We start from the raw sequence: 199,193 nt of genomic DNA, 5'->3' as shown, positions 1-199,193 counted from the left end.
CATGGAACCTCCTCGGAAAAGGGTACGAGAAAATTCCACTTCTGGCGTCAGCTAACCTGTGGGGGGATTACCAGTACCGTCCAGTCGCCCAGACGCCAGTCTTTCAACTGCAGATAGAGGGCAAGCAGGACAGGCATGAAGCCAAGCTTCTCCATGCCACCGGTGAATAGCCCCAGGCGGTCGTGCATGTTGGTGCGACGATCACGCATGAATGCCTCGCGTCGACGCCGTTGTTCCAGCGGAAACCTGCGAAGCGCCGCGACCATCGATTGATACTGATGGAACTCCCGCTCCATCAGCTCTGCGTGATCCGCATAGGGGCGACGGAACCCCGGCCATTCGCGCTTGACGGTTAGCGCTGCCGAAATCAGGAAGCCTGTCAGCTCAGTCACAAGTCCGAAGACAGCTAAATAGATGCCAGTTTTGCCGTCCAACAGAGCACCGGACAAGATTCCGACGCCGGCACCGATCAGGCCAATCGTCAAGCTCCAGCGCTCGACTGGGCCGGCGCGGCTCTGCTCGGTCACCTGTGCGTAATGGGCCATTGCTGAAGAGAGCGATGGAAAGCTCGGGTCTGTGAGCTTGATCGCTTCTCCATCAATGTCGGCGCTGTGTTCCGTTGCTACTTCATCCATTGAACTCACCTGGCTTCCCTCGGGGATCGCGCAGCCAACGAATGGCTGTGATCGTCAGTATTCCTCAGCTGCCGGTGGTGCGCCAGCACGCTACACAGACGCGTCAAACATCCTCCTCAGTTGCTATTGACACGCACACGCTGCACTCGCAATCTAGGCCCAAGGAGCGTCGAAACTCCTCTAGTAGCGGTACCCACCTCCGTCAAACCGGTGGGTTTTTTGTGCCTGCATCTTGCAGGTACAAGCCGACGCAATGCCTGTGTCGGGAGGGCGGCTAATACAACACCCGCAAGGGGAATACACCCGCCGGCTACTAGCGGTTTCGAACCTCCCGACATCCCGTCGCCGTTGGCGGCGGTTCTTGGGTTGTTCCAGGAGGGCGTTGCCATGTCTACCGCACCATCCACGCCGGCATCTGTGCCGGTTGATCTGTTGCCAGCCTCCGCTCGCCGCGTGCTCTGGGATGTGGGCGAGGTGCTGCGCGGGATCGTCGCACGCGCAGCTGTTGAGCAGGCGAGCGAGCATCTCGCGCATCTGCTGAGGCTCCAGCTCGCTGTATTGCCGCACACCTCGGGTTACCGGTCCGCACCTAGTGCCGTGGGGTTGCAGCAGTGCGTCACTGCAACCATCACCCGCCACCACCAGGAGGTGCCATGACACGCCGCCGCCCACCCACGGCATCTGCCAGCGCACGGCCCACCCGCACACGTACGCGCCCCGCGCCGCCCAAGCGGGTGCAGTGGGTTGTTGTGGAGCCCGACCGCACCAAGCTGCCACCGATGCTGCCGCCCGACCCGGACGCCTCCCCGCAAGGCCCCGGCACGCTACGCGCACCCCGCCGCGCCCGCCGCCCGCGCCAATGCACCGTCAGCTACACCCATTACCCCGGAGCCCACGACCACGCCGGCGACCAGCACGTGCCCCACGTCCGCCTCAGCGGCCTATGGCTGGAGCAACTGGGCTTTGCCATCGGCACCAAGCTGCGCATCACCGCCAGCGAAGGGCAGCTGCTGATGGAGGTGTTGCCGCCGGTGGAAGTGCCGGCCAAGGCGCGTAGCGTGCGGCGATGATGGTGCGGCTGCCAGACCCCTTGCGATTGACCTCGGTGCCGCATGCCACTAGCGTCGCAGCCACACCAGCGCACAACGGACGCTTCATGATCGCGCGCCCCCTCTACGCCTTGCTCGCCACCCTCGCTCTGGGCGCATGCGCCCACACGTCGGCCACCCCAGCCCCGGCAACCGTCACGGAGACATCTGCCATGAATTCATCCAGTCCTACGACTGTGCCGCCTAACAAGCCCACTGCGGAAGGCTTGCTTGGTCAGCTGCTTGTGTTGATCAAGGGCAGCCAGGACATCTCCGACTTCACTCCCGAGCGTCTGAATTCCACGATGGGGCAGGCGGTTCAGTTCGTGAAAGGCGACGAACGCCGATATCGGGCCTTCGGCCCGCTCACTAAGGATTGGAGTTATGGATTTGGAGTCGATGAAACCAAGCTTGATGGCAGGTGGTTCGAATTCCGCTTCGATCGCAATGTGGCCGGTGCATCGCCTGCGATGACCGAAATTTGTCGCCTGGACTTTGATCGTTTTACCCAGCAGCTTGAGCAGATGGGATTTGCGCGTGAGCGCAACATCGTCGAAGACGGGCGCTGGATGAGTGATTTCTTTACGCGCCCAGGACTGCGAGTAGAGGTCTTTCCGCGAGGTGAGGCTGCGGAACCGCAAGCGTTGGTGGCACACAAGTGCGTCGAATGGGTCTACATCCGTTAAGTCCAAGGAGCGGACATGTCACTTAGTCCTGATGCTTTGAAAGTTTTGAATGATTTCGGCAATGAGCCTGGAGTTACCAAGTGTCACATCGACCAACTGCCAGAAGCCTTGCAATTGACCTCGGCGCCCGATGCCACTAGCGTCACAGCCACACCAGCGCACAACGGACGCTTCATGATCGCGCGCCCCCTCTACGCCTTGCTCGCCACCTTCGCCCTGGGCGCATGCGCCCACACGGCGGCCACCCCAGCCCCGGCAACCGTCACGGAGACATCTGCCATGCGTTCCTCATCCGATTCCGCAGTCACTCCCCCTGGCAGCGAACCCAGCGGACCGATACGAACGGCAGAAGATGCACTCACCCGCATGCTTGCCTTGATTGAAGAAATCCAAGGGCTTGACGATCTGACACCCGACTACCTGCAATCCAAGATGGGTGTCCCGGTGACGCATGCCGCGTCAGATCCCAGGCGTTACGGCGGCAGTGCTCCGCTTACCAGTGAGTGGGGGTATAGCTTTGGCATGGACCAGACTGCTACCGCAGGGCGTTGGTTCGAGTTCACCTTTATCCCAACGCAAGCGGGTGCTTCTCCGCCCATGACGGAGATCTGCAAGATCGATTTCGATACGTTCACGAAGAAGCTGGAAAGTATCGGGTTCGTGCGTCAGCGCAACATGGTGGAAGACGGGCGATGGATGAGTGACTTCTTCAGCCGGCCAGGCATACGCGTGGAGGTGTTTCCACGAGGTGAGGCTGATGCACCGCAGCAGCGGGTGGAGCACCACTGCGTTGAATGGATCTACATTCGTTAATCCAAGGAACGGTCATGCCTTTGAGTCCACAGGCGCAAGCCATTGTTGATGACTTCGGCCGCCAGCCAGGTGTCACTGCCGAACATGTCGCCAATTTGCAGGGCGTTCTTGCCGCTTCGCCCGTTCTGGTTGATCAATTCAATGATGCGGTTGCCAAGCAGCGCGTACTCAGTCTAAAGCCTCTGACTGATCCGAATGCAGGTGGGACGTTCACGCCTAATGAGAATTCCATCCGGCTGCCGCTGTCCAAACTTTCCAATGGGCCTGGTGGAACATTGCTTGATTCGGGTGACATGACGTTTGTGCTTGGGCATGAACTACAGCACGCCATGTACAGCCCAACCGCAGCTGTTTCCCGTAAGACGTTCGAAACCGCTGCGGCGCAAATAGCCAAGACCACGCACGACTATTCGGACGCGGCGCAGAAGGTTCTAGCAAGTAACCGTGTAGATGAAGCAAGTGCAGAAATTGCAGGCTGGAATGCAACCATCAGCAGGGTAAAGCAGTCAAATCCGCATGCCTCCCTGGAAGATATTTATCGGGAAGCCCCCGGCCGCATGCACGACTTCATTGATCGAACTGGCGGAATGCCGCAGTTCAATTACGTGCTCAAGTCCAACCTTACCCTGAACGCAGATATGACGATGCCCGTCACTCCTGCCAACGTTGAGGCAATGGGTGCGAACTTCTTCGACAAGGATGCCAAGAGCACCCGTATCGGCCATACCGGTCAGTCCGACTACGCCAACCACTACGGCCCGTGGGTGGTTGAAACAGCTGCCATCTACGAGCGCCACTACAACAAGCCAAAGCAGGGCGAGCCAGAACAGCCCATGATCCTGGACATGCAGCGCCTGGGATTGAAAGAAGAAATACTGGAGCGCAACGGTATCGACCTGGGTAGCAACACCCGCCCCATGCCTTACCTCGACAGCAGCACGCAGCCGCCGACGCCCGGCCTGTTCCAGCACAGCAAGACGACGCACCTGCACGTCTCGCCGATCACTGCGCGCGAGCTAGAACAGGAGTTGCGAGAGCGCGATCCGCAATCGCCTGGGCCACCGACTCAACTTCTTCCGTCAGACCCAGGCCATGCAGATCACTCGCTCTACCAACAGATCAGAGATGGGGTGCAAAAGCTCGATGCCCAGCATGGCAGGGAGTGGGATGCATCAAGCCAGCGCATGACCGCCAGCCTGCTTGCGCTGGCAAAAGAGGAAGGGTTGTCGCGGGTGGATCATGTAGTGCTCAACAACCCAACGGCTCAGCTGGCGGGCGGCGAGAAGGTCTTCGTCGTTCAGGGCGCCCTCAACGACCCGGCTCACCAGCGTGCCCATATGTCGACCATGGACGCCGTGCAGACACCAGAGACCCAGTCGTTCGATCGCCTGCAGGCAATCAATCAGACTCAGGCCCAGGCGCGCGAACAGCAGCAGGCGCTGGAGCAATCGCAGCAAGCCGTTACCCAGGCTGGCCCGTCGATGACGCGCTGAGATGTTCTATATCGCTGGTGCGCTGGCACTCAGAGCGACGAAGGCTGGGGTTTGCCCGTGAGCGTAAGGTTACTTAACTGCGTACTGGTTTTGCTCCTGGCTACAACAGGTTGCACTTTGATAGTTGCCGAGACTAGTGCCCATGAGCTGCACGATCTCTCACTCTGTGCAGAGTCCCGGGACTGGGAGAGCGCAGGTGTAAACCGGGCGTTGAAAATCACACCGCAGATCATCGAAGATGAAAACGGGCGCTCATATCACTTTGATCTTGGTAGGAGAGACCGGTTGCGCTACTTGGATGCCAGTTGCGGATTCGGTGCCTATGCTGAGTGCAACTTTGAGGTTGCGTCTTCGAACGGCAGAGGTTTTGGATTTTCCGAAGTTTCGACGTTCAGTCTTTGGGAGCGTGACCGAGAGTTTTATCTCGTCTACCGTGTCGTTGCCCCGAAGGGGGAGTCTGAAAGAGGCCTGCGAAGAGTCGTCAAGGTGGATGACCCACCTGTGGAGATATGCAATCAGATCGGCGACTACTCAAATCTGATGTAATCGGCCGTCGCAACGTCAACGGGCTTCTCAGCAGCTCGGGGCTTGGACATTTGGCGGAGAAGGAATCGCCACTTTTGCAAAGATGCGTACACTGCGCCCTTCTGGTAAACACTCATCTACCGCAGGAAGGAGCCGCGTCACATGCCATTCGCTATCTTCCGCCCCCACGTTTCGGCAGTGGCCACAGTGGTCGTTGCCGCCTTTGCAGGATGCGCCATGACCGAGCCACCGATTTCAAAGAAACAGTTCTCCGAGCATGTTGTGACGCTGCTGGCCGGCAAGGACTCGGCTGTGGTTGAAGCCGGGACGCTGACTGATTTCGCCTGGAAGACGTTGTGCTTCGAGCGCGATGACAGCCTGTTGCTGAAGTTCGACCGCGACGGAGAAACGTCCCTGCTGCCGCTGCCTTATGAAGAGTTCTTCGTGGATGAGGCACATGTGGCCAATTCCCTCGAGGATAGCTGTGTGACGCCATCCGATCGCATCCTGATCAAGAAGAAGTATCCGGGCTACCAAGGGCCTATCGAGTTTCAAAAGGCAGCGCAGGGAGGCTGAGCCATGGTCGATATCACCGATCCGAAGGGCGCCAAGCGTGAGATCGAGCAGGAAGCGTATCGGCACTACGAACAGCTGAGCGGCATCACCTTGGCAAAGCGTCCCGATGGCACGTTCCAGTCGCAGGGACACAATGATCAGCTCGACGCCTTCCGGCATGCGTATACCAGTGGCCGCGTCACCCAGCTCGCGCTAGGGCAGCAGTGGATTGCACGTAAGTTCGGGGATGATGCCGAAATTGGGCCGGCGCATCCAAACGACCCCTACGAACACCGCATGGACTTGTGGAACAACGAAGCCGGTCGCCGGCTCGGTGATCAGACCTCCGGGCAGGATGCGCTTGCGCGTCAGGCATACGACGCGCTGCGTCACGGTGATCTGGCGACGGGTTTGAACGATCCACGCCTCAGGCAGTTGTTTCCTGACGATCCACGCCTGGCGCGCCCCCAGGGAGATCCAGAACGGGACCTTGTGACCAGCAGCGATGTTGACCGGATCAACAAGGATGTGTCGCGCTTGCAGGAACAGGCGCATGACAGATTCCCGGACACGCATCCGGATCGTGCGTATTTCAACACCCTGCGTGGGCAGCTGCCGGCATCAGTTTCCGATACCAAAGTCGCCGAGGTGATGATTGCCGCAAAGCAGGCCGGTGTGGAACGGGTTGACCAGCTCGCCGGTGCCGTCCTGCGTGATGACCACATCTTTGTGGCTGGGAAGACGCCAGGATTTCGTGTGCAGGTGGACGCAACGACGCCGGCGCCAGATATGCGCCAGAGCCTCTACATGGCCAACCAACAGAATGCCGTCCACGCCTACGACCAAGGGCAGTCACAGGCTGCACAACATGCGCCTGCGCCTGGGCGTTAGCCCGCCCGCGGGAGCCTAGTGGACGGCTGTAGATTTTCTTGTGCTATCCGATGTCTTTCGTGTTCGAGCCTGTCGGCCACGACTAGTCCTTCTTTTGCCTGGCAAGCCCTTTTTTGCACAACCCAATATTGGTTCTAGCTGCGCGGACGATCGCCAGATAGGGATCGGCAAGGACCGGCGGCCAGCGGTCCGTCACCGCATCGTCTGGTAGCGCTGCATCCTCAGCGTAGTCCTGCAACGTTTTCAGGCATTGCGCGTACCGGGCAGTCTTGTACTGGGTGAGTGCCAGATCATTGCGCATATCTCCCTTTTCGCCCCATTCCAGTGTCTGCCCGCACTGCGTCAGGACGGGAGACAATACAAAGAGCGCTTCTTCATAGTTCTTGCGGTCGTAGCGATGCTGAAACGCCGCGCGCGTACGTGCAATGGCGGCGCGGTCGCAGCCGCTCTTGGCACGAAGGTAAGGTGCTTCGAAACTGCCGTTATAGCCGCACATGGCTTTGCACTCCGCCGGGGTGGGCGTTGTCACGTCGACGCCTTCAGCGGTTTTGGAAAACTGGACCTTGCAGCCTGTAGTGCCAGTCTCAACCTCTGCGCTGCCTTGGGTGCCGCGGATGGTGCCCTCGAGTAAGCACATGGATTGACCCGTGGTGCTTTCCAGGGAGAATCGGAGCACTCCATCTTCTTTTGTCAAAAGCAATTGGCCCCACCCCGCCTCTGTGATGTATTGACCTGGCTCAAGCGTCTTGGCCTCCGCGGGCTCCGCAACCACGGGCGCGTCGAGAGCCGCCATTATCGAGGTCGTGCCAGGCTTGTCGGTGGGCGCCTGTGCGGAAGCTGGTGCGGCGGCAAGAAGGTTGCCGGCCAACACGGTAATTGTCCAGGTAACACACATGACGTAGTCCATTGCGTTCGGTTTCCAGTGGGCTTGTGAGCGTGAGTGCGTTGGTTGCATCGGTCTATGCAGTCTTTGAATCTGGAGGAGCGTTGCCTGATCGATTGGAAAAACCGCAGTTGATAGTCTGCTCTGTTCGTATCACGTGCGCAGGGCGGATGTGTGCATTGACGGCGCTGCGCGAATGCATTCGCCTTCGGCCACGCGCAATGGCAAAGCACCCACTTGGTAGCAAGCAGCGTTTCTGTTGTCTGCAACTGCAACTGCAACTGCAACTGCAACAGCGCACGGTCTTGCTGTTTGCATGGAGCCCACGAGAATGCGGGTCAATGATGCAACGCTATGGGCACCACTGCACTTGCAGCGAGCAAGCGTTGAGTGGCGAGTGATCTCGACCAAGGCTGACCAACGCGCGGCACGTAGGGGGTTAGCGTTGCTTGCCATCATGGTTAGATAGGTGCGGCTGCGGTCAGGGCTGCGGGTCTTAATAACCACTGTCCATCTTTGGCTGCAATCGCTCATGTTCAGATCCACTTGCACGACCCTTGCGCGCGCGTTGCGTTGGTGTGTCGTGTCGCAAGATGCGTGGGGGAGTTGGTGGGCAGCGGCACTCGGCCGAAGGCGCGGCGATCACGATGAGCTCGCGTGACGGGCCGCCTGCGGCGCGCGGCCAGTTGTCTCTTGAGGAAAGAGATCGTCTGCGTGCGGAGTTCGACCGGGCACTGGCTGCGCTGCAGGCCGAGCTGCTGGTGTACCTGCGCCGCCGTACGCGCGATGCCGAGACGGCGGCCGACCTGGCGCAGGAGACATTCTCGCGGATGATGGTGTACCGCGATGCGCCAAACATCGGCGACCGGCGGCTGCTGATGTACCGCATCGCGCACAATCTGGTGATCGAGCTGCGGCGCTCGCGTCACCGGCGGCTGGCGACGCAGCATGTGTCGCTGGATCAGGTGGCGCCGATCAGGGCCGACGAGGCTGGCGTAGACGAGATTGCCGATGCCCGCCAGACACTTGATGTGCTGCTCAAGCGCACCTTGCTCGAACTCCCGCCCAAGTGCCGGCTCGCGTTCAAGCTCAGTCGCTTCGACGGGCTCACCTATCCGCAGATTGCCGCAAAAATGGGGATCTCCACCAAGATGGTGGAGAAGCACATTAGCCGTGCGCTGCTGGCCTGTCGTGCGGCCGTGGGGGAAGTGTCGCAGTGACCAGCCTGCAAGGCTGGCGCCTGGTGCCGCCAAAGGATGCTGGTAGCATCGTGCGCAAGGGCGCAGGGAAACGGCCCGCCGGGAGTCACCAGCCATGCGTGCAGAGTCCGAGCGTATCCAGGCGCAGGCGGCCGCCTATCTTGTTCGAAGCAGCGGCGAGAGCGCTGCCGAGCGCGCCGTGCGTGAGGCCTGGCTGGCTGCCGACCCGCGCCACCGTGCGGCCTACCAGCAGTTGCTCGACGTGGACGCGCATGCATCGGCGGTACTGGGTGATGCCGAGTTGCAGGCCGCCACTGCACGCGATCTGGAGTTGCTGACGCCGCCCTCCAAGCAGAGGCGTCGCTGGCCTTGGGTGTTGCTGGCAGCGATGTTGATTGCCGCGATCGGCTACGCGTTGCGTCACCTGCTGATTCAGTAGCACGCACTCCGCACTCCGCACTCTGCGCGGCGTGTTGCATAGACCGCCGAATGTGCGCTCTGTATGCAGCGCATGCCTGCATATTGCAAACGTTGCTGGTAGGGCATTGCGCTTGCGCAACATCACTTGTTGTCGGGGGACGCAATGGCGATGGTGCCGCGCCCAGGACGCGAAGGATGCACATGCAAGCACGACGGGCAGTAGCGGGGAGCGGTGTCGGTTCTGATCATGCACGCAGCAGGTTGGCAGTGGCGGTTGTCTCGCTGCTGTCGCTGCACAACCTTGCGGCGCAGGAGCGCCCCCTCTTGCAACGCGAGCATGCAGGCGCAGTACAAGCCGATGCGCAGCGCGGTGATGGCACAGCAACGTCGCTGGATCGCATCGAGGTCACCGGCACCCGCATCCGCGGCGGTACGACACCATCGCCGGTGGTCACCATCGGCAGTGAGCGCATTCGCGAGGAAGGCTTCGCCGACCTGGGGGAGGTAGTGCGCAGCCTGCCGCAGAACTTTTCCGGTGGGCAGAATCCCGGTATTGCCGCGGGTGCGACCGGGGGCGGGCAGGGCAACCAGAACATCACCGGCGGCTCCGGCCTGAACCTGCGCGGCCTGGGCCAGGATGCAACGCTCACCCTGCTCAACGGGCGCCGCATGTCCTATGGCGGCTTCGTGCAGATGGTGGATATCAGCGCCATCCCGGTGGAGGCGGTGGAGCGCATCGACATCGTCGCCGATGGGGCCTCTGCCATCTATGGCTCCGATGCGGTGGGCGGTGTGGGCAACATCATCCTGCGTCGCGATTTCGACGGCATCGAGGTCGGTAGCCGCTATGGCACGGCCGCCGATGGCGGGCTGACCACGCATGAGTACACCGCCACCGGCGGTGCCGTGTGGCAGAGCGGTGGGCTGATCGCCACCTGGAAGCGCAGCGACAATGACCCGGTCCGCGCCAACCAGCGCGACTATGCGCAGGACATGTATGCACCGTCCACGCTGTACCAGGGCGGCGCGCTGCGCAGCGGCCTGCTTAGCGCACATCAGGGCGTGGGAGAGCTGGTCGAGCTGACCCTCGATGCGTTCCGCACCGAGCGCAGCATCACCACCGACATGGCCTACGCCAGCACCTACGAGCACAACGCGCCCGAGACCACCACGACCCTGGTCGCTCCGGGGCTGGAGGTCTACCTGCCGGGCGACTGGTCCATGTCGCTCGGTGGCACCTGGGGGCGTGAGGCCACCGACGTGGACTACACGGTGTTCACCCCGGCCTCCGGCGGCGCCGCGCTGTCGCGCACGGCGTATCGCAACCGCAGCCGTGCGTATGAGCTGGGCGCGGAAGGGCCACTGCTCGCATTGCCCGCCGGTGATGCCCGCCTGGCGGTGGGCGTGGGCTATCGCGAAAATTCATTCCTGAGCCGCAATATGGTCAGCGGTTACACGCAGGTGGATGGCGAGGTGGGCAGCCGCTTTGGCTATGCCGAGTTGAACGTGCCGCTGGTGGCGCCGCAGCAGGGCGTGCCGGGCGTGCAGCGGCTGACCGTCACCGGCGCGGTGCGTGGCGAGGATTACGACAGCTTCGGTGGCGTGACCACGCCCAAGTTCGGGGTGATCTATGGCCCCAGCGACGACATGACCTTCAAGCTGTCGTGGGGCAAGTCGTTCAAGGTGCCCACGTTGTCGCAGCAGTACCTGGCGGGCGATGCCATCCTGTTCCCGGCGGCGGTGCTGGGTGGCACCGGCTATGCGCCGGGCGCGACGGCCCTGCTGGTCGGTGGTGGCAGTAAGGCGTTGAGCCCGGAGCGCGCGCGCACCTGGAGTGCATCGCTGGCGGTGCATCCGCGGGCCTGGGCAGGGCTTGAGGCGGAATTGAGCTGGTTCGATATCGATTACGAAGACCGCGTGGTGCAGCCGCTGGTGCCGGCGCAGGCGCTCAGCAATCCCGCGTTTGCGCCGTTCATCACCACCTCGCCAACACAGGCGGAGCTGGCAGCGGCGCTACAGGGTTTCCGCTTCGTCAACGGCACTGGTGCGCCCTATGTGCCTGCCCAGGTGGTGGCGATCGCCAGCAACCAGTACGTGAATGCCGCGCGGCAGCGGGCCAGGGGCGTGGACCTGTCCGGCAGTTGGCGGGTGGACCTGGGGCAGGGCGCGCTGACCTTCCGTGGCGCGCTCACCTGGCTGGACAGCACCCGGCAGGTGGCCGCCGGGCTGCCCACCTACGATCTGGCCGGCACCTTGTTCCAGCCACCCAGGCGCAGCGGCCGGGCCGGCACGGTGTGGCAGCAGGGTGGCTTCAGTGCCGCGCTGTTCGGCAACTACAAGGATGGCGTGACCAACGCGGCGGATGGCAGTGAAGGCGCATCGTTCACCACCTTCGATGCCACGCTGCGCTACGACAGTGGCGAACGCGCGGACATCTGGTCCGGCCTGGCGTTCGAGCTTGCGCTGCAGAACGCCTTCAACCGTGCGCCACCGCTGTACGCCACCACCACCCGCACGTATGCGCCGTACGACTCCACCAACTATTCGGCGATCGGCCGGTACGTGAGCCTCGCGGTGTCCAAGCACTGGTGAGGCAGGAGGGCGGTGCGGGGACTCGCCGTCTTCCATCCAAGTCGCCCTGGGGCGGTGTATGTGCACGCGCCGGGGCATCTCGAGCAACAACAGGCTGGCCTGCGCCAGCGCGTGGTCGTGTGCCGGGTTCGTGGCGGCACCACGGCGCGCGGGCCGCAGGTGGCTGACAAGGAGTGTGGCGCATGACATCCGGCTCAGGCAGGGCGCTGTGGCTGTGCTGCGGCGTGGTGAATGGATTGGCGGTGTTTCTTGCTGCGGCGCCCGTGCGTGCCACGGCGCCCCGGCAGCTGGTGGAAATCACGGACTTCGCAAGCCCGGTGGTGTCACCGGACGGCACGCTGGTGGCGTTCCGGGTGATGCGGGCCTCGGTGGAACGCAACAGTGACGCTGCGGACTGGTATGTGCAGCGCATGAATGGCACGGCGCCGGCACGCCGCGTGGGTGATGGTGGGGTGCCGCTGCGTGATTCAGCAGGTGTCCCGCAGCCTGCCGTGCCGGTATGGTCACCGGATGGGCGCTGGATCTACTACCGCGCCATGCTCGAGGGTGGCATCGACGTGTGGCGTGCATCGGTCGATGGCGCGGCGGCGGAGCGCGTGAGCGAGGGTGATGCCGACGTGCGGGAATTCTGGCTGAGTGCCGATGGCGACACGCTGTCCTACAGCACCGGGCCAACGCGTACCGAGGTGGCCGCGATGGAGCTGCGCGAATACGACGCAGGCATCCGCGTGGATCGCACCACGCCACTTGGCCAGGGCTTGTTCCGCTCCGGCTATACCGAGGGGCGCCCGGCCACCCAGCGGCTGGGCGTGATGTTCAACCGGGTATGCCTTGCCGACGCGTTACCGGACCGTTGGCACCGCGTGCAGCTTGCCACCGGCGTTGTGCGCGACGGTGCCGCACAGGACCGGCCATCTGCGCCGCTGGCGCCGGCCGATCTTGCCGTCGATGTGCCTGATGCGTGGAAGCTGGAACGCGACCCTGCGACCGGACGCATCGCGGTGCTGACGCGCAGCGCGGCGGCAACGGATGCGCCGCGCGTGGTGATGGGGCTGCTGCAGGACGCGAAGACTCGCAGATGGAGCCCGTGTACCGCGCAGGCATGCAGTGGCACTGCGATCAGCGCTGCGCAGTGGCGGCCGGGCACGGACGAGGTGGTCTTCACCGTCACCGCGTACGACGACGGCTTCGCGCAATCACTGCACCGCTGGAACGTGGTGACTGGCGAGGTGCAGCCGGTCGCTTCATCGTCCGGCATGTTCGCAGGCGAGGATCGCTGGGGCGCGGGTCGCTGTGGCGTGTCGACGGCGGCGCTGGCCTGTGTGACCGCCGATGCAGGCCGCCCGCCGCGGTTGGAACGGGTGGACCTGCAGACCGGGGCGCGCACGATCCTTTTCGATCCCAATGCTGCATTGGCGCAGGATCTTGCGGACCTGCCGGTGGAGCTGCTGCGCTGGCAGGACGCGCAGGGGCAGTGGTTCACCGGGCAGTTCCATCGAGCCCGTCATACGGGCGGCGCGCCATCGCCATTGTTCGTCACCTATTACCGCTGCATGGGATTTCTGCGTGGCGGCTCCGGCGACGAATGGCCGCTGGCGGCGATGGCGGAGCAGGGCATCGCCACGCTGTGCATCAACGCCCCTGCGTTCCCGGCGGATGCGTCGGAGCGCTATGGGCTCGGCCTGTCGGCCGTCACCAGCGCGGTGGACCTGTTGGCATCACGCGGCCGCATCGACCGCCACCGCGTGGGCATGGGCGGCATCAGCTTCGGCAGCGAGGTGACGATGTGGACGCTGCTGCACTCCAGGCTGCTTTCCGCCGCATCGCTGGCATCGCCCACCACTTCGCCGCTGTACCGGCTGCTCGGCAGCAATATCGGCGATCCCTTCCTGTCGCTGTTGCGCAGCAACTGGCAGCTTGGCGCACCGGACGAGACCCCAGCGCAATGGCAGGCGATCTCGCCAACCGGCAACCTGCAGAAGATCCACGCCCCGCTCCTGATGCAGTTTGCCGAGCAGGAATACATGCACGGCCTCGACTACGCCATCCCGCTGATGCAGGCACACCGCGCCGACCTCTACATCTTTCCCGACGAGCCACACAACAAGTTCCAGCCACGCCACAAACTCGCGGTGTACCAACGCAACCTGGACTGGTTCCGGTTCTGGCTGCAGGGCTACGAGGATGCCGACCCGCGCAAGGCCGAGCAGTACCAGCGCTGGCGGGAGATGCGGGCGGCCAAGAGCCAGACGAATCCCGCCAACTGATGCGGATGTGGTTGCGAGTGACCGCGTGCCAGGGCAATTGGCGTGGGCGGCGGAGCGTGACCTGAAACGATCAGGAGCGGTCCTTCGTGACGCACGAAGTGCTACCGGGCCGCGCAGGCGATATCCGGCTACGAAGGAAGCGAATCTGGAGCCGTTCTTCCTGGAACAGAACAGTAAAGAACCAGAGTGATTCCCGGGCAGCAGGAGTAGCGTGCCCAGAACGCGACCAACCTGCGCCTTCTCAGTCGGCTGGTCCATCGTTGGAAAGCTTGTCCGGCTTGGTCTTGAGCCATCGCTATCGGATGCCGTCGACATAATCTCGAGCCCCCGACAACGGCGTGGCTCGGAGGGCGGCACGTCTTTGCTCTTGCCGTGCCGGGCGAGGTTTTCCCGCCGTTTCGTGGTTGGCAGTGCGCCCGAAGCCGACTGATTGAGCCGGCCAGTCCTTCGTAGAGTTGCCCTGCCAAGCGGGTTCAAGTCTGCTGCCCTACCCAGTTCTCGACCATGCACAGGTCGAACATGCGCAGGAAGGTCTGGTCACGTGGTGCCAGCGGCATCGACAGGAATGCGGTGATGGCGGGGCCGTCGAGCAACCCATGCGCGTGGAGGCGTCCGGACAACAGGAACTCGCCGATCTGGTGCCTGTTGCGTGCGTAGATCGCGCCTAGGTAGCTCATGTAGGTGGCCTTGCTTCTTCGGTTGAGGACCTCCGCGGGCAGGCAATCGGCGAACGCATCCCGCGCGAGCGCGCGATTGCGGCCGTCAGTGATCCACATCCAGCTGGGCGCGCGCAGGCACGCTTCCATGACCGGCTGGGCCAGCAGTGGGAAGCGCATGGGGCGGGCGCCGCCGCGTGGTGCCTGTCCCTGGAAGAGCTGGTTGCCCGCCAGGTCGAAGATACGCTCGCGATCGCCCGGCAGCGCGTTGGCGGGCGCATTGAACCAGGGATGTGGTTCCGGGGTAGGGCGCGGGCCGGATGCGGAAAGGAAGGACGTCACCTCGTGGCAGGCCGATCGCGGTGGCCGGCTCAGCTTGGCGAGCGTCAGACTGGCGGCTTTCCAGAAGGTGCACTGGTGCAGTTGTGCCAGATCCCCAATGGCCTTGAACCCACGTGTTGCTCTGGCTGCCCTGAATGCATCGGCGGCCGGGGCCGCGGTCCGAAGGTAGCAGAACACCGAATCGCCGCCGCCGCCGGAGTAGTAAGTGGCAGTACCGTGGCGGTTGGCCGCACGCTCCATGATCTGGTCGATGGCGAACTGCAGCAGGCCAACGCCGGGTGTGAACGCCGATGCGGCGACGTCAAAATCGAACCGGGCCCCATCGAGCTCCAGATGCTCGGTATGCAGCGGCACAGCCAACTGGCCGGCCATCAACGCGGCATAGTGCCGCTCGTCGACGCCCGGTACCGGCGTGACCAGGTTGTAGCAGGTGATGTCTGCCTCGCTGTCGCACAGGCACGCCGCGACAATGGACGAATCCAGCCCGCCAGACAGTTCCAGCAGGATCGACGTGTCGATGCTGGCCCAGGCACGGACGGATGCCGTCACTGCGGCGCGGATTGCCGCGGCGGCTTCGTGGCGGTCATGGAACCGCTGTTCTGGCGCCACGAAGGTCCATGGCGACCACGCGGTATCGACCGACGTCCTTTCACCGTCGATGGCCAGGCTGCAGCCGGGCAGTAGCTCGTTGACACCTTCCAGCCCGGTACGCTGCGTCTTGATGTCCGGGTAGCGCAGGCGATGCGCGATGAAGGTCCAGTCAATCCGCCTGCGGTACAACCCAGCCCGCTCCACCAGGGCGATGTCGGACGTCACGAAGCCGGAACCGTCGGCGATCGAGTACACGCATGGCAGGTTTCCCGCCGCAGACGCGGAGCGGATCAGTTGAAGTGCTGGCTTCTGCCCCATACCGGGCTGGACGAGCAGATAGCTGCCCCAGCAGCGTGACACGATGTGCTGTTGGACCGAAGCCGGATCGCGCATCAAGCCTAGCGAGGTGTCGGTGTCGAAGGATGTACCGTCGTGGTTGAACAGATGGCCGATGAGCACGCTGCCATCCGGTAGCGACAGCGTGGGGAGCGAGTCTTCACATAGCAGCGTGGCGTGCGCCGTCGCGTAACGTACCGGTAGGCCGAAATTGGGAAGGTGGTTGAGAGAGGCATCGCGTGACCCGGACACATTGCCAAGCAGGAGAAGGTAGTCGCCGGGCATCAGATCACCAGAATCGTTGTATGCGCGCGGACGTGGTCCAGCGTGTCGTTGAGGACGATGCCCTGGTACTGCACCCAGCAATGCGCCGAGAAGGGGGCACTGGTGACGCCGAACACCAGGTCGACGCAAAGCCGACGCCTTTCCAGGAACCTAGTGAGGGCGATCGAGTCGGGCAGGCAGCGGGTATCGATGGGGACGAGCGCGCGGGCGCTTCGGAACGCTTCTGCCCAACATGCTGCTCGGAGTGCTTCGTGCGACGACGGCGCTGGTATGGATGGGCTGCCGTCGCGATGGCGGCGGATGCGGTCGAGTACGCGCTTGAGCTTCCGTGTTCTCAGTTGGATGTGTGTGGAGAGGACAAGCGCGGCTACTTCGATGGCGGGCGCGGACGTCGCTCGGGTGGATTCCGTCGTCATCTCCAGCGCACTGTGCGTTGGGCTGGTCGGGACCCGCTGCATGGGTGGGAGGTGGCTGGGCACCACATCCGTCAGTACCCGCTGCTCCAATAGCTTGGAGATGCCACCAGCGTGGATGTCACCGTCCTGGAGGTAGCGGATGAACGAGGATTCCAGGGGGCGCGAGAGGCGGAAGTAGCGGTCGTTCCCTATGTCCAGAAAGATCAGATGGCCGTCGACCATGCAGTAGGACAGGTCGTCATTCACTCGCAGAACGGCCATCGGGGAGTCCTCAGCCAGAGGGCGCGCCTTGCGGCGCGCCCGATTGCTCAGGCATCGGAGATGCCGTCGAGGGGAACCGCACCGAAGTTCTCGGTGATTCCCATCTGGCCCTTGGTTTCGACGCTGGCGACGCCGAGCTCGATCACTTCATCCTGCACGTGGGTGCGGGCGTTCTCGTTCGTATCCATCTCAGGCTCCTTGGTTTGGCGCCATGGACGTCCCATGGCAACTGCAGCCTAGAAGCAGGGATTTTTGGTTATCAAATGATTTTTGCGTTGTAGCGGAATGATTATTCGCGCCAGGCTCAGCGCAGCAGTTCCTTCTGGTCGCTAAGCGATGCCACGATGCGCGGCACCAGCTCCTTGCGGCGTTCGTGACAGGCACTCAATGCGGCTTTCAACGCGGTGATCTCGCGTGCCTGCCACAGCTGCTCCAGCAAATCGAACTCGGCGATGGTGGAATTAAACACTCATGCGCGGCGCCTGCTGTGCATCTTGCTGCTGGCTTCGTGCCAACTCCTGTTGTCGTGTCTGCGTCTGTTCCTGAGCAATGGCTTGGTTGGCAGCCTGCAGCTTTGCGTCCGACTGTTCCAAGGGCATATTGATTGCCTGGTCGATGGAGACGGCGGCGCGCTTGTGTGTTGGATCATTCATCTGCCCCTCTATCGCAACAAGATTGCCGTTCTTTCCCATCAGTACATGATCGACGCGCTGCAGCGCGTTCGCAGCCAGCGAGGTGTTGCCTGCTTCTGGATAGCGCTCGCGATTGTCCTTGCATGCCGCCAGCAAACAGCGGCTGACGCGCTCGCTCATTTCGTCATACGGCTTGCCCACGCTCTCATCGATCTTGGCGACGCCTTCGCGGATCTGCTTCAACATGGCGTGATCGGGATGATCCGGATCTTGCGGGCCTGACGCTTGCGGTCGTGCGGGCCCACTAAGGTCGCGTACACCTGTGTCTTCCTGAGTTTTCTTTGAAGAGGTGTCCGCGTTATCGTGGCTTTGCGCCCGCGGCGCTGTGACATGGACCGTCTCTAGCGTTTTGATCGGTTCGGCAGCGGCCTGGGCCGCCGGCTGTGCAGCCGTACGCTGTGTGCCTAGGGTCTGGGCTGCGTAGGTTCCATCAAGCTCTTGCTTTAAATTTCCCTTGGCGTCGCTGTCCCACAGCATACCGTCATGGGTCCATTGACCATCTTTGCCGCGTTCGTAGAGGTCACCGTCTGAGCCAACGATCCGGCCCGGATGCTTCAGCGCGTCATGGACTGCGGCGGGCATGCAGCCGTGACGCTCCCAGCCGTTCTGGTCGTAAGCCTCTTTGTAGTGTGCGGCCATTGCTGCTGGCGTCTGCATCGCGTTCTGCTTGATGATTTGCTGCGAAGCCTCATCAAGTTGCGCTGCACGCTGAGGGCTCGCCGTCTCGGTGTGTGTGCTCATTGTCCGATCGACCAGCCCGTCGGCTACCTGGCGCGTCCACTGGTGTGTGTCTGGGTGGTGCACCCATGGCGCGTCGCGCATGCTCCGGGTATCGTGCGCGTTGGCTGGCAGGGTATAGGGATCTTTGTTCTGCGGCGGCGAGCCCAAGGCCAGTTCGATGGACGTATTTGATGCTTTGAACGTCAATAGGTCCGAGACTTCCGGCGGCGCCACTTCTGTGCGCGTCCGTTGGAACGGCACACCGGCCTCGCCGAAGGCCACGGCAGCCGGATCGACTTCGCCAGTGCTGACATCCCGCGCCCATCGCGCGCCGGACGGAGGATTTTCGAGGCGCCATGTGTTGCCTTGCGCATCTTGTTGATGGGAAATACGGTGGTCATTGATGGCATTGGCAAGCTTGTCGCCGCCCACGGCACCAACAATGCCGCCAATCGCACCAGTGACAAGCAAGCCCGGGCCAGACTCCACACCCAAGACGGCGCCCATGCTTCCGCCTAGCACCGCCCCGCCAACAGCGCCCACACTCCGTGTGGCGTAGCGGGTGACCTCTGCATCTGCAGCAGTGCTATTGCCCTGCGCATCTAGCCGCGCGGTGTTTCTTGCCGTAGTGCCGAGGTCGTACACCGCCGCCGCCGCACCCATGACGCCCAACCCACGGACTGTGCCTGACGCTAGCTTGCGTGAAGCCGCTGCTTCAGCACTGAGCGCTGTCTCCGAGATGCTTGCGGCTGGCACATCAAGCCCGGTCGGCGCACGGACCATGCCCGACGCGGTGAGTTCTGCGGATGTCCGGAAGTGCGTTTGCTGCAGCTCTAAACTTCCAGCGAACTCACGCGAAAACGTTACCTTGTCAATCTTTGAGCCGATACTCTCTGGTGCTACAAAGATGCCCTTTGGGGCAGCCTGGATAAAGTGTGTTTGCACCTCCGGTAGTACAGCGCCTGCGCCACCTTGTGCGTACAGCGCCTGCAACTTTGGAATGGGTTCTCCGCCTAGCGAAGTGACGTTGGGGTTACTCAGTACAGCAGGGACCTCGACCTGGCCGAAGACACGTTCGAGGTTGGCAGCTGAAGCCACAACTTTGATGTCACCGCGTAGCGAGCTTGCGAATTCGTGCGAGGCCTCGCCCCAGAGGCATTTCGACAAGGACGTGGGGCTCTGCGATGGAACTGCGGGGTCGCCGAACAAGAACGACGCTGCAGACTCTCTGGCCATCTTCGGTGGCAAGCCCTGCGACCTGAAAATCTCGGAGGCCTTCTCCTCGACGGCGGTCCGGGCTTCCATGAGGAACTTGGCACGCGGCGTATCGTTGATGACGGGAAGCCCAGTCCTTTCAGAAAGTTCAACCGCCATGACCTCGGATGAGACGTCGCCAACCCAACGACTGTAGAGAATACCGCCCGGATTAACCGATTTTGCCGAATACGACCTTGCAATTTCAGATATTTCATCTAGAGATCGTGCTTTCTCTATCAGAGAGATCGAGGCGGCGTGGTCGCTCATTTCTGAACTCCGGGCTGATCATTGCGCTTGGTCAATGCCCAGTTCTCATTAAAAATGACCTTTCCCGTGAAGATTGCCCCCCCACTTTCACTAATGATCAGCGGCTTCTTCGTAAAGCTAGTTCCAGCATCTATTAACTGGATGATGATGGTCTTTATGGATTCAAGTTCGTCATGGGTAAAGGGGCGAACTGACCAGGCAGTAATTGGCATCCCGACTTGAAGCTCTACCGAAAATCCGAAAGAGACAACCGCTACGTCATAATGGGTTTGGTCTGGAAGCCAATCATTCTTTAACTCTCCAAAATACTCTATGCCATCAATTTCAATGGCGAAGGTCTCATGACCAAGCTCGTCAGCGCCCCGGATGCCGCTTGAAAAACGGGCCCTACCTGCTGGCAAATCTATCAATTCAAATGGCGATGACATCTCAATTCCTTTCTTGCTAGATCCAAATGGTATGGCTTATCGAACAGGACGATAGGCAAGGGTGGTTATGCTACATCGGTGCGAAGGCAACAAGCACGGGTGCGACGTCGGAAAGCGCGGCTACTCATTATTGCACCACAATTGGCATGTCGTTCTTGGTGGCCGCTTACGTGCTGGATGCGCCATCTTGCCGGTTTGCCTCAGCCAGTAATTGCGCATACGACTGCACGCGTATACGTAGGCGAATGAGATGCCAGGACATCGCAAAGGAAAACAGTAGCGTGAAGACCAGTACGCCCTGGATTAGGGTGATCTTGCTCAGTACGATCCAGTTGTCGTCTCCCCGTGATTCAATGCCAGCGAAAGCTAGAGGTCTGCGGTTGATGTTGATCACGGAACTCGGCGGCGTTAGCCCGCCCAGGCTGTCGTGCGGGATCTGGTGATTGTAGTTGGCCAGCCAATGTTCGGTCTGTTCGCGAACCGCTGGATGGACGACTATCGCGCGTTACGGCTTTGCTCGTTCAATGCGGCGACGATACGTGGCACTTCCTGCTTGCGTCGTGTGTGGTACGACCGCAGCGCGATCTGCAACGCAATGAAGTCGCGCCGTTGCCAGTGCTGTTCGAGATCCGCTATCTCAGCGTCGACAGCATCGAGCATGCCGTGTTTGGCGCGACGGATCGGGGCCAGCCGGTCATTGGCCTGTCTTACTGCGTGGTGCAGCGACCAGTGTGCAGCGCTGCGCGCGATCGCATCGAACAGCTTCCAGGTTCGCTTCACCAGATCGGCGCGGTCGTCTTCCTGCACGATGCCGGCAGGGGTGCGGGAAGGCTGCAGACTGGCGATATCGCACGCCATCAGCAACAAGCGTTCCATCCAGTCATAGAGGTCGCGCAGGGCAACTTCAGTGAGCAGCGGGACCTGCAGGCCGTAGCGCGCGTGGTCGTCCACCAGCCCTTCGCCGACCAGGCGATACAAGGCAAAGCGTACCGGGGTGGGACTGGTGTTGAATTCGGCAGCGAGCTTTCCCGGGTCGATGCGCTGACCGGGCGGATACCGGCCCGATTGCAGTGCGCGCCTGACGTGCGCATAGGCAACTGCACGTTTGGAGTGGATTTCACTCATGACGGACTCCTTGTCTGACCGCGACTCCTCCCCTGGCTGGATCGTACATGCAAAGGCAGGGTAGGGAGTTGCTGCAGTAGTCCTTTCAGCCGCAGGCTTGTCAAATCGTACCGCGCACGAGGCAGGCTTGGAGCCGATACCCTGTCCCGAAAGTAATAGTTCTAATAACGCATAAAGTGAGACCAAAAAAACATGAGGGCCGCCTGGTCTGCCAGGGCGGCCCTCGTGTTCGTACGTTATCTGTCACTGCTCGAGAGGCACGACCATCATGCCAGGCGGTGTCCTCGCCTAGCGAAACGACTCACGCAGCCGCTTGCCTGCGTATTCCTGCGCGGCTTTCGCCTTGGCGACGACGGCTGCACAGCCGAAGAACTCGTGCGTCACACCGGTGTAGACCTCGCGCTCGACCGGTACGTTGGCCTCCTTGAAGGCATCTTCCAGCTTGGCGCCGTCGCTGCGCAGCGGGTCGATGGTGGCGTTGATGAGCGTCACCGGTGCCAGGCCGCGCAGGTTGGCGTTGACCAGGTCCAGGCGCGTATCTGCCTTGTCCGCATCGCTGCGGATCAGGTGGCCGACAAACCATTCGATCATGGCTTTGTTCAAGGGTTTGGCGATCGCGTTTTCGATATAGGACTCTGTGTGCAGGCTGCCGGTTTGCCCGACCGGGTAGACCGCCAGGATATGCGTCGGTGCCTGCAGCCCCTTGTCGCGCGCGGCCACGGCCGTGGCGATGGCCAGGTTGCCACCTGCACTCTCGCCCGCGAGAGCAACACGTCGCGGATCGCCGCCGATGCTTGCCGCGTTTGCCAACACCCATTCGTAAGCGGCGAGTGCGTCGTCCCAGGCGGCAGGGAATTTGTGTTCCGGCGCTTGGCGATAATCGACCGAGACGACGATGGCGCCGGTTTCCTTGGCTAGCCCGCGTGCGCCGCCGTCATACACCTGCGCGTTGGCAATCACCCAGCCGCCACCATGGAAATAGACGATCACCGGCAGTTGCGTGCCGCCGTTGGGGGTATAGATCAGTGCCGGGAGATTGCCTGCTGGCGTCTCCAGCGTGTGAGCCGTGCGTTTGACGCCGGGCACCAGGACTTCCGGGTCGGTGGTCTTGCCCTGGTCCTGCAACACCTTGTTGACCGCATCGGCGATGGTGGGCTGCTGCCGTGCTTCCTGTGGCGTCAATTTTTCGATGGCCTTGGGTTCCAGCGCATCGTGCGCCAGTGCGACCTGGTGCATGTCGTCATCGGCGCGCAGGGTGCCGATGATGTTTGCGAGGGTGTCGATGATGGGATTGGGTTTGCCGTTGTCGGTCATTTGCGCGTCTTCTGAGGAGTGGTGCGACGCTAGCGCCGATCTGATCAATGGTGTGGCAAGGGAACACGACCGTTGTGCACGTGGTTGCAACAATTGAGCTCGCCTGGCCGCATGGCGACGCCGAAGCAGTTGGAGCAGCGGCAACGGTCCGCCCTTCCCTGCGCGGGTGCGCTGGCCTGGACGCTGATTGACCAGGGTGTGTCGTCGCTGCTGGCGTTGTGCGATTTCGCTGCGAACCATCTGCTGCGCGCGCAGCGCGGCGACGCGAGCCGCGTGCGTTGACGGATGAGTGCCCGTTTCATGCCCCAAGGCACGGGCAGTCTTGCAGGCGTGCACTGGCGCAGTCGCTCTATCGCCGGATAGGGCAGCCGGCACGACAGCGTCTGAATCAGACTGCCCGGACGCCGTACGGCATCGCAGCGCGTCAATGGGCCGAGACGCGCCGACCTAGTGCAGGTGCGTGAAAACCCAGCAGGCGCCACTCAGCAGCGTGACGTAGCCGGTGACAAGTGCCGTATGGATGGCACGTTGATGCGTTCTGATCAGCTGCATGCTTCCCCTCGCACACAAACAGTTGCTGTTGGAGTGCCGGCTCTGGATGTGCTCTGCATCCCACGAGATGAGCGGCCCATGGCCTCGTGTCCGACAGCGTGATGTTGGTGTGAAGGTGGGCGCCAATCCAATAGAAAATTTCTATGCCTCGATTCCGGGACGAACCCGCCGGCTCACGGCGTCTCGACTCGCCATTTCCGATCATTGCGCGCATGAATAGTGGTAACCAGATCACAGCGCGAACCGTGACTGTCGCGCCCGGCGACACGGGGCGCGCCGGCAGCAAGATCACCGTCGAGTTGTCTGCCCATCCCGACCCGCGGTGGCAGGCGTGCTTCCAGTTCGTGGTGCAAGGCCGCGACGGGTTTTTCATGGAGGCCAGGCCGGTGTTCGACCGTGGCAGCTTTGAGGGGATGGTGCCGCCCGCGCACGTGGATGAGTTTCGTCAGGAACTCAATGACGTCATCGCAGCGGCCAATGTGCTTGCGCGTGCGCAGGCCAACAAGGACGCGCCGCCTCGACGCCGTTGAGCCTGGCGGGTGCGGGGTGATGTGCGAGGGCGGGGGGCAGGCCGCGAGGATGCGCGCCCGCGGCGTCACCGCTGGCCCAGCGCCGCGGAGACTCGATCCAACTGCTCGCTCAGTACCTCACGACCGGCATCGAGCGCGGTGTTGCCGATCCGCTGCTGCCACGCGGCAGTCGCCGCTGCCATCTCGGCGGGCAGGCCCAGGGCGGCCACGGTGGCGGCAACCTCGTGCATCTCTGCCGCGCGGCGGACACCGTGCACCATCATGCGTTCCATGTTGTAGCTGGCCTGCTCGCCCCAGGTGCGTTGCGGTGCAGACGCATCGAGTGATGCGATGACCTGGTCTTCGACCCCTGCACGCCGGGCGGCGATGAAGCATTCGGCGCACAGCGCCTCGATACCCTTGACCATCACCGAGCGCAGCATCTTGATGGACGACGCCTGGCCGACGAGGTCGCCAGCGATCTCGGGCCGCATGCCCAGCGCCTGCAGCACGGTCAGTGCGGCAGGCGCATGCGGGCCGCTCACCAGCAGCGGTACGTGGTGCCGTTGCGGAAGCACTGGGGCCATGACCGCAACGTCGACATAGCGGCCGCCGGCCGCTTCGATCACGGCCGCTGTCGCCTGTTTGGTGCCGGGTGCACACGAGTTGCAGTCCAGCCAGAGCGCTGCCTTGCGCAGGGCCGGCGCTGCTGCGTGTGCTGCCGCTTGTGCACAGTCGGCAGTGACCAGGCTGAAGACGATATCTGCCTGTTCCACTGCGGCTGCGGCGCTTTCGCAGCCCACCACGGCATGGTCGAGGTAGCGCGCATGCATGGCAGGTTGCGTCTCGGGGTGGTCGCTCTTGATGTCGTAGGCCGTGATCCGGCGCTGGCCATCGAGTGCCCAACCCTCGTGGAATGCGCATGCGGCTTCGCCGAAGCCGATAAAGGCGAGTGCGCCGTACGGTGCTGACATGCAGGAACTCCTGTGCCGCGGGTGGTCGATCGGGCGGGTGTGGGTGTCCGATGCAACGCTGAGAGGTGCCGGCAAGCCGGACTGTCTTGGGTTGGATGGGGTGGCCGGTTCATGCGTTGCCTCGTTGATGCAACTTCAAACGCACCCAGGGCTCGCGACGCGTTACATGTCTCTCATGTGTCTTGCACATCGGGCCGGCGATGCGCGGGAGGACAGTTCAGCATGCATGCCGAACCGGCACGGGGCCGAGCGCGAACCGACGCGTGCTTCCGCGAATGAATGCAACGCCACGTGAGGCTGCGCACGCACTGGCCGGTGCGTGTGTGCGGAGCTGGCATTGCATCACGATGCGGTGCGCCGGTGCGGCTTGATCCATCACCAATCCGTCGGCGCGTAATCCTTCAGGAACTGGCCCCACACGTGCTCGCCGGTATTGAAGCCGTGGATGATCGGGTCGACGATGCGGGCGGCGCCGTCGACGATGTCCAGCGGCGGGTGGAAGCGCTCCTGCTGGACCTTAAGCGCGGCAATGTCGGCCGGATCTTCGTCGGTGACCCAGCCGGTGTCGACGCTGTTCATGTGGATGCCGTCGTTCTGATAATCGGCCGCCGAGGTGCGCGTCATCATGTTCAACGCGGCCTTGGCCATGTTGGTATGCGGGTGACGTGTGGTCTTGAAGTTGCGATAGAACTGCCCTTCCATCGCCGAGACGTTGACGATGTGCTTGTCGCGTTCGGGCGTGCGCAGCATCAGTGGCTTCAGGCGCGCGTTGATGATGAACGGCGCGATGGCGTTGACCAGTTGCGTTTCCAGCAGCTCCACCGAGGGCACTTCGGCCATCAGCAGGCGCCAGGAGTTGCGCCCGCGCAGATCCACCTGCTGCAGGTCCTGGTCCAGCCGGCCTTCGGGAAACAGGTGTTCCTGACCCACCAGCTCGTCGTCCAGCAGTGCGATCTGCGACAGCTCTGCAGCGCGGGTGAGGCCGTCTGCATCGTCGAGACCACGCCCATGCACGGCCGGCAGCGCGGTGGCCGATGCGTCGCGCAGCAATTCGGGCGTGCGCAGGCCTTCGTAATGGCCGACGAGTTGTTGCACCGTTTCCGGCAGGTCATGCAGGGCGGCGGTTTCGTTGGCCATCATGTGCGCATAGAACTGCGGTGGGCGGCGCACGGTCTGGCAGGCGTTGTTGATGATGAAATCCAGCCGCTCGCGGGTGGCCAGCAACTGGCTGCAGAAGGCCTCCACGCTGGGCGTGTGGCGCAGGTCCAGGCCAAAGACCTGCAGGTGGTGGCCCCACTGCGCGAAATCCGGTTCTTCCGCATAACGGGCGGCCGAATCGCGCGGAAAACGCGTGGTGACGATCAATTCCGCGCCGGCACGCAGCAGCTTCAATCCGGCCTGATAACCGATCTTCACCCGCCCACCGGTGAGCAGCGCCACGCGCCCGCGCAGGTCGGCGGTTTCGGTACGCTTGAAGAAATTGAGCTCGGCGCAGGCCGGGCACATCTGGTCGTAGAAGTGATGCAGCTGGGTGAACTTCTGCTTGCACACATAGCAGTGCCGCAGCTCCGGCGAATGCAGCTGCTCCGGTGCCTCGGCGGTGTTCTCGCCGTTGTGTGCGTCGTGCAGGCCGGCGGCATGCGGCGGAAAGTAGTTCGGCGTGCTGAACACCGGTTTGCGCCGCAGTGCGCGGATGCCGCGTTGTTCCAGCAGCGCTTCGGCCTTGCGCACCTTTTCCTGATGCCGCTCGCGTTCGCGCTGCTTGAGCAGCTGCCGTCGCGCCTTGGGCTCGGGGTGATAGACCTTGGCGACCACCTGATGCAGGCGCACGCGATCGGCCTCGGGCAAGGTGTCGAGCACACTGCGGTCGGCCTCGATGGCCTCCAGCAGATCCAGCGCCGCGCGCAGGCGGTCGGTCAGGGGCAGGTCGTCGTTGGCGGGCAGGGGCGGGGTGGTGGTGTTCAAGGCAGATCCGGGAAAGACGTTGGGCATCGGTCGCGTGCCAGGCACGCGTGAAGGAGGCCGCGCAGGGAGCGGCGAGTGTGGGCGCCGGGCGGCCCCAAGGCGATGACGCGTTATTTTCACCGATCCGGGCAGGTTGGCGCCAATGCCGCCGGCCGGGTGGCCAGCTACCTACCTACGACGATGCGTGACCGGCAACCGAGCGGCTGCCCAGGCGCTGCTCGCGCCCGCCGCGGATGTGTGCAGGCCCGTCACCGCTGCCTTTGCCTAGCGGCAAGCGGTGCGGTGTGGATGGCTTAGCGCTCACGCATCCTCCAGCGCTGCTGGGCTAGGGTGGCCGCTCATGCTGTGGCGGGAGAACACGATGGGCCTGTTGGTCGATGGCAAGTGGCAAGACCGGTGGTACGACACCGACAAGAGCGACGGGCGATTCGAGCGTTCTCAATCGCAGTTTCGCAACTGGGTGACACGCGATGGGTCGGCCGGGCCGCATGGCGAAGGCGGGTTCAAGGCGGCCGCGGGCCGCTACCACCTGTATGTGTCGCTGGCCTGCCCCTGGGCGCATCGCACGCTGATCTTTCGTCGGCTGAAGGGGCTCGAGCCACTGATCGATGTGTCGGTGGTGCACTGGCTGATGGGTGAGCAGGGCTGGACCTTCGACCCTGGTCCGGGCGTGGTGGCCGATCCGGTCAACCATGCCACGCGCTTGTACGAGGTGTATCTGAAGGCCGATCCGCGCTATTCCGGCCGCGTGACGGTGCCGGTGCTCTGGGACCGTGAGCGCGGCACGGTGGTGAGCAATGAATCGGCCGACATCATCCGCATGTTCAATAGCGCCTTCGATGACGTGGGTGCCCGCGCTGGCGATTACTTCCCTGCGCACCTGCGTGAGCAGATCGATGAGGTCAACGCACGCGTGTACGACACCGTCAACAACGGCGTTTACAAGGCGGGCTTTGCGACGACCCAACAAGCCTACGAAGAGGCCGTGACGCCACTGTTCGCTTCACTGGACTGGCTTGAGGCGCGCCTTGGCCAGCAACGCTATCTATGCGGCGACACCTTGACCGAAGCAGACTGGCGCCTGTTCACCACCTTGGTGCGGTTCGATGCGGTGTATGTGGGGCACTTCAAATGCAATCTGAAAAGGATTGCCGATTACCCGCACTTGTCCGGCTTCCTGCGCGAGCTGTACCAGCTGCCGGGGATCGCCGAGACGGTGAATTTCCAGCATATCAAGGGCCACTATTACCAAAGCCACGGCATGATCAATCCGACCGGAATCGTGCCGATGGGGCCGCTGCTGGATCTGGATGCACCCCACGGGCGTGGCGGTTGAAGTGCAGGGCGTTTCAAGCAGCGCATGTGTTCGATTGCAGCCAGGCGCCCGCGCCCTGTCGTCGCATGTGCTCGACGACGCTGCCGACGCGGCGCGTGGCAGCCTGACCTTGCAGCCAGATGACCCCGGACACGCCACCTGACGCAGATGCATCCCGGTCCCTCGTGCGGGTGCTGGTGCGGGTTGTCGTCGATGCGCTGGCGCTGGTGTTGCCGTTCGTCATCCCGCTGGTTCTGCCAGTCGAGCTGATGTGGATCTACCTGGCGGGCGCGATGGTTGCGCAGTGGGTAGAACATCACCTCCGCGGTGCGGTGGACGTCACCTGGCTCTGGTGGCTAGGCGCCTGTGTGGGTGCCAGTGTCGCGGTGGGGCGGCAAGCCGATGCGGTCGTCGCAGGGGTGTTGATGGGCGGCGGCGCGTTTGTCGCGCTTTTGCTGGTCGGCCGTGCGTGGGAGAAGATCGCCCGGCTGAGCGTTGCGCACGCCGACCCGGGCCCGACGCTGGCGCGGGTCGCGGGTGTCGAAAGGCCGAGCCGCAGTGCCTGGCTGGATGCGGGGCCGCTGACGCCGGAAGGCGGGCGCCTGCGCATTGTTGGCTGTCACGAGCCGCGCAACAGTGCGCCCCTGCAGTACGACTATCTGTTTCCGGACGGGAGCGTGGTGTTTGGCGCAGGCGCCTCAACGGGCTTTTCGCCGGATGGCCGCTACTTCGTCTCGCCAATGCCAACGACGGGCTGGTGGGGGCTGTTGATCTATGACCGCCATGCGCAATGCATCTACCGGTGTGACAAGGTCGAAACCTTCGTCGACATTCATGCAGTCACGCAGACGCATGTCCAGGGCTGGGGAAGTCGGGTTGAACAGGGCAACCGCATGCTGTCGGCCAGCCTCGACGATCTGATTGCGCACTCGGTGCGGGAGCCGATGGTGGAGATGGCTGATCTCAGACTTCCGCAGAGTCAGGAGGAGCACATACGCAGGCAGCAGGAGGTGGAACTTCCAACGGCACCACCAGGGGCACCGTCACTGGTGCTGGCGCCTTATCTGCCTGCGTGCCTGATGACAGGCGACGATCCGCTCGACCCGCTGTTTGCACCATGGCTGGAGCCGATTGTCGATGACCGGCCCAGCGGCTTGCTTGTGTCGGCGCGTCATTCCGCGTTGCGCTGGGGCGACACTGGCCAGACGCTTACCTGCCTGGCCAGGCCCAAGGGCAGCGACGAGGCGCCGCGCCATTGGCGATGGAGTGTGCAGCAAGGGTGGAACGCAGTGGCCCAGGCGCCCGAAGAGCGCGCCTAACGCCAGGCGGGTACTGCAGCATGACCATGCTGCGGCCACGATGCAGAAGTCGAACCATGGTGCAGCACTGCATGCAGGCACGTTAGCGGGAATTAGCGCTTTGCGGCGTCCCGGATGATCAAGGTGGCCGCGCCCACGGAGATGGCATCTTCGACAATGCCGGTGCTGGTCTGGCCGTAGCGTTCGATGGCGCGCATGCGGGCGTTGAAGGTGAGATAGGCGGCGGCGACCGCGGTGGTTGCACCGAGCAGGGCGGCAATGCCACGTTGCTCGCGCGGCGCCAACGCAGTGCCGACGATGACGCCGGTGGCGATGCGGGCGATCATCCCGGGGAGCACGATGCGGTCGGGGGCGGTCTTCATCTTGTCGCCCGCCAACTCACCGCCGGCCAGCGCCAGCATGCCGGCCGAGGCGACCGGGTTGGCAAGCAACGACGGGGCGCCATTGTCAGCAGGAAGCTTGCCGGTGCGGGCGGCGTTGGCCACTGCTGCCAGCGGCGTCATCGAGCGCATGCCGGCGACGGCGCTCATCAGGATGGAATGAATCAAAGCCATGTGCACCTCTGCCTGTGGTCGACGAGCGCAAACCAATGGCATTGCGATCGTCACGCTGTTGTGGATCGCCACACACTAGGGTCGGGCATGTGTGGGCGCTGGCAAGACCTTGTGCACGCCGCGCATCGGTTGCGCCCGTATGCCGGTGCTTGCTGTTCGCCACGCGCCGCCGGGTGGCGGCGCGTGGCAACCGGGTAATGCGTAGGTCGTGCGGCGTGCAGCCTCTGCAGCTGTCGCCACAGCGAACGGATCAATAAGGCGTGCGAAATGCGGGCGTTACCTTATTGCCTGGCGAATTGACCACGGCGCCATGCGAGCCACACGACCGAGAGGCCGACGGCGAGGCAGACCAGCATGCCGATCAACGATGCTTCGGGGCCGAACGTGCCGCCGGTCAGCCATTCCGGCAGCGCGGCATTGAACGTACTGCGCGCGATGGCCGGGCCCGCCGCCACACCCGAGACGGCGGCGCCAAACAGGTAACCCTGGGTGAAATTCCAGGCGGCATGCGCACCGATCGACACCCAGATGCGCCCGGTGAGCGCGTAGAAGGCGCCCATCATGACCCCGGCTTCCAGTGCGATGCAGAGCGCGGCAAACACCGTGGCATTGGGGTTGCCCAGATGGGAGATGCCGAACACTGCCGAGGACACTGCAAACGCCGTCCACGGGCCGAATGCACGCCATACCAGACGCAGAATGGCCGCACGCATCATCAGCTCTTCCACCACGCCGGCCTGCAGCGCTTTGCGAAGCGGCGTCCAGGCCGATGCCGGGCCGACGAACTGGATGTCGTACAGGCCGAACAGCGCCATGATGCCCATCACGGTGGCAAACATCGCGGCACCTGCCAACAGGCCGATGGTCAACTGCGGCAGCATGGGGCGTAACGCGATTTCCGATGGGGTGCGTTTTTCGGCCAGGCGGACCGCCAGCGTATAGATGCCCAACGCGACCAGCGCCCCGAGCAGGCTGACCACGAACTGCACCGGCTCATTGGTCTTTGGCCACAGACTGCCGAGAAACCGCGTGACCACGCCGGTTGGAATGGCCACCAGGAAGAACAGCGCCACTGCCCAGCCGCATGCGCGCAGCCAGCGCAGCCGGCCGGGGCGCAGGACGCCACGCTCGCCCAGTTCGATGCGCTGCGATGCCTGCGTTGCTGGAGATGCCGCGAGGGGACCATTGGATTGCGTCATTGCATGCATGTGCGACTCCTTGTGGATGCTGCGGCTATGGGGCAGGTGCGGTCGCTGCCGCGGAAATACGGCTGGCGAAGGAGCGTTGGTTCAATGCGGCAATGGCCTCTGCAAGCACCGCAGACAAGGAAACGGACAGCTCCGCGTCCAGTTGCGCGGCGGCTGCATTGGTGGCCGCCCATTGCCGTTGCAATGCCGGAATCATCTGCCTGGTCCTGGCGGTGAGCACCACGATGCGCTCGCGCGCATCCGCACCGGGCTTGAGGGCGACCAGGCGCTGCTTGACCATCTGCGCAACGGTCTGGCTGGCGGCGGAATGGGTGATGCCGATCTCTTGCGCGAGCACCTTGATGGACACGGGGCCAAGCCGCATGAGCACGCGCAACACCGGCGTATAGCGCGGCCGCCACGCCAGCCCCGAGGCTGCGTAGACCGCTTCCAGGTCGCCGTCCAGCAACTCGATCAGATGCCGGACCAGGGTGCCGAGGGTGGGTGAGGGCGTGCTCATGACACGAATATATAAGCGCTGTTGTAATTGCGCCATGTGCCGGAAGTCGGGGGGGCTTGGGTCGTCAGCTCAGCGGGGCGCGCGCTGTGCGGTTGCGGTGCCCAGCAGCGCCTTCAGCCCGTGCGTGGCGCCGCGTGGGGCCACGCTGAGGTGGTCTTCGTCGTTGAGCACATCGAGGTCGATCCGCAGCGACGGATAGTGGCGGGTGCGCAGCGTCTGCACCATGCGCCGTGCATCGGGGACCATGTCGTAGTTCTTGTGGTAACGCACCTGTTCGTACTCGCCGACATACAGGTAGACCTGCGCGGGGAGATCGGTGTGGGCGGTGGCGTAGGCAGCTTCACGTTGTGTCATGACATGCGCGCCGTACCAATACGACGGGCTGCCCAGGATGTAGCCGGAAAACATCTGCGGTGTGCTCAGCAGGATCTCGGTTCCGAGCAGGCCGCCATACGAATGACCAAGATACAGGCGCCGCTGTTCGTCAGTGCGGTAGTGCTGCGCGATGAAGGGCAACACCTGTTCACGCAGATACGCGACATACGCCGCGCTCTTGCCGTGCGTGGCGTCTGAGACCAGCGCGCCGCGCCGCTCACCGGCTGCGTCTCGACGCATTCATCGCGCATCTCAGTTCAACTGCCCGACCACGGCGAGCGCTGGTGCGCGCGCCATATCGTTCGGGTTGCTGCCGGGTACGTCCTGCGGAACCTGCATGCCGCGGCTGCGGTAAAAATCGGTCCAGTATGGCGAGATCCTGCCGGCCTGCAGGTTCTTGAAGTTCATCGGCTGCAGCGCAAAGACGTGGTGGGCCCGGAACGCGCGCTCGATGAAGTCCGAGCAGTAATAGCTGTCTTCGTTCGGCACATAGGTGTCGTTGTAGGGTTTGCCGAGCATACGGCGCGCCTGGGCGACGGCGTCTGCAATGGCAGGGCGATGCTCCGGCGTGAGGCGATACACGATGATCTGCCGGTGCTTGGCGGTTGCCTCGTCGATGAACGTGCGCAGCGACTGCTGGCGCGAGCCCTGTTCGTCGGCGTGCAGGACGATCTGCGTGTTCCCTTCGTGCGCGACCAGTGCCACATGGTCGAAACTGGGCGCGCCCTGTCTTGCGGTTGCATCGTCGATCGCACCACTGAGGCCGGTGCGTGCGGCGGTGACGAACAGCAGGTCGCCCTCGTGGACGCGCAGGGCTGATGCCGTGACGGGCAGCAAGGCGAGCAGGAGTGAGAGCAGCAGGGCGAGACGCATGGTGCGGGCCTGAGGACAACAAGACCTGCATTATTGCCTGGACGGGCAACTGGTGCGTTGCTTCAGCCAGATGCACTGCAGGAGTGGGCTCGAACGCTCGGCAGCGGTGCGCCCGCACCCGCTGCGGTCACCACCTGTAAACTCGGTGGGCCAGCGGGCGTCGTCGCCGCCATCGCGTCGCGGCAATCCCTGTGTCCACTGGAGTGTTGCATGCGTTCTGCTGCTGCGTTGTCGCCGATGGGTCGGCTGTTTGCGGTTGCCGCGTTCATTGAGGGTGTGACCTGGGCCGGCTTGTTGCTGGGCATGTGGCTCAAGTACGGCGCACAGACCACCGAGGTGGTGGTGTGGCTGTTCGGTCGCCTGCACGGCGCGGCCTTCCTGTTCTATCTGGCGGTGAGCGTGCTTGCCGCGCTGCGGCTGCGCTGGCCGTGGTGGGCCTGGGTGCTGAGCCTGCTGGCCGCAGTGCCACCGCTGGTGACGGTGCCATTGGAGATGTGGTTCCGGCGTATCGGATTGCTGGGGCAACGGCGGGTTGCCGCGCGCTGACGCATCTGTCGCGCGTCCTTCGCCTCTGCGGGCCTGCGAGTACGATGCGCCGCAGTTGTTGGGTTTGTCGGTAATGCGTCGCGGCCTGGGCCGCTCCTACGAAGAGCGGCGTGCAGCGTGCTTTCGGTATTGCTTGAAGACGCGCAACGCGGCACCGATGGCGGTGCCGCGTTGCGGGGTGGTCACTCCTTCGGCATCGGCTTCATCTGGTACTGCGCTGGCGGTGTGGCGCCGAGCAGGTACTGCACGAAGTAGTCCCAGCGGCGGCGGGCGACGTATGGGGTGAGGTCGGCATAGCCGTGCTTGGCGTTGGGCAGCATCAGCATGTCGAAGTCCTTGTTGGCCTTGATCAAGGCATCGGCCACCAACAGGGTGAGGTAGGGCGGCACGTTGTCGTCCAGGGTGCCGTGTACCAGCATCAGCCGGCCCTTGAGTTTGCCGGCGTGGTTGGCGTTGGCCTGGTCGTCGTAGTTGGAGCTCCCGTCTTTGTTGACGATGTGCTCGCCGTGATACTTCTCGGCCCAGTCGTCTTCGTAGCCGCGGTTGTCGTGGTTGCCGCTTTCCGACCAGGCCACCTTGAAGAAGTCCGGGTAGCGCAGCATCGCCGCGGTGGATGCGTTGCCGCCGCCGGAGTGGCCCCAGATGCCGACGCGGTCCAGATCGATCCACGGGTAACGCTTGCCCAGTTCCTTCAAGCCGGCGACCTGGTCGGGCAAGGTGTTGTCGCCCATGTTGGCGTACCAGGTGTCGTGGAAGGTCTTGGAGCGCCACGGCGTGCCCATGCCGTCGATGGCGACCACGATGAAGCCGAGTTCGGCCAGCGATTGATTGTCGCCGTGGCCGGCCAGGAAGCTGCGGCCGCGCACCGAGCCGGTCTGCGGGCCGGGGTAGACGTAATCGATCACCGGGTATTTGCGCGTCGGGTCGAAGTTGCTGGGCTTGAACATCAGCCCGTACAGCGTGGTCTTGCCGTCGCGTGCCTTGACCGTGATCGGTTCCGGCGGCACCCAGCCAGCGGCCTTGAGGCGGGTGATGTCGGCAGTGGCCATCGTGCTGACGGTGCGGCCGTCGCCGGCATCGCGCAGCAGCGTGACCGGCGGGGTGACCGAGGTGGAATAGGTGTCGACAAAACGTGCGCCATCCGGTGACAGCGCAATGCTGTGATCGGCTGCTTCGGGGGTGAGCAGTACCGGCTCGCCACCGTCCAGGCTCACTTTCCACAGCTGCTGGTAGTAGGGGTCCACGCCCAGGCTGCGGCCGACGCCGACAAACCATGCAGTGCGGCTCACCGGGTCCACGCGCAACAGCTCGGTGACGTTGCCTTCGCCGCTGGTGATGGCGCGCTTGGGTTTGCCGGTGGCCAGATCGTAGAGATACAACTGGCCCCAATCGCTGCGCTCGGAAAACCATATCGCTTCGTTGCTGGCGGGCAGATAGGCCCAGTTGGCGGCGACCTGGCCGCTTTCGTAATAGGTCTTGGCGGTTTCCTCAAACGCGGTGCGCACGGCGCCGGTGCCGGCATCGGCGATACGCAGCCAGGTCTGCTTGTGGAAGCGCGAGGTGGAGGCGAACGCCAGCGTCTTGCTGTCCGGCGCCCACTTCACGTCGTCCCACAGGCCCGGCGAGCAACTGACGTCGTCGCACAAGGTGGAGCGGTGCTGATCCGGCGGCAGCTTCAGACGCACCATGCTGCGCGTAGGCACGTCGATGATGACGCGCTCGATCATGGTCACGTCCTTGTCGCCGGCCAGCGGGTATTTCCAGGAGTGCAGTTCCGGATGCCCGAGCTTGGTGCTGACCAGATACATGTCGCCGGTCTTGCGCTGGTCCTGCTGGAAGGTGGCGATCTTTCGCGAATCCGGCGACCACGCCACGATGGCGTTGTCGCTGTGCTGCCAGCCGGCGTTGTCGGTGGCGTAGCCGAAATTTTCCACGCCGTCGCGGGTGAGCTGGGTTTCCTGGCCGCTGGCCAGATCGCGCACCCACAGGTTCCAGTTACGGATGAAGGCTTCGCTGCGCTTGTCCGGCGATGTGACGCCGGGCTCCGACTTATCCTTTGCATACAGCTTGCTGCAGCGTGCGTGCGCATCGCACACCACGGCCGTGTCGCGCACGGTGAGGCGGTAGCGGCCGTCGGCAGTCAGTTTGACGGCCGGTGCGAATGTGTCGGCCGTGAGCGGCGTGTCGCCGGTCTTGAGCAGCGTATTGAGCGCGGCGACCAGCGCGGAGGTCTTGAACAGCGGCGCGGTCTTGCCGGTGGCGGTATCCAGCTGCAGCACGCGGTTGCCCTTGGCATCGTGATCGACATAGGCCACATGCGTGGCATCGAGCCAGGTGACGCGCGTGGGGGCATGGTCGAGCAGTGGTTGCGCGAGATGGTTGATCAGGCGTTCGGCGCGCGCGTAGTCGGCCTCGGTGACGCTGGGCGCTTGCGCGCTGGCGATGGCCGGTGACACAGCCAGCGCGAGGGTAGCGAGCAGGTGCCGCATCGGCAACGGGGTGGGCATGTAGGACTCTCCGGGACAAGGGCGCGCACGACCACGGTCAGCGCGACCGACCGATGCTATCGGCCGGGGGCGGGGCATGCCTCTGCCAGAAGTCGTGCCGGTGCACAGGCCAGTGCGCTGATGCATGCCGGCCAGGGTGGCCTGGCCGGCGAGACATCGACAGCGCCTGTCGCCGTGCGGGTGCCGGCCGGGTCGGCGGCGCTGCGCCGTAGTGCACGCAGCGATGGTGGCGATGCGACACGCCTGTACGGCTTGCCAGCGTGTGCGCCGCGTGCACCGTGCGAGGTGACGCGCCCGGTGCTTCGCATGGTGGGTGCCGTTGCAATCACACGATGGCGCAGCCTGCCGCAGGCAAGGCGCAGGCAATGACCGCCGCTGCCGCGCTTGCCGGCCAGCACTTTACCGAGCTCACTTGCCCATGCAGCGCTTCCAGCGTTCGTTCACCCGCTGGGCGAACCACGCCGTGGTGAGGGTGCGGGTGATCTTGGGGCTTTCCAGGGTGATGCCGGGCAGCACCGCACGTGGCAACGGCGCGCCGGCGGTGCGGTCGGCAAGGGCGAACACCTCGCGGTACAGCGAGGTGTCTTCGAACTCCAGCGTGTTGCCGGCCTCCAGGGCGCGACGGATCTGGCGGTCGTTCATTGCCAGCTGGCTGGCGAGCGCGCGTGCGGCGCGTTCGGTGCCGCCAGGTGCCTCCAGGCTGGCGCCGGGCGTGAGCAGGTCGCCGTCCAGCGCAAGTGCAATGCCGCTGGCCTTGCTCAGCGCGGCCTGGAAGGCAGCGTTGCGGCTGGCGTACCAGCCGGCGTTGAAATCGGCGAAACGGTACAACAGCGCGTCGTAGGTGGCCGGGTACCCAAGCAGATGCAGGGTGCCGAACCACAGCCCGCCGCGGCGGCTGAACACCTCGTGGCGGACGGTGCTGTCGGGCGGGTACGGGTAACGCGCGGCGTGCTGCTCGGCAAAGGCGATGCTCACCTGCATCGGGCCGGCGGTGTGCACGGGGTTGAGGCCGTCGAACAGGCGCGCGCCCAGCGGCACGCTGCCGGTGAAGTCTTCGAAGATGCGGCTCAGCTCCTGCTCGGTGCGGGCGGCGGCGATACGTGTGGCGTAGCTGCGGCCGTCCGGCGAGGTGATGCGTAGCGCCGCATCGACCATGAAGGCGGGAATATGGTGCGCGCCGGCGCGGCGATCGATTTCCGCGCGCGAGATCTTGCCCAGGTTGGGCACGGGGGGATTGGCCTGATAGGTGGACTCCTGCTCGGTGACCGCCAGCACCGCGCAGATGTGCTCGGCGCTGGTGTCCAGCGCCTGCGACGACAGCGCCACGTAGACATCGTTGGCCCAGCCGGCACGGTCGGGCAGGTTGGCTGGCAGGCGCCGTGCGATGTCGGCCTTGACCGCCTCCGGCGAGCGTTGCGGTGCGCGCGGCGCCTGGGTGGCGCAGGCCGACAGCAGGGCGATGGCCAGCAGCGTGAGCAGGCGGGGCAGGGGGCAGGTCACGGTGTCTCCAGAATCGATGGCGGCAATCGCCGTGGCGCAGTTTACGTGGCCGGGGTGTGGCGGTTTTCATGGCGCGCGAGGGGGAGCGCGTGGTGGCCGGCGGTGTCGCCGATGTCGATCGTGTCGGCTGACCGGCAGGACGCACCGCTTGCGCGCGCGGCCTGTAGCACCGCACGGCCGCCAACGACAACGGCGATACACCCCCCTCGGCTGCGCGCGGACGAGCCGGTGAGTGACCTCGATCTGCGCAGTGAACCTCGGGCGCCATGCCCAGCGGGCCACCTGGTGTGCCACGGCCATCATGCGCGCGTAGGCCGCGCCCAACCGATTCATGCAGCCCGATTCAAGACGTGCGCAATGCGGCCGATAACGGGCTCGACCCAGCCGCGCGCTCACGTGACCTGCCGTGTCTGCCAGTCATCATTGCCGCCGCAAGACATCGAGTGCGCCGTGCAGGCGGCTCACCGGCTTCCACCGCTGTCAGACCAAGGGAGTGCCCGAGATGCCGCAGCAAACAGCCAGCCCGGGCCAGGCCACGGGTCTTGCCATGTGTATTGCCATGGGTGCGCTGCGCATGCGGTCTGGTCCGCCGCGAACGTGAGCACCGGTTGAGCAGGGCCGCGACCGCCTGGCGAGGTGTGCTCACCGCCTGCATGGTGCTGTTGTTCAACGCACCGGCCTGGGCGCAACCGCAGCCGTGGAAGACCATCGAATCGGCCACGCTCGACGACCCGATGCAGGCCCTGCAGATCGCCCGGCAGGCGCTGCAGCGGGCGCGCGCCGATGGCGACAGCGATGCGCAGTTCTGGGCGCAGCTGGCGCAGGCCCGGGTGCTGATCTCCCTGGAAGACACCGACGCGCGACAGGCGGCGCTGGGGCAAGCACGCGGCCTGCTGGACCAACTGCACGGCAATGCCGCGCAGGCGCGGCTGTGGCTGGAGATCGTGCAGGCGCTCAGCGACGTACGCGAAAATCCCAATCGCGGCATGGTGGCGCGGTTGAATGCCTTGCGGCAGCAGGCGCGCGCGCTGGGGCGCAGCGATCTGGTGTGCGAGGTCGAAGCCGTGGACATGTGGAGCATGCTGGCCTCCGGCAGCAGCGACGAGGCCTGGAGCGCTGCGCAGACCAGCTACCAGTGCGCCGCGCGCGAACATCAGCTGGGTCTGGAAATGGACGGGCTGACCCAGCTCGGGTCGTTGGCCAGCCGCGTGGCCGGCCGCGTTGCCGACGACACCGACGCGCAGGATTACCTGCAGCGTGCCCTGGCGCGTCTGCAGGGCCAGCCGGCGCGCTTCCAGCGCAGCCTGATCGAATACGAATACGGCACCTCGCTGGCGCAGCAGCAGCCGGCAGCGGCCTTGCTGCATTTCCGGCGCGCGCTGGCGCTCAGCCGCGAGCTGGGCGATCAGGCCGGCGTGGCGGCGGCGCTGACCAGCGCCAGCGAGGCATTGATCGACACCGGCGATGCCGCGGCGGCGCTGAGCATGGCGCGCGAGGCGCTGCCCTTGATGCAGACCCAGGGCAATGTCGGCCGGGTCGCCGCGTGCCACACGGTGCTGCTGCGGGCATTGATCGCGCTGAAGTCTGCCAGCCTGGGCAGCGCAATCATCGCTGCCAGGGACGCGGACGACCCGAACCTGACCCTGAGCCGGCGTGCAGAGCTGGTCGAGGCCATCGCCCAGGCACTGGCGGCCGAAGGCCGGCACGCCGAGGCATACCAGGAGCTGCAGCGTGCCAACGCACTGCGCGCGCAGAGCCTGGAGCGTCAGCGCGACACGGTGATGCTGCGCCTGCAGGCACGTTATGAAGATGCGCGCCGCGAGGCGGAAAATGCCGAGTTGCGCCGCCGTAGCGAAACCGCGCAGCTGGCATTGCAGGCGCGCGAAGCCGGCCAGCGCGCGCTGTGGATCGCGCTGTGCGCGGCCTGCCTACTGTTGCTTGGGGCGCTGGTGGTGCTGGCCTTCGGGGCGCGGCATCGCCGGCAGCTGTCGCGGCTGGCCATGCGCGACGAACTCACCGGCCTGCCCAATCGCCGCGCCATCCGCGCCGAAGCGCAACAGCAGATCGAGCAGGCGTTGCGCGCGCACACTCCGTGCATGCTGGCCTTGATCGACCTGGACCACTTCAAGCTGATCAACGATGTGCACGGGCACGCTATCGGCGATGCGGTGCTCAAGGCCCTGGCCAGCGCCTCGACCCTGGCACTGCGTGCGCAGGACCGCCTGGGCAGGCTGGGTGGCGAAGAATTCCTGCTGGTGCTGCCGGGCTGCAGGCCGGATGAAATTCCGGCGGTGTTTGCACGCTTGCGCAGTGCGGTGGCCGCGATCGAGATCCCCGGCCTGCCGGCAGAGCAGCCGGTGCGCTTCTGCATGGGGGCGGTAAGCGTGGCCCCGGCCACCGGGCTGGATGTGCTGCTCGGTCAGGCCGATCTGGCGTTGTATGCCGCCAAGACGGCCGGGCGCGATCAATGGGCGGTGTGCTGAACCTCTGAGGCAGGCCGGCCGTTGCACCACGCGCGCGGCGGCCGTGCGTCACGGGTCGAGGCCGATGCCTGCCCTGCAGGCTACTGCGGTCAGCGCTGGGTCTGGACGCTCACGTACACCGAATGGCCATGAGCAGGCACGCCGCTTGGACAGGCGTCGCAGCAGCTCGCCGCCGCGGCAGCGTGCCACCGTGCAGGGCTGAAGCGTGCATGCAGCGGCGACACTTGCCTGTTGCGGACGGCGATGGCTACTGCAGGCGGTCCTGACGGCCGCCATGTCAGCGTGGTGCGCGCAGATTCCCTACGCCACGGGTGATGGTGCGGCTAGCGCCGGGCCGGCAACGTCGCGAGTACGCCATCCAGCGCCAACTGCGCACTGAACCCGGCCTTGGTCAGGCGCTTGCTCACTTCATTGGGCACATCGCGCCCACTGGTGAGCTTGTTGGGCGCGCCGGTGTAGTGAAACAGCCGCCCGCCTCGGCGCAGCACGCGTGCCAGCTGATCGTAGAAGACCTGCGAATACAGCTCGCCAGCAATGCCGAAGCGGGGCGGGTCATGCAGGATGGCATCGACCGAATCGTCGGCCAGCGTGGCGATGTGCTGCGCGACATCGGCATGCACCAGCTGCAGCCGCCCGCCGGCAGCGGCAGCCTCCGGATCCGGCGACCATGGGTTGAGCGTGCGCAGCCACAGCACGTCGGCGTTCTTTTCGAACGAGCGCACCTGCGCTACGCCTTCTTCCAGCGCGCAGGCTGCGAAGTAGCCCAGGCCGCCACAGGTGTCCAGCACGCTCTTGCCGCGCGGGTTGACCAGCGCCACCTTGCGGCGCGCATCCTCGAACGGCGAGAGTTGTGCCGATGGCAGCATCTTGATGCCGTCGATCTCGAAGGTGGGCGCGCCCCATTGGGTAGGCACCAGCTTGATCAGTGCGCTGTCGAAGCGCGAGATCGGCGCGAAATCGTCGCCATCCCAGAAATAGAGCGTGCGGTCCTTGAGCTTGCCCGGATACGGGTAGCCCCGGCCGCGCCATTGCCAGGTCTGCGCATCCAGCTGCGCGGTCCCGGTGCTGCGGCCCAGATCCAGCGACCCCGTCCACGCGACGCGGCCGGCGCCACGCGCGGCCAGCAAGGCCTGGGCATCGGAAAGGGCGAGCAAAGGTCCGGAATAGTGGGGCACGGCTGGCAGTGACATGGAGGGCGGGCGCTGCGCGAGGCGGCGCGCAGAGGGCTGGCATCGTAACCGACCTGGTGCTTCCGGGCATCGTCCCGGCAGGTTGGCGAGGAGGGCCAGCGTGAGAGAGACCACCGCCTGCATCCTGCGGGATCGCTGCGGTGCTGGCATGTGCCGGCCCGGGAGTGCACCGCTGCCGCGCAGTGCGCTGCACGGCTGCTGCCAATGCGTGCCCGGCCGCACCCGGCCGAACGCAGCGAGCACTGCGTGGTGCTTGCGCGCGGTTCCGCTGACACACCCCGCACCGCATACTGCGGGCCGTCCGTATCGATACCCGCATCGATCGGCGTCAACCGTGGAGTATCGGCAATGCTGAAGGGTGTGGTGTTGGGGTTCGCCTGTTACGCGGCCTATTCGATCAGCGATGCGTTCGTGAAGCTGCTCGAAGGCACCTTGCCGGTCTACGAGGTGTTGTTTCTCGGTGCCCTGCTGATGCTGCTGGCAGTGCCGTTCCTGAAGAAGCCCGACGACCAGCTGCGCGAACTGGTGATGGCAAAACAACCTGCACTGTGGCTGCTGCGCGCCTTCACCGGGGCCATCGGCAACCTCACCTCGGTGATCGCCTTCACCACCTTGCCGATGGCCGAAGCCTTTGCGTTGATCTTCCTGATGCCGATCTTCGTCACCGTGCTGTCGGTGATCTTCCTCAAGGAAGAAGTGCATTGGCGGCGGTGGTCGGCGGTGATCGTCGGCTTCATCGGCGTGCTGATCGTGCTGCGGCCGGGCTTTCGCCATCTCACCCATGGGCATGTGGCAGCGATCGTGTGCGGCCTGGTCGGCGCCATCTCGGTGATCACCTTGCGCATGGCCGGACATAGCGAAAAGCGCCTGACCTTGTATGGCGCCGGCGTGATCGGCCCATTGGTGATGGGCGGGATCATGATGTTGCCGAGCTTTGTGTGGCCCACGCTGTACCAGTGGGGGTTGCTGGCCGGTTACGGCCTGCTGGCCGGGCTGGCTGCCATCTGCATGATGTACGCCACGCGGCTGGCACCGGTCAGCGTGGTTGCGCCTACGCAATACAGCCAGATGCTATGGGCGATCGCCTTCGGCTACCTGCTGTTTCACGATCATCTGGACTGGCCGATGGGCGTGGGCATCGCGCTGATCCTGGGCGCCGGCCTGTTCACCCTGGTGCGCGAGGAACAGGTTTCCAGGTGGTGGCGGCGGACCAAGATCGTTTGAGGGCGGGGATTGGGGATTCGGGATTGGGGATTCGTAAGAGCACCGCCAAAGGCGTTCGATCCACTGCTGTTCCGATTCCCTATTCCCTATTCCCGCCAGGCGGCAACGATGCGCCCATATTCGCCGCTGGCCTTGCTCAGATGCAGCCACTGATCGACATAGGCCTTCCAGCTTTGGTCGTCGCGCGGTAGCAGGAAGGCCTTTTCGCTGTATTGCAGGGGCTGCTCGGGGGCGATGGCGCACAGGCCCGGCAGCCGGGCCTGCTGGTACAGCGCTTCGGAGGCATCGGTGATCATCACGTCGGCGCGCTGATGCAGCAGCTCGTGGAAGATGGTGGTGTTGTCGGCAAACAGACGCAGCTGCGCGCGGGGCAGGTCGCGCCGCGCAAAGGCTTCATTGGTGCCACCGGGCGGCTCGATCACGCGGACCTCGGGGCGATTGAGTTGCTCGATGGTGCGGTAGCGCTTGCGGTCTGTACACCGCACCAGCGGGATCTTGCCGTCCACGTCCAGCACCGCGCTGAAGCTTGCCTGGCGCTGCCGTTGCAAGGTCACCGAAATCCCGCCCACCGCGATATCGCAGCGATCGGCCAGCAGGTCGGGCAGGAGCGTCGGCCAGCTGGTCTGCACGAATTGCACGCGCACCTGCAGGCTATCGGCCAGCGACTGCGCCAGCGCAATATCGCTGCCTTCGAAGCGGCCATCGGCGCGCAGCAGCGAGTACGGCCGGTAGTCGCCGGTGGTACAGACGCGCAGCACACCGGCCTGCAGTACCGCATCCAGGCGGGACGTGGGCGTGGCCGCCTGCGTGCTGCCGATGGTCATCAGCACGGCGAGAAGGACGCAGTAGCGCATGGCGTTGCCTCGGAGGTGAGTGCGCATGATAGCGGTGGCAGGATCTGTGAGGCTGGCGTGCTGCGGAGCTTTGGTCGCGGGGCCACTGTGCAGCGGTGACCTGCAGCACCGGCAGTCAGCCCGATGAAAGGGGGAATGCGGTGCGGTTGCGCGCTGCAGGAGCACTGCGCTTGGCGGGACGCGTCAACAAGGCGTCACGAACGCGACCAGCCGGCTCACAGCCCGGTAGCACCGTGCGGCCTAGCGTTGTCGCTAACGTCAACCGCAAGGAGTCAGACATGCATCTCAATCCACGCACCGCGCGGCCTATGACCTCGTTCATGGCAGGTCTGTCGGTCCACGGCACACCGGACCCGGATACCAATGAGGAACAGACTCCTCTGGAAGAGCAGCCGCCGCAGAAAGGCGGCCTGCGCGATGAAGTTGGCGACCTTGAACAGGATGACGACCAGGCGCTGCCGGGACGTGTGGGGGGTGGGTTGGCTGGTGGTTGATGGATTGGTGGGTGCGTAAGCAGAGCGCGCGGTGCGGATGTGTGGCGTGCGTTGAATGTGCGGTTTCAGCTCTAGTGCATTGCATTGCATTGCATTGCGTTGGAGCGCGTTGCACCGCCTTGAATGAATGCGATGGGATGTGCCAGCGTGATTGATGCTGCGTAATGTGCGTGACCGGTGCGGCGGCCGTACCCTCACCCCAACCCCTCTCCCGGTGGGAGAGGGGCTTTTCGCATTGCGGTTTTGCACAGTGTTGGCGATGGTTGGCCGGAGTGCCATTCGCTAGTGCGCTGGAGCTGGATTGCGCTAGCTAACGCTGGCTTGCACTCACTGCATCAGTTGGCTTGCACTATCTGCGTCGCGTCCGCCTGCATCACGCACGGCCATGCAGAAGTTGCTTGACCATGTGGATCACCGCTGTGCCGATGCTTCTGCACGAACAACGAGACACATCGATCGGTACGCAAGTTGCTACGGAAACTGCACCTGACCCGGCTGAAAATACGCCGGATGGCTGCCGTCTTCATAGAGCGCGGGAATGGTATCGAGGATGGCCTTGCCGCGGATGTCGGTGATGCGGATGGAGAGGGGTTGATTGCCGAGCTGTTCGCCGAGGAAATGGTTGTAGTCCATCTTCTGCAGGCTCTTCCATGTGCTGCCTTGCTTGACCTCGAACTTGACCACCGGATAGGCGTGGTTGCGCACCTGGATCGCGGCCCACCAGCGTGAGCTGCCTTCCTTGATGCGGTACTGCACATTGCCGCTCACCGGTGCGCGCACCACCTTCCAGCTGATCGGGATGCGCCCGTCCACCATGTTGCCGATCGCAGCGAACGCGTTGTGCGACAGATCCAGCCCACCGGAGGCGCCTTCCGGATAGAGATCGGTCACATAGACGGTGGTCTTGCCCTTGGGGCCGGTCACCTCTAGATAGGCGCCGGCCAGCGCAGCCTTGACGCCGCCGAAGTTCAGCTGCGTCGGGTTGAGCGCGGTGATGAAGGCGGTGCTCGGGATCGGGTCCAGCAGCAGCGCGCCGCCGGAGTAGCCGGAGCCGGTATACGTGGCCGTGCCGGTGAAGGTGCCGTTCCAGGCGGTTGCCTTGCTCGCATCCTTCGTGCCGGCGGCCTTTGCCGAGGCAACCGACCCCGCTGCAGGGCCGATGCCCCACGCCTGATGCAGCACCTGCAGTTTGTCCGCACGCGGGCTGCCGTCCGGCCCGAGCAGACCACCGTTGTTGGCATTGCCCACCTCCCAGCGACCGAGAAATGCGCTGCGCATGCCACTGCCGGAGAGATAGCTGCTCAAGGCGGTCTGCCATGCAGCATCACGCGGATCGCCATCGCCCAGGCCGCCGCCGATGCTGACCGGGATCACCGCGTGGTCCACTGCGAACGTGCCGAAATCGCGTTGCCAGATTGCGGGCAGCAGCTGCGCAAAGTTGGGTGCCGCAAACGCCTCGGCCGCATCACGATCGGGCCCGGCCAGCTTCGGCATCAGTACCAGCTGCCGCGCCGGAATACGCAAGGGCACGCAGGCCAGCGGTTGCAGATTGCTGCCTGCGGCCTTGCGTGCGGTGTCGCTGCACACGGCGTTGCTGCCGACGCCTTCCACGCCCACCACCCAGCGCGGCGCCTGCGCAAGCACCGCTGTGGCGGCGCGCGAGGCTACGCGGTTCCAGTCCGACCCTGCGGCGCTTCCCGCCCAGGTCGCGTTGCGATAACCGCTGCTGCCAAGGTCCACGCCCATCACGCCGGCGTGGTTGCCGTAGCGGCGTGCGAGGGTGACCAGATCGCGTGTCCACGCCTGTGGATGGGTGCCCAGCTGCGGCGCCTCCTCGTCGCAGCCGCCATCGGCAAAGGCAAACAGCACCTGCATCCCGCGTTCGCTGCTGGCACGCACCACCGCATCGAGTAGTTGCAGGGAATTGAGCGCGTGCAATGCCGGGTCGCCGGCCACTGCCGCAGCGAGCACCGGCCTGCCGTGCAGCGCCGCTGCGCAAACGGGCAGGCGCACGGCGTTGATGTCCGACGCCTGCATCTGGTCCAGCAGCTGTGCCAGTGTGCGGCTGTGCAAGCCGGCCGCCACCAGCGTGCTGCGATCGAATCCCGGCCAGGTCACGCCGCGGAGCTGCAACACCCGCCCCTGCACATCGACAAGCTGCCCGCGCGAGTCGACCTGCATGGCCAGCGGTGTGACCGGGGCGAGCAACGCGAGGGCGAGCAGTAAGTGGGCGCGTGAGTGCATGTAAGTCTCCTGGGTGGTGGCTGCGCAGGAAACCAGCTAGTGCCCGCGCGGTCCGTGCGCCCAGTCAAGGAAGCGGGCGCGAGTGCGCCTGCCACACGAAGCGGACCGCCGCACTGGAATGGGGATCGCTGTTTGTGCGAGATGCCGCACCGTCATCGTCGTGACGGGCACAGTGGGTGCCGCCCGGGAGTGCTGCCGCAGTGCCGGTTGCCGCGCGGGCCAATCACAGGGATCTATGGACGGGGACCGACGCGACGATGCGCTGGTCGGGATCGCTTCGACGTGTGACGCTGGCGTCGCCCAGGTAGATGCTGGCCTTGGCACCAGCTACCCGAAAACGCTGGACGTCGAACGGTATCGATCGGTTGAGCCGCTGCATGCAGTCCATGCCGGCATGCGGGCGGGTCCGCGCTGCGCACCATCATGGGGCGTGCCGCCAATCGTGAGTGGCCGGTTCGTTTTCGATGCAGGCAACTCCAGTCAGACCCCTGGTGCCAGCCGGCCCGATCTCGTATTTTTGACGGCTTGTTCACTTGCCGGTGCCGTGCCCATGTCCGATCCGTCCGCGCCCGATCATCTGCAACGCAGCCTGTCCAATCGCCACCTGCAGTTGATCGCGATCGGTGGGGCGATCGGCACCGGGCTGTTCATGGGCTCGGGCAAGACGATCAGTCTGGCCGGGCCGTCGATCCTGTTCGTCTATCTCATCATCGGCGCGATGCTGTTCTTCGTGATGCGCGCGATGGGCGAGTTGCTGTTGTCCAACCTGGAGTACAAGTCGTTCATCGACTTCTCCACCGATCTGCTCGGGCCATGGGCCGGGTTCTTCTGCGGGTGGACCTACTGGTTCTGCTGGATCATCACCGCCATTGCCGATGTCATCGCGATCGCTGCATATGCGCAGTTCTGGTTTCCCGGGTTGGCGCCATGGATACCGGCCATCGCCTGCGTGCTGTTGCTGCTTGCATTGAATCTGGTGACGGTGAAGCTGTTCGGCGAGATGGAATTCTGGTTTGCGCTGATCAAGATCATCGCCATCGCCGCGTTGATCATCACCGGCGCCGGCCTGGTGGCCTGGGGCTTCCGTTCGCCGTCGGGCAACGTGGCCTCGCTGTCGAATCTGTGGAACGACGGTGGCATGTTCCCGATGGGGATTGGTGGTTTCTTTGCCGGCTTCCAGATCGCAGTGTTCGCCTTTGTCGGCATCGAGCTGGTCGGTACCACGGCTGCAGAAACCGCCGACCCGCGGCGCAATCTGCCCAAGGCGATCAACTCGATTCCGGTGCGGATCCTGATCTTTTATGTGCTGGCCCTGATCGCGATCATGGCGGTGACGCCGTGGCGGCAGGTGGTGGCCGACAAGAGCCCGTTCGTGGAGCTGTTCGTGCTGGCCGGTGTGCCGGCCGCGGCCAGCCTGATCAACTTCGTGGTGCTGACCTCGGCCACCTCGTCGGCCAATAGCGGCATCTTCTCCACCAGCCGCATGCTCTACGGCCTGGCCGAAGAACAGCATGCACCGAAGGGCTTTGCCAAGCTCTCGCGCGCTGCGGTGCCGGCACGTGGGCTGTTGTTTTCCTGCGTCTGCCTGCTGCTGGGCGCGATGCTGGTGTACCTGATCCCGAACCTGGTCACTGCATTTACGCTGGTCACCACGTTGTCGGCGGTGCTCTTCATGTTCGTGTGGTCGCTGATCCTGTGCGCCTACATCGCCTATCGCCGCAAGCGGCCGGAGCAGCACGCCGCCTCGCAGTTCAAGATGCCGGGCGGTGTGTTGATGTGTTACGTGTGCCTGGCGTTCTTCGCCTTCGTCATCGTGCTGCTGACCTTGCAGGCCGACACGCGGCAGGCGCTGCTGGCCAGCCCGGTATGGTTTTTGATCCTGGCGATCGGGTATGCGGTGAAGGGGCGGCAGGCGCGCGCCTGAGCCAGAGGCGCGACACTGCCGGCGCGCTCTAGCATGCCGGCAGTGCCCGAGCGGCACTGCGTTGCCAGCGTACGCACCGGCATGCGCACTGCCAAAGGGCTCGCAGGTTCGTTGCTGCGTGGCGTAGCGGCCCCGCACCGCGGCTGCACGTCGCCACGATGAAGGCCACTGGCAGCTGAGTGTGCGTGTGGGGTGGCGTTGACGCCGATGGAGCAGGGCCGGATGCTCGCGGCCATCCATCGCCACGGCCTGCCGCATGATCACGATCCACCCGATTGCCGGAACTCACCACGCGCAGGGCTGTTGGGTGGACCTGTGCCAGCCGAGCCCGCAGGAGCTGGTGCAAGCCGCCGAAAAGGTCGGCTTTGCGTTGCCCGATCGCGCGGCGATTGGCGAGATCGAATTCAGCAGCCGGGTGCGCCGCCAGGGCGATGTGCTGTTTCTCAATGTGCCGCGCTTCCAGGATGACGACGGCCCCACCGCGCCGCTGGGGTTTGCGCTGTCGCCGACCATGCTGGTGACCCAGCGCGAGCAGCGTATCGGCTCGCTGGAGGCCTTGGCCGCGCGCCTGGAACACGCGCCCTGCCATAGTTCGGACGACCTGCTGCTGCGCATGTTCGACCAATTGGTCGGGCGGCTGGCAGACCGCCTGGAAGCGCTGGAAGCGGCGGTCACCGACACCACGCGGCTGGTGTTCGACAACCCGCACAAGACCAAGGACCTGGAACGCATGCTGCACCAGGTCGGCGGCATGGGCCGCCAGCTCGGCGGCCTGCACAACGCCGGGCAGGGCCTGCTGCGTCTGGTCACCTATCTGGATGGCGCCACGCCGGACTGGTTCGGCGCCGATGCGGCCAAACGCATCACCCTGCTGCACAAGGACCTGACCACCTTGAGCGAATTCCAGCAGCACATGGACGACCGCATCGAGTTCCTGCTCGACAGCGTGCTGGGCATGATCAACATGGACCAGAACAACGTGATGAAGGTGATGGCGGTGGCGTCGGTGGTCGGCATTCCGCCCACCGTGCTGGTCGGCATCTGGGGCATGAACTTCGCCTACATGCCCGAGCTCAAAGCACATGATGCCTACTTCTGGGCGTTGGGCGTGATCGCGCTGAGCGTGGTGATTCCGCTGGCGTGGTTCCGTAAGCGCGGGTGGGTGTAACGCATCACAGCCATAAACCGGTAGGAGCGCACCCGGGCGCGACGTGGCGTTACCGGTAAGTCCCTCGCGCCCAGGTGCGCTCCTACGACGCGTCGCCAACGCATCATCTGTTGCGCACGACTCGCGGCCGCGCACTGCCAGGCCAGTGCATCTCGGCAGCTGCGCAGCGCGCGGCAGACTATCGGAAACCCGCAGGAGCGCACCCGGGCGCGACGTGGCGTTACCGGTAAGTCCCTCGCGCCTAGGTGCGCTCCCACGACGTGTCGCCAACGCATCATCTGTTGCGCACGACTCGCGACCGCGCACTGCCAGGCCAGTGCATCCCGGTAGCTGCGCAGCGCGCGGCAGACTATCGGAAACCCGTAGGAGCGCACCCGGGCGCGACGTGGCGTTACCGGTAAGTCCCTCGTGCCCAGGTGCGCTCCTACGACGCGTCGCCAACGCATCATCTGTTGCGCACGACTCGCGACCGCGCACTGCCAGGCCAGTGCATCCCGGTCGCTGCGCAGCGCGCGGCAGACTATCAGAAACCCGTAGAAGCGCACCCGGGCGCGACGTGGTGTTACCGGTAAGTCCCTCGCGCCCAGGTGCGCTCCTACAAGGGTCTTGGGCGCGCAGCTGTCACCGCGCACCGTGTCGTGACTGGAAAACTGCCTAGCTGCCTAGCGTGCGACCAGGCGATGCGCCTTGCTGATGGCGACGGAGCGCGCTGTATCAGCCCTTGGCCTGAAAACTGGCTTCTTCGTACGGCTGCACCACCACCCAGCCTTCGCCGGCGAAGCGCATCTGCAGGCTTTCGCCCGAGCCGCGGCCGAACAGCGTGCCGATCGACACGTCGGTGACCAGCTCCGGGGTCAGCGTGCCCGACCACGCCACGGTGGCATTGGGGTCGGTGAACACCGGGCCGCTGGCGGCGGTGACCGGCAGGGTCAGCGGCTCGTAGTGCGAGGTGATCGCCACGATGCCGTGGCCGCTCAGGCGCACGTTGAACAGCCCGCCCGACAACATGCCGGCCACTTTGCGCATCATGGTGATCTTGTGCTCGACGCCCGACTCGAACGCCAGCACGTCGTTGCCGTTGACGAAGATCGCCTCGCCGTTCAAGCGCAGCAGCGTCACCAGCTTGCCGACGTCGGCCAGATACACGCGGCCCTGGCCTTCGGCCTTCATCAGCTGCATGCCTTCGCCGCTGACGGCTTTTTTCAGCAGGTTGCCCAGTCCCTGTTCCAGCAGCCCCTCGCGGGTGAACTTGACGGTGCCGGTGCGCGCCACCATGGCGCCGGCCTTGGACCACACCATGCCGTTGAGGCGCACTTCCAGCAGATGCGGGTTTTCCAGTTCGAACGGATCGGGGCTGACGTCCTTTTCCTTGGAATGGGCGAGAAATTCGTTGAGCGTGCGTACGGCCATGGGTCCGTCCTGGAGTGAAAGAATGCGCATGATACGCGGGCGCCTGCGGAGCAGTCGCACGGGTAGGTAGGCGGCACGCGTGCCACGCCACAGCCCGCTTGCTCCCCACGAGCATGCAACCCGCTTACAGTGCGAGTCCCCTCGACAGGTCCACGCAACCGGTATGGCACCACGACGCGCACGATGGATCGGCTTGCTGCTTGTGCTTGTTGCGGCCACAGCATTCTCGTTCTGGTGGTCCGCACGCCTACCTTCGCCTGCTCCTGCAGCGCAGCAGAATGCACCAGTCGCAACGCCGCTGGGCTGGAAAGCGCAACTGCAATGGGTTGCCGGCAGTGGCGTGCGTGGCGCAGCGGATGGCCTCGCCGCCGACGCGCAGTTTGCCGATCCGTATGGCCTGGCGGTCGATGTGCAGGGCACGCTCTACATCGCCGATGGTGGCGACACCAACCGTATCCGCAGCCTGCGCGCGGATGGCCATGTGCACACGCTGGCCGGCGGCCGCGAAGGCTTTGCCGACGGTATCGGTGCGGCGGCGGCGTTCAATACGCCTTCGGGCATCGCCCTCGATAAGGCTGGCAATCTGTACATCGCCGATACCGGCAACCACGCCATCCGCAAGCTGACCCCGCAAGGCAACGTGACCACGCTTGCCGGCGACGGTGTGGCTGGCGATCGCGACGGCGCAGCGGCACAGGCGCGCTTCAACGGGCCGGTTGGCGTGGCGGTGGATACCTACGGGCGCGTGTATGTCGCCGACACCTACAACGATCGTATCCGCGTGATCGACGCCGATGGACAGGTGCGCACAGTGGCCGGCGGCGCGTTGCCGGGCATGGCCGATGGCCTCGGAACGCAGGCGCGGTTCGATACGCCAACCGATTTGAAAGTGGATGCGCACGGCGATGTCTGGGTGGCGGACATGCGCAACGATGCGATCCGGCGGATTGCACCCGATGGCACGGTCAGCACCTTGATTGGCGGCGATCCTGCCGACATAAGTCCGCTGATGCATCGCCCGATGGGCCTTGCGATCACCCACGACGGCGTGCTTTACGTGGGCGATGCGAGCGGGCGCGTCTTGCAGGTCTCGCGTGCGGGGCACGTGCTGACACTGAGCGGCGCAGAGGTCACGCAGCGTTTGTCGCGCCCGGCCGGAATTGCGCTGGACGCACAGGGCGCGGTGTATGTCAGCGATGCCGGCAGCGCACGCGTGCATCGTCTGGTGCCGTTCGACGACGCGCTTGCGAATGCGGCGCCTGTAGTCGGGCCGGCGCCAGCGCAGCCATTGCCTGCCACGCAGGGCCGGTGGCCGCTGCAACCGCAGGACGGTTGGCACGAAGTGGTCGGCACGCTCGGCGAGGTGCGTGGCAACTACCAGGGTCTCAGCCGCGACCATCTGCACGCGGGCCTGGATATTCGCGGCGATGTCGGCCAGACCGTGTTCGCCATCGCTGATGCCAAGGTTTCCAGTCCATACGCGACGTGGGGGTTGGGGCAACTGGGCGAGGGCATGGCACTGGATACAATTGGCTACGTGCACATGCGCGTGGGCCGCACCGCGCAAGGAAAACCGCTGGATCCGCAGCGCTTCCACCTGATGACGGATGTGGACGGCAAGCCCGAGCGCATGCGCGTGCTGCGCGGTACGCGGTTTCGCGCAGGCGATGCGCTGGGCACGCTCAATGGCATGGCGCACGTGCATCTCACCACCGGTGCCAATGGCTTCGAGCGCAACGCGGTGCAGTTGGGATTTGTCGGCTATGCAGATCATGTGGCGCCGCGTATCGACAAGGTGAGCCTGCTCGACGCTGCGGGTCAGCCACTGCCGGTGACCGATGGGGTAGCGCAGGTGCCGGCTGCGGCAAGCGTGCAGATCGTGGTCGAAGCCTGGGACCAGGTGGATCGCAATCTGCCGCGGCGCCGGCTGGGGCTGTATGCGTTGGGCTACCAGGTGCTGGATACGCACGGCGTTGCGTTGCCGGGCGAGGAAGCGCCACGCATGACGCTCGTGTTCGACCGCATGCCGGCCGACCCGGACGCGGTGCTGACCGCGTACGCGCCCGATAGCGGCATCACCGTGCACGGCAGCGCAGTCACGCGGTTCCGCTACATGGTCAGCAACACGGTGCGCGATGGCCGCATCGGAAATGGCTTGTGGCAGGCCGGCGCGCTGGCACCCGGCGCTTACGTATTACGCATCACCGCGCGCGACTACAGCGGCAATGCGGCAATGGCCAATCGCGATCTGCGCGTGCGGGTGCAATAAGACCGGCTAACAAAACGTAGCGAGCAGTCGTCAGGTGGTGTGGACGGCGCGGAGGAACCGGAGTGTACGAGTGGTACATGCCGATTCCGAGCACCGGCCTCGCCCGCCCGGCGGCTGCGTAGTAGTTTGTTGGCTGCTCTGAACCACGCAACGCGCAGCGGCGGCGCAGCCGTCAGCGCGTGGCCGCCTCTGGCTTGCGCACGCGCTTGGCGGGTGCAGCCTTGGTGTCCTTGCCCGGATACAGATTCAACAGCATCAAGGTCACGCCGTTGGTCCAGCCAAAGCCGTCCTGCAGGGCGTATTCGCCACCGCCGCCGCCGGCCGCATCGGTTTCCAGGCCGTATTTTTCGACCAGCTTGTGTTCGCGTGCGAACAGCGCCTGTACCTGGGCGAGGAAGCGTTCGCCGATGGTGCGTGCCAGCGCGTCTTCGCCGTAGCGACGCAGGCCGTCCACGGCCACCCATTGCAGCGGCGCCCAGCCATTGGGTTCGTCCCATTGCTGGCCGGTCTTCACTGCGGTGGTGGCCAGGCCGCCGGGGCGCAGCAGCGTTTTGCGCACGGTGCTGGCAGTGCGCTTGGCGTGATCGTCCGAGGCCAGGCCGGCGAACAGCGGATACAGCGCTGCGGCGGTGACCTGGTCGCTCAGCGTGCGCGCCTGCCAGTCGTAGTCGGCGTAATAGCCGGCCTTGTTCCACAGATGTGCGTCGATGGCCTGCTTGCGCTGCTGCGCGAGTGCGGCGTAGTCGCGCGTGCAGTCTGCGCCCGGTTGCGCACAGGCCTGCGCCAGGGTGCGCTCCAGGTGGTAGAGCAGGCTGTTGAGGTCGATCGGGATGATGGCGGTGGTGCGGATGGTGCGCAGGTTCTGGCCGTCGGCCAGCCAGCGGCTGGTGTAGTCCCAGCCACTTTCCGCACCGGCACGCAGGTCGCGGTAGACCTCGGCAGCGGGGCGGTCGGTCACTTCGGCGGCGGTGCGGGTGTCGTGCAGCCAGGCTTCCGGGCGCGGGGTGTCGCGCTCGTCCCAGTAACGGTTGAGCACACTGCCGTCGGCCAGGCGCACCACATGGCGCGCGGCCTCGCCCGGCTTCAGTCCATCGCTGCCCTGCATCCAGTACGCGTATTCCTTCTGCAGCTGCGGCAGGTAGCGCTGATAGACCGCTTCGCCTTCCACGCCGGCCTGCAGTTCCACCATGTAGGAGAAGAACGGCGGCTGCGAGCGGCTCAGGTAGTAGGTGCGGTTGCCGTTGGGAATATGCCCGTAGGTGTCGATCAGGTAGGCAAAGTTGTCCAGCATCTGGCGGCTGAGCGTGGTCTCGCCGCTCTTCACCAGGCCCAGCATGGTGAAGTAGGAATCCCAGTAGTACACCTCGCGGAAGCGCCCGCCCGGCACCACGTAGGGGTGCGGCAGCGCCAGCAGGCTGCTGTGCGGCGGTACGTGGGTCTGGCTACGCACCAGCTTGGGCCACAGCAGGTCGATATGCTCGCGCAGCGCGGTGTCCTGGCGGATCGCATCGGTCTGCACCGGCGGCGACTCTTCGAAATTGGCGTCCACGAACTTGCGCAGGTCGAAACCGGGGTGGTCGTGCTGCGCCAGATAATCGGCGTTGATCAACGCCGGGTCGCGCAGCGGCAGGAAGTCGACGAAATGCTTCTGGTCGTCGAACAGCTCGCCGCGCTGCACGGCCTGGAACAGTTCCGGGTAGGCCAGGTCGGGCGTGGGCGGCGTGGACGCCGGCGCATTGACGACCGGAGTGTCCAGCGGCGCGGCGGTCAGCGTGCACGGCGCGACGAACATGCTCAGCGACAGGCCAAGCAGCGACGTGCAACACGGGGGCGCGGCAGAACTCATGGCATCTCCAGAACGGGCAGTGACGTGGGGCATGGTAAACGACCGAAGTGGCGGGCGGGACCGCGTGGGTTGCCGGAGTGCCGGCAGGCTTCGCGCGGTGACAACAGGGTTCAGCAAGGTGATCCGGCGCGCCGCCGCAACGTGCGCCGATCCTGGCGTATCGGCGCGGATCGAGGCAGCTTGAGCGCAGCGCCCGTGCGCAGGATCGCCGGTGTCAGTGCAAGAAGTGCGCCAGGGTGCGGGATGCGAGGGTGTCGCGGACAGCGCGCGTGCCGGCCTGCGGCGTGTTGGGCGGGCAGCAGCGGATGCAGGCAAGCGGGACGTGGCGCGTATACCCGTGGCCGCCATGGCTGGAGGTTTATGCAGATGCAGGCAGTGGCTGCGCTACACCCCAGCAGGCCCGACACCGCCAATGCGCATCACACCGCGCGGTCGATGCCCAGCAGTGCCTGCAGCCGTAGCGCGTTGGGCACCGCCAGGCCGGCGGCGGTGTTGTCGAAGATGATCCAGCGTTCGGTCTGTGGCTGGCCGGCCGCACGCACCGCTTCGGCCAGTGCCTGCAGCGCCCCCTCGTCGTAGGCGCTGTAATAGATGCGCGGGCTGCCATGCCACCGCCAGTACTGCGGCCCGGCGCTCGTGCTCGGTGTCGCCGCTGCAGCCACCGGGGCCGGGTCAGCCGCGCAGCGTGCGATGCGGTGACGCGCCAGCAGCGCCTGTGCCTGCGGCAGGAACCAACTGGCGTGGCGCGGTTCGCACACCACCGCACCGTCCCAGCGCCGCCGCAGCATCGCAAAAAACCTCGCCGCCACGCGCGCGTCGAACGCTGCGCTGGGTGGCAGCTGCAACAGCAGGCAACCCAGGCGCGTGCCCAACGCGCCGGCCTGTGCCAGAAATGCGTCCAGCAATGGCCCGGCAGCGTGCAGGCGTGCATCGTGACTGATGCTGCGCGGCAGCTTGACCGAAAAACGGAAATCCTCCGGCACGCTGTCGGCCCAGCGTGCGTAGGTACTGGCGCGATGCGGGCGATAGAAAGAGGAGTTGATTTCCACCGCAGCAAAGCGCGTGGCGTAGCGTTGCAGCACGCTGGCACCCTCACCGAACGCTGCGCGGTCGGCAGCAGGAATCGACCAGCCCGCGCAGCCACAGCGCACACGAGCATCGGCAGTCGGGAGACGAGCAGGCATGGCAGACGAGGCAAGGGGCGGCAGCACTCTATGCAGGGGCATCCGTCAGCAAAGCGTGTGCGCAGCGATCACGGCCGACTCACGAGCGGCTTCGATACTGGGCGCATGCCAGAAGGTCCCTCACTCGTCATCCTGCGCGAAGAAACGGCTGCCTTTGTCGGCCGCAACATCCTTCACGTTTCCGGAAACAGCAAGCAGGACATCGCACGCCTGGAACACCAGAAAGTGCTGGCGCTACGCACCTGGGGCAAGCACTTTCTGATCGAATGCGCACAGTTCAGCGTGCGCATCCACTTTCTGTTGTTCGGCAGCTACCGCATCAACGAAGAAAAACCCAATGCGGTGCCGCGCCTGCGCCTGGAATTCTCCAAGGGCGAGCGCCTGAACTTCTATGCCTGCTCGGTGCAATTCATCGACCGCCCGCTCGATGAGGTCTATGACTGGACCGCCGATGTGATGAACCCGCTGTGGGACCCTGCGCAGGCGCGTCGCAAGCTGCGCGCCGCGCCCGGCATGCTGGTGGCCGATGCCTTGCTGGATCAGACGGTATTTGCCGGCGTGGGCAACATCATCAAGAACGAGGTGCTGCACCGCATCCGCGTGCATCCGGAGAGCGAAGTGGGCGCACTGCCGGCGCGCAAGCTCGGCGAGCTGGTGACCCAGGCACGCGACTACAGTTTTGATTTCTACACCTGGAAGAAAGCTTTCGTGCTGAAGAAGCATTACCAGGTGCATACCAAGGCCAGCTGCCCGCGCGACGGTGCGCCGCTGCAGTACCGCAAGCACCTGGGCAAGGCCGGGCGACGTGCGTTTTTCTGCGAGGTGTGCCAGCGGCTGTATCGGGCCGACCAGACGTAGCAAGCGGCGCGGGAAGCGTTGCGATGGGCGCTGGGTCCGGACGCCCGTTCTGCGTTCGATCGGGTGCGTACGGTAGAGCCAGGCAGTGTTCCTCGATCACCAAGTGCGCAGCGCTGGCCAATCCTGCCGCGCAGGGCGCCAGGGCGCCAGGGCGCCAGGGCGCAGGGCGGGTCAGAAGTGGGCGCCCAATGTGAATGGCGGCTGGGGACGCCTGGCCAGACAACGAATTCCAAACGCGCGCAAACGCTGCGCCCGCTAGATTTGCCCGCTGTGCACCAGGGTCAGCGGTGCCGCTCCCGTCTTTCACTCACCGGTCTCCCGCATTGTGACTACCCGCAGGAAGGAAGCGCTTGTCCCGCATGTTGCTGCTGCCGCATGCACGGGCGCCATCCTGTTTTTCCTGGCCTGCCTGTTGCTGTACATGCCGGCGCCGCGCCAGACCCTGCAACACGACGACAGCTTGCAGGTGTATTTCGTGCCACGGCCGCAAGAGGCGCCCCCCACACCGCAGGAACCGCCGCAGGAACCCGAGCGCACACCGCGCGCTGCGGCAGCGTCGGCTGCGCGCACTGCGCCGCCACCCACGCGCACCCCGCCACCGCAGCGTCAGGTGGCCGCCGCCGATGCGCCTGCCAGCGACGCCATGGCAGCTCAGCTGTATACCCGCGAAGGGCGTCTGCGCATGGCGCAGGTGGACCCGATGGCGCAGACCGGCGGCGCGGCGCCGCCGGGCATGACCGACGAGCGCGCGCAGGCCAAGGCGCGCAACGTGATGGAGCGGGTCAACCCGGTGCAGTACCAGGACACCCGCTTTGCCAAGGACTGGAAGAGCGATGGCACCCTGGGCGATGTGGCGATGCAGGAAATGAATCGCGGCATGAAGAAGTTCAACGACATGCTCAACGGGCCGCAGACGCAGGTGGCCAAGGCCCGCCCGCCGCCGGAGGTGCGCTTCAATCCGGCGCTGGCCGGCAACCAGGCCGAGATGGGCAGCGAGGCGACCGGCGATGCGTACAAGGCCGCGCCGATCGCGCATGAAACGCCGCCGGATCTCAAGGGCGAAGCCAGCCGCCGCATCCGCGAGGCCCTGGCGGCGCTGGAACAACGCAGCACGCGTTGCGACGCCTCCAGGCGCAAGTCGCTGTTATCGCCGGTGCGTACGCACCTGGGCGATCTGGAGCGTGCCGAGCATGCCTTGAACAACGGCGCCGATCCGGTGATGGCTGCGCAGCTGCTGCCGCGCCAGGCCGACAGCGCCTACGACCTGGCACGTCGCGCGCTGTGGTACGCAGACCGGCAATTGAAGCAGTGCGCGGTGGGGTGAGTGGCGCAGTGGCGGCGCGTTGACGCGTCGGCCGCTGGTGACCGTGGCGATTGGAGAGCCAGTCAGTCGGGGCGAGGTCGGGGTGCGACGCAGTGCCTACGCCAGGCTCTGCCGGTAACGATCCTTCTCTGCGCTCAACGCGATTTCCGCGCGCAGGAAGACGTGCCCGATGGGTTCGTCGGCGCGGCTGGCCAGGGCTTCGCCGAGCAGTACCGTCAGGCCCAGGGCATGCTGCTGATGGGCCACGTCGCGCAGGTGTTGCAAGGTGCGTTCGGCATCAGGGCCGCGTAGCACGGCGATGAATTCCGCGCTGTCGGTGACCCGGTCGATGCTGTTGCCGGGCCCCTGCACCAGTGCGGCAAATGCCTGGTCGAGTTGCTGCAGCGTGCGGCCAAGCAGCCGCTCGCTCTGGCGTTCGGCCAGGGCGGCCAGCTCCTGTACTTCCAGGATCACCAGCCGGTACGGGCCTTCCGCATCCACGGCGGGTGCGGCCGCCGCTGCTTCAGCCGCCGGCTGCAGGATGGCGGCGCGTTCCTGCTGCAGCGCTTCCTGGCGTGCGTCGAGCAGGTTCATGGTGACGCGCGCCAATGCCTGCAGCCCGGTGCGTTGCAATTCATTGAGCGTGCGCGGCTCGGTATCGAGCACACACACGGTGCCCAGCGCCACGCCCTCGGGCGTCACCAACGGCATGCCTGCGTAGAAGCGCGCGCCGGTCTCGCCCGTGACCACGGAAATATCGCGAAAGCGCGGGTCCTGGGTCAGGTCCGGCACTTCCATCAGGTGGCTGGGGTCGCGGATGGCGTGGTCGCACACCGCCTGGCTGCGGTCAGTCTGTTGCAGCCCCAGGCCGAGCTGGGCCTTGAACCACTGGCGGTCGCGGTCCACCAGCGACATCAGCGCAATCGGCGTTTCGCACAGCGCGGCGGCCACCTGCACGATATCCTGGTAGGCAGCTTCAGGCAGGCTGTCGACGATGCGATAACCGTCGAGGACCTGCTGGCGGGAGGCTTCATCTGCCGTCGGCATTTCTTTCATCGGATCAGCCAAACACCTGTCGAAGAGAGCGGCCAACCTTACCGGGCTGGCCGATAACATGGCGTCGACGTGAGCGTCGCCGCCGCTGGAGATAAAACGATGGACGCGCGCGCGACCGATGCCTGATCAGTCCGGCCCGGCGGCGAGCCCACCCATCGATTGCGCCTGCGAACACGTATGCAAGCAGGCCGATGATGATCAGTCGATCGATCGACGGTCTTGGTCGTCATCGCCGACCGGCCGGCGCCGAGCACCGGCGGCACTCAGCCCATCATCCCACCGCGCCTACACGCCGCACAGCGCGCCAACGCCGTGCACCTGCCCGCCTGCGTGGCGCAAGCGGGCAGGGCAGGCGGGCCGTCAGCGCTTGACCGGCTTGCCGTCCACGTCCAGCACCTGCACCTCACCCAGCTTGAGCGCACGGACGGGGGCTTCGATCTTCTTCAGGTCGCCCACGATCACCCAGGTCATGGCCTCCGGCTTGATGATCTGCTTGATGGCCTTTTGCGCGGCCGGCTGATCGATTGCTTCCAGGCGCGGCTTGAGCGTCTGCACGTAGTCATCGGGGCGGTCGAACTGCACGATGCCTTCGATCGCGCCCAGCACCGCACCGGTGGTTTCGAAGCTGCCGGGCAGGGCGCGGATGCGCTGGTTCTTGATCTTCTCGATCTCGTCGTTGGACAGCGGCTTGTCGCCGATGATGGCGGTGGCTTCCTTGAAGATCTCGTTGGCCGATTCGGCGGTCTTGTCGGTCTGCACCGGTGCCGAGAACAGGTACGGCCGCTGGCCCTGCGCATCCACCATCTGGGTGCGCGCACCGTAGGCCCAGCGCTTGTTCTCGCGCAGGTTCATGTTCAGACGCGAGGTGAAGGTGCCGCCGAAGGCGCCATTGGCAACACCGATCGCCAGGTTGTCAGGTGCCTTGGTGGAGGGGGCCAGCAAGCCGGCCAGGATCACCGACTGCGGTGCGTCCGGGCGGTTGATCAGGTATACGCGCGGCTTGGGCTGTGCGGCGACGTTGGCCAGGTTCTTCTTCGGCAACGCCGTCGTCGGGGCCTTCCAGTCGCCGAATGCGGCATCGAGCTGGGGGATGATCTGCGCCAGCGTGGTGTCGCCGGCCACCAGGATGCGCAGGTTGTCCGGACGCAGCCACTGGCTGTGGAACTGCTGCAGGTCCTGCGCGTTGAGGCTCTTGATCGCCGCCTCGGTGCCGCTACCGGTGAGCGGGATGCCGTACGGATGCTGGTTGCCGAACAGCAGCGGCGGCAGCGCGCGCAGGCCCAGGCTGTTGGGCTGGGTCTTTTCCTGGGCGATGCCGGCCAGCCACTGGCCGCGCACGCGCTCGATGTCGGCGGCCTTGAACGCGGGGTTGCGCACGATGTCGGAGAACAGCTGCAGCGAGGGCTGCAGCTGGTCGTTGAGCGCATCCAGCGAGGCGCTGCAGCTGTCCAGATCGCAGCCCACCGACGTGATGGCGCCCAGCCGCTGGCGGCGCTGCGCCACTTCGACCGAATCCAGCGCGGCGGTGCTCTCGTTCATCAGCGCGGCGCTGAAGCTGGCGGTGCCGAGCTTCTTGCCCTGGTCTGCGGCGTAGCCGGCATCGAACAGCAGCTCCACCTGGGTGACCGGGATGGTGTGGCGCTCGGCCAGGATCACCTCGATGCCGTTCTTCAACTTGCCGCGCTGCAACTGCGGGAAGCTCAGGTCCGGGAATTGATCGGTTTGCGGCACGCCCTTGCTGCGATCGAGCGTGCTGGCAACGGTCTTGTACTTGCCTGCGGCCGGCAGCTTCGGCGCCGGCTTGCCGGCTTCTTCGCCGCGTGCAACCACTGCCTTGTCCTCGGCGGCCGGGTCGAAGTCCTTGCCGGCCGGCAGCACGGTGAGCAGGTAGTCGCCCTTGCCGAACCAGGTGGCAGCGGCCTGCTTGACGCTGTCCACGGTGGCGGCCTGGCCGCGTTGCAGGTCTTTCTTGTAGGCGCCCGGGTCGCCGCGGTAGACCTGGCCCTCGGCCAGGATCACCGCCTTGCCACTGAAGCCGCCGACCTTTTCCAGCCCGCGCACGAAGCCGGCGCGGTAGGCCACCTGCGCGCGCTGCAATTCGTCGGTGGTCGGGCCTTGCGCGATGAACTTCTTGAGTTCCTCGTCGATGATCGCCTCGACCTTGGCCGGGTCCACGCCGTCCTTGACGTCGGCCTGGATCTGCACCTGGCTGGACAGCGCGAACGGCTGCACCGAGGCGGAGACGTCATCGACCAGGTTGTCCTGGTAGACCAGGCGCTGGTACAGCCGCGAAGTCTTGCCGCCGCCGAGCACGGTGGTGGCCAGGTCCAGCTGGATCACATCGTCGGTGCCCAGCTGCGGCGCGGCCCAGGTGCGGTAGATGCGCGGCTGCGAGACATGGTCGTGCTGCACGCCGCGCTTCTGCGCGGGCAGCGGGGTCACCCACGGCTGCTGGCGCGCCACCGGCTTGCCGGACGGGATATCGCCAAAATACTGCGCGGCCTTGGCGCGCGCCTGCGCCACGGTGATGTCGCCGGCCAGCACCAGGGTGGTGTTGGCAGCGCCGTAATTGTCGTTGAACCACTGCTTGACGTCGCCCAGCGACGCTGCGTCCAGATCCTCCATCGAGCCGATGGTGTCGTGCTGGTACGGGTGGTTGGCCGGGAACAGGTTGGACAGGATGTTCTGGTCCACGCGGCCGTAGGGGCGGTTTTCGCCCTGGCGCTTTTCGTTCTGCACCACGCCGCGCTGGGTATCGAGTTCTTCCTGGCCGATGGCGCCGAGCAGGTGGCCCATGCGGTCCGATTCCAGCCATAGCGCGGTGTCCAGCGCGGTGGTCGGCACGGTCTCGAAATAGTTGGTGCGGTCGAACCAGGTGGTGCCGTTCATGTCGGTGGTGCCGACCTTTTCCAGCGGCGCAAAGAAGCTGCCCTTGTTGTTTTCCGAGCCGGAGAACATCAGGTGCTCGAACAGGTGCGCAAAGCCGGTCTTGCCGGCCGGCTCGTCGCCGGAACCGATGTGGTACCAGATGCTCACCGCCACCACCGGCGCCTTGTGGTCTTCATGCACCACCACGGTCAGGCCGTTGGGCAGGGTGAAGCGGGTGTAGGCGATGTCGGGAATGGCGCTGCTGGCCGCGCTCTTGGCCAGGCTGGCCGGGGCGGCAGCGACGGCGGGGGCAACGGTACCGGTGGCGACACCGAGCACACCGGCGATCAACAGGGACAGCGGACGCAGCATGTGACACTCCAGAACAGGGCAATCGGCCGAGGGTAGTGGCTGCTTGGCGGCGCCGCAAATGCACTTGGGCATGGGTGCGGTGGCGGTTGCCGGGAGGGCGGCCGGACCCTGGACCGCTGCGCCCGGCGGGCGTGATGCGGCGATGGGGCTGCGCCGCTGATCTGACCCGGTGCACGGGGGCAAGTCCTGTCCCGCGTGTCCCAGCGCTGCGGGACGGCCTGGAGCGCGCCGCAAGGCGCCAGCACCGTCGGGGCAGGCAAGCGATGCCGGCCTGCGTGGCCCCGGTGGACCGCTGCATGCCTGCCAAATCGAGCGGCGGCAGCGCTTGCGGATGCGCAAACGCAGGCGGCATGCAGCCAGGATCGGTGCCCGGCGCAGGCGGACCTGGCTGCCCGGTGTGCGGGGCCGTGGACCACGCGCTTGGCCGCCGGTTAAGCGGGCGCCGCCGCACGTGCTCAAGTTGACCATCGCTTCGCCGTTACTTCGGGCGACCTACCCTCGCCAGACGCTACCCGCCAAGCACGCCATGACCGTCCTGCTGCCGCCCGTGCCGATTCCCGCCGACGACGCCCTGCGCGTGGACGCGGTGCGTCGGCTGGGCGTGCTGGATACCGAGGCAGAGGCCGAATTCGACGACATCGCCTGGCTGGCGGCGCATGTCACCGGGGCGCCGATGGCGCTGGTGTCGCTGCTGGACGCCGACCGCCAGTGGTTCAAGGCACGCTGCGGCACCGACCTGGAAGGCACCCCGCGCAGTGTGTCGTTCTGTTCGCACACGGTGATGGGCACCGAACTGATGGAGGTGCCGGACGCAGAGGCCGACCCGCGCTTTGCGCAGAACCCGTTGGTGACGGCGGCCCCTGGCGTGCGCTCATACGTGGGCGTGCCGTTGATCGGCCGCGAGGGCTACGCCTACGGCACCTTGTGCACACTCAGTACCAAATCGCGCGTGCTCGATGAACAGCAGAAGCAGGCCTTGATCCGGCTGGCGCGCCAGGCCGCCAAGCAGCTGGAGGCGCGCCGCGACCGGCTGGCCGCGCAGGCGCAGCGGCAGACCCTGAGCATGTTGCTGGAAGCCATGCCTGACGGCGTGGTGGCCTGCGGCACCGACGGCTTGCTGCGCGAGTTCAACCATGCCGCGCGACAATGGCATGGCACCGACCCGCGGGTGCTGCCGCCGGTGCAATGGGCGCAGCATTTCGACCTGTATACCGCCGACGGCAACGGCTTGCTGCCCACCGAGGCCATTCCGCTGGTGCGCGCCTGGCGCGGCGAACACGTGCGCAACGCCGAGCTGGTGATCCGTGCCAACGGGCAGGCGGCGCGCACCGTGCTGTGCAACGCGGACCCGGTGGTCGGCGACCAGGGCACCGCGCTGGGCGCGGTGTGCGTGATGCACGACATCACCGAGCTCAGGGATGCGTCGGCAGCCTTGTCTGCCGAGCGCGCGCGGCTGCAGGCGCTGGTGGATGCCTCGCAGGACGTGGCGATCATCGCCTTCGATCCGCATGGCCGGATCGAGTTGTTCAACCCCGGTGCCGAGCAACTGCTGGGCTACACCGCCGAGGAGGTGCTGGGCCGCTGCCCGGCGCAGTTCCACCTGCAGGCCGAGCTGGACCGCCACATGGCCACGCTGGCGTTGTCGCCTGCGTCGTACGTGAAGCTGGCCGCGGCCGCTGCCGGCGATGTGCTGGCAGAGGAACTCTGGACGCTGGTGCGCAAGGACGGTGAATTGCGCCGCGTGCGGCTATGCTTCAACGTCATCCACGACGCACAGCAGGGGTTGGCCGGATACCTGGCCATGGCCATCGACGTCACCGCCGAGCTGCAGGCACAGGCGGCCGCGCAGCTGGCCGCCGAACGTTTCACCGGTGCCTTCGAAACCGCGCCGCAGGGCATGGCGATCGTCTCGCTGGATGGCACGTGGCGCGACGTCAATCCCTCCCTGTGCAGCATTCTTGGCTATCCGCGCGAGCAGCTGTTGCGCACCACCTTCCAGCAGATCACCCATCCGGACGACCTGCAGCTGGATCTGCAGCTGGTGCAGGAATTGATCGACGGCAAGCGCGATAGCTACAGCCTGGCCAAGCGCTACATCAGCCAGCACGGGGCGGTGATCTGGGCACAGCTGTCGGTGTCGCTGGTGCGCGACGGCAGCGGTGCGCCGGTGCATTTCGTCTCGCAGATCCAGGACGTCACCGAGCGCCATGTCGCAGCCGAGCGGCTGGCCGAAAGCGAAACCCGGCTACGCGCGATCAGCGATGCCACCCCGGCGTTGGTCAGCCAGTTCGATGCCGAGCAACGCTGCCTGTTCGCCAACCAGGCACACCGCGACTGGCTGGGCGTGGAACCGTCCAGCCTGGTCGGGTCACCCATCACCCGTCTGCTCGGCACGCCGCTCAGCGGCCCGGCACGGACGGCACTGGCACAGGTGGCCGACGGCCAACGTGCCAGTTTCGAGCATGTGCTGCAGGTGGGCGGCAGCGCCCGCGATGTGGAGATCACCCTGGTGCCGGAAACGGTGGGCATGTCGGCGGGCACGCAGGGCTTCTTCCTGATGGCCCAGGACGTCACCGCGCACAAGACGCTGCACCGGCTGATGCACGAACGCGCCACCCGCGATGCGTTGACCGGCCTGCCCAATCGCCACGCCTGGACCGAGGCGCTGCAGGCGGCGGTGCTGCAGGCGCATCAGCTGCAGCGCGCGGTGGCGGTGATGTTCCTGGATCTGGATGGCTTCAAGCGCATCAACGATACCTATGGCCACCGCGCCGGCGACGCGGTGCTGGTGGGGTTCGGCCAGTGTCTGCAGCGCGCGGTGGAAGGCCGCTACCTGGTGGCGCGTCTGGCCGGCGATGAATTCGTGGTGCTGCTGGACAATCTGCAGACACCGCAGATGGACTGCGCGACCGTGGCCGAGCGCATCCGCCAGGCCGCGGCGGCAGGGGCGATGTTTGGCGAGCAGTGGTTGCCGATCCAGCCCAGCATCGGCGTGGCCTGGCAGCACGGCGATCAGGCCGAGGCCGCAAGCCTGATGCACGCCGCGGACGAAGCGATGTATGCGGCAAAAAATGCGCGCTGCAAAGACACCGCGACGAACGGCCGCGACGCTACGCGTTGAAGACGCCACGCGTTGAAGAAACGGGTCATTGGCGGTGCATCGCTGTTCCTTCTCCCCTCGGGAGAAGGTGCCCGAAGGGCGGATGAGGGTACGTCAGCCGATGGTGATTGCGGTCGCCCATCTTTTGACGAGCGATAAATACTCGTCGATTCCCGATTCCCGATTCCCGATTCCCGCCGACCGCAGACCGCAGACCGCAGACCGCCGACCATCGACCATCGACCATCGACCATCGACCATCGACCGTCGGTACGCATGCCCTGTTCGTCGATGCATCTCGTTCGTTTAGTAATGCATCTGGCGCGTGTATTGACGCCTCCCGGCTGCCGGGCACCCTCACCCCAACCCCTCTTCCGGCGGGAGGGGCTTTGGCACGCGGTGCGTCGCTGTTCCTTCTCCCTTCGGGAGAAGGTGCCCGAAGGGCGGATGAGGGTACGTCAGCCGATGTGGTGACGGCAGTCGCCCGTTCTACGCTGCCTGAGCTGCACCATGGCGCTGCGTCGACCCAGGCTGCGCCGATGCCAACCGGAACACTGCCACCGCACGGGTCAGATCCGCCGCCTGGTCTTCCATGCTGCGCGCTGCCGCGGTGGCTTCTTCCACCAGCGCGGCGTTTTGCTGGGTCATTTCGTCCAGTTGCATCACCGTGGTGCTGACCTGTTCGATGCCGGCGCTTTGTTCGGTACTGGCGGCGGTGATCTCGGCCATGATGTCGGTGACGCGCTTCACCGAGCTGACCACCTCGGTCATGGTACTGCCTGCCTTTTGCACCAGGTGCGAGCCTTGCGCCACTTTGTCCACCGAATCGGAAATCAGCTGTTTGATCTCCTTGGCGGCACCGGCCGAGCGCTGCGCCAGGGCGCGTACTTCGGTGGCCACCACGGCAAAGCCGCGGCCTTGTTCGCCCGCGCGCGCCGCTTCCACGGCGGCATTCAACGCCAGGATATTGGTCTGGAAGGCGATGCCGTCGATGACCCCGATGATGTCGGAAATGCGCGCCGACGATTGCGTGATCGCCTGCATGGTGCTCACCACTTCCTGCACCACGCGGCCACCGCTTTCGGCCACCTCGCCAGTGCCCTTGACCAACTGATTGGCCTGGCGTGCGTTGTCGGCGTTCTGGCGCACGGTGGAGGTGAGTTCTTCCATCGAGGCGGCGGTTTCTTCCAGGTTTGCAGCCTGGTGTTCGGTGCGCGTGGACAGGTCGGCATTGCCGCTGGCGATCTCGCCTGCCGCGGTGTTGATCATTTCGGCCGAATGCTGGATGCCCCGCACGATGCCGGTCAATTGAATGGCGGTGCGGTTGGCCGCACCGGCCAGACGCCCGAACGCGCCCTCGTAATGCGACTCCACGCGCTGCGACAGATCGCCGTCGGCGATGGCGGCCATGATGCGGCCCACATCGTCCAGCCCCGCGTCGGCCTGCTGCATCAGCCGGTTCAAGGCCTGCACCATTTCCGCAAACGCGAACTGGTAGCGCGATTGATCGCCGCGTGCAGAGAAATCGCCGCGCGCGGCCGCATCGGCCAGGCGCGCGATGTCGCTGTTGATGGCCGACAGATTCTCTTTGACGGTATCCAGCGCTTGATGCAAGGCGGCGCGCTGGCCGGGTAGGCGACGCATGTCGCGGCGCAGGTCGCCGCGGCCGTACTCGCTCATCACGTCCATCGCTTCGTTGATGGCATCCAGATGTTCGAACACCACCGTGTTCACGCCGTGCGCCAGCGTGCCGTAATCGCCGGGGAAATCCTCCGGAATGCGGTGCGCGATGTTCTCGCCCTGCTGCAGCCGGATCATGGTCTGCATCTCGCCGTTGAAGCGCTGCAACTGGTTCTGCATCTGCTGCATGCTGTGCATCAGCTGGCCGGTTTCATCGCGCGATTCAACCCGGATGTCGTTGTCGAAGCGGCCCGAGGCAATCGCTTCCGCCGTGCGCGAGGCGGCACGCAGCGGCGCGGCCATGGCCGAGGCGATCAACCAGCACAGGCCGATCACCAGCGCCACCAATGCGCCACCGATCAAGGTCAAGGTGCGCGTGAATCCCCAGGCCTGCACTTGAATGTCTTCGGCATAGACGCCCATCACCAGGACCCAGTTCCAGGCCGGGAAGGTCTTGGCGTAACTGATCTTCGGCAGCTGTTCTTGTTTGCCCGGCTTGGGTGCGTCGTAATAGCTGAAGCCGTCGCCGCTATCGATGGCGGTCTTGATGTCGCGATACACGTATTGCCCGGCATCGCTCTTGTAGTCGCTCATGTCGGTGCCGACGGCGCGCTTAGGATGCATCAGGATGCGCATCTGCGGGTCGACGATGAAGAAATAATCCACGCCATCGTTGGTGCGCATGTCCGCCAAGGTGGTGCGCGCCGCTTCCTTGGCCTGGTCCAGGCTGAGTTCGCCGGCTTTGACCTTGTCGGCGTAGTGCTGCATCACGGTGAGGCCCATCTCCACCTCGGTCCTGACGCTGAGCTTGCGTGCCTCGATCAGGTCCAGGTACTGCAGGCGCGCGGCGGCCATCGCCAGCAGGATCACACCTACCGTCAACAGCGTGCACAACAGCACGAACTTGCGCGTGAGCGGGAGATTGGCAACGTGACGACGCAACAGGGAGACAACGGGCATGACAACGACATCCAGAACGCGCCGAAGCGCTATGTCATGGATAGCGGCTGATGCACGCAGGTGTTGAACACTATCTGCGGCAGCGCCTGCTTGGGCGAGGCATTCTGCGTCACTGCCTTGTAGGAGCGCCCTTGGGCGCGATGCGGCGTTATCGACAACGCTGCATCGCGCCCAAGGGCGCTCCTGCCTTGTTTCTACAGATCTCTGCGGTAGTCAGCCCGGTTGCAACAACGACATGCATCGATCAAATGCGCTGCATGTCGTCATCGCGCGCAGCAGACTGTTGCAGTCTGCGCTGCGCAGTTGGGCGCGAGCTGCACGCCCAACGCGTATCGATCAACCTGCCGCGCAGAAACCGAATTCTGCCGTCGCACCTACCGCCAGGGTGCGGTTGAAATCCACCCCGCTGGCCTTGAGCGTGCTGCCACTCTGCGACCAGGTGACGTTCCAGGCGTTATTGACCGTGCCGGTGACCGGCAGCGAGATCGCCCAGGTGCCGCTGGCGGTGCCGGTGTTGGTGACCTGCACGCGATTGCAGTAGCCACCGTTCCACTGGTTGTCCACGGTCACCTTGGTGCTGAAGCCAGCGCTCGGTGTCGGTGTCGGTGTCGGTGTAGGCGTGGGGGTCGGCGTTGGAGTAGGCGTCGGAGTTGGCGTGGTGGTGCTCACCGATCCCCACAGCGTCCGCAACAGCGTCATCTTGTCCTGGCGCACGGTGGTCCAGTCATCGCGCAGGATGCCGCCGGTGTCGCCGCTGTTGGGGTTCCACGACCAGTAGAAGCCTTCGTTGATGCCCTTGCTGCGCAGGTACTTCACCAGCGCGTCCTGCCACACCTTGTCGCGCGCGTCGCCTTCGCCGTACTTGCCGCCGAACTCGCCCAGCAGCAGCGCGTACTTGCCGGCGAACTGGCCGAAGTGGCGGTCCCAGATGGCCGGCATGTTGTTGGGGAAGTTGCTGTCGTTGAAGTACGACTGCACATACACGTCCGGGCCGTACACGTGCGGCGCCAGCAGCAGGCGGTTGGCCGGAATGTTCAGCGGGGTGCAGGCCAGCGGCTGCAGGTTGCCGCCCCAGAAGATGCCGCCGTTGGTCGAGCACACCGGGTTGTCGGTAATGCCTTCCACCGCGATGATCCACTTCGGCGCCACGGCCAGCACCGCAGCCGAACCGCGCTCGGCGGCCTTGTTCCAGTCGGTGGCGGCGTTGCCGGTGCCCCAGGTGGCGGCGCCGTGGGGTTCGTTCTTCAGATCCAGGCCGAGCACGTACGGCACGTTCTTGTAGCGGTTGGCCACAAAACGCAGGTCGGCCAGCCACTGGGCTTCGGTGTAGGAGCCGGTGTACCAGAGCTCGGAGATGCCGGCGCAGTCGGGGGTGTGGTGGTCCAGCAGCACGTACATGCCGCGTGCGTTGAACTCGTTGATCACCTTGTCCAGGATCTGCAACGAGGTCAGGCCCTGCAGGTCGGCATTGCGGCTGTAGTCGATGCTGCTGGGCATCTGGCCGCTGCGCAGCGTGGCCGGGCAGAACGGCAGACGCACCGCATTGAAGCCCAGGCCCTGCATCTGGACGATCATGTCCTTCCAGTTGCGCGCCCACAGGCCATGCATGACATGGTTGCCGGTCTCGAAGCCGAAGACGTTGACGCCCTTGAGCTGAACCACCTTGCCGCTGTCGTCGACAATCTTGTTGTTGCTGATGGAATAGCTGAATGCCGGTGCGGCGGCCAGGGCCAGCGCGGTGGCGAGTGCAAGCGTACTTGCAGTCCTGAAGATGGACATGGTGGTCTCCTAGATGACCGGACTCGACACCCGAGCCCGGTGAGGGGGGCATCTTGGTCTGCGGCAGCGTCGCGTGGCGTGATCGCAGCCACAGAAAGGCGCATTGGCGCACGGGTCACAGGCAGGCTGCGGGCGCGGTCGCTTTCCCGCACACTATTGCCGCTGCGTGCTGTCCGCAGGCTGTCCTTTCTGTCCCCGGAGTGTCCCCGATGTCCCTTTTGCGTGCCGAACTGGCGCAATGGCGCGCCTCACCTGCGCGCGAACTCATGGCCGGTGCGGTCGCCACCTTTGCGCTGATTCCCGAAGTGATCGCGTTCGCGTTCGTGGCGGGCGTCGATCCGCAGGTGGGTCTGTTCGCCTCCTTCGTGATTGGCATCGTGATTGCGTTCTGTGGCGGACGCCCGGCGATGATTTCTGCTGCTGCCGGCTCGGTGGCGCTGGTCGCGGCGCCGCTGGTGGCCGCGCATGGGCTGCCGTATCTGCTGGCCGCCGGCTTGCTGGCCGGCGCGGTGCAGGTCCTGTTTGGCGTGCTGCGGCTGGGCGTGCTGATGCGCTTTGTCAGCAGTTCGGTGCGTACCGGTTTCGTCAACGCGCTGGCGGTACTGATCTTTGCCGCGCAGCTGCCGCATCTGCTCGGCGCCAACATGACCACGTGGGTGATGCTGGGCGTGGGCCTTGCGATCATCTACGGCCTGCCGCGGCTCCGCGTGCCTGGGCTGTCGGCGATTCCCTCGCCGCTGCTGTGCATCCTGCTGCTCACCATTGCCGGCAGCGCGCTGCAGTTGCCGCTCAAGACCGTGGCCGATCTGGGCAAGCTGCCCAACGCGCTGCCGTTCCTGCAATGGCCGGCGGTGCCGATGACGCTGGAGACCTTGCGCATCATCGCGCTGCCGGCGCTGGCCATTGCCATGGTGGGCCTGCTCGAATCGCTGATGACCGCGCGCGTGGTCGATGAACTCACCGATACGCCCAGCAACAAGAACCGCGAATGCACCGGGCTGGGCATCGCCAACGCCGCGGCCAGCCTGTTCGGCGGCATTGCCGGCTGCGGCATGATCGGGCAGACCGTGGGCAACGTGAAGTACGGCGGCCGTGGCCGGCTCTCCACCTTGTTTGCTGGCGTGTTCCTGCTGATCCTGATGGTGCTGCTCAAGCCGTGGGTGTCGCAGGTGCCGGTGGTGGCGCTGGTGGCGATCATGGTGATGGTGTCGGCGGAGACCTTCGACTGGCGCTCGCTGCGCACCGTGATCACCCATCCGCGCACCTCCAGCGTGGTGATGCTGGCCACGGTGGCGGTGACGTTGATCACCCACAACCTGGCCGCCGGGGTGGCGGTGGGCGTGGTGCTGAGCGGGGTGTTCTTCACCTTCAAGGTGGCCGGCCTGCTGCAGATCGCCCACAGCGACGGCACGGACGGCGTGCGCACCTACACCGTGCGCGGGCAGGTGTTCTTCGCTTCCGCCGATGTGTTCATCGACGCCTTCGACGCACGCGAGGTGCCCGGCCGTGCGGTGGTGATCGATGTGGGCCGCGCGCATTTCTGGGACATCACGGCGGTGGCGGCGCTGGACAAGGTGGTGCAGCGGCTGCGCCATCACGACCTGGAGGTGCAGGTGAAAGGCCTGAATGCCGGCAGCCGGCGGCTGATGCAGCGGCACGCACTGGGCGAAGACGCGCTGGAATCCGCACTGCCCTGAGCCAACAGGCCGAGTCCCCGCTTGGCGCCGTGCGATGCGCTGGCTGGTGTGCCGTGCTGGCTGGCTGGCCCGGTGCTGAGCAGGGCCGGCGAGCGGTCTCAAGTTTGCCTGGCGGGCGCCGATGAACCGGCATCCAGATTGCCGGTCGCTGTCGTGAAGCCTGTGCATTGCCATTCCCGTTGTCGGTCGGCCTGCTGCGTGCGGCACGGCCGGCCTGCGTCCGCGCATCGGCGGGGGCTGCAATGAGCGACGCGCCGTTGCTGGAGCGGATGGTGGACATGACCGCCATCCGCGATGCCGATCTGCTGGACCTGAGCCTGCTGCGCACCATGCGCGAGGTCTGCGCGGCCGAGGAGCTGTCGTTGCTGCGCATCGCGCCGGACGGCCGCACCATGGCCGAAACCCGGCTGCGCGACGACGGCCGCCTGTCGTTGACGGTGGCCGAGCTGAAGGATGCGCAGATGCGCTCCCAGCTGGCCGATGTGCATGGCCCGGGCGAGGCCGTGCAGCTGCATCAGGACGGCCGCGCGCTGCTGGTGTACCCGATGATGGAAGCACGCGGCATCCGCACCTGCCTGCGGGTGGCCGGCGCCCGCCCGCCCGGCGCCGCCGAGCAGGCCATGCTGCAGGGCTTTGCACGCTTCTTCCAGAACTACCGCAGCCTGCTCGACGATGCACAGCGCGATGCCCTGACCGGCCTGCGCAACCGCAAGACCTTCGACGACGTGATCCTGCGCCTGTTCTCCGGGGCGCAGTCCACGACGGAGCAGGGCGTGTGGCTGGGTATCGTGGACATCGATCACTTCAAGCGTGTCAACGACACCTTTGGCCATCTGTACGGCGACGAGGTGCTGCTGCTGGTCGCGCAGCTGATGCAGCGCACGTTCCGCCAGGACGACCTGCTGTTCCGCTTTGGCGGCGAGGAGTTCGTGATCGTGCTGCGCGGCGTGGACCGCGAATGCGCGGTCGGCCTGTTCGAGCGCTTTCGTCTGGCCGTGGCCGAGCATGTGTTTCCGCAGGTCGGCCAGGTCACGCTCAGCACCGGCATCGTGGAATTGACCCAGGGCCGCCTGATCAGCCAGTCGCTGGACGAAGCGGACAAGGCGCTGTACTGGGCCAAGCAGCATGGCCGCAACCGCGCGGCCGTGTACGCCGAGCTGGTGGGCAATGGCCAACTTCAGCACGCCATCCAACCCACCGGCAGCGTCGATCTGTTCTAGCGGCGCCCGCCCGGGCCACGCGGCATCGCTTCGCGCAATCCTGCTGCCCCGGCAATACGCGGCGGCACGACAGCGTGCAGTGCCCGCATGCATCCGCTTGCACCCGCGGCTGGCTACACTCCAGGGCTGTCTGATGATCTGGGGTATGCAATGAAGCGAGTTGCGGTAGGACTCTTGGCAATGGCGGTCTCGACCGCACTGATGGCGGCGGCGCCGACCTTCGATGGCGCGCGCATCTCGCGCGACGTCAAGGAGTTGGCCTCCGATGCCTATGAAGGCCGCGGCCCGGCCACGGCCGGCGAAGACAAGACCATCGCCTATCTGAGCAAGCAATTTGCCGACGCGGGCCTGCAGCCCGGCGGCGATCTCACCGGCGGCAAGCGCCTATGGACCCAGGCGGTGCCGCTGCGGCGCGCCGATATCGTCGGTGCGCCGACCATTGCGCTGGCCAATGCCGGCAAGCCGCAGACCCTGACCCAGGGCCAGCAGATCGCCATCCGCGCTGCGCTCGATGGTTCGTCCAAGGTCGACATCGCCAACGCACCGCTGGTCTTCGTCGGTTACGGCGTCAAGGCGCCGGAGCGCGACTGGGACGACTTCAAGGGCGTGGACCTGAAGGGCAAGATCGCGGTGGTGCTGATCAACGACCCGGATTTCGAAACCGGCAAGGGCGCCTTCGATGGCGCCGGCATGACCTACTACGGCCGCTGGACCTACAAGTACGAAGAAGGCGCCCGCCAGGGCGCGCTCGGCGTGCTGGTGGTGCACGAAACCGCGCCGGCCTCCTATGGCTGGGACACGGTGGCCAGTTCCAACACCAACACCATGTTCGATGTGGTGCGCGACAACCCGCGCAGCGCGCATCCCACCCTGGAAGGCTGGATCCAGCGCGATCTGGCTGCCGACCTGTTCAAGCACGCCGGGCTGGACTTCGACACCTTGAAGAAGCAGGCGCAGACGCGCGATTTCAAGCCGGTCGAGCTGAAGGGCCAGCGCCTGAGCGCCAGCTACCAGGTCAAGTCCGACGTGATCACCTCGCACAATGTGGTGGCGCGCCTGGAAGGCAGCAAGCGCCCGAACGAAACCCTGATCTACAGCGCGCACTGGGACCACATCGGCGTGGGCAAGCCGGACGCACGCGGCGACACCATCTTCAACGGTGCCTTGGACAACGCCAGCGGCACTGCCGCGCTGCTGGAACTGGCACGCGGTTTCGCCACCGGACCGAAGCCCGAGCGCTCGGTCGTGTTCCTGGCCGTCACCGCCGAAGAAAAGGGGCTGCTGGGTTCGGAGTTCTACGCCTCCAAGCCGCTGTACCCGCTGGACACCACCGTGGCGGTGATCAACATGGACGGCATGAACCCGTTCGTGCCCTCACGCGATTTCGGCATCTACGGCACCGCCAAGCTCGAGCTGCTCGACCAGCTCAAGAGCGTGGCCGCGCAATCCAAGCTGCGTTATACCCCCGATCCCAAGCCGCAGGCCGGGTATTTCTTCCGGTCCGACCACTTCTCGTTTGCCAAGCGCGGCGTGCCGGCGCTGTCGTATGCGGCCGGGCAGGATTGGGAAGTAGGCGGCGTGGCGGCAGGCAAGGCCGCATCGGACGACTACACCGCCAAGCGCTATCACCAGCAGGGCGACGAGTGGAAGCCGGACTGGACCTTCGCCGGTGCCGCGCGCGATCTGGGCGTGCTGTACACGCTGGGCCAGCAGCTGGCCGATTCGCGTCAATGGCCGAACTGGAGCAGCGATTCTGAGTTCCGCGCCACCCGCGATGCCAGCGAGGCGGCGCGCAAGTAGCAGCCGCTCACCAATTTGCGGGCGGCAAGGGCACCGCCCGCTACCAGACGTGAAGACAGCCAGGTGTTCGCGAGACGCACAGTGCAGGCGTCTCGATCTGATGGCTTGGTACGGAAAGGTCAGGCGCAGAGAGGATGATCTGCGCCTTTACTGCAGGGGCTCTTGACCAGACTTGAAGAGCCAAGTGATCTCGATACGGCACATTGCAGGTGTCTCAACCTGGTTGCTCGCTACGGACAGATCAGGCGCAGAGCTGATGATCTGCGGCTTTGTTGCAGGGCCCTTGCCCGCCCACCATCGCAGGACACGCTGCAAGTACATCCATGTAGCTCCTTGGCGGCATCCATGCCGCCAAGGGTCCCGCGACGGTGGGCGGGCAAGGACCAGTCGAAGTGGTCGGTGCGCATGGATATGACAAGCGACGAGCAGGCTGGCGATGCGGTGGCCTTTGCTCTTCGATAAAACCACCAACCAACTGTCTGGCGTGGTGTCCTGGCCGATTGCGGGACCGTGTGGCGGCATGGATGCCGCCACCGAGCCTCCACGGACGGATTCACGGCGTGTCCCGCGAGCGGTGAGGGCACCGCGCCCTCGACCGGCTTGAAGATCGCCAAACGAGCGCGATACGCGCGATGCAGGCGTCGCTATCTGATTGCTCGATCCGGACAGATCAGGCGCAGAGCTGATGATCTGCGGCTTTGTTGCAGGGCCCTTGCCCGCCCACCATCGCAGGACACGCTGCAAGTACATCCATGTAGTTCCTTGGCGGCATCCATGCCGCCAAGGGTCCCGCGACGGTGGGCGGGCAAGGACCAGTCGAGTTGGTCGGTGCGCATGGATATGACAAGCGACGAGCAGGCGGCCATGCGGTGGCCTTTGCTCTTCGATAAAACCACCAACCAACTGTCTGGCGTGGTGTCCTCACCGATTGCGGGACCGTGTGGCGGCATGGATGCCGCCACCGTGCCCCCATGGACGGGTTGACGGCGTGTCCCGCGAGCGGTGAGGGCACCGCGCCCTCGACCGCACGTGAAGGTCGCCAAGCGCTCGCGATACGCACATTTCAGGCGTCTCAACCTAGTTGCTCGCTACGGACAGATAACGTCTAGCTTGACCGCATCCAGCGGCTCGACGCCAAGGCCCCGTCGCTGCAACCGATTGCGCCTAATGGCACGCCACTTGCAATCTTGCGGGATGACAGCCCGGCCAGCGGCCCGTGACAGCGCGTGTGCCAGGCTGCAATCTGTTGGGGTTGCGTTCGGTCGTCACGTCGTAGTCTGCCGCGCGGTCCTCGTCGGGAGGGGCGAAGACTGCACAATGGCCTTCGTTTCCTTTAACGGTCGATTCTTTAGGATGAGCCGCGACGTTGCGTCGCCGCCAGGAGAGTTTGTGCATCGGAGTGGTTTCATAGCTGCCAACACCGCGACCTGGTCGCACGCCGCCGGGTACGTCCTGCATGCGGCGCACCTGGCAACGTCGCTACGCGTTGCGGGGATGGACCTCCCGCATCAGCCCTTACTGTCGCCAGCGTGCGACGGGCAGCCTTGATGGACGGCACCGTGACCCTTCCCCCCGCACCAACCGCAGTCTCTTCCGTTTCCGCCCTCGACGCCGGCCAGCCCACGCTGCCGCCGGAAGCGCCGTTGGCGATGCCCGAGCAAAGCCTGCGCGAAGGCAGCCTGCAGGTTCGCCACCAGCGCACCTCGCCGGTGGGCATCGGTGTGCGCCGCTTCTATCTGATCGGCGGCACCTTCGCCACTACGGCCATTGCGGTGTGGGTGATGCTCAGTGTGCTGTGGCCTGACGGCATCAGCGTGCTGGAAGGCTGCCTGCTCGGCCTGTTCGTGCTGCTGTTCGCGTGGATCGCGATGTCGTTTGCTAGCGCGGTAGCCGGTTTCTTCACCGTGGTGGCGCGCGCCGGGCGCAAGCTCGGCATCGACCCCGAACAACCGCTGCCCACGCTGCGCTCGCGCACCGCGCTGCTGATGCCGACGTATAACGAAGACCCGCGCCGCCTGTTGGCCGGCCTGCAGGCCATCTACGAATCGGTGGCCGAAACCGGCCAGCTGGAGCACTTCGATTTCTTCGTGCTCAGTGACACCACCCGCGACAACATCGGGCGTGCCGAAGAACTGGTTTACAACGAGCTGTGCGACCGCGTCGACGGGCACGGCCGCATCTTCTACCGCCGCCGCGCCGACAATGCCGCACGCAAGGCCGGCAACGTGGCCGACTGGGTGCGCCGGTTCGGTGGCAGCTACCCGCAGATGCTGATCCTGGACGCCGACAGCGTGATGACCGGCGACACCATCGTGCGGCTGGTTGCCGGCATGGAAAACAACCCGGACGTGGGCCTGATCCAGACCCTGCCGGCCGTGGTCAATGGCCAGACCCTGTTCGCCCGCATGCAGCAGTTCGGCGGCCGCGTGTACGGGCCGATCATCGCCTTCGGCGTGGCCTGGTGGCATGGCGCCGAGAGCAACTACTGGGGCCACAACGCCATCATCCGCACCCAGGCCTTCGCCGATCATGCTGGCCTGCCCTCGCTGCGCGGGCGCAAGCCGTTCGGCGGGCATGTGCTCAGCCACGACTTTGTCGAAGCGGCGCTGATGCGCCGTGGCGGCTGGGCCATGCACATGGTGCCGTACCTGCAGGGCAGCTATGAAGAAGGCCCGCCCACGCTCACCGATTTGCTGATCCGCGACCGCCGCTGGTGCCAGGGCAACCTGCAGCATGCCAAGGTGGTCGGCGCCAAGGGCCTGCACTGGATCAGCCGCATGCACATGCTGATCGGCATCGGCCACTATTTCACCGCGCCGATGTGGGGCCTGCTGATGCTGATCGGCATCGGCATTCCGCTGGCGGGCGGCGGCATCGATCTGGCCGGCAACCTGCCGTTCTCGCCGGCGCGCTACTGGCACGGCAGCAGCCAGGGCAATGCGATCTGGATCTTCGTCTGCACCATGTTCGTGCTGCTGGCGCCCAAGCTGCTGGGCTATATCGCGCTGCTGCTCAACCCGCGCGAACTGCGCGCCTGTGGCGGCGCCATCCGCGCCATGGTGAGCATCCTGCTGGAAACCGTGCTGGCTGCCTTGATGGCGCCGGTGGTGATGTACTTGCAGTCGCGCGGCGTGTTCGAAGTGCTGGCCGGCAAGGATTCCGGTTGGGACGCCCAGGTGCGCGACGACGGCAAGCTGTCGTGGCCTGCGCTGTTGCGCAGCTATGGTGGGCTGACCGTGTTCGGCCTGTTCATGGGCGCGGTGGCCTACACGGTGTCGCCGTCGCTGGCGGCCTGGATGGCGCCGGTGATCGTGGGCATGGCGTTGTCGATCCCGGTGGTGGCGCTGACCTCGCTGCGCCGTTCCGGCCTGGCGTTGCGCCGTGCCGGCATCTTCTGCATCCCCGAAGAACTCGACCCGCCCAAGGTGCTGGTGCGTGCGTCCGAGCTGCGCCGCGCCGCCGCGCTGGAACCCTCGCTGATCTGAGTGCCCGCAGGGGTGATCCGCCATAGCTGACCGGCGCGTGCTCTGGCGCGCGCGCCGATCGCTGCAGACACATGTGCCCGCGTCCGGTCCTGCGCTGCGGCGGTCCGGCCCTGGCGTGATCGGGCCGATCCGGTGCGCAAGGCATAATGCCCAGCCCGCAAGCGGAGCTGGATGATGCTGGAAGTGATCGAACGCGAGACCGGACCGAACCCGCAATGGAGCGTGCTGTGGCTGCACGGCCTGGGCGCCGATGGCAGCGACTTCGCCCCGATGGTGCCGGAGCTGGTGCGCCCGCAGTGGCCGGCGCTGCGCTTCGTGTTCCCGCATGCGCCGATCCGCGCGATCACCATCAACAACGGCGTGCGCATGCGCGGCTGGTACGACATCGTCGGCATGGATTTCGCCCAGCGCGCCGACAAGGCCGGCATTGCCGAGTCGGTGGCCCAGGTCGACGCCCTGATAGCCCATGAGCAGAGCCGCGGCATCGCGCCTGAGCGCATCCTGCTGGCCGGCTTTTCGCAAGGCGGTGCGGTGACCCTGGCCGTTGGCCTGCAGCGCAGCGTGCCGCTGGCCGGGCTGATCGCCCTGTCCACCTATCTGCCGGATCCGGTCGCAGCCGCCAGCCAGTTGCAGCCGGCGGCCCTACGCCAACCGCTGTTCATGGCCCATGGCACCGCCGACCCGGTGGTGCCGTTTGCGGCCGGCCAGGCCAGTATGCAGGCCCTGCGCACGCTGGGCTTTGCACTGGAGTGGCAGACCTATCCGATGGGGCATCAGGTCTGCCTGGAAGAGATTGAGGCCCTGCGCGACTGGATGCAGGCGCGCTTCACCGCCGCCTGAGCCCATGGCCACCGGCGCGCCGCAGATCACCTGGATGCCGGACCTGTGCCGGCTGCCACGGCTGGGCGCGATGCTGGGCCTGGCCGAACTGGTGGTGCTGGTGGTGACCCTGGTGCCCGACGCCGGCGCCGCGCGCGGTATCACCCTGTCGCGCTTCGTCTCGGCCAGTGGTCTGGCGCTGTGGCTGGCCCTGGCGGTCAGCGTGCTGCTGTGCGTGTTGCGACCCTGGCTGTCGCGCTTGCCGCCCAGGCTGGGCGGGCTGGCCGCGCTGTCGATCGCCGCGGTCGTGGCGATGCTCGGTGCCGGGATCGTGCACGGCCTGTACGCGGTGCTGGACCAGGCCCCGCTTGGCCGCCTGGTCGGCTTCTGGCGGTTCACCCTGGGCAGTGCGGCCACGGTGGTGCTGATCACCGCGCTGGCGCTGCGCTATTTCTACGTCAGCGACCGCTGGGAGGCGCAGGTGCAGGCCAACGCGCGCGCCGAGGCCGATGCGCTGCAGGCGCGCATTCGGCCGCATTTTTTGTTCAACAGCATGAATCTCATCGCCAGCCTGCTGCGGCGCGACCCGGTGGTGGCCGAGCAGGCCGTGCTGGACCTGTCGGATCTGTTCCGCGCCGCGCTGGGGGCCGGCGAGGGCTTGTCCACCCTGCGCGCCGAATGCGAACTGGCCGAACGCTATCTGGCGATCGAATCGCTGCGCCTGGGCGAGCGCCTGCAGGTGCGCTGGCACCGCCAGGAGCCATTGCCCTGGGAACTGCCGATGCCCCGCCTGGTGCTGCAGCCATTGGTCGAAAACGCCGTGCTGCATGGCGTGTCGCGCATGCCCGAGGGCGGTACGCTGTACCTGTCGTTGCGCCAGCGCGGCAACCAGCTGCAGATCCGCATCGTCAACCCCGCCCCGCAACCGGGCACCCAGTTGCCGCTGCTGGCCGGTGCCGGGCACGCCCAGGCCAGCATCTCGCACCGGCTGGCGTTCCAGTTCGGGGCCGGGGCACGGATGGCGGCCAGCTGGACCGAAGGCTACTATGCCTGCGAGATCACATTGCCGCTGCCGTGAGGGGAAAGTCACTGCAGCGAGGGGGAGCCCATGACGGCCACGCAAGTGCGGGTGCTGATCGCCGATGACGAGCCACTGGCGCGCGAGCGCCTGCGCATGCTGCTGGCCGAGCATCCGCAGGTCGAGGTGATCGGCGAGGCCGAAAACGGCGCGCAGGTGCTGCAGCAGTGCGAACACCTGCACCCGGATCTGGTGCTGCTGGATATCGCCATGCCCGGGGTGGACGGGCTGGAAACCGCCCGCCTGCTGCGGCAACGCCAGCCGCCCCCGGCGGTGGTGTTCTGCACCGCCTACGACCAGCATGCGTTGTCGGCATTCGATGCAGCCGCGCTGGATTACCTGATGAAACCGGTGCGCCCGGAACGCCTGGCGTCTGCGCTGGAAAAGGTGGCCACCTTCCTGGCCGGCCGCGCGCCCAGCGCCGCGCAGGCCCCGCTGCGCACGCATCTGTGCGCCCGTCTGCGCGGCAGCCTGCGGTTGATCCCCATCGGCGATATCCGTTACCTGCAGGCCGAGGAAAAGTACGTCATCGTCCATCACACCCGGGGCGAAGACCTGATCGAAGAGTCGCTCAAGTCACTGGAGGACGAATTTGCCGACCGTCTGGTGCGCATCCATCGCAACTGCCTGGTCGCCCGCGATGAACTGGTGGAACTGCGCCGCAGCAGCGATGGCCAGGTGCACGCAGTGCTGCGCAACGTGCCGCAGCCGCTGGAAGTGAGCCGCCGTTGCGTGGCCAGCCTGCGCGAACAACTGCGCTAGAGCAGGTGGATCGCCGTGGCCGAGTGGAGCGGCGCACGGCACGGAGCAGCGGGCAATGGCGGGTGGAGCTGTGCCGTAGCAGTAATCGCCGGCGCACGCGGTGTAGCGCAACGTGGCCCAGCCGCTGGAAGTGCCGCGACGCAGCGTAGCCAGCCTGCACGAACGACTGCGCCAGAGCAGGCAAATCGCCGTGGGCCGGCTGGAGCGGAGCGCACAGCACGGAGCAGCGGGCAATGGCGGATGGAGCTGTGCCGTAGCAGTAATCGCCGGCGCACGCGGTGTAGCGCAACGTGGCCCAGCCGCTGGAAGTGCCGCGACGCAGCGTAGCCAGCCTGCACGAACGACTGCGCCAGAGCAGGCAAATCGCCGTGGGCCGGGTGGAGCGGAGCGCATGCGCAGACACGGCGTGTGCGCCTCCGCCGCGCCGCTGACGCCGGACGAGCAAGTCCTTCGCCGAAAGATGACGCTGCCACCCCCGGGACTTGCTCCGCGGTCTCGGACGTCATCGGTTGCACCGCTTACAGCGCTGATCACTCCCATGTGCCGCAGGCTGGCGCCAGCCTGCGGCGCCGCGCGCTGACGGCCCTGCCGTCGCCTCAGCCTTCCTGTTGCGGGGTGTGTATGAGTTACGCGCCGGCTCCGCGATAATGGGCGGATGACCACGCTCCGCATCGCCACCCGCAAGAGCCCGCTCGCCTTATGGCAGAGCGAACACGTCGCCGCCGCGCTGCGCCAGCACCATCCCGGCCTGGAGGTCGTGCTGGTGCCGATGAGCACCCGCGGCGACGAGGTGCTGGACCGCTCGCTGGCGGCGATCGGCGGCAAGGGCCTGTTCCTGAAGGAGCTGGAGCTGGCCATGCTGCGCGGCGAGGCCGACTGCGCGGTGCATTCGCTCAAGGACGTGCCGATGGAGCTGGACGCGCCGTTCGTGCTGCCCGCGATCCTGGGCCGCGGTGATGCCGCCGATGCGCTGGTGTCCAACCTCTACGCCAGCCTGCAGGCCTTGCCGCTGGGCGCACGCGTGGGCACCTCGTCGCTGCGTCGCCAGGCGCAGCTGCGCGCCGCGCGCCCGGATCTGGAGCTGATCGACCTGCGCGGCAACGTCAATACGCGTCTGGCCAAGCTGGATAACGGCGGCTACGACGCCATCGTGCTGGCCTGTGCCGGCCTGCAGCGGCTGGGTCTGGATGCGCGCATCAGTGCGCGATTGGACGCGCCGGAGTGGTTGCCGGCTCCGGCGCAGGGCGCAGTGGCGGTGGAGTGCCGTGGCGACGATGCGCGTGTCCACCGTCTGCTGGCGGTGCTGGACGCGCCCGCCACCCGCGTCTGCGTGGAAGCCGAGCGCGCAATGAACCGTGCGCTGCACGGCAGCTGCCACGTCCCGGTGGCAGCATTCGCGCGCTGGGAAGGCGAGGGCCTGTACCTGCAGGGCATGGTCGGCAGCGCCAGCGACGGACGCCTGATCCACGCCGAGGCCCATGGCAGCGCCGCAGAGACCGAAGACCTGGGCCGCCGCGTCGCGCAGGGCCTGTTCGACAAGGGTGCCGCGCAGCTGCTGGCCGAGCTCTGACACGGGCTCGGAACAGACATCTGCCTCGTAGGAGCGGCCCTGGCCGCGAGAGGCTTCACCGGGAAAGCCCTCGCGGCCAGGTCCGCTCCTACAGGCGCAGTTGCGGATTCGAACGTGGACCGATCGACCGCCGCCTCGGGCAGGCCTATCCGGCAGGGCGCCGCTCTTCGTAGGAGCGGCCTTGGCCGCGAGAGGCTTCACCGGGAAAGCCCTCGCGGCCAGGTCCGCTCCTACAGGCGCAGTTGCGGATTCGAACGTGGACCGATCGACCGCCGCCTCGGGCAGGCCTATCCGGCAGGGCGCCGCTCTTCGTAGGAGCGGCCTTGGCCGCGAGAGGCTTCACCGGGAAAGCCCTCGCGGCCAGGTCCGCTCCTACAGGCGCAGTTGCGGATTCGAACGTGGACCGATCGACCGCCGCCTCGGGCAGGCCTATCCGGCAGGGCGCCGCTCTTCGTAGGAGCGGCCTTGGCCGCGAGAGGCTTCACCGGGAAAGCCCTCGCGGCCAGGTCCGCTCCTACAGGCGCAGTTGCGGATTCGAACGTGGACCGATCGACCGCCGCCTCGGGCAGGCCTATCCGGCAGGGCGCCGCTCTTCGTAGGAGCGGCCTTGGCCGCGAGAGGCTTCACCGGGAAAGCCCTCGCGGCCAGGTCCGCTCCTACAGGCGCAGTTGCGGATTCGAACGTGGACCGATCGACCGCCGCCTCGGGCAGGCCTATCCGGCAGGGCGCCGCTCTTCGTAGGAGCGGCCCTGGCCGCGAGAGGCTTCACCGGGAAAGCCCCTCGCGGCCAGGTCCGCTCCTACAGGGCGCAGTTGCGGATTCGAACGTGGGACCGATCGACCGCCGCCTCGGCCAGGCCTATCCGGCAGGGCGCCGCTCTTTGTAGGAGCGGCCTTGGCCGCGAGAGGCTTCACCGGGGAAGCCCTTCGCGGCCAGGTCCGCTCCTACAGGGCGCAGTTGCGGATTCGAACGTGGGACCGATCGACCGCCGCCTCGGCCAGGCCTATCCGGCAGGGCGCCGCTCTTCGTAGGAGCGGCCTTGGCCGCGAGAGGCTTCACCGGGAAAGCCCTGCGCGGCCAGGGCCGCTCCTACATTTGCGGGTTGTTTACTTGAAGGTGTAGACCAGGTTGACCGTGGTCAGCGTGTCGGTCTTCTTGTCGCCATCGCTGACCTCGCTGTTGTGGCGCATCTGCCAGGCCGCCTTCAGCGCGAAGTGCGAGTTCATGCTCACCTGCACGCCGAAGTCGTTCTGCGCATACGTGTTGTATTCGCCCGATTCCACCAGCAGCGTGTTGATCAGGTCGGTGTTGTCGGTGACGGTGTACTTCAGGTCGAACAGCCCGCGCCCGATCAGGCCGGTCTCGTTGCGGTCCTCGTCGCTGTTGTGCGCGCGGCGGATACCCGGGCCCACCTGCGCGTCCAGATAGAACCGGTCGGCGTTGATCAGGCGTGTGCCGTAGCCGATACCGAAGGTGGCCAGGCGATCGTAGGTGGCGAAGTCGTCGTGTTCATAGCGGCCGGTGGCGGTGAGCTGGCGGTGTTCGCCCAGCTGCAATGCGCTGCCGGCGCTGCCGGTGTAACGCTCGGCGGTGGTCTGGCGCTCGCGCGTGGTGCTGCCGTCGTCATTGGTGTTGGTGTATTCCGAGCTCGAACGCAGCGCGGTGGCATCCAGGCTGTGGATCCAGTCGCCGTCGGTATAGCGCAGGCGGATGCGGCCGTTCAGGCTGTCGGTGGTGCTGTTGCCATGCGCGGCGGCGTAGCCAAGCTCGCCACTGCTGCCGCCCCAGGGCGATGGCATCACCGCCGCGGCGGGGTCCACCGGCGTTGGTGCAACTGCCTGGGCCCAGACGGCGGGCGTGATCAACAACAACGGCAGCAAGGCAGACAACGGGGCACGGCGGGACATGGGCGGCTCGCTTGAGGGCAGGGCAGGAGGGTGGAAGCGATTTCATGATAACGGACTGTGCGGTCCGTCATAACCGGGTGAACGCCACGCTTCATTGGCGGTTGGGATGCTGCTGCCGTGCGTTCCGCTTGAGCTCGGCACCCGGGTTTGGTTGCCGCCAGCGCTGCTGGAACCCACCACGGCGCCCGCAGTCTGTGCCTGGATCCCTGGCACCGGGCCATGGATGGATTGCGCTGCCACCAAGGTCCCACGCCAGCCGCCAGAAGGCGCGTCTGCCGGCAGCGCCTCCAGCACACCACGCGCCCGTGGGCACCTGCCGCACCACGGCATAGGTGCCACGCTCACCCCGTCGCGCGAAGACTCGGACATAATCGGCGCATGGACCGCTATGAACGCATCAACTCCCTGCATCGCTTGCTCAAATCGGCGCGCTACCCGGTCACGGTGGCGCGGCTGCAGGATGAGCTGAGCTGTTCCCGTGCCACCGTGTACCGCGACCTGGCGTTTCTGCGCGATGCGCTGATGGCGCCGGTGGAAGGCGATGGCGAATCGGGCTTCCGGTATCTGTCCGGCGAGAGCGATCGGTTCGAACTGCCTGGCCTGTGGCTGAGCTCGGAAGAACTGCACGCGCTGCTGGCCTCGCAGCAGTTGCTCGCACGCACCGGTGGCGGGGTGTTGTCCTCGATGCTGGCGCCGTTGCAGCAGCGCATCGAAGGCCTGCTGGCCGCCCAGGCGGGTGTATCGCAGTGGCCGGTGGATCGGGTGCGGGTAATTCCGCACCGCGGCCGCAAGCTGGACGAAGCCAGCTTCCGCACGGTGGCTTCCGGCGTGCTGGAGCGCAAGCAGCTGAGCTTCGATTACCGCGCGCGCTCTACCGACGAGTCGACCAAGCGCACCGTGTCGCCGCAGCGCATCACCCATTACCGCGACAACTGGTACCTGGATGCCTGGGACCACGGCCGCGACGGCGTGCGCAGCTTTGCGGTGGACCGCATCAACCACGCGCGCCTGCTCGATGCCGCGCCACGCGATGTGCCCGACAGCGAGCTCGATGAGCAGCTCGCGGCCAGTTACGGCATCTTCTCGGGTGCGCCCAAGGGCTGGGCGACCATCGTGTTCAGCGCCAAGGCCGCGCGCTGGGTGGCCGACGAACACTGGCATTCCAAGCAGCAGGGCCGTTTCATGCCCGATGGCCGCTACGAGCTCAGATTGCCGTACAGCAATTCGCGCGAATTGCTGATGGACGTGCTGCACTACGGCTCGGACGCAGAAATTGTCGAGCCGATCTCATTGCGCGAGCAGGCCAAGGCGCTGCTGTCGCTGGCATTGAGCAACTACGACTGAGCCAGAGGGGCCGCCTCTGCGCAGGCGTCTTGCGCACCTGTTGGGCGGCCCGCTAGCGACATCCAGGGTCACGGGCCATCTCTTCAACGCAGGCACGCTGCTGACGGTGCGCCCGCGCGCGGCGCCGGTAGCCGGTGCCTCCGCCACTGTGCGTGCACGCAACGCGCGTGGACAGTCCACTCGCTGCACAGAGACAGGCTTGCTGCCGAAGCGTAACGGCAGCCGGCTTAGCGTTCGTTCGGCACTTCGAAACCCAGGCGGCCCACCTGTTCACGCAGCTGCGGCACCCGCTTGAGTTTGTCGGTGTAGATGGAATAGTCGTCGCGCATCTTGTTGACCAGCGTGCGGTACTGGTCGCGGCTCATGTCCGGCTTGCGCGAGAAGATCCAGGCCAGGTCGCGGCCGGGGTAGGAGATCAGCATCCACGAGCCATCCGGTGCGATTTCCAGGATGCGCTGCTTGGCCGGGATCACCTTGTAGAACCACACCCGCCAGTCGCGATTGCCGCTCTCTGCATCCACCGACGCGCGTGCATTGACTTCCTTTTCCGGCTCGCTGAAGCCTTCGCGATACAGATAGCGCACCGCCACCTTGCCGTCTTCGACCAGGGTGTATTCGTCGCGGCTGGTCACGTGGCCGCGCTCGACCGCGTTGGGCATGCGCGCAATCACATACCAGGTACCCATGATCTTGGACAGATCGATCGCCGGCTCGGTGGTGGACGTGTCCCTGGCATGCGCCACGGGCAGGCCGAGGACGAGCAGGAAAGCGAGGGCGATCGTAACGGTCAGGCGCATCGCAACATCACAAAGGGGCGGTAGGTGCAGCACACTACCGCATGCAGGGGGCAAGTTCGCGTCAACGGTCGGGCCTGGCGCGCGCCACCGGCCCAACGGCAGCCGCTGGCACCCCGAACGGCGGGTGACGCGTACGCAGCGGGTGCCGGTCAGTCCGGCCAAGGGCATTGCTGCGCATGGCTGGAACACCGGCATGGTGCCCATGCCGCGTTGAAGGGGGCCGCGTATCGGGTTGCGGTGGCGAGGTGCGACGTTGGACAGGCGTGCTGGCTGGCCGATCGACGCACTGAACGCGCATCGGTGCCGTCGGCTACCTTCTCGCTGACAGGCCAGCGCTGCCGCATGTCGGCAATGCGACGAGGCGGTGCGAATGGCGTTGACCCAAGCAAGAGTGCCAATCCCGGACCCCGAATCCCCGCCAGCCCACCCAACGCGCCCACGATCGCCACATGCCGCCGCCGAACGGCGCCGCCCAGCCGTCCGCCGCCGCCCAGGCCCCGCGCAGCACCCGCCCGAGCGCCCGGCGATCCCAGTATCCAGGTCGCAGTCGGTGAGATGGACGCAGGTAATGCTGCGCGCCTGTTCCGATCCCTTCTGCCACGGAGTGCCGCCATGTCGCATCGTTCTTCCCGTCGTTCCGAACGCCCCGACCCGCGCGTGTTGCGCCCGATCCGGCAGGTCGCCCTGGCCGGCCTGGCGCTGGTGTTGGTGTGGCCGGCCGCGCGCGGGCACAGCGAGTGGATCGGCTGGCTGCCGCTGTGGCTGGTCGGCATGCCGATGCTTGCCTGGTGGAGCCTGCACCGGTTTGCATTGCCCACCCTGGCGCGCCCGGGCGCACGGCGGGCCACGCCGCGTCGACGCGGCCCGCAGGCGCAGCGCCGGCGGGTGGCTTCGCGGGCGGCGGCTCCGGCGCGCGCGGCCTGACCTTCGGCAGGGGAGGGCCGGCGAGGCGCTGTGCTAGGTTTTGCGGCATTGGTTTTTCCGGAAAAATACATGCCCAAGTTCGCCTCGATCTGCCTGGTTGCCGGCCTGATCACCGCTGGCGCCGTCTCTGCAGAGGAAACCGCTGTGTCCAACGACCCCTACGCCTGGCTGGAAGATGTCACCGGCGCCAAACCGCTGGACTGGGTCAAGGCCCAGAACGCCAAGACCGAAGCGCGCCTGGCCACGACGCCGGCGTTCAAGCAGATGGAAACCAGCATCCGCGAGGTGCTGGATTCGGACGCCAAGATCCCGGGCGTGCAGAAGATCGGCGCGTACTACTACAACTTCTGGAAGGACAGGCAGCACGAGCGCGGCCTGTGGCGGCGCACCACGCTGGACGAATACCGCAAGCCGGCGCCCAAGTGGGAAACGGTGCTCGACCTGGACGCGCTCAACAAGGCCGAGGGCGAGAACTGGGTCTGGCACGGCGCCGACTGCCTACGCCCGGAGTACCAGCGTTGCCTGATCGCGCTGTCGCGCGGCGGCGCCGATGCCGATGTCACCCGCGAGTTCGACCTGGGCAGCAAGCAGTGGGTCAAGGACGGCTTCTTCCGTCCCGAGTCCAAGGGCGGGCTGGGCTGGATCGACCGCGACACGGTCTATGTCTTCACCGATTTCGGTGCCGGCAGCATGACCAGCTCTGGCTACCCGCGCATCGCCAAGCAGTGGAAGCGCGGCACCCCGCTCAGCGCCGCGGCGGTGGTGTACGAAGGCAAGCCGACCGACATGTACATCGCGGCGATGCACGACGACACGCCCGGCTTCGAGCGCGATTTCGTCAGTCGCACGCTGGCCTTCTACAACGACGAGCTGTATCTCAAGGGCGCCGACGGCAAGCTGGTCAAGGTGGACGTGCCCAATTCGGCCAGCAAGGCGGTCAAGCGCCAATGGCTGACGCTGGAGTTGCGCGAGCCGTGGACGGTCGGTGGCAAGACCTACAAGGCCGGCTCGCTGCTGGCCACGCGTTTTGACGACTTCATGGCCGGCAAGCGCAGCTTCGATGTGCTGTTCGAACCCACCGAGACCACCTCGCTGGCGGGCGTGGCGTGGACCAAATCGCACCTGGTGTTGAACGTGCTGGAAGACGTCAAGAACCGCCTGAGCGTGGTCACCCCGTCGCAGGACGGCTGGAAGAAGAGCGCCTTCGTCGGCGCGCCCGCGTTCGGCACGGTGGATGTCAGCGCGGTGGACAGCGACGACAGCGATGCGCTGTGGCTGACCGTCACCGACTACCTGACGCCCACCACCTTGTCGTGGGTCGAGGTGGGCAGCGCGCCGCAACCGCTCAAGACCATGCCGACGTTCTTCGATGCCGGCAAGGACAGCATCGAGCAGCACTTCGCCACCAGCAAGGACGGCACCCGCGTGCCGTACTTCCTGGTGCGCCCGAAGGACCTCAAGCTCGACGGCAGCACGCCGACGTTGCTGTACGGCTATGGCGGTTTCGAGATTTCGATGACGCCCAATTACTCCGGTGGCCTGGGCCGTGCCTGGCTGGAAAAGGGGGGCGTCTACGTGGTGGCCAATATCCGCGGCGGCGGCGAATACGGCCCGCGCTGGCACCAGGCCGCGCTCAAGCAGAACCGCCACAAGGCGTATGAGGACATGGCTGCGGTGGCCAAGGACCTGGTGGCGCGCAAGATCACTTCCACCAAGCACCTAGGCGTGCAGGGCGGCAGCAACGGCGGCCTGATGACCGGCAACATGCTCACCCAGTACCCGGAGCTGTTCGGTGCGGTGGTGGTGCAGGTGCCGCTGCTGGACATGAAGCGCTACAGCCACCTGCTGGCCGGCGCCTCGTGGATGGCCGAATACGGCAACCCGGATACCGACGACTGGAAATTCATCCAGACCTTCTCGCCGTATCACCTGTTCGATGCGAAGAAGACCTACCCGCCGGTGATCTTCCTCACCTCCACCCGCGATGACCGCGTGCATCCGGGCCACGCGCGCAAGATGGCGGCCAAGATGATCGAAGCCGGCAAGGACGTGACCTACTACGAGAACATCGAAGGCGGCCACGGTGGCGCGGCCAACAACGCGCAGGCCGCGCATATGGCGGCGCTGGCGTACAGCTTCCTGTGGGAGCGGTTGGCCGATTGAGTTGGCCTTGGAAGCGAATCCGCAACTTGCTTTTGCCTTTTTATGTGTGCGTTGAACCAAGCCCTGGGCCGAGTGGTCCAGGGCTTTTTGTTATTTCCTTCTCCCGCCGGGAGAAGGTGCCCGAAGGGCGGATGAGGGTGCGGTCGCACGCAGGAGGTGTTCCTGAGCGCAAAAAGTAAAAGCGCAGAGCCTGAAGACAGCTGCTTTTATCAACCGCAGTGAGTGACGTTGCGGCTGTACGCTGCTACAGCGATGCGCCGTGCGAAACGCGCGTCATGTGATCAAAAATGCTTCAACCCACGCGCAATCCGCTCCACCGCCTGCTGCAGGCGTGGCAGGCTCTGCGTGTAGGCGATGCGTACGTGCTGGTTGGCGCGGTGGAAACCGAAGTCGATGCCGGGGGTGAAGGCCACATGTTCGGTTTCCAGGAAGTGCGCGCAAAACGCCTGTGCATCGTCTGAAAATCCGCTGATGTCGGCATAGAGATAGAACGCGCCTTGCGGTTCGACGGCGATCGTGAAGCCTAGCTCGCGAAGGGCGGGCAGCAGGTAGTCGCGACGTTGCTGGAACTGCGCGCGGCGCGCTTCGAAGATGGCGATGCTGTCCGGGGTGAAACACGCAAGCGCCGCGTGCTGCGCAATGGTGGAGGCGCTGATGTAGAGATTCTGCGCGAGTTTCTCCAGCTCCGGCACCGCGTCGGGCGGCGCGATCAGCCAGCCCAGCCGCCAACCGGTCATGCCGAAGTACTTGGAAAAACTGTTCAGCACAAACGCGCTGTCGTCCACTTCCAGCACGCTGTGTGCGTCCAGGCCATAGGTCAGGCCATGGTAGATCTCGTCCACCACCAGATGCCCGCCATGCGCACGCACGGCATGCGACAACGCGGCCAATTGATCGCGTGACAGCACGCTGCCGGTGGGGTTTGCCGGTGAGGCGACCAGCGCACCTACGCTGTCGGTGTTCCAGCACGCGTCCACCAGGGCCGGGGTGAGCTGGTAGTCGCTGTCGGGCCCCACAGGCACCAGCTGCGCGGCACCTTCGACCAGGCGCAGGAAGTGCCGGTTGCACGGGTAGCCGGGGTCGGCGAGCAACCAGTGCTTGCTGGGGTCCACCAGCAGGCTGCTGGCCAGCAGCAGCGCACCGGAGCCGCCGGGGGTGACCAGGATGCGTTCCGGGTCGACGGTGCAGCCGTAGCGTTGCGCATAAAACCCGGCAATCGCCTCGCGCAATGCGGGCAGCCCGCGTGCGGCGGTGTAGCGGGTATGCCCGGCGGCCAAGGCAGCCTGCCCGGCAGCCACGATCGGCGCGGCGGTGGTGAAGTCGGGTTCGCCGATTTCCAGGTGGATCACATCGTGACCTGCCTGTTCGAGTGCGTTGGCGCGGGCCAGCAGCGACATCACATGGAACGGGGCGATGTCCTGGCTGCGGCGGCTATACCCGGCCGCGGGCGAAAGCGTTGAGTTCATTGCGAAGATGATAGGCCAGCATGACCTAGGACACATGACGTCCGCCGACGGGCTCTTCCACACTCGGGCGCTGGGATGGCATTGCGTTCATCCGACGGACCCCAATCTGATGAAACCTGTCCTGACCTTGTTGATCGCCAGCCTGATGACCACAACCGCATCCTCTGCACTTGCCGCTCTCCCCACGCCGCCAGACGTCGCCAGGCACCCGCATGTGGTCAAGGCGCCGTTCGGTGCGACCCGCAACGACGACTACTACTGGCTGCGCGACGACAAGCGGCAGGACAAGGCGATGCTGGCCTACCTCAACGCCGAGAACGCCTATACCGACAAGGTGATGGCGCCACTCAAGCCGCTGGAAGATACGCTCTACGGCGAGATCGTCGGGCGCATCAAGCAGGACGATGCCAGCGTGCCGTATCGCGAGCGTGGTTATTGGTATTACACCCGGTTCGAGGCCGGCAAGGATTACCCGATCCAGGCGCGCCGCAAGGGCAGCATGGAAGCGCCGGAAGAAATCCTGCTGGACGTCAATCAGATGGCGCAAGGCAAAGGCTACTTCAGCGTGGGCGAGGCGGAAGTCAGCCAGGACAACCGCATTCTTGCCTGGGCGGACGATGCGATCGGCCGCCGTCAGTACACGATCCGTTTCAAGAACCTGGACACCGGCGAGATCTATCCCGATACCGTGGAAGGCGTTGCGGCCAACCTGGTGTGGGCCGATGACAACAAGACGGTGTTCTATGTCGAAAACGACCCGGAGACACTGCTGACCGTCCGGGTCAAGAAGCATGTGCTGGGCACTCCCGCCAAGGACGATGTGCTGGTCTACGAAGAAAAGGACGACAGCTTCTACATGGGCGTGGGCCGCACCCGCGACGACAAGTACATCACCATCGGCGTGGAAAGCACGGTGTCCTCCGAAACGCGTTACGCATTGGCGGCCAAGCCGGACACCTTCAAGGTGCTGGCCAAGCGCGAGCGTGATGTGGAATACAGCGCGGAACACTTTGATGGCCGTTGGGTAATCCGCACCAACGCCGATGGCGCCGAGAACTTCAAGCTGGTGACTGCACCGACCGACGCGACCACGCGTAAGCAGTGGACCGACTGGGTGGCGCACGACGAGAGCGTGTATATCGAAAACTTCGAGTTGTTCGACGGCTTCACCGCCATCGAAGAACGTTCCGGCGGCCTGGAGCGTGTGCGCCTGCTCAAGCGCGATGGCAGCCATGAATACGTCAAGGCCGATGAGCCGGCATATTCGATGGGCCTGTCGGTCAATCCCGAGCCGGACACCGCGTGGCTGCGCTACAGCTACACCTCGTTGACCACGCCGGCGACCACCTACGAACTCAATACACAGACCGGCGAACGCAAGCTGCTCAAGCAACAGCCGGTGATCGGCTACGACCCGGGCAAATACGTCACCGAGCGGGTCTGGGTGACCGCGCGCGACGGCGTCAAGGTGCCGGTGTCGCTGGTCTACAAGCAGGGCTTCAAGAAGGACGGCACCGCTGCGTTGTTCCAGTACGCCTACGGCAGCTACGGCATGTCCACCGACCCGGCGTTCAATCTGCCTGCAGTGAGCCTGCTCGATCGCGGCGTGGTGTATGCGCTGGCGCATATCCGTGGCGGCCAGGAGATGGGCCGCAAGTGGTACGACGATGGCAAGTTGTTGCACAAGAAGAACACCTTCAACGATTTCATCGACGTCACCCGCGGGCTGGTGGCGCAGGGGTATGCCGCCAAGGACCGGGTTGCGGCGTCCGGCGGCAGTGCCGGTGGGCTGTTGATGGGCGCGGTGGCCAACATGGCGCCACAGGACTATCGCGTGCTGGTGGCGCAGGTGCCGTTCGTCGATGTGGTGACCACCATGCTCGACGCCAGCATTCCGTTGACCACCAACGAGTACGACGAGTGGGGCAACCCGGAAGAGAAGGACTATTACGAATACATGCTGTCTTACTCGCCGTACGACAACGTGCGCAAGCAGGCGTACCCGGCGCTGTTCGTGGGCACCGGCTTGTGGGATTCGCAGGTGCAGTACTGGGAGCCGGCCAAGTGGGTGGCGAAGTTGCGCGATGACAATACCGGGACGCAGCCGATCGTGTTCCGCACCAACATGGAGGCGGGGCACGGTGGCAAGTCCGGGCGTTTCCGGCGCTACCGCGAACTGGCCGAGTCGTATGCGTTCGTGCTGGATCAGCTGGGCGTGAAGTGATCTGCGGGGCAAAACGACGCAACTGAGACTGCGGCTTGCATCCTTCTCCCGCCGGGAGAAGGGGCCCGAAGGGCAGATGAGGGGAAGGTTGCGCAAAGCCATTGCAGCGATGCGATGACACGCGTCGTCTGAAGTCGTGAGTCCAGCCTCGAAGGCAGGGCTTGAGATCAAGCGTGGTCAAGGGCGCCGTGCGCGGGTGACCCGTGTTTTGGCAAAGTCACCTCACCAGAACCGCTGTCGCTGGACGTGATGACCCTTTCCCACGCGGTGCACCCCGCCGAGCTCGCAGCGCTCAGACAAGGCACGCGCAACAGCCATCAGCGGCAGTGGCCTGCAGCGCTCGGCCTGGCGCGTCGGGCCGTGTGGCCGGGAGGACCGGCGCGATTCAATGCGATGCGCCGGCACCTCGGGCCGGGACAGGCAGGACGTGCGCCTTGGCTGCGCTGGAGAGACCACCGTGGCCCGCTGTGGTCGTATCATTTGGCCATGACGCGACCGAACCGATTCCGCTGGGCCTGGTGGTTGCTGGCCTACGCCAGCCTGGCCACCGGCATCGTCGGGATCTTCGTGCCCGGGTTGCCGACCACCGTGTTTATCCTGATCTCTGCCTGGGCGGCGTCGCGTGGCTCCGAGCGGCTGCATGCGTGGCTGTTGTCGCATCCCCGCTTCGGGCCTGCGATCGTGGAATGGCAGACCTATCGCGCGGTCAGTCGCAAGGCCAAGTGGATGGCGACGCTGACCATGACGGTGTGCGCCGGGATCATGCTGTGGTGCGTGCCGGTGTTCTGGGTGAAATGCCTGTCGATCGGCAGCATGGTGGTGGTGGCGATCTGGTTGTGGTTGCGCCCCGAGCCGCCGCCGCGGACGATGCCGGCGCCGCAGTGAGCGCACACGGCAGTCAGGGTGTTCTGGCTATACTCCGGTCCATGAGCATCATGTCCCGACCGTCTGTTCGTCTCGCACTGGTTGGTGCGACCTTTGTCCTGCTTGCCGCCTGCGGCAACAAGGGCCCGCTGGTGATGCCGCAGAAGCCGGTGCCGGTGGAAGCCCAGCCGGTGCCGCAGCCGCCGGATGCGCCGCAACCGCTGGATGAGTCGACGCCGGCACCTGCGCCCGCGCAGACCGAGCCCAAGCCTGCCCCCACCACCGACCAGCCCGCTAGCAGCGGCAATGAGCGCTGACGGTCGCAGCGCGCGTCTGCGTTTCACCAAGATGCATGGCGCCGGCAACGATTTCGTGGTGCTGGATCTGCGCGACGGGGCGCCACCACCGGAAGCCGCATTGGCCGCGCGGCTGGCCGACCGGCACTTCGGTGTGGGCTGCGACCAGATCCTGACCATCGAAGCCCCGCGTAGCGACGGCGCCGTGGCGGCCTATGGCATCTGGAATTCCGATGGCTCGCCGGCGCGCCAATGCGGCAACGGCGCGCGCTGCGTCGCGGCCTGGCTGGTGCGTGACGGCACCGCCCAGGGCGAGCGCTTCGTCATCGACAGCCCGGTCACCGCGCACGCGGTCGAACGCATGGATGCCGGCACCTACGCGGTGGCCATGGGCGTGCCGCAGTTCGAGCCGACCCGCATCCCGCTGGCAGGGTTTGCACATGCGCGTGAGGAATATGCCTTGCCGGTGCACGGCGAGACGGTGCGCTTTGGCGCGGTCTCGATGGGCAATCCGCACGCCGTGCTGGAGGTGGGACGCGTGGATGCCGCACCGGTGGAGCGCCTGGGCAGCTTGTTGCAGCAGAACGCTGCCTTCCCCGATTCGGTCAACGTCGGCTTTGCGCAGGTGGTCGACCCTGCGCATGTGCGGTTGCGCGTATTCGAACGCGGCGTCGGCGAAACGCTGGCCTGCGGAAGCGGGGCATGTGCCGCGGCGGTGGTGTTGATGCAGCGCGGCCGCGTGGAGCGCGACGTACGTGTATCACTGCCTGGCGGCGAGCTGCGCATTCGCTGGCCCGGCGATCAGGACGAGGTGGTGATGTCCGGCCCGGCCGTGTTCGTCTTCGATGGAGAATGGAACTGATGAGCGACAACACGGACAAGTTCGGTGCGCACGAGGTCGCAACGTGGTTGCGTCGTCATCCCACCTTCCTCAAGCAGTTCCCGGATCTGGCCGTAAGCCTGCTGGTGCCGCGCGACGACGGCCCCACTGCCTCGCTGGCGACCTATCAGCTGGAAGTGCTGCGCGACAAGAACCGCGAGCTGTCGCGACGCCTGCACGAGCTGGGCAGCAATGCGCAGATCAACGAGCGGCTGGCGGTACGCACGCACCAGTTGACGCTGGCGTTGATGCGCCAGACCAGCGCAGCCGACACGCTCAAGGCAATGGCGGCCTCGCTGGCGGAAGATTTCAACGGCGAACTGGTGCGGCTGGTGTTGCTCAAGCCGGTTGCTGCGCTGGAGGCAGACTGGCTGCAGGTCATCGCCGCCGACGATGCGCGGCTGGCCCCGTTTCGCGATTGCCTGAGCGATGGCGAGCCGATCTGCGGCCGCCTGCAGGCCGACAAGCACGCGCTGCTGTATGCCGACCAAGCGGGCGAGGTGCAATCCACGGCGTTATTGCCGTTGCCGGGCATCGGCCTGATCGCTGTCGGCAGTAGCGATGCCAACCGGTTCTATCCCGGCATGGGCACGTTGTTCCTGCGCATGATGGGCGAGTCGCTCGGCGTGGCGCTACAGCGTTTCGACGCGTGATGCCGGTCGCGCGCCGCATCGCGTTGCGGTTGCGGTGCAACGCAGCGTCGATGGCGCGGCAACGGGGTGGCTGAAGTGTCGTCGTCGGTGGATGCTTTCCTGTCGTACCTGCAGGTCGAACGCCAGGTTTCGGCACATACGCTGGATGCCTACCGGCGCGATCTTGCGGCCTTGCTGAGCTGGGCGGCCGAGCAGCACGGCGACGGCGCGCCTGTCGAGGTTGCGCAGCTCGATAGCGCGCAGCTGCGGCAGTTCGTGGCGGCCGAGCATCGGCGCGGCCTGTCGGCCAAAAGCCTGCAGCGGCGCTTGTCCGCCTGTCGCAGTTATTACGCGTGGTTGCTCAAGCATGGCCGGATCGCGGCCAGCCCGGCGGCGGCGTTGCGCGCGCCCAAGGCGCCGCGCAAGTTGCCGCAGGTGCTCGACGCCGACGAGGCGGTGCGGCTGGTCGAAGTTCCCACCGATGCGCCACTGGGCCTGCGCGACCGTGCGCTGCTGGAGCTGTTCTATTCGTCCGGGCTGCGCCTGAGCGAACTCTGCGCGTTGCGTTGGCGCGACCTGGATCTGGCAAGCGCACTGGTGATGGTGCTGGGCAAGGGCGGCAAGCAGCGGCTGGTACCGGTGGGTTCGCATGCGATTGCTGCATTGCGCGCGTGGCAGCGCGACAGCGGCGGCCGCGCGGACACGCACGTCTTCCCAGGGCGCGCGGGCGGCGCGATTTCGCAACGCGCGGTGCAGATCCGCATCAAGCAACTGGCGGTGCGCCAGGGCATGTTCAAGGACGTGCACCCGCATATGCTGCGGCATAGTTTCGCCAGCCATATCCTCGAATCGTCCGGCGACCTGCGCGGTGTGCAGGAATTGCTCGGGCATTCGGACATCGCCACCACGCAGATCTATACGCATCTGGATTTCCAGCACCTGGCCAAGGTCTACGACGCCGCGCATCCGCGTGCGAAGCGTAAGAAAGCGACTGAGTAAGCGCTGGGGTGTGTGGTGTAGCGACATCGCTGCATGATTGGCTGATGGAACTGATCTGGCTAAAGCAGCGGCGAGCCGTCCATTAGCGGCGGCGGGCGCGTTCTGGAGAGGGGCTAGGTGGCTAGCGTGTTGGCATGGCCTCACTATCTGCTTTCGGAGCGAGTGCGGCGCGCGTCCGGTTGAGGCAGTCGATCGCCGTGTCGCGACGCTTCTCTGTGTTGCGTGCCCGCGTCGCTTCGTCGCAGCGCGCTTGAACCCGGCAGGGGCGTCCCCACCTCTTTGGAAACCCCCGGAGGACCCATGGATCCCAGCCAGAACCCCAACATCGTTCACGCCACCACCATCATTTCGGTTCGGCGTGGTGGGCATGTCGCCGTCGCGGGCGATGGTCAAGTCACGCTCGGCCATACGGTCATGAAGGGCAACGCGCGCAAGGTACGCCGTCTCGGCCGCGAAGGTCAGGTGCTGGCGGGTTTTGCCGGTGCAGCCGCTGATGCCTTCACCCTGTTCGAACTGTTCGAAGCCAAGCTCGACAAGCACGGTCAGCTGACCCGCGCCGCGGTGGAACTGGCCAAGGACTGGCGCACCGAGCGCCGCCTCGGCAAGCTCGAAGCGTTGCTTGCGGTGGCCGACAAGGAGACTTCGCTGATCATCAGCGGCACCGGTGATGTGATCGAGCCGGAAGACGGCATCATCGCCATCGGTTCCGGCGGTTCTTACGCCCTGTCGGCCGCACGCGCGCTGCTGGCGCATACCGAACTGGATGCCAAGACGATTGCCGTTGAAGCAATCAATATCGCCGGCGATATCTGTATCTACACCAATCGCAATGTGGTGGTTGAAGAGCTGTGAATCGGGAGTGGGGAATCGGGAATCGCAACAGCGGTTTCGTCTCCACTCCAATGACATAGGCTTTTGAGTGCCTCCACGATCCCCATTCCCAATTCTCGATTCCCCAATGCCAAATCCCGATACTTCAACCATGACTCCGCGCGAAATCGTGCAGGAGCTCGATCGTCATATCGTTGGCCAGCACGACGCCAAGCGCGCGGTCGCCATCGCGCTGCGTAACCGCTGGCGCCGCATGCAGTTGCCCGAAGAACTGCGCAACGAGGTGATGCCCAAGAACATCCTGATGATCGGCCCGACCGGTGTCGGCAAGACCGAGATTGCACGACGTCTTGCAACGCTGGCCAACGCACCGTTCGTCAAGGTCGAAGCCACGCGCTTTACCGAGGTGGGCTATGTGGGCAAGGACGTGGAGCAGATCATCCGCGACCTGGCCGATACCTCTGTCAAGCTGTATCGCGAGCAGGCCAAGGTGCGCGTGCGCAACCAGGCCGAGGAACGTGCCGAAGACCGGATCCTGGATGCGCTGCTGCCGCGCCGTGCGGCCGGCATCGGGTTCGACCCGGAAGCGGCGCGCAACGAGCCGTCGTCGCAGGACAACGAGACCCGCATCAAGTTCCGCCGCATGCTGCGCAACGGCGAGCTGGACGAGCGCGAGATCGAGCTGGAAGTGGCCGTCAATGCCAGCATGGACATCATGACCCCGCCAGGCATGGAGGAAATGGGCCAGCAGCTGCGGCAGATGTTCGCCAACATCGGTGGCGGCAAGTCGCAAAAGCGCAAGCTCACCATCAAGGCCGCACGTCCGCTGTTGATCGAGGAAGAAGCCGGCAAGCTGGTCAACGAGGACGATGTGCGCACCGCGGCGATCGAAGCCTGCGAGCAGCATGGCATCGTGTTCATCGATGAGATCGACAAGGTGGCCAAGCGTGGCGAAGCCGGCTCCAACGGCGGCGATGTCAGCCGCGAAGGCGTGCAGCGCGATCTGCTGCCGCTGGTGGAAGGCTCCAACGTTTCGACCAAGTACGGCACGGTCAAGACCGACCACATCCTGTTCATTGCATCGGGCGCGTTTCACCTGGCCAAGCCCAGCGACCTGATTCCGGAGCTGCAGGGCCGCTTCCCGATCCGGGTGGAATTGACCGCGCTGACCAAGGCCGATTTCGTGCGCATCCTTACCGAGCCCAAGGCGGCGTTGATCAAGCAGTACGAAGCCCTGCTGCAGACCGAGGGCGTGCACCTGAGCTTTGGCGCAGATGCGGTGGAGCGCCTGGCCGAGATTGCCGCACAGGTCAACGAGCGGCAGGAAAACATCGGCGCGCGCCGGCTGCACACGGTGCTTGAGCGTCTGCTCGATGTGCTGAGCTACGAGGCGCCGGATCGCGATGGCCAAAGCGTCACCGTCGATGCGGCCTATGTCGATGCGCAGCTCGGCGAGCTGGTGCAGGACCCGGACCTGAGCCGCTACATCCTCTGATCGCAGCGCAGCTGCGCGCAGACGTCGAATGCAATGCATGGATGGTAGTCCGCATCCATGCATTGCATTGCATGCATGGCAGGGACGCATCACAGGATGATGCAAGCGAGCCGCATCCTGTCAGATACAGCCGAACGCCGAGTCGGTCGAGGGCGTGATGCCCTCACCGCTTGCGGGACACGCCGTGAATCCATCCTTGGAGGCTCGGTGGCGGCATCCATGCCGCCACACGGTCCCGCAAGCGGCAAGGACACCGCACCAGACAATTGGTCGGCGCTCATCTAAAAAGCTGTCCGTCGTGTGGTGTGCATCAGACCTGTAGCCGATGCTTCAACGATCGAACAAGGCGCATCCAGCACCGCTCTACCATGCATACCGACCAACTTGACTGGTCCTTGCCCGCCCACCGTCGCGGGACCCTGAGCGGCATGGATGCCGCGCCGGAGCCTACATGGACGTACTTGCGGCGTGTCCTGCGATGGTGGCCGGGCAAGGGCCCTGCAGCCAGCTTGCAGATCACTCCCTGCAACGACCCCTGCAACGACGGCTCAGATCATCGCCTCTGCAATGGCCCCTCACCTTGGCAGCCGCCTGCACTGCACAGCCAACCTGCTAAATCCGGCAAACCGCTCAGTCCTCGCCGATGTCCTCGTTCCACACATCCGGGTTGGCGGAAATATAGCCACCGAGCAGATCGATACATTCCTGGCTCTGCAGATCGATTACGTTGACGCCGTGCTCGCGCAACCACGCGATGCCGCCCTGGAAGGTGACCGACTCGCCGACTACCACGGTGCCGATGTTGAACTGGCGCACCAAGCCGCTGCAGTACCAGCATGGCGCCAAGGTGGTGACCATGATGGTGTCCTTGTAGCGGCGCTGGCGGCCGGCCTTGCGGAAGGCATCGGTTTCGCCATGCACGGACGGGTCGTTTTCCTGCACGCGGCGGTTATGGCCGCAGCCGAGCAGGCGCCCGTCGTTGTGATACAGCGCTGCACCGATCGGGATGCCGCCTTCCGACAGGCCCTGGCGGGCCTCGGCAATGGCGGTGTCGAGCAGGGCGCGGTAGTCGGGGGTGGTGATCATGCGGACTCCAGGGTGGCCGCGCCGGCAGGGCGCAGCATGTCGAGATGGGGAATGCCGTCTTCCAAATACTGCGCCGATGAGGGCACAAATCCGTGGGCGGCGTAGAAGGCGTGCAGGTGGGCCTGCGCACCCAGTTGAATCGCGCTGCCGGGCCAGTGCGCGTGCACCAGCCGGATGCCTTCGCGTAGCAGCGCGTGGGCCAGGCCGGTGCCGCGCTGTGCGCCAGCGACGACCACGCGGCCGATGCTGGGCTCGGGGTAACTCAGCCCCGGCGGCAGCACACGCAGGTAGGCGGCCAGCTCTTCGGTCTGCGTGCTGCCCAGCACATGCAGCACGCCCGGCTCGGTGTCCTTGCCATCCAGCTCGGGATAGGCGCACTGCTGTTCCACCACGAAGATATCCGTGCGCAGCCGCAGTAGCGTATACAACTGCACGGTGCTCAGCTGCGCAAAGCGCAGGTGCTGCCAGTGCAGTGGTGGCGTTGGCATGGAGGGCATGGGCGCATGATAGCGGCTGCTCCGCCTGCGGGCGGCAAGCGGGTGCGGCGCATGGGGGCTGCGCCGGCGACCGAAGCGCTCTGCACTGCAGTGCACGCATCTAGGTCCGCACGCCGTGCCTGTGCACGCGCGGTGCCGTCAGCCGCGCTCAGTCGCCCGCGCTGGCGGTATCGACCGCGACCACCACCGACATGCCCGGGCGCAGCCGCGGTGCCAGCGCCTGGCCGGGGTCGACGCTGATCCGCAGTGGAATGCGCTGGGCGATCTTGACGAAGTTGCCGGTGGCGTTATCGGCCGGCAGCACGCTGAATTCCGAGCCGGCGGCCGGCGAGATCTCCTGCACGCGGCCATGCAGGCGCGCGTTGTCCAGCGCGTCCACGGTGAAGCTGGCGCGCTGGCCCACGCGGATCTTTGCCATCTGGGTTTCCTTGAAGTTGGCCACGACCCACAGCGTGTCCGGCACCAGCGACATCAGTTGGGTGCCGTTGGTGACGTAGGCGCCCTGGCGCACGCCGAGCTGACCAAGCTGGCCATCGCGCGGGGCCACGATGCGGGTATTGTCCAGATTGATCTGCGCCAGCTGCAGGGCGGCCTGTGCATTGGCAACGGCCGCCTCCAGCGCGGCGCGATTGACGGTGACGCTGCGCGCGTTTTCTTCGGCTGCCTGCACGGCAGCACGGGCCTGGCTGACGCCGGCATCGGCCTGCGCGCGTGCGGCAAAGGCCGTGTCGCGGTCCTGCTCGGAAACCAGCTTCTGGCTGGCCAGCTGTTGCGCACGCGCATACGCCGAGCGGGTACGGTCTCGCTGCGCCTGATTGCTGCTCAGCGCCGCACGTTGTTCGGCAATGGTGGCCTCGGCGCTATGCCGCTGCTGCTCCCAGTTGGCCAGGTTGGCCTGTGCGGTCTGCACTTGCGCCCTGGCCTGTTCGAGTTGCTGGGTGTAGATGCGGTCGTCGATGGTGGCCAGCAACTGGCCGTGTTTGACGTGGGCGAAGTCCTGCACCGGCACGTCGGTGACGTAACCGCTGACCTGCGGCGCGATGACGGTGATCTGGCCATGCACCATGGCATTTTCGGTGCGCTCCACGGCACTGACGAACGGCGGCAACTGCCAGGCGTAGAGCACCAGCGCCACGCCGATCAAGGCGAGCCCGCCAAAACCAATCGCGCCGGTGATGCGCCGGCGGCGCCGGCGTTGCTGATCGGCGACGGAGGGAGCTTCGGCAGGTGTATTCATGGGCGCACAGGGGAGGCAGGAGAAGGGGACGGCACGGACGGGCGCAGATAACGCCGCCACACCAGCACGGACAGGATCCACAGCCCGGTGGCGATGGCAATGCAGCCGATCAGCAGGAACACATCGTTGTAGGCCAGCACATTGGCTTCGCGCGTGGCCACGCTGCCCAGTGCACGCACGCCCTGCGCCTGGCGCAGCGCCGGGTCGCCGATGGCGCGCCCGTAGACATTGGCGTATGCCTGCACGCGCGCGGCCACTTGCGGGTCGGTCAGCACCAGATGCTCGACCAACTGGCTGGAATGGTATTTCTCGCGTACCACCTGCACGGTGCCGAGCAGGGCGCTGCCGAGCAACCCGCCCATGTTCTGTGCCATGCCGAACAGCACGATGAAGCTGATCAGGTTGCCCGGTTGCGCAATGACCCGCCCGATCCCGGCCACCATGGCCGGGCCGATGAAGAACGTGCTGCCGAAGGCGAGCAGGAACTGGCTGACGTACATCTGTTCGGGGCGGGTGAGGCTGGTGGCGTCGGCGTCCATGAAGCAGCCGATGCAGATGGCGGCCACCGCGATGATCAGGTGTTCGGCAACCCGCGCCGGGTTGATCAGCCACGCACTGGCGGCCACGCCCACCACCGCGCCCAGCAGCATCAGCGCAAACAGCGTCTGCAGCTGCACGTTGGCCAAGCCCAGGGTCTGAAAGAAACCGATCGCGCCGGTGCTCTGTTCCGACAGCACCAGGCGGATCAGCAGGATGGCCAGCCCCAGCCGCAGCATGTCCGCGCTGGCCAGCCAGCGCGTGTTGATCATCGGGTTGCGGCGGTTATGTTCGATCCACGCCGCCAGGCACAGCAGCACGATCGAGGCCGCCAGCACCACGCCCAGCCACGGCGTACTGGTCCACCACAACAGCCGGCCCAGCGACAGCACCGCCGCCAGACCGGCCGCACCGGCGGCGAACACGCTGAAGGTAAGGAAATCCAGCGGCTCGAATACCCGGTAACGGTCGCCCGGCGGCAGCTTGAGCGCCAGCACGCAGGCCAGCGCAAACACCGCCAGCCCGAACTCGAACAGATACAGCCCCTGCCACTGGCCGAATTCCAGCAGGTCGGTGGAAAACACCCGCGCCAGCGGCAACGCCAGCTGGGTGACGCCCAGCCCCAGCACCACGGCCTTGAGCCGGTATTTGCCCGGAAACGCCTGGATCACGTAATACAAGCCCAGCGAGCTGAGCGCAGCGCCGACCAGGCCGTGGGCGGCACGCACGGTGATCGCCGAGCTCAGGCTATGCACGAACAGATGCGCCAGCGCGATGGCCGCATACAACGCCAGGAAGATCTCGGTGAAGCGGCGCAGCCCGAACTGCTGGCGAAACTTCACCAGCAACAGGTTCGCCGACATGTTGGTCATCACATAGGCGGCCGGCAGCCAGGCCATTTCGGTAGCGTAGGCGCCCAGCGCGCCCTGCAGGTAGGGCAGGTTGGCGGTGACCAGCGCATTGCTCAGGCCCCCGGTCAGCGCCACCACCACGCCGACCAGGCCGTACTGGATGCGGCGCCGGGTGGGGTGCAGCGGGGTGGAGGCCGAGCCCGGCAGGGTGGGCTTTTCGTGGGGCTGCCAGTCGCGCTGGGCGTACTTGTCACGCACGCAATGCTCGCAGGGCAGGGGCGGAAGAGTGCGCGATTGTGGTCCGGTTGCGGTCATGGTGGCGTCAGCAGTGCGATAATCCGGCCATGAGCGAATCCCCCTATACCTCCGGTACCACCCATTTCGGCTTTCGCGATGTCGCTGCCAAGGACAAGCAGAAGCTGGTCGGCGAAGTGTTCACCTCGGTCGCGCGCAACTACGACCTGATGAACGACCTGATGAGCCTGGGCGTCCATCGCGCATGGAAACGCTACTTCGTGGCGACCGCGCAGGTGAAGCCGGGCGACCGCGTGCTGGACCTGGCCGGCGGCACCGGCGACATCGCCGTGCTGCTCAAGGAGCGCGTGGGCGAGGAAGGCGCGGTGGTGCTGGGCGACATCAATGCCGGCATGCTGTCGGTGGGCCGCGACCGGCTCACCAACCGCGGGCTGGTGTCCGGGTTCGATTACGTGCAGTGCAACGCCGAAGCGCTGCCGTTCCCGGACCAGAGTTTCGACCTGGTGACCATCTCCTTCGGCCTGCGCAACGTCACCGACAAGGACGCCGCACTGCGCGAGATGTACCGCGTGTTGAAGGTGGGCGGGCAGGCGCGCGTTCTTGAGTTCTCCGAAGTCACCGCCGACTGGTTCAAGCCGATCTACGACTTCCATTCATTCAAGATCCTGCCCAGGCTGGGCCAGCTGTTCGCGCGTGATGCCGACAGCTACCAGTACCTGGCCGAAAGCATCCGCAAGCACCCGCCGCAGGAGTCGCTCAAGCGCATGATGGGCGAGGCGGGATTCGCGCGTTGCCATTACAAGAATCTGACCGGCGGCATCGTGGCCATCCACTCCGGTTACAAGATCTGACCACGCGCGCCGGGCCGCCGAGGCGGCGCGTGCATCGCGCGCCGCAGTCTGGATGAGCTCGCGTCGCTTGGGTTCGCTTGGCGCGTCCTGGCTGCTTGCACAGGTGTGCGCACCAGCGGATTTCTGGGACGTTCGTCGCGTTGGCTCCACTGACTGTCGGCGACACTAGGCGCCCCTTTGCCGGAGAGTTGGATGCGCTTGTACGCCGGGCTCTCGCGCGTGTTTCCCCGTTCCTTCAGCGCCAAGTTGCTGGCGGTGACCTTCATCGGGATCCACCTGCCGCTGCTGTTGTTGATCGCCTGGCTGGCCTCGCAGAGCGAGCTGGAAGGCCGCCCGTTGTGGTCGGTGATCATCGTGGCCTTGCTGGCCACGTTGGCAGGCACCGCGCTGACGCTCTCGGCGCTGTATCGCCTGCTTGCCCCGCTGCGCATCGCCGCCGACGCGCTGGACACCTACTACGCCGACCAACGTCTGCCCAGCCTGCCCGAGCATGGCGACGACGAACTGGGCCGGCTGCTGCGCGGCATCAACCGCAGTCTGCGTGGCATCGATGCGGGCATGCGCGATCTCAGGAAGCATGCGCTGTTCGACCCGCTGACCGAAGCGTTGAACCGGCGCGGTTGCGAACAGGCCATGCGCGATTCGGTCGCCGCCTCGCAGCGCGAAGGCTGGCCGTTCGTGTTGTTCGTGCTGGACATGGACAACCTCAAGCCGATCAACGACCGCTTCGGGCATCTGGCCGGCGACCGCGTGCTGGTGCGGCTGGTGGAATCGGCCTATGGCTGGCTGGGCGCGCAGGACTGGATCGGGCGCTGGGGCGGCGATGAATTCCTGATCGGCGTGCATGCCAGCGAAGACGAAGCCACGCTCAAGCTCAATCAGTGGCTGTCGATGCTTGAACGCGAAGACGGCGATGAAGCGCCGCTGCATCTGAGCGCCGGTAGCGCAGTCTGCGAACAGGGGCTGGACGCCACCGAACTGTATCGGCGCGCGGACGCGGCGATGTACCGCGCCAAGTTCTCCGGTGGGCGGCGGCTGGTGCGCGATGGCCACGACACCCCGCGCAGTCATCCAGTGACCTGAGCGCCGACGGCGCGGCAGCGTTGGCGTGAGCAAGCGCTGGCTGTCGGCTGCGCGCCCGCACCCGGCGGCACGGGCAGGCCGTGGCCTGGAGCGCTAAAATGGCCAATTCCCTCGCTGCGGTGCCGTCGATGCGCTTCACTTCCCTGTCGCTGTCCCTGGCCGTGTCCCTCGCACTGGCCGGCTGTTCCAATGAGTCCACGCCGCCGGCTGCCACCACCGCCGCACCGGCCGCCACTGCCAAGGCCCCCGTGAAAGCAGACGCCCGCACCCACGACGAGAGCTCCTACGCCCAGCCGCAGCTGGTGGTCATCAAGGACCTGGCGCTGGACCTGAAGCTGGATTTCGATGCCAGGCAGATCGGTGGTACCGCCACCTACACGCTGCAGTGGAAGGACAAGGCCGCCAAGCAGCTGGTGCTGGACACGCGCGAGCTGAGCATTGCGCAGGTGCAGGCCGACGATGGCAAGGGCGGTCTGTCGCCGTTGCAATTCGCACTGGCGCCGGCCGACAAGACCTTCGGCAGCAAGCTCACCATCGAAGCGCCGAACCAGCCGGGCAAGGTCGTGATCACCTATCACACCGCGCCCACCGCCTCGGGCCTGCAGTGGCTGGAGCCGGCGATGACCGAAGGCAAGCAGCTGCCCTTCATGTTCAGCCAGTCGCAGGCGATCCACGCACGCAGCTGGGTGCCGCTGCAGGACACCCCGAGCGTGCGCTTCACCTATAGCGCGCATGTCACCTCGCGCCCGGACGTGATGGTGCTGATGAGCGCCGACAACGACCCCAAGGCCGCGCGCGACGGCGATTACAGCTTCAAGATGCCCGAGCCGATTCCGTCCTACCTGCTGGCGATCGCCGCCGGCGATGTGGTGTTCAAGCCGATTTCCGCACGCTCGGGCGTGTGGGCCGAACCGGCGATGGCCGACAAGGCTGCCAAGGAGTTCGAAGACACCGAGAAGATGATCGGTGCTGCGGAAAAACTCTATGGCCCGTATCGCTGGGGCCGTTACGACATGCTGGTGCTGCCGCCGTCGTTTCCGTTCGGTGGCATGGAAAATCCGCGCCTGACCTTCGCCACGCCGACCGTGATCGTCGGCGACAAGTCGCTGGTGTCGTTGGTGGCGCACGAACTGGCGCACAGCTGGTCCGGCAACCTGGTGACCAACGCCAGCTGGAAGGACATCTGGCTCAACGAAGGCTTCACCACTTACGTGCAGGGCCGCATCACCGAAGCGTTGTACGGCACCGAGATGGCCGAGATGGAGCGCGAGATCGACCAGGGCGATCTGCTGGCGGAAGTAAAGGACATGCCGCCGGCCGACCAAGTGCTGGAGTTGCCGCCGCTGGCGCAGCGCGACCCCGACGACGCCTTGAGCCAGGTGGCCTACGTCAAGGGTGCGTGGTTCCTGCAGTTCCTGGAGCAGCGTTTCGGCCGCGAGGTGTTCGACCCGTTCCTGCGTGGCTGGTTCGACGATCATGCGTTCCAGAGCGCCACCACCGACCAGTTCGTCGATTACCTCAAGAAAAATCTGTTGGACAAGCATCCCAACACGGTGAGCGCCGCCGAAGTGGATGCCTGGCTGAAACAGCCGGGCATTCCGGCGTTCGCCGCAAAGGCGCGCTCGCGCAGCTTTTCCATCGTGGACACCGCACGCATCGCCTGGAGCGGCAGCGGCACGCTGCCCAGCAAGCAGGTCACCGGCGAGTGGGGCACGCAGGAATGGGTGCATTTCCTCAGCGGCATGGGCGCCACCTTGAAGCCCGAGCAGCTCAAGCAGCTGGATGAGGCGTATCACTTCACCGGCACGCCCAATGGCGAGATCGCCATGCGCTGGTATCCGCTGGCGATTCGCAGCGGCTATACCGAGGCGCGCCCGGCCGCCGGTGAGTTCATCGAGCGCGTCGGCCGTCGCAAGCTGGTGCTGCCGATCTATACAGAACTGTTGAAGACCCCGGACGGCATTGCGTTTGCCGAACAGGCGTTCGAAAAGGCCAAGCCGGGTTACCACCCGATCACCACTGCGTCGGTGACCGAGATGATCGCCAAGGCCAAGGCAGCTGCGCCGACGCAGCCGTAGTGGCAGCGGAGGGCGTCGCAGACGCCCTCCGTCGCTTCCATCGCCGCATCGTGCCTGCACCCACCATCGTAGGAGCGCACCCGGGCGCGACAGGGCTTTCCCGGTAAAACCCCGTCACGCCCGGGTGCGCTCCTACGACGCGGGGTAGCTGATCGCGGGTGATGCGGCAGGCTGGTACCGTTGCCGTTGCCGTTGCCGTTGCCGTCCATGCCTTCCGGAAGCGACGATGCAGTCCCGCCGTGGTGCATGCTCGGCCGCCACTTCCATCGCCGCATCGTCCCTGCGCAATCATTGCCGTAGGAGCGCACCCGGGCGCGACAGGGCTTTGCCGGTAAAACCCCGTCGCGCCCGGGTGCGCTCCTACGGTGTGCGGCGGTTGATCGCGGGTCATGCGGGCGGGCTGGTATCGTTGCCGCTGCTTTTCATGCATTCCGGAGTCGACGATGAAGTATCTGCTGAGCGCGGCCCTGTGCGTCGCGGCCCTGACTGCCTGCACCGACCGCGAGGCGCAACGCAAGGCGCAGGAAACTGCACAGGCGCAGGCCAAGGAGACCCAGGCCGATGCGCTTGCCAAGCAATACGACGAGGCGGTCAAGGCGCAGAACTGGGACATGGCGCGCGCCCACGGCGCCGCCTTGCTCGAAGGCTATGCCGGCACTGCAGCCGCCACACGCATCGAGCCCGGCTATGCCGACATCAAGGCCAAGGGCGAGCAGGCGCGCGAACTGCGCCGCATGCAGGCGCTGTGGCAGTACTCGCAGGTGCCGGCCAAGGGTGGCACCCAGCGCTCGGCGATGATCGAGGCCAAGGAGCGCGTGGATGCGGATGGCAGTGGGCCAAAGCCGGTCAGCCTGGTGTTCCGCGATCATCCGCAGTGGAAGCGCCACAGCTATCTCGTGCTCAAGGCCGGCGACTTCAATTGCTACGCTGGCTGCAAGGTGCAGGTTGCGACCGACGGCGGCGCGCCACGCGCGATGGCGGCGCATCGCCCGGATACCGATGAAGCGATCGCCATGTTCATCGACGACGACAAGGCACTGTGGAAGCTGGTGCGCAACGCCAAGCGCGTCAGCATCGCCTTCCCGGTCAAGGCCGGCGGCACGCGGACCGCGGAATTCGAGGTGGGCGGGCTGGACACCACCCAGATGCCGGGCTGGAAATAACCCATGGACGGCGCGATTGCCGCACGCTTGCCGCTGTCTGCCTGCCGGCATTGGGTGTTCGACATGGATGGCACGCTGACCGAGCCGGTGCACGATTTTGCATTGATCCGACGCGCGCTGGAGATCCCGCCCGACGCGGACATCCTGCATCACCTGGCTGCATTGCCGGCCAATGAGTCGCAGGCCAAGCATGCCTGGTTGCTGGAGCACGAGCGTGCCCTGGCAGAGGCCGCACGCCCTGCGCCCGGTGCGCAGCCGCTGGTGCGCGCGCTGCAGGCCGATGGTTGCCGGCTGGGCTTGCTGACCCGCAACGCACGCAGCCTGGCTCAGGTGACATTGGAGGCGATCGGCCTGGCCGACGCCTTTGCGCCGGACGACATCGTCGGCCGTGACGAAGCGGCACCCAAACCCGCGCCCGATGGCCTGCGCTATTTCCAGCGGCGCTGGGCAGTGAGCGCCGCGGCACTGCTGATGGTCGGCGACCATCACAACGACCTGGCCTGTGGCCGCGCCGCCGGCGCAGGCACCGTACTGGTCAACACCTCGGGCGATCCCTGGCCTGGCCTGGCCGATTGGCGCCTGCGCGATTGCGCTGATCTGTTACAGCACTGGCAGGCCCGCGCTGGTCAGTAGTTTCGCTGTCTTCACTTGGCACGGCGGCATATCGTGTGGCGCTCGCGCATTGGGTTGACCCGACGTCGCGCCGACGCAGCTCGCCAATCCACTGCCGCGCGCCTTGCTGCAGGGGTTTGGCAGGCTGCGATCGGTCAATCTGCGGCACCGTGTTGCAGCGCTGTGCTGCACAGCGCGCACTGCATTGAGTTTCTGCAGCACACCGGCCCTCATCCGCCCTTCGGGCACCTTCTCCCGGTGGGAGAAGGGGAGCATTGGATGCGGTGGTCGAAACGTACTGCACTGAGTCCCTGCAGCATACCGGTCCTCATCCGCCCTTCGGGCACCTTCTCCCGGTGGGAGAAGGGAGCATCGGGTGCGGTGATCGAAACGCACTGCGTTGAGTCCCTGCAGCATACCGGCCCTCATCCGCCCTTCGGGCACCTTCTCCCGGTGGGAGAAGGGAGGCGTCTGATGTGGTGATCCAAACCGGTAGCGTTGCTACTGGTGAACAGAACAAGAGCAAGCTCCAGCGCTTAGCAAAGTGCTAGAGCGCTCAGCAAGGTGCTAGCCCCTCTCCCCGCGGGAGAGGGGTTGGGGTGAGGGTACGGCCCAGGCGCGGTCGGCACATCCTCGCGCCGTCGGCACATTCTCAGTGCATCGCGCAACGACGCTGCGCGATGCGTGCATCGTCGTGAGCAGTGCACCGTCTCCAACCGTCCAATGCCCGCTCTCATCCTTCATCGTGCTTGGTCTCCCAGCGGGCGAAGGCAGGCAACACTTTCCAACGATCCTGCGCACGTGCCTGGGCACCGCAATAGCGCCACACCTTCACCCACCCGCACGCAGTGCTCCACCAGTGCGACAGCACGCCCGGCGCAAACTGTGCCAAATGCGTGACACCTGGCGTGCTGCGGCAACCGCGCGTGCGCAACGCGCTGCCACTGCAAGGTGCTGCAACGCAACAGTGCGCTGGCACGCGCTGTGCTCTGTCGTCTCCCGGTACCCACCCGTTTGCGCCGTCGCTGCGCAGCAAACGCGCGTGGCTCTTCGTTCGATTGGATTCTTCACCGAGAGGGGTAGACGCATATGCACCAATCTTCCTGTCGCCGCATCGGCAGCTCGGCGCTGCTGATGCTTGCGCTGAGCACCGTGTTGGCCGGTTGCAAGAAAGACACGCCGGCTGCCGATACCGCACCGCCCGCACCTGCCGCCGCACCCGCCGCGACGCCGGCCGCCGCCGTGGTCGACACCGATGGCGAATTCACCGCCAACGCCAGCAATGCAGACAACTGGGGCGGCGTGGGGCGCGACTTTGCGCTGACCCGGCATAGCCCGCTGGCCGAGATCAATCGCGACAACGTCAAGAATCTGAAGATGTCGTGGGAGATGAAAACCGACGCCACGCGCGGCCACGAAGGCCAGCCGCTGGTGATCGGCAGCATCATGTACATGGTCAGTGCGTACCCGAACAATGTGTTTGCCATCGACCTCGCAGCACAGGACGACGGTGGCAAGGTGCTGTGGAAGTACACCCCGCAACAGGATGAACGCTCGGTGGCGGTGGCGTGCTGCGACACGGTCAACCGCGGCGCCTCGTATGCCGATGGCAAGCTGGTGTTCGGCAGCCTCAGCGGCGATGTGATTGCGCTCGATGCCAAGACCGGCAAGGAAGTGTGGAAGCAGAAACTCGCGCACCCGGACAAGGGCGAAACCATCACCATGGCGCCGATCATCGCCGATGGCAAAGTGGTCGCCGGCATCAGCGGCAACGAGTTCGGCGTGCTCGGGCGCGTGGCCGCCTACAACCTGTCCGACGGCAAGCAGGCCTGGTCCTGCGATGCGGCCGGCACCGACAAGGCCATCTGCCTGGGCCCGGATTTCAACAAGGCCAATCCGCAGCATGGCCAGCTCGGCGATCTCGGGGTGAAGACCTTTCCCAACGACGAGTGGAAGCGCGGTGGCGGCGCGGCCTGGGGCTGGTACAGCTACGACCCGAAGTTGAAGCTGGTCTACTACGGCACCGGCAATCCCGGCCTGTGGAGCCCGTCGTACCGCTGCGGCAAGACCACGCACGAGGAATGCAACAACGGCGAGCATGACAACAAATGGTCGATGACCCTGTTCGCCCGCAAGATCGATACCGGCGAAGCGGTGTGGGGCTATCAAAAGACCCCGTTCGACCAGTGGGATTACGACGGCATCAACGAGCCGATCCTGGTGGACCTCACCATCGACGGCAAGCAGGTTCCGTCGGTGGTGCAGTTCGATCGCAACGGGTTTGCCTATGTGCTCGATCGTCGCGACGGCACGTTGTTGCGCGCGCATAAATTCGTGCCGGCCAACTGGGCCGAACGCATCGACATGAAGACCGGCCGCCCGGTCAAGGTGGCGGCGCATTCGCCGTTGGAACGCGGCAAGAACGTGCAGGCGTTCCCGTCGGCGATGGGTGGCAAGGACCAGCAACCGTGCTCGGTGGACCCGGCCAACGCGGCGGTGTTTTTCTGCGGCACCAACAACTGGCACATGGAGCTGGAGCCGCAGGAGCGCGGCAATACCATGATGGGCCTGCCATACGTGTTCGCCAACGTGATGATGAAACCCAACGAGCCGGGTGCGCTGGGCATCGTCAAGGCGTTCGACGTGGTGGAGGGCAAGTCCAAGTGGGAGATCAAGGAGAAGTTCCCGGTGTGGAGCGGCACCCTGGTCACCGATGGCGGGCTGGTGTTCTACGGCACGCTGGATGGCTGGTTCCGCGCGGTGGACAAGGACACCGGCAAGAAGCTGTGGGAGATGAAGCTGCCCTCCGGCATCATCGGCAACCCGATCGCCTACAAGGCCAACGGCCACCAGTATGTGGCGGTGTTCTCCGGCATCGGTGGCTGGATCGGCCTGCCGGTCGCGGCGGGGTTGGATCCGAGTGACCCATATGGCGCACTGGGTGCGGCCGGGCTGGCGTTCGGGGCGGGCTTCGACAAGATTCCGCTTGGCGGCATGGTGCATACCTTCCGCCTGGATGGCGCCGGCAAGACCGTGTCGACCACCGCGACGGCCACCGCAGCGGCCGGGGGCGGCGGTACCGCCAACGCAGCAGCGAAGACGGCACGATGAGCTCCACGCACGGCGTTGGACGCGCATGTCGGCAGATGCCTGCCGGCGTGCGCGGCATGACTGCGCACCTGCACACGGTGCTGCTGGTTTGCAGCCTCGGACTCGTCGCCGCAGGTTGCACACGCGGGCCGTCTTCACCGACGGCTCGCGTTTCTGATTCCGGTGCGGCACCCACCGCGCCACCGGCATCCACCGCAGCGTCGGTGTCTGCGCCGCTGCCCACGCCCGATCCAACGGTGCTGCGGGTATGTGCAGACCCTGGCAACATGCCGCTGTCCAACCAGGCCGGCGAAGGCTTCCAGAACAAGATTGCGCAGGTGGTGGCCGCTGCCATGGGCCGGCGCCTGGAATACGAGTGGCGCACCTATTACCAGCGCGGGCTGGCCCGCAGCACGATCAACGCGGGTCGCTGCGATCTGTTGATGGACCTCAACAGCGATTTCGAGCAGGGGCTGACCACACGCCCGGTGTATCGCTCGGCCTATGTGCTGGTGACGCGCAAAGGCCTGAACCTGGTACCGACCTCGCTGGACGACCCCGCACTGAAGAAGCTGCGGCTGGGCGTGTTCCAGAGTTCGCCGGCGCGCCAGGCGCTGTACGAACACGGCGTCAGCGGTGAGGTGCAGTACCTGTTCTACGACTCGGCCACTGCACCGGAAGAACACCCTGGCAAGCTGGTCGAGCGGGTGGCTGCCAATGCATTGGATGCGGCCGAATCCTGGGGCCCGGTGGCCGGCTATTACGCGGCGCGCAGCGGGCTGGGCGTGGTGCCGTTGAACACCATCGACGATGCGGTGCTGGAATACTCGATGGCCTGGGCGGTGTCGCGCAAGAATGCGGCCTTGCGCGACGCGTTGAACACCGCGCTGCAGGACAACGCCGCCAAGATCGCCGACATCCTGCGCAGCTATCACGTGCCACTGGTGCGCTGCGACGACTGCGTGGTCACCGGCACGCTGCCCTCGCACGGGCCATACGCCACGCCGGCTCCCGCATCGCCTGCACCGAGTCCTGCCGCGTCCTCGCAGGATCTGGCGCAACTGCAGCTGCGCATCGCAGGCGGTGCCGACCCGAACCAGGAACTGGCGCACGCGCTGGACGGCGGCGATGCCGTGCGTGCAGCGTGGTTGCTGCGGCATGGTGCCGATGCCAGCACCCCCAACCTGCTCGGTGAGCCGCCGCTGCACCAGGCCATCCGCAATCAGGAGCCAGACCTGGTGGGCCTGTTGCTGGACGCCGGTGCGCAGCTGGAGACGCGCGATGCCAGTGGCTGGACCGCGCTGATGAAGGCCGCCTGGGCCAACGATGCCGACAGTGTCGGCCGGCTGTTGGGCAAACGCGCGCGTGTCGACACCGTCTCCGGCGATGGCTGGAGTGCGCTGGATCTGGCGGTGTCGTACGCCGATGTCGGCGTGGTGCAGGCGTTGCTGGCAGCCGGGGCAAACGTGCAGCGCGCCAATGCCAGCGGATTCACCCCGCTGATGTTCGCCGTGGCGCGCGACGACCCGGCCATTCTCGATGCCCTGCTGGCACGCGGTGCCGATGTGCGGCATGCCAATGATGCAGGTGTCACCGCCCTGATGCTGGCCGCCGCGGCAGGACGCCACGACGTCGCCACGCGTCTGCTAGCCGCCGGCGCAGACCCGGCCGCACGCAATCGCGACGGCAAGACGGCCGCGGCACTGGCGCAGGCACGTGGCGACACCGCATTGGCCACGCTGTTGACCGACGCCAGGCGCCCAGTGCGCAGATGACTGCATCACCCGCCGCGTGCACGGGGTGCGCGGCGTTCCCTCCGATCAGAAAGGTTCGTTCATGCGCAAGTCCACCGTGGGTTGTATCGATCGTTCCGTCCGCGCTCCGTTGTGCGCGTTGCTGCTTGGCGCGCTGCTGGCCGCATGCGGCAAGGAGTCTCCGCCGGCCCCCGCAGCCGATCCGGCACCTGCACCGGCCGCCGGCGCGTCGGCACCGGCGGCCCCCGCGGCCACGCCCGCAGCACCCCCGTCGGCGGGCGCCTCGCCTGCCATGCCCAACCTCGCCGCCGGGCCGGCGCCCGATCCGTCCACCCCGCCGGCACCGCCGGCCACCGTGGTGCCGATTCCGAAGGGACCCGAGGTCAAGGTCACCCCGGAGCTGGTGGCCGAAGGCAAGAAGATCTATTTCTCTGCCGGCTGCAATGCCTGCCATGGCGGCACCGGTGGCGGTGGCATGTGCCCGCCGTTGACCAACGACATCTGGGTGTATGGCAGCGACGACGACACCTTGCGCGCGCTCATCAGCGAGGGCACTGCCGCGATGATCACCCACGGCAAGACCCGCATCGGGCACGAAAAGGTGGTCGGCCAGATGCCGCCGTTCGCACCGGTGCTCAAGCCGGGCGACACCGAAAAACTGCTGGCCTTCATCCATTCGATCAACAAGACCGCAGGCAAGCCGCAATGAAGCATGGCCCGCTGCGAACGGCGTGCGCAAGCTGGCAGCGCCGCTGCACCGTGGGTGCGGTGGGCGCACTGCTGGCGTTGGCCGGCTGCCAGCGCGATGCGGCAGTGCCGGCGGCGGCTGCCGGTGCGTCGCCTGCTCCGGTAGACGCCGCACCTGCACCTGCACCCGCACCCGCACCGGTCGTTGCCTATGTGCCCAACCAGCGCAGCGGCACGGTGTCGGTGATCGATACCGGCACCGACACGGTGGTGCGCACGCTCAGCGCGCAGGGCCAGCTCGGCAAGCGCTTGCAGCAGGTGTTGCCCGGCCCGCAGGGGCATCTGTACCTGATCGATGCCGAGCACCATCGCTTGATCGAACTGGACACCGCCAGGGATGCGGTGCTGCGTCAGGTCGACATCGGCGAAAACGCCGAAGGCATCGCGCTTTCGCCCGATGGCAAGCAGTTTGCCGTGTGCGTGGAAGGGCAGAACCAGGTGATGCTGATCGATGCCGCGCAGTTCCGCGTGCGGCAGGTGATCGCCACGCGCGGGCAGGCACCGGAGCACTGCGCGTATACGCCCGATGGGCAGTGGTTGCTCACCAGCAACGAGGGTTCCAGCGACATGGACATGATCGAGCTGGCCACGCGGCGGTCGCGTGGCGTGGTGGCTACCAGCGGGCATCCGCGCGGCATGGCGTTCGCCCCGGACGGGCGCAGCGTCTACATCGCGCAGGAGACCGCCAACGTGGTGGACGTGATCGACCTGCAGACCCGCACCCGCCGCGCCAGTCTGCCGGCCGGCGTGCGCACCGCCGGGGTCGCCTTGTCGGGCGATGGCACGCGGCTGTACGCGTCCAACGGCGGCGCCGGCACGGTCAGCGTGATCGACACGCAGAGCGGGCGCAGCGTGGCCGAGATCCCGGTCGGGCTGCGGCCCTGGAATCCGGCGCTTACCCCGGCCGGCGACAAGCTCTACGTGGCCAACGGGCGCTCCAACACGGTGAGCGTGATCGACACCGCCAGCCTGCGCGAACGCAAACAGATCCCCGTCGGCGAACTGCCGTGGGGCGTGGTCATCGCGCGCTGAGCGGCGGCCATGCCGACGCGCGCCGGGGAGGCGGGATGAAGACACGCGCTGCGGTGGCCTGGGGTCCGCATCAGCCGCTGACCATCGAGGAGGTGGACCTGCAGCCGCCGCGTCCCGGCGAGGTGCTGGTGCGCCTGGTCGCCACCGGTGTCTGTCATGGCGACGCGCATGCATTGGTGCATGGCCGCGCGAGCAGCTTCCCGGCGATCCTGGGCCAGGAGGGCGCGGGTATCGTCGAAGAGGTCGGCATCGGCGTCACCAGCGTGCGCGCCGGCGATCACGTCATCCCGCTGTACATGCCCGAATGCGGCGTGTGCAAGTTCTGCCGCTCCGGCCGCACGAACCTGTGCCAGGCGATCCGCAGCAGCCAGGAACGCGGCCTGATGCCCGATGGCAGCAGCCGGTTTTCGTTGAACGGCCGGCCCATCCTGCACCACATGGGCACCAGCACGTTTTCCCAATACACCGTGCTGCCGGAGATTGCGGTGGCACGCATCCACCCCGACGCGCCGCTGGACCAGGTCTGCCTGCTGGGCTGCACGGTCACCACCGGGGTGGGTGCGGTGCTCAACAGCGCGCATGTACGCCCCGGCGATTGCGTGGCGGTGTTCGGCTTGGGCGGCATCGGCCTGTCGGTGATCCAGGGCGCGGTGCTGGCGCAGGCCGGGCGCATCGTCGCGGTGGATATCGACCCGGGCAAGTTCGCACTGGCGCGCGCGCTGGGCGCCACCGATTGCCTGGACCCGCGCGACTACGGTGCACCCATCCAGCAGGTGATCGTGGACCTTACCGATGGCGGCGCCGACCACAGTTTCGCGTGCGTGGGCGACGTCGCGGCGATGCGCGCGGCACTGGAGTGCTGCCACAAGGGCTGGGGCGAGAGCGTCATCCTCGGCGTCGCCGACGACGCACAGGAAATCAGCACCCGTCCGTTCCAGTTGGTCACCGGGCGGGTCTGGCGCGGCAGTGCATTCGGCGGGGTGAAGGGGCGCAGCGAATTGCCCGGCTATGTCGAGCGCTATCTGCAGGGCGACATCCAGTTGGCACCGCTGATCACCCGCAGGCTGGCGCTGGAGGACATCAATCAGGCGCTGGCGGATCTGCGCGCAGCGCGCGGCATCAAATCGATCGTGCTTTATTGAAGGAGACGACATGACGTCGACCCACCAGGTGCTGGTTCATTGCAGGACACCGCTACCTCGCGCTGCACAACATCGATGCAACGCGCCACGAAAACATCGCTTGGCGTGCGCCTGCGCAGCGCTGCTGTGCAGTAGCACGATCGGCAACGTCCTTGCCGACGATACCCCGCAGGTGACCTGGCTGGACCGTATCGAAGTCACCGCCACGCCCATCCCCGGCACTACCATCGATGCGGCGCAACTGCCGTACATGGTGCAGTCGGCGACCAATGCCGAGCTGTCGCGCGGGCGCAGCAACAACTTAAGCGATCTATTGCAGCGGCGCTTTGTGGGCGTGGATGGCAACGACGTGCAAGGCAGCGCGTTCCAGAACGATCTCACCTTCCATGGTTTTCGCGCCTCCGCCTTGCCGGGCGCATCGCAGGGCGTGTCGGTGTATCTGGATGGCGTGCGCGTCAACGAACCGTTCGCCGACATCGTCAGCTGGGACATGCTGCCCGAATCGGCGATCACTGCGGTGACGCTGATGCCCGGTTCCAACCCCTTGTTCGGGCCGAATACGCTCGGCGGCGCGGTGGTGCTGTCCACCGCGTCCGGACTGACCGCGCCCGGGTTGCAGGGCGAAGTGAGCAGCGGCAGCGGCGCGCGCAAGCGGCTGGATGCCAGTTACGGCGTCGCTGGCGCCGATGGCTGGCATGGCTTTGTGGCGGTGACCGGGTTCGATGAAAACGGCTGGCGCGATGCCTCCGAAGGGCGGCTCGGCACGCTGTTCGGCAAGCTGGGCAGGCAGGGCGAGCAGACCGACTGGAGCCTGTCGCTGCTGCATGGCCGCAGCCGTTTGATCGGCAACGGGCTGCTGCCCGATACGCGCTACACCGACGAAGGGCCGGCGCCTGGCTTGTACCGCGCCGATCGGCGTTCGGTGTACACCTCGCCCGATCTCACCCGCAATCGCAATACGCTGCTGACCGCGCAGCTGGACCACCGTTTCGATGAAGACACCGCGTTGCACGCGCTGGCCTATTCGCGCGTGGGTCGTCGCGACACTGTCAATGGCGATATCGGCGAAGACTACGAAGAGTTCGTGGAAGAATGCGCCTCTGGCTACGCCGCCGACGGCAGCGCGCTGGATGCCGAATGCGATGTTGCGCGCGCCGATGCCGATGCCTTGCCCACCGGCGCGCTCAATACCACCCAGATGCGTCAGGAAGCACAAGGCGTTGCGCTCAACCTGAGCACGCAATGGGGCGCACATGCGCTCACCACCGGCGTTACCTTCGACCGCGGCCATGTGCGGTATCGGCAGTTCGCCCGCGAGGGCTGGGTGCAACCGGACCGTTCGGTGGTGGCCGATCCGGCTGCAGAGCGGGCGTTCTTCTCCGGCGTGCGCGGCAGCTCCAAGACGCTCGGCGCGTTCGTCGCCGATACCTGGGAGCTGGACGCTGCCACCCACCTCACCGCGGCGGTGCGCTGGAACCGCGTGGTGGTGGACAACATCCTGTCCACCGCAGAAGACGGCGACCGCCCGCGGGAGCGCTTCGTCTATGCCAAGGCCAATCCCTCGCTGGGGCTCACCCACCGGCTGGAGTCCGGGCTGACGGTGTACGGCTCGGTCGCGCAGAACACGCGTGCGCCCACGGCGATCGAGCTGGGCTGCGCCGACCCCGCCCAGCCATGCCGGCTGCCGACCGGCCTGCAGGCCGACCCGCGCCTGGAGCAGATCGTGTCGCGCACCTACGAACTGGGCGCGCGCTGGGCGCCGTCGGCCGACAGCAGCGCCACCGTGTCGGTGTACCGCGCCGACAATCGCGACGACATCCTGTTCCTGCGTGCGCCGGAGACCCAGCTGGGCTACTTCGACAACGTGGGCCGCACCCGCTACCAGGGCGCCGATGTCGCGCTGGCGCTGCGCAGCGGCGCTTGGCAGTGGTCGGCCGGATACAGCTATCTGGACGCCACCTATCGCAGCGACGGCGAACTGTTGTCCGGCGAGCGCGTGATCACCCTGCGGCCCGGTTTACGGATCGCCGCGCTGCCAAGGCACCAGCTCAAGCTCGGGGTGGACTGGCAACGCGACGCGCTGACACTGGGCGCCGGCGTGCGTGCGGTGTCCGGGCGTGTGGCCAGCGGCAACGAAGATGGCCAGGTCGACAACGCGCAGGAAGGCGAGGCCGCGCCAGAGCGCATCGACATCGGCACCGCCGGCTACGCGCTGGTCGATCTGCAGGCGCGCTGGGCCGTCACCGCGCGGGTAGCGGTCTTCGCACGCATCGACAACCTGTTCGATCGCCAGTACGCCACCTATGCCGCCGTGGCCGAAGACGTGTTCCCCGACGGCGAACTCGCCCGCCCGCAGGACGCGCCGGTGGAAACCGGACCGGCACGCTTCCTGGCGCCCGGGGTGCCGAGGCAGTACGTGATCGGAGTGCGTTGGGCGTTTTGACTTGGGAGAATCGGGAATCGGGAATCGGGAATCGCAGAGCCAAGCGCACTTGCTTTTACCGATTCCCCATTCCCCATTCCCGATTCACCCGGTATCGAGGCCGTGCTTGCGCAGCTTGCGATACAGCGTATTGCGGCTGATTCCCAGCGCGTCGGCGGTGCGGCTGACATTCCAGCGGTGGCGTTCGAGTTGTTGTTGCAGCACCAGGCGTTCGGCCTGGTCGAGTGCGACGCGGCCGGGCATGTCGTCGGCGGCCACTGCGCGCCCGTCGACCAGGCACGGTGCGCTGCCGGCGTCGACGATTTCCTGCGGCAGGTTCGGTAGCCGGATCACCCCGTCGCTGCACAGCACCGCCGCGGTGCGCAACACATTGCGCAGCTGGCGCAGGTTGCCGGGCCAGGCGTAGCTGAGCAGGGTGTGCATGGCTTCTTCGCTGATGCGCACGCTGTGCTCTGGGTTCTCTTCGCGCAGCAGGGTGCGGATCAACTCGGCCTTGTCGCTGCGCTCGCGCAAGGGCGGCAAGTGCAGCACCACGCCGTTGAGGCGGTAATACAGGTCTTCGCGAAATTCGCCGGCGGCCACGCGCTGCGCCAGATCGCGATGGCTGGCGCTGATCACGTGCAGCTCCAGCGGCACCGCGCGCTCGCTGCCGAGCGGGGTAACGCATTGTTCTTCCAGCACGCGCAGCAGGCGGCTCTGCAACGGCAGCGGCATGTCGCCGATTTCGTCGAGAAACAGGGTGCCGCCGCTGGCCTGCAGCAATTTGCCATGCCGGCCTTCGCGCGCCGCATCGGTGAACGCGCCGCGCGCATAGCCGAACAACTCGCTTTCGATCAATGCCTCGGGGATCGCCGCACAGTTGATCGCCACGAACGCGCCGCCGGCCCACGGCGAGCCGCGATGGACAGCCTTGGCAAATTCTTCCTTGCCGGTGCCGGTGTCGCCGCGCAGCAGGATCGAGACGCGATGCGCGGCCAACTTCAATGCATTGGCCAGGTTGTGGCGCATGCGCGGGTCCGAGCCCACATGTTCGCCCGGCGGCTGTTCGCCCTCCGGCGCCACCTGCGCGGCGGCGCCCACCGACGGCATCGCCGGGCGCGAGCGGGGCGGGCGCACCAGCGCGTAGAACCGCCGCCCGTGGCAGGCGCAGCGGATCGACCACAGCGTGCCCGCGTCGCTGCCGGCACGATGTTCCAGCGTGTCGAAATCCAGCTGCATCACCTGCGAGATATCGCGGCCCACCAGCTGGCTGCGGTCGAGCTTGCCCAATTGCTCCAGCACCGCTTCGTTGACGGCCAGCACGCGGCCATCGGCGCCGATCGCGATCAATGCCTCGTGCAACAGTCCGGCAAATTCGGGACGGCTGTGAAAGCGCAGGATGAAGGCATGGCCGAACTGGTTGAGGAAATGCGAACGCGAGATCTGCGCGGCCGACATACTCACCAGGGCCACGGTGTGCCGCTGGATCTGCTTGCTGTCCTGCGCATTGGGGGTGGACGCATCCAGCACGGCCAGCAGCCCGCCATGCGGGTCCAGAATCGGCGCCCCGCTGCACGACAGCGGCAGATGCCGGGTCAGGTAGTGCTCGCCGCGGTGCACGCTCACCGCAGTGCGCTCGGCCGCGCAGGTGCCCAGGCCGTTGGTGCCTTGGTGGCACTCGGCCCAGCTGGCGCCGCAGAACAGGCCGGCCTGGCGGAACTCGCGCAGCAGGGTGGAGTCGTGCACGCTGTGCAGCACGGTGGCCTCGGCATCGCCGAAGATCACCGCATACCCGCTGCCGGCAATCTGCTCGTAGAGGTTTTCCATCTCCACCCGGGCGATGCGCAGCACCTCGCCCAGGCGTTGCTGGCGCTCGCGTACGTGCAGCGCGTCGTGCACCAGGGGCTCGGGCGTGGCCTCGGGCAGCAGCGCGTAGTCGTCCAGGCAGCGCCGCCACGAGCGCGACAACGGCGCCGCCAGCGACGCGATATCGCGCAGCCGCCGGGTCTGCCTGAGGACATCCGGCTCGATCTGGGGCGGGGCGGTGGAAGCGGCGGCGACAACGCTTGGCTCGGACATGGCCCAGCGTTCCTCAGTGGACGCGAGGCGGCAGTAGAGACACAAATCGTCCCCATGCTCAAACTGCGTTGCAGCAAAGTGCGCTGCCGCTGCCGCTGCCGATGTCGCTGCCGATGTCGCCGCCGCGATGTCGGCATAAAGCCCCTCTCCCGTCGGGAGAGGGGTTGGGGTGAGGGTACGGCGCGCGTAGCGCCCGAGTTCTCGAACTGCGCGAGGCTTCGCCCGTACCCTCATCCGCCCCTGCGGGGCACCTTCTCTCGGTGGGAGAAGGGCGAAGGGGGCGTCAGAGCGCGTAGCCGAACTGTTGCTTGAACTGGTCGTTGAACTCGGCGAAGTCGAAGCGCTGGTTCTGGGTGCCGGGGTGTTCCACCTTCAGCGCGCCCATCAGGTTGCCCATGCGCCCGATCGTGAGCCAATCGTAGTTGTGCTGGATGCCGTAGATCAGGCCGGCGCGGAACGCGTCGCCGCAGCCGGTGGGGTCGACCACGCGGCGTTCGTGCGCCGGCGGAATGTCGTAGGTTTTTTCCGGCGTATGCACCAGCGCGCCCTTCGGGCCCTGCGTGGTGATGTAGGCCTGCACACGCGACACGATGTCCTTCTCGTCCCAGCCGGTGCGTTCCTGCAGCAGGTTGGACTCGTAATCGTTGACCACCACGTAGTCGGCCTGCTCGATGAACTGGCGCAGCTCCGGGCCGTTGAACAACGGCATCGCCTGGCCCGGGTCGAAGATGAAGGGGATGCCGCCGGCAGCGAACTCTTCGGCGTTCTGGATCATGCCTTCGCGCCCATCCGGGCCGACCAGGCCCAGGGTCACGCCCGGCACGTCCTTCACGTGGTTTTCGTAGCTGCGCATCATCGCGCCCGGATGGAAGGCGGTGATCTGGTTGTTGTCGTGGTCGGTGGTGATGAAGGCCTGCGGGGTGAACAGGTCGTCGATGATCTTCACCCGCGACAGGTCGATGCCGAGCATCTCGAAATGTTCGCGGTACGGGCCGAAATCCTGGCCCACGGTGCCCATCGGAATCGGTGCGCCACCGAGCAGATGCAGGTTGTAGGCGATGTTGCCGGCGCAGCCGCCGAACTCGCGGCGCATGCGCGGGACCAGGAACGACACATTCAGGATGTGCACCTTGTCCGGCAGGATGTGGTTCTTGAACTGGTCCGGGAACACCATGATGGTGTCGTAGGCGAGGGAACCACAGATCAGTGCGGACATCGAGTCAGGCCTTTGCGTAAGGAAATACCCGCCAGTTGCCGGGCATGGCGGCGGGACGGCAGCAACGCCGCGGCGCAAAGGGTAACGGCTGCGACCGATCAGGGCCACAACCGCGTGCCATGGCCGGCGTGACCGGCACATGAAAACCGGGCCGGCAGATCCGATTTTTCCTTGCTCACCCCGGGGGGGATTGCTAGGCTAGCCGACTTCGTTTTCTGCCCAAAATTTCGCCACGCTGGCGGCCGGGCGCGCGACTTACCCAGGACCAACTCCCTCGATGTTCAAGAAACTGCGCGGCATGTTCTCCAACGACCTGTCCATCGATCTGGGCACGGCCAATACGCTGATCTACGTGCGCGGGCAGGGCATCGTGCTGAACGAGCCATCGGTGGTGGCGGTGCGGCAGGACCGCGCAATCGGCGGCACGCGTTCGGTGGCGGCGGTCGGCGCCGAGGCCAAGCAGATGCTGGGCCGCACGCCTGGTCACATCACCACCATCCGCCCGATGAAGGACGGCGTCATCGCCGATTTCACCTACACCGAGGCAATGCTGAAGCACTTCATCAAGAAGGTGCACAAGTCGCGCGTCCTGCGTCCCAGCCCGCGCGTGCTGGTGTGCGTGCCGGCCGGCTCCACCCAGGTGGAGCGCCGCGCCATCAAGGAATCTGCGGAAGAGGCCGGTGCGCGCGATGTCTACCTGATCGAAGAACCCATGGCTGCCGCGATCGGTGCCGGCATGCCGGTGACCGAGGCGCGTGGCTCGATGGTCATCGACATCGGCGGCGGCACCACCGAAGTGGCGGTGATCTCGCTCAACGGCATCGTGTATTCGCAGTCGGTGCGTGTGGGCGGCGACCGCTTCGATGAGTCGATCACCAATTACGTGCGCCGCAACCACGGCATGCTGATCGGCGAAGCCACCGCCGAGCGCATCAAGTTGCAGATCGGCTGCGCCTACCCGCAGGACGAGGTGCAGGAGATGGAAATCTCCGGCCGCAACCTCGCCGAAGGCGTGCCGAAGATGATCAAGATCAACTCCAACGAAGTGCTGGAAGCGCTGCACGAGCCGCTGTCGGGCATTGTCTCCGCGGTCAAGCTGGCACTGGAGCAGACCCCGCCGGAACTGTGTGCCGACGTGGCCGAGCGCGGCATCGTGCTCACCGGCGGCGGCGCGCTGCTGCGCGACCTGGACCGCCTGATCTCCGAAGAAACCGGCCTGCACGTGCAGGTGGCCGACGACCCGCTCACCTGCGTGGCCCGCGGCGGTGGCCGTGCGCTGGAGCTGGTGGACATGCATGGCAATGAGTTCTTCGCGCCGGAGTGATGGAGCCGGGAATGGGGAATCGGGAGTGGGGAATCGTAAAAGCGTTTCCTGCCTGCGGCCCTGAGCGCTTGCGACGCATTCCCGCCAAAGCGAGTTTTCGCCTCAGCCGTCTTGTGGGCAGCCAACTGCTCCCCGATTCCCCATTCCCGATTCCCCAATCCCGGCCCTGAAAGTGCCCTCCTACGCCGGTCCTCCCGTCGCCTCCCGCCCGGGCGAAGTCACCTCCACGCTGCGGCTGCTGGTCTATCTGGTGCTGGCGATCACCCTGATTGCGCTCGATAGCCGCGGGGGCTGGCTGAGCCAGGTGCGCCTGCAGGCCAATCTGCTGATCCAGCCGATCTGGGCCGTGGCCGGGTTGCCGGGGCGGATCGGCTCGCAGGTGCGCGATAACGCCGCCACCCATGCGCAACTGGTGGAAGAAACCCGCGACCTGCGCAATCAGCTGTTGGTGGCCAACGCGCGCCTGACCCGCTTGCAGACCGCCGCGCTGGACAACGCGCAGCTGCGCGAACTGCTCAACGTGGCCGAGCGCCGCGGCCTGGACGTGCAGCTGGCGCCGATCCTGGATATCGACCTGGACCCGACCCGGCAGCGCCTGCTGCTGGATGCCGGCAGCCGCGACGGCGTGCTGATGGGCCAGGCGGTGATCGATGCCGGCGGCCTGATGGGGCAGGTGATCGAAGTGACTCCGCTGCATTCCACCGTGCTGCTGCTGACCGACCCCGACCACGCGGTGCCGGTCAGCGTGGCGCGCAACGGCGTGCGCCTGATCGTCTACGGCCGCGGCGACCGCCTGGAACTGCGCGACATCCCGCTCAGCGCCGGCGTACAGGTGGGCGACGAAATCGTCACCTCCGGCCTGGGCGGCCGCTTCCCGGCCGGCTTCCCGGTCGGCAAGGTCTCCGAGCTGCATCCCGACGACACCCACGCCTTCCTGGTCGGCGAACTGACCCCGGCAGCCAAGCTCGATCGTGGTCGCGATGTGCTGTTGCTGCGCGCGGGCAAGCCGCTGCGGGTGGTGCCGGGAATGGGGAATGGGGAGTCGGGAATCGGGAATGGCAACAGCAACAGCAACAGCAACAGCAACAGCAACAGCAACAACGCGGCGCCCGCTGCCACTACCGGGCCAGCGAACGCGCCGGTGAGCGCAGCAGCGCGTCCGTCGGCGGGCGGGGTTTCCAACGCAGCGATCGATCCGGCACGTCCGACGGCAGGCGCGCCGGCGTCCAGCCGTCAGGCCAATGTGCCCGCCGCTCCTTTCGCGTCGAACCTCGCCAGAAACCAGACTCCCAATTCCCGCCCGGCTCCACAGCAGGGTGGCAACCGCGACGCCTCACCGCCGCAGGGCACCGCTCCTACCGACTCCCGATTCCCCACTCCCGATTCCCGCTCGGCTCCACAGCAGGGCGGCAACCGCGACGCCTCACCGCCGCAGGGCACCGCTCCTACCGATTCCCGATTCCCCACTCCCGATTCCCGCCGGACTCCACAGCAGGGCGGCAACCGCGACGCCTCACCGCCGCAGAGCACCGCTCCTACCGATTCCCGATTCCCCACTCCCGATTCCCGCCGGACTCCACAGCAGGGCGGCAACCGCGACGCCTCACCGCCGCAGGGCACCGCTCCTACCGATTCCCGATTCCCCGCTCCCAATTCCCGTCCGTCTCCAACAGAGACGGACCAATGACCCGCATGCGCAACACCTGGATCCTGCCGGCCAGCATCTTCATCGCGCTGGTGCTGGGGCTGCTGCCGTTGCCGGCCGTGGTGCAGCCGTTGCGTCCGTACTGGCTGGCGCTGGTGCTGGCCTACTGGGTGATCGAGGAGCCGGACCGGGTTGGATTGGGCGTGGCCTTCGTGGCCGGGGTGCTGGCCGACCTGCTGTACGGCGGGCTGCTCGGCGAGCAGGCGCTGCGGCTGGTGATCATGACCTTCATCCTGCAGCGCTTCCGCGCGCGGATGCGCTTCTTCCCGGTGTCGCAGCAGGCGCTGGCGATCGGCGGGCTGCTGCTCAACGACCGCATCGTCTCCTCGGCGGTCCATCTGGCAGTCGGCGAGCCGACCCTGCCGTGGAGTTACTGGTGGGCGCCGCTGCTGGGCATGGCGCTGTGGCCGCCGCTGTTCGTGTTGCTGGATGCGGTGCGGCTGGGCAAGCGGAGCAAGAAGTAGCCCATGCACGGCCGTCGCCAGCCCAAGAACCCGCACGCCGAGGCCGAGCAGTTCCGTCGTCGCGCGGTGCTGGGCTTTGTGATGGTGGTGATCTGCCTGGTCGGGCTGGGCGGCTGGTATTTCAAGCTGCAGGTGCTCGACCACGAGGTCTACGCCACCCGCTCGGAGGCCAACCGCATCAAGCCCAAGCCGGTGGTGCCCGGGCGCGGCATGATCTACGACCGCACCGGCCGGCTGCTGGCCGAAAACGTGCCGGCCTTTCGTCTGGACGTGACCCCGGACAAGGTGGCCGACATGGACGCCATGCTGGCCGCGCTGGGCAAGGTGATCCCGATCGCGCCGGAGGATCTGGACCGCTTCAACCGCGAGCGCAAGGCTCGCCGTAGCTTCCTGCCGGTCACGCTCAAGCTGCGCATGAGCGATGAGGAAATGGCGCGCTTTGCGGTGGAGCGCTGGCGCTTCCCCGGTGTGGAGCTGGAGCCGTATCTGACCCGGCGCTACCCGTACGGCCCGCTGTTCGCGCACATCATCGGCTACGTCGGCCGCATCGACGAGAAGGACCTGGCGGTGCTGGGCGAGGGCAATGCCGCGCTCACCCACATGGGCAAGTCCGGACTGGAGCGCTACTACGAGCAAGACCTGCGTGGGCAGGTCGGTTACGAGCAGGTCGAAACCAATGTGCAGGGGCGGGCGATCCGCACCGTCGGCCGGGTTGCGCCGCAATCGGGTGCCGACCTGCGCCTGTCGGTGGATGCCGACCTGCAGCGCGCGATGGTGGCCGCGTTCGGCGAGCACGAAGGTGCGGCCATCGCCATGGACCCGCGCACCGGCGAGATCCTGGGCATGGTCAGCCTGCCCAGCTACGACCCCAACCTGTTCGTCAACGGCATCTCGCATACCGATTTCAAGATGCTCAACGACAACCCGTCGCGGCCGCAGTTCAACCGGCTGGTGCTGGGCGGCGTGGCGCCAGGCTCCACGCTCAAGCCGCTGATCGCGCTGGCCGGCCTGGACAGCGGCCTGCGCCGGCCGGAAGACCGCGTGCTGTCCACCGGCATGTTCTACCTGCCCGGCGTCAGCCGCGGCTGGGGCGATTCGCACCGCGGCGGGCACGGCTGGACCGACCTGCGCAAGTCCATCGCCCAGTCGGTCAATACCTATTACTACCGCCTGGCGGTGGACATGGGCATCGAGCGCTTCGACCACTACATGGCCGAATACGGCTTTGGTGCGCCCACCGGAGTGGACCTGCTGGGCGAGATCGGCGGCATCCTGCCGTCGCCGGCCTACAAGTACAAGACCCGCAAGGAACGCTGGTACCCGGGCGACACCGTCAACATTGCCATCGGCCAGGGCGACTGGAAGGTGACCCCGCTGCAGCTGGTGCGCGGCGTCTCGGCCATCGCCAGCGGCCTGCTGCTGCGCCCGCATCTGGTGCTGGAGCAGCGCACCGGCTTCGATCACCCCTGGCAGCCGATGATCCAGCCGCCGGGCAAGCCGATCAGCCCGAGCGCGGCGCATCTGCAGGTGGTGCGCGAGGGCATGATGGACACCATGCGCCCGGGCGGCACCGGCTACGCCATCACCCCCGGCGCCCCGTATCAGATGGCCGGCAAGACCGGTACCGCACAGGTGGTCAGCCGCAAGGGCGTGGCGGCGGTGGACCCGCGCAGCCTGCCGTTGCATCTGCGTCACCGTGGCCTGTTCGTGGGTTTCGCACCGGCCGACAACCCGGTCATCGCGGTGGCGGTGGCGGTGGAGGGCGGCGGTTTCGGCACCAGCTCGGCGGCGCCGATCGCACGCAAGATCTTCGATGCCTGGCTGCTGGGCAAGATGCCGGCCGGCATCCTGCCGCTGGACAGCGAGCTGGGCATGACCGCGGTGGGCATCAACCAGTTCGAAGCCGGCGCCACCGACGCGCGCGCAGCCGGCGACGCGGCCACCACCACGCTGGACGAGCTGCCGGTGGTGATCGGCCAGACCGCTGTTGCGCTGGACCCCAACACGCCCGCGCAACCGGTGGTGCCGGACGTGCCGGACGCGGTGCAGGAGACCGACCATTGAGTGACATCCTGCGCTGGCTGGTGGACATGGCCGCGCGCTTCACGCGCAGCCTGGACTGGGTGCTGTGCCTGGCGCTGGGTGCGTTGATGGTGATCGGCCTGTCGGTGCTCAAGAGCGCCGGCGGCGCTGCCAATGGCGATCACCTGGTGATGGCGCAAGGCGTGCGCTTTGCCATCGGCGTGGCCGCGATGTGGGGCATCTCGCGCATGTCGGTGCTGCGCCTGCGTGCCTGGACGCCGTGGGTGTACGGCCTGTCGATGCTGCCGTTGCTGGCGGTATTCGCGCTGGGTACCGGTAAATACGGCCGGCAGTGGCTGGACCTGAAGGTGTTCTATCTGCAGCCGGCCGAGCTGCTCAAGATCAGCCTGCCGATGATGGCGGCCTGGTATCTGCACCGCATGCCGCTGCCGCCGCGCATCTCCACCGTGCTGGTCACCTGCATGATCATCGGCGTGCCCACCGCGCTGATCATGCTGCAGCCGGACTTCGGCACCGGCGTGCTGATCGCCGCCAGCGGCGTCTTCGTGCTGCTGCTGGCCGGCCTGCCGTGGTGGTGGGTGGCGGTGGGCGTGGGCGGCGTCTCGGCGGCGGCGCCGGTGGCCTGGTTCTGGCTGCTGCGCCCGTACCAGAAGGACCGCATCATGATGTTCCTCAACCCGGAAAACGACGCGCTCGGTGCCGGCTGGAACATCATCCAGTCCAAGATCGCGATTGGTTCTGGCGGGCTGGATGGCAAGGGCTGGGGGCTGGGCTCGCAATCGCACCTGAACTTCATTCCCGAACAGACCACCGACTTTGCGTTCTCGGTGCTCAGCGAAGAATTCGGCTGGATCGGCGTGGCCACCGTGCTCACCCTGTATCTCATCGTCATCGGCCGCTGCCTGTGGATCGCCTCGCAGGCGCGCGACACCTATTCGCGCCTGGTCGCCGGCGCCACCGGCCTGGCGTTCTTCGTCTACGTGCTGGTCAACGGCGGCATGATTTCCGGCCTGTTGCCGGTGGTGGGCGTGCCGATGCCGCTGATGAGTTACGGCGGCACCTCGGCGGTGTCGCTGCTGGCCGGCCTTGGGCTGGTGATGGCGGTCAAGACGCACCGGCCGGTGCACGGGTATTGATGCGGGAGTGTCGCCGCGTTGCGCCAATGCCGTGCGCGTGTCCTCGCGTACTCGGCACGCATGCAATGTCGCAGCATCGATCGATGCGACAGGCGTATGTCAAACACTGACACGTTTTCGGGCGCATCGCGTTTTTGCGCAGTGCATTGCAACGACGCGACACCGGGGTAAGCCTGCTTCGTTCGTGCGGTGCCGGGTTCGCGCACCTGCTGCATGCGGGCACAGCGCTTCGTAGAGTCCGCCTGGCCGCCGCAGCGTTGGCGGCCGCGTCGCCTCGCCTGCACAGGCGCGCGCCATTCCTCATTCGGGTGACCTCTTCCATGAAACTGCTAACCGCCACCATCGGCGGTGTCTGTCTGTCGCTTTGCGCGCAGGCGGGCGCCGTCACCTTTGCCACCGGCGATACCCGCGCGGTCGCGCAACCGACGATTCCAACCATGTGTTCGTCGCTGCCCGCCCACCTGACACCGACCGGGCACCTGTTCGATGCGGCGCTGGAAAGTGCGCCGCCCGATACCAAGACCATCCAGGCGGCACTCAGCGCGTGCAAGAACGGCGCGGTGCTGCTCACCGGCGGCAGTGGCAACGCCTTTCTGACCGGTCCGCTGACGGTTCCCACTGGCGTCACCCTGGTCATCGATCAGGGCGTGACCCTGTACGGCTCGCGCAACCCGGCCGATTACGGCAGCGGCTGCGGCAGCGCCGGCTCCAAGAGCGGCGGGTGCGTGCCCTTGATCAGCGTTAAAGGTGCGAACTCAGGCGTGATGGGCATCCGCACCGACGGGCGACAAGGCACCATCGACGGCCGTGGCGATCAGGTCATGCTCGGCAAGAGCACCACCTGGTGGGAGTTCGGCGAGAACGCCAAGGCGGCCGGTCAGGTGCAGAACAGCCCGGACCTGATCAAGGTGCAAAATTCCAGCCAGTTCACGCTCTACAACATCAATCTGGTCAATGCCGCGTATTTCCATTTCTTCTCGCACATCGTCAATGGCCTGACCATCTGGGGCGTGCGGGTGAAGTCGCCGGCCACCAGTCCCAACACCGACGGCCTGGATCTGGACAGCGTGGTCAACGCCACCATCCACGACAGCGATGTGATGGGCGGCGACGATTGCGTGGCGATCAAGACCATCGCGTCCAAGTCGGCCAACATCACCGTGCGCAACAGCCGCTGCTACGGCACGCATGGCATTTCCATCGGCAGCGAAGTGATGTCCGGCGTCAGCAATGTGCTAGTCGACAACAACGCACTCGTCTCCACCGACGATGCGGGCAATCGCAGCACCGACAACAGCGGTCTGCGCATCAAGACCAGCATCGTCAAGGGCGGGCCGGTCAGCCAGGTGACCTACCGCACTACCTGTCTGTACGGCGTCACCAGCCCGCTGGTGATCAACCCGTTCTATGCCGGCGGCAGCAGCGGCACCAAACCGACCTTCAGCGACATCGTGGTCGATGGCCTGCGCAGTGCCAACGACGCCGGCGGCAAGGGTTGGATCCTGCGCGGCTACGATGCACAGACCCCGCTGGATCTGGTGTTGGCCAATGTGGCCACGGCAAGCGCCTCGGTCACGGTCACCGCCAGCAATGCCCGGATCGGGCTGAGCAACAGCACGCTGACGCCCACCGGCACCGGTGTCACCACCGCCCCGGTGCAAGTGGGCGGTGCGGTGCCCACCTGCTCGGGCGCACCGCGCTTCCCCGCGCTGTGAGCTGAGAGTCAGGCGCGGCCGCCGGGCCGGTCGCGCCTGACCCATTACCTGGATCGAATCATCGAGGCCGCCATCGACCCATGCCGCCAGCGGTTCGGTATCGGCCGGCTGCCGGCAAGCACCGCGGCCAGGCAACCATCCCGATCGCTGCGCGCTGAAGCAGCGACCCGGTACAGGCATCGCCTCCTGTTCCCCCAGACCCAGCACGCGGCGCGCGCTGCGTCCCAGAACCGGACGCAACACCGCCCCGCACGTCGCCCACCCTCTGATCCGTCTCCCGTCTCCCGATTCCCCATTCCCGAATCCCGAATCCCGAATCCCGAACCAACAAAACCACCCCCACTGCTGCGGCCGCCCTTGACTTTGGCTAAAGTCTTTTCGTTTCATGGTCTTATTGCCAGAAGTTCATCCGATGTCTGTTACCCTCGGCCGATGATTCGACGCACTCTGACCTGCCTGCTCACCCTCGGCCTTGTCGCCTGTGCGACCCAGCCCAGTCCTCCGTCCCCGCCGCCGGCCGCCAGTGCGCCCCCGGCCAGGCCGCCTGCTGCCCCGGTTGCAGCTGCCGTGCCTGCCAGCGCTGCCGCCGAAGCACCTGCCTTGCCGCCGGTGGATCTGACCCCGGTGCCGTTCGAGATCGCGCGTGCCAATTTCGTGCGCGACACCGCCGCCAGGTACGGCCTCGATGCCACGCAGATCGAAGCGACCCTGGCCCAGGCCCAGTTCAAGGACGCCATCGTCACCGCCATGTCGCGCCCGGCCGAGCGGGTCAAGCCGTGGAACGAATACCGTCCGATGTTCATCACCCAAGCGCGCATCGACGGGGGGCGCAAGTTCCTCGCCGAGCATCGCGCCGAGCTGAGCAAGGTCGAAGCCGCCACCGGCGTGCCGGCGCAGGTCATCGTGTCCATCATCGGCGTGGAAACCAGCTATGGCAGCAATGCCGGCAAATACCGCGTGCTGGATGCGCTGTACACGCTGGCGTTCCGCTACCCGCGCAGTGGCGACCCGGCCAAGCTCGAGCGCGAAGTGCGCCGCGAGCTGTTCTTCCGCGATGAGCTCGGCCAGCTGTTCGCGCTCGGCAAAGAAGAGCAACTCGATGTCACCACCCTCATCGGCAGCTACGCCGGTGCGATGGGCATGGGCCAGTTCATGCCGTCCAGCTACCGCCAGTTCGGCGTCGATGGCGATGCCGACGGCAAGCGCAACCTGTTCACCGACTACAACGACGTGTTCGCTTCCATCGCCAACTACTTCGTCAAGAAGGGCGGCTGGGTACGCGGTGGGCAGGTCGCCGTGCCGGCCACGCTGGCCGCCGGCCGCGAAGAATTCAATCCCACCGACTGGTCGCCGGTGTACACGCTGGCCGACCTGTCCTCGCGTGGGTATCACCCCAGCGCGCCGGTGGTGGCCGGCAGCACCGCCACCCCGATCAGCCTGGACGATGCCAACGGCAAGCAGTACTGGCTGGGCTTCCAGAACTTCTACGCAATCACCCGTTACAACATTTCCAAGATGTACGCGATGGCCGTGTTCCAGCTGTCCGAGGCCATCGCCGGCAAGGAGTTACCCCCGGCATGAACAGCACGACAGGCCCCAAGTGGCTGATCCCGATGGCGCTGATGCTCGGCCTGGCGGCCTGTAGCAGCGCACCGAAGAAAAGCGCGGGCAATGCCGGCGGCGGCGCGGTCAAGGGCGTCAAGGTCGAAGGCAAGGGGCCGGCGTATGTGGCCACCGGCTGCCCATCCACCTCGCCATACGCTGCCGCCAAGGAAGACCCATCCACGCGTGGCGACTACACCGCCGGCGGCCTGTACAAGCCCGGGGTCAAGGACAGTACGCCCGACCATGTGCCCAACGTGGCCTGCATCCCCGAGCCGCTGGTCACCAACGAGCCGCGCTCGGCGGTCGGCAACCGCTCGCCGTATGAAGTGCTGGGCAAGCGCTACGTGGTGATGGACAACCCTGGCGATTATGTCGAGCGCGGCACCGCCTCGTATTACGGCAACAAATTCCACGGCCGGCTGACCTCCAACAAGGAGGTCTACGACATGTACGCCTTCACCGCCGCGCACAAGACACTGCCGCTCCCAAGCTTTGCGCTGGTGACCAACACCGACACCGGCGAGTCGGTGGTGGTGCGCGTCAATGACCGCGGCCCGTTCCACGACGGCCGTGTGATCGATCTGAGCTACGCCGCCGCGGTCAAGCTGGGCATCACCGGCAAGGGCACCGGCAACGTCGAAGTGCGTGGCCTGACCGAGGCCGACAACGGCAATCTGCTCGCCAAGCGCCGCAGTGGCCAGGCACCGGGGAACGCCGCGATTGCCAGCGCGCGGCCGGCTGCCAGCGCCAGCCAGATCGATGGCCTGGTGCAGCGGCTGCCCACCCGCACCGTGCCGCCGCGCGCAGCTGCGGCAGGCACTGCAACAGCGGCTGCCGCGCCGGTCGCCGCATCGGCGGCGGCGCCGGTTACGGCCGCCGGCGAGCGTTGGCGCTATCGCGTGGCCGACTCGCGTCAGCCCGGCAATGCCGACAACTTCGATGCGTGGATGAAATCGCAGGGCGTGCGCGTGGCCACCGGCAAGCCCGCCGCGGCGACCCCGCGCCCGGCTGGCGCAACCACCGCTCCCGCGCCGGCAGCAGCACCGGTCGCCGTTGCGGCAGTCAAGGCGCCGGACAGCGCGCCCGCACGTCCGCTCAAGACCGCGCAGGCCCCGGCCCAGGTCCCGGCCAAGGCGCCAAGCGTGGCCGAAGCGGCGCTGGGCGACATCCTGTTGCAGGTGGCCAGCTTCGCCAGTCGTGAAAACGCCAACCGCGCACTGTCGCAGCTGGCCTCGGCCGGCATCGCCGGTGCCAGCGTCAGCGACATCGTCAGCGGTGGCCGTACCCTGTGGCGCCTGCGCGTCAATGCCCGCGATCATGCCAATGCGTCGGAAATCTCCCAGCGGATTGCAGGGCTGGGCTTCGGGCGGCCGCAGATCGTCGCCAACTGAGCGCCGCTGCGCGGGTGTGCCATCGCCTGGCACGCCCGTTGAATACACTCGTCCCACGTGCGATGCGGTGGTTTCCAGCTTCGCCCACTCATCGTCTGCGGCGTGCCACCCGCCGCATGGGGCGCGCGGACACTGAACTGTGCAAGCGCGCTCGCACCTTCGCGCGTCGCCCCGATCGCCGTGGCGCCTTACAATTTCGCATTACCCAGCCTTCGGGCCCGTCAGGAGTCGTTCTTCAATGAAATTCCGCTTCGCCGCCGCTGCCGTGGCCACGTTCGCCTTCGGCCTGGTCTGCGCCCAGACGCCTGCGCCGCAGCCGACGCCCGCTGCGGCTACCGCGCCGGCCTCACAGGCTGCATTGCCGGTCCCACCCGCGCCGGCGCCGGCCGTGTCCAAGTCCTGGATCCTCATGGACTACGCCACCGGGCAGGTGCTCGCCGGCGAAAACATCCACCAGCAGCTGGCACCGGCCAGCATCACCAAGGTGATGACCTCCTACGTGGTGGCCGCTGAAATCAAGAACGGCAAGGTCACCCGCGACGACCAGGTCATGATGAGCGAGCGCGCCTGGCGCGAGGGCGGCGCCGGCACCGACGGCAGCTACAGCGGCTTCCCGGTCAACCAGACCGCGCGTCTGGAAGACATGGAAAAGGGCATGGCGATCCAGTCCGGCAACGATGCCGCCATCGCCCTGGCCGAGCACGTGGCCGGCAGCGAGGAAGCCTTCGCCTCGCTGATGAACAGCTATGCCGCCAAGATCGGCATGAAGAATTCGTACTTCGTCAACGCGCACGGGCTCAGTGCCGAAGGGCACCATTCGACCGCCTACGATCTGGCCATGCTGGGCCGCGCGATGGTGCGCGATTACCCGGAGACCTACGCCTACAACAAGATCAAGGAATTCCAGGTCGGCACCATCAAGCAGAGCAACCGCAACCGGCTGCTGTGGCGCGACCCGGCGGTGGACGGCATCAAGACCGGCCACACCTCCGAGGCCGGCTACTGCCTGCTGAGCTCGGCCAAGCGCGGCGACCAGCGCTTGATCGCCGTGGTCATGGGCGACAGCTCCGAAGAGCAGCGCGCCACCGACAGCCTGGCCCTACTCAACTGGGGCTTCCGCTTCTTCGAAACCCACAGCCTGTACGCGCCCGGCAAGGTCGTGACCCAGCAGAAGGTGTGGAAGGGACAGCAGGACGAAGTGCAGCTGGGCGTGGCACAGCCGCTGCTGGTCAGCCTGCAGCGCGGCCGCTACAACGACCTCAAGCCCAGCATGGAAGTGCCGAAGAATCTGCAGGCGCCCATCAAGAAGGGCCAGCAGGTGGGCACGGTGAAGGTCAGCCTGGACGGCAAGATCATCGCCCAGGCCCCGCTGGTCGCCATCAATGCGGTCGAAGAGGGCGGATTCTTCAAGCGCCTCTGGGACGCGTTCTGGATGTGGTGGGAATCAGAATAAAAAATGCCGGCGAAAGCCGGCATTTTTTTGCAATCGAGAATGGGGAATCGGTAAAGGCAGGAGCACAGCGTTTGCTTTTGCGATTCCCGATTCCCGATTCCCCACTCCCGATTCCCAGCCCTCAAAGCATCCGGCTGATCGTGAAACTGCCATACACCGGCGTCTCGCGCTGGGTCTCGAATTCGCGGGTACGGTGGTAGCGGGCGAGGGCGAATTTCCAGCGGCCGTACATCACCGCCAGGCCATAGCCGACGTCGCCCACGAACGGGCGCTTGTCCACGCTGTGGCTGTTGCGGAAGGTGTTGCCGTCCAGGGTGATGTCGCGGATCACCCAGCGCGCATCGGTGGTCAGGAACACATGCCCCGACCAGCCGCTGGCGCGTCCCAAGCGGCTTGGCGCAGTGTTCTCGCCGGCCGGCCGGGTGGGCGTGCTGCCGAAGTCGTCCGGCAGCTTCCAGCCAAAGCGCGCTTCGCCGCCTGCGTTCACATGCGTGGCCATGTTGCCGAGCGAACCACCCCAGTGCGAGATGAAGTCCCAGCCGAAGCCGCCGGCATTACCGCTGGCGTCCGCCGGCCAGCGACGCATGCGTTCGTGCACCAGGTTGATCAGCGGCTCGTTATGCAACTGGTTGTCCCAACCCTGGAATTTCTCGTCGCCCAGCGCGTCGTGGATCGCATCCTGCGCCTCCTGCGCAAAGGCCCACGGGCCGACCACGCCAATCTGCAGCTGGGTGGTCCGCAGGTGGGCATCGTTGCGGGCGTTGTAGCCGAAGCTTGCCAGCAGGATGCCCGCATACGGGCGGTCGTCCGGGATCACGTCGCGGCGGGTGTAGTCGGTCGGGGTAAAGATGGCCTGGCCGATCGAGAACACCATGTTCTGCTGGTCGAACTCGCCCGGATGCAGGCGTTCCAGATAGCTGTTGACCCAGCGCGCGGTGCGCGGCAGGCAGGGGTCGTCGGTGTAATCGACCAGGTTGGGCGAGACCAGGGTCAGCACGGCACCGTTGGAATAGCCCTGGTCCTGGTCCTCGCCGCCAAACAGGTCGTTGTCGACCCGGAAATTCACCGCCGGCGGCGTACGCCCCAGCCGGCTCGAATCGCATTGATCCGCCGCCAGGGCCGGCAGCGACAGCCCGGTAAGAGAGAGCAACAAGGCAACAGACAACGCGCGCGGTCGGAGCATGGAGGACCTGGGGAGTAAGGAGTGACCTGGTTCGGCAAAGGTGCCTGGGCGCACGGCTGTGCCGCGTGAAGTGCGCTCTGGCGTGACCTATCTTCTGCCCCGGCCGCTCGCTGCGGAATCGCCACCGGTGCGTAGGTGTGTTTGGTCCCAAGCCACAATCGCCCGGGAGGGCGACCGGCGTGTTACAGCGAGCGCTGGGCAAAGCAATCGTTGCCCGGCCCAAGGCTTGGGTTTACCCACTGCCGGCCCGATAATGGGGCGATGGATATCAGCACCGACAACCCTGATCACGGCTTTCAATTCCCCGGCACCTTCGAACTGAGCGCGATGGGCGCGGCCGAACGCGGTCTGGAAACCGAGCTGCCGCGCCTGCTTGCTGCGACCGGCGTGGAACTGCTGGAGGAAAGCGTCAGCTGGAAGCATTCGTCCAGCGGCAAGTACGTCTCGGTCAAGATCGGCTTCCGTGCCGAGAGCCGGGAGCAGTTCGACGCGGCGCATCAGGCGCTGCGTGATCACCCGGAAGTGAAGTGGACGCTGTAGCGACCCAAGCGGCATCGGCCGTTGTGTCGGTGCCGCCCGCATCGTTGCGCGACCTTGGCCGGCAGGACTATGCGCCGGTGTGGCGTGCCATGCAGCGCTTCACCGATGCGCGCGATGAATCCACCGCCGATGAAGTGTGGATGGTCGAGCATGCGCCAGTGTTCACGCTGGGCCAGGCCGGCAAGCCGGAGCACGTGCTGGCGCCAGGCGAAATCCCGGTGCTGCAGGTTGACCGCGGCGGGCAGGTGACCTATCACGGTCCGGGCCAGCTGGTGGTCTATCCGCTGCTGGACCTGCGCCGGCTCAAGATCGGTGTGCGCGACTACGTGTGCAAGATCGAGCAGGCGCTGATCGACACCCTGGACGAGTGGAATATCGTGGCCGAGCGCCGTGACGGCGCGCCCGGCGTCTATGTGGGCGATGCCAAGATCGCCGCGCTGGGCATCCGGGTGCGGCGCGGCTGCACCTTCCACGGGTTGTCGTTCAACGTGGCGATGGACCTGGAGCCGTTCCACCGCATCAATCCGTGTGGCTACCAGGGCCTGCGGGTGACCTCGGTGCTAGACTTGGGCGGCCCCTCCGGGATGGCCGCCGTCAAGGCGGTGCTGCTCGATCAGCTGGCGCGCCAGTTCGGTCTCGTGTTGCAGCCTGTCTCCGCATTGCCCGACCTTTCGCTTCCGGCCTGAGCGCCCGTACCGTCATGACCCAGCCTATCGCCCGTTCCATTCCCTTGCAGGTCGTCTCCGGCGACACCGCCGTGCCTGCGCCGCTGCAGACCGGCGTCAAGCAGATCGGTGGCGACAAGATCAATCGCTCGCCGGTGCAGTTCGTCGATGCGCCGGTGCTGCGCAAGCCGTCGTGGATCCGGGTGCGGATTCCCTCCGGCAATGCGGTGCAGAACCTCAAGGCCAAGCTGCGCGAAAACCGCCTGGTCACGGTGTGCGAAGAAGCCAGCTGCCCGAACATCCACGAGTGCTTCAGCCACGGCACCGCGACCTTCATGATCCTGGGCGAGGTGTGCACGCGGCGCTGCTCGTTCTGTGACGTGGCGCATGGCCGGCCCAAGCCGCCGGACGCCGGCGAGCCGGCCAGCCTGGCCGCCACCGTGGCCGACATGGGCCTGAAGTACGTGGTGGTGACCAGCGTGGACCGCGACGATCTGCGCGACGGCGGCGCCCAGCATTTCGTCGACTGCATTTCGGCCATCCGGGTCAGTTCGCCCAAGACCCGCATCGAGATCCTGACCCCGGATTTCCGCGGCAAGGGCCGCATGGACCGCGCGCTGGAGATCCTGGCCCTGAGTCCGCCGGATGTGTTCAACCACAACATCGAAACCGTGCCGGACCTGTACCCGAACGTGCGCCCCGGTGCCGATTACCAGTGGTCGCTGACCCTGCTGCAGCGTTTCAAGGCGCAGCACCCGTCCATCGCCACCAAGTCCGGCATCATGCTGGGACTGGGCGAGACGATGGAGCAGGTGCAGGCCACCTTGCGCGACCTGCGCGCGCACGATGTGGACATGATCACGATAGGCCAGTATCTGCAGCCGACCCCGCACCATCACCCGGTGATGCGCTACTGGACGCCGGAGGAATACAAGGCGCTGGAGGAGTACGGCAACGCGCTCGGCTTCAGCCACGTCGCCTCCGGGCCGATGGTGCGTTCGTCGTATCACGCCGATCGCCAGGCGGCCGGCGCAGGCGTCGCTGCCTGAGCCAAGCAGCGTGTACGCCCGGGCAGCGTCGGGGCCTTGGCGCCGATCATCCAGCCCACCTGGGTGGGGGCGATGCCCATCGCCGCTGGTGACCTGCTGGCTGACCAGCCAATAGACCGTTTGCGCTTCCATACGGCCTCGTGCATCGCACGGGGCCGTGTCGTTTTTGGCGCGGGAGCGCGCGGTTGCAAGGTACGGTCGCGTTCACAATCTGCTACGTGCCCGGCGCTAGGCTGATTCAGCCAGCGGATGACAACGCCAGCAACTTTGGGCACTGTCATGCTGTCTGATCCGTTCACCGCCTCTCTTTCGTCGGCCCCGTGCCGAGAGCCATTCGATGACCTACAACGTTTCTGCGTCTATGAAGGCCGGCCTGCTGGCGCTGGTGTTGACCACTCCGATGGCATTGCTGGCGCGCGCCGATACCGCGTTGCCGGCGGCCGCCACGCCCGAACAGGCAACGGCCACCAAACTCGTGTACGGCCTGCTGTCCGACAGCCGCTATGCGTATCGTCCGCGCACCCTGGACGAGGCGATGTCCAAGGACGTGTTCAAGCGCTACCTGGAAACGTTGGACGGCGGTAAACAGTTCTTCACCCAGACCGACATCGACGGCTTTGCGCCGTTGCAGGCCGGTGTGGGCGACGCACTGCGCGGCGGCAACCTGGAACCGGCGTTCCAGGTGTTTGCGGTTTACAAGAAGCGCGTGGACCAGCGCGTCAAGTACGCGCGCGACCTGCTCAAGCAGGACTTCGACTTCACCGGCAGCGACAAGTTCGAGTACGACCGCAAGGACGTGCCGTGGGCCAGCGACGACAAGCAGCTGGATGTGTTGTGGCGCCAGTCGGTCATGAACGACTGGCTGCGGCTGAAGCTGGCCGGCAAGAAACCCGATGACATCCGCAAGACGCTGGACAAGCGCTATGCCGCGCTCGCCGATTCGGTGAAGCAGCTCAAGGGCGAGGACGTGTTCCAGTTCTTCGTCAACGCCTACACCAACGCCGTCGACCCGCACACCGATTACTTCACCCCGCGCACTGCCGAGACGTTCAATCAGCAGATGTCACTGTCGCTGGAAGGCATCGGCGCACAGCTGCAGAAACAGGACGACATGGTGGTGATCCGCGAGGTGATCCCGGGTGGTCCGGCAGCGGTGGATGGCACGCTCAAGCCGGGCGACCGCATCGTCGGCGTGGGTCAGGCCAAGAATGGCGCGATCGAGGACGTGATCGGCTGGCGTATCGATGACGTGGTGGCCAAGATCCGCGGCAGCAAGGACACCCAGGTGCGCCTGGAGTACATCCCGGCCGAATCGGGCATCGACGGCAAGCACCGCACGGTGACGCTGACCCGGCAGAAGGTGCGTCTGGCCGAGCAGGCCGCCAAGGGCGAAACCATCACCCTGCCGGCCAAGGGCAGCGAACCGGAACGTCGCATCGGCATCATCAAGTTGCCGGGCTTCTATCAGGACTTCGAAGGTCGTCGTCGCAACGCGACCGACTATGCCTCGGCGACCCGCGACGTGGCCAAGCTGCTGGCCGGTTTCAAGACCGACAAGGTCGACGGCGTGGTGCTGGATCTGCGCAACAACGGTGGTGGTTCGCTGGACGAGGCGATCGAGCTGACCGGGCTGTTTATCGAACAGGGCCCGGTGGTGCAGGTGCGCGAATCCGGTGGTCGGGTCACCGTCAATGGCGACAGCAATCCCAAGGTGGCCTGGGACGGCCCGCTGGGCGTGCTGATCAACCGCGGTTCGGCCTCTGCCTCGGAGATTTTTGCCGGTGCCATCCAGGACTACGGTCGCGGCCTGGTGATCGGCGAAACCAGCTTCGGCAAGGGCACGGTGCAGAACATCGTCGACCTGGACCGTTGGCCGGCTGCAGAAGGCCAGCGCTATGGCCAGGTCAAGCTGACGATCGCGCAGTTCTTCCGCGTGAGCGGCTCCAGCACACAGCACAAGGGCGTGGTGCCGGATATCGCCTTTCCGGCCAGTGTGGATGCCACCGAATTCGGCGAAAGCACCTACGACAACGCGCTGCCGTGGACGCGCATTGCCGCTGCGCCGCACACCCAGTACGGCAACTTCGCGCCGCTGCTACCCAAGTTGCAGTCCCTGCACACCGCGCGCATCGCTGCCGACAAGGAATTCCAGTGGTGGGAGGAAGACGTCAAGCAGTTCCGCGATGAGAAGGCCAAGAAGTACATCTCCTTGAACGAGGCCGAACGTGTCGCCGAACGGCAGAAGCAGGACCAGCAGCGCAAGGATCGTCAGCAGGTCCGCAAGCAGCTGGGTTTGCCGCTGGATCCGCTGGCCGATGACAGCGACGACGGGCTGACCGGCAACGAACGCGACATCGTCAAGGACACTGCACGCGAAAAGGCCGCAGAAAAGCGCCCGGATCCGTTGCTGCATGAGTCGGCGGCCATCCTGGCCGACGCGCTGGGCCTGCTTGCGCAGGATCGGCCGCTGTCGGCGCAGGTACTGCCGCAGTCCACAGCGCCGGGGCGCTGGGCGGACTGACAGCCCGCACTACCGAGGACTGACCAACGCCACCGCCTGTCGGTGGCGTTTGTTTTGGGCTAATGCACCGCGCCGGCCGCACAGTGGCAACGGCCTGCCGCGACTCAGCTCAGCGCCTGCCAGCAGGCCTGCAGGCCCAGAAGCAGCAGGGTGCAGAAGAACACGCGCCGGAACGTCTCGGCGGAAATGCGCCGCCGGACCCGGGTGCCGGCCCAGACCCCCAGCGCCGTCGGCAGCAAGGCCAGCAGCGACGGCACCCCTGCCGACAACGGCACGCCACCGTGCCAGACCAACGCGATGGCCAGCGCGAGCGTTGCGGTGCCGAAGCAGGTTGCCAATGCGCGGATCAGCATCTCGCGAGGCAGCCCCAGCGCGGCCAGATACGGCGCCACCGGCAGCACCACGACACCGGTGGCGCCGTTGAGCAGGCCGCTGGCCAGGCCGGTCAACGGGCTGGCCCAGCGTTCATGGCGGGGTGGCAGCGTCCACTGCCAGCGCGCCAGCCCGAGCAACGCGTAGGCCACCAGCAGGGCGCCGAGCCCGGCGCGCAGGTTGCGTGGGTCGCCGCCGATCATGACGCCCACGCTCAGCCAGGTGCCCACGCTCATCAGCGTCAGCAAGGGCCAGATGCGCCGCAACAGCGCCCCCGGTGCCGGTCCCCAGGCCTGCTGCAGATTCGTCACCAACGAAGGCAGCACCAACAGCGCAGCTGCCTGGCTCGGCGGTAGCCACAACCCCAGCAGGCCCATCGCCACGGTGGGAAGCCCCATCCCGGCGACACCCTTCACCCCGCCAGCCAGCAGGAACACGCCCGCAATCAGGACCCAGTGCAATCGATCATCAGTCATGCCGGGCAGGATCCGGCGGCGGTGGCAACACGGCAAGCTGTCTTTGTTTGAGGCAGACTTCGTCCACGCCGAAGGCTGTGGGTGCGCAATGCAAGTGGAGTTCGTCGATTTGCGGATCTTCGTGGCGGTGGCCGAGACCGGCAGCATCACCGCCGGTGCCGACCGCGTGGCGCTGTCGCTGGCCGCCGCCAGCGCCCGTATCCGCGCACTGGAGCTGCAGGTCGGCGCGGCGCTGTTCGAGCGTGGCCGGCGTGGCGTCACCCTTACCGCTGCCGGCCAGGTCTTGCTGCGCCACGCGCGCACGCTGGCCCGGCAAGCGCAGGCGATGCGTACCGAACTGGGCGATTACGGCGCGGGCGGGCAGGTCAGCCTGCGGCTGGCCGCCAATACGGCCGCGCTGTCGGAATGGCTGCCCGAATGCGTGGCCGACTTCCTGCTGGCGCATCCACGGGTGGACCTGACCCTGGCCGAATGGGGCAGCGAGGAGGCCGCCGATGCGGTGCGCGAGGAGCGCGCGGATCTGGCAGTCGTCGCCGGGCATGCGGATTTCACTGGCCTGCAGCGGCGACCATTGCGCCATGATCGCCTGATCGTGGCGGTTGCGGCCGGCCATCCGCTTGCCGGCGCGACCGCGCTGCGGCTGGCCGATCTCACCGACATGCAGTTGCTGGCGTTATCGGTGGACAATGCCCTGCAGCGTCATTTGCGCACCCATCTGGCACGGGCGGGCGTGCACCTTCGTATCCGCGCGCGTGTTCCGGGGATCGAAACGCTGTGCCGCATGTTGGCGCGCGGCATCGGCGTGGCCATCGTGCCGCGCGCCGCGCTGGCGTGCTCCAGCGTCAGCCAGCAGCTGGTGGCCGTGCCGCTGGACGAACCCTGGGCGCGGCGTGAGCTGTCCATCGTGTGGCGCGACACGCCCTCGGTGATCCTGCAGGCCTTGCTGGAATGGTTGCAGGCAAGCGCGGCGGAGGCAGGGATTCAGCCGCCGTAAGCGAGCGTGCTGGCCAACCATCCAACCAACCAACCAACCAACCAATCGACCAATCGACCAATCGACCAATCGACCAATCGACCAATCGACCGACCAATCGACCGACCAATCGACCGACCAATCGACCGACCAATCGACCGACCAATCGACCGACCAATCGACCGACCAATCCCGCGTGCGTGCGCTCAGCGCGGCCAGGCGAACTCGGCGAGCACCGGATAGTGGTCTGACGGCAACACGCCGCCGGGGCGGTCATCCAGCGTGACGAATTGCGTTGGCGTCAGCCCGCGGAACAGGATCCAGTCGATACGCCGGGTCGGGTGAGTGGTGAAATCCTGGAAGGTCTTTTCCGGTCCGCTGCGTTTTGACGCCTTTGCGCGTGCATCGCCCAGCACGGCAGTCAGCGTGGGGTAGGTGATCTTCTCGGGGTCGCTGTTGAAGTCGCCGGTCAGCACCACCGGGATCTCGCTCGGAAGCTGCGCGATGCGCGACAGGATCAGCTGCGCGCTGCGTTCGCGCGCGGGTTCGTCTTCGTCTCGATAGGGGAAGTGCGTGTTGAACAGGTAGAAGCGACGCTTGTCGCTGCGTCGTTCGAACAATGCCCAGGTCACCATGCGCGGCAGCACGTTGCCCCAGGTGATGCTGGCGGGGACCTCTGGCGTGTCGGAGAGCCAGAAATTGCCGGATTCCACGACATCGAGCTTGCGCGTGTCGTAGAACACGCCCATGTGTTCGTCACTGTCATCGCCGCGTCGCCCCTGGCCGAACCAGCGATAGTTGGGCAGCTGGGCAGCCAGGTAGCTGGCCTGCTCGCTCACCAGCTCCTGTGTCCCGAACACATCCGGATGCGTCTGCCTGATCAAGGCGACCATTGCGCTGCGACGCACCTGCCAGCGCTTGTCGCCCTCGGTGTCGGCAGGAACCCGCACGTTGAACGACATCACGCGCAACGGTGCGATGGCCGGTGCGGCCAGTGCCGGCAAGGCAATGCACAACAGGGCGATGGCGAGGAGGCAGCGCGTCAGTGCGCGTGTGATCGGACGTGGCATGCAGGCAGATTCCCGATGAACAAGACGCCAAGTCTAGCCAGCAACGATGACGGCCGTGACAGCGCAGCGGCGGGGTTCGTCGCTGCAGCTGCACGCTTGACGTCCCTGCGCAACGGCGTAGCATTTGTCGCAGGCCCGCGGATAGACCGCTGGCCTCACCACTCAACCGTGAGGGATTCTCATGGCAGCACCGTACGACTATCTCGTGTTTATCGGGCGTTTCGAGCCCTTTCATAACGGCCATGCCGCCGTCGCCCGCCACGCGCTGGGCAAGGCGCGCAAGCTCATCGTGTTGATCGGCTCGGCCGACACCCCTCGCACCATCCGCAATCCATGGACCGTCGCCGAACGTGCGGTGATGATCGAGTCTGCGTTGCCGGGTGAGAGCGAACGGTTGATCCTGCGTCCGCTGCGCGACCATCTGTACAACGAAAGCCTGTGGATTGCCGAGGTACAGCGTCAGGTTGCCGAGGCCGTGCAAGCCGATGGCGGCACGCCGGATGCGCGTATCGGGTTGATCGGCATGGACAAGGATGCCAGCAGCTATTACCTGCGTGAGTTTCCGCAGTGGCCGCTGGAAGATGTGCAGCACACCGCCACCCTCTCGGCCACCGAATTACGCCGTTATCTGTTCGAGGCCGGCGACCTCGGATTTCATGGCGGGCTGTTGATGCTGCGTGGCAACGTGCCCGCGCCGGTGTACGACATGCTGGAAGCGTTCCGACGCAACTCGCCCAGTTATGCGCAGCTGGTGGCCGAATACCGCTTCATCGAGCAGTACCGTGCTGCGTGGAAGGACGCGCCGTATGCGCCGACCTTCGTGACCACCGATGCGGTGGTCGTGCATTCGGGGCACGTGCTGCTGGTGCGGCGTCGTGCCGAACCGGGCAAGGGCCTGTGGGCACTGCCGGGCGGTTTCATCGCTCAGGACGAAGGCCTGCTGGAAAGCTGCCTGCGCGAGCTGCGCGAAGAGACCCGGCTCAAGGTGCCGGTGCCGGTGCTGAAGGGCTCCCTGCGCGGCCGCCAGGTATTCGACCATCCCGAGCGCAGTCTGCGCGGGCGCACCATCACCCACGCGTTCCACTTCGAATTTCCCGCAGGGGAGTTGCCTGCGGTGCGTGGCGGAGACGATGCCGACAAGGCGCGCTGGATTCCGATCGCCGAAGTGATGGCGATGGGGCCGCGGCTGTACGAAGACCACCTGCATATTCTTGAATTTTTCCTGGGCCGTGGCTGAGGGCACTGCCATCGCCTGCGTGCTGCCGCCGACCGACGTCGGCACGGTGCGCTGGGCTTGCCTGATCCACGACCTCCCACCGGCGGACAGACCGCTGGTTTACCCGACGCGAAGGAGCTTCCGTCATGCATTACCTCGATAATCTGCTGCTCAACACCGACAGCTACAAAGCCAGCCACTGGCTGCAATATCCGCCCGGCACCGATGCCTCGTTTTTCTATGTCGAATCGCGCGGTGGCGTGTACGACCAGACGGTATTCTTCGGGTTGCAGTCGATCCTGAAGGAAGCGATCAACCGGCCGGTGACGCATGCCGATATCGACGATGCGAAAGCATTGCTGGCCGCGCATGGCGAACCGTTCAACGAAACCGGCTGGCGCGACATCGTCGATCGGCTGGGCGGACAACTGCCGATCCGCATCCGCGCGGTGCCCGAGGGCGCGGTGGTGCCCACCCACAACGTGTTGATGACCATCGAGTCCACCGACGCCAAGGCGTTCTGGGTGCCCTCGTATCTGGAAACCCTGTTGTTGCGCGTGTGGTACCCGGCGACGGTGGCCACGGTGAGCTGGCAGGTCAAGCAGACCGTGCGCGATTACCTGGAGCGTACCAGCGACGATCCGGAAGGGCAGCTGCCATTCAAGCTGCATGATTTCGGTGCGCGTGGCGTGTCCAGCCTGGGCTCTGCTGCATTGGGCGGTGCCGCACACCTGGTGAATTTTCTCGGCACCGACACCTTGTCGGCGTTGCTGCTGGCACGTGCGCATTACCACACGCCGGTGGCCGGCTATTCGATCCCGGCAGCCGAGCACAGCACCATCACCAGCTGGGGCCGCGAGCGCGAGGTGGACGCGTATCGCAACATGCTGACGCAGTTCGCACGCCCGGGATCGATCGTGGCGGTGGTGTCGGACAGCTACGACATCTACCGCGCCATTCGCGAACATTGGGGCACGACCCTGCGCGAGGAGATCATTGCATCGGGCGCAACGGTGGTGATCCGTCCGGACTCCGGCGACCCGGTGGACGTGGTCGAGCAGTGCCTGGTGCTGCTGGACGAGGCGTTCGGGCATCAGGTCAATGGCAAGGGCTACAAGGTGCTCAACCATGTGCGGGTGATCCAGGGCGATGGCATCAACCCGAGCTCGCTGCGCGCGATTCTGGAGCGCATCACTGCCGCCGGCTATGCCGCCGACAATGTTGCCTTCGGCATGGGCGGGGCGCTGCTGCAGAAGGTGGACCGCGACACGCAGAAGTTCGCATTGAAGTGTTCGGCGGTGCGTGTGGACGGACAGTGGATCGATGTCTACAAGGACCCGATCACCGACCAGGGCAAACAGAGCAAGCGTGGCCGGCTGACCTTGCTGCGCGACCGTCGCGACGGCAGCTATCGCAGTGCGTTGCTCGATGAAGTGGCTGCCCATGCCGAGAGCGAGGACGCCTTGGTGACGGTGTGGGAAAACGGCGCAATGCAGCAGGAGTGGACGCTGGAGCAGGTGCGCGCGCGTGCCGACGCTGCACGCCGTTGATGGCCTGCAGGCGGGCATGAGCATGCCCGCCTGCAGCGATGCGGGTTCTGCATTGTCCGCCTCGGCACTGCTGGCGCAGCTGCGCGCCGCAGCACCGAGCCTGCAGCAGCGCGTGCCGCTGGAAGACGATGCCGGCCGCTGGCACCGGCTGCAGATCGGCGCACGGCGCTTGCGCGCGGCATTGCCGATCACGTTCACCCCGTATGCGTCGGTGCGGCCCTGTTCGGCACGCTGCGGGTTCTGTTCGGAAAACCTGCGCCAGCACGGCAGTGGTCCTGCGGCCTCGATGCTGCGCCCCGGGCCAGCCTATTTCAGGCAGCTGCGTGAGGTGTTGCAGCTGCTGCATGCAGTGCCGTTGTCCTATTCGTTGTCCGGTCTGGAAATGACCGACGAGCCGGACTGGCTGCAGACCCTGCTGCAGACCTTGTCGACCACCGCCGAGGGTCCGCAGGTCGAGCAGCGCGTGCTGTACAGCAACGGCGCCGGCCTGGCGCGCGCGCATGGCGGCCGCCTGCTCGAGGCACTGCTGCAGTTCGGCCTGTCGTGGATCGAGCTGTCGCGCCACCATCCGGTGCAGGCGCGCAACGACGCGATCATGCGTTTCCGCCCCGGCGAGCCGGTTGCCGATGCGGGCGTCTTCCTGCAGACCGCCCGCCGCTTGGCTGCGCGTCTGCCGGTACGCCTGGTCTGCATCGTGCAACGCGGCGGTGTGTGTAGTGCCGATGATGTTGCGCAGTACATCGACTGGGCACGCAGCTGTGGTGCGCAGCAGGTGATCTTCCGTGAGCTGTCGCGGCTGGACGATGCGTATCGCACCAATGGCACCTGGCGCTACATCGCACAGCATCGCGTCGGGGTGGAGCCATTGCTGGCCGAGTGCATGCAACAGCCGTGGTGGTCGCGCTGGCAGCTGGACAGCATGACCGAAGGGTATTACTTCTGGAATGTGCGCCTGCGCAGCGCGGACGGCATGCAGGTGGTATTCGAAAGCGCTGACTATGCCGCGATGCATGCACGGCACGCCACCGGGGATGTGTACAAGCTGGTGTTCTTTGCCAACGGGCGCCTGTGTGCAGGTTGGGACCCGGACGCAGATGTGTTGTGGGACGCCGCCGGGGCGGAAGCGCGCGATGGATGAGTTCGATCAGCGCAGCTGGTGGACGCCGGCGGCGGACGATGCGGCCTGGGCGTTGCCCGATGATCTACGGGCAGCCGATCCACTCAACGGGCGCGATTGCGGATGGGTCAACCAGATGCGGCCGTTCGTGCGCCATTTCAGCCAGCCGGGCGAGCAGGTGTTCGACCCGTTCTGCGGGTTTGGCAGCACCTTGCTGGCGGCGGCTTTCGAAGGTCGCGCTACGCACGGCATGGAGATCGATGCCGGGCGCGCCCAGCTGGCCCGCACGCGCCTGCAACGGCACGGGGTGACGGTGCCGATCGTGGTCGGCAGCCTGGTGCACACCGCGCCGGCGGCAGCGATCGATCTATGCCTGACCAACGTGCCGTACTTCGGCTGTCAGTGGCGCGGGCAGACAGTGCCGGGCCAGCTGTACGCCAGTGCCGACTACGCCAGCTATCTCGCGGGAATGCGCGCCGTATTCCACGCGCTACGGCAGCGAATGCGGCCAGGTGCATTCGGCGTGGCCATGGTCCAGAACGTGCGCATCGGCGGGCGCTTGCTGCCGCAGGCGTGGGACCTGGGGCGGCTGGTGGGCAGCCTGTTCACACTGCACGAGGAGCGCGTGCTGTGCTACCAGCGCCCGGCCGATGCGCTGCCCCACGCGCGCACCGGCAGCAACCGCAGCCACGAGTACGCGCTGATCTTCCAGCGCTGCCATACCCGGATGGACCTGCAGCAGGCGGCACAACTGCTACAGGCGGTGCAGGCGCTGGGCCTGCCGGTGGTGGTGCACGGCAGTTACGCGCGCTGGTTGCAGTCGCCGACGCTGGTGCCGGACGGGCCGGCGGACCTGGATCTGATGCTGGCTGCCGAGCAGCCGCTCTGGGACCGCCTGACCAGCTGGCTGCAGGCGCAGGGCTTCAGCCTGGGCCTGTGGGGCGAGCCGTGCCGCGCACCTGTGCCGTTGGCGGCGGTGCGCGCCCATCACTACCTGCGTGCCGAGCGGATCGGTGCCGACGGCAGCCGCCTGCAGGTGGACCTGCAACTGCCAGCGGATGAACCGCCGGTGCCCTGAGCCGGCAACGCGACGCCGCGCGCACATGGCTTGCGGCTATGCTCTGACCGGTTTTGGATGATGGAATCTCCCAATGTCTTGCACTTCCCTGATCGCGCGTGGCGCGCTGCTCGGCGCGCTGGCAACCCTGGCCGGCTGCGGTGGCAGCAAGGGCGACACGATGCTGATGCGCGAGTCGTTCAATTCCGATGACACCTATTCGCGCAGTGTGGCGGCCAGTTCGCCACAGGCCTGCGAAGCCGCACGCCGCGTGTTGCTGAGCCAGGGCTACGCGGTCACGCGCGCCGACGCCGCGGCAGTGGAGGGCAGCAAGAATTTCCAGCTGAAGGAAGCCGAGCAGAGCGAGCAGCTCAATCTGCGCATTTCCTGCGCAACCCAGGACGGCGGCAAGGCGCAGGTGTTCGTCAGTGCGTTGCAGGACCGCTACGCGCTGAAGAAGAGCTCCACGTCGGCCAGCGTGGGCGTCGGCGTGCTCGGCTCGTTGTCGTTGCCGGTGGGCAGTAGTGGCGACTCGCTGGTGCGCGTCTCCAGCACCACGGTGCAGGATGCGGCCTTCTACAAGCGGTTTTTCGAACGCCTGAACTCGTATCTGCCCAAGGTGACCGACGTGGCGCCCGCCGCAGCGAGCGCTGCGCCGGCACCGACACCTGTGGCCCCGCACCCGCCCGCGCCGGTGCCTGCAGCGGCATCCACCGCTGCGCCGGCGGTCGGCACGCCAGCTGCCGCAGCCACGCCGCCGGCCGCATCCGGCACCGTGGCGCAGCCACCGGTTGCACCGTTGCCGGTGGAAGCGCAGGACCCGCCGCCGGCGCCGGTCGATGTGCCACAGAGCGAGCCCGCCAGGCAGCCGTGATGGCGCGGTTCATGCACCGCTCCAAAGCCTGAATAGAGGCGCGTGCGCTTCACGTCGTGTTCTCGACGCAGCGAACAGAGTGCAGCCATGACTCCCCGATTGGGCGAGAACGATGGAGACCGACGATGAAGATGCGTAATTCCTTGCTGGGTATGTCCCTGATCGGCCTGATGGCGACGAGCACGTTTGCACAGGCGCAGAACTACTCGCATCAGCAGCGGTATTCCGAGGCAGACGAAGGCCGCAAATTCTCCGATGGCACGCGCGTGCGCTGCCGTAACGTGGAAGTGCAGAAGAATTCGACCGACCCCAATCGCATCGGCGGTACGGTTGCCGGCGCCGCGATCGGCGGCCTGCTCGGCAACCAGGTCGGCGGCGGCAACGGCAAGAAGCTGGCCACGGTGGCCGGTGCAGTGGCCGGTGGCGCGGCAGGCCGCACCATCCAGGGCAATCGCCAGCAGGCCAATGGCAACCGCCAGGTCGAGCGCGTCTGCGAACGTCGCTAAGCCGGATGCGGTGACTGTCACAAGCCCCGGCCCTGCCGGGGCTTTCTTTATTGCCAAGGCGGCCGCGTGCTGCCGAGTCGACCGCTGATCGATGTGCGCCTTCCGGATCTGCCCACCGCGACACCTGCCGATGCGACATGCAGCGCGACGTCGCGTTGCTGCGGTGGTGTGCGCCTTTGCCGTGTTGGTTGCGCAGACGCAGCAGGTCGCTGGTGCAGCGCCCAGTGCGGCCGCAACCGCGGCCAGTGCCGACTGCGTGGAAGGGCTGCTGCGCCGGCTGGGCTGGAGGATCGAGCGCGCCGCCGTATCTGCACCGGTCATCGAACGCGGTGCGCCGTGCACGCGCGGCTCGCTTGCGCAGGCGCATGCTGCCGGCGACCTGACGTTGACCGTGCCGGCCGCCTGGGATGCGCAACAGCGCAGCGCGTCGATGACGGCCTTGCTGGATGACAGCGCCACCCAGTGTGCGTATGCGTTCGAGGTCGGTGCGGCAACGCGTCGCGCCGTAAGCCAGTTGCAGGACAATCCGGGGTATCGGTTTTCTGCGCTGCAGCTGGGCTGGATCGGCTTCGGTTGGCGCGGTGCGGCCGCGCAAGGGTGGAGCGGCTTTCGCAGTCTTGGCCGCGGCTATCAGCCGCGAGGCAGCAACGCACAGGCACTGGATGCGTTCTACCGGGGGCGGGTGCGCTCTGAATGCGGCGTGGGGCGGCAGGTTGCCCAGCTCGCCACCCAGCGCGAGTTGTACGGCGATGCGGGTTTCGACCAGGTGTTTACGCCTGGCGAGTTGTCGATCGGCACCTTCCTGACCTTGCACGACACCGACAGCATTCTGCTCGGCGCACATGCAGGCGACTTTCTTGCCGACGGCAAGGCGGTGAAGACCTCGCGACTCGGGCGGCAGGCCTTCGTCGGTGCGCCGGGTTTCATCGCGCATGTGTTCGACAAGGCGTTTCTCGACGATATCCATAATCAGGCCGAAAACTTCGTGGTGGTAGACGTCAGCGATGCCGCCGCGAAAGCCCTGGCGCAGCACGGTGGCTTTGCGCATTACGACGCGCTCAACCGCCAGATCTGGGAGCTGGCTCAGCCGTTGCGCGGACCAGGCAAGCGGCGTTTCGAGCGCCTGCTGTACGAGCGCGATACGCAGCTGCGCGCCACCCTGGATGCGCAGCAGCAGGCACGGCTGTACCAGCTGCAGACGCTGCTGGACGACCCGTTCTATCAGGGCTTTCTGGTTTATGTGCATCCCAAGGGCGTCAAGCCGATCGGTTACCACGTGGCGCGCCTTCTCGACCGCAACCCGCGCACGCCGTATGCGATCGACCTGACCCTGCACAATCTGCGCACCACCTTGTATTGGCGATGGATCGACTGGCAGCTGCAACAGTGCGCTGCGCGCATCGCCACGGAACAATCCATTGAGGATTCCGCGACGCCGGCGTACGCCGGCCGTGGCACCCTGCACTGATCAGATCACGAGGAGTCGTTATGGAACTGGGTATGGTGGGTTTGGGCCGCATGGGTGCCAACATGGCCGAGCGTCTGGTGCACGGCGGACACGTTGTGCATGGGTACGATCCGGGCGCGGCCGCACGCAGCAGTGCGCAGGCCAAGGGAATCGTGACCGCCGATGCGCTGGCATCGCTGGTGGCGGCGCTGCCCAGCCCGCGCGTGGTGTGGTTGATGGTGCCGGCCGGCAAGATCGTCGACGACACCCTGGCGCAGCTGCTGCCGTTGCTGCAGGCCGGTGACATCGTCATCGATGGTGGCAATTCGTATTACAAGGATTCGCAGCGCCGCGCGACGCAGTTGCAGGCCAGTGGCATCGCGTTTGTCGATTGCGGCACCAGCGGCGGCATCTGGGGCCTGCAGGAAGGCTACAGCCTGATGGTGGGTGGCGAGGAAGCGGCGGTGACCACGCTGCACCCGATCCTGGCCACGTTGGCGCCAGCGCCCGACAAGGGCTGGGGCCGGGTCGGCCCGAGCGGCGCCGGCCATTTCACCAAGATGGTCCACAACGGCATCGAATACGGAATGATGCAGGCCTATGCCGAAGGCTTTGCGTTGATGCAGCACAAGAGCGATTTTGCGCTGGACCTGCACCAGGTGTCGGAGATCTGGCGCGACGGAAGCGTGGTGCGCTCGTGGCTGCTGGATCTGACGGCCGACGCGCTACGCCACAACCCCACCATGGCCGGTATCGCGCCGTTCGTGGCCGATTCGGGCGAAGGTCGCTGGACGGTGGCCGAGGCGATCGATCTGGAAGTGTCTGCACCGATCATCACCCTGTCGTTGATGGAGCGGCTGCGTTCGCGCGACAAGGATTCGTTCACCGACAAGTTGCTGGCGGCGATGCGTAACCAGTTTGGTGGGCATGCGGTGATGACCACCACCACCGCAGCGCCGACGATCGGCAGCAAGGACGCATAAGCGCGATCCGTCGGGTGGCCGCGCGTGCCTTGCGGCAGGCGGAGCCGTTGGGTAGCGGCACTGTGCTGTCAGGGTCAGGCGTGTTGCGCCAAGCCTCACGCCAAGCCGTCTGCGGCAGGTACGCGGTTCGCAGGTTCGAACGACGCAGCGCTCAGGCGTATCGGCTGTCCCGACGGATCGCGCATTCCGACGCCACGCGCTTTCCGGGCAGCCGTGCGCGCGCTGACAACGCAGGCCCTGTTGGATCACGATCGATGGCGTTGCATCGTCGGTCGCCCGCGCGGCCGGCGCGACGCAGGCTGCAGGCACATACCCATCATTGCCGGATGCTTTCGCGGACCGATAGCGCACGCTCGCATGATTGATGCGCGTGCTGCGTGGGCCGCGTGCACCGTGTAGTTGATCGTGGCCCTACAGGCCGCGCGCGCCATCCAGCCACTGCACCTGGCCGCTGGCGGCGCTGCGCTGTGCCAGCTCCAGCAAGTGGATGAGCAGCACCGCGTCGGCGCCGTCCACAGGTGCCGGGCCGGTGCCGGCCAGGGCATCGCGGAAGGCGGCATAGCACTGGCGGTAATCGCCCGGCAGGTTTTCGGGTTGATGGCTGTGCACGCGCCCTTCGTCGTCGACGCGGGTGAGCGTGCCCGGCAGCGGGTCCACCCCCCAGCCCACCGTGCCCGGACGGCGGCCGGCACGTAGCTGGTCTTCCTGCGTGTCCAGACCATGCTTGAGATAGCTGCCACGCGTGCCGTGCACGGCGAAGCGCAGGCCGTTGTCGGCCACCAGCGAGCCGGCATGCAGGATCGCGCGCAGCCGCGGGTAGTGCAGGGTGACGTGGAAATAATCGTCGCTGCGCGCCTGGCTGCGCTGGCGCTGCAGGTCCGCAGCGATGGCCTGCGGCGTGCCGAACAATTGCAGGGCCTGGTCCAGCAGATGCGGGCCCAGGTCGTACCACAGGCCTGCACCGGGAGCATCGCTTTCGCGCCAGCGGTCGCGTACCTGCGGGCGGTAGCGATCGAAGTGCGAATGGAATTCCACCACCTCGCCCAGCTGGCCTTCTTCGATCAGGCGGCGCACGGTGAGAAAGTCCGCATCCCAGCGGCGGTTCTGGAACACGCTGATGATGCGCCCGGCGTTGGCGGCCGCATCGACCATGGCGCGTGCCTGCGTGGCGTCGAGTGCGAATGGCTTGTCCACCAGCACATGCTTGCCTGCGGCCAGGGCCTGCAGCGCGAACGGCGCGTGGGTCTGATTGGGCGTGGCAAGGACGACCGCGTCGAGCGCAGGGTCGGCCAATGCGCTGTCGAGGTCGGCAACCACGGTAACGTCGGGGTAGTCGGCTTGCGCCTGTTGCGGCTTGGACGACACCACGCTGTGCAACCGCAGGCCAGGCGTGCTGGCGATCAGCGGGGCGTGGAAGGTGTGGCCCACATAGCCGTAGCCGACGACGGCCAGATTGAACGGTTTAGGCATTGAAAACGGTTCATCGCAACGACGGAGGAAGCCGGCATGGTATTGCACACGCCTGTGTGCGCCGGGTTCACAACCTCTGCATGTTGCGGTCACGCCTGCTCGACGAGCGCCACCGCAAGCTCCACGCACATTCAACAGGAGCGTCTCGGATGAAGAACATGATGCATGCACGCAAGCTGCTGGCAGTGGCGCTGTCGCTTGGCCTGACCCTGGGCGCCTCGCAGGCGTTCGCCGCACCGCAGGACATGGGTGCGCACAAGGACCACGCCTCCAAGGACCACGCTGCCGACAACATCAACGAGTCCAAGAAGCCGGTGACCGACACCTGGATCACCACCAAGGTCAAGGCCGACCTGCTCGCTACCGACAATGTGTCGGGCACCGACGTCAAGGTCGAGACCAAGAACGGCATCGTGACCCTGACCGGCACGGTGGCCACCCAGGCCGAGCACGACAAGGCTGTGGCTGTCGCCAAGGGCATCGAAGGCGTCAAGAGCGTCAAGTCGACCGGCCTGAAGGTCACCGCTGCGAAGAAGTAAGCGCAGCCGCTGCGAATGCCGGGCCGGCCGAGGCGAGGCGGCGGGACCGAGCACTAGGCGCACTCCCCAGGAGTGCGCCTTTTTTGTTGCCGTACTGCCGGTGTCGGGGACGCCGCAGCGCGACCGGGTGCTCTCGTGGCTTTCACATTTGCTGCACGTATGATATGCCCATTCAGCTATGTCACGACGGTATCTGATTTGCTGAATCGTTAATCTCGTTCGGGGCGCAATCGGAGACAATGCCGGCTGGTCCCGGGCACACGCAGCGAGCGAAGACAGACCTGGTAATGCAGACAACGGTCCAAGCAGACAGATGGGATCGCTGGCGCCTGCCTTCATTGGCGGCAGCCGTGTGTCTGATCGTCGTGGTGCCGTCGTTGCTGCTGCAGCAGATGGCGCACAACGCCAATCAGGCGGCGGTGTGGGTGTCGCACAGCCAGGACGTGCAGGAAAACGCGCAGCGCCTGGAGGCGGCGATGCGCAATGCCGAGTCGGCTGCGCTGATGCGCTCGCACGGCGTCGAGCGCCCGGCGCTGCTGGAGCGCATGCGCCGTGGGCGCAGCGAGGCCTTCGCTGCGGTGCAGCGTCTGATCGAACTGACCAAGGACAATCCCGCGCAGCAGGTGCGCATGGGGCGGATCCAGAGCACGATTGAGCGGCGGATGGTGCTGGCCGAGCGCATCGCGGTGACCACCTCGCCGGAGCAGATCCGCGCGTTGATCAACGAGATGACGCTGAGCAACCCGATCCGCGTGCTGATCGACGAGGTGCAGGTCGCCGAGGGACGCTTGCTGACCTTGCGCAATGCGCGCGCCGAGACCGAACGCCTGCATTACGCAGTGTTGAGCTGGGCCGCGCTGGCGGTGCAGCTGCTGTTGCTGGCCACGGTGATCTGGCTGCTGCAGCGGCAGATCCGTCGTCGCCTGGCGGCCGAGCAGGAATACCTGCGTGCCAACGGCCGTGCCAGTTCGGTGCTGCAGACCGTGCGCGAGCCGATCGTGTTGCTGGATGCCAGCCAGCGCATCGTGCTGCACAACCCGGCGTTCGCCGAGCTGTATGGCCTGGAGGATCGCGGCAACGAATTGATGACGTTGGACGAGGTGGGCGAGGGCGCGTGGCGCGATCCGCAGATCCACCAGCGGCTGGCCGATGTGTTGCTGCGCGGCCGCGAGCTGTGGGATTTCGAGCATGAGCAGCGCGGCGCCGATGGCGTGTTGCGCACCATGCTGATCAATGCGCGGCGCATGCCGTTGCCCGACACCGCCGACGAGGACGTGGTGCTGATGACGGTGAGCGATATCAGCCTGCAGAAGGCGTCGCAGCTGCGCATCCAGGAGCTCAACCGGCAGATGGAAGGCAAGGTGGAGCAGGTTTCGGAGGTCAACCGCGAGCTGGAAGCCTTCAGCTATTCGGTCTCGCACGACCTGCGCGCGCCGTTGCGGCACGTGGCCGGTTTCTCGGACAAGCTGGCGCGCCACCTGGGCGATGCAGCCGACGAAAAATCGCGCCATTACATGGAAGTGATCAGCTCCTCGGCGCGGCGCATGGCCTCGCTGATCGACGACCTGTTGGTGTACTCGCGCCTGGGCCGCAGTGCGTTGCGGCTGCAGGCGGTGGACATGCAATCGCTGGTCGCCGAAACGCGCGCGATCCTGGATTCCAACCTGCAGAGCGAGAATACCGGTCACCGTGTGGACTGGCAGATCGCGCCGTTGCCGGTGCTGGTGGCCGACGAAAACATGATGCGCCAGCTGTGGATGAACCTGCTGGGCAACGCCGTCAAATACAGCGCCAAGCGCGAGGTGGCCAAGATCGAGGTCACCTATACGCCGATGGCCGATGGCGGGCATCAGTTCAGCGTGCGCGACAACGGTGCCGGCTTCGACATGGAGTACAGCGCCAAGTTGTTCGGCGTGTTCCAGCGGTTGCACAAGGCCAGCGAGTACGCCGGCACCGGCATCGGTTTGGCCAGCGTGCGGCGCGTGCTGACGCGCCATGGCGGCCGCATCTGGGCCGAAGGCATCGTCGATGAAGGTGCCACGTTTTATTTCGTGCTTCCCCCTGCGCTCGAAGCGCCCAACCAAGAGTTCACCGTATGACCGCCATTCGTACCATTCTTCTGGCAGAAGACAGCCCGGCCGATGCGGAAATGGCGGTCGACGCCCTGCGTGAAGCCCGTCTGGCCAACCCCATCGTGCACGTCGAGGACGGTGTGGAAGCGATGGATTACCTGCTGCGCCGTGGCGCCTTCGCCGATCGCGAGGAAGGCCTGCCGGCGGTGTTGCTGCTGGACATCAAGATGCCGCGCCTGGACGGGCTGGAAGTGCTCAAGCAGGTACGCAGCGACGAAACGCTCAAGCGCCTGCCGGTGGTGATCCTGTCGTCTTCGCGCGAAGAGAGCGACCTGGCGCGCAGCTGGGACCTGGGCGTCAATGCCTATGTGGTCAAGCCGGTGGATGTCGACCAGTTCTTCAACGCGGTCAAGACGCTCGGGACCTTCTGGGCGGTGATCAACCAGGCACCGGAGCTGGACTGAACCATGCCGCATGAGGGTGGCAAGCTGGAGCAGCTGAAGATCCTTCTGGTGGAAGATTCACCGGAAGATGCCGAGCTGTTGTCCGATCAGTTGCTCGATGCCGGGATCGATGCGGCATTCGAGCGCGTGGACAGCGAGCCCTCGCTGCGGAGCGCGCTGGATACGTTCCAGCCGGACATCGTGCTGTCGGACCTGAGCATGCCGGGGTTTTCCGGTCACCAGGCGCTGCGGTTGGTGCGCCAGAACGGCGCCACCCCCTTCATCTTCGTCTCCGGCACCATGGGCGAGGAGACCGCGGTCAAGGCGCTGCAGGATGGCGCCAACGACTACATCATCAAGCACAACCCCACGCGATTGCCGAGTGCGGTGGTGCGCGCGATCCGCGAGGCGCGCGCCGATCTGGAACGCCAGCGCGTGGAGAGCGAGTTGATGCGTGCGCAGCGCCTGGAAAGCCTGGCGATGCTGGCGGCCGGCCTGAGCCACGATCTGCGCAACATCCTGCAGCCGTTGCTGATCGTGCCCGACCTGCTGGCCGGGCGCACCGACGACCCGCAGTTGCGGCAGCTGGCCAATGTGGTGGCCGAATGCGGCCGGCGTGGCCACGAGATGGCCGAGTCGATGCTCTCGTTCGTGCGCGGCTCCAACAAGCCGCGCGAGCAGGTGTCCATCGCCAACCTGTTCCAGGCCGTGCAGATGCTGCTCAAGAGCAGCCTGCCCGACGGGGTGCGCCTGCAGATGGACGCCATCGCCTCGGACCTGACCATCGAAGCCAACTACACCGAGTTGCAGCAATGCCTGCTCAACCTGGGCTTGAACGCGATCCAGGCCATGCCCGGCGGTGGCACCTTGATTCTGTCGGCCGACCAGCACGATGCCACGCGCGTGCGCATGAGCGTGGCCGATACCGGCGTGGGCATGAGCGACGAAACCCGCGCACGCCTGTTCAGCCCGTTCTTCACCACCAAGGCCGATGGCACCGGGCTTGGCCTGATCTCGTGCAAGCGCATCGTGGAAAGCTACGGTGGCAGCATCCAGGTCGACAGCCGCCTGGGCGAGGGCACGCGCTTTGACATGATCGTGCCGATGCGTGCGGCGGCAGTCGTGGCGGCCGAGACCGACCCGCCGCTTGCGCTTGGCCAGGGCCAGCGCATCCTGCTGGTGGATGGCGAGGCCACGCGCCTGTCGCTGCTGGGCAATGCCCTGTCCAGTCAGGGCTATCAGCCGCAGCTGGCCACCGATGGCGCTGCCGCGCTGCAGCTGGTGCAGCAGCACGCCATGCCGGATCTGGTGATCATCGACAGCGACATCATCCTGCTGTCTGCGGTGAGCGTGCTGCTGAGCATGCAGGAGCTGGGGTATCAGGGCCCGGCAATCGTGCTGGAAGACATGGGCGCGCCGTTGCAGCGCGTGCACTTTCCGCCGGATATCCCGGTGCATGTGTTGCGCAAGCCGCTGGAGATGCGCCGCGTGTTCCGTGCCGTGGCGCACGCGCTCGAAGTGGCCTGAGGCCGCATCGGTCCGCTGCGTGGGTGCCGGACCACCGCCGGCATGCCGCAACAGTTGACGCTGACGCCGGCCGCATGCGCGAATACCGCATGACCACCGTGCTTCTCAGCCTCGGCAGCAATGTCCAGCCGACTCATTACCTGCGCTTGGCCGTGGCGGCCTTGCGCGCGCGCTTTGGCCCGCTCGCGGTATCCCCGGCGTATCGCACGCCGGCCGTGGGCTTCGACGGGCCGGATTTCGTCAACAACGCCGTGGCGCTGCAGACCGATCTGGAGCTGCATGCGCTCGATCACTGGTTGCATGCGCTGGAAGACGCGCATGGCCGCGATCGCAGCGGGCCACGCTTCAGCGACCGTACCCTGGATGTGGACGTGGTGTTCTTCGGCGATTGCATCATCGAAGGCCCGGGCCAGTTGCGCATCCCGCGCCCCGAGCTCAAGCACGCGTTCGTGCTGAAGCCGCTGGCCGACATCGCGCCGGACTTCGTCGATCCGTTGAGCGGGCAGACACTGGCCGCGCTCTGGCAGGCGCATGCGCAGTACGGCGCTGCCTTTACCACGGTGGACCTGGAGCCCGCAGCGGCAACGGCCGATATCGCGCAGTAGCGCCGCCGCCCGACCGGCGTCACTGCGCTACCGTGGTTGCGTGCAGCGCAGGGCGAGCGCGCGGATGCGCTGTGACTGGCGAAGGTTGCCGGCGTCGCAGCCGCGCGTGCAGGCACGCAAGCCCGCCAAGAGCGGCCGACAAACCGTCGCGAGCAGTGTCAGGTGTGGGCGCGGCCGACGCGCATGAACCGGCGCGTACGAGCGGCACATGCCGATTCCGGCCAGCGGCCGCGCGCGCCTGGCAGCCGTGCAGTCGTCGTGCTGGCCGCTCTAGCTGAGCTGGCGGCCGCCATCCACATGCAAGGTGTGGCCGGTGATGAAACCGGCGTCGTCCAGCAGCCAGCGCACGGCCTCGGCAATTTCTTCCGGCGTGCCGATGCGCGCCAGCGGGGTGCGTGCCAGCAGCGCCTGCTTGGCGTCGGAGGGCTTGCCTTCTTCCGGCCACAGGATCGCGCCGGGCGCCACCGCATTGACGCGCACCTGGGGCGCCAGCTCCAGCGCCAGCGAGCGGGTGAGCATCTCCAGTGCGCTCTTGGAGGCGCCATACAGGGGGTGGTTGCGCATCGGCTGCTGCGCGTGCAGGTCGGTGAGGTTGACGATGGCGCCATGGTGCTGGCGCAGCTGCGCGGCAGCGGCCTGGGCAATGAAGAACGGCGCACGCGCATTGACCGCGAACAACGCGTCCCATTGCTCCGGCGTGGCCTCGCCCAGGGCGGTGGGAAAAAACGCCGAGGCGTTGTTGACCACCGCATCCAGGCGGCCGAACGCATCGATGCACTCGGCCACCAACTGCGCAGGGGCCTGTGGCAGGCGCAGATCCGCAGACAGTGCGTGCGCACTGCCGGCGCGTTGTGCGCACAGTTCGGTCACGCGTGCGTCCAGCGCCTGGCCGGAGTGGTGCGCATGCAAGGCCACGCGGTAGCCGGCTGCGTGCAGCGTGGTGGCGATCTGTGCGCCGATGCGGCGGGCTGCACCGGTGATCAACACCACCTTGGAACTGTCTGTCATGGCGTACTCGCTCGGCGTTGCAAAGGGCTCGGCTATCCTGTGCATTGTCCCCGCAACCGGTGCCCGCATGCACGCCGACCTTCCCACTCCCGATTCGGACGCGCTGGCGCACAGCGACCAGTTGGCCGCGCACCTGCGCGCCGAAATCCAGGCCGCTGGGGGTGCGATTCCGTTCTCGCGCTTCATGGAGCTGGCGCTGTATGCGCCGGGCCTGGGCTATTACAGCGCCGGCGCAAGCAAGTTCGGCGAGGCCGGTGATTTTGTCACCGCACCCGAGCTTGGGCCGCTGTTTGCGGCCACCGTCTCCGGTGCGCTGGCCCCGGTGCTGCAGCAGCTCGGGCCGCAGGCGCGGGTGCTGGAAGTCGGTGGCGGCAGCGGCGCATTTGCCGAAGTCACCCTCAAGCGGTTGCTGGAGCTGGATGCGCTGCCCGAGCGCTACGCGATCCTGGAGCCCAGCGCCGACCTGCGCGAGCGGCAGCGCGAACGCCTGGGCCGCAGCCTGATTCCGCCGGTGTTCGATCTGGTCGAGTGGCTGGATGCGCCGTTCCCCGACGATTGGGATGGCGTGCTGTTCGCCAACGAGGTGATCGATGCATTGCCGACGCCGCGGTTCGCGTTGCGCGATGGCGAGGTCTACGAGGAAACCGTGGTCCTGGACGCGCAGCAGCAGTTTGCACGTGGCGAGCAGCCGGCTGATGCGTTGTTGAGCGCGGCGGTGCGCCACCTCGAGCGCTACCTGCAACAGCCGTTTGCGGACGGTTACCGCTCCGAGTTGCTGCCGCAGCTGCCGTACTGGATCCAGGCGGTGGCCGGCGGTCTCAAACGCGGTGCAATGCTGTTTGTCGATTACGGTTATCCGCGCGGCGAGTTCTATCGTGCGCAGCGCGAAGACGGCACCTTGCGGGCGTTCTATCGCCATCGCATGCATGAAGACCTGTATCGCTGGCCAGGTCTGCAGGACCTGACGGCTTCGGTGGACTTCACCGCGTTGGCCGAGGCCGGCACCGGTGCCGGTTTCGAGTTGGCCGGCTACTGCACGCAGGCGAGTTTCCTGCTGGGCAATGGGCTGGATGCCTTGCTGGCCCAGGCCGAGACGCGCACCGATGACGTGGGGCGCATGCGCCTGCGCGAGCAGATCAAGCGGCTGACCTTGCCCAGCGAGATGGGCGAGCGCTTCCAGGTGATGGGGTTCTCGCGCGATGTGGACTTCGCTCCTGCATTCCTGGCCGGCGATCTTACGTGGCGGCTGTGACCCCGGCGCTACGGCCGTTCCATCGGCCGCGCGTGTGGGTAGGATTGTGGGTCGCGGCCATCGGCGTTCTCATCGCGGTGTGCCTTGGGCCGCCGCCGGAATTTCCGGAGCTGCCGTCCAACAGCGACAAGGCCGAACATTTCCTGAGTTTTGCGCTGTTGTGCTGGGGGGCGGTGCAGTTGTTCGCAACGCGACGTGCGCTGTTGCTGGCGGCGTTCGGGTTGGTGCTGTTGGGGATCGGGATCGAGATTGCGCAGGGGGCACTGACCACCAATCGCAGTGCCGATCCCTATGACGCGCTGGCCGACACCTTGGGCATCCTGGCCGGGTTGTGCCTGACATGGACGCCGCTGCGCTTGGTGATGCTGCGAATGGATCAGCGTTTGTTTGGTGCACGCTGATTCTGCAAGACGGTATGGGCAGGGCCGCAGATTCACGGGGTGTCCTGCTGGCAGTGAGGGTGCGGCGCGTTCGACCATGCTTCAAGAGCCGGGGGATCACGATGCGCACAGCGCATGGGTCTCACCTGATTGTTCACTACGGACAGATCAGGCGGAGAGCTGATCATCTGCTCCGTCGCGTCAGGGCCCTTGCCCGCCCACCATCGCAGGACACGCTGCAAGTACATCCATGTAGCTCCTTGGCGGCATCCATGCCGCCAAGGGTCCCGCGACGGTGGGCGGGCAAGGACCAGTCGTGTTGGTCGGTGTGCAGAGCTATCAGCAGAGCAACCAGCAAACCATGCGATGCGGTCTCTTCGCTCTTCAGTAGAACCACCAACCAACTGTCTGGCGTGGTGTCCTCGCCGATTGCGGGACCGTGTGGCGGCATGGATGCCGCCACCGAGCCTCCACGGACGGATTCACGGCGTGTCCCGCGAGCGGTGAGGGCGCCACGCGCTCGACCAGACTTGAAGATCGCCAAGTGATCGCGATAGGCACAGTGCAGGCGTCTCGACCTGCTTGCTCAAGACGGACAAATCAGGCGTAGAGCGAATGATCTGCGCCTTTACGGCAGGGCCCTTGCCCGCCCACCATCGCAGGACACGCTGCAAGTACGTCCATGTAAGCTCCGTGGCGGCATCCATGCCGCCAAGGGTCCCGCGACGGTGGGCGGGCAAGGACCAGTCGCGATGGTCGGTACGCAGCGTTTTCGACAAGCAATCGACAAGCAACCGACAAGCAACCGACAAGCAACCGACAAGCAGCGTGACGCGGTGTCTTCGCCGTGGAGCTGATCTAGTCCTCCGGACAAGTCGTCGGCAGCGCGGCAGTTCCATGGCGACCGCATATGGAGTGCTTGTCGTTGTCAGACGGGCATGCGTACCGGGCGCTCGCGCAACCACTTGGTTGCCACCCACTTTTCGCCGGCCAATACGGGGGCGCCGGCATGCAGGCTACGCGTCATCGGGTGTGGGCGGTCGTAGCTGAAAAACACTGCGTTACCTTTCACTGCGGCAACGTCCAGATGCACGTCGGGGAAGCGGGTGGCACCACCGCGTTCGGGCGTGTTGAGGTACATCACCAACGACGCGACGCGTTGACCGCCGGCCTGCAGCAACACCGGCGTGCCCGCGGCGTCGGGGTCGAAGTAATCGTAGTGCGGCTGATATTCTGCACCGGTGACGTAGCGCAACACCTGCAGGCCTTCGCCGTGGTCCACCGGCCAATCGAGCAGGCGCGAGATGCGCGCTTCGATGCTTCGGCAAATTGCGTCCTGGCCCAGCTGCAGGCACATGCTGTGGCTGGTGCGTGCGGCATGCACGATCTGCGCGCCGTTGCGGTTGTCTACCGTACGTGAGCGCACCAGCTGCGGTTGTGCGAGTGCGATCAATGCATCGCATTCGGCATCGGACAGGAATTTCTCCAGCACTACCACGCGCGGCAGCAGCAGGCTGATCAGTACACGCACCTGACGGTCGCCCAGATCCAGTAGCGATGCATCGTCGTGTTGCAGCAGTGCGGGTACGCGCACCGGCAAGGGCAGGCCGTTTGCCTGTGCGTGTTGCTGGATATGGGCGCGCACCAGCGTCTCGACTGCATCGATGGCGTCCTGCTCGTTCCAGCCCTGATCGAGCAACGGCTGTAGCGCTTGCTCGGGTGGTTGGCCGGCCACGGCCTGCGCAACGATCCAGTCGGCCAATGCTGGAGCAATCGGGAGGGATGTCATCCCGCCACAGTGCATGCCGAGGTGTGTCAGTGGTGTGTCAAGTGTGTCGTGGTAAGACAAATGCAACAGACGCCCCCTATAACGGTGACGGGGATCTTGAACGTGCTCGCCACTGCAGTGAGCGGAACGCAACCAATTCTTGACGACTCCTCTTCATACCGGACCTTTTGACCTGGAGATCAGCCGCATGTCCGTTCGCAATAGCAGCAAGACACTTCTCATGACGTTCGGGACCGCGCTGGCGTTGTCTGCCTGCGGTGGCGGTGCCGACCGTGTCGCGTCGCCGGGCGAAGGCGCGTTTCCGCCTGCACCGGCCCCCGCACCGACGCCGGCGCCCACGCCTGCACCGACGCCTGCACCCACACCGACCGGCCCGGCCGCAGATTGCCCGACCGGCTTTTCCAACGTGGGCACCATCGCCAACAACACGCTGCGCTCGTGTCAGTTGCCGGAGACCATCACCGGCAATCTGGTGGTGCCGGCCCGTGCAGGCACGGCGTATTCGATCAGCGGCCGTGTCAACGTCGGCACCGATCGCGGCGGCAATGCCACCGCGCCAGCGGCCGGCAGCACGCAGGGCATCCTGACCATCGAACCGGGCGTGACCTTGTACGGTTCTGCCGGCAGCGACTACATCGTGGTCAACCGCGGCTCGCAGATCTTTGCCGAAGGCAGCGCCACCGCACCGATCGTGTTCACTGCGCGCCAGGCGCTGGATGGCACGGTGAGCGCCAACACCATCGGCCTGTGGGGCGGCATCGTGGTGCTGGGGCGTGCGGCGATCAACAACTGCCCGGGCACCACCGTGTCGGGCACACCGGAGTGCCAGGCGCAGGTCGAAGGTACCAACGCGTTCTACGGCGGTAACAGCGCAACCGACAACAGCGGCTCGCTACGCTACCTGCGCGTGATGTATTCGGGCTTTGAAATCTCGCCCAACAACGAGCTGCAGGGCATCACCCTGGCGGGCGTGGGCAGCGGCACGCGCCTGGATTACGTGCAGATCCACAACAGCTCCGACGACGGCATCGAATGGTTCGGTGGCACCGTCAACGGCAGCCACATCGTGATCACCGGCGCCGACGACGATTCGCTGGATACCGATGCCGGCTGGAGCGGCGCCCTTCAGTACGGCATCGTGGTGCAGCGCGCCGGTGGCGGCGACCGCATGAACGAGTGGAGCAGCCTGCGCCGCCAGCCGTATTCGCGCCCGAAGGTGGCCAACTTCACCTACGTGGGCAATGCGCGCGCCGGTGCGGCGATCATGCTCAACCAGGGCACCCAGGCAGCGTTCTACAACTCGGTGTTCACCCGTCCTGCCGGCGGCACCGGCGATGGCCTGGTGTGCCTGAACATGGCCGATGCCGACACCGCGGGCACCTTCCACTCGGTGTTCTTCGCCTGCCCGACCGCATTCGGCAGCGATGCGCGTGCAGCCAGCCAGTTTGCAGCCGGCACCAACAACGTTGCCAACGGCGTGTCCACGCTGCAGAACACCTTCGTCAATGGCGCCAACGAAACCGCGGTGCCGGCGTTCCAGGGCTTGAACGGGGTGAGCAGCTTCTTCCAGCAGGTGAACTACATCGGCGGCGTGCGCGATGCCAACGACACCTGGTGGCAAGGCTGGACCTGCGGCCTGACCGCCGATCGTCCCTGCTGAGGCACGGCATTGCGCGGCGGCCCGACGCCGCCGCGCGATGCGTCCCGCTTCATCTTTCTGTTGCCAGGGCTCCCACGATGCGAACCTCCACTGTTGCCCGTCTCTCGCGGACGGGCCTGTCTCTTTCCATTTCCACCTTGCTGTTTTCCGGCGCTGCGCTGGCGCAGTCGACCACCACCGATGCCGGCGCCAGCAGCGGCAGTAGCAGCACCGCTACCAGTACGCCCAAGCAACTCGACCAGGTCGTGGTGCGCGGCGAATACATTCCCGAACCGATGCTGCAGACCTCCGAAGTGGCCTCGTTCGTCACCCGCGAGGACATGGAGCGCACCGGCGACAGCAGCGCGGCGGTGGCGTTGACGCGCGTCACCGGGCTGAGCCTGTCGCGCGGCAAGTATGTGTATGTGCGCGGCCTGGGCGAGCGTTATTCGTCGGCGCTGTTCAACGGCTCGCCGTTGCCCAGCCCCGAGCCGATGCAGCGCGTGGTGCCGCTGGACCTGTTCCCCAGCGACGTACTGCAAAGCGTGACCGTGCAGAAGACCTATTCGGCCGATTATCCGGGTGAATTCGGCGGTGGCGTGATCGATCTGCAGTCGATGACGGTGCCGGACAAGCCGTTCCTGTCGCTCACCGTGGGCGGCGGCGCCAATAGCGTCAGTACCGGCGAGAAGGGCCTGACGTATTACGGCTCCGGCGACGACGAGTGGGGCTTTGATGATGGCACGCGCAAGCAGCCGGGCGCGTTGCGCGATGCGATCGGCAGTGGGCGCCGCGTGGACCTGGGGAATTTCTCGCGCGAGGACATCCGCCGCATCGGGCGCAGCATGAACGATGCCAACCTGTATGTGCTGCAGGAAAAGGACAGCATCGCCCCGGACGTCAACGTGGGCGCCAGCGCCGGCTACAGCATGGACGTGGGCGAGGCCAAGCTGGGCATCGTCGCCGTTGCCAGCTACGACAACGAATGGCGCACGCGGACCGGCAAGCAGCAGGACGGCATCTTTGTCGGCGACAGCGTGGAGTTCAATTCCAACTACGACTTCGCCACCACCCGCAACAACGTGCGCAGCAACGGCATGCTGGGGCTGGGCTGGGAATATGGGCGCCACAAGATCGGCTGGACCACCTTGTATGTGCACGACGCACTGAAGGTGGCGCGCAGCCGTGCCGGCCGCGATGAGCTGGCAGGTTTCGATGTGCGCGACGACAACACCGAGTGGTACGAGCGCCAGCTGATCAACAACCAGCTGCTCGGCTCGCATGCATTCGGCGAATACGATGACCTCAAGATCGAGTGGCGCGCCGCAGTGGCCAATGCAAGCCGTGATGTGCCCTACGAGACCGGCATCCGCTACGAGCTGCTGGATGGCTACTGGGCGCACGATGCGTCGCGCGTGCAGAACTACACCCGCTTCAGCAAGGTCGACGACACCGTGGCCAGCGGTGGTGTGGATGTCACCTGGCGCCTGCCGATCGAGCACGACCTCACCATCAAGGGCGGCCTGGCGTATCTGGACAACGACCGCAGCGCGTGGAGCCGCGAATTCCGCTTCCTGGCCCTGGACGGCCCGCTGCCGTTCCTGAACCAGTATCAGCGCGTGGACTATCTGCTCTCCGACTACAACCTCAGCAACGATCTGCTGCGGCTGCGCGAGACCACCGGCAGTTTCGGTGCGGCCGCCTACGACGCCACCTTGAAGGTGAAGGCGGCGTACCTGCAGGCCGAAGGCGAGATCGTGCCGACCCTGCGCGCCACCGTCGGTGTGCGTTATGAAGACGCCACGCAGGCGGTGCATCCGTACGACATCTTCACTGGCGTACGCCAGGACAGCGTGGCACCGCTGGAGAACAGCTACGCGCTGCCATCGGCCACGGTGACCTGGAACTTTGCCGAGAACCAGCAGCTGCGCTTTGGTGCATCCAAGACCATCGCGCGCCCGCAGTTCCGCGAGATGGCGCCGCAGCAGTATCTGGACCCGGATATCGACCGCCAGTTCTTCGGCAACCCGTTCCTGGTCGATAGCGAGCTGGTCAACCTGGATGCGCGGTACGAGTGGTTCTTCGAGCCGGGCGAGTATTTCACCGTCGGCGCGTTCTACAAGAGCATCGACAAGCCGATCGAAGCCATCGTCAACGATGCACCCGGCGGCGGCATCGTGCAGAGCTTCATCAATGCGCCCGAGGCCACCTTGTACGGCATCGAGCTGGAGGCCAAGAAATATCTGGACCTGCCGATCGCGGCCGACTGGTGGGGCGACAAGCGGGTGTTCGTGTCCGGCAACTATACGCGCACCAAGTCGGAGGTGAGTGCCAGCGACGGCGACACCGTGCAGCCGTTCGGCTTCAGTGCACCGGTGCAGGCCAACCTGTTCATTCGTGATGGCTCCGCACTGCAGGGGCAGTCGGATGACATCGCCAATCTGCAGATCGGCGTGGAAAGCGAGAGCACGCACAGCCAGGCCACGTTGATCGCCAACTATGTGGGCGAGCGGGTGTCGGCGCGTGGCCGTCCCGGCCAGCCGGACTACATCGACAAGCCCGGCACTTCGCTGGATCTGGTGATCAAGAAGGGCCTGGTGTGGTCGGGCGATACGTTGTCGGTGAACTTGGCCGCACGCAATCTGCTCAAGACCAAATACCAGGAGTATCAAAAGCTGGGCAGCAACCGGGTGGACCTGTACACCTACCAGCCCGGCATCAGTTATGACATCAGTGTGACCGCACGTTTCTGAGCCGTCGCACGCGTCCGTCACCGCAAACGCCCGTCGTGCCACGCACGGCGGGCGTTTGCGTTCTGCCGCACGTCGGCCTGTGCCGGCTTGTGTCATCGCTTTCTTCGAACTGACACATTGCTGCCGCATTCTGTCATCCGTTCGCAATCCTGAGACGGATGTCTGCTTTGCAGCGCGTATTACCCCCCTTGAATGCCGTCATGTCGCTGCGTGGTGTACGCACCGCCGTGGTCTGCGCGCTGGCCGTCCTGCTGGCGGTACAGGCGCTGCGCCTGGTGTGGCTGGTGGTCACGCCGATCGGCCCGCTGGGCACGCGAGCGCCCGCCATCGAGGCGACATTGGATCTGTCTGCGCTCGGCCGCGACGTGTTCTATCGCAACGTCGGCGACGCCAGCAGCGATGGGATCGTGCTGCATGGTGTGCGCGCCGGTGACACGCACGCGGCCGCCTATCTCAGTCGCGGCGACGGCAGACAGGGCGCCTACCGGGTCGGCGATGCGGTGGTGCCCGGTGTGGTGGTGCAGGCGATCGCTGCCGACCACGTGCTGCTGCGCACCGGCAGCGGCGTGCGCAGCCTGGGGTTGATCGACGCTGCGCCGCAGGTGCCCGCCTCGACGACATTGGTAGCGGGCACGACAACAGCAGGCACGGCCGCTGCGGTGATGTCGAACGTGGGCAACGCCACCAACGCATCCGCCGCCGCTGCCGTGGACCCGCAGCAATTGCTGAGCACCGCCGGCCTACGCGCAAGCGAGGACGGCAGCGGCTACACGCTCATGCCGCGCGGCGATGGGGCATTGCTGCGACAGGCCGGCCTGGCCGCCGGCGACGTCCTGACCCAGATCAACGGCCGCACCCTCGATGCCGAACACCTGCGCGAGCTGCAGGACGAACTACGCGATGGTCAGGCGGCCACGCTGACCTACCGCCGCAACGGCCAGACCCACACCATGACCCTGAAGCGCCCGCAATGAGTGCCGTTCGTCCCCTCTGGCTGATGACGGCCGCCTTGTTGCTCGCGCTGCCCGCCATGCCGGTCGTATCGCTGCGCGCGGCCGATGCGCCGGCCGTGCGCCTGCAGGACGTGGACCTGCGTGCCTTCATCCAGGATGTGTCGCGTGCCACCGGCATCACCTTCATCGTGGACACGCGCGTGCAGGGCACGGTGAACGTGGCGCGTGCGCAGGCGATGTCCGAGGCCGATCTGCTGGGCATGCTGCTGGCGGTGCTGCGTGCCAATGGCTTGATTGCAGTGTCCAGCGGGCCGGCGACCTACCGCATCATTCCCGACGACACCGCTGCGCAACAGCCCGGCAGTGCGGCGAATGGCAATCTGGGCTTCGCGACGCAGGTGTTCGCCCTGCAGCGCGTGGATGCGCGCAGCGCGGCAGAAATCCTCAAGCCGCTGATCGGGCGCGGCGGGGTGATCATGGCGATGCCGCAAGGCAACAGCCTGTTGATCGCCGACTACGCGGATAACCTGCGCCGCATCCGTACCCTGGTGGCGCAGATCGATACCGACCGCGCCGCCATCGATACCGTGACGCTGCGCAACAGCTCGGCGCAGGAACTGGCGCGCACGCTGACCACGTTGTTCGGGCAAGGCGGCGAGCGCAGCAATGTGCTGTCGGTGTTGCCGGTGGACAGCAGCAACTCGTTGATCGTGCGTGGTGACCCCGCACTGGTGCAGCGGGTGGTGCGCACCGCACTGGACCTGGACGGGCGCGCCGAACGCCGCGGCGATGTCAGCGTGGTGCGGCTGCAGCACGCCAGTGCCGAGCAATTGCTGCCGGTGTTGCAGCAGCTGGTCGGGCAGACCCCGGGCAATGAGGCGCAGCCCGGGCAGGACACCCGCTCCAACGCGGTGGATGTCGCCAATGCAGCGGGCGCCGCGCAGACGCAGGTGATCACCCCGGCCGCTGGCAAGCGCCCGGTGATCGTGCGTTACCCCGGCTCCAACGCCTTGATCATCAATGCCGACCCGGAAACCCAGCGTGCGCTGATGGAGGTGATCCGTCAGCTGGACGTGCATCGCGAGCAGGTGCTTGTGGAAGCGATCGTGGTGGAGATCTCCGACACCGCCGCCAAGCGCCTGGGCGTGCAGCTGCTGCTGGCCGGCCGCAACGGCACCGTGCCGTTGATCGCCACGCAGTACAGCGGCGCATCGCCGGGCATCGTGCCGCTGGCCGCTGCGGCGGCGGGCACGCGCAGCGGTAATACCGACGACGATTCGGTGCTGGAACAGGCGCGCAATGTGGCCGCGCAATCGCTGCTGGGCCTGAGCGGTGGTTTGATCGGGCTGGCCGGGCAAAGCAACGATGCGGTGTTCGGCATGATCATCGATGCGGTCAAGAGCGACACCGGCTCCAACCTGTTGTCCACCCCGTCGATCATGACCCTGGACAACGAACAGGCACGTATCTTGGTCGGCCAGGAAGTGCCGATCACCACCGGCGAAGTGCTGGGTGCGGCCAACGACAACCCGTTCCGCACCATCCAGCGCCAGGACGTGGGCGTGGAACTGGAAGTGCGCCCGCAGATCAACACCGCTGGTGGCATCACCCTGGCGATCAAGCAGGAAGTCTCGGCCATTGCCGGGCCGGTCAGCGCGCAATCCTCGGAGCTGGTGTTCAACAAGCGCCAGATCGAAACGCGCGTGGTGGTGGAAAACGGCGCCATCGTTGCGCTTGGTGGCCTGCTCGACCAGAACGATCGCCAGACCGTCGAAAAGGTGCCGCTGCTTGGCGATTTGCCCGGGCTGGGTGCCTTGTTCCGGCACAGGTCGCGCAACCGCGACAAGACCAACCTGATGGTGTTCATTCGCCCCACCATCATTCGCGATGCGGCCGATGCGCAGCGCATGACCGCACCGCGCTACAGCTATCTGCGCGACCGCCAGCTGGCCGATGGCGACCCGGAAGCGGCGCTCGATGCGTTGGTGCGCGACTACTTGCGTGCACAGCCGCCGCAGCTGCCGGCCGGCCCATCGTCGGTCGTGCCGAAGCCGACACCGGCACCCACGCCTGTGCCTGCCGCACGTCCCGCTCAGCGCTGATGCCATGACCACTGCACGCGCCAGCATTTCCTATGCATTCGCCAAGCGCCACGGCGTGGTGTTGCTCGGCAGCGACACTGCCGCACAGATCGGCCTGCGCGAAGGCGGCGATGTGCAGGCCTTGGTCGAATTGCGGCGTGCGCTGGGCATGCCGCTGCAGGTGCGCACGCTGGCGCCATCGGTGTTCGACCGGCATGTGTCGGAGATCTACGCCGATGCCGGGCTGGAGCAGGGGGTGCAGGTCGAAGCGCTGGACCTGCATGGCAGTCTGGATTCGTTGATCGACGACATCCCCACCGCCGACCTGCTCGACAGCCAGGACGATGCGCCGATCATCCGCCTGATCAACGGCATCATCGCCGAGGCCGCGCGCCTGGGCGCGTCCGACGTGCATCTGGAATCCTACGAATCGCGCTTGCGGGTGCGCCTGCGCGTGGATGGGGTGATGCGCGAAGCAGCGACGTTGCCCGGGCGCATTGCGCCGTTGCTGGTGTCGCGGGTCAAGGTGATGGCACGGCTGGATATCGCCGAAAAACGTATCCCGCAGGATGGCCGCGTGTCGCTGGTGATGGGTGCAAAGGCGCTGGATGTGCGCGTCTCCACGCTGCCCACGCGCGGCAGCGAGCGGGTGGTGCTACGTATTCTGGACAAGGAACAGGGCACGCTGTCGCTGGCGCAGCTGGGCATGCCGCCGGCGGTGATGCATACCGTGCAGCGCGCCTTGCAGGTGCCCAACGGCATCGTGCTGGTCACCGGCCCCACCGGTTCGGGCAAGACCACCACCTTGTACGCGGCGCTGAGCCTGCTCAACGATGGCTCGCGCAACATCCTCACCGTCGAAGACCCGGTGGAATATGCCATCGACGGCGTCGGCCAGACCCAGGTCAACGCACGTGTGGGCATGACCTTCGCCGCCGGCCTGCGCGCCATCCTGCGCCAGGACCCGGACGTGGTGATGATCGGCGAGATCCGCGATACCGAGACCGCACAGATCGCGGTGCAGGCCAGCCTCACCGGCCATCTGGTGCTCTCCACCGTGCACACCAACGACGCGGTGGGGGCGGTCACGCGTCTGCGCGACATGGGCATCGAACCGTTCCTGCTGGCATCGAGTTTGCGGCTGATCCTGGCGCAGCGGCTGGTGCGGCGCTTGTGCCCGCAGTGCCGCCGGGAGCGTACGATCGATGCGGGTACGCGCCAACTCCTGGATGCGCCTGCCGACGCATTGATCTACACAGCCGTGGGCTGCAGCGTCTGCCATCACAGCGGCTACGCCGGGCGCGTGGGGATCTACGAAGCCATTGCGGTGGACGATGCGATGCGCCGCCTGATCGGCGACAACGCCGACGAAGACGCGCTGGCGGCGGTGGCCTTCGCGCGCGCGCCGCGGCTGGGCGATGCCGCACGCGCCGCCGTGTTGCAAGGCCTGACCACGCTGGAAGAAGCGCTGCGTGTGACCCGTCAGCAGGACGACGCGCATGCCGCAGTTTGATTACACCGTGCTCGATCTGCAGGGGCGCAACCGGCACGGCGTGATCAGCGCCGACAGCGTGCACAGTGCGCGTGCGCAGCTGGAGCAGCGGCAATGGGTGCCCGTGCGCGTGGAAGCGGCCGCAGCGACAGCCGGCGCGGCCGTGCGCGCAGCACGCTTCAGCGGCAAGGACCTGGTGTTGTTCACCCGCCAGCTTTCCACCCTGGTGGAAACCGCGCCACTGGAAGAAGCCCTGCGCACCATCGGCACCCAGTCCGAACGCCGCGGCGTGCGCCGGGTCACCAGCCAGACGCACGCGTTGGTGCTCGAAGGGTTTCGCCTGTCCGATGCGATGGCACGGCAAGGTAACGCATTCCCGCCGCTGTACCGCGCCATGGTGGCCGCCGGCGAAAGCGCGGGCGCCTTGCCGCAGGTGCTGGAACGCCTGGCCGATCTGCTTGAACGCCAGGCGCAGGTCCGCAGCAAGTTGCAGTCTGCACTGGTCTATCCCGCCGCGCTCGCGTTGACGGCTGGTGCGGTGGTGATCGTGCTGATGACCTTCGTGGTGCCCAAGGTGGTGGACCAGTTCGATTCGATGGGCCGCGCCTTGCCCTGGCTGACGCGTGCGGTGATCGGCGTGTCGCAGTTTCTGCTGCATGCAGGCATCCCGTTACTCCTTGCGCTGGTGGTTGCGGCGGCGGCCACGTTGCACCTGCTCAAACGGCCAGCGCTGCGCCTGGCAGCGGACCGCGCGCTCTTGCGTGCGCCCCTGCTGGGCCGGCTGATCCGCGATCTGCACGCCGCGCGCATGGCGCGCACGCTGGCGATCATGGTCAACAGCGGCCTGCCGCTGATGGAGGGCCTGATGATTGCCGCGCGCACCGTGGACAACCGCGCGTTGCGGCTGGCCACCGACAGCATGGTCACCGCGATCCGCGAAGGCGGCAGCCTGGCCGCGGCGATGAAGCGCGCGGGAGTGTTTCCGCCGACGCTGCTGTACATGGCCTCCAGCGGCGAAAACAGCGGGCGCCTGGCGCCGATGCTGGAGCGCGCCGCCGATTATCTGGAACGCGAATTCGAGTCGTTCACCACCGCCGCGATGAGCCTGCTGGAGCCGGCCATCATCGTGCTGCTGGGCGGGGTGGTGGCGGTCATCGTGCTGTCGATCCTGTTGCCCATCCTGCAATTCAACACCCTCGCGCTTGGTTGAGCGCGGCCGTTTCTCCCGGAGATCCTCATGCAGCCCCTTCAATGCCGTGCACGCATCGACGCACTCACCTCGCGCAAACGCGCGCGTGGCTTCACCCTGGTCGAGCTGATGGTGGTCATCGTCATCATCGGCCTGCTCGCCACCGTGGTGATGATCAACGTGATGCCCAGCCAGGACCGCGCCATGGTCGAAAAAGCGCGCGCCGATGTGGCAGTGCTGGAACAGGCGCTGGAAACCTACCGCCTGGACAACCTCAGCTACCCGAGCACCGAACAAGGGCTGCAGGCCTTGCTCAACCCACCGAGCGGATTGACGCGACCGGAGCGTTATCGGCAGGGCGGCTATATCCGCCGGCTGCCGGAAGACCCGTGGGGCCACGCCTATCAATACCGCCGCCCGGGCCGCAACGGCGGCTTCGACGTCTACTCGTTTGGCGCCGATGGTGCAGAGGGCGGCGACGCCGACAACGCCGATATCGGCAACTGGCGCTGAGTGCTGACAGTGCCGGCTACTGCACAGCGAGCATCCATGTGCATGCGAATGCACGCGGCGCCAGCGCGCTCGAGCGGCTTTACCCTGCTCGAAGTGCTCGCGGTGCTGGTGATCACCGCGCTTGCCAGCACGCTGGTGGTGATGACCTTGCCCGATACGCAGCGCGATCTGCACGATCACGCCGATACGCTGGCCAGCGCGCTGATGCAGGCACGCGATGAGGCGATCATGAGTTTACGCATGGTGGAGGTCAGTATCGATGCCGGCGGCTACGCGTTCCGTCGCCAGGCGCAGCAGCGCTGGATCGCGTTGGATGAAACGCCGTTCGCAGCCATGCGCTGGCCGGACGGCATCCAGGCGCAGTTGCCCGCCGGCAGCGAGCGACTGAGCGTGCGCTTCGATCCCACCGGCGCGGCCACGCCGCAACGCATCGCATTGGGGGATGGTCGGCAGCAGATGCAGGTGGTGGTGGATGCCGCCGGTGTGGTGCAGGTCGATGCGCCCTCTCGCTGAGCCACGCGCATCGGGCGGATTCTCGCTGCTCGAACTGATGGTCGCACTGGCGATCTTCGGCATGGCGGTGGTCGGTCTGTTGAATCTGTCCGGCGAGAGCACCCGCACGGCGGTGGTGCTGGAAGAGCGTGCACTGGCTGCGGTGGTGGCAGAGAACCAGGCCATCGAAGCGATGCTGGCGCCCGCTGCTGCCGTACGCGCACCGGCGAACGGCCAGGCAGCGCTCGGCGATCGCCGCTGGGAGTGGCAACGCCAGTCGATGCCGGCCGGCGCTGCAGGCCTGGTGCGGATCGAGGTGCGCGTGCGCGCCGCAGGCCAGGCGCAGGAAGTGGCCAGCCTGAGCGTGCTGCGGAGTGCCGAATGATCTGCAGGCAGCGCACGCGCGGCTTCACCTTGATTGAACTGCTGGTGGCTCTGGCGGTATTCGCGCTGGTGGCCGCAGCGGCGGTGGTGGTGATGCGGCAGAGCATCGATCAGCGCGATGCCGTGCGCGCGCGCCTCCAACAAATCCGCGATTTCCAGCTTGCGCATGGCCTGCTGCGCAGCGACCTGCAACAGGCCGCAGTGCGCCGCACCCGCAACAGCGAGGGCGGTGCCGCCCGCAGTGCATTTGCCGCAAGCGCGCCGGGGACGCAGGGGCCGTTGTTCGGCTTCGTGCGGCGTGGCTGGAGCAACCCGGACCAGTTGCCGCGTGCATCGCTGCAATACGTGGAATACCGCGTGGTGGATGGGCGGCTGGAGCGCAGCGCACGCCCTGCGCTCGACGGCGCAACCGCCGGCACACCGCAGGTGCTGTTGCGCGGTGTGCGCTCGGCAGTGGTGGCGTTCCATTACCGCGCGCAGTGGAGCGATGGCTGGAGCGGCGGGCTGGAAGCAGTGCCGGATGCGGTCGCGCTGGAGCTGGAGCTGGACCACTGGGGACGGGTGCGTCAGCTGTTCCTGCTGCCGGAGGGGCGCACATGAGCGCGCTGTGCGTCCCTGCCAGGCAACGGGGCGTGGCCTTGCTCACGGTGTTGCTGCTGGTTGCAGTGATGACCTTGCTGATGGCCGCCGTGCTGGACGATCTGCGCTTTGGCCTGCGCCGTAGCGGCAATGGCGCGGCGATGACGCAGGCGCAGTGGTACGCGCTGGGGAGCGAGACCGTCGCGCGGCAACGGCTGCAGGCCATGGCAAAGCGCGATCCGCTGCGCACCACACTGGACGGCGGCTGGAACGACCAGCCGATCCGCTTTCCGTTGGACGACGGTGCCGTGAGCGTGCGCCTGCGCGACCGCGGCGGCTGCTTCAATCTCAACAGCGTGGTCGTCGGTGCGCCCGAGCAATGGCAGCGCAGCGACGAAGGTGCACGTCAATACCGCGCACTGCTCGAAGTGCTGGGCATCGCCCCGCAACAGGCGCAGGCGCTGACCGATGCGCTGGTGGACTGGATCGACAGCGACGCGCAGCCCGGCGCGCAAGGGGCCGAAGACGACCGCTACCTGCAGGCGGCCATGCCGCTGCGCACAGGTGCGACCTTGCTGGCCGGCGTCAGCGAACTGCACGCCATCGTCGGCTATACGCCGCAACTGGTCGCGCAACTGCAGCCGTACGTGTGTGCGCTGCCGGAAGGACGCCTGTCGCCGATCAACGTCAACACGCTGCGCCTGCAAGATGCGCCGGTGCTGGTGGCGCTGACCGGCGGTGCATTGGCGTTGCCGGCCGCGCGAAGCGTCATCGCCGCACGGCCGGCCGGAGGATGGCGCGACGTCAGGACGTTCCTGAGCCAGCCGGCGTTGCTGCAGGCCGAGCCTTCCAATGCAGTGTTGGAACAGATCGAACTCCGCACCCACTATTTCTCTCTTTACAGTCAGGTCGACCATGCCGGCGCGCAGGTCCTGCTTGAAGCGTTGCTGCAACAGGAAACGGCCGGCCGTGTGCGGCTGGTGGCGCGCCAATGGAGTTCCGACGAATGAGTAGTACCTTGCTGTTGCTGCCAGCCGATGCCGCGGCAGACCCCATTGCCGTGCGCGTGGATGGGCAGGGGCTTGTCGTGGCGCAGCACACGCCCAGCGCACTGCACGAACGTTCCGCGCACACGCTGCTGGTGGTGCCGGGCAGCGCGGTGCATCTGCGCTGGATGACGCTGCCTGGCCGCAGCGTGGCGCAATCCGTGGCGGCCGCGCGGCTGCAACTGGCCGAGCATCTGGCCACCGATGCGCAGGCCGTGCATGTGGCAATCGCCGAACAGGCCGAGCCCGATGGCACACGCCTGGTTGCGGCCGTGGACGCTGCGGTGATGCACCAGTGGTTGCAGCGCGCCGCGAGCGTGGGCGTGGTGCCCGACGCGGTGGTGCCGGATTGTCTGTTGCTGGACAGCGCCGATGCCGATCAGGCACTCACCGTGGTGGAATGGGATGGGCGCTGGCTGCTACGCGGGCCGCGCCTGGCCTGCAGCCTGGAGCCGTCGCTTGCGCAGCTGCTGCTCGCCGCACAACCGCGCGCAGCAACACTGCCGCCGGGGGCAGATCCGCACCGCGCCATTGCGCAGTTCGCACGCCATGCCGCCACAGCCCCGCTCGATCTGCGGCAGCACGCCTTTGCAATCCGGCCACAAGCGCGCTCCGGTTTCAGTTTGCGCATGCTGGCCGCATTGCTGGCGCTGCTGGTGGTCTCACCGCTGTTGTTGCTGCTTGCGCAAACGTTGCGCTACGAAATCGGTGCGCGTGTGTTGCAAGCACGCGCCGCCGCGCAGTTGGGTGTGCGCGATGCAGCGGCGGTGCCTGCCGCACTGCAGGCACGCCGCCAGGCGGGCACGGCGGCCGATCGCCTGGCCGTGCAACTGGGCGCCCTGTTCGCAGCGGTCGATACGCTTCCGGCTGCGGAACTGGACCAGCTCGATTACCGCGCCACACAGCCGCTGCGCGCGACCTTGCTGCACACCGATGCGACAGACCTGCAACAGTTGTCTGCCCGGCTTGCCGAGGCGGGTTGGCACGTGGATCCCGGCGGCAGTCAGGTCGACGACGATCGCATGCGGACGCCATTCGCACTGGAGCCGCTGCGATGAAGGCATCTTTGCAACGCGGCGCGCAGTGGTGGCAGGCGCGGGCGCCGCGCGAGCGGCGCATGCTGGGTCTGATGTGCGCGGCGCTGGCGGCGTTCATTGGTTGGTATGCGCTCTACACCCCATTGCGGCACTGGCATGACCGGGCCTGGGCGCGCTACGCCGATGCAGCGCAGCTGGTCCTCGACACTTCTGCGCAGGCAGCGTCGACCAAGCGCAGCGCCGCCCCGGGCCCCGCGGCATTGGCCGGGATCATCGCAACCAGCGCACGCGATGCCGGCATCACCATCAGCTTGCAGCAGCGCAGCGCGGCGGGTGGGGTGGAGGTGCAGATCGATGCGGTCAGCGCCGCTGCGCTGTTCGGCTGGCTCGAGCGGTTGCGGCAAGCACACGGCCTGGCCCCGACCCAGCTGAGCGTCGTGCGCGATCAGGGCCAACTCCGCGTACGCTGCGGGTTTGCGGAACCTGTCCCGTGACACGAATACGTTGGACCTTGCTCTTGCTGTTGATGCTGGGTGCCGCGCTGCTGGCATCGCTGCCGTTGCGCCTGGTGCTGCCACGCGAGGGGCTGCCCTTCTCGGTGCTGGAGGTGGAGGGGCCGGTATGGGCGGGTACCTTGAGGCAGGTGCAATGGCACGGCATCGCATTCGGCGATGTCGCGGTGCGGCCGCGCGTCGGTGCACTGTTGCGGGGCGAGCGTCAGGTGCACTTGCAGTCCACGCAGCTGCAACTTCAGCTGGTGGATGGCGCACAACACGGAATCCGCGATGCGCAGGGGCAGGTGTTGGTGCGCCAACCAGCGGGCCTGGCGTTGATCGATCTGGCAGTGGAGCTGCAGCGGGTGGGTCTGCTGTTCGATGCGACCCGCTGCGTGCAGGCGCGTGGGCAGGTCAGTGTGCAGTTGCTGTCGAGTGGCATCGGTGACGTGCCCGGTCTGCCTCCGTTGCGCTTGTCCGGACAGCCGCGCTGCGTGGACGACACCGCCGTGCTGACCCTGCTGCCCGACACTGCGCTGCCTGCCGGCATGCAGGCCACCACACAACTGCAACTCTGGCGCGATGGGCGTTGGCAGCTGCAGTCACGGGTCGATCCGGGTGAGGACGCGGTGCTGGGGGTGGCTCTGCAACTCTTGGGCTTCGCCGCTACCCCAGAGCGCAACTTACTGCGCATCGACCAGGGGCAGCTGCGCTGAGCGCAGCGTTGCCTGCTACGCGCCAAGCACGCGTTCTCCTGCACCATTAGCGTGCATGTCTGACGGCGGTGGCCTGGTCCAGACCGATGTAGCGCGGTACCCGATCAGTCTGCTGACAACGTTGTCGGCCCCATGGCCGCAGGCAGTCATCGCTGCAATTGGCCGGCTGTAGCGACGAGGCTTGCGCGCCGCGCTCGAGCTCGTAGAAGCGCGGAATGATGGACTGGGATGCGCCTTGCAACGATTGCGCGGCGATGTGCTCAGCCCAGGCCGAACACGAATTGGTCTGGTGGCGGGAGATTGGTCATTGACTGGTTATGTGACAACGATTCCCGATCTGCACCCAGATGGTCCTGTATGCACCAAAAAAATCCCCTAAAAACAGCGTAACGCCCGATCCGCCAACGCCAACGAACATTTTCGACAGTGACTGTTGACATGATCTTTTAAAGACCATAAGAATCAAATCCACTGAATTGGTATTTGCCAATCAGGGCCGTTGATCAGCAATGGCAGGCGATGTCCGTCCTGGGAGGAAGACGGGCATCGGCACCCACGGGGGGCCGTACGGGGTGCTCGCACACAACAGATCGCAGGCGGTTCCGGATGTCCGGAACTGGTGGCCTGTGCGCGTGTGGGTGGGTTGCCCAACGCCGGATCTGTCAGCGCTGATCGATCGGAATGCCAGCCGCGTCGTCGTCCAGCCATTCCACCTCAGGATCTCCCATGTCACCTGTCCCGCGTGCCCCGTTGCGTTGTTGTCCGCCTTCCTCGCTGTCCATTGCCATTGCGCTGTCGCTGCTCGCCTGTGGCGCCAACGCGCAGGCGCAGCAATCGCCGCCGGAAGCATCGGCGCAGATCTCCCAGCTCGACACCGTCAAGGTCACCAGCTCGTACCAGAAGAGCCTGATCACCGCCATGGACAACAAGCGCGACGACGTGCGCATGACCGACGGCATCTCGGCGCAGGACATCGGCAAGTTTCCTGCCGAGAACATCGCCGAAGCGATCCAGCGCATCCCGGGCGTGCAGATCTCCACCATCAACGGGCGCGGCTCCACCATCAGCGTGCGTGGTCTGGGCCCGCAGTACTCGGCCACCACCATCAACGGCCAGGTGATCAAGAGCGCCGATTTCACCGATGGATTCCGCTACGACATCATCCAGCCGGAAGTGGCTGCAGGGATCGAGGTGATCAAGTCGCCGTCGGCGGACATGGACGCCGGTGGCCTGTCCGGCACGGTCAACATCAACACCACCAAGCCGCTGGATTACCAGCAGACCAAGCTGCTGTTTTCGGCCAAGACCCAATATGCGGAATTTGCCGGCGGCTCGCCAACGCCCAAGGGGGTGCTGACCTATATCGACCAGTTCAAGTTCGGTGGCGGCGATCTGGGCGTGTTCCTCAGTGCCGGCTACCAGAAGCTCAAGGACCGCGCCGATTATCTGTGGATCGACCGGTGGTATACGCAGGACACCGACGCCGGCACCTTGTACATCCCGCGTCGCCCGCGCTATCGCTCGATCGAGCGCGAGACTACGCGCAAGATGTTCAATGGCGGCCTGCAGTGGAAGCCCAACGACCAGCTGGAAATGAACCTCACTGCACTGTACTCGCAGGACAAGACCGCCAACGACATGAACCAGCTGGTGTATTCGTTCGAGCGCAACCCGCTGACGGTGCTGCAGACCAACGGCTTGACCGCCACCCAGGTGTCGGCATCGGACTACTGGCTGGAAAACAATCGCCAGATCGAACAACACGATCTGTCCACGCAATTGTTCACCTACGACTTCAAATGGAAGGGCGATGCCTGGACGCTCGGTGGCGCGGCCAATTACACCCAGGGCAAGACCGACGAGAACGAACGCGCCGCAATCCTGGGCCGGATTCCCTCGGCGACATTGCTGGACACCTCCAATCCCGACGCGATCTCGCTGACCACCGATGCCGACGCCACCGATGCCAGCGCCTGGAACAAGACCAATCTGGTGCGTAGCGAATATCCCAACGGCTCCATCCAGTCGCTCAGCAACAAGGAATGGTCGCTGCAGCTGGATGCCGAACGGTATCTGGAGCTGGGTGCATTGAATGCGGTGCGCTTCGGTGCCAAATACCGCCGCGAGACCTTCGAGCGCGACGTGCGCCGGCGCGATTTTCTGTATCTGCTCAGGACCGGTGCCGTGTCCGGCTTCGACATGTTCCCGGAGCTGTCGGCCGCCAACAGCACGGTCAGCAACTTCCTCGACGGGCAGCTGGCCTCGCAGGACAGCTGGGTCACCCCCGACATCGCGGCCTATGCCCGCTCGCTGGCGGCCGCCGGCATCACGGTGCCGGTGCTGTTCGCACCGCAAAGCAGCTACAGCATCGAGAACGATATTTCCTCGGCCTATGCGATGGCGCGCATCGATACCGACATCGGCAGCATGCGCCTGCGCGGCAACCTCGGCCTGCGGTATGAGAACACCAAGCGCACCACCGACACCTACCTGACCCAGGCGCAGGCGGCCAGCGACGATGCCAATGTGGTGATCGGTACTGCGCGCGCACCCTACGACTATTCCAACTGGCTACCCAGCCTGAATCTGGTGCTGGACATGCGCGAAGACCTGCTGCTGCGCTTTGCGGCCGCCAAGGTACTGGTGCGGCCGATTCTGGACAGCAATACCGCCATCGCCTCGACGATCTCCACCGGCACCAATACCGGCGGCACCACCACCTATGTCGTCACCCAGGGCCAGACCGATCTGAAGGCGCTGACCGCCGACCAGGCAGACCTGAGCCTGGAGTGGTACTACGGCAACGGCGGCGCGCTGACCGTGGCCGGGTTCTGGAAGAACATCAAGAACGGCACCTTCAACAGCATCGTCTGCCCGGGTGCCTTCAACGGCACTGCGCTGTCCAGCAACGCGGCCGGCGACTGCGTGGACAGTGGCGGCGACATCTACGAGATCACCGCCACCACCAACGACCCGAGCAAGGTCAAGATCCGCGGTTACGAGCTGGGCTGGACGCAATCGCTGGATGCCTGGTTGCCGATCGACGGCTTCGGGGTGACCACCAATTTCACCCGGGTGATTCCGCAGCGCGATACCGATTTCCAGATCCGCAACCTGTCCGAACAGACCTGGAACGCCACCGCGTACTGGGAGAGCGCGCATTATTCGGCGCGCGTCTCGCTCAACCATCGCAGCGAGTACGAACAGGACAGCAGCGACAGCTTCTTCGCGCGCGAAGGCCACACCATGAAGGCGCGCACCCAGCTGGATGCGGTGCTCGGCTACCAGGTCAACGACAAGCTGAGTTTCCAGCTCGGTGGTTTGAATCTCAACAACCGTACCGAAGAAGCGTACAAGGACATCGCCAGCCGCTGGCAGATGACCGGTGTCACCGGTCGCAGCTACTACCTGTCGATGCAGTGGGACATGCTGTGATGACGGGCGAGCGAGCGCGGTGCCAGCGCGCATCGCTGCGTGCCGCAGCCAGGAGCGCGTGCAACGCCGTTAGTCAGCGCAACGCCGCAGGCGCGATGGACGCGCGCCATGCGGCGGCCGCGCGGCGTGCGTCACGGGCTGCGCCTGCAGTGCAGGCGAGCGGGCGCTGCCATGCGCAGGCGTGAGTTCATCAAAGGCAGCGTCTGCGCCTCGTCGCTGCTAGGCGTACCGGCGTTGCTGCCAGGCGCGGCGAGCGCTGTCACCGCCCGCGCGAATAGCGACGGTAAGCCGCGCCCGGCGCCGGCGGGCACCGATGATGGCGGCCAATGGCTGGACCTGGACGAGGGTTGGCGCTTCCATGCCGGCGATCTGCCGTTGCCGCGCCTGCTTGCGCAGGACGAGACCTACGACAACGCCAAGGCCGGCCGCGCCTGGGGTGCGGCGGCACCGGACTTTGACGACACCGGCTGGCGGCAGCTGCAATTGCCGCACGATTTCGTGGTGGAGCAGGCGGTGCGCGCCGACGCCAACATCGCGCAGGGCTATCGCCCGCGCGGCATTGCCTGGTACCGGCGCACGCTGCGGCTGGACGAGTCCGTGCGCGGCCAGGCGGTGGAGCTGCGTCTGGACGGCATCGCCAGCCACGCCACCGTGTGGGTCAACGGCATGCTGATGGCGCGCAGCTGGAGCGGCTACACCGGCCTGGTCATCGACCTCACGCCGGTCGCACGCTACGGCAATGCCTTGAACAGCATCGCCATCCGCGTCGATGCCGAGGCCATGGATGGCTGGTGGTACGAGGGCGGCGGCATCTACCGGCACACCTGGCTGGTGCTGCGTGCACCCTTGCATATCGCCGGCGATGGTCTGGCAGGGGTGCCGCGCGAAAGGCCGGGCGATGTCTGGCAGGTGCCGGTGCAGCTGGAGCTGGTCAACAGCAGCGAACAGCCCGCCGACGCGTGGGTGGATGTGGCGCTGCACGACCCAAACGGGGTAGTCGTGGCAAGCGGCGGGACGCAACTGCGCGTGGCTGCATTCGGCACCGCGCAGGCGGCCATCAACGTGTCGGTGCCGCAGCCGCAGCGCTGGAGCGTGGACACGCCGGTGCTGTACCGCGTGCAAGCCAACGTGCGCGGCGCAGATGGCCGCAGCGACCGTGCCGAGTGCGACATCGGCTTTCGCAGCCTGCGCTTCGATGCCGACCACGGCTTCTTCCTCAATGGCCGCGCGCTCAAGATCAAGGGCGTGTGCCTGCATCAGGACCATGCCGGCGTTGGCGTGGCGCTGCCCGATGCGCTGCATGTGTTTCGCCTGCAGCGCCTGAAATCGATGGGCTGCAACGCCATCCGCTTGCATCACGCGGTGGCGCCGGAATTGCTGCAGGCCTGCGATCGGCTCGGCATGCTGGTGATGGCCGAGAACCGGCTGTTCAATCCTGCGCCCGAGTATGTGGCGTTGCTGCGCACCATGGTGCGGCGCCAGCGCAACCACCCCAGCGTGTTCCTGTGGTCGCTGCTCAACGAAGAACCATTGCAGGGCACCGCCACCGGTTACGCGATCATGGCGCGCGCCGCCAGCGCGGTGCGTACGCTCGACGACAGCCGCCCGATCACGGCCGGCATGAACGATGGCATGTTCGCCACCCGCGGCGCGGCCGACGTGGTGGACCTGCTCGGCTTCAACTATCGCCAGTACAACTACGACCGCGTGCATGCCGCCCGCCCAGGCACGCCGATGTTGTCCAGCGAAGACACCAGCGCATTCCAGACGCGTGGTGCATGGTTCACCGACCTGGACGCGCATGTGGTGGCCGAAGACGACAGCCTGGCTGCAGACTGGGGCAACACCCATCGCCGCGCCTGGCAGCTGATTGCCGAACGCCCGTTCGTCGCCGGCAGCTTCGTGTGGACCGGCTTCGATTATCGCGGCGAACCCACGCCGTTCGAGTGGCCGTCGGTCGGGTCGTTCTTCGGCATCATGGACCAGTGCGGATTTGCCAAGGGTGCCTATTGGTTGCGTCGCGCGTTGTGGATCGACGATGCGCCGGTGTTGCATCTGGTGCCGCACTGGAACTGGCCCGGCCGCGAAGGCCGGCCGATCAAGGTGATGGCATTCTGCAATGCCGGGCAGGTGGAGCTGTGGCTCAACGGCCGCTCGCTGGGGAAACAGGCGGTGGATCGCGCGCAGATGAATCAGTGGCAGGTGGACTACGCGCCAGGCGTGCTCGAAGCGGTGGCCTGGCGCGACGGCCGCGAGGTGGCGCGTACGCGGGTGGAAACCACCGGCGCGCCAGTCGCGTTGCGGCTCACGCCGGACCGCACCCAGCTACGCGGCGATGGCCGCGATGCGCAACCGGTGACCTTGGAGGCGCTGGATGCGCAGGGCCGCCACGTGCCCGATTGCAATGCGTTGCTGACGCTGCAGATCAGCGGTGGCCGCTTGCTCGGTCTGGGCAATGGCGACCCGAATGCGCACGCCGCCGATCAGGGCACGCACGTGGCCTTGTTCAACGGGCTGGCGCAGGCGATCGTGCAGGCCGGGCGCGGCGCGGGCGTGTTGCGGCTGCAGGCGCGCAGCGCAGGCTTGCGCGATGCGGTGCTCGAGATCGCGCGCGTGGCCGTGCCGCTGCCAGCCAGCGTTCCGATCGTGGCGCCGGTGATGGTGGTCGAAAGCTGGCGCCACACCGCCGCCTTCGCGCAGCCGCCGGCAGCGGATCTGTCGCGCCGCCCCAACGACAACAATAGCTGGAGTAACACCTTGCCCGGCACGCTGGAAACCGCGCCCGAATGCGCCGGCTACGTGCTGTACCGCACCCAGTTCACACCGTGGCAAGGCGTGCAGACCCACGGCGGCATGCTCGATCTGGGGCGTCTCAGTGGGCCGGCGCAGGTGTTTCTGGATGGCCGTGCCGTGGCGCAGGCAGCGGCCGGCACCCCGATCACCGTGACGCTTGCACCGGCCGCCGGAGCCCGCACGCTGGCGGTCGTTCTGCAGGTTGCCGCCGATCAGCCGTTTGGATTCCACGACGTCGTCACCGTGCACTACCGGAACTCGCCATGATCGCCTCATCGTTCTTACCCTCGTCGCCCGCGGGCCTATTCGCCGGCGCAGTGCTGAGCGCGCTGCTCGCACTTCCGCACAGCGTGCTGGCCGCACCGCCCGCACAAGCGGTGGTGCAACGTTTGATCGGCCCGCGCGCCGCGCAGTTCGAGATGACGACGGCGCCGCGCGGCGACGGCGCGGACTGGTACAGCATCGACGCCGGCGGCGACACCGTGCGCATTGCCGGCTCCTCGCAGGTGGCATTGGCACGTGGCGCCTATGCCTATCTCGGCCAGGCCGGTGCGGCCTCGATGAGTTGGGAAGGCGACCGCGTCGCGCTGCCGGCGCAATGGCCGGCCTACCACAGCGGCCAGGTGCGCACGCCGTTTGCCCACCGCGCCTATCTCAACACCTGCACCTACGGCTACACCACGCCGTTCTGGGATTGGCCGCGCTGGCAGCGCGAGATCGACTGGATGGCGTTGCACGGCATCGACATGCCGCTGGCGATGGAAGGGCAGGAGGCAATCTGGCAGGCGCTGTGGCGCGAGTTCGATGTAAGCGATGACGCGTTGGCGGACTACTTCTCCGGCCCCGCGTTCACCCCGTGGCAGCGCATGGGCAATATCGAGGGCTATCGCGCGCCGTTGCCGCAGCAATGGATCGACAGCAAGCGCTTGCTGCAGACGCAAATCCTGACGCGCATGCGCGAGCTGGGCATGCAGCCGGTGTTGCCGGCATTTGCCGGTTACGTGCCCAAGGCGTTCGCGCAGGCGCATCCGAACGCGCGCATCTACCGCATGCGCGCCTGGGAAGGCTTTCACGAAACCTATTGGCTGGATCCGCGCGATCCGTTGTTCGCCAAAGTCGCACGCCGTTTCCTCGATCTGTACACGCAGACCTACGGCGCAGGCGAGTTCTATCTGGCCGATGCCTTCAACGAAATGCTGCCGCCGGCGGCCGACGACGGCAGCGACGTGGCCGCCGCCAAGTACGGCGACAGCATCGCCAACTCCGACGCCGCACGTGCCAAGGCCGTGCCAGCGGCGCAACGGGATGCGCGCCTGGCCGAGTACGGGCAGGCCTTGTATCGCTCCATTGCGCAGGTCAATCCACAGGCCACCTGGGTGATGCAGGGCTGGCTGTTCGGCGCCGACCGCGAGTTCTGGCAACCGCAGGCGATCGCCGCGTTTCTGGGCAAGGTGCCCCATGCGCGCTTGATGGTGCTGGACATCGGCAACGACCGTTATCCCGGCACCTGGAAGGCCTCGCAGGCCTTCGACAACAAACAGTGGATTTACGGCTACGTGCACAACTACGGTGCCAGCAATCCGTTGTACGGTGACTTCGCGTTTTATCGACAGGATCTGCAGGCCTTGCTGGCCGATCCGGACAAACGCAATCTGCGCGGGTTTGGCGTGTTTCCCGAAGGCTTGCACAGCAACTCGGTGGTCTACGAGTATCTGTACGCGCTGGCCTGGGAAGGGCCGCAGCAATCCTGGTCGCAGTGGCTCACGCAGTACACGCGTGCGCGCTACGGCCGCAGCGACGGGGCATTGCTGCAGGCCTGGTCGGAGCTGGAAGCCGGCATCTATCAGACCCGGTACTGGTCGCCGCGCTGGTGGAACAAGCGTGCCGGTGCGTATCTGCTGTTCAAGCGGCCGACTGCCGACATCGTCGGCTTCGACGATCGCCCCGGCGATCCACAACGCCTGCGCCGCGCGATCGACGCATTGTTGCAGCAAGCAGACCGCTATGCCGATGCACCGCTATACCGCTACGACCTGATCGAAGATGCGCGGCATTACCTCAGCCTGCACGCCGACCGCCAACTGCAGGCGGTGGTGCAGGCCTACACGGCCGGCGACTTCGCACGGGGGGATGCGTTGTTGGCGCGCACGACACGATTGGTGCAAGGGCTCGATGCACTGGTCGGCGGCCAACACGAAACCCTGGCCCACTGGACCGGCCAGGCGGCTGCCGCAGCGGGCGACGATGCCGCGTTGCGTCGCGCCTATGTCGGCAATGCGCGTGCCCAGGTCAGCGTCTGGGGCGGCGACGGCAATCTGGCCGATTACGCGTCCAAGGCGTGGCAGGGCATGTACGCGGATTTCTATCTGCAGCGCTGGACGCGGTTTTTGAGCAGCTACCGTGCGGCGCGCAAGGCAGGCACGCCGTTCGACGCAGCGGCGGTCAATACCCAGCTTGCCGCGTGGGAACGCCAATGGGCCGGGCAGGGTGCGGTATTGAAGCGTCAGCCACCGCGCGATCCATTGACCTTGCTGCGCACATTGCTGGCGCAGGTGGACGCGCAGGATGACGTGCAGAGCGCAGCGGAAAGCGCCAGGCAAGGCGCAACGCAAGGTGTCGCCAAGGAAAACGTGCAAGAAATTGTGCACGGCGCCGTGCACAGCACCACGCAGGGAACTGCACAATGAACAGATCCGCATTGCACATACTGCTCGTGCTGGAGCGTGGTAGCGCCGTTGCAAGCACGCAGCTCATAGGCAGCACAGGCGCATGGCGTCCCCACCGGCAGTCACTGGGCAAGGCACTGCAATGAGCGCACACACATTGCCTGCTGCGGCTGGCACCGCAACCACACCACCAAAGCGCGAACGCTTTCTCTCGCTGGACGTCTTCCGCGGCCTGACCATCTTCCTGATGATCCTGGTCAATACCGCCGGGCCAGGCGCGCAGGCCTATGCGCAGCTGACGCACGCTGCCTGGTTCGGCTTCACGCTTGCCGATCTGGTGTTTCCTTCGTTTCTGTTCGCCGTGGGCAGCGCGATGAGTTTTGCGCTGGCGACCGACACGCCGCATCGGCAGTTTCTCGGCCGCGTGAGCAAGCGCGCGGCGCTGATCTTCGTGTGCGGCGTGCTGATGTACTGGTTTCCGTTTGTGCATCCGCAGCCCGGCGGTGGATGGGCGTTCACGGCAGTCGATCAACTCCGCCTGACCGGTGTGCTGCAGCGCATCGCGCTGTGCTATCTACTCGCAGCATTGCTGGTGCGCTATCTGCCGCGACGCGGCATCGCGCCGGCCTGCGTAGCGTTGCTGCTGGGCTACTGGGCGGTGTTGTATCTGGTCGGCCAGCCCGGGGCGGAGTTGAGCAAGACCGGCAACGCCGGCACCCGGCTGGATCTATGGCTGTACGGGCGCGCGCACCTGTACCGCAAAGACGACGGCTTCGACCCCGAGGGCCTGCTCGGCACGCTGCCGGCCACCGTCAACGTGCTGGCTGGTTATCTGGGAGGGGGCTTCCTGCAGCGGCGCGGCAAGACCGCTGCCGCCACACGCAGCCTGTTGCTGGCAGGCGCGGGACTGGTGCTGCTGGCGTTGCTCTGGCACCCGGCCTGGCCGTTGTCGAAGAAGCTCTGGAGCGGGTCGTTCGTCGCCTGCACCGTGGGCCTGGACCTGCTGGTGCTGGGTATGCTGGTCTACCTGCTGGAGTTGCGCGGCTGGACCGGCGGTAGCGGCTTTTTCACCGTGCTGGGCCGTAACCCGCTGGCGATCTACCTGTTCTCCGAATTGTTCGTGGTGCTATTGCGGCTGCTCCCGGCCGGCGGTTCCGGGCTGGACCTTTACGCCTGGGCCGGCATTCGCGTGTTCCAGGCCATCGCGCCGGGCCCGCTCGGTTCGCTGCTGTGCGCGCTGAGCTACACGCTGCTGTGCTGGGCCGTGGGCTGGTGGATGGACCGACGGCGCTGGTACCTGCGGCTGTGATCGCCCGGCCCCGCGTTCAGTGACGCAGCCCCGGGCGCTTGCAGTGCCGGGCTGGTCGTCGTCATGCCCGCCCGCAGCTAATGCGCTGCGGTCAAATTGGTACTATATTGGACCTAACGAATCCAAGTCGGTCCAGAGGACAGGCAATGGCCAGACCGAAAACCGAAGCCCGATCTGACACCGATCCGCGGATGGACGCGCTGGCGCTCGATGGCGCTGCGCCGACGCCACTGTATCTGCAATTGGCGAGCAAGCTGGACGAACAGATCCGTGGCGGCCAGTGGAAGGCCGGCGAGGCGCTGCCGGCCGAGCGCCAGCTCTGCGAACGCCTGCAGATCTCGCGGGTGACCCTGCGCCAGGCGGTGGATGTGCTGGTCGAACAAGGCCTGGTCTCGCGCCGGCAGGGCGCCGGCACCTTCGTCACCACCCAGATCCAGCATCAGCTCAGTGGCCTCACCAGCTTCAGCGAGACGCTACGCATCAAGGGCTACGAACCCGGCACGCGCTGGCTGGAGCGGCGGCTGCGCCCGGCACACGGCGAAGAAATCCTGCGGCTGGGGTTGTCGCCGGATGCGGCGGTGGCCTCGCTCACGCGTTTGCGCAGCGCCGACGACCGCGTCATGGCCTACGAGCACGCGGTGCTGCCGCAACGCATCGTCGCCGACCCGCAGCAGATCGGCGATTCGCTGTATAGCTACCTGGACGCGCAGGGCACGCCGGTGGTGCGCGCGCTGCAGTATTTCCGTGCGATCAATCTGCCTGCCCGGCTGGCCGAACACCTGCGCATGAAGACCGGCGAGGCGATCCTGCACGTGGTGCGCGTGGGCTATGCCCGCGATGGCAGCGCGATCGAATTGACCGACACCTATTGCCACAACGACTTCTACGATTTCGTCGCCGAACTGCGCCGCTGACGCCGACGGCATCCCCCACGACAACCTCAGAGCCCGCCGATCCATGACTACCGCCAGGCCCGCAAATCCCGTTGTCTCGATCGCCATCGTCGGCGTGCTGTTTTTCATCATCGGCTTTTTCACCTGGATCAACGGGCCGCTGATCACCTTCGTGCGGCTGGCGTTCGACCTCAACGAGGTCAACGCGTTTCTGGTGCTGATGGTGTTCTACCTGTCGTACTTCTTCCTGGCGTTGCCGTCGTCGTGGATTCTCAAGCGTACCGGCATGAAGAAGGGCCTGGCGCTGAGCCTGGTGGTGATGGCGGTGGGCGCGGCCGGCTTCGGCCAGTTCGCCACGCAGCGCTGGTATCCCGGCGCGTTGGCGGGGCTGTTCGTGATCGGTAGCGGCCTGGCCTTGCTGCAGACCGCCATCAACCCCTACATCAGCATCCTCGGGCCGATCGAAAGCGCCGCGCGCCGCATCGCCCTGATGGGTATCTGCAACAAGATCGCCGGCATCCTGGCGCCGATCCTGATCGGCTCGCTGGTGCTGCATGGCATTGGGGATCTGTCCGCGCAGGTGGCCAGCGCCACGCCGGCCGCCAAGGAGCAGTTGCTCACCGCATTCGCGGCCAAGATCCACGCGCCGTATCTGGTGATGTCCGGGGTGTTGCTGGTGTTGGCCATCGGCGTGCTGTTCTCGCCGCTGCCCGAGCTCAAGGCCTCCGAAGCCAATGCCACGCCAGGCGCGACCGGCGTGCAGAAATCCAGCATCTTCCAGTTCCCGCACCTGTGGCTGGGCGTGCTGTGCCTGTTCGTTTACGTGGGTGTGGAAGTGATGGCCGGCGATGCCATCGGCACCTACGGCCACGGCTTCGATCTGCCACTGGACAGCACCAAGCTATTCACCTCCTACACGCTGGGCGCGATGTTGCTGGGCTACATCGCCGGCCTGGTGCTGATCCCCAACGTCATTTCGCAGGCGCGTTACCTGAGCGTGTCGGCGGTGCTGGGTGTGCTGTTTTCACTCGGCGCGTTGTTCACCCATGGCTACGTGTCGGTGGGCTTCGTGGCTGCGCTTGGGTTTGCCAACGCGATGATGTGGCCGGCGATCTTTCCGCTGGCCATTCGCGGGCTGGGCCGCTTCACCGAAATCGGCTCGGCGTTGCTGGTGATGGGCATTGCCGGCGGCGCGATCATTCCGCAGTTGTTCGCCATTCTCAAGCAGCACTACGACTTCCAGGTCGTGTTCGCTGCGCTGATGGTGCCGTGCTATCTGTACATCCTGTTCTATTCGCTGCGCGGTCACCGCGTGGGCCTGCCGGCCCAGGCCAAGTGAACCAGCCAGCATGATGCGTTCCGACGAACAAGGCACACCCATGCGCAGGCCCACCATCAAAGACGTCGCCGAGCGCGCCAAGGTCTCGTTGAAGACCGTGTCGCGGGTGATCAACAACGAGCCCTCGGTGATGCAGGCCACGCGTGCACGCGTGCTGCGTGCCATTGCCGACCTCGACTACGAACCCGACCCGTCCGCGCGCAACCTGCGCAGCGGCACGCCCTTCGTGATCGGCCTGGTCTACGACAACCCCAACCCGTACCACATCATCGGTATCCAGAACGGCGTGCTGGCCGCCTGCCGCGAAACCGGCTTCGGCCTGCAGATCCATCCCTGCGATTCCACCTCGCCGCTGCTGGCCGAAGAGCTGGCCGAATGGGTGCAGCGCTCGCGCCTGGCCGGCGTGGTGTTGACCGCGCCGATGTCCGAACGCCCGGAACTGCTCGCCGGCCTGGCCGCGCGCGGCATCAAGAGCGTGCGCATCATCGCCTCCACCGAAGATCCGGGCGATGGCCCGTGCGTCTACATCGACGACCGCGATGCCGCGTATGAAATCACCGAGCATCTGATCCAGCTCGGCCATCAACGCATCGGTTTTCTGTGGGGTGGCCCGCAGCACCGCTCCAGCGGCGAGCGCTATGCCGGCTACGAAGCGGCGTTGAAGGACTACGGCATCAACCTGGACAAGCACCTGGTGATTCCCGGCGACTACACCTTCGACGATGGCTTCCGTGGTGCGCGTCGGCTGTTGTCGTTGCGCGAGCCGCCCACGGCCATCTTCGGCAGCAACGACGAAATCGCTGCCGGCGTGCTCGCCGCGGCCAAATCCACCGGCATGAACGTGCCGTACCAGCTGTCGATCGCCGGCTTCGAAGACAGCCCGTTCTCGCGCCAGTCGTGGCCGGCATTGACCACCGCCAAGCAGGCCACCGAAGACATCGCGCGGCATGCCGCACGCTTGCTGATCAGCCAGTTGCGCAGCGATGCCTACGACGACCAGCCCGCGCAATTGCAGAACCGCGGCTTCGTACCGCAACTGGTGGTGCGCGGCTCCACCGCGCCGGCGCCTGCGTCCACCGGCAAACCCCTTCCCCCCGAATCCGCCTGAGCCACGATGAGCCTTCCCACCGAAACCGACACCTTGATGTTCCGCGAGGCGGCGCAGACCGCCGATGTGGTCGCTGCGCAGTTCGCGCGTAATGCCGACACCATCGCCGCGCTCGCGCAGTCGCTGCGCGACAACCCGCCACCCTTCGTGGTGACCTGCGCGCGCGGCAGCTCCGATCATGCCGCCACCTACGCCAAGTACCTGTTCGAGACGCAGCTGGGCATCGTCACCGCGTCGGCCTCGCCGTCGGTGGGCTCGGTCTATGCAGCGCCGCTGCAACTGCGTGGCGCGCTGTATATCGTGATTTCGCAATCGGGCAAGAGCCCGGACCTGCTGCGCAATGCCGAAGCCGCCAAGGCCGCCGGCGCGCGCGTAGTCGCCCTGGTCAACGTGGAAGATTCGCCGCTGGCGCAGCTGGCCGATGTGGTGATTCCGCTCGGTGCAGGCCCGGAAAAAAGCGTGGCCGCCACCAAGAGCTATCTCGCCTCGCTGGCCGCGGTACTGCAACTGGGCGCCGTGTGGAAGAACGACCCGGCCCTGCTCGCGGCAGTGGATGCGTTGCCGCAGCAACTGCGCAATGCCTGGCAGGCCGATTGGTCGGCACTGACCACCGGTTTGACGCCCGCGCATAACCTGTTCGTGCTGGGCCGCGGCCTGGGCCTGGGCGCGGCGCAGGAAGCGGCACTCAAGTTCAAGGAAACCTGCGGCCTGCATGCCGAAGCCTACAGCTCGGCCGAGGTCAAGCATGGCCCGATGGCGCTGGTGGGCCCGGGCTTCCCGGTGCTGGTGTTCGCGCAGCCCGATGAAACCGGCGCCGGTACCCGCGCGCTGGCCGAAGAATTCCGCGCACGCGGTGCGCAGGTGTGGCTGGCCGCGCCCGATGGCGATCTGCCGCTGGCCGACGCCGCGCATCCTGCCTGCGCACCGCTGCTCACCGTGCAGAGCTTCTATCGCGCGATCAATGCGCTGGCGCTGCAGCGCGGCCATAATCCCGATCTGCCGCCGCACTTGAACAAGGTTACGGAAACCGTTTGAACATGGATGCTCCCCGCACTCAGGCATTGTGCAACGCACGCGTACTCACCGACGACGGCCTGCAGGATGGCCTGGCCGTATTGCTGCACGGCACGCAGATCCAGGCGATCGTGCCGGCCGATGATGCACGCGTGGCGCAGGCGCACACGCGCATGGATCTGGGTGGCGCCACCTTGTTGCCTGGCTTCATCGACATCCAGGTCAACGGCGGCGGCGGGGTGTTGTTCAACAACGCACGCGACCCGCAGGCATTGGCCACGATCGCCGCGGCGCATCGCCGCTTCGGCACCACCGGCATGCTACCCACGCTCATCAGCGACACTGCCGAGGTGATGGCCGAAGCGATCGATGCAACGCGTCAAGCCATCGCTCAAGGCGTGCCCGGCGTGCTCGGCATCCATCTGGAAGGCCCGTACCTCAGCCCAGCGCGCAAGGGCACGCACGACGCGCACAAGTTCCGCGTGCCGGACGCGCACGAGATTGCAGTCGACACCTCGTTGGACAACGGCGTCACCCTGATCACGCTCGCGCCCGAGCGCGTGCCGCTGGACGATATCCGTGCCTTCGTTGCCGGCGGCGCGATCGTGTTCGCCGGCCACACCGCGGCGACCTACGAGCAGGCACGCGACGGGATTGCGGCCGGCGTCAGTGGTTTTACGCATGTGTACAACGCGATGTCGCAACTGGCCGGGCGCGAACCCAACGCGGTCGGCGCGGCGCTGGAAGACCCCAATGTGTGGTGCGGCGTCATCGTCGATGGCGTGCACGTGCATCCGGCCAGCCTGCGCGTTGCCCTGGCGGCCAAACCGCGCGGCAAGCTGCTCCTGGTCACCGACGCCATGCCGATGGTCGGCAGCGACAGCCCCAGCTTCGACCTGTATGGCGAGACCATCACTGCGGTGGACGGCGTGGTGCGCAATGCCGACGGCGCACTCGCCGGCTCCGCACTGGACATGGCCACCGCCGTGCGCAACAGCGTGCAATGGCTAGGCGTGGATCTGGCCGAAGCCGCACGCATGGCATCCACATATCCCGCGCAATGCATCGGCCTGGGCGACCGCCTGGGACGCATCGCGCCGGGCTACCAGGCCGACCTGGTGCTGGTGGATGCCGACGTGCAGGTGCTTGGTACCTGGGTCGCCGGGCAGCGCGACTGACCCTGCGCACGATGGTTGCGCTTGCTGTCAGGCAGGCGTCGCCGAAGTGCTGTGTCTGTATTCGGCAACACCGTGTCGCGTCTCATGGTGTCGGGCTGACGCTGGAGATTGCTCGCCGGCATGTGTGTCCAGACCCCTTCCGTCGCCACAACAGTGGTGGCACGCCTGCCAGGCACCGGTCCAGACGGCTTGCGGTGCATTCTCCGTTGCGTGTGGGTAGCGTTGCCATCCCTGCGGGCATTTTGGCCTGCTAGAGTTGCGATCAACTCCAGGACAAGGCAGTACCGATGAGCAACGCACGGATGCGCTGGTGGTGGGTGGGGTTGCTGTTCTGCATGCACGCGACCGCTGGCGCTGCGGCTCCGTGGCAGCTGGTTGCCGGCGGCACGGACTACCAATTGGATGCGGCGCAGGGTGATGTGCAGGCCGCAGAGGGCGCCCGGCTGCGTCTGAGCGCCGGTGCCAATCGCACGGCGGCGTTTGGTGCGGTGGCCGTGCATCTCGATGCCGTCGCACTGCGTGGTCAGTCGCTGGCGCTGGATGGCTTTCTGCAAACCTCCAAGGCCGTACCGGGTGCAAACCTGTGGATGCGCGCAGTCGATGCAAAGGGCAAGGTCGTGGCATTCGAAACCTCGCAATCCGAGCGGGTGAGTGGCAGCGCTCAGGCACACCGTGGCATCGAAATGCAGATTCCTGAGCAAGCAAATCGGTTGGCTGTTGGTGTCGTGCTCGCTGGTGATGGTGCTGTCGAGGTCACGCGCTTACGGCTGATCGCTCAACCTGTGGTGGATGTAGCCTCCGCGACCGAGATTCTCGACGTTGCGATTCCTGCGATCAGGGATCATGCGCTGCAGCGCAGCCGTATCGACTGGGCGGCCCGCGAGCCACAGCTGCGCGCACAGGCGGCCGGCATGCGCGAGGCCGGCGCGTATACCGCCATCGAAGCGCTGATCGCCGAGCTCGATGACGGCCACAGCTTCCTGATGCGTCCCACTGCGCACCGCCAGATGGAGGCACGCGCCGCCGCGCGACCCGCAGTGCAGGCACGCTTGCTGCCGCCGGATGTGGGCTATGTCGAGGTGATTGGCTTGATGACCTCGTCCAATGATGTCAGGGGCGCCCATCAACGCGCGCTTGCCGGCGCGCTGGATGGCATGGCATCGCAGGCGCGCTGCGGATGGATCATCGATCTGCGAAAAAACACTGGCGGCACGATGTGGCCGATGGTCAACGGGTTGCAGGCGTTACTGGGCGACCAAGTGCTCGGTTACTTTGTCGACGTGGCGGGCAAGCAAACGCCTTGGCAAGCGCGGGCCGTGCCGACTGGCGAACCGCGTCAGTCGCAGACCGGGCTCCCGGTTGCGGTGCTGATTGGTCCCAGGACGGCAAGCGCGGGTGAAATGGTCGCCATCGCATTCCGTGGCCGCCCGGCAACGCGTAGCTTCGGCCAGCCGAGTGCGGGGCAGACCACCAGCAATCGCTCAGTCGATTTGCCCGGTGGCGGCGTCCTCGCCATTGCGAGCAGCGTTTTGCTGGACCGCAATGGACAGCGTGTGGATGGCGCGCTACAGCCTGACGAGGTGCTGGGCGCGCAGACTGATCCCATCGCCACAGCAGCACAATGGCTACGTGCACAGCAGTGCACGCAGGCGCACCGAATGTAGGGCGCGGCGCGGCCTCGCATCTGGTGCCACTTCGACCGCATACACCACATCACACTGCATCAGTCCCGCACTTTGCATCGCAACATGTTTGTGCGCAGCCTTTGTAGAAGCAGGCGGCAAGGCGCAAGTGTCTGTAGGCCTGCCGAAAGGAGTGAGATCGCGATCACGCCGTCATTCCGTTATCGGCGGCGTACGCAATGCATTCCGCACAAAGACAGATGTGGATGTCGACAGGTTGACACTGCAACGTGCGGAAGGCACTTTCGCTGATAACGTTGTCAGCGAAGAGGACATCATTCCATTCAAAGACGTTGCCGGCTGATCGCTGATCGGCCTGGTGGTGTGACGCGCTCGCCATCGCAGTGCGCGTCGCTGCCCGCGATCCGGCACAGGGGACGGATTGCAGCACGGCGTGCGCATCGCGCGCCTTGTGTAACCCGAGGGTTGCACAAGGCGCATCAGCTACGAGGTCTACGCAATGCTGTCTCCCCGTATGTTCGCTTCGTCCCGTCGTGTGCAAGTGCATGCGTCCATCGCTGCGTTACGCCGCTCTCCATTGAGTGCTGCCGTCAGGCGCTTGCTTGTCGGTGGCGCGACCTTCGCCTGCGTTGCAGCGCTTCCAGCATTCGCGCAGGAACAGCCTGCACCTGCGCAGCAACAGCTCCCTACACAAACCAATCCATCGGTCTCCACCCTGGATGAAATCAAGGTGGTGGGCTACCAGGCCAGCCTGGGCAAGGCGCTCAACGTCAAGCGCAATGCCGACGCGATCGTGGATGCGATCAGCGCCGAGGATATCGGCAAGTTCCCCGATACCAATGTGGCCGAATCGTTGTCGCGGCTGTCCGGCATCACCGTGGATCGCCAGTTCGGCGAAGGCGAAAAGGTCAGCATCCTGGGTACCGATCCGGCGCTCAACCGCGTGCTGCTCAACGGGCAGACCATCGCGTCAACCAGTTGGGGCGGCGACCCCAACGACCCGGATAGCCGCTCGTTCAACTACAGCACGCTGGCGCCGGAAGTGGTGGGGCTGATGGAGGTCTACAAGACGCCGGAAGCGCGCATCGACGAAGGCTCCATCGGCGGCACGGTGATCGTGCACACGCGCAAGCCGCTGGACCTGGAGCGCAATACGCTGACCGGCACGGTGAGCTACGGCTACAACGACCGTTCCGAGGAAGGCAAACCCAACGCATCGGCGCTGTACAGCTGGAAGAACCAGGACGAAACACTTGGCGTGCTCACCTCGGTGATGCATTCGCAGCGTGTCCTGCGCCGCGACGGCGTGGAGATCTTCGGCTATGACGATGTCGCCGGCGCCGGGTTTCCGCCGGGTGTGGTCGGCAACAACACCGGCGTGTTCCCCACCTCGATCAATACCGCGCTGTTCCAGCAGACCCGCAAGCGCGACGGCGTCAGTGCGGCGCTGCAATGGAAGCCCGATGCCGACTTCGAGCTCAATCTGACCGGTTTGTACGTCAAGGAAAGCTTCGACAACTACAACCAGAGCCGCTATGGCTACTGGGGCTCCAACCCTGGCGATGCGCAGGCACTGGGCTTCGAAAATGGCGTGGCCACCTCCGGGACGTTCGGCGATCAATCCACCACGTTCCTGGATGGCTACCTGCGCAACAGCGATGTCACCACCGGCAGCATCCACCTGCGTGCAGACTGGCATGGCGATGGCTGGAATGCATCGAGCCAGGTCGGCTACACCAGCTCACAAGGCGGTGCCGAGCGCATCTACGGCATTCAGTTCCGTAACCTGGCCGGCTACAGCTATAACATCGACGGGCGCCGCACCGCGATGGACTACAGCACCGACCCCACCAACGCAGCGGCGATGCAGCTCAACAACGCCTCGGCCAGCCATAGCCCGCAGTACGACAAGGAGCGTTACCTGCAGCTGGACTTCGACCATGCGGTGGAGTGGGGGCCGTTCACCCAGATCCTCACCGGCATCAAGCTCACCAACCACGCCACCGGGCAATCGTCCTACAGCCGCACCTGGGCACCGAACGATGGCAGCACGCTGGCCGATTTCTCGCCGGGCATCACGCCATCGAGCTACCTGGACGGCCTGTCCACCAGCGCCGACATGCAGCGCTGGTCCACCATCAATCGCGGCGCCATCAGCCAGTACATCAGCGGCCTGGAAGGCGATGACGGGTTGCCGATCAGCTATGCCGGCAACTACAGCATCGAAGAACAGAACCGCGCCT

General features: G+C 66.1%; 153 protein-coding genes, 2 other RNA genes and 2 pseudogenes (1 of these 157 cut by a window edge). 110 read left to right on the top strand and 47 right to left on the bottom strand.

Annotated elements, in window-relative coordinates:
• Positions 1–47 precede the first annotated feature (47 nt).
• The gene (locus tag XnspCFBP7698_RS13780) at positions 48–635 is read right to left on the bottom strand and encodes a hypothetical protein (RefSeq protein ID WP_233548974.1); all 588 of its coding nucleotides are present in this window, start codon (positions 633–635) and stop codon (positions 48–50) included.
• A gap of 387 nt (positions 636–1,022) precedes the next feature.
• Between XnspCFBP7698_RS13780 and XnspCFBP7698_RS21780 the strand changes: the two genes are divergently transcribed.
• From XnspCFBP7698_RS21780 to XnspCFBP7698_RS13735, 8 genes are all read left to right on the top strand, one after another.
• On the top strand, positions 1,023–1,292 hold the full coding sequence (locus tag XnspCFBP7698_RS21780) for a hypothetical protein (RefSeq protein ID WP_233548973.1): 270 nt from the start codon (positions 1,023–1,025) through the stop codon (positions 1,290–1,292).
• Complete coding sequence (locus XnspCFBP7698_RS13765) at positions 1,289–1,705, top strand: SymE family type I addiction module toxin (RefSeq protein ID WP_076038903.1); 417 nt, start codon at positions 1,289–1,291, stop codon at positions 1,703–1,705. The genes XnspCFBP7698_RS21780 and XnspCFBP7698_RS13765 overlap by 4 nt, the downstream gene beginning before the upstream one ends.
• 86 nt (positions 1,706–1,791) lie before the next feature.
• Positions 1,792–2,409: a hypothetical protein gene (locus tag XnspCFBP7698_RS13760; RefSeq protein WP_123137470.1), complete on the top strand. Its 618-nt coding sequence runs from the start codon at positions 1,792–1,794 to the stop codon at positions 2,407–2,409.
• Between the two features lie 174 nt (positions 2,410–2,583).
• Positions 2,584–3,222, top strand: a complete 639-nt coding sequence (locus XnspCFBP7698_RS13755; protein ID WP_123137469.1) for a hypothetical protein — start codon at positions 2,584–2,586, stop codon at positions 3,220–3,222.
• Positions 3,223–3,236: 14 nt separating this feature from the next.
• Positions 3,237–4,715 carry an XVIPCD domain-containing protein gene (locus XnspCFBP7698_RS13750; protein ID WP_123137468.1) on the top strand — a complete coding sequence of 493 codons (1,479 nt, stop codon included), beginning with the start codon at positions 3,237–3,239 and terminating at the stop codon, positions 4,713–4,715.
• A 210-nt stretch (positions 4,716–4,925) separates the two neighbouring features.
• Positions 4,926–5,261 (top strand): hypothetical protein, encoded by a 336-nt coding sequence (locus tag XnspCFBP7698_RS21645; RefSeq protein ID WP_233548972.1) that lies wholly within the window; start codon positions 4,926–4,928, stop codon positions 5,259–5,261.
• 141 nt (positions 5,262–5,402) lie between these two features.
• Positions 5,403–5,816, top strand: a complete 414-nt coding sequence (locus XnspCFBP7698_RS13740; protein ID WP_123137467.1) for a hypothetical protein — start codon at positions 5,403–5,405, stop codon at positions 5,814–5,816.
• A 3-nt stretch (positions 5,817–5,819) separates the two neighbouring features.
• Entirely contained in the window at positions 5,820–6,686 is an 867-nt protein-coding gene (locus XnspCFBP7698_RS13735; protein WP_123137466.1) for a hypothetical protein, read from the top strand.
• Between the two features lie 82 nt (positions 6,687–6,768).
• Here the strand turns inward: XnspCFBP7698_RS13735 and XnspCFBP7698_RS13730 are convergent, their stop codons facing one another.
• Positions 6,769–7,593: a hypothetical protein gene (locus XnspCFBP7698_RS13730; protein ID WP_233548971.1), complete on the bottom strand. Its 825-nt coding sequence runs from the start codon at positions 7,591–7,593 to the stop codon at positions 6,769–6,771.
• A gap of 623 nt (positions 7,594–8,216) precedes the next feature.
• On the opposite strand from XnspCFBP7698_RS13730, the gene XnspCFBP7698_RS13725 reads away from it, so the two are divergent.
• The 4 genes from XnspCFBP7698_RS13725 to XnspCFBP7698_RS13710 all read left to right on the top strand — a co-directional run bounded on the left by XnspCFBP7698_RS13725 (position 8,217) and on the right by XnspCFBP7698_RS13710 (position 14,047).
• Entirely contained in the window at positions 8,217–8,789 is a 573-nt protein-coding gene (locus XnspCFBP7698_RS13725) for an RNA polymerase sigma factor (RefSeq protein ID WP_233548970.1), read from the top strand.
• 94 nt (positions 8,790–8,883) lie between these two features.
• Positions 8,884–9,207, top strand: a complete 324-nt coding sequence (locus XnspCFBP7698_RS13720; RefSeq protein WP_123137464.1) for a DUF4880 domain-containing protein — start codon at positions 8,884–8,886, stop codon at positions 9,205–9,207.
• A 248-nt stretch (positions 9,208–9,455) separates the two neighbouring features.
• On the top strand, positions 9,456–11,780 hold the full coding sequence (locus tag XnspCFBP7698_RS13715; protein ID WP_233548969.1) for a TonB-dependent receptor: 2,325 nt from the start codon (positions 9,456–9,458) through the stop codon (positions 11,778–11,780).
• Positions 11,781–11,962: 182 nt separating this feature from the next.
• Complete coding sequence (locus tag XnspCFBP7698_RS13710; RefSeq protein ID WP_123137462.1) at positions 11,963–14,047, top strand: Atxe2 family lasso peptide isopeptidase; 2,085 nt, start codon at positions 11,963–11,965, stop codon at positions 14,045–14,047.
• Positions 14,048–14,520: 473 nt separating this feature from the next.
• On the opposite strand, the gene XnspCFBP7698_RS13705 is transcribed toward XnspCFBP7698_RS13710, so the two are convergent.
• The 9 genes and pseudogenes from XnspCFBP7698_RS13705 to XnspCFBP7698_RS13670 form a co-directional block, all read right to left on the bottom strand.
• A complete protein-coding gene (locus XnspCFBP7698_RS13705; RefSeq protein WP_104579211.1) occupies positions 14,521–16,257 on the bottom strand; it encodes an asparagine synthase C-terminal domain-containing protein in 1,737 nt (578 codons plus the stop codon).
• Entirely contained in the window at positions 16,257–16,934 is a 678-nt protein-coding gene (locus XnspCFBP7698_RS13700; protein WP_104579210.1) for a lasso peptide biosynthesis B2 protein, read from the bottom strand. Before XnspCFBP7698_RS13700 ends, XnspCFBP7698_RS13705 begins: the two co-directional genes overlap by 1 nt.
• 47 nt (positions 16,935–16,981) lie before the next feature.
• Positions 16,982–17,122, bottom strand: coding sequence for a benenodin family lasso peptide (locus tag XnspCFBP7698_RS13695; protein ID WP_157769284.1), 141 nt, complete (start codon positions 17,120–17,122; stop codon positions 16,982–16,984).
• 116 nt (positions 17,123–17,238) lie between these two features.
• On the bottom strand, positions 17,239–17,403 hold the full coding sequence (locus XnspCFBP7698_RS21565) for a hypothetical protein (RefSeq protein WP_158255433.1): 165 nt from the start codon (positions 17,401–17,403) through the stop codon (positions 17,239–17,241).
• Entirely contained in the window at positions 17,396–19,870 is a 2,475-nt protein-coding gene (locus tag XnspCFBP7698_RS21885) for an XVIPCD domain-containing protein (RefSeq protein ID WP_343203218.1), read from the bottom strand. Before XnspCFBP7698_RS21885 ends, XnspCFBP7698_RS21565 begins: the two co-directional genes overlap by 8 nt.
• The gene (locus tag XnspCFBP7698_RS21370) at positions 19,867–20,298 is read right to left on the bottom strand and encodes a hypothetical protein (RefSeq protein ID WP_146093137.1); all 432 of its coding nucleotides are present in this window, start codon (positions 20,296–20,298) and stop codon (positions 19,867–19,869) included. Before XnspCFBP7698_RS21370 ends, XnspCFBP7698_RS21885 begins: the two co-directional genes overlap by 4 nt.
• 350 nt (positions 20,299–20,648) lie before the next feature.
• Positions 20,649–20,779 (bottom strand): annotated as a pseudogene (locus XnspCFBP7698_RS13680) (integrase core domain-containing protein); the annotation flags it as partial.
• 14 nt (positions 20,780–20,793) lie between these two features.
• Positions 20,794–21,423 carry a GntR family transcriptional regulator gene (locus XnspCFBP7698_RS13675; protein ID WP_104579207.1) on the bottom strand — a complete coding sequence of 210 codons (630 nt, stop codon included), beginning with the start codon at positions 21,421–21,423 and terminating at the stop codon, positions 20,794–20,796.
• 288 nt (positions 21,424–21,711) lie between these two features.
• Positions 21,712–22,737, bottom strand: a complete 1,026-nt coding sequence (locus tag XnspCFBP7698_RS13670) for an alpha/beta hydrolase (RefSeq protein ID WP_104579206.1) — start codon at positions 22,735–22,737, stop codon at positions 21,712–21,714.
• Positions 22,738–22,848: 111 nt separating this feature from the next.
• Between XnspCFBP7698_RS13670 and XnspCFBP7698_RS21775 the strand changes: the two genes are divergently transcribed.
• Both XnspCFBP7698_RS21775 and XnspCFBP7698_RS13665 read left to right on the top strand, forming a co-directional pair.
• Entirely contained in the window at positions 22,849–23,019 is a 171-nt protein-coding gene (locus XnspCFBP7698_RS21775) for a hypothetical protein (RefSeq protein ID WP_158255432.1), read from the top strand.
• Between the two features lie 482 nt (positions 23,020–23,501).
• Positions 23,502–23,819: a hypothetical protein gene (locus XnspCFBP7698_RS13665; RefSeq protein WP_047693302.1), complete on the top strand. Its 318-nt coding sequence runs from the start codon at positions 23,502–23,504 to the stop codon at positions 23,817–23,819.
• A 65-nt stretch (positions 23,820–23,884) separates the two neighbouring features.
• Here XnspCFBP7698_RS13665 and XnspCFBP7698_RS13660 read toward each other — a convergent pair whose 3' ends face one another.
• Together XnspCFBP7698_RS13660 and XnspCFBP7698_RS13655 are read right to left on the bottom strand one after the other, a co-directional pair.
• Positions 23,885–24,772 (bottom strand): NAD(P)-dependent oxidoreductase, encoded by an 888-nt coding sequence (locus XnspCFBP7698_RS13660; protein ID WP_104579205.1) that lies wholly within the window; start codon positions 24,770–24,772, stop codon positions 23,885–23,887.
• Between the two features lie 375 nt (positions 24,773–25,147).
• Entirely contained in the window at positions 25,148–26,737 is a 1,590-nt protein-coding gene (locus XnspCFBP7698_RS13655) for an SDR family oxidoreductase (RefSeq protein WP_104579204.1), read from the bottom strand.
• A 361-nt stretch (positions 26,738–27,098) separates the two neighbouring features.
• Between XnspCFBP7698_RS13655 and XnspCFBP7698_RS13650 the strand changes: the two genes are divergently transcribed.
• The gene (locus tag XnspCFBP7698_RS13650; protein ID WP_104579420.1) at positions 27,099–28,073 is read left to right on the top strand and encodes a glutathione S-transferase family protein; all 975 of its coding nucleotides are present in this window, start codon (positions 27,099–27,101) and stop codon (positions 28,071–28,073) included.
• A 119-nt stretch (positions 28,074–28,192) separates the two neighbouring features.
• Positions 28,193–29,371: a hypothetical protein gene (locus XnspCFBP7698_RS21770; protein WP_233548968.1), complete on the top strand. Its 1,179-nt coding sequence runs from the start codon at positions 28,193–28,195 to the stop codon at positions 29,369–29,371.
• Positions 29,372–29,463: 92 nt separating this feature from the next.
• Here XnspCFBP7698_RS21770 and XnspCFBP7698_RS13640 read toward each other — a convergent pair whose 3' ends face one another.
• From XnspCFBP7698_RS13640 to XnspCFBP7698_RS13620, 5 genes and pseudogenes are all read right to left on the bottom strand, one after another.
• A complete protein-coding gene (locus XnspCFBP7698_RS13640) occupies positions 29,464–29,925 on the bottom strand; it encodes a DUF4126 family protein (RefSeq protein ID WP_047693299.1) in 462 nt (153 codons plus the stop codon).
• 281 nt (positions 29,926–30,206) lie between these two features.
• Positions 30,207–31,133, bottom strand: a complete 927-nt coding sequence (locus XnspCFBP7698_RS13635) for a CPBP family intramembrane glutamic endopeptidase (RefSeq protein WP_104579203.1) — start codon at positions 31,131–31,133, stop codon at positions 30,207–30,209.
• A 25-nt stretch (positions 31,134–31,158) separates the two neighbouring features.
• A complete protein-coding gene (locus XnspCFBP7698_RS13630; RefSeq protein ID WP_199680157.1) occupies positions 31,159–31,632 on the bottom strand; it encodes a helix-turn-helix domain-containing protein in 474 nt (157 codons plus the stop codon).
• 69 nt (positions 31,633–31,701) lie between these two features.
• Positions 31,702–32,199 (bottom strand): annotated as a pseudogene (locus XnspCFBP7698_RS13625) (alpha/beta hydrolase-fold protein); the annotation flags it as partial.
• Between the two features lie 60 nt (positions 32,200–32,259).
• Positions 32,260–32,880, bottom strand: a complete 621-nt coding sequence (locus XnspCFBP7698_RS13620; RefSeq protein ID WP_104579200.1) for a YiiX/YebB-like N1pC/P60 family cysteine hydrolase — start codon at positions 32,878–32,880, stop codon at positions 32,260–32,262.
• Between the two features lie 210 nt (positions 32,881–33,090).
• Here XnspCFBP7698_RS13620 and XnspCFBP7698_RS13615 point away from each other — a divergent pair, with 210 nt between their 5' ends.
• On the top strand, positions 33,091–33,426 hold the full coding sequence (locus tag XnspCFBP7698_RS13615) for a DUF3817 domain-containing protein (RefSeq protein ID WP_184389725.1): 336 nt from the start codon (positions 33,091–33,093) through the stop codon (positions 33,424–33,426).
• Between the two features lie 182 nt (positions 33,427–33,608).
• On the opposite strand, the gene XnspCFBP7698_RS13610 is transcribed toward XnspCFBP7698_RS13615, so the two are convergent.
• Positions 33,609–35,933, bottom strand: a complete 2,325-nt coding sequence (locus XnspCFBP7698_RS13610; protein WP_146093136.1) for a S9 family peptidase — start codon at positions 35,931–35,933, stop codon at positions 33,609–33,611.
• Between the two features lie 408 nt (positions 35,934–36,341).
• Positions 36,342–37,433 (bottom strand): DUF1615 domain-containing protein, encoded by a 1,092-nt coding sequence (locus tag XnspCFBP7698_RS13600; RefSeq protein ID WP_104579197.1) that lies wholly within the window; start codon positions 37,431–37,433, stop codon positions 36,342–36,344.
• Positions 37,434–38,086: 653 nt separating this feature from the next.
• On the opposite strand from XnspCFBP7698_RS13600, the gene XnspCFBP7698_RS13595 reads away from it, so the two are divergent.
• Positions 38,087–39,916 carry a GGDEF domain-containing protein gene (locus XnspCFBP7698_RS13595; protein ID WP_104579196.1) on the top strand — a complete coding sequence of 610 codons (1,830 nt, stop codon included), beginning with the start codon at positions 38,087–38,089 and terminating at the stop codon, positions 39,914–39,916.
• 323 nt (positions 39,917–40,239) lie between these two features.
• Here XnspCFBP7698_RS13595 and XnspCFBP7698_RS13590 read toward each other — a convergent pair whose 3' ends face one another.
• Positions 40,240–41,106 (bottom strand): MnmC family methyltransferase, encoded by an 867-nt coding sequence (locus tag XnspCFBP7698_RS13590; RefSeq protein ID WP_104579195.1) that lies wholly within the window; start codon positions 41,104–41,106, stop codon positions 40,240–40,242.
• Positions 41,107–41,454: 348 nt separating this feature from the next.
• On the opposite strand from XnspCFBP7698_RS13590, the gene XnspCFBP7698_RS13585 reads away from it, so the two are divergent.
• The gene (locus tag XnspCFBP7698_RS13585) at positions 41,455–42,330 is read left to right on the top strand and encodes a DMT family transporter (protein ID WP_104579194.1); all 876 of its coding nucleotides are present in this window, start codon (positions 41,455–41,457) and stop codon (positions 42,328–42,330) included.
• An 86-nt stretch (positions 42,331–42,416) separates the two neighbouring features.
• Here XnspCFBP7698_RS13585 and XnspCFBP7698_RS13580 read toward each other — a convergent pair whose 3' ends face one another.
• On the bottom strand, positions 42,417–43,184 hold the full coding sequence (locus XnspCFBP7698_RS13580; RefSeq protein WP_104579193.1) for a transporter substrate-binding domain-containing protein: 768 nt from the start codon (positions 43,182–43,184) through the stop codon (positions 42,417–42,419).
• Positions 43,185–43,462: 278 nt separating this feature from the next.
• Between XnspCFBP7698_RS13580 and XnspCFBP7698_RS13575 the strand changes: the two genes are divergently transcribed.
• Positions 43,463–43,678, top strand: coding sequence for a hypothetical protein (locus XnspCFBP7698_RS13575; protein ID WP_104579192.1), 216 nt, complete (start codon positions 43,463–43,465; stop codon positions 43,676–43,678).
• A 471-nt stretch (positions 43,679–44,149) separates the two neighbouring features.
• Here XnspCFBP7698_RS13575 and XnspCFBP7698_RS13570 read toward each other — a convergent pair whose 3' ends face one another.
• Positions 44,150–45,922 carry an expansin EXLX1 family cellulose-binding protein gene (locus XnspCFBP7698_RS13570; RefSeq protein WP_104579191.1) on the bottom strand — a complete coding sequence of 591 codons (1,773 nt, stop codon included), beginning with the start codon at positions 45,920–45,922 and terminating at the stop codon, positions 44,150–44,152.
• 550 nt (positions 45,923–46,472) lie between these two features.
• Between XnspCFBP7698_RS13570 and cycA the strand changes: the two genes are divergently transcribed.
• Both cycA and XnspCFBP7698_RS13560 read left to right on the top strand, forming a co-directional pair.
• Positions 46,473–47,846, top strand: a complete 1,374-nt coding sequence (gene cycA / locus XnspCFBP7698_RS13565; RefSeq protein ID WP_047697263.1) for a D-serine/D-alanine/glycine transporter — start codon at positions 46,473–46,475, stop codon at positions 47,844–47,846.
• A gap of 256 nt (positions 47,847–48,102) precedes the next feature.
• Complete coding sequence (locus XnspCFBP7698_RS13560; RefSeq protein ID WP_104579190.1) at positions 48,103–49,014, top strand: CorA family divalent cation transporter; 912 nt, start codon at positions 48,103–48,105, stop codon at positions 49,012–49,014.
• Between the two features lie 714 nt (positions 49,015–49,728).
• Here XnspCFBP7698_RS13560 and XnspCFBP7698_RS13555 read toward each other — a convergent pair.
• On the bottom strand, positions 49,729–50,424 hold the full coding sequence (locus tag XnspCFBP7698_RS13555) for an AIM24 family protein (RefSeq protein WP_039410723.1): 696 nt from the start codon (positions 50,422–50,424) through the stop codon (positions 49,729–49,731).
• Positions 50,425–50,764: 340 nt separating this feature from the next.
• Between XnspCFBP7698_RS13555 and XnspCFBP7698_RS13550 the strand changes: the two genes are divergently transcribed.
• A complete protein-coding gene (locus XnspCFBP7698_RS13550) occupies positions 50,765–52,693 on the top strand; it encodes an NHL repeat-containing protein (protein WP_233548967.1) in 1,929 nt (642 codons plus the stop codon).
• A gap of 4 nt (positions 52,694–52,697) precedes the next feature.
• Here XnspCFBP7698_RS13550 and XnspCFBP7698_RS13545 read toward each other — a convergent pair.
• The 3 genes from XnspCFBP7698_RS13545 to XnspCFBP7698_RS13530 all read right to left on the bottom strand — a co-directional run bounded on the left by XnspCFBP7698_RS13545 (position 52,698) and on the right by XnspCFBP7698_RS13530 (position 55,723).
• Positions 52,698–52,772: non-coding RNA, sX9 sRNA (locus XnspCFBP7698_RS13545), on the bottom strand.
• A 93-nt stretch (positions 52,773–52,865) separates the two neighbouring features.
• A complete protein-coding gene (gene treA, locus XnspCFBP7698_RS13540; protein ID WP_047697258.1) occupies positions 52,866–54,539 on the bottom strand; it encodes an alpha,alpha-trehalase TreA in 1,674 nt (557 codons plus the stop codon).
• Positions 54,540–54,958: 419 nt separating this feature from the next.
• Complete coding sequence (locus tag XnspCFBP7698_RS13530) at positions 54,959–55,723, bottom strand: DUF72 domain-containing protein (protein WP_123137460.1); 765 nt, start codon at positions 55,721–55,723, stop codon at positions 54,959–54,961.
• Between the two features lie 105 nt (positions 55,724–55,828).
• On the opposite strand from XnspCFBP7698_RS13530, the gene XnspCFBP7698_RS13525 reads away from it, so the two are divergent.
• Both XnspCFBP7698_RS13525 and XnspCFBP7698_RS13520 read left to right on the top strand, forming a co-directional pair.
• Positions 55,829–56,581, top strand: a complete 753-nt coding sequence (locus XnspCFBP7698_RS13525) for a DNA-formamidopyrimidine glycosylase family protein (protein ID WP_104579186.1) — start codon at positions 55,829–55,831, stop codon at positions 56,579–56,581.
• Between the two features lie 325 nt (positions 56,582–56,906).
• Positions 56,907–57,905, top strand: a complete 999-nt coding sequence (locus XnspCFBP7698_RS13520) for a hypothetical protein (protein ID WP_123137459.1) — start codon at positions 56,907–56,909, stop codon at positions 57,903–57,905.
• Between the two features lie 96 nt (positions 57,906–58,001).
• Here the strand turns inward: XnspCFBP7698_RS13520 and XnspCFBP7698_RS13515 are convergent, their stop codons facing one another.
• Positions 58,002–58,940 carry a GAF domain-containing protein gene (locus XnspCFBP7698_RS13515; protein ID WP_199680155.1) on the bottom strand — a complete coding sequence of 313 codons (939 nt, stop codon included), beginning with the start codon at positions 58,938–58,940 and terminating at the stop codon, positions 58,002–58,004.
• 360 nt (positions 58,941–59,300) lie between these two features.
• On the bottom strand, positions 59,301–62,180 hold the full coding sequence (locus tag XnspCFBP7698_RS13510; RefSeq protein WP_123137457.1) for a pitrilysin family protein: 2,880 nt from the start codon (positions 62,178–62,180) through the stop codon (positions 59,301–59,303).
• A 397-nt stretch (positions 62,181–62,577) separates the two neighbouring features.
• Between XnspCFBP7698_RS13510 and XnspCFBP7698_RS13505 the strand changes: the two genes are divergently transcribed.
• The gene (locus XnspCFBP7698_RS13505; protein ID WP_233548964.1) at positions 62,578–65,301 is read left to right on the top strand and encodes a PAS domain S-box protein; all 2,724 of its coding nucleotides are present in this window, start codon (positions 62,578–62,580) and stop codon (positions 65,299–65,301) included.
• A gap of 468 nt (positions 65,302–65,769) precedes the next feature.
• On the opposite strand, the gene XnspCFBP7698_RS13500 is transcribed toward XnspCFBP7698_RS13505, so the two are convergent.
• Together XnspCFBP7698_RS13500 and XnspCFBP7698_RS13495 are read right to left on the bottom strand one after the other, a co-directional pair.
• Entirely contained in the window at positions 65,770–67,902 is a 2,133-nt protein-coding gene (locus XnspCFBP7698_RS13500; RefSeq protein WP_199680171.1) for a methyl-accepting chemotaxis protein, read from the bottom strand.
• Between the two features lie 354 nt (positions 67,903–68,256).
• Positions 68,257–69,699, bottom strand: coding sequence for a glycoside hydrolase family 5 protein (locus tag XnspCFBP7698_RS13495; RefSeq protein WP_123137455.1), 1,443 nt, complete (start codon positions 69,697–69,699; stop codon positions 68,257–68,259).
• 209 nt (positions 69,700–69,908) lie between these two features.
• Between XnspCFBP7698_RS13495 and XnspCFBP7698_RS13490 the strand changes: the two genes are divergently transcribed.
• The 8 genes from XnspCFBP7698_RS13490 (at position 69,909) to hemC (ending at position 82,130) form a co-directional block, all read left to right on the top strand.
• Positions 69,909–71,396 (top strand): SulP family inorganic anion transporter, encoded by a 1,488-nt coding sequence (locus tag XnspCFBP7698_RS13490; RefSeq protein WP_179453611.1) that lies wholly within the window; start codon positions 69,909–69,911, stop codon positions 71,394–71,396.
• A 242-nt stretch (positions 71,397–71,638) separates the two neighbouring features.
• The gene (locus XnspCFBP7698_RS13485) at positions 71,639–72,616 is read left to right on the top strand and encodes a GGDEF domain-containing protein (RefSeq protein ID WP_199680154.1); all 978 of its coding nucleotides are present in this window, start codon (positions 71,639–71,641) and stop codon (positions 72,614–72,616) included.
• Positions 72,617–72,766: 150 nt separating this feature from the next.
• The gene (locus XnspCFBP7698_RS13480) at positions 72,767–74,416 is read left to right on the top strand and encodes a M28 family metallopeptidase (protein WP_123137453.1); all 1,650 of its coding nucleotides are present in this window, start codon (positions 72,767–72,769) and stop codon (positions 74,414–74,416) included.
• A 1,547-nt stretch (positions 74,417–75,963) separates the two neighbouring features.
• Positions 75,964–77,901: a glucans biosynthesis glucosyltransferase MdoH gene (mdoH, locus tag XnspCFBP7698_RS13455; protein WP_104579177.1), complete on the top strand. Its 1,938-nt coding sequence runs from the start codon at positions 75,964–75,966 to the stop codon at positions 77,899–77,901.
• A gap of 171 nt (positions 77,902–78,072) precedes the next feature.
• Complete coding sequence (locus XnspCFBP7698_RS13450; RefSeq protein WP_104579176.1) at positions 78,073–78,741, top strand: alpha/beta hydrolase; 669 nt, start codon at positions 78,073–78,075, stop codon at positions 78,739–78,741.
• Between the two features lie 4 nt (positions 78,742–78,745).
• Complete coding sequence (locus XnspCFBP7698_RS13445) at positions 78,746–79,798, top strand: sensor histidine kinase (protein WP_104579175.1); 1,053 nt, start codon at positions 78,746–78,748, stop codon at positions 79,796–79,798.
• A 30-nt stretch (positions 79,799–79,828) separates the two neighbouring features.
• The gene (locus XnspCFBP7698_RS13440; RefSeq protein ID WP_104579174.1) at positions 79,829–80,560 is read left to right on the top strand and encodes a LytTR family DNA-binding domain-containing protein; all 732 of its coding nucleotides are present in this window, start codon (positions 79,829–79,831) and stop codon (positions 80,558–80,560) included.
• Between the two features lie 655 nt (positions 80,561–81,215).
• Positions 81,216–82,130 (top strand): hydroxymethylbilane synthase, encoded by a 915-nt coding sequence (gene hemC, locus XnspCFBP7698_RS13435; RefSeq protein ID WP_104579173.1) that lies wholly within the window; start codon positions 81,216–81,218, stop codon positions 82,128–82,130.
• Between the two features lie 1,106 nt (positions 82,131–83,236).
• On the opposite strand, the gene XnspCFBP7698_RS13430 is transcribed toward hemC, so the two are convergent.
• Positions 83,237–84,037, bottom strand: a complete 801-nt coding sequence (locus XnspCFBP7698_RS13430; RefSeq protein WP_039415146.1) for a DUF481 domain-containing protein — start codon at positions 84,035–84,037, stop codon at positions 83,237–83,239.
• A gap of 378 nt (positions 84,038–84,415) precedes the next feature.
• Here XnspCFBP7698_RS13430 and XnspCFBP7698_RS13425 point away from each other — a divergent pair, with 378 nt between their 5' ends.
• A complete protein-coding gene (locus tag XnspCFBP7698_RS13425) occupies positions 84,416–85,381 on the top strand; it encodes a YafY family protein (protein WP_047697230.1) in 966 nt (321 codons plus the stop codon).
• A 227-nt stretch (positions 85,382–85,608) separates the two neighbouring features.
• On the opposite strand, the gene XnspCFBP7698_RS13420 is transcribed toward XnspCFBP7698_RS13425, so the two are convergent.
• Positions 85,609–86,178 carry a lipocalin family protein gene (locus XnspCFBP7698_RS13420; protein ID WP_047697228.1) on the bottom strand — a complete coding sequence of 190 codons (570 nt, stop codon included), beginning with the start codon at positions 86,176–86,178 and terminating at the stop codon, positions 85,609–85,611.
• 612 nt (positions 86,179–86,790) lie between these two features.
• Between XnspCFBP7698_RS13420 and XnspCFBP7698_RS13415 the strand changes: the two genes are divergently transcribed.
• On the top strand, positions 86,791–87,102 hold the full coding sequence (locus XnspCFBP7698_RS13415; RefSeq protein ID WP_104579172.1) for a hypothetical protein: 312 nt from the start codon (positions 86,791–86,793) through the stop codon (positions 87,100–87,102).
• Positions 87,103–87,171: 69 nt separating this feature from the next.
• A complete protein-coding gene (locus tag XnspCFBP7698_RS13410; protein WP_104579171.1) occupies positions 87,172–89,265 on the top strand; it encodes a prolyl oligopeptidase family serine peptidase in 2,094 nt (697 codons plus the stop codon).
• Between the two features lie 281 nt (positions 89,266–89,546).
• Here the strand turns inward: XnspCFBP7698_RS13410 and XnspCFBP7698_RS13405 are convergent, their stop codons facing one another.
• The gene (locus XnspCFBP7698_RS13405; RefSeq protein WP_104579170.1) at positions 89,547–90,731 is read right to left on the bottom strand and encodes a pyridoxal phosphate-dependent aminotransferase; all 1,185 of its coding nucleotides are present in this window, start codon (positions 90,729–90,731) and stop codon (positions 89,547–89,549) included.
• A 109-nt stretch (positions 90,732–90,840) separates the two neighbouring features.
• On the opposite strand from XnspCFBP7698_RS13405, the gene XnspCFBP7698_RS13395 reads away from it, so the two are divergent.
• The 8 genes from XnspCFBP7698_RS13395 (at position 90,841) to hslU (ending at position 98,952) form a co-directional block, all read left to right on the top strand.
• Positions 90,841–92,955, top strand: coding sequence for a S9 family peptidase (locus XnspCFBP7698_RS13395; protein ID WP_146093134.1), 2,115 nt, complete (start codon positions 90,841–90,843; stop codon positions 92,953–92,955).
• 486 nt (positions 92,956–93,441) lie between these two features.
• A complete protein-coding gene (locus XnspCFBP7698_RS13390) occupies positions 93,442–93,840 on the top strand; it encodes a YbaN family protein (protein ID WP_039565531.1) in 399 nt (132 codons plus the stop codon).
• A gap of 41 nt (positions 93,841–93,881) precedes the next feature.
• Complete coding sequence (locus tag XnspCFBP7698_RS13385) at positions 93,882–94,136, top strand: lipoprotein (RefSeq protein WP_104579169.1); 255 nt, start codon at positions 93,882–93,884, stop codon at positions 94,134–94,136.
• Positions 94,126–94,977: a diaminopimelate epimerase gene (dapF, locus tag XnspCFBP7698_RS13380; protein ID WP_104579168.1), complete on the top strand. Its 852-nt coding sequence runs from the start codon at positions 94,126–94,128 to the stop codon at positions 94,975–94,977. Before XnspCFBP7698_RS13385 ends, dapF begins: the two co-directional genes overlap by 11 nt.
• Entirely contained in the window at positions 94,977–95,648 is a 672-nt protein-coding gene (locus XnspCFBP7698_RS13375; RefSeq protein ID WP_047697298.1) for a DUF484 family protein, read from the top strand. Before dapF ends, XnspCFBP7698_RS13375 begins: the two co-directional genes overlap by 1 nt.
• A gap of 75 nt (positions 95,649–95,723) precedes the next feature.
• A complete protein-coding gene (gene xerC, locus XnspCFBP7698_RS13370) occupies positions 95,724–96,626 on the top strand; it encodes a tyrosine recombinase XerC (RefSeq protein ID WP_039565547.1) in 903 nt (300 codons plus the stop codon).
• 300 nt (positions 96,627–96,926) lie between these two features.
• On the top strand, positions 96,927–97,478 hold the full coding sequence (gene hslV, locus XnspCFBP7698_RS13365; RefSeq protein WP_047697213.1) for an ATP-dependent protease subunit HslV: 552 nt from the start codon (positions 96,927–96,929) through the stop codon (positions 97,476–97,478).
• A 106-nt stretch (positions 97,479–97,584) separates the two neighbouring features.
• Positions 97,585–98,952, top strand: a complete 1,368-nt coding sequence (gene hslU / locus XnspCFBP7698_RS13360; protein ID WP_047697211.1) for an ATP-dependent protease ATPase subunit HslU — start codon at positions 97,585–97,587, stop codon at positions 98,950–98,952.
• Between the two features lie 630 nt (positions 98,953–99,582).
• Here the strand turns inward: hslU and XnspCFBP7698_RS13350 are convergent.
• The 4 genes from XnspCFBP7698_RS13350 to XnspCFBP7698_RS13335 all read right to left on the bottom strand — a co-directional run bounded on the left by XnspCFBP7698_RS13350 (position 99,583) and on the right by XnspCFBP7698_RS13335 (position 103,418).
• The gene (locus XnspCFBP7698_RS13350) at positions 99,583–100,038 is read right to left on the bottom strand and encodes a nucleoside deaminase (RefSeq protein ID WP_104579165.1); all 456 of its coding nucleotides are present in this window, start codon (positions 100,036–100,038) and stop codon (positions 99,583–99,585) included.
• Positions 100,035–100,535 carry a GNAT family N-acetyltransferase gene (locus XnspCFBP7698_RS13345; protein ID WP_104579164.1) on the bottom strand — a complete coding sequence of 167 codons (501 nt, stop codon included), beginning with the start codon at positions 100,533–100,535 and terminating at the stop codon, positions 100,035–100,037. The genes XnspCFBP7698_RS13350 and XnspCFBP7698_RS13345 overlap by 4 nt, the downstream gene beginning before the upstream one ends.
• 148 nt (positions 100,536–100,683) lie before the next feature.
• Entirely contained in the window at positions 100,684–101,772 is a 1,089-nt protein-coding gene (locus tag XnspCFBP7698_RS13340) for an HlyD family secretion protein (RefSeq protein ID WP_104579163.1), read from the bottom strand.
• Positions 101,769–103,418, bottom strand: coding sequence for an MFS transporter (locus XnspCFBP7698_RS13335; protein WP_104579162.1), 1,650 nt, complete (start codon positions 103,416–103,418; stop codon positions 101,769–101,771). The genes XnspCFBP7698_RS13340 and XnspCFBP7698_RS13335 overlap by 4 nt, the downstream gene beginning before the upstream one ends.
• Positions 103,419–103,504: 86 nt before the next feature.
• Between XnspCFBP7698_RS13335 and ubiE the strand changes: the two genes are divergently transcribed.
• The 11 genes from ubiE to XnspCFBP7698_RS13280 all read left to right on the top strand — a co-directional run bounded on the left by ubiE (position 103,505) and on the right by XnspCFBP7698_RS13280 (position 119,410).
• Positions 103,505–104,266: a bifunctional demethylmenaquinone methyltransferase/2-methoxy-6-polyprenyl-1,4-benzoquinol methylase UbiE gene (gene ubiE / locus XnspCFBP7698_RS13330; protein ID WP_104579161.1), complete on the top strand. Its 762-nt coding sequence runs from the start codon at positions 103,505–103,507 to the stop codon at positions 104,264–104,266.
• A 192-nt stretch (positions 104,267–104,458) separates the two neighbouring features.
• Positions 104,459–105,349, top strand: coding sequence for a GGDEF domain-containing protein (locus XnspCFBP7698_RS13325; RefSeq protein WP_047697202.1), 891 nt, complete (start codon positions 104,459–104,461; stop codon positions 105,347–105,349).
• 128 nt (positions 105,350–105,477) lie between these two features.
• Positions 105,478–107,427: a M1 family metallopeptidase gene (locus tag XnspCFBP7698_RS13320; RefSeq protein WP_199680170.1), complete on the top strand. Its 1,950-nt coding sequence runs from the start codon at positions 105,478–105,480 to the stop codon at positions 107,425–107,427.
• Positions 107,428–107,870: 443 nt separating this feature from the next.
• Complete coding sequence (locus XnspCFBP7698_RS13315) at positions 107,871–108,590, top strand: hypothetical protein (protein WP_104579159.1); 720 nt, start codon at positions 107,871–107,873, stop codon at positions 108,588–108,590.
• A gap of 3 nt (positions 108,591–108,593) precedes the next feature.
• The gene (locus XnspCFBP7698_RS13310; RefSeq protein ID WP_199680153.1) at positions 108,594–109,223 is read left to right on the top strand and encodes an HAD family hydrolase; all 630 of its coding nucleotides are present in this window, start codon (positions 108,594–108,596) and stop codon (positions 109,221–109,223) included.
• Between the two features lie 1,068 nt (positions 109,224–110,291).
• On the top strand, positions 110,292–112,313 hold the full coding sequence (locus XnspCFBP7698_RS13305; RefSeq protein ID WP_338116867.1) for a methanol/ethanol family PQQ-dependent dehydrogenase: 2,022 nt from the start codon (positions 110,292–110,294) through the stop codon (positions 112,311–112,313).
• Positions 112,310–114,067, top strand: a complete 1,758-nt coding sequence (locus XnspCFBP7698_RS13300) for a quinoprotein dehydrogenase-associated putative ABC transporter substrate-binding protein (protein ID WP_104579158.1) — start codon at positions 112,310–112,312, stop codon at positions 114,065–114,067. Before XnspCFBP7698_RS13305 ends, XnspCFBP7698_RS13300 begins: the two co-directional genes overlap by 4 nt.
• Positions 114,068–114,092: 25 nt before the next feature.
• Complete coding sequence (locus tag XnspCFBP7698_RS13295) at positions 114,093–114,755, top strand: c-type cytochrome (protein WP_104579157.1); 663 nt, start codon at positions 114,093–114,095, stop codon at positions 114,753–114,755.
• On the top strand, positions 114,752–115,825 hold the full coding sequence (locus XnspCFBP7698_RS13290) for a beta-propeller fold lactonase family protein (protein ID WP_104579156.1): 1,074 nt from the start codon (positions 114,752–114,754) through the stop codon (positions 115,823–115,825). Before XnspCFBP7698_RS13295 ends, XnspCFBP7698_RS13290 begins: the two co-directional genes overlap by 4 nt.
• A gap of 35 nt (positions 115,826–115,860) precedes the next feature.
• Positions 115,861–116,967, top strand: a complete 1,107-nt coding sequence (locus XnspCFBP7698_RS13285) for an S-(hydroxymethyl)glutathione dehydrogenase/class III alcohol dehydrogenase (protein WP_104579155.1) — start codon at positions 115,861–115,863, stop codon at positions 116,965–116,967.
• Between the two features lie 121 nt (positions 116,968–117,088).
• On the top strand, positions 117,089–119,410 hold the full coding sequence (locus tag XnspCFBP7698_RS13280; RefSeq protein ID WP_233548982.1) for a TonB-dependent receptor: 2,322 nt from the start codon (positions 117,089–117,091) through the stop codon (positions 119,408–119,410).
• An 84-nt stretch (positions 119,411–119,494) separates the two neighbouring features.
• On the opposite strand, the gene XnspCFBP7698_RS13275 is transcribed toward XnspCFBP7698_RS13280, so the two are convergent.
• Together XnspCFBP7698_RS13275 and XnspCFBP7698_RS13270 are read right to left on the bottom strand one after the other, a co-directional pair.
• Positions 119,495–121,468 carry a sigma-54-dependent Fis family transcriptional regulator gene (locus XnspCFBP7698_RS13275; protein ID WP_039404313.1) on the bottom strand — a complete coding sequence of 658 codons (1,974 nt, stop codon included), beginning with the start codon at positions 121,466–121,468 and terminating at the stop codon, positions 119,495–119,497.
• A 283-nt stretch (positions 121,469–121,751) separates the two neighbouring features.
• A complete protein-coding gene (locus XnspCFBP7698_RS13270; RefSeq protein WP_039564127.1) occupies positions 121,752–122,684 on the bottom strand; it encodes a carbohydrate kinase family protein in 933 nt (310 codons plus the stop codon).
• 277 nt (positions 122,685–122,961) lie between these two features.
• Here XnspCFBP7698_RS13270 and XnspCFBP7698_RS13265 point away from each other — a divergent pair, with 277 nt between their 5' ends.
• From XnspCFBP7698_RS13265 to XnspCFBP7698_RS13225, 9 genes are all read left to right on the top strand, one after another.
• Positions 122,962–124,008 carry a rod shape-determining protein gene (locus XnspCFBP7698_RS13265; protein ID WP_010368259.1) on the top strand — a complete coding sequence of 349 codons (1,047 nt, stop codon included), beginning with the start codon at positions 122,962–122,964 and terminating at the stop codon, positions 124,006–124,008.
• A gap of 172 nt (positions 124,009–124,180) precedes the next feature.
• Positions 124,181–125,695, top strand: a complete 1,515-nt coding sequence (mreC, locus tag XnspCFBP7698_RS13260) for a rod shape-determining protein MreC (protein ID WP_123137452.1) — start codon at positions 124,181–124,183, stop codon at positions 125,693–125,695.
• The gene (gene mreD, locus XnspCFBP7698_RS13255; RefSeq protein ID WP_039404324.1) at positions 125,692–126,177 is read left to right on the top strand and encodes a rod shape-determining protein MreD; all 486 of its coding nucleotides are present in this window, start codon (positions 125,692–125,694) and stop codon (positions 126,175–126,177) included. The genes mreC and mreD overlap by 4 nt, the downstream gene beginning before the upstream one ends.
• A 3-nt stretch (positions 126,178–126,180) precedes the next feature.
• The gene (gene mrdA / locus XnspCFBP7698_RS13250; protein WP_104579152.1) at positions 126,181–128,241 is read left to right on the top strand and encodes a penicillin-binding protein 2; all 2,061 of its coding nucleotides are present in this window, start codon (positions 126,181–126,183) and stop codon (positions 128,239–128,241) included.
• Positions 128,238–129,356, top strand: coding sequence for a rod shape-determining protein RodA (rodA, locus tag XnspCFBP7698_RS13245; protein ID WP_047697183.1), 1,119 nt, complete (start codon positions 128,238–128,240; stop codon positions 129,354–129,356). The genes mrdA and rodA overlap by 4 nt, the downstream gene beginning before the upstream one ends.
• A gap of 320 nt (positions 129,357–129,676) precedes the next feature.
• Positions 129,677–131,071 (top strand): glycosyl hydrolase family 28 protein, encoded by a 1,395-nt coding sequence (locus XnspCFBP7698_RS13240; RefSeq protein WP_104579151.1) that lies wholly within the window; start codon positions 129,677–129,679, stop codon positions 131,069–131,071.
• A 432-nt stretch (positions 131,072–131,503) separates the two neighbouring features.
• Positions 131,504–132,652 carry a lytic murein transglycosylase B gene (mltB, locus tag XnspCFBP7698_RS13235; RefSeq protein ID WP_104579150.1) on the top strand — a complete coding sequence of 383 codons (1,149 nt, stop codon included), beginning with the start codon at positions 131,504–131,506 and terminating at the stop codon, positions 132,650–132,652.
• A complete protein-coding gene (locus tag XnspCFBP7698_RS13230; RefSeq protein WP_104579149.1) occupies positions 132,649–134,067 on the top strand; it encodes a septal ring lytic transglycosylase RlpA family protein in 1,419 nt (472 codons plus the stop codon). Before mltB ends, XnspCFBP7698_RS13230 begins: the two co-directional genes overlap by 4 nt.
• Before the next feature lie 238 nt (positions 134,068–134,305).
• Positions 134,306–135,520: a D-alanyl-D-alanine carboxypeptidase family protein gene (locus tag XnspCFBP7698_RS13225; protein ID WP_039404337.1), complete on the top strand. Its 1,215-nt coding sequence runs from the start codon at positions 134,306–134,308 to the stop codon at positions 135,518–135,520.
• 121 nt (positions 135,521–135,641) lie between these two features.
• On the opposite strand, the gene XnspCFBP7698_RS13220 is transcribed toward XnspCFBP7698_RS13225, so the two are convergent.
• Positions 135,642–136,703, bottom strand: a complete 1,062-nt coding sequence (locus tag XnspCFBP7698_RS13220) for a lipid A deacylase LpxR family protein (protein WP_047697175.1) — start codon at positions 136,701–136,703, stop codon at positions 135,642–135,644.
• A gap of 261 nt (positions 136,704–136,964) precedes the next feature.
• On the opposite strand from XnspCFBP7698_RS13220, the gene XnspCFBP7698_RS13215 reads away from it, so the two are divergent.
• The 4 genes from XnspCFBP7698_RS13215 (at position 136,965) to XnspCFBP7698_RS13200 (ending at position 141,478) form a co-directional block, all read left to right on the top strand.
• A complete protein-coding gene (locus tag XnspCFBP7698_RS13215; protein WP_039404344.1) occupies positions 136,965–137,243 on the top strand; it encodes a YbeD family protein in 279 nt (92 codons plus the stop codon).
• Positions 137,231–137,929, top strand: a complete 699-nt coding sequence (gene lipB / locus XnspCFBP7698_RS13210) for a lipoyl(octanoyl) transferase LipB (protein ID WP_104579148.1) — start codon at positions 137,231–137,233, stop codon at positions 137,927–137,929. The genes XnspCFBP7698_RS13215 and lipB overlap by 13 nt, the downstream gene beginning before the upstream one ends.
• Before the next feature lie 14 nt (positions 137,930–137,943).
• On the top strand, positions 137,944–138,957 hold the full coding sequence (gene lipA / locus XnspCFBP7698_RS13205; RefSeq protein ID WP_104579147.1) for a lipoyl synthase: 1,014 nt from the start codon (positions 137,944–137,946) through the stop codon (positions 138,955–138,957).
• 361 nt (positions 138,958–139,318) lie between these two features.
• Complete coding sequence (locus XnspCFBP7698_RS13200) at positions 139,319–141,478, top strand: carboxy terminal-processing peptidase (RefSeq protein ID WP_179453870.1); 2,160 nt, start codon at positions 139,319–139,321, stop codon at positions 141,476–141,478.
• A 104-nt stretch (positions 141,479–141,582) separates the two neighbouring features.
• On the opposite strand, the gene XnspCFBP7698_RS13195 is transcribed toward XnspCFBP7698_RS13200, so the two are convergent.
• A complete protein-coding gene (locus tag XnspCFBP7698_RS13195; RefSeq protein WP_104579146.1) occupies positions 141,583–142,326 on the bottom strand; it encodes a sulfite exporter TauE/SafE family protein in 744 nt (247 codons plus the stop codon).
• A gap of 88 nt (positions 142,327–142,414) precedes the next feature.
• Here XnspCFBP7698_RS13195 and XnspCFBP7698_RS13190 point away from each other — a divergent pair, with 88 nt between their 5' ends.
• Positions 142,415–143,320 (top strand): LysR family transcriptional regulator, encoded by a 906-nt coding sequence (locus tag XnspCFBP7698_RS13190; protein WP_104579145.1) that lies wholly within the window; start codon positions 142,415–142,417, stop codon positions 143,318–143,320.
• Between the two features lie 185 nt (positions 143,321–143,505).
• Here XnspCFBP7698_RS13190 and XnspCFBP7698_RS13180 read toward each other — a convergent pair whose 3' ends face one another.
• Complete coding sequence (locus tag XnspCFBP7698_RS13180; RefSeq protein ID WP_104579143.1) at positions 143,506–144,369, bottom strand: endonuclease/exonuclease/phosphatase family protein; 864 nt, start codon at positions 144,367–144,369, stop codon at positions 143,506–143,508.
• Between the two features lie 181 nt (positions 144,370–144,550).
• On the opposite strand from XnspCFBP7698_RS13180, the gene XnspCFBP7698_RS13175 reads away from it, so the two are divergent.
• The 8 genes from XnspCFBP7698_RS13175 to gnd all read left to right on the top strand — a co-directional run bounded on the left by XnspCFBP7698_RS13175 (position 144,551) and on the right by gnd (position 153,119).
• A complete protein-coding gene (locus XnspCFBP7698_RS13175; RefSeq protein WP_104579142.1) occupies positions 144,551–145,606 on the top strand; it encodes a bifunctional nicotinamide-nucleotide adenylyltransferase/Nudix hydroxylase in 1,056 nt (351 codons plus the stop codon).
• A 125-nt stretch (positions 145,607–145,731) separates the two neighbouring features.
• Positions 145,732–147,135 carry a nicotinate phosphoribosyltransferase gene (locus XnspCFBP7698_RS13170; protein WP_104579141.1) on the top strand — a complete coding sequence of 468 codons (1,404 nt, stop codon included), beginning with the start codon at positions 145,732–145,734 and terminating at the stop codon, positions 147,133–147,135.
• A 22-nt stretch (positions 147,136–147,157) separates the two neighbouring features.
• Positions 147,158–148,273: a hypothetical protein gene (locus XnspCFBP7698_RS13165; RefSeq protein WP_104579412.1), complete on the top strand. Its 1,116-nt coding sequence runs from the start codon at positions 147,158–147,160 to the stop codon at positions 148,271–148,273.
• On the top strand, positions 148,266–149,330 hold the full coding sequence (locus XnspCFBP7698_RS13160) for a DNA methyltransferase (protein WP_104579140.1): 1,065 nt from the start codon (positions 148,266–148,268) through the stop codon (positions 149,328–149,330). Before XnspCFBP7698_RS13165 ends, XnspCFBP7698_RS13160 begins: the two co-directional genes overlap by 8 nt.
• Before the next feature lie 73 nt (positions 149,331–149,403).
• Positions 149,404–150,183: a DUF2242 domain-containing protein gene (locus XnspCFBP7698_RS13155; RefSeq protein ID WP_104579139.1), complete on the top strand. Its 780-nt coding sequence runs from the start codon at positions 149,404–149,406 to the stop codon at positions 150,181–150,183.
• Between the two features lie 125 nt (positions 150,184–150,308).
• Positions 150,309–150,689: a glycine zipper 2TM domain-containing protein gene (locus tag XnspCFBP7698_RS13150; RefSeq protein ID WP_047697156.1), complete on the top strand. Its 381-nt coding sequence runs from the start codon at positions 150,309–150,311 to the stop codon at positions 150,687–150,689.
• A gap of 124 nt (positions 150,690–150,813) precedes the next feature.
• On the top strand, positions 150,814–152,157 hold the full coding sequence (locus XnspCFBP7698_RS13145) for a hypothetical protein (protein WP_104579411.1): 1,344 nt from the start codon (positions 150,814–150,816) through the stop codon (positions 152,155–152,157).
• A 20-nt stretch (positions 152,158–152,177) separates the two neighbouring features.
• The gene (gnd, locus tag XnspCFBP7698_RS13140; RefSeq protein WP_047697154.1) at positions 152,178–153,119 is read left to right on the top strand and encodes a phosphogluconate dehydrogenase (NAD(+)-dependent, decarboxylating); all 942 of its coding nucleotides are present in this window, start codon (positions 152,178–152,180) and stop codon (positions 153,117–153,119) included.
• Between the two features lie 411 nt (positions 153,120–153,530).
• Here the strand turns inward: gnd and XnspCFBP7698_RS13135 are convergent, their stop codons facing one another.
• Positions 153,531–154,589, bottom strand: coding sequence for an oxidoreductase (locus XnspCFBP7698_RS13135; protein WP_047697152.1), 1,059 nt, complete (start codon positions 154,587–154,589; stop codon positions 153,531–153,533).
• A gap of 149 nt (positions 154,590–154,738) precedes the next feature.
• Here XnspCFBP7698_RS13135 and XnspCFBP7698_RS13130 point away from each other — a divergent pair, with 149 nt between their 5' ends.
• From XnspCFBP7698_RS13130 to folK, 5 genes are all read left to right on the top strand, one after another.
• Positions 154,739–155,128 (top strand): BON domain-containing protein, encoded by a 390-nt coding sequence (locus XnspCFBP7698_RS13130; protein ID WP_199680151.1) that lies wholly within the window; start codon positions 154,739–154,741, stop codon positions 155,126–155,128.
• A 287-nt stretch (positions 155,129–155,415) separates the two neighbouring features.
• Positions 155,416–157,227: an ATP-binding protein gene (locus XnspCFBP7698_RS13125; protein WP_104579138.1), complete on the top strand. Its 1,812-nt coding sequence runs from the start codon at positions 155,416–155,418 to the stop codon at positions 157,225–157,227.
• Positions 157,224–157,664, top strand: coding sequence for a response regulator (locus XnspCFBP7698_RS13120; RefSeq protein ID WP_039404375.1), 441 nt, complete (start codon positions 157,224–157,226; stop codon positions 157,662–157,664). The genes XnspCFBP7698_RS13125 and XnspCFBP7698_RS13120 overlap by 4 nt, the downstream gene beginning before the upstream one ends.
• A 3-nt stretch (positions 157,665–157,667) precedes the next feature.
• Positions 157,668–159,170 carry a hybrid sensor histidine kinase/response regulator gene (locus XnspCFBP7698_RS13115; RefSeq protein WP_104579137.1) on the top strand — a complete coding sequence of 501 codons (1,503 nt, stop codon included), beginning with the start codon at positions 157,668–157,670 and terminating at the stop codon, positions 159,168–159,170.
• A gap of 89 nt (positions 159,171–159,259) precedes the next feature.
• Entirely contained in the window at positions 159,260–159,775 is a 516-nt protein-coding gene (gene folK / locus XnspCFBP7698_RS13110; protein ID WP_039404399.1) for a 2-amino-4-hydroxy-6-hydroxymethyldihydropteridine diphosphokinase, read from the top strand.
• A 133-nt stretch (positions 159,776–159,908) separates the two neighbouring features.
• On the opposite strand, the gene XnspCFBP7698_RS13105 is transcribed toward folK, so the two are convergent.
• Both XnspCFBP7698_RS13105 and XnspCFBP7698_RS13100 read right to left on the bottom strand, forming a co-directional pair.
• A non-coding RNA gene (locus tag XnspCFBP7698_RS13105) (sX9 sRNA) lies at positions 159,909–159,985 on the bottom strand.
• Positions 159,986–160,045: 60 nt separating this feature from the next.
• Positions 160,046–160,783, bottom strand: a complete 738-nt coding sequence (locus XnspCFBP7698_RS13100; RefSeq protein ID WP_104579136.1) for a pteridine reductase — start codon at positions 160,781–160,783, stop codon at positions 160,046–160,048.
• Here XnspCFBP7698_RS13100 and XnspCFBP7698_RS13095 point away from each other — a divergent pair.
• Both XnspCFBP7698_RS13095 and XnspCFBP7698_RS13090 read left to right on the top strand, forming a co-directional pair.
• Positions 160,782–162,035 carry a class I SAM-dependent methyltransferase gene (locus XnspCFBP7698_RS13095; protein ID WP_179453640.1) on the top strand — a complete coding sequence of 418 codons (1,254 nt, stop codon included), beginning with the start codon at positions 160,782–160,784 and terminating at the stop codon, positions 162,033–162,035. The genes XnspCFBP7698_RS13100 and XnspCFBP7698_RS13095 overlap by 2 nt on opposite strands.
• Positions 162,023–162,436 carry a VanZ family protein gene (locus tag XnspCFBP7698_RS13090; protein WP_047697142.1) on the top strand — a complete coding sequence of 138 codons (414 nt, stop codon included), beginning with the start codon at positions 162,023–162,025 and terminating at the stop codon, positions 162,434–162,436. The genes XnspCFBP7698_RS13095 and XnspCFBP7698_RS13090 overlap by 13 nt, the downstream gene beginning before the upstream one ends.
• A gap of 907 nt (positions 162,437–163,343) precedes the next feature.
• Here XnspCFBP7698_RS13090 and XnspCFBP7698_RS13075 read toward each other — a convergent pair.
• Positions 163,344–164,204 (bottom strand): 2OG-Fe(II) oxygenase, encoded by an 861-nt coding sequence (locus XnspCFBP7698_RS13075; RefSeq protein WP_104579134.1) that lies wholly within the window; start codon positions 164,202–164,204, stop codon positions 163,344–163,346.
• A 187-nt stretch (positions 164,205–164,391) separates the two neighbouring features.
• Here XnspCFBP7698_RS13075 and XnspCFBP7698_RS13070 point away from each other — a divergent pair, with 187 nt between their 5' ends.
• The 25 genes from XnspCFBP7698_RS13070 to XnspCFBP7698_RS12945 form a co-directional block, all read left to right on the top strand.
• Positions 164,392–165,864, top strand: coding sequence for a hypothetical protein (locus tag XnspCFBP7698_RS13070; RefSeq protein ID WP_039414079.1), 1,473 nt, complete (start codon positions 164,392–164,394; stop codon positions 165,862–165,864).
• A gap of 77 nt (positions 165,865–165,941) precedes the next feature.
• Complete coding sequence (locus tag XnspCFBP7698_RS13065) at positions 165,942–168,596, top strand: TonB-dependent receptor (RefSeq protein ID WP_104579133.1); 2,655 nt, start codon at positions 165,942–165,944, stop codon at positions 168,594–168,596.
• Positions 168,597–168,754: 158 nt separating this feature from the next.
• The gene (locus XnspCFBP7698_RS13060) at positions 168,755–169,570 is read left to right on the top strand and encodes a type II secretion system protein N (RefSeq protein WP_104579132.1); all 816 of its coding nucleotides are present in this window, start codon (positions 168,755–168,757) and stop codon (positions 169,568–169,570) included.
• A complete protein-coding gene (gene gspD / locus XnspCFBP7698_RS13055) occupies positions 169,567–171,651 on the top strand; it encodes a type II secretion system secretin GspD (protein ID WP_104579131.1) in 2,085 nt (694 codons plus the stop codon). The genes XnspCFBP7698_RS13060 and gspD overlap by 4 nt, the downstream gene beginning before the upstream one ends.
• 4 nt (positions 171,652–171,655) lie before the next feature.
• Positions 171,656–173,143 (top strand): type II secretion system ATPase GspE, encoded by a 1,488-nt coding sequence (gspE, locus tag XnspCFBP7698_RS13050; RefSeq protein WP_104579130.1) that lies wholly within the window; start codon positions 171,656–171,658, stop codon positions 173,141–173,143.
• Complete coding sequence (gene gspF / locus XnspCFBP7698_RS13045; RefSeq protein ID WP_104579129.1) at positions 173,130–174,332, top strand: type II secretion system inner membrane protein GspF; 1,203 nt, start codon at positions 173,130–173,132, stop codon at positions 174,330–174,332. Before gspE ends, gspF begins: the two co-directional genes overlap by 14 nt.
• A 27-nt stretch (positions 174,333–174,359) precedes the next feature.
• A complete protein-coding gene (gene gspG / locus XnspCFBP7698_RS13040; protein ID WP_039414061.1) occupies positions 174,360–174,824 on the top strand; it encodes a type II secretion system major pseudopilin GspG in 465 nt (154 codons plus the stop codon).
• Between the two features lie 42 nt (positions 174,825–174,866).
• Positions 174,867–175,337, top strand: a complete 471-nt coding sequence (locus XnspCFBP7698_RS13035) for a GspH/FimT family pseudopilin (RefSeq protein WP_104579409.1) — start codon at positions 174,867–174,869, stop codon at positions 175,335–175,337.
• Entirely contained in the window at positions 175,321–175,701 is a 381-nt protein-coding gene (gspI, locus tag XnspCFBP7698_RS13030) for a type II secretion system minor pseudopilin GspI (RefSeq protein WP_104579128.1), read from the top strand. The genes XnspCFBP7698_RS13035 and gspI overlap by 17 nt, the downstream gene beginning before the upstream one ends.
• A complete protein-coding gene (gene gspJ / locus XnspCFBP7698_RS13025; RefSeq protein ID WP_104579127.1) occupies positions 175,698–176,300 on the top strand; it encodes a type II secretion system minor pseudopilin GspJ in 603 nt (200 codons plus the stop codon). The genes gspI and gspJ overlap by 4 nt, the downstream gene beginning before the upstream one ends.
• On the top strand, positions 176,297–177,289 hold the full coding sequence (gene gspK, locus XnspCFBP7698_RS13020) for a type II secretion system minor pseudopilin GspK (protein ID WP_104579126.1): 993 nt from the start codon (positions 176,297–176,299) through the stop codon (positions 177,287–177,289). Before gspJ ends, gspK begins: the two co-directional genes overlap by 4 nt.
• Entirely contained in the window at positions 177,286–178,383 is a 1,098-nt protein-coding gene (gene gspL / locus XnspCFBP7698_RS13015) for a type II secretion system protein GspL (RefSeq protein WP_047697121.1), read from the top strand. Before gspK ends, gspL begins: the two co-directional genes overlap by 4 nt.
• The gene (gene gspM, locus XnspCFBP7698_RS13010; RefSeq protein ID WP_047697119.1) at positions 178,380–178,856 is read left to right on the top strand and encodes a type II secretion system protein GspM; all 477 of its coding nucleotides are present in this window, start codon (positions 178,380–178,382) and stop codon (positions 178,854–178,856) included. The genes gspL and gspM overlap by 4 nt, the downstream gene beginning before the upstream one ends.
• Positions 178,857–178,861: 5 nt before the next feature.
• Positions 178,862–179,572: a type II secretion system protein N gene (gspN, locus tag XnspCFBP7698_RS13005; RefSeq protein ID WP_104579408.1), complete on the top strand. Its 711-nt coding sequence runs from the start codon at positions 178,862–178,864 to the stop codon at positions 179,570–179,572.
• A gap of 726 nt (positions 179,573–180,298) precedes the next feature.
• Positions 180,299–183,007, top strand: coding sequence for a TonB-dependent receptor (locus XnspCFBP7698_RS13000; RefSeq protein WP_104579125.1), 2,709 nt, complete (start codon positions 180,299–180,301; stop codon positions 183,005–183,007).
• A gap of 171 nt (positions 183,008–183,178) precedes the next feature.
• The gene (gene galA, locus XnspCFBP7698_RS12995; RefSeq protein ID WP_104579124.1) at positions 183,179–186,067 is read left to right on the top strand and encodes a beta-galactosidase GalA; all 2,889 of its coding nucleotides are present in this window, start codon (positions 183,179–183,181) and stop codon (positions 186,065–186,067) included.
• Positions 186,064–188,487 (top strand): alpha-N-acetylglucosaminidase, encoded by a 2,424-nt coding sequence (locus tag XnspCFBP7698_RS12990; RefSeq protein WP_104579123.1) that lies wholly within the window; start codon positions 186,064–186,066, stop codon positions 188,485–188,487. The genes galA and XnspCFBP7698_RS12990 overlap by 4 nt, the downstream gene beginning before the upstream one ends.
• Positions 188,488–188,608: 121 nt before the next feature.
• Complete coding sequence (locus tag XnspCFBP7698_RS12985) at positions 188,609–189,775, top strand: heparan-alpha-glucosaminide N-acetyltransferase domain-containing protein (RefSeq protein ID WP_104579122.1); 1,167 nt, start codon at positions 188,609–188,611, stop codon at positions 189,773–189,775.
• A 191-nt stretch (positions 189,776–189,966) separates the two neighbouring features.
• Entirely contained in the window at positions 189,967–190,689 is a 723-nt protein-coding gene (locus XnspCFBP7698_RS12980) for a GntR family transcriptional regulator (protein WP_047697111.1), read from the top strand.
• A gap of 43 nt (positions 190,690–190,732) precedes the next feature.
• Positions 190,733–192,007 carry a sugar MFS transporter gene (locus tag XnspCFBP7698_RS12975; RefSeq protein ID WP_047697109.1) on the top strand — a complete coding sequence of 425 codons (1,275 nt, stop codon included), beginning with the start codon at positions 190,733–190,735 and terminating at the stop codon, positions 192,005–192,007.
• 40 nt (positions 192,008–192,047) lie between these two features.
• Positions 192,048–193,115 (top strand): LacI family DNA-binding transcriptional regulator, encoded by a 1,068-nt coding sequence (locus XnspCFBP7698_RS12970; RefSeq protein ID WP_039414088.1) that lies wholly within the window; start codon positions 192,048–192,050, stop codon positions 193,113–193,115.
• A 6-nt stretch (positions 193,116–193,121) separates the two neighbouring features.
• Positions 193,122–194,150: an SIS domain-containing protein gene (locus XnspCFBP7698_RS12965; protein WP_104579121.1), complete on the top strand. Its 1,029-nt coding sequence runs from the start codon at positions 193,122–193,124 to the stop codon at positions 194,148–194,150.
• A gap of 2 nt (positions 194,151–194,152) precedes the next feature.
• A complete protein-coding gene (nagA, locus tag XnspCFBP7698_RS12960) occupies positions 194,153–195,307 on the top strand; it encodes an N-acetylglucosamine-6-phosphate deacetylase (RefSeq protein WP_104579120.1) in 1,155 nt (384 codons plus the stop codon).
• A gap of 398 nt (positions 195,308–195,705) precedes the next feature.
• Entirely contained in the window at positions 195,706–196,971 is a 1,266-nt protein-coding gene (locus tag XnspCFBP7698_RS12955; protein WP_233548963.1) for a S41 family peptidase, read from the top strand.
• Between the two features lie 478 nt (positions 196,972–197,449).
• Positions 197,450–199,193, top strand: the 5' portion of a protein-coding gene (locus tag XnspCFBP7698_RS12945; RefSeq protein ID WP_199680150.1) for a TonB-dependent receptor. The gene runs 926 nt beyond the window's last position; 1,744 of the gene's 2,670 nt are visible here — the first part of the coding sequence; the start codon lies at positions 197,450–197,452; its stop codon lies beyond the right edge, outside the window.

It is taken from the genome of Xanthomonas sp. CFBP 7698, from assembly GCF_003600855.1.
GTDB classification, from domain to species: Bacteria; Pseudomonadota; Gammaproteobacteria; order Xanthomonadales; family Xanthomonadaceae; genus Xanthomonas; species Xanthomonas cannabis.
This window is presented reverse-complemented; position numbering and strand designations above follow the sequence as displayed.

Coding starts and splice junctions, on each gene's coding strand:
- XnspCFBP7698_RS13780 (WP_233548974.1), bottom strand. CDS start 635: ATGGATGAAGTAGCAACGGAACACAGCGCCGACATTGATGGAGAAGCG.
- XnspCFBP7698_RS21780 (WP_233548973.1), top strand. CDS start 1,023: ATGTCTACCGCACCATCCACGCCGGCATCTGTGCCGGTTGATCTGTTG.
- XnspCFBP7698_RS13765 (WP_076038903.1), top strand. CDS start 1,289: ATGACACGCCGCCGCCCACCCACGGCATCTGCCAGCGCACGGCCCACC.
- XnspCFBP7698_RS13760 (WP_123137470.1), top strand. CDS start 1,792: ATGATCGCGCGCCCCCTCTACGCCTTGCTCGCCACCCTCGCTCTGGGC.
- XnspCFBP7698_RS13755 (WP_123137469.1), top strand. CDS start 2,584: ATGATCGCGCGCCCCCTCTACGCCTTGCTCGCCACCTTCGCCCTGGGC.
- XnspCFBP7698_RS13750 (WP_123137468.1), top strand. CDS start 3,237: ATGCCTTTGAGTCCACAGGCGCAAGCCATTGTTGATGACTTCGGCCGC.
- XnspCFBP7698_RS13740 (WP_123137467.1), top strand. CDS start 5,403: ATGCCATTCGCTATCTTCCGCCCCCACGTTTCGGCAGTGGCCACAGTG.
- XnspCFBP7698_RS13735 (WP_123137466.1), top strand. CDS start 5,820: ATGGTCGATATCACCGATCCGAAGGGCGCCAAGCGTGAGATCGAGCAG.
- XnspCFBP7698_RS13730 (WP_233548971.1), bottom strand. CDS start 7,593: ATGGACTACGTCATGTGTGTTACCTGGACAATTACCGTGTTGGCCGGC.
- XnspCFBP7698_RS13725 (WP_233548970.1), top strand. CDS start 8,217: ATGAGCTCGCGTGACGGGCCGCCTGCGGCGCGCGGCCAGTTGTCTCTT.
- XnspCFBP7698_RS13720 (WP_123137464.1), top strand. CDS start 8,884: ATGCGTGCAGAGTCCGAGCGTATCCAGGCGCAGGCGGCCGCCTATCTT.
- XnspCFBP7698_RS13710 (WP_123137462.1), top strand. CDS start 11,963: ATGACATCCGGCTCAGGCAGGGCGCTGTGGCTGTGCTGCGGCGTGGTG.
- XnspCFBP7698_RS13705 (WP_104579211.1), bottom strand. CDS start 16,257: ATGCCCGGCGACTACCTTCTCCTGCTTGGCAATGTGTCCGGGTCACGC.
- XnspCFBP7698_RS13700 (WP_104579210.1), bottom strand. CDS start 16,934: ATGGCCGTTCTGCGAGTGAATGACGACCTGTCCTACTGCATGGTCGAC.
- XnspCFBP7698_RS13695 (WP_157769284.1), bottom strand. CDS start 17,122: ATGGATACGAACGAGAACGCCCGCACCCACGTGCAGGATGAAGTGATC.
- XnspCFBP7698_RS21885 (WP_343203218.1), bottom strand. CDS start 19,870: ATGAGCGACCACGCCGCCTCGATCTCTCTGATAGAGAAAGCACGATCT.
- XnspCFBP7698_RS21370 (WP_146093137.1), bottom strand. CDS start 20,298: ATGTCATCGCCATTTGAATTGATAGATTTGCCAGCAGGTAGGGCCCGT.
- XnspCFBP7698_RS13675 (WP_104579207.1), bottom strand. CDS start 21,423: ATGAGTGAAATCCACTCCAAACGTGCAGTTGCCTATGCGCACGTCAGG.
- XnspCFBP7698_RS13670 (WP_104579206.1), bottom strand. CDS start 22,737: ATGACCGACAACGGCAAACCCAATCCCATCATCGACACCCTCGCAAAC.
- XnspCFBP7698_RS21775 (WP_158255432.1), top strand. CDS start 22,849: ATGGCGACGCCGAAGCAGTTGGAGCAGCGGCAACGGTCCGCCCTTCCC.
- XnspCFBP7698_RS13665 (WP_047693302.1), top strand. CDS start 23,502: ATGAATAGTGGTAACCAGATCACAGCGCGAACCGTGACTGTCGCGCCC.
- XnspCFBP7698_RS13660 (WP_104579205.1), bottom strand. CDS start 24,772: ATGTCAGCACCGTACGGCGCACTCGCCTTTATCGGCTTCGGCGAAGCC.
- XnspCFBP7698_RS13650 (WP_104579420.1), top strand. CDS start 27,099: ATGGGCCTGTTGGTCGATGGCAAGTGGCAAGACCGGTGGTACGACACC.
- XnspCFBP7698_RS21770 (WP_233548968.1), top strand. CDS start 28,193: ATGACCCCGGACACGCCACCTGACGCAGATGCATCCCGGTCCCTCGTG.
- XnspCFBP7698_RS13640 (WP_047693299.1), bottom strand. CDS start 29,925: ATGGCTTTGATTCATTCCATCCTGATGAGCGCCGTCGCCGGCATGCGC.
- XnspCFBP7698_RS13635 (WP_104579203.1), bottom strand. CDS start 31,133: ATGCATGCAATGACGCAATCCAATGGTCCCCTCGCGGCATCTCCAGCA.
- XnspCFBP7698_RS13630 (WP_199680157.1), bottom strand. CDS start 31,632: ATGAGCACGCCCTCACCCACCCTCGGCACCCTGGTCCGGCATCTGATC.
- XnspCFBP7698_RS13620 (WP_104579200.1), bottom strand. CDS start 32,880: ATGCGTCTCGCCCTGCTGCTCTCACTCCTGCTCGCCTTGCTGCCCGTC.
- XnspCFBP7698_RS13615 (WP_184389725.1), top strand. CDS start 33,091: ATGCGTTCTGCTGCTGCGTTGTCGCCGATGGGTCGGCTGTTTGCGGTT.
- XnspCFBP7698_RS13610 (WP_146093136.1), bottom strand. CDS start 35,933: ATGCCCACCCCGTTGCCGATGCGGCACCTGCTCGCTACCCTCGCGCTG.
- XnspCFBP7698_RS13595 (WP_104579196.1), top strand. CDS start 38,087: ATGGTGCTGTTGTTCAACGCACCGGCCTGGGCGCAACCGCAGCCGTGG.
- XnspCFBP7698_RS13590 (WP_104579195.1), bottom strand. CDS start 41,106: ATGTCACTGCCAGCCGTGCCCCACTATTCCGGACCTTTGCTCGCCCTT.
- XnspCFBP7698_RS13585 (WP_104579194.1), top strand. CDS start 41,455: ATGCTGAAGGGTGTGGTGTTGGGGTTCGCCTGTTACGCGGCCTATTCG.
- XnspCFBP7698_RS13580 (WP_104579193.1), bottom strand. CDS start 43,184: ATGCGCTACTGCGTCCTTCTCGCCGTGCTGATGACCATCGGCAGCACG.
- XnspCFBP7698_RS13575 (WP_104579192.1), top strand. CDS start 43,463: ATGCATCTCAATCCACGCACCGCGCGGCCTATGACCTCGTTCATGGCA.
- XnspCFBP7698_RS13570 (WP_104579191.1), bottom strand. CDS start 45,922: ATGCACTCACGCGCCCACTTACTGCTCGCCCTCGCGTTGCTCGCCCCG.
- cycA (WP_047697263.1), top strand. CDS start 46,473: ATGTCCGATCCGTCCGCGCCCGATCATCTGCAACGCAGCCTGTCCAAT.
- XnspCFBP7698_RS13560 (WP_104579190.1), top strand. CDS start 48,103: ATGATCACGATCCACCCGATTGCCGGAACTCACCACGCGCAGGGCTGT.
- XnspCFBP7698_RS13555 (WP_039410723.1), bottom strand. CDS start 50,424: ATGGCCGTACGCACGCTCAACGAATTTCTCGCCCATTCCAAGGAAAAG.
- treA (WP_047697258.1), bottom strand. CDS start 54,539: ATGAGTTCTGCCGCGCCCCCGTGTTGCACGTCGCTGCTTGGCCTGTCG.
- XnspCFBP7698_RS13530 (WP_123137460.1), bottom strand. CDS start 55,723: ATGCCTGCTCGTCTCCCGACTGCCGATGCTCGTGTGCGCTGTGGCTGC.
- XnspCFBP7698_RS13525 (WP_104579186.1), top strand. CDS start 55,829: ATGCCAGAAGGTCCCTCACTCGTCATCCTGCGCGAAGAAACGGCTGCC.
- XnspCFBP7698_RS13515 (WP_199680155.1), bottom strand. CDS start 58,940: ATGAAAGAAATGCCGACGGCAGATGAAGCCTCCCGCCAGCAGGTCCTC.
- XnspCFBP7698_RS13510 (WP_123137457.1), bottom strand. CDS start 62,180: ATGCTGCGTCCGCTGTCCCTGTTGATCGCCGGTGTGCTCGGTGTCGCC.
- XnspCFBP7698_RS13495 (WP_123137455.1), bottom strand. CDS start 69,699: ATGTCCATCTTCAGGACTGCAAGTACGCTTGCACTCGCCACCGCGCTG.
- XnspCFBP7698_RS13490 (WP_179453611.1), top strand. CDS start 69,909: ATGTCCCTTTTGCGTGCCGAACTGGCGCAATGGCGCGCCTCACCTGCG.
- XnspCFBP7698_RS13485 (WP_199680154.1), top strand. CDS start 71,639: ATGAGCGACGCGCCGTTGCTGGAGCGGATGGTGGACATGACCGCCATC.
- XnspCFBP7698_RS13480 (WP_123137453.1), top strand. CDS start 72,767: ATGAAGCGAGTTGCGGTAGGACTCTTGGCAATGGCGGTCTCGACCGCA.
- mdoH (WP_104579177.1), top strand. CDS start 75,964: ATGGACGGCACCGTGACCCTTCCCCCCGCACCAACCGCAGTCTCTTCC.
- XnspCFBP7698_RS13450 (WP_104579176.1), top strand. CDS start 78,073: ATGATGCTGGAAGTGATCGAACGCGAGACCGGACCGAACCCGCAATGG.
- XnspCFBP7698_RS13445 (WP_104579175.1), top strand. CDS start 78,746: ATGGCCACCGGCGCGCCGCAGATCACCTGGATGCCGGACCTGTGCCGG.
- XnspCFBP7698_RS13440 (WP_104579174.1), top strand. CDS start 79,829: ATGACGGCCACGCAAGTGCGGGTGCTGATCGCCGATGACGAGCCACTG.
- hemC (WP_104579173.1), top strand. CDS start 81,216: ATGACCACGCTCCGCATCGCCACCCGCAAGAGCCCGCTCGCCTTATGG.
- XnspCFBP7698_RS13430 (WP_039415146.1), bottom strand. CDS start 84,037: ATGTCCCGCCGTGCCCCGTTGTCTGCCTTGCTGCCGTTGTTGTTGATC.
- XnspCFBP7698_RS13425 (WP_047697230.1), top strand. CDS start 84,416: ATGGACCGCTATGAACGCATCAACTCCCTGCATCGCTTGCTCAAATCG.
- XnspCFBP7698_RS13420 (WP_047697228.1), bottom strand. CDS start 86,178: ATGCGCCTGACCGTTACGATCGCCCTCGCTTTCCTGCTCGTCCTCGGC.
- XnspCFBP7698_RS13415 (WP_104579172.1), top strand. CDS start 86,791: ATGTCGCATCGTTCTTCCCGTCGTTCCGAACGCCCCGACCCGCGCGTG.
- XnspCFBP7698_RS13410 (WP_104579171.1), top strand. CDS start 87,172: ATGCCCAAGTTCGCCTCGATCTGCCTGGTTGCCGGCCTGATCACCGCT.
- XnspCFBP7698_RS13405 (WP_104579170.1), bottom strand. CDS start 90,731: ATGAACTCAACGCTTTCGCCCGCGGCCGGGTATAGCCGCCGCAGCCAG.
- XnspCFBP7698_RS13395 (WP_146093134.1), top strand. CDS start 90,841: ATGAAACCTGTCCTGACCTTGTTGATCGCCAGCCTGATGACCACAACC.
- XnspCFBP7698_RS13390 (WP_039565531.1), top strand. CDS start 93,442: ATGACGCGACCGAACCGATTCCGCTGGGCCTGGTGGTTGCTGGCCTAC.
- XnspCFBP7698_RS13385 (WP_104579169.1), top strand. CDS start 93,882: ATGAGCATCATGTCCCGACCGTCTGTTCGTCTCGCACTGGTTGGTGCG.
- dapF (WP_104579168.1), top strand. CDS start 94,126: ATGAGCGCTGACGGTCGCAGCGCGCGTCTGCGTTTCACCAAGATGCAT.
- XnspCFBP7698_RS13375 (WP_047697298.1), top strand. CDS start 94,977: ATGAGCGACAACACGGACAAGTTCGGTGCGCACGAGGTCGCAACGTGG.
- hslV (WP_047697213.1), top strand. CDS start 96,927: ATGGATCCCAGCCAGAACCCCAACATCGTTCACGCCACCACCATCATT.
- hslU (WP_047697211.1), top strand. CDS start 97,585: ATGCCAAATCCCGATACTTCAACCATGACTCCGCGCGAAATCGTGCAG.
- XnspCFBP7698_RS13350 (WP_104579165.1), bottom strand. CDS start 100,038: ATGATCACCACCCCCGACTACCGCGCCCTGCTCGACACCGCCATTGCC.
- XnspCFBP7698_RS13345 (WP_104579164.1), bottom strand. CDS start 100,535: ATGCCCTCCATGCCAACGCCACCACTGCACTGGCAGCACCTGCGCTTT.
- XnspCFBP7698_RS13340 (WP_104579163.1), bottom strand. CDS start 101,772: ATGAATACACCTGCCGAAGCTCCCTCCGTCGCCGATCAGCAACGCCGG.
- ubiE (WP_104579161.1), top strand. CDS start 103,505: ATGAGCGAATCCCCCTATACCTCCGGTACCACCCATTTCGGCTTTCGC.
- XnspCFBP7698_RS13325 (WP_047697202.1), top strand. CDS start 104,459: ATGCGCTTGTACGCCGGGCTCTCGCGCGTGTTTCCCCGTTCCTTCAGC.
- XnspCFBP7698_RS13320 (WP_199680170.1), top strand. CDS start 105,478: ATGCGCTTCACTTCCCTGTCGCTGTCCCTGGCCGTGTCCCTCGCACTG.
- XnspCFBP7698_RS13315 (WP_104579159.1), top strand. CDS start 107,871: ATGAAGTATCTGCTGAGCGCGGCCCTGTGCGTCGCGGCCCTGACTGCC.
- XnspCFBP7698_RS13310 (WP_199680153.1), top strand. CDS start 108,594: ATGGACGGCGCGATTGCCGCACGCTTGCCGCTGTCTGCCTGCCGGCAT.
- XnspCFBP7698_RS13305 (WP_338116867.1), top strand. CDS start 110,292: ATGCACCAATCTTCCTGTCGCCGCATCGGCAGCTCGGCGCTGCTGATG.
- XnspCFBP7698_RS13300 (WP_104579158.1), top strand. CDS start 112,310: ATGAGCTCCACGCACGGCGTTGGACGCGCATGTCGGCAGATGCCTGCC.
- XnspCFBP7698_RS13290 (WP_104579156.1), top strand. CDS start 114,752: ATGAAGCATGGCCCGCTGCGAACGGCGTGCGCAAGCTGGCAGCGCCGC.
- XnspCFBP7698_RS13285 (WP_104579155.1), top strand. CDS start 115,861: ATGAAGACACGCGCTGCGGTGGCCTGGGGTCCGCATCAGCCGCTGACC.
- XnspCFBP7698_RS13275 (WP_039404313.1), bottom strand. CDS start 121,468: ATGTCCGAGCCAAGCGTTGTCGCCGCCGCTTCCACCGCCCCGCCCCAG.
- XnspCFBP7698_RS13270 (WP_039564127.1), bottom strand. CDS start 122,684: ATGTCCGCACTGATCTGTGGTTCCCTCGCCTACGACACCATCATGGTG.
- XnspCFBP7698_RS13265 (WP_010368259.1), top strand. CDS start 122,962: ATGTTCAAGAAACTGCGCGGCATGTTCTCCAACGACCTGTCCATCGAT.
- mreD (WP_039404324.1), top strand. CDS start 125,692: ATGACCCGCATGCGCAACACCTGGATCCTGCCGGCCAGCATCTTCATC.
- mrdA (WP_104579152.1), top strand. CDS start 126,181: ATGCACGGCCGTCGCCAGCCCAAGAACCCGCACGCCGAGGCCGAGCAG.
- XnspCFBP7698_RS13240 (WP_104579151.1), top strand. CDS start 129,677: ATGAAACTGCTAACCGCCACCATCGGCGGTGTCTGTCTGTCGCTTTGC.
- mltB (WP_104579150.1), top strand. CDS start 131,504: ATGATTCGACGCACTCTGACCTGCCTGCTCACCCTCGGCCTTGTCGCC.
- XnspCFBP7698_RS13230 (WP_104579149.1), top strand. CDS start 132,649: ATGAACAGCACGACAGGCCCCAAGTGGCTGATCCCGATGGCGCTGATG.
- XnspCFBP7698_RS13225 (WP_039404337.1), top strand. CDS start 134,306: ATGAAATTCCGCTTCGCCGCCGCTGCCGTGGCCACGTTCGCCTTCGGC.
- XnspCFBP7698_RS13220 (WP_047697175.1), bottom strand. CDS start 136,703: ATGCTCCGACCGCGCGCGTTGTCTGTTGCCTTGTTGCTCTCTCTTACC.
- XnspCFBP7698_RS13215 (WP_039404344.1), top strand. CDS start 136,965: ATGGATATCAGCACCGACAACCCTGATCACGGCTTTCAATTCCCCGGC.
- lipA (WP_104579147.1), top strand. CDS start 137,944: ATGACCCAGCCTATCGCCCGTTCCATTCCCTTGCAGGTCGTCTCCGGC.
- XnspCFBP7698_RS13200 (WP_179453870.1), top strand. CDS start 139,319: ATGAAGGCCGGCCTGCTGGCGCTGGTGTTGACCACTCCGATGGCATTG.
- XnspCFBP7698_RS13195 (WP_104579146.1), bottom strand. CDS start 142,326: ATGACTGATGATCGATTGCACTGGGTCCTGATTGCGGGCGTGTTCCTG.
- XnspCFBP7698_RS13190 (WP_104579145.1), top strand. CDS start 142,415: ATGCAAGTGGAGTTCGTCGATTTGCGGATCTTCGTGGCGGTGGCCGAG.
- XnspCFBP7698_RS13180 (WP_104579143.1), bottom strand. CDS start 144,369: ATGCCACGTCCGATCACACGCGCACTGACGCGCTGCCTCCTCGCCATC.
- XnspCFBP7698_RS13175 (WP_104579142.1), top strand. CDS start 144,551: ATGGCAGCACCGTACGACTATCTCGTGTTTATCGGGCGTTTCGAGCCC.
- XnspCFBP7698_RS13170 (WP_104579141.1), top strand. CDS start 145,732: ATGCATTACCTCGATAATCTGCTGCTCAACACCGACAGCTACAAAGCC.
- XnspCFBP7698_RS13165 (WP_104579412.1), top strand. CDS start 147,158: ATGCCCGCCTGCAGCGATGCGGGTTCTGCATTGTCCGCCTCGGCACTG.
- XnspCFBP7698_RS13160 (WP_104579140.1), top strand. CDS start 148,266: ATGGATGAGTTCGATCAGCGCAGCTGGTGGACGCCGGCGGCGGACGAT.
- XnspCFBP7698_RS13155 (WP_104579139.1), top strand. CDS start 149,404: ATGTCTTGCACTTCCCTGATCGCGCGTGGCGCGCTGCTCGGCGCGCTG.
- XnspCFBP7698_RS13150 (WP_047697156.1), top strand. CDS start 150,309: ATGAAGATGCGTAATTCCTTGCTGGGTATGTCCCTGATCGGCCTGATG.
- gnd (WP_047697154.1), top strand. CDS start 152,178: ATGGAACTGGGTATGGTGGGTTTGGGCCGCATGGGTGCCAACATGGCC.
- XnspCFBP7698_RS13135 (WP_047697152.1), bottom strand. CDS start 154,589: ATGCCTAAACCGTTCAATCTGGCCGTCGTCGGCTACGGCTATGTGGGC.
- XnspCFBP7698_RS13130 (WP_199680151.1), top strand. CDS start 154,739: ATGAAGAACATGATGCATGCACGCAAGCTGCTGGCAGTGGCGCTGTCG.
- XnspCFBP7698_RS13125 (WP_104579138.1), top strand. CDS start 155,416: ATGCAGACAACGGTCCAAGCAGACAGATGGGATCGCTGGCGCCTGCCT.
- XnspCFBP7698_RS13120 (WP_039404375.1), top strand. CDS start 157,224: ATGACCGCCATTCGTACCATTCTTCTGGCAGAAGACAGCCCGGCCGAT.
- XnspCFBP7698_RS13115 (WP_104579137.1), top strand. CDS start 157,668: ATGCCGCATGAGGGTGGCAAGCTGGAGCAGCTGAAGATCCTTCTGGTG.
- folK (WP_039404399.1), top strand. CDS start 159,260: ATGACCACCGTGCTTCTCAGCCTCGGCAGCAATGTCCAGCCGACTCAT.
- XnspCFBP7698_RS13095 (WP_179453640.1), top strand. CDS start 160,782: ATGGCGTACTCGCTCGGCGTTGCAAAGGGCTCGGCTATCCTGTGCATT.
- XnspCFBP7698_RS13100 (WP_104579136.1), bottom strand. CDS start 160,783: ATGACAGACAGTTCCAAGGTGGTGTTGATCACCGGTGCAGCCCGCCGC.
- XnspCFBP7698_RS13075 (WP_104579134.1), bottom strand. CDS start 164,204: ATGACATCCCTCCCGATTGCTCCAGCATTGGCCGACTGGATCGTTGCG.
- XnspCFBP7698_RS13070 (WP_039414079.1), top strand. CDS start 164,392: ATGTCCGTTCGCAATAGCAGCAAGACACTTCTCATGACGTTCGGGACC.
- XnspCFBP7698_RS13065 (WP_104579133.1), top strand. CDS start 165,942: ATGCGAACCTCCACTGTTGCCCGTCTCTCGCGGACGGGCCTGTCTCTT.
- XnspCFBP7698_RS13060 (WP_104579132.1), top strand. CDS start 168,755: ATGTCTGCTTTGCAGCGCGTATTACCCCCCTTGAATGCCGTCATGTCG.
- gspD (WP_104579131.1), top strand. CDS start 169,567: ATGAGTGCCGTTCGTCCCCTCTGGCTGATGACGGCCGCCTTGTTGCTC.
- gspE (WP_104579130.1), top strand. CDS start 171,656: ATGACCACTGCACGCGCCAGCATTTCCTATGCATTCGCCAAGCGCCAC.
- gspF (WP_104579129.1), top strand. CDS start 173,130: ATGCCGCAGTTTGATTACACCGTGCTCGATCTGCAGGGGCGCAACCGG.
- gspG (WP_039414061.1), top strand. CDS start 174,360: ATGCAGCCCCTTCAATGCCGTGCACGCATCGACGCACTCACCTCGCGC.
- XnspCFBP7698_RS13035 (WP_104579409.1), top strand. CDS start 174,867: ATGCGAATGCACGCGGCGCCAGCGCGCTCGAGCGGCTTTACCCTGCTC.
- gspI (WP_104579128.1), top strand. CDS start 175,321: ATGCGCCCTCTCGCTGAGCCACGCGCATCGGGCGGATTCTCGCTGCTC.
- gspJ (WP_104579127.1), top strand. CDS start 175,698: ATGATCTGCAGGCAGCGCACGCGCGGCTTCACCTTGATTGAACTGCTG.
- gspK (WP_104579126.1), top strand. CDS start 176,297: ATGAGCGCGCTGTGCGTCCCTGCCAGGCAACGGGGCGTGGCCTTGCTC.
- gspL (WP_047697121.1), top strand. CDS start 177,286: ATGAGTAGTACCTTGCTGTTGCTGCCAGCCGATGCCGCGGCAGACCCC.
- gspM (WP_047697119.1), top strand. CDS start 178,380: ATGAAGGCATCTTTGCAACGCGGCGCGCAGTGGTGGCAGGCGCGGGCG.
- XnspCFBP7698_RS13000 (WP_104579125.1), top strand. CDS start 180,299: ATGTCACCTGTCCCGCGTGCCCCGTTGCGTTGTTGTCCGCCTTCCTCG.
- galA (WP_104579124.1), top strand. CDS start 183,179: ATGCGCAGGCGTGAGTTCATCAAAGGCAGCGTCTGCGCCTCGTCGCTG.
- XnspCFBP7698_RS12990 (WP_104579123.1), top strand. CDS start 186,064: ATGATCGCCTCATCGTTCTTACCCTCGTCGCCCGCGGGCCTATTCGCC.
- XnspCFBP7698_RS12985 (WP_104579122.1), top strand. CDS start 188,609: ATGAGCGCACACACATTGCCTGCTGCGGCTGGCACCGCAACCACACCA.
- XnspCFBP7698_RS12980 (WP_047697111.1), top strand. CDS start 189,967: ATGGACGCGCTGGCGCTCGATGGCGCTGCGCCGACGCCACTGTATCTG.
- XnspCFBP7698_RS12975 (WP_047697109.1), top strand. CDS start 190,733: ATGACTACCGCCAGGCCCGCAAATCCCGTTGTCTCGATCGCCATCGTC.
- XnspCFBP7698_RS12970 (WP_039414088.1), top strand. CDS start 192,048: ATGCGCAGGCCCACCATCAAAGACGTCGCCGAGCGCGCCAAGGTCTCG.
- XnspCFBP7698_RS12965 (WP_104579121.1), top strand. CDS start 193,122: ATGAGCCTTCCCACCGAAACCGACACCTTGATGTTCCGCGAGGCGGCG.
- nagA (WP_104579120.1), top strand. CDS start 194,153: ATGGATGCTCCCCGCACTCAGGCATTGTGCAACGCACGCGTACTCACC.